Genomic DNA, 230,686 nt, shown 5'->3' on the forward strand with positions numbered 1-230,686 from the left:
AGGCAAAGCTCCAGTGCGAAGAAGAAGGATGAATCTCGACACCGTCCTCATCCATGATCGTCACGGCAAAGCCGTCACCCTGGTTGAGGGGCTCAGTAAAGTGCTTCACAGGATACACTCTCCCTTCCTCGATCCATTCTTCCGGTTCGAAGGCCGGCATCGACGCATCCACACACTTCGCGTAGACAGCCATATAGCTTGGGGGAACAAATAAATTTACCATGTGTATGTAACGTTTTCAGAAAGATAAATAATTCCTGCCAATCAGGAAACATTGCCCACATTAAATTTAGTGAAGGCCTGCATAGAATTAAACACAAAAAGTGTGCCTTTGTTTGGCATGGCACCTGCATCAGCACTAAGTTCTTTTCTGCCACCATATTGTCAGCAAAAGCAACTTACTGACACGTCAATTGTGGCAGTTAACCAAGCAAAGGCCTAATCTGCGTGTTTACTGTAGCCAATTACGATAGCAGCCGTACTATAGTATTCCGCCCGTAATATCATTTCACAAATAAAAAATGGTGCATGCCTATGGAAACTACTTATCGTACCTCAACACACGAAAGCAAAGAGGCCTTTCCGGTTGCTCCGGGAGTTTGGGGACTTAAGACCGTCTTTGTCAACCTCTTCTTTGTCACCTCCCCGGATGGTTCCTGGGTATTGGTAGATGCCGGCGTGTACGGTGCTGCCCCGAAGATCAGGAATGTGGTTGATGAACTGTTTGGGGGGGAGCGCCCCAAAGCCATTCTGCTCACGCACGGCCACTTCGATCATATTGGGGCTCTTAAGGAGCTGGCACACGACTGGGATGTGCCGGTCTATGCCCATCCGCTCGAAATGCCCTACCTGAATGGCAAGTCGTCTTATCCACCACCAGACCCAAGTGTAGGCGGTGGCGGTATGGCTTACATGTCGTTCTTGTACCCCAAAAAGCCGATAGACATCCACGAGAACCTTGAGTTACTGCCAACCGACGGCTCCGTACCCGGGCTTCCGGACTGGCGCTGGATCCACACGCCGGGGCACACAGCCGGGCATGTTTCCTTCTTCCGCGAAAGTGACCGCGTGCTGCTGGCAGGCGATGCTTTTATAACGCGGCACGGCGAGTCGATGCTGGCTGTGATGACGCAGAAACGTGAAGTGCATGGGCCACCGAAATACTATACCTCCGACTGGGGTGCGGCGCATCATTCCGTAGAAAAGCTCATGGAGCTAAATCCAAGTGTGGCTGCCACAGGGCATGGTTTGCCTATGGAGGGGGCGCAGCTTTCACAACAGCTCGAAAACCTGGTAAAAGACTTCTGGTCTGTGGCTGTACCTGGGCATGGCCGCTACGTACACGAGCCCGCTATTGCCGATGAGCAAGGGGTACTGTCTGTGCCGCCCGCTCCGGACAACACCATCCCAAAAGTGCTGGCCGCCACTGGTCTTGTAGCCCTGGCAGGTGTAGCGCTGGTAGCATACTCCCGCCGGAATAACAAGACTAGCAGCGGGAAGCAAACATCACCCGCTATGAGAGAGCGGCCTTTCTCGCACAACAGGCCGTTGCAAGGTATACCGCCTACCGTGCCAGCCACCCTGGAGGAGGATGATCCGCATGCACATACCAACAATTACCCATAGACGGGAAAGGCCGGGAGCAAACGCTTCCGGCCTTTCTTCTATACCTTTTAAATTCGAATTAATTACTTGCCTCTTCCAGAGCCGCTTTTCTTACCGCCTCCGTCCTGTTTGTTTACAGTAGCCCAGGCTCGCTTCTCAGCTTCCTCTTGGCTCACGCCTTTCTTTTCATAGCTTTCTTCGATATGCTCTGCTTTGCGTTTCTGCTTGTCTGTGTAAGACGATTTATCTCCTTGTGGCATTTGATCCTCCTTTTTAAAGTTCAACATCTGAAGCCGGCCTTTTTACCAGCCTCTCATTTTATACGCAAGGCAGAAAAGTATGAATGACCAGAAGAGGTAAAGCAGGCAAACCCGAGAGCGTCCATATTTCCGAACCTGCTACAAATTATTGCAGCGATTGAGCCTATTTCCCGTTATGATAGAGAAAAAATAAGCTATGGAACAGGTACAGTATAACTTTCAGGACAAGGTGGCGCTTGTGACGGGCGGCACATCAGGTATAGGACTGGCCACCGCCCAGCTGCTGGTGAAGTCGGGTGCACAGGTTATTGTGACAGGCCGCGATAAAGAACGTGGGGACACGGCACTGGCTGCGCTCCCTTCGTCCACGCTTCAGCCCATTTACATTCAGACCGACAACAGCAATAACGACACAATCTTCGCGCTCTTTCACGAAATACAAAACAGGTTCGGCCGCCTGGACATAGCCGTGAATAATGCAGCCCAGGAGTCAGGTATAGGCAAGCCTCTGCATGAGTTTGAACCACATGAATACGAGGATGCCATGGGGGCCAACTTACGCGGCGTATGGCTTTGCATGAAGCAGGAAATAAAGCTGATGCTCGAACAAAAACCCTCGGGAGGGGCCATTGTCAACGTGGCCAGTGTCAACGGACTGGGAGGTGCTGCCATGGGTTCACTTTACTCAGCAGCCAAGGCAGCAATCATTGCACTGGCAAAATCGGCCGCTCAGGAAGTGGCAACGGCTAATATCCGGATCAACGTGCTCGCCCCCGGTGCCCACCGCACACCCATGCTGCAAAAGGCATTTGAGTCGCAGGTAAACGGGGACCAATCCAAATTGCCGGAAATTGAGCAGATGTACCTTTCGTATATTCCTCAAAAAAGAATTGCAGACCCGCAGGAAGCAGCCGCCGCCATACTCTGGCTCTGCTCAGACGCCGCGAGTTACATCACAGGCCAGACCACGATAGTGGACGGAGGTATGAGTGCCATGCTGCGATAGCTTCCAAAATTGCCTACCTTTGCGGCATGGTATCATTGAGACAGCTGTTTTTGCAGCACCAGGCACAGACAAGTGACTTTCCACTGATGATCGAAGTGGAGAAGGCAGAGGGGATTTACATGTATGGCAGCGAAGGCCATCGCTACATTGACCTTATTTCAGGTATAGGCGTGAGCAACGTGGGGCACCGGCACCCAAAGGTGCTGCGGGCCATACACGACCAGCTCGACCGCTACATGCACCTGATGGTGTACGGGGAGTTTGTGCAGGCACCGCAGGTACAGCTGGCCCATGCCCTGAGCGGCATACTACCTGACCGACTCAACAACACCTACCTGCTCAACTCCGGGGCAGAGGCTGTGGAAGGTGCCCTGAAACTCGCCAAACGCTACACAGGCCGCACCGAGCTGATCTCCTGCTACAACGCCTACCACGGCTCTACACAGGGTGCGCTTTCGATGAACGGCAGCGAAAGCTTTAAAAATGCTTTCCGCCCGCTCCTGCCTGACGTGCGCCACATTCATTACAACAGCATCGCTGACCTGGAACATATAACAAAGCGCACCGCCGCAGTTTTGATAGAAACTGTGCAGGGAGAGGCTGGTGTTAGGGTGCCGGATCAGGATTACCTGAAGCAATTACGGGAGCGCTGCAACCAGACCGGCACGCTACTGATCCTCGATGAGATACAATGCGGCTTCGGCAGAACAGGTACCTTCTGGGCATTTGAGCAGTTCGGCATAGAGCCGGACATACTGGTCTGCGCCAAAGGGATGGGAGGTGGTATGCCGATCGGTGCTTTCATCGCACCGCAGGAAATCATGGCCGCTTTCAAGACCGATCCGATCCTGGGACACTGTTCTACCTTTGGCGGGCATCCGGTCAGCTGCGCTGCCTCCCTTGCCACGTTACAGGTCATTCAGGAAGAAAACCTGCTGGAAGGGGTCGCACAGAAAGCAGAGCTGATCAAGCAGCTGCTCGTGCACCCGCGCATCAAACAGATCCGCAACCAGGGGCTGATGATGGCGGCAGAGTTTGAATCGTTTGAGGTGCTCAAGGCAGTCATCGACCAGGCTATTTTGAATGGTGTGCTGACCGATTGGTTCCTGTTCTGTGACAACTCCATGCGCATTGCACCGCCGCTTACCATCACTGAGGAGCAAATACATGAGGCTTGCCAGATCATCCTGAGGTCTATTGACGAGGCATTGGTTTAGTGCTCCATACCTGACAGGTATACCAGCAGACTGCCATGATCAGGTATAGGCAAAAGGGTGTCGTAAATATTTTCCTCTGAGTGACTATCAGGAGCGGCTTTGTCACGTAAAAGCCGTTGCTACACCTTACATCCGGTGTGACTTCCCAATTATCCTCTATGGAAATAGCCATTGTACTGACCTTGCTGGTGATAGCGGTTGTGCTGTTCGCGACCGAAAAGGTGTCTGTTGAGCTGGTTACCCTGCTCATACTGATCATCCTGTCGGGTTTGCGCATCATTAGCCCCGAAGAGGCCTTTGCCGGCTTCAGCAGTGATTTCATCATCATCATCGCCTCTATCTTTATACTCAGTGCGGCCCTCGAAGAAACCGGTATCCTTGATTTTGCCGTGGTGCGGCTCGTGCGGCTGGCCCAACAAAGCAATAACCTGATGCTGCTGACCATAATGCTGGTGACAGGGGTGGTTTCGGCTTTCATGAACAACACCACTGTCACGGCTATGTTCATCACGCCACTCATTGGTCTTTCGAAGCGGATCAACATGAGTGCCTCCAAACTACTTATGCCGCTGGCTTATGCCGCCATCCTGGGGGGCACCTGCACGCTGATCGGCACTTCCACCAACGTAGCCGTGAGTGGCTACATTGCCAAGGCAGGCCTGGAGCCGATCGGGCTGTTTGAGATCTCAGGTATAGGCTTCATCATTTTCGCGGTGGGCATGGTGTACATGATGACCGTGGGGCAGCGCATGCTACCAAGCCACGTCGACCAGGAACTGGCCGAAGAGTACAAGCTGCAGAAGTATGTCACCGAGGTGGTGGTGCTACCCGATTCGCCGCTCGTCGGGCAGCTTGTTTTCGCCTCTGACCTGACTACGCTGAACCTGCGCATGCTCAATGTTATCCGCGCCAATGAGAACTTCCTCCCCGACTTCCGTACCCGTATCCGTGCCAACGACATTCTGCTGGTTGAAGGAGATGTTGATACGCTGATGAAGGTAAAGGAAACCAAGGGTCTGCAGATCATGGCCGATGCGCTCATCTCCAAAGACCTCGAAACGGAAAACATCCGGCTGGCAGAGATCATGATCACGCGACAGTCCAACCTGATCAACCGCACCATTAAGGAGTCGGAGTTCTTACGGCGCTTCGGCCTGGTGGTGCTGGCCGTGTCGCGGCATGGCGAAACACTGCGCAGCAAGATAGGCAGCATCAGGCTGCGCATGGCCGATGTACTGCTGGTACAGGGAGCGCCTGAGCGCTTCGAACAAGTCCGCAACTCAAACCACATTGCCGTGCTCGACGAATTTGAGCCGGTGCTATACAAAAAGAAGAAGGGGCTTATCGTGATCATCAGCTTTGCGTTGGCTATACTGGCCGGTACGCTGCAAGTGCTCCCACTCTCCATCGCTTTTCTGTCTGCGGCTGTCGTGAGTATCCTGCTACGGGCGATCAGTACAGAGAAAGCCTACAATGCCATCGACTGGCGCCTGCTTATTCTGATAGGAGGTATGACGGCTTTCGGGGCCGCCATGGAAAATTCCGGTGCAGCCGAATTTCTGGCGCAGGGCATTGTGCAGGTGATGGAGCCTATCGGTGGCAGAACAGGTATATTGGCGGGCTTTGTGATTCTGACCGTGCTGCTGACACAGCCCATGTCCAATGCGGCGGCGGCGCTGGTGGTTATACCAGTGGCCTTGCGGGCCGCCATGGAGCTTGGAGCCGATCCACGTTCCTTTGCCATTGCCATCATGCTGGGGGCCTCGGTATCGTTGGTCACGCCTTTTGAGCCGGCCTGTATCCTGGTTTACAGCCCGGGCAAGTACCGCTTCTGGGATTTTATCCGGATTGGCTCGCCACTTACCTTACTGCTGGTGATTGTGATACTGGTGCTGGTACCTGTGTTCTGGCCTATGTAAAAACTACTCCTGCAGTCCGCTGAGCGTCACGATAACTACTGCAAACAAGGCCGCAGAGAGCCCCACAGCCAGAATCAGTTTACCTGCCTGCATGGCCACTACCTTTTCAGGACGGGGCAGCCAGAGGTAGTTCAGGCTCAGGTTGAGCAGGTATACCATGATTGTCAGCAGAAAGCTGATGAACCAGAAGGCAAAAAAACGTAGAATGAAGTCTTCGGAAAGTAAGGTAGCCTCGTAGGAAATGAGGTGTAGCTCGTGGGCAAAAAAGAAGTAAGCCAGTAGTAACAGTGCCAGGGTATAAGCCCCCAGAATGGCCCCGTTCCACACACGAAGATTTTTCATGCGGTCATCTTTTAGTAATTCAGGAAGGCCTGCGCATCCTGCCGTATCTCCTCGCGGGAGAGCCCGTCTTTTACCCCAATAGAGATTTTGCGTACCAGCACCCCAACGATAGATTTCTTAAAACCGAGCCGAACAGCCATGTTGACGCAGAACTCCATTTCACTTTCATCGACTATGCCATCGGCCAGCATCATCTCCACCAGGTCGTATATCTGGTCGAAGCGCTCTGTATCATTAGAGGGCATTTGGGGTTTTACGGATTGCACGTTCGAAAGCAGGTCACGCACTTCGCTGGATTTCATGCCATGGCGCTCACCGATGGCTATTATAAAATCCATCTCAGTGGGATCCACATGACCATCCGCCTTGGCGAGAGCACCGAGGTTGGTTATGTGGCTCTTTAATTTTTTCTCTGCCTCGCTTTCAAAAAAACTAAACATACAATTCCCTTTTTTACTTGTTTACTATTTCATAACAAATTAATAACGAATGCACTAGGTATAGCTATACCCTGGCAGTTATTTTTGCAGCACCTATAGTAGAAACGCTTTTTTCTTGTCTGCAGTCTGCAAGCGATGATGCTTTTACATACGGTTTTTACTATCTTATTAGTTATGCTTTTGTATTCTTTTTTTATTTCCACTTAAATTAACAAATGTATACCTTGCAGATTCATTAAATCGCACACGCTACTAATGTAGCGATCGATCGAAAGAGGCCGCAACCGGGCCTCGACAGGGAACCCATTAAAAAGCAACTCTTTATGAAGAGGATTGGAGTATTTACATCAGGAGGCGACGCGCCGGGCATGAATGCATGTATCCGGGCGATCGTACGGACAGCCGTTTATTACGGATTGGAAGTTTACGGTATCAGAAGAGGATACAACGGAATGATCAAAGGCGACATCTTTAAGATGGAGTCGATCACTGTGAGCAATATTATACAGAAAGGCGGCACCATACTTAAGTCAGCTCGAAGCAAAGAGTTTCTGACAAAGGAGGGCAGACAGGCAGCTTACGAACAGCTCAAGGCCCACGGCATTGAGGGGCTGGTGGCTATCGGTGGCGACGGCACCTTTACCGGGGCCAACATCTTTTACGAGGAGTACGGCATCCCGACCATTGGGGCACCGGGCACCATCGACAACGACCTGTATGGCACAGACTATACCATTGGCTACGATACGGCCGTTAACACAGCCCTTGACGCCATCGACAAGATACGCGACACGGCCGACAGCCACGAGCGCGTGTTTTTTGTGGAGGTGATGGGCCGCGACTCAGGCTACATTGCTATACCTTGCGCTATTGGCGGCGGCGCCGAGATCGTGATGATCCCGGAAACCGATACGTCCATTGATTTTGTGATAGAGCAGTTGAGAGCTGGCTGGAGCCGGTCTAAGACTTCCTTTATCGTGATTGTGGCAGAGGGCGACGAAGAAGGCAGCGCCACCGAGATTGCCGCAAAGGTATCGCAGCAGATACCGAACATGGATGCCCGCGTAACGATACTGGGCCACGTGCAACGCGGCGGGGCGCCCACTGCGGCCGACCGTATGCTGGCCAGCCAACTTGGTATTGCCTGCGTGGAAGGCCTGATGGCTGGGCGCACCAACGAAATGGCCGGTATCATCAACCGCGAACTGGTATACACGCCTTTCATCGAGACGATCACCAAGCAGAAACTGATTAACCCGAACTTCACCAAAATGGTGGATATACTATCGGTATAACCAGGCCATACCTGAAAACAGCGCAGCCGGCTATTGTTATAGCCGGCTGCGCTGTTTCTATACCTTTCCTTGTGCTGCTTCCTGCATCTGCTGCCTGATAAAACGTAGTATCTCCTCCCACTGCCCCGGATGAAACCAGGTATAGTCGGCATGTTTGTGAAACCAGGTGAGTTGTCGCTTGGCGTAGCGTCGGCTGTTGCGTTTGAGCAGGCGCACCGCTTCCTCCCAGTCATACTGTCCCTCCAGGTAATCAAATATCTCTTTGTAGCCCACTGTTTGCAGGGCATTGTGCGCACGGTATGGGTATAAGCTTTTGGCTTCTTTCAGCAGTCCCTGCTCCAGCATCAGGTCCATGCGGCGGTCGATGCGCTCGTACAGCTCCTGCCGGTCGCGGTTCAGCCCGAGCTTGATGATATGAAAAGGGCGCTCCCGGGTACCGGCTTTCCGGAAAGCCGAGTAAGGCTGCCCGCTTGACAGGCATACCTCCAGCGCGCGTATAACACGCTGCGGATTAGCCTTATCTACCCGCTCATAATACATGGGGTCAAGCTCCCGCAACTGCTCCAACAGTGGCTGTAGCCCCTCCTGCTGGTAGCGGTAGGTCAGGCTTTCGCGTACGGCAGGATCTACCTCAGGCATCTCGTCCATCCCATCGGTCACCGCCCGCACGTACAGCCCCGAGCCACCTGTCAGGATCACGACCTCGTGCTGCTGAAACAACTGCCCGGCCAGGGCCAGCACATCCTGCTCATAAGCGCCCGCATTGTAGGTCTCCGTAATCGGGTGCGAATCCACAAAATGATGCCGTATACCTTGCTGCTCCTCCGGTGTGGGTTTGGCCGTGCCAATCGACATCTCCTGGTAGAACTGGCGGGAGTCAGCTGAAATGATCTCGGTGCCGAAATGCTGCGCCAGGCGCACGCAGAGGTCGGTTTTGCCCACGGCAGTAGGACCAACAACTACGATCAGAAAACGGGAGAATGGCGTTGCAGACATGGGCGGGACAGACAATATACTTCGTGATTATGCCACAAATTAACTCCCTTTCTTGTTATTCAGGAAGCAAAAGTGCCATTGCTTTTGTTTTTTTACTAATTTATGGGTTTAAACGACAACGGAACTACACCTGATGCCACTGATACCTAGCCAACAAACAACTGAAAGCCTGACAATGCTTGCTGAGAACCTGCTTCAGGTGCTTGGTCAGCTATATCCTGCTGACCATGCCCTGCTTGTTGCTTCCGCTGCAGGGGAGCTGCTTGCTGCCAACCCGAAAGCCGAAACCATACTCCCTGTGGAGCAGGGTATAGCTATACGTCCGCTGGTTGGCCTGGCTGATGAAGATGATTTTGCCGCCTTTAAGGTTTCACTGGCTCAAAAAGATAAAGCGACAGGCAAAATACAAGACCGTCAGGGCAACCTAAGCAACTACCATTGTCAGCAACTGCAGTTTCAGGGGCAGACTTTCCTGTGCTTTGACATCCCGGAGAGTATAGCCGCAGAAGCCGATGACGCAAGCTACCACAACCTGTTTGACGACAGCGCGGAGCCTCTGTTTGTCCTCGATCGCGATGGTATTTTCATCGACATCAACCAGAGTGCTTCGGACCTGGTGCAGTTAAAGAAAGAAGATATCATCGGGAAGTCTCTTTTCAAGCAATTTGAGCTCAACCTGTTTGAGCGGGTTGCCCTGCGCAACCAGTTACAGACCACCCTGAAGGGTGAACCACAGCGCTTTGAGTGGTGGCTTCGTGAAACAGAGCAGGAACTGATGCCAGTGGAGATTTCGCTGAAAAAGGGCAGTTTCAATGGCCAGACCGTCATCTTCGGCTCTGCCAAGAACCTGTATGAGGCGGTTGGTGCTGAACGCAACGTGCGCTTCCGTAATCACCAGCTCGAATTCGTCAACCACCTGATTACGAATCTGTCGGGCTCCGAGAGCCGCGAAGATGTGCTGCGCTATACTTTGAACGAATTGCTGGACAAGACCGATGTCATCGGCGGTGCCGTCTATACCTACGATGCTGCAGCTGGCAAAGTGCTACTTTCCTATAACACAGGCGAGACGCCATCCGGCTACCTCCCGACCTCTATTCCATTGCCGGTGGCGCAGGCTGAGCAGCTTGCCAAACCTGACCGCCGCAAAGCGCTGCAGGATACGATTCAGCAATTAGAGGATTTGCTGGGCCAGCACCTGACCGTGCTGCCAGTAAGCTCAGAGGCCGGGCTAACGGCTCTCCTGCTGGTTTGGCCGGGGCATGATGCCAAAATCACACAGTCGTTTATGTCGCTGCTCGACTTTATCGGGGGCGCCATCGGCAACTACATCGCCAAGCACGATCTGCAGCTCAAGCTCTCCCATACCGAGGATAAGTATAAGATCATGTTCGAGTCTACCTATGACGCCATCCTGCTTTTCCGGGACGGCATTGTAGTCGACTGCAACGAGAAGGCACTGGAGTATTTCCGCTGTACCCGTGAAGAGCTTGTAGGCAAATCCCCTAATGACTATTCACCGGAGTATCAGCCCGATGGCATGCGGTCAACGGAGAAAACGGCTATGTTGACCGAGCAGCTGATGGCGACTGGGAAGCCGATAACCGTAGACTGGAAGAACATCCGCAAAGATGGCACCACCATGGACACGGAGCTTAACCTTAACCGGGTAATGATCGACGGTGCTTACCACATTCTGGTGTTTAAGCGCGATATCACCCAACGAAAGCAGGTGCAGAACTCCAAGCGCCGCGAGGAAATCGCCCGCGAGTCGATGGCTCATTTCCGCAGCTTCCTGGAGAAAGTAAACCTGATCTACTACAGCCTCGACAAAAACGGCAATATCGCCTACGCCAACGATTACTTCCTGACTTATGTGGAGTATTCCCGCGAAGAGCTCATCGGACAGAATTTCTATGATCTACTGGTGCCGGAAGCCGATCGGGAGTCTCGCTTTGCTGACTTTAAGCGATCCATCGAATCAAGGCAGCTGAACTCATACTATGAGCGCGACCTGATCACCAAGTCGGGACAGGTAAAGACGGTGCGCTGGAACTGCATGTTTGAGTACGGCCCGGAAGGAGAACTGATAGGCCTGACCAGCGTGGGCAAGGACATGACCGATAAGCGTATCGCCATGGAAGCCCTGAAGGACAACAAGATCCGTCTGCAGGACCTCTTCGACAATGCGCACGACCTGATCCAGAATATCTCGGTAGACAACAAGTTCATCTTCGTGAACAAAGCCTGGAAAGATCGACTGGGCTATACCGATCATGACATTGAGTCACTCACGCTCAATGACATCGTGCACCCTTATTACAAGGCCAAGCTCATTTACCAGCTGCGCAACCTGTACAAGGGCGAGAATGTGAACAAGATGGAAACCGTGTTCCTGACAAAGGCCGGTAAGCCCGTACACCTGATCGGTTCCATCACCTGCAGCTGGCAGGACGGTCGTCCGGTGGCAACGCGCGCCATCCTGCACGACATCACCGACCGCATCAAAGCAGAGCGCCTGCAGAAGGTATATTATAGTATTGCGAACCTGGCGATCAGCAGCAAGGACCTTAACTCACTCTACTCGGCCATTCACCGCGAACTGAGTAAGATCATTGAGACGCGCAACATCTACATTGCCCTCTGCGATAACGAGCACCGCCACCTGCACTTCGCCTATCTGGTCGATCAGTTCGTGGACAAATCGTCCAAGACGCAAATGCGCCGGCAGTTTTCACACGGTCTGTCAGAGTATATCATCGATACAGGAAAGCCGCTTTACATGCAGAAGTCGGAATTGCTGGACCTGGCCAGGGAACAGGACATCACCATACATGGCGCTATACCTGAAGTAATCCTTTGTTCCCCTCTCGCCATCGGCGATCGCATTATCGGGGTGATCACGCTGCAGGACTACCAGGACCCGAATGCCTATGTACATACCGACATCGAGATTCTGCACTTTATCTCAAATCAGGTGGCACTTGCTATTGAGCGTAAGCGCAACGAAGAACAGATCAACAACCAGAACGCCCGCCTAAACGCTATCTTTGAATCGGGCTCGCATCACATGTGGTCGCTCAATCGTGAGTTTGAGCTCACCTCTTTCAACCAGAACTTTGCTACGGCCTTCTTTAACCGAAGCGGGCAGGAACTGGAGCTTTACACCAGGCTCAACGATAACAATGTGGTGAACTTCCACGAGAACTCTTTCGAGTTCTGGAAAGAGAAGTATGTGCTCGCCTTTAACGGGCAACCGCAGCACTTTGAAGTGCACCTGCACAATCCGGAAAGCTGGCGGGAGGTATACCTGAACCCGATCTACCTGGAGGACGGAAGCTTTGAGGAGATATCAGGTATAGCCCTTGACATCACAGACAAGAAGCGCTCGCAACTGGCACTGGCCCAGAGTGAGGTGAAGTTCCGTAGTATATTCGAGTCCTTCCAGGACGTGTACTACCGCACGACCATGAGTGGCGCGTTTGAGCTGGTCAGCCCTTCTATCTATAATTTGCTGGGCTACAAAGAAGAGGAAGTACAGCGCATCTCATCTGAGCAGTTGTATGCTAACGTAGCGGATCGGGCGCTGATAAAAGAGCGGGTACTGAAGCAGGAAAGCATACGTGACTTTGAGGTAGAGATGATCTGCAAGGACGGTACCACCAAAACCGTACTGCTCGATGCACGCCTCACCTACGACCAGCAAGGACAACCTGCCGGTATGGAAGGTGTGCTGCGCGATGTATCCGAACTGAAGCGCACGCAGGTAGCGCTGCTCAAAGCCAAAGAAGAAGCAGAGAACTTGCTGAAGGTGAAAACACAGTTCCTGGCCAACATGAGTCACGAGCTGCGCACACCGATGAACGGCATCATCGGTATGATCGACCTGCTGAGCCAGATTGTCAACGACGAGGAGCAGAAAGAGTATATCGATACGCTGCGCAAGTCTTCGGACGCCCTGCTGGCGATCCTGAACGACATCCTTGATCTGTCGAAGATGCAGGCGGGCAAATTAGTGCTGCACGAGAGCGGCATGGATCTACACGACACGCTCAACAAGATTCACTCGCTCTTCGCGAACCGGGCCCAGCAAAAAGACCTGCACTTTACTTATACGATTACGCCGGAGACACCACGCTATGTGCTCACCGACGAAACGCGCTTCCTGCAGGTGCTTTCCAACCTGACCTCCAACGCCATTAAATTCACGAACGAGGGTGAGGTAAGCATACACGTAGATGCCGAACCACTGAAAAAGGGCCAGGAGTACGTCCTGAAAGTGCGGGTAAAAGACTCCGGTATAGGTATAACCGACGAAGACCAGAAACTGCTCTTCACAGACTTCACCCAGCTTGACAACTCGTCTACCAAAACCTTTGGCGGCACAGGCCTTGGTCTGGCCATCTCGAAGCAGCTCACACACCTGCTTGGTGGTGATATTGGGGTGGAGTCGAAACCGAATGACGGCAGTACCTTCTGGTTCACGATAAAAGTGAAGAAAGCCAACAGCGAAGAGGTGGAAGCACAGCTACAGCGCATGCATCTGCAAAATGCCGAAGCCGAGGTGCTGGACTTCACGCCTTATGTGCTGCTGGTAGATGACAACCAGATCAACCAGAAAGTAGCCTTTAAGTTGCTGGAGCGACTGGGCTGCCGCACCGACGTTGCCTCCAACGGCTACGAAGCCATCGACAGGGCGCTTAACAACGGCTACGACATGGTGTTCATGGACATTCAGATGCCCGAAATGGACGGTGTGACGGCAACTACCATTATCAAAGAAAAACTGGGCGATGCCAGTCCTCCGGTAGTGGCCATGACTGCCTACTCGATGCGCGAAGACGCCGAGAAGTTTATGAGCCAGGGCATGGACGACTACATTTCCAAGCCGGTGAAGAGTTCAGACCTGTACAAAGTGATCATGAGGTGGCACGAGCTGAACTGGAAGCGCGACAAAGCCGGTGGACTGACCGCTGCCATAGACAATGATTCGGAGGCCGATGCCATACCTGTGATCGACCTGGCCATAACAGAGCAGCTCAAAGAGATTGGAGGGGCCGAATTTGCACGTCAATTATATGTGGAATTTGAACAGGAAGCTGGTGAATTGCTCGAAGAGGCCAAAAAAGAGCTGGAGGCACAACAATACAAAAGTATTTTAAGTACATTGCATCAGCTAAAGGGAACCGGCTTTACACTTGGTATAAACCAGGTGGCCGAGCTAGCCAAAATCCTGGAACATGACATAAAACATGACCAGTACGATAACGTAGGAAATAACTTTGCAAAGCTGCTGGCCCAATACGAAAACTACCGCAAAACTTATAAAGAGATCATTTTATAGTTTATTAAACCCATGGCAGAAAACAAGACCATCCTGATCGCAGAAGACAGTTCTGTGATCCTGAACCTGACTAAGAAAATCCTAGAGCTTCAGAACTACAAGATCCTGACCGCCAAGAACGGTAGTGAGGTGATCAAGCAGGTAGAAAATAATAAGATCGACGCCATCCTGATGGACCTTAACATTCCGATCAAGAATGGTATGGAATGCTCTAAGGAAATCCGTGCGCACAAAGATGAGCAGATCTCCAACATTCCGATCATCGCGGTAACAGGCAACGCCAACAACTATACCATGGAAGATTTCAAGGAAGTAGGCATCAATGAGTACCTGCCAAAGCCACTTGATTTCGACATGCTAGTACAGACTGTAAAGAAGCACACCGGAGAGTTGTAAATGGAACTGAAGTACACGCGGCCATTTTTAAATAAGCTGGAGGATATTTTTGCGGAGTCGGATTTTGTACTGCGCTACGAGAAGGGGAATTTTAAAGCAGGCTACTGTGTGCTCAAAGACATGAAGGTAGCTGTCGTGAATAAGTACTTCAGCCTTGAAGGAAAGATCAATTGCCTGTACGACATTCTGAGAACCATTACAGTGGATGAAAACCTGCTGAGCGAGAAGAACCGACTGCTTTACCAGGATATCCGCAACCAGGAAAGAACCAATTGAAAGTAACGCTTTTAGGCACGGGCACTTCGCAGGGCGTACCGGTAATCGGTTGCTCCTGCGAAGTGTGTCGTTCTGTTGATTACCGTGACAAGCGCCTGCGCGTCTCAATACATTTGCAGGTCGGGGGTAAGAGTATCATCATTGACTCCGGCCCCGATTTTCGCCAGCAGGTGCTGCGCGAGCGCATTCGTACGCTCGATGCGCTGGTATTCACCCATGAGCACAAAGACCACACCGCCGGCCTCGACGATATCCGCGCCTACAATTTCTCTCAACACAAGGATATGCCGCTCTACGGTGAGGAACGTGTGCTGGAGCAGCTCAAGCGGGAGTTCGCCTACATCTTTTCAGGTATACAGTACCCCGGCATACCCCGTGTGGAGTTGCACCCTATTACCGAGGAGCCTTTTGAGATTGAAGGTATACCTTTCATTCCTATCCGGGTAAAGCACTACAAACTGCCCGTACTGGGTTACCGGGTTGGTGACTTTACTTATATCACTGACGCCAACTACATCTCGGAAGTCGAAAAGGAAAAGGTACGCGGCTCGAAAGTGATCGTGCTCAATGCCCTGCGCCAGGAGCCGCACATTTCACACTTCTCGCTGCAGGAAGCCGTCGATCTGCTCGAAGACCTGCAGCCCGAGCGTGCCTACCTGACTCACATCAGCCACCTGCTGGGCCTCCACCGCGAAGTGGAGCTCACCCTCCCTGACTTTATCCGACTGGGCTACGACGGTCTGCAGATTGAGGTATAGCCTTATCCTCTGACAAAAGATTGGTTGATAAAAGACAATAGACTTCATAAACGCAAGTAGAATCACACTTGAAAGGTCTATAGTTATATTTAAGATATTATCTATCGTCGGATCGAGTCTCTACTAATCTTATGTCCTTTTCCTAAGAGATCATGCACCAGAACTATTACTTTTTAAAGCAACTTTCTGAGCAGCTGCGGAGTCAGCTGGTGGGTATGGAAGTGGCTACTTGCTTCAGTCAGAACAAGGACGAGCTGGTGATTGGCTTTGCCGATGGGGAGCGTGAGTTATATATACGCGCCTCACTCACGGCGCACTTTTCATCGCTCTCTTTTCCGACAGAGTTTAAGCGGGCCAAGGCCAATACGATCAACCTTTTTGGAGAGCTTCTGGGGCAAACCGTGCAGGATGTGGTGCAGCACCTGAACGAACGCAGCTTCTACCTGAAGCTGCGCAATGGCTATACCTTGCTGTTCAAACTCTTTGGCAACCGTTCCAACATCGTGCTGTTTCAGGGCGAAGAACCGCTTAAGCTGTTTCATAAGAAGTTTGGAGCCGACCTGGAGCTGGATCCGCAGCAGATGGACAGACGTATCCGCCAGAATTTCGAGGCTTTTGCCGTGGCTGATGGTAATCTCAAGAAGGTATATCCGACCTTTGGCGATCTGCCTGCCCTATACCTGGAGCAGCAAGGGTATAGCCAGTGCGCACCCGAAGAGAAATGGGAACTGGTGCAGACCATGCTCGAGCTACTCGAAGCACCTGCGGCGTATTACCTGATCAGGCTGAACGGAAAACTACGGCTATCACTGCTCCAGCTGGGAGAAGTGGTGCAGGTATACGACAACCCGATGGAAGCCTTGAACGGCTTTACACGCAGTTATCTGAGCGAAACAGGCTTCGAACGCCTCTTTGAGCAGACGCAGCTGCAACTCCTCAAGAAGCAACGCGCTACACAAGCAATACTGGAGCAAACGGAGGCCCGCCTGCACGAGCTGCGCCATGGCCGCTCTTATTCTCAGATTGCCGACATTATCATGGCCAATCTAACCAATATTCCGCCCCGTGCCACTGAAGTGGAGCTCTACGACTTCTATACCGACCGCACACGTAAGTTCAAACTCAAGGCCAATGAAACACCCCAGAAGCAAGCTGAACGACTATACCGCAAAGCCAAGAAACAGCATGTGGAGGTAAGTCAGTTGGAGGAGCGGCAGGAGCGAAAGCTCGAAGAAGCCATTGTGCTGGAAGACGCGCTGCAGTCGCTGGAGGAAGTGAAAAACTACAAGGCGCTCAAGCTATACCTGAAAGAGCACGCCCACCTGCTCACCACCAAACAGCAGGCCCAGCAGGAAGCACCTTTCCGTCTCTTTGAAACCGAAGGCTTTAAGATACTCGTCGGCAAGAGCGCTCAGAACAACGACCTGCTCACGCAGCGCCATACCTATAAAGAAGACATCTGGCTGCACGCCAAAGATGTGTCAGGCTCGCATGTGGTGATCAAGCACCAGGCAGGCAAAACTATACCAACCTCCGTGCTTGAGAAAGCTGCCCAACTAGCCGCCTATTATAGCAAACGCAAGAGCGATTCACTCTGCCCGGTACTTTATACCCCGAAGAAATGGGTACGCAAACCGAAAGGTGCCCCCGCCGGTGCCGTGGTGGTGGAGCGTGAACAGGTGATACTGGTAAAGCCGGAAAATCCGTTTGAGCGAAAGGTGTAGACATAAAAAAAGCTCCATTCAGTTAAGAACAGAGCTTTTAGAGTGCGCGCGGGGAGATTCGAACTCCCACACCCGAAGGCACCACCCCCTCAAGATGGCGTGTCTACCAGTTTCACCACGTGCGCAGCTGATTAGGTTTGCAAAAGTATACTGCATAATTGAGAATTGCAACAGTCAGGCGCTGACAAAGATATTTTTTTAACACAGGATGCGCTTTACTATCGCATCCTATACCTTATCCCACAAGCACTCAAGCTTATAGCTCATTGCGGCAAGGTATAGCGAACACCCAGGAAAAACCGACGACCTTGCATCGGGGCATAGTTGTATTCCGTATCGAAGCTGTAGCCATAAGGGTTGTCCACGTCTACCTGCCGATCAAATGGATCAAAAGGGCGCATGAGCGGGTGCTTGGGCATGAAGTTCAGCAGGTTCTTAACCCCGCCGTATAGCTCCAGCCCCTCTCCTATCGTCTTAGTTGCTTGCAGGTTTTGCAGACTGAACAAAGGCGACTTCTCCGGTCTGAAATCATTCTCCTGAACCGGCAGGTACATCGGGCCTTTCACACTGCCCGTGTAGTCCAACGTAAGGCCGAACTGCCTGAACTGATACGATGCGGTGAAGGTACCCGAGAACCGGGGTGCGTGCAATTGCGGAACGCGCTCTTGCTGCTCCTCACCTGTGTCCTGCACCTGGTACACATCCATCAGCGTAACACCGGTGTGCAGACGCAGCGGAAAGGTAAAGGCCAGTTCCGTATTCAATGCTATACCTTTGGAAATGGCATGCCCACTCAGGTTGTCGTAGATGATCTGCGTGTTATTGGTCAGGAAATCAGCGATGATCTTGTTCGTGAAATAGGTATAGAACGCCGCTCCCTCCAGGTTCAGAAAGCCTCTGCCAAGCGGGATGTAGCGCTGGTAGTTCAGGTTGACGTTATAGGACTTCTCTGGCTTCAGTTCATTCCGAATGACAACTTCACGGGCACCGGTGAGGGCGGCGTGGTCTTCGGTGAACAGGTTAACCACACGATAACCATTGCCCATACTCAGACGAAAGGTATTATCTTCGTTTGGAGCCCACCGCATGCTAAGCCGCGGAGAAAAGATACCACCATGTGCCGAGTGGTAGTCGTAGCGCAGGCCGGAGAGCACTGTGAATTTATCAGAGGCTTTGAACTCGTGCTGTGCAAAAGCACCTGGCAGCGAAATGCGGTCTGGCCGGTTCTGGGCAGACTCCCCCTCTCCCGACTCAGTGGCAGGTGTGTTGTCATCGTACCAGGTATAGCGGTAGGTGGTTCCCAGCAGCAACTTCTGCTTTGCACCCAGGTCGCGGTCCCATACCAGTTGACCGAAACTAACCCGCTGATGTCCTTTGTAAATAGTCTCGCCGTAAGCGGCATTCTGCTGGTGATCGTTGTAAGAGAAGCTGAACAGTAGGTTTTCAGGCACTGGTAGCTGGTAGCTTCCCAGCATCTCATAGCGACTCGTGTAGACCGACTCACCGTATACCTGGTCACCGCCCCTGTGCATAGGCTGCCACTGCATCTCCCCACCAAAGCGGTCTTCATAGTAGTAGCGGGCCGCCAGGTTAGCCACCCGGTTTTCCGGACGATTCAGGCTCCATTTGTTAAAGATGGAAAAGCGATGCTGCAGCGGGATATCTGTAAAGTTATCCTGGTTCACGTCACGCCGGTCGGCAAACCGGAAATAGTTGGTGCTCAGCATGGTCGAGGCACGGCTCCAGCGCTTGCTATACCCAATGTCAGCATTCAACTCCCGGTGGGAGGTATAGAACAGGTCAGCAGAGAAACGTGGAGCCGTTGCAGGACTTTTGGTGATGATGTTGATGAGCCCTGCCACAGCCTCTGAGCCATACAAGGTGGAAGCTGGTCCCTTCACCACCTCCACCCGCTCGATCAAACTATTCGGTATGCCACTCAGTCCATAGACTGTAGACAGGGCACTTACGATCGGCATGCCGTCGATCAGCACCATGGTATAGGCACCTTCCATGCCGTTGATGTGGATGTCGCCCGTGCCGCACACACTGCAGTTGATCTGGGGCTGCACCCCATTCACAATTTCAAGTGCTTCGAAAATAGCCGGGGTCGGGTTCTTCTGAAAATATTTGGGGGTGTAGATCTCTACCGGCACAGGCGACTCCAGCAGGTATGTCTCTCGCATAGTACCTGACACCACCACTTCACGTAAACGGGCATCCTGAGGCTGCAAGGTTACCTTTACAGTACTCACTTCGCCTGCACTTACCGTCACTGCCAGTTCCTGCGACCTGTATCCGATAGCAGAAACGCTAAGTTGATGTGTACCTGCCGGCACCTGCCCTATCTCAAAGTTTCCATGCTCATCAGCGGTGGTGCCAATGCTACTCCCGGTCAGGCCTATACTGGCATAGGCAGCAGGAGTGCCTCCCGCCAGTGCCTGTCCTTTAATTTTTCCGGTTTGTGCATCAACCAGATACGGAACTGTCAAAAACACACAAAGCAGGTATAGGTACTTCATTTTCATTATTAAAGCTTATCATGCATAATACGAGACAAACTTAAATAAAAGTTTAGATGTATAGATACTTTATTTTAGATAAGTCTAAAAACATAAATTATATTTAGTTGTTCATGCTATAAGATTATGGCAAAGTTTTGGCTCTTAAAGGCTTGCGGGACTGATATCAAAAAAACGCAAAACATTTGAGAAGCACCGAAACCTTATGCACAGCTACCAATGTTGCTTTAGCACAGAAGCGCATAAGATTTCAGGGATGCCGATGGCATTTAGCTTAAGTTTCGCGCATAATGTTTGGACTATTTCGGGGGTATCACTAAATTTATACTTCTATAAAGAATAGTTATATTACTATATTTAGCCAGGGGAAAAATATGAGCATCGAGATAAAAGGACTATCGAAAGCGTATGGCAACAAATATGTGTTGCAATCGCTTGACCTGACAGTAGAACAAGGCCAGTGCTATTGCCTGCTTGGCAAAAACGGCGTCGGCAAAAGTACTTTCCTCAACAGTATTCTCGATCTCATCAAACCTGACGATGGCACAATATCGCTTTATGGAAAGGACTACCTGAGCAATGCGCTGGAAGTGAAGCAGGACCTTGGCGCTTTGTGCGAAGACAACCCCCTGATCGAAGAATTCACTGGTCTGGAGTATCTCAACTTTGTGGCGAAGCTTTACAAATTGCCCGAAGAGGAGGCACAGCAGCGCATCAACAGCCTGACCAATTACTTTTTCTCGGAGCGGGAGTCGCTGCACAAGAACATTGCAGGCTACTCTACCGGAATGAAGAAGAAGGTCGGCATTGTGGCCGCCATCTTGCACAAGCCACGCGTGCTCATTCTGGACGAGCCATTCACAGGTCTCGACCCAATCGCAGCTCAGCTGCTTGTGAAGCTGATCCGCAACTACAGCACCCCAAACCGCGTGGTGCTTATCTCATCACACGACCTGAACTATGTGGAGCGTGTAGCCACGCACATCGGGGTGCTGAACGACGGGCAGCTGATGTACAATGGCTCAGTACAGGAGTTCACTATGAACGGCGAAGCCCTGATCGACCAGGCCCTGTTCCAACTCCTCCAGCCACACCACACCACAACCGACGCCGACATCGACTGGATGTTGAATTAGTTTGAGGGTTTTAAAGTTTAGGAGTTTGAGATTGTAGAGCTCTCCTAAATTCCCCAACTCTCCAACTCCTAAACTCAATTACATGGATCTGATTTTATATTCCTGCAAGGCAAGACTGAATAGCTATTTCCGGCACAAGAAGATGCAGCGGGTACTCCTGCTGGCGCTTGGCATTGTGCTGTCGGCTTTTTATGCCTGGCTGTTTACGTACCTGCTCCAGCAGGCCCGTGAAGGCGGACTGAATATGGATGTCAGCCAAATGCTGGGCTACACCAACCTGTTGTTGCTGGCCTTCACGATACTGCGTGGCTTTTTCCCGGCTTACATCCCGAAAGCCGATTTCATTAACCGCATTTACCCCGTTAAACCGCTCAAGCGCTTCTGGACTGAGCTGGTAGTGGAGTTGGTATCGCCGTTCTACTTCGTGCTGCTCAACTTCCTGCTGTTGCTCTTCATGATGTCGTCTGACTATACCGTGCTGCACCTGGTCCAGAGTTTCCTGGTGTTTCTGACGGCGCATATTACAAGGCGTTCGCTGCAGGTGTTTATTGAGCGTCGCATCAACTGGCGCAGCAGTGCATTCTGGGGCGCCGTGATCATGGCAGGTGCGTTTATAGCTTTGGAAGCGCGTGCACCCATGTTTGAGCCTGTAAATTCGGTGATGATGCTGGTGGTACACCTGGCGTCGCTGACTTCATTTCTGATAGCGAATTACCTGTTGGAGCAGGCGGCCTTCGAACCAAAACGCCGCACCGTGAACTACAGCCACAATGCCCGGCGCAGCCTGGGCTGGCGTCTGTTCAAGAACCACAAGATGGCAAAGCAACTGCTCATGTTTGGTCTGGGTTTTAAAGTGCTCATGCTCGGCATAGACGCGACGGTGTATACGGCCAAAGGCATCCATATGCTTGACAAGAACGCAACACTCTGGTTCTTTGTCGGTCCACTCGTGATCTATACTTATGTGTTCAACAACGTGTGGGGCTTTTACAAAAACCTTTGGCTGACGACAGAGCGTGCTACAGGAAACTACAAGGAATTCCTGAAGGCCAGCCTGTTGCCACTTCGCATGCCTATTCTGATAGATGCGGCCCTCGTGGTACTGTATGTGGCTTTCTTTAACCACGAGCAGGCAACTTTTATTCTGCTGATGTACGCTGCTGCCGTAATGGTCCTGACTCCAATTGGGATAATAGCATCGTTCACCAGCCCTAAAATGGTAAAAGGCGGTATCCTGAGCTTCAGTGCCAAGACCTCATACCTGTACAGTTTCTTGTCCATGCTGCTGTTAGGTCTGCTGTTTTTGCCGCTCCTGCACCCGATGCTGTACATGGTATACCCTGTCGTGATTGCCCTGACCTTGTTTGCCATGGTCGCAGTGCTGCAGGAGTACAAGCAGTTTAAGTACAAGCTGTTTGAGACGCTTTATAAAACTGAGTAAAACGCTTATACCCTATACCTGAAATCCCCTGACTACCGCAGAGTAGCCAGGGGATTTTTGTTTGTTGGGGGTAAGTTGATGTTACTGCGTTGGTGATGAGCTATACCTGTGCGGAAGGTATGCTGAACGCAACTAACCTTGAGATCAAAATGAAGAAGAGGACAAAAAGCAAAAGAGGCTGCTTACTTGCGTAAACAGCCTCTTTCTTTTCAGTGATCCCGCTGGGATTCGAACCCAGGACCCATACATTAAAAGTGTATTGCTCTACCAGCTGAGCTACAGAATCAGTACTCGTGTTTCCCCGTGTTGGGAGTGCAAAAGTAGGGCTTTTTCCTTAATTGCCAAAACCCACCCATATTATTCGTGCTCCCAAAGGTATCTGTATAAAACGGTCCGACTCAATTTTGGTTTAATCTTCCTAAGCATCAACGATTTAACAGAGTAAGGAAAATTTCTATCACGAAGAAAAAAATATAGCTGCTATACCTGTATTAGTATCATTCCTGGCAGTTTGGCTCAGGTCAGGCGGGCAACAGTTCACTTAGGTCAAATACATCCACTTCCACTTTCGCCTGCAGCTCCAGGTTCAGGAACAATCGGTTTGATTTTGGCGTGATGTCCTGCACACGCACCTCTTCTACAGCACCTGTGAGCTTCAGCCCCTTCAGCTCCATACCTGTCTCCAGCATCCCGTTTGCCTTGGTCAGTTCGCCTGAGATGATTTCAGACAAGTTTACTCTTGCCTTCTGGATGATCTGGTTATAGGCCACTTTATTGACCAGCACTTCGAGCGAGGAATTATAAAATCGGCTGGAGGTTTGGGCCTGCATGTTGAACCTGCGGATGTACACCTGCTGCGTAGCATTGTCGTAGCCGGGCGTTGCCTGCACATAAAGGTCTACATTGTCACGCTTGAGTATGGTCCTTAAAACCCGGATCCTGACTTTGAGGATGATGTCGCCGGCGCCTGCGCTGCTTCCTGCCAGTCCGACATCCAGAATCTGAGCGTAGGGGTTTGCATCTGTATCCTCGGAGGGCTTCGGTATGTATTCGCCTACCAGCTGCTTTTGGAGTACGCTTTCCAAAGCAGGGTAAGAAATAGTTACCGGCACCTGAATCTTGACAAAGTTTTCCATTGATAGACTTTAGGTAAGCTATGGCATTTAAACTCGAAACTGCCCAAAGGGTTTGGATTTGGCAATAAGGGAAACAAAAAAGCCCCAAACATAGGTTTGAGGCTTTCTTGAAGTGATCCCGCTGGGATTCGAACCCAGGACCCATACATTAAAAGTGTATTGCTCTACCAGCTGAGCTACAGAATCGGTAATAAGTTAGTGAAATAAAGCACCTCCTTACTTAGAGAAAGGAGGTGCTATTTGTGATCCCGCTGGGATTCGAACCCAGGACCCATACATTAAAAGTGTATTGCTCTACCAGCTGAGCTACAGAATCTTTTTACTAACTTGCATTCTCAAGGGCGATTCCCTTAATTGCGTTGCAAAAGTAATATCTATCTGTTTAAATGCAAAATCTTTGGTTCAAAATCTCTGGTTTTTTGCTCCTTTTTTTGGCGCTAAACACCGAACCAGTTTATAGTCAGACAGATAATAGAGCCCTTTCTCAAGCCGATTCTCTCTTTAACAGCCTGCAATACACCGAGGCCTTCACACTCTACGATTCGTTGCTGCAGCACCAGCAGGTATACACGCCGCAGATGCTCCTCAAAATGGCCTACATTAAGGAGAGTGTGCGTGACTATACCGGGGCCATGTACTACCTGCACCTCTTCTACAAGAAACAGCCCAGTCGATCGGTTCTCAAAAAGATGGAGGAGCTCGGACAGACGCACCGCCTGAGCGGCTACGAGTACAATGACCTGCAGTTCTTCAAAACCCAGTTCAGCAAACACTACATGCGCATTCTGGAGCTGATGCTGCTCGTGGCTGTGGTGACCGTGACGGTTATGTTTGTGAGCTGGCGAAAAGGGCACCGTTTCAGCCAGACTTTTAAAGTAGGCTTTGTGCTATACCTGCTCTTCATCCTCTACTACATTAATTTTCTCGACCTGGGTGACGAAGGCATCATCCGCAACGATCAGGTGGCGATCATGTCAGCCCCCTCAGCCGGTGCTACCTGGCTGGCTACTGTTTCGCAGGGTCACAAGGTACCTATTACAGGGGAGCAGGACATCTGGTACGAGATCCGCTGGAAAGGCGAAAAGGCTTACGTGCGCAAGCACAATCTGCTGGAGCTGCCTTAGGTTCTCGTATCACGACACACGTATCAAGTAGCACGAATTTTTCCGGGAAAATGGCCGGACAGAAGAGTTTTTGTCAAGTACACACTGAAGGCATCGTGCTACTTGATACATAATACGTGATACGATCTAAATCACTTCTTCAACGGCGAATCTTTCTCCTTCGCCATCACATTGTACACCAGCTTATCGGCCAGGCTTGGGAAAAGCTTGTTTACCCACACTGCCATCTTGCCCTGGGTTGTCATCACGAGGTCGCGTTTGCGTTTGATAGTCGCCTGAAGGATGCGGTCGGCCACTTCTTCGGCACTCATCATTTTCTGCTCGTCACGTGGGGTCTCGCCTTGCTGTTGTCCATCAGCAGCCAGAGCCGTGTTGCGGATGTTGGAGGCCGTGAAACCCGGGCAGGCAATCAGTACATGCACGCCGGAATGCAGTAGTTCAGTACGGAGCGTTTCCAGGAATCCGTGCATGGCAAACTTAGAAGCTGAGTAGCCGGTACGGGCTGGCAGGCCGCGGTAGCCCGCTATAGACGAAATACCGATGATAGATCCTTTTGCCACTTGTATATAAGGCAACGCAAACTTGGTGCTATACACGGTCCCCCAGAAATTGATGTCCATTACCTTGCGCAGCACGTCCAGGTCCAGGTCTTCGAAGAGCGCCCGCATTGAGATACCGGCATTGTTGATGAGGATGTCCAACTTACCATACTTAGCCACCGTCTCAGCTACCATACGCTCGCAGTCGGCTTCCACACTCACATCCGCATGAATGGCCAGATTATCTATACCTGCCGCCGTCAGTTCCTGAGCGGTTTGGTCAAGGTTCTGTTGGTTACGACCTGAATAGGCCACCTTCGCTCCCGCCTTGCCAAAAGCAAACACCAGCGCCTTGCCTATACCTGATGTACCGCCCGTTACGAGCACTACTTTATTTTTCATCTTTGTCAAATCAGCTTATATCTTATCCGCTTTGCCAAGCAAACAAATATTCGGATAGCTTCCCGCTCTCTGCAGGAATCAGGTACAAAACTACTATTTCTAAGGTAAATATTGTGCAGGAATTCCGTAATGGGTGGATTACTCCTATACCTTATAAATTGCGTACCTTTGCAGGTATAAAGCAGAAACAAGATGAGTAACTATACCCCACTAAGTGAATTAGGTGAGTTTGGCCTGATCAAGCGCCTGAATGAAAAGATTGAGCTTACGCAGCCATCCACCATCAAAGGAATCGGCGACGATGCAGCTATTCTGGAGCCGGGTGAAAAACAGATTGTGGTAACCAGCGATATGCTGCTGGAGGGTGTGCACTTTGACCTCACCTTCTGTCCGTTGAAGCACCTGGGCTACAAAGCGGTGGCCGTAAATGTATCGGATATCGCGGCCATGTATGCCAAGCCGACCCAGATCACGGTGAACATCGCACTGGGTGCCAAGTATACGGTAGAGGCCGTGGAGGAGCTATACGAAGGTATGCGCCTTGCCTGCGAGAACTACGGTGTGGACCTTGTGGGCGGTGACACCACCTCTTCCCGTACCGGTCTGGTGATCAGCATCACGGCGATCGGTGAGGTGGCCAAAGGCAATGCGGTGCTACGCAGTGGTGCTAAAGAAAACGACCTGATCTGCGTGACCGGCGATTTGGGCGCGGCGTATCTCGGACTTCAGATTCTGGAACGTGAGAAGCAAGCTTTCATGGCAGACCCGGAGATGCAACCGCAACTGGAGGAAAAGCAATACATTGTTGGCCGTCAGCTTCGCCCAGAAGCACGTATGGATGTAATCCACGATATGAAGGAGCGCGACATCAAGCCAACCGCCATGATTGATGTGTCAGACGGACTGGCTTCAGAGCTATTCCATATCTGCGCCCAGTCAGGTGTGGGTGCTACCATTTATAAAGACAACCTGCCTGTAGACGAGCAGACGCTGGAAGCGGCTATGGAGTTCAAACTCGATCCGATCACCTGCATCCTCAATGGTGGCGAGGACTACGAACTGCTGTTCACGGTGCCGCTGTCGGACTACGACAAAGTGAAGAACCACCCGGACATCAGCATCATTGGCAAGATCACCGACAAGAACGAGGGCATTAACCTGGCCAATAAACACGGGCAGTCTTTCCCGCTCCAGGCACAGGGCTGGCAGCATTTTTAGCTTTTAAACGTATCACGACACACGTAGCACGACTTTATACCTAACAAGAAAGGAAAGCTCTACAGCTTTCCTTTCTTGTTGAATTACATATCTGGGAAATCGTGCAACGTGATACGTGTATCGTGATACGAAACTTGCTGTGCAAGTTTAATCCTCCGGAAAAGGTATAAATACGAAATTGGTGAAGTTCTCGCCGTCCACCACAAAGAGGCAGCAGAACTCATCCGGGTCTTTGTAGGCTGCCACGAAGTCCTCTATTTTCTCCGCATCTACCAGGCGGTGCTTGATGAAGTCCTCCAGGTACGATGCATAGATATGCCACTCCAATGCCAGCTCCTCTTTGGCCAAAAAGAGTGAACCGATGGGCACCTCCGTTCGGGCAAAAACAAAAATCGGGTATTTGGAAATATCGCGTTTGCGCACCTGATACGATGCCTCACGCAGGGTCTCAGCCACCACCACAAAGTCTTTTGAGATAGTGCCAAGGTATTTACCGTTTAATTCAGGATCGTTTTGCATTCGCTTTTATTTAGCTGTTAACAGAACAATATTTTCAACGTGGTGCGTCTGTGGAAACATATCCACCGGCTGTACACGTGTCACATCATATTTCTCAGAAAGCAACTCCAGGTCACGTGCCTGCGTGGCTGGGTTGCAACTCACATATACAATGCGATTGGCATGCACCTGCAGGAGCTTCGCCACCACCTTCTCGTCCATACCGGCTCGCGGTGGATCCGTAATCACCACATCCGGTCTACCGTGGCGCTCAATCAGTTCATCCGAAAGGATGTCCTTCATATCACCGGCATAGAAGCTCGTGTTGGTAATGTCGTTGATCTGTGAGTTGATCTTCGCGTCTTCGATGGCGCTCGGCACATATTCTATACCAATCACCTCACGACACTGACGAGCTACAAAGTTGGCAATGGTACCGGCACCAGTATAGAGGTCGTACACCAGTTCGTGCCCGGTCAGACCGGCAAACTCGCGGGTAAGTTTATACAGCTCATATGCCTGATCACCGTTCGTCTGGTAAAACGATTTCGGCCCCACTCTGAAGCGTATACCTTCCATCTCTTCGTGAATGTAAGGCAGGCCTTTGTAGCAAACTACTTCCAGGTCGTGGAAGGTCTCGTTGCCTTTGCCATTCACCACGAATTGCAGTGAGGTGATCTCCGGGAATGTAGTAGCCAGATGCTCCAGTAAACCAGTTAAAGCCTCCTCGTCCTCGTGATATACCTGCACAATCACCATCAGTTCGCCGGTGTTGGCCGTGCGGATGATCAGGTTACGCAACCAGCCATTCATACGGAGCTTGTCAAAAAACACCAGGTTGTTGGCGCGAGCGTAATCGCGAACGGCCAGCCGGATGCTATTGGAAGGCTCAGGTTGCAGGTAGCAGTTCTGGATATCAAGAATCTTATCGAAGCGGCCCGGCATGTGGAAGCCCAATGCCCGGCGCTCATGCTCCTCCCCCGACTTGATCTGCTCGTTGGTCAGCCAGCCGTAGTTGGAGAAGGTGAACTCCAGCTTATTGCGGTAGAACTTGTCTTTGGCAGAGCCCAGGATCGGGTCGAAAGGCGGAAGAGCCACCTTGCCGATGCGCTCCAGGTTATCCTGCACTTGCTTCTGCTTGTAGTACAGCTGTGTATCGTAGCCGATGTGCTGCCACTTGCAGCCGCCGCAGGTACCGAAGTGCTCACAGAATGGCTGCACACGCACATCGGAGTAGCTGTGGAAGTTGATGGCTTCAGCCTCCATAAAGCTCTTCTTCTTGCGGGTGATGCGCAGGTCCACCACGTCGCCGGGAGCCACACCGCCCACAAACACTACCATATTCTCGTGGCGCGCCAGGCACTTGCCCTCCGCTACCATCTCCTCGATTCGAATGTTCTCGAGTATTTCGAAATTAGTCTTCTTCTTATGCTTTCTCACAATACTGCAAAATTAGCTAAAATTCGGGAGATGTGGGAATGAACAAAAAAAGGCCGCCCCTTCTTGGGAGCGGCCTCTCTATACCTAAACAATTCGTCAATTAATACGGCTTGGCTTCGTGTGACTTGCTTTGCGCGTCCTCCACACCTTCTTCGCCTGTCACGTTGCCCAGCGGGCCATCCATGCCTTCGATCTTCTCGTGCTCCATCATCATCTTCTTCATCTCCTTCGTAGCACGGTCTATGCTTTCTCTCACTCTGCGGCCATAGTCTTCGTCGGCCTGCGTGAAGTACTCCAGCATTTTGTCCTGAATACGGGTATCGCATTTGGCAAGATCGTTGCCGAGGTTATTAATCAGTTCGTCACGCTCCCAGTCCTCGAAATTGCGGTAGGTCTCACCAGCCTGCCCAAACGGGTTCGGACGGTCGATTGGCTGACGCACCAGGTTCGCTTCGTAGCGCGGCGAATATTCCTTCGGCTTTTCAGCCTGCTGCAGGCCGCCCAGTATAGACGGCTCGTAGTTCACGTGGATGTTCTGACCTTCTGCAAAGTCTGTGTCAAATGCCATCTGTCCACCGCGCTGGTTTGTGGCCACGTGGGTCTTCGGTGCATTGATCGGTAACTGCAGGTAGTTGGCTCCCACACGGTAACGCTGCGTATCGGAGTAAGAAAAGGTACGGCCCTGCAGCATTTTATCGTCTGAGAAGTCCAGCCCGTCCACCAGCACACCCGTGCCGAAGGCGGAAAGCTCCACCTCGTTGAAGTAATCCACAGGGTTGCGGTTAAGTGTCATCTTTCCCACCGGGTGCCAAGGGAACTGCTCCTTCGGCCACAGCTTGGTATCGTCCAGCGGATCGAAGTCCAGCTCCGGGTGATCGTCGTCGCTCATGATCTGCACATTCAGTTCCCACTCCGGAAAGTCCCCGCGCTCGATGGCCTCGTACAGGTCCTGCGTGGCGTGGTTGAAGTTCTTGCCCTGTATTTCCTGTGCCTCTTTCTGGGTCAGGTTGCGGATGCCTTGCTTCATAGGCTCCCAGTGGTATTTCACCAGCACCGCCTCACCGTCTTCGTTCACCCACTTGTAGGTGTTCACGCCTGAACCCTGCATCTGCCGGTAGTTGGCAGGTATACCCCAGGGCGAATACAGGAAGGTAACCATATGAGTTGCTTCCGGCGTGCCGGAGAAGAAGTCAAAGATTCGCTCGGCGCTCTGTATGTTCGTTACCGGATCCGGCTTTTGGGAGTGGATCAGATCCGGAAACTTCATGGCATCGCGGATGAAGAAGATCTTGAGGTTATTGCCTACCAGGTCCCAGTTACCGTCTTCGGTATAAAACTTCACGGCAAAACCACGTGGGTCACGCAACGTCTCGGGTGAGTGCGTACCGTGACCTACGGTAGAGAAGCGCACAAACACGGGCGTTTCTTTTCCTTTTTTGAACACCTTGGCGCGGGTGAATTTTTCAATAGGATCATTACCCACCGTACCATACGATTGGAACACACCGTGTGCTCCGGCGCCACGGGCATGCACGACACGCTCCGGCACGCGCTCACGATCAAAATGTGATATCTTTTCTATGAAGTGGTAGTTCTCCATGGTTGCCGGACCACGGTTACCTACTGTTCTAATGTTCTGGTTATCAGTGACAGGGTGCCCCTGGCGGGTGGTGAGGGTCGTGCCTTTGCTGGCGTTACGGGATTTTTCGGCTTTGGAGTACTTCGACTTATCATGTCCATTGCCTTTCATGCTTTCGTTTTCTTTCATGACCTGCTGATTTTTGGTAGATTTACAGATAGTATTTAACGAAACCAATAATGAAGAGTTGGTATAAATTCGTTTAAATAGGTATCTCCCCTCTAAATGTCCTTCGTTCTTTATCCACGTATATCTTCTAAATAAGCACCCCCTCGTGAGACAATCTGATGAAAATAATTTCTGTTGAACTGCATACAAGCCAGCCCGGAGAGCTAAAGGCTTTTTATACTAAGATACTGGGGCTACCACTGCTGTCGGAAGAACAGCATGCTTTCAGTGTGCAGGTGGGGTATAGCACCCTTACTTTCCGCACGGACCGGGAGCGGCCAGCAGGTGGCTACCACCTTGCTTTTAGTTTACCAGGCAACCGGATTGTGGAAGCAGGCGAATGGCTGCAGGATCGTGTGGCATTTCTGTATGCACCCGGTGCCACTTCGCCTGTCGTACACCACGAGAGTTGGCAAGCCCAGGCACTTTATTTTTATGATCCGGAGCTGAACCTGCTGGAGTTTATCTCGCACCGCACGGCCCCAGCCAGCCTGGCACCCTTTGGGCCTGAGCAGCTCTTGGGTGTGGCAGAAGTAGGTTTGCCTGTGCGTGATGTGACATCCTTTGCGCAGGAGCTGCGAGAGAAGCTGCAACTGCCCCGCTGGAAATCGGCCAATGCGCTGTTTGAAGCTGTGGGAGGACCGGAGGGTATGTTCATCGTGGTGCAGGAGCAAAGGCCCTGGTTCCCTACCCAAAACCCCGCACAGGCACTGCCGCTGCGCCTGCTCGTGCAGACACCCGGTAAAGCACGCATTGAACACACTCCGTTCGAAATCACTTCTGCTGCAGCCGACACGCAGGTATAGCAGGCTTATTATCCGCCGCCCATACCTTACTATACCTGAGCTGTTTCACCGTTTGCACCTATGCAAATGGCGCTCTAACTAAACACTGCGGCTTGATGCTCGTTTAAAAAGCATAGTTGAACTTGAATCCTAAAAACATAATACTATGAGACATAACGAAGATTTTGGCAGAAGCTACCGTGAGCAGGGGCGACGATCCGGCGATAGGTATAACCAATCAAACAATTTATCTAATTATCAGTCGCGCTACGAAAGCCGCGGCAACTACTACGGTATGCCGGACCAGCACCACGAGTACCGCAACGTAAGCAGCCAGGGAAGCACAAGCTACGGCACAAATGGCCCGGTGGGTGGCTACGGCGCCAGCAGCTGGCGCAGCAGCCGCGATCAGGATGACCGCCATACGCAGGGGCAAATGCACCAGAATGAATGGGGCGGCAGTGGCAGCAGCCAGCACAGCAACCGCGACAGAGACAATTATAACTACGGCTCCAGCGGCAGCTCACAGGGCGACCACTATCGTTACGGCGACCCGAACCCATACATGAACTACCAACGGCAGGGCGGCTACGAGAAAACCCGCGGCACCGGCTGGCGAAGAGAGAGTGATGTAGACCATGCCAACCGCCGCTATGACCGCCAGGAGAACAGCTACCGCCATACCGGCCACGGACGCCGATTCGACCAGTACGGACAGGACGAGCGCTATAATTATGCGCATGGCCGCCAGGACGGACGCCGAAGCGTAGAAGATCCTGAAAGCCTGGACGACCGCTATTACGACCGTGGTGAGCACAGCCGCAGCAGCAGCGACAACGACTATGGCCGCCACTACGGCGCAAATTACGAGCACCGCAACGAGAACCGCGGCTGGCGCAACGATCACCACGAGGCAAATCGCATGGCCAGACGAAGCGGTTCAAGCCACGACGACGAATCCCCGAGCCGCAGTCCGAGGGGCTATGGTTACCCTTCTGGACCTGACTACTCGGCCAGTACGCCCATCACCAATTATGGTCCGGGTGTACGAGGCTATCAGAAGTAAAACCTAAAAGCGAAGTCCACCTCCCTGGTGGACTTCCTGCTTTAGGGTGCCATGCTACCTTATTCTAATCTTATGCGTATGCAATTCCATATCTGAACAAGGCTCCCGATAAACTCATGCCCTTAACTAAAGACACTATGAAAAATATGGTACGCACTGGTTGGCTCTTGCTGCTACTCCTGTGCCTGAACGGCTGTAACCTTAGCGAGAAAAACAGGCAGTACGGCGTTGAAGGAGACACAGAACTGCAAAGCTCTTACTGGATTCTACTCTCTTTGCAGGATCAGCAGTTTCAGGATAATCCTGAAACCCGCACCGCTTACATCCGCTTCGAAGCCGGCGAAAATGAGCTAAAGGGGTACACAGGCTGCAACCGGTTGATGGGCAGGTATAGCATTGATAATGGTTCTCTAAAGCTCACCAATCTCGGAACCACAAGGGCGATGTGCCCCATTATTGAGCAGGAGAACCTCATGATGGCTATGCTCGAAAAAGCGGACTCATATCGCATAGCCGGTGAAATCCTCACCCTCTTCTATCAGAACAGGGCCATAGCCACTTTCAGAGCAGGCGCAGAACCCAACATGCCTCCCAATCCCTGAGCAAATAACTGCCAGATTATAACCCTATTACCAGTGATGCAGTATGCTAAAGGCACTGGCAACCATGTATAGTTAAACAAATTAAAACCACTTATACCTATGGCAACAACTAAATGGATCGTAGACCCGGCACATAGTGAGGTACAATTCAAAGTACGACACCTCATGATTACCACCGTGACCGGCTATTTTGAAAAATTCAATGTAGAAGTGGAGACAGAAGGAGAAGATTTTCACAACACCAGGAGCATTGTGTTCACTGCCGACGTTGACTCCATCAGCACCAATAACGAGCAGCGTGACACGCACCTGAAGTCAGCTGACTTTTTTGACGCCGAGAGCCACGGGCAGATCAGATTTGAGGGTAAGGACTATGAAGAGTTAAAGCCAGGCTTTGAAAAGCTGAACGGAGAACTTACCATACGTGGCACCACACGGCCTATTACACTTAATGTAGAGTATCATGGCACCGTGGTGGACCCTTATGGACAAACAAAAGCTGGTTTCAGTGTGGAAGGCAAGATCAACCGTAAAGAATTCGGTCTGATGTGGGACGCGGTAACGGAGGCCGGCAGCGTAGTCGTGAGCGATGAGATACGCCTGCACTGTGAGATACAGCTCGTGAAACAATAGCAAGTTAGCTGCACTGGCTTCCGGCCAGCGCAGCTATTTAATTTTCTCTGCACCTTACTCAACAGAATACTCCCGTTCGCTTAGCCCATCATCACAGGCAAGCGCCTCTACCGGTATTTCCTTTCCGGTCACCTTGCTCCTGCTTCAACCGGCTGTACGGCCGCCCTATACATCAGGCATGCCTGTTTGCATGAACCTCCTATTATTATGCAAAAGAAAAGCGCCAGAAAAGCAATAAAAGACACGTTAAACATTGAGCTAAGCGACAAGGCTGCTCAGGAGTTATACCTGAACATCTGCAACTTTCTGCTTCACAACGATGACAAGTGCTACATTAGCGTTATCAGGTATAAGTATCTGCTGTTGTGCGACGAGATCAGCACGGCTGTAAGCGACTACCTGGTCATGGAGCAGCTTATTGAACAGATGCAGGCCAAGCACCCGCTGGTTCTCTCCGCCATTGCCTACATTGCACGCTACAAGTCCTGACACAGAAAAAGGTATAACCTACCGTTGTGCTGGCAGGCTATACCTTCTCCTCGTTTGTGCGTGCAGGCTATTGTTTCAGCAGCTTTTGATAGTCCGGATTCTTGTGAATAAACTTCTTCACCACCGGGCAGGTAGCGATCACTTTCTTCCCGTTTTCCTCTGCATAGCACAGGCCTTCTTCTATCAGTTTATTTGCCACTCCTTTGCCCCGTGCCGACTCTGGCACGAACGTATGCGTAAAATCAATCACTTCTTCAGAGGGTGTGGCATAGGCCAGTTCAGCGTCTTCTTCCCCCATACTGGCGGTAAACTGCTGGTATTTTTTATCGTGCTTTATATTCAGTTCCATTGCTGTTTTATTTTAAGTGACATTATCCGCTCACCAGTTGCCCTGCCGGGTGATGCAGCAGCACAACAGAGCGACTTCCGATCCGTATAGTTTCGCCAGCCTCCACGGTAGGCCCTTCATCCTTGATCTCCGCGTAGTGGGTGTCCAGTATTTTGGTCCACTGTGTGCCGTATTTGGCCTCTGGCAAAGTGTAGTCCATGTCTTCGTGATGAGCGTTGAAGATCAGGTAGAAACTGTCGTCAATGATCTGCTCTCCTCTTGGTCCGACAGAGTGCAGGCCACGGCCGTTCAGGAACACCCCCAGTGACTTCGCAAAGTCGTGGTTCCAGTGCTCTTCCGACATCTCCGAGCCATCTGGCTGAAACCAGGCAATATCCTCTACGCCCACCCCTTTGATCGGCTGCCCCTGAAACCAGCGACGGCGGCAGAATACCGGGTGGTTACGACGCAACTCAATCAGTTTTTGTGTAAAAGCCAGTAGCGACTTGTCGGCGGTGAGCCAGTTGATCCAGGATATTTCGTTGTCCTGGCAATAGGCGTTGTTGTTGCCTTGCTGTGTTCTGCTTATCTCGTCGCCGGCTACCAGCATGGGCACTCCCTGCGACAGAAACAGGGTGGTGAGAAAGTTTCGCTTCTGCCTATCGCGCAGTTCAACAACTTTTTTGTCTTTCGTCGGGCCTTCTGCGCCGCAGTTCCAGGAGCGGTTGTGACTTTCGCCGTCGTTGTTGTCTTCGCCGTTGGCTTCGTTGTGTTTCTCGTTGTATGACACCAGGTCGTGCAGCGTGAAGCCGTCGTGCGCTGTGATAAAGTTGATGCTGGCAGTAGGACGGCGGTAGTCGTCGCGGTAGAGATCAGAGCTGCCCGTAAAGCGTTCCGCAAACTCACCCAGCATACTTTCGGCGCCGCGCCAGTAGTCGCGTATGCAGTCACGGTATTTGCCGTTCCATTCGGCCCAGCCCGGCGGAAATTTGCCCACCAGGTAGCCGCCTTCCCCGATGTCCCAGGGTTCGGCTATTAGCTTCACCTGCGAGATAACCGGGTCCTGGTGGATGATATCGAAGAAGGAGCCCAGTCGGTCCACCTCGTGCAGCTCACGGGCCAGGGTAGCGGCCAGGTCAAAACGGAAGCCGTCGACATGCATCTCCAGTATCCAGTAGCGCAGGCTGTCCATGATCAGGCGCAGCACTGGCGGCATCATGGCGTTGAGGGTATTGCCCGTGCCGGTATAGTCCATGTAGAAGCGCTTGTCTTCCTCTACCAACCGGTAGTAAGAGGAGTTGTCCACGCCCCTGAACGAGAGTGTCGGGCCCATGTGGTTGCCCTCTCCCGTGTGGTTGTACACCACATCCAGGATCACTTCTATACCTGCCCGGTGCAGCGCTTTCACCATGTTCTTAAACTCCACCACCTGTTCTCCCAGCGTGCCACTGCTCGAGTAGCGCACATCAGGCGCAAAGAAACCAATGGAATTGTAGCCCCAGTAGTTTGTCAGGCCCTGGTCGGCCAGGTGCCGGTCGGTGATGAAATGATGCACCGGCATGAGCTCGATAGCTGTAATGCCCAGCTCCTGCAGGTACTTGATGGTAACCGGATGACCGATGGCAGCATAAGTTCCGCGTATCTCCTCCGGTATGTCCGGGTGTAGTTTAGTAAGGCCTTTGACGTGCGCTTCGTAGATGATTGACCTGTGGTATGGGATCTTAGGTTGCTTCACTCCTTCCCAATCATAGTTCGGGTCCACTACCACACTGCAAGGTATAAACGGGGCACTGTCGAGTGTGCTCATCTTCAGGTCTTCTTCAGAGCTGCCTATTTCGTAGCCGAAAAGGGAGTCGTGCCAGTTTATCGTGCCTGAAATAGCCTTGGCATACGGATCGATCAAGAGCTTATTCGGATTGAAACGATGACCGTTGGATGGCTCGTACGGCCCGTACACCCGATAGCCATACAGCTGCCCGGGCCTGATCTCGGGCAGGTACGCGTGCCATACCTGGTGGGTACGCTCGGTCATCTTTATCTTTACTGATTCACTTTCATCTTCGGTCGTGTTAAAAAGGCAAAGCTCTACGCCTGTCGCATTGTCGGCGTACAGGGCGAAATTCACGCCTTCGCCGTCCCAAGTGGCTCCCAACGGATAGGGGGTGCCGGGGTATACGGTAATATTCATATGGATTTTGTAACTTAGGTATCTGATATGTCCTTTTCAGGACTTCTTCATCTACGCAGAAAGCTTGTAAAGAGTCGCGCCATACCTTATTTATTGTCAACTGCTGGTCAGGCCGGAACGGTTACCCCGTCATCTTTGCATGTCAACTGTCCGTACTACCTCTAAAAAGACCTGGAATGAACGCCCTTGATATTCTTCTCACCCTTATCGTGCTGTTCAGCGCCTACATGGGCTGGCGTCGTGGCTTTGCCTTTAGTCTGCTCGACCTGGTGCGCTGGGTAGGCACCCTGATCCTGAGCTTCCGGCTATACCCCTCACTCGCCGACTGGCTCAGCCGAGCCACCGATTGGAGTGTCTACTGGATTCCCCCTATCTCCTTTTTTATCATCGCGGTGCTATCGAGTATGCTGATCCAGTTTGTCGGGTCGCTCATACTGGATCAGTTCTCTGACGAAATGCATGCCCACCACGTGAACAAAGCGCTTGGCACCCTGCCCGGACTGCTGAGCGGCATCATCACCATTGCGATCATTTCAATTCTGCTGCTGTCTTTTCCATTCCCGGAGCGCTTCCAGGGCTATGTGCAGGGAAGCAGCATAGCAGGCAGATTCGGAACCTATACCCATCTGGCGGAAGATGAACTGGCCCCTGTGTTTGACCGGGTGGTGAAGCGTACCCTCAACAAATTGACCATTGCGCCGGAGTCGGGGCAGTATATTGAGTTGCCCTTCACGGCCGACGACTACCAGCCGAAGCCAGCACTGGAGGCCCGCATGCTGGAGCTTGTGAACCAGGAGCGCATCGCGATGGGTCTGCAACCCTTGCAGGCAGACACGGCCCTCACAACCGTCGCCCGCCGCCACGCAGCTGATATGTTCACGCGCGGGTATTTCTCACATGTAACGCCCGAGGGAGCCAGTGCTGCCGACAGAATCCGGGCTGCCAATATTCCGTTCAGAGCAGCTGGTGAAAACCTGGCCCTGGCCCCTACCCTGACCATTGCCCATAAAGGTTTGATGGAGTCGCCGGGTCACCGGGCTAACATCCTGCATGTGCGCTTCGGGCGGGTAGGTATAGGCGTGCTGCAAAGCAGGAGGCATGGCCTGATGATCACGCAGAAGTTCAGGAATTGACGTATACCTGAACAGGTCAAGGTATAGCCATGCAACACATGAACAGCAACTTTCTAAGCATACAGGTTGGCAGCGACAAAATGCGTACTGTCTTTCTGGTGGATGTCAGCAAATTGTGCTTTGCCTACTTCAAACCTGAGACAGAGCAGCAAACTGCCAAACTCGTGCTCGACTTCGGAGCCTCCCAAAAGATATTCGAAAAGCAGGAAGCAGAGCAGGTATACCTGACTCTTTCCAATCACCTAGCGAAGCAGGTATAGCAACCACAATAACACCTCTATTTGAACCGCGCATCCCTTGCAGCAGGCGCTGGCTTGTATACCGCAACTGATGACACTTCACTCTGGCAGCAGACTGGAGCATTGCCTCCTGTCCTTTACCTATACATTATTTGGTCTTTTTCGGACAGATGGAGCTATATCACATAAACACCTGACTCTAGACTATATACCTTATATCAAATATTTATTTAGAATAATTTGGTATTGATAAAACAATATCTACATTTGTAGTGTACTATTAAACTAATACACTAAAACAAACGGATATGATACAGATCAAGAACCTTAGTTTTGGGTATAGCCGCAAGTCGCTGCTGTTCCGAAACCTGAACCTTCAGCTGCAGGAAGGCCATATTTATGGACTGTTGGGCAAGAACGGAGCAGGCAAATCTACCTTGCTCAAAAATATGGTGGGGCTGGTCTTCCCTATGGAGGGCAGTTGCCATGTAAATGGCTTTGATGCCAGTAAGCGCTACCCCGCCATGCTGCAGGATCTTTATTTTATTCCGGAGGAGATTTACATGCCCTCGCTCACGGCCAGGCAGTTTGTAGCGAACACGGCACCTTTCTATCCGTTTTTCGACGAGGATGTATTTTACCGCTACCTCTCCGAGTTTGATGTGCCGCAGCAGGCTGTGTTTAGCAAGATGTCATTCGGGCAGCAAAAGAAAGCCATCATCGCTTTCGGTCTGGCTACCAACACCAGCGTTCTGATCATGGATGAGCCAACCAATGGCCTGGATATTCCCTCCAAGGTACAGTTTCGCCGCATCATCGCTTCTGCGCTGACCGAGAACCGTTGCATCATCATCTCCACCCACCAGGTACGTGACCTCGACAGCCTGATCGACACACTGGTGGTAGTGCATGACCGGGAGATCGTGCTGAACGAGTCGCTTGATGCGATCGGTGAACGTCTCACTTTTACCACCCTTTCTGAAACGGAAGCCCAGAGCGCACTTTACGCCGAAGACGCTTTACGAGGCAAGCAGGCCATACTACCTAACCTGATGGGCAACTACAGCAAAGTGGACATGGAATTACTTTTCAACGCCATTACCAGTGGCAATACATCTGTAACCGAAATTCTTCAAAGACCTCAATATGAAAAATCACTTTAACTTGAGCCGCTTCGGTCTGCTGTTTCGCAAACACACGGTGGAGCATTACAAAACTTACCTGATGTCATTGGCTGTGCTGATTGGCGGCATATTCGCCATCATGGGCTTTATCAACTACATAGCCTCCGGGCCACTAGGACCTGCGGAACAGACAATCTTTTTTGTGTTGTTTCTGCCGGGTGCGGGCATGATGTTCAGCAGTACGGTATTCTCGCAGCTCGGCGATAAGAAGAAGGCTATTGCTTACCTGACTTTGCCTGCCTCGCAGCTGGAAAAGTACCTGGTGGGCTGGATTTACTCTTTTCCTGTATACCTGGTCCTTTTTGTGCCGGCATTCTACCTCGTGCTCTGGTTGCTGCTCCACCTTGATCCGCGTGTGGTTGGAGAACCTGAAATATTGAATGTGTTCACGGCCATGCCACCGTTGCACGAACTGATTATCCTCTATGCCCTATTGAACGCACTGATGCTGATAGGCTCTGCTTACTTTAACAAAAATCATTTTATCAAAACAGCTTTTGCAGGATTTCTGGCCATCCTCCTGTTCTACAACCTGAACAAACAAGTTGTACAGGCTATGCTGGGGCGTGACCTTGTGTCAGCAGGACCATTTTCAACAGCCATGTTCATAGAAAATGAGCAGCGCTTCGAGGTGGGGGCCTATGAAGGAAACGAGCCGCTGATTTTATTGCTGCTTGTTACCCTGGCCCTTATATGTTGGGCAGTGGCGTATTTTAAGATTAAAGAGAAGCAAGTATAGCGGGGAGGATAAAATATGGAATTTAAAGAGAATGAACCCATTTACCTGCAGATCGCGGCGCACGTGTGCGACCAGATTCTGCTGGGCAAATGGACAACAGAAGACAAGATACCCTCTGTGCGGGACCTGGCGGTAAGTTTTCAGGTGAACCCCAATACCGTGATGCGCACCTACGAGCAGCTGCAGAACCAGGAGGTGATCTACAACAAGCGTGGCATCGGCTTTTTTGTGGCACCAGAGGCTGTCAGGAAAGTGAAGGCGCAGCGCAAAGAACGTTTTATGCAACAGGACCTGCCCGCGTTTTTCCGTAACATCTTTTTGCTGGAAATAGAGCTGGACGAGATACAGAAGCGCTACGATGTTTATAAAATAGAAAATTACGAATCAGAAATTGAGCAGAAACCATGAAAACCAGCAATAAATTATTCCTCTTCGCTTTAGTTGTGCTCCTGAGCGCATTGGCTACTTATAACATCGCCTTAAAGGCAGCTTACAAAACGGACAAGTACCGCGACCCTTTGCGTAACCACACTGCCCTCAGCCTGTCGGGTTTTGAAGAGGTGGATGTAAATGCTGCACACATGTTGAATGTGCTGATCGAGCCAGGAGATAAACACGAGGTATACCTGCACAATAACTCGAAGGAGGTGATCTCAGTTACGCAGGACGGCGGTCGGCTCAAAATTGATGTCGCACTTACAGAAGAGCATGATCGTGTAGCCTGGCAGAGCCAGCATATTATAATCAGAACACCTAACCTGAAAGTGCTTCGCAGCGATGCGGTTCACACCGAAAACGGAGAGACTGTCTCAAATCTGAAGCCTACATACAACGGCAACAGACAGATACATATAAAGGGTCTTCAGCAGGAAGAAATGCAGCTTCAACTCGACAAAGGCAGCATAGTAAAGCTCAGCCGAAATACTTTTGTTCGCTTGCAAGCAGTAACAGGGGCCACTTCCGAAAGCGAGCCTAAGCTGCTAATTCTGGAAGACAACAGCATAGAGCAGGCCAATCTGGATATCCGCAACCGCAGCAACCTGACGCTGCGAGGTGTTGCTATACCTGAGCTACAGTATAATATATCGGAGCAGGCACAGGTAGAGCTTTCTGGTGAAGCATTGGCGGTACTTCGCAAATAACTTCTGAGCCGCTATGAAAAAAACAGCATCTATTTTATTAGCTGGGCTACTCTTGGTTATCCTGTCAGATGGCAGAATCAACAGGGCAAGCATGCAGAGCCCTTGCGCTGCAAACACTTATCATAATGCGGAGATGTGCCACCTGAGCTATGAAACTTCTCATCACCTAGAATCAGCTACAACAGCAACATTAGCTGAAAGTGCGATGCCGGAGCAGGTAGAAGAGCAGAAAGTAGCGATTACAAACAGGTTGCTGCAGCTGATGGATGCATTTGGAAAACTTGTGATGGTAATATAAGCAGCTAACTCGTTCAAAAGAAGGCCTGGTCTTAAGACCGGGCCTTTTGTTTGCATACCTGATTACAAGGTATAACTCAGGCCCAGCATGGAGTTGATCGTGTGCATCGGCTGCTTTAGATTACTGCGGTTGCCCTGTGCGTCCATAATCTCAAAGGTAGGCCGGGTATTGAGCACGCCTATTTCTAAAGTAAAAAGTATACGACCGCCCACTATCCCAAAACCACCACCAACACCATAAGCGAGAGCCGCTGCTGTATCGGAGCTGCGGCGGATAGGGCCAAAGGAAGTATCGATCTGCACCTCAGGTGATTTGTTGTAAGCTGCACCTACAGATCCTTTCACAAAGCCAAACAAGCTGCCAGGTGAACTTTGCAGGTATAGGTCCGCCAAGGCATAGGTACTCTTCCAACCGCTTGCCTCCCGGCGTAGTACCAGCGCATCGTCGGGTGATGCAAAGGCATCCAGGTCAAAGCGATTGAAACGAAATCCTGCCGTTGCGCCTACTGCCAGATAAGGCCTTACATCTACGCGATAATTACCCTCCAAATTGATTCCTTGCATTGCCATAGGTGGATAATCATCTTCAAAACGATCACTCTTGAAGTCACCAATAGGTGTGGCACTCCCGATTCGAAAGCCAATGCGCTGGGTATGCTGCGCCTGCGCCACCAGACCAAAGCACATGAGCAAGATAAAGACGAGCAGAATACGAGGCAAAGGATGGAGCATAAGACTTGCAGTTTAGATAGTTAAAGCTACATTGACGAGTACTTTAATCGATCAGAAAATGGTGGGTGAAGGTTGTATCGCGTTTCAGCTCGTCCCAGTACAAAGTATAGCTTTGACAATGCACCTGACTGCAACCCCTCCCCTGCGGTGCTACCTCAATGTGCCCCTCCTCCATTTCATCATCGCGAAGCAGGAAACGCAAGGTATAGTTGCCGCTGTCATCGGTGTAGGCCGCGGCCTTTTTCCTGATAGTGCCGCCTCCACCACCTCCTTTGAATGTCCGCAGGTTTCGCCAGGTCACAAGTAATTGCATGTTTTTGATGGGCTGCCCATTGCCCCGCAGCACCTGCCCACTTACCTCGGTGCAGGAACCGGGGCAATATTTACTGATGAAGTCATCCTCTTCTTTAGTGCAGCCGCTTAGCAAGCAGACAAGAGCCAGTAGCAAAGCATACGGGTGTATCCTTGTTTTCATATTGTGGCGGGATTATACATCAAGATAATAAAAAACCACTATACTTCAACTACTTGCTATACCTGCTTCACCATTTTGATGTGATCGATGCCGTCCTCATCATATACATCACTTGACTGCTCAAAGCCGAAGCGCTCGTAAAACTTTCTGGCATAAAGCTGTGCCCCGATCCGGATAGGGCCCTTCCCGAACAAGCGATAACACTCCTGAATAGACATCTCGACCAGTTCTTTGCCTACCCCTGTGCCACGCACCAGCTGGCTCGTCACGATGCGTCCGATCGACATCATATCAGGGTAAGAAACCCCGGCTGGCACCAATCGGGAAGTGGCTATCAATACCTTCTCCTCATTGTAAAACAGCACATGATGACACAACTGGTCTTTATCATCCATATCGGGGAATACACAGTTCTGCTCCACCACAAACACTTCGCTGCGTAGTCGCAGCATGTCATACAGTTCGTTCGGGGTCAGTTCGTGAAAGGCTTTGCAGATTTTGGTTAGGGCCATATAGCAGGGAGGTCTTAAGTTATTCGTAATGTTTGGGCCAAAGATACTGCTGCCTGTCATTTATACCTATATTTGCAACATCCCCAATAAAATACAGCGTTACCCATGGCTAATGACATCTTCGAGATACTTTTCAATATCATTCCATTGGCGTTATTTCTATACCTGTCCCTAACGCTCATGGGCGTCATCAAGTACAACCAACATACTGCCTTTCTCTCCAACGCCTCTCCCATCACTAAATTTGCGGTGTATGGCGGTACCGTAGCCTTTGCCATCATGGCGATAGCCGACCTGACAAAATAAGCCCTAACTTATCCTAAAAAATCATCTTTAAGGAATAAATAAGGAAATTGTATATAACAATAAAAAGATAGAACCGTATTTATAGGCACACACCACTCAATGCTCCTTTTATTTAGCATTGCGCTCACCTGAAGTCCTATCTCGTTTTACATCTCCAATTTATTCTTTCATGAAGCTCTTAAACAGCATAAGATTTACCTTCATCCTGATTTTATGTGCTACCCTCACAAGCTGTGATGACGACGACCCAATTGTATGTAACACTATTGCAGTGCATGATGGTAACGACCAACTCGGTATGCCAGGCCAGGCCATGGCTTCACCCTTACAGGTAAAGGTAGCAGATCCCTCTGGCAAGCCGGTTTCCAATGCCCAGGTTAGCTGGGAAGTAGTAGAAGGCGGTGGCACTGTAAGCACGAACACGACTAGCACGAACGCCCAGGGGATAGCCGAAGTAAACTGGGTATATGGACAGGAAAACGGCAAAGTTAGGGCGACTGTCAACAATCACGGTGACTGCACTGCCAACTCGGTGGACTTTGCAGCGAGCGCTCCACAACTGAGTCTGTCACAAACCGGATCTAGTGTGGTGCCTAAAAGGCTACGATCTAATGGAAGCTGCTACGAGTACGACTACATTATCAAGTACTCATCCAATATCGATCTCAGCCAATACTACATCGATGTGAAAGGAGAGTTCCAATACGCCAGCGAAACTAAGACAACATCGTACTTTAAGCAAGGCATCTTAGATGCAGCCAACAATACCATTTCTTACATGGATTGCTATACCTTTGAGGATGAAGCGTATATCGATGACTGGTTTACTGTTGCCCTGTTTAAAAAGTCAGATGTGCAGGACGGTAAAATTGTGACGGGTGCTGTGCCAGTTATCATCTCGGATAAGATGGGCCCGATTCGTACTACGAAGCCTGATGGTGCGCCAAGGTTCGATACCGGAAATTCTGGTCCAAGAGTGGCTCAACGAGGTAATTAATCAATAATACACCCTCTAAAAAGGTGTCTCTTCCATACAGAGGCACCTTTTTAGCTTTTATCCCCATTCACCTTCTCGTACTTCTCAGCAATCTCGGAAGGCTCCACTTTACGTCCGTGGTTGTTGGCATATGCTTTGGTTACTTCGGCACCAAGCATCAGGATAACAGAAGAGTAGAATACCCAGAGCAACACCACAACAAACGATCCTGCCGCAGCATAGAAGCCAACCACTTTTACACTGCTCAGAATATAGTCAATCACCTCTTTGCCGATCAGAAACAGAATGGAGGTAATAATACCTCCGGCCAGTGCGTCCCGCCACTGCACTTTGGCATCAGGGAGTATCTTGTGGATGGCCGTAAAAAAGGTGAGCACAACCAGAATTGAAAAAGCTGTCTTGATCAGTTTAATGGCAGAGGTCAGGTGTTCCTCCAGCAAATCGTAAAGCTCGTCATTGAACACCATCAGCGCTGCATCAAACAGCAGACTTGTCATCAACAGGAATCCCAGGCCCGCTACGATCCCCAATGTCACAAGGCGGTGGCGAAGCAGCTTCAGGTAGTTGACATCATGCTTTACCCTGATCTGCCAGACTGAATTCAGGGCTTTCTGCATGATAAAGAAAATAATCGTAGCGCTTTTCACCACCACGGCCACCCCGATCAGGATGCTCCAGAAACCGACAGGTATCTGTGTTACATTGTCCAGTAGGTCACTTACTTGCTGGCCAACCTCCTCACTCATCAGCTCCTCCATTTGCATGACGATCTCTGCCTGCACGGTCTCTTCGGAGAAGAAGATGGAACCGGCCAGCGTCAGCACAATTAAAATAGCAGGGAGGGAGAAGATCGTGAAAAAGGCAATGGCCGCACTGTACACAATAGGCTCGTCCCGCTGAAAGTTCTTGTATGAGTCCTTCAGTATCTCCTTTATCTTTACCCAAAAGCTTTGTTTGTGCTCCATGTTAGTAATAGCGCCTGACCTGCATTAGATTAACGACCAGGCTCCACTTTGGTTAAAAGGCGGGAACTGCAGAATTGTTCAGAATACGATGATCAGGCAGCCTTCGCTATACCTCGTATGGAGCATCTGAGTCATAAAAAAAGCCTGTCCTTATGCAGAACAGGCTTTTGATATAATATTTGGTGCTAATTAGTAAGCGCGAACGGCCTTGTTTTCCACGAAGTTCATGAAGGCACGATTCACGACACGGGTACCTCCCGGAGTCGGGTAGTTGCCAGTGAAGTACCAGTCGCCTTTGTGGTTCGGGCAGGCCAGGTGCAGGTCTTCGATGCGCTGATAGATCACCTGTACTTCGGCGTTCACCTCAGGTGCTTTCACGATCTCTGATACTTTGGCAGACAGTTCATCGTGTGTGAAGAGGTCGAACAGTTCTTTCACGTAGTTGGTCTCCATGATGGCTGGCGTACCCTGCACGGCCTGTATCTTGTCGTATACTTCGTCTACTTTGTAGTACATGCCACGGTCTTTCAACAGAGCCAGCATGGCACGGAAAGCGACAAACTCTTTCACACGCGACATATCAATGCCGTAGCAGTCCGGATAGCGGATCTGCGGTGCGCAGGAAACGATGATGATCTTCTTCGGCTCCAGTTTGTCCAGCATCTTGATGATACTTTTCTCCAGCGTCGTGCCGCGCACGATGGAGTCGTCGAGCACCACCAGCGTGTCGATGCCCTTCTTTACCACCTCGTAAGTCGTATCGTACACGTGCGTAACCAGATCGTCGCGGCTGTCGTTGTCGGTGATGAAGGTACGCAACTTCACGTCTTTGATCACCAGTTTCTCGGCACGCGGCTTAAACTGCAGGATCTCGTCGAGTTGTTCTTCGCTTAGTTCCTGGTTCAGGATGGCTTGCTTGCGGTAGGCTCGCAGGTGGTCTTCTATCCCTTTCATCATACCTAGCCACGAGGTTTCGGCCGTATTCGGGATGTAGGAGAACACCGTGTTTTTCAGGTCATAGTCAATCGCCTCGAGAATCTGAGGGCACAGGCGGCGGCCCATGTTTTTGCGCTCTTCATAAATCTCCGGGTCGTTGCCTCTTGAGAAGTAAATGCGTTCGAAGCTGCAGGATTTCTTCTCGAGCTGCGGTAGAATCTCTTTCAGGTCCGCATTACCAGCCTTGTCCACAATCAGGGCGTGACCAGGCGTGATCTCACGGATTTCGCTGTAGTCTATGTCAAAAGCGGTTTTGATGGCTGGTTTTTCAGAAGCCACCACGATCACCTCGTCATCCATATAGTAATAAGCCGGACGTATGCCGTTCGGATCACGTACCACAAAAGAGGCACCGTAGCCAGTCAGGCCTGCCATGGCATAGCCTCCGTCAAAGTCCTTGCAGGCACGCTTGAGTACTCGCTGCAGACTCAGGTTATCTTCGATCAGTGCGGTGATCTCTTTATTGGAATATTCGTCTTTGTAAGACTCGAACAGCATCTGGTTTTCTTCGTCCAGGAAGTGGCCGATCTTTTCGAGTACTGTGATGGTGTCAGATTTTTGCTTTGGATGCTGGCCCAGTTCAATCAGTTTATGAAACTGCTCGTCCACATTGGTCATGTTGAAGTTACCGGCCACGGCCAGACTGCGGCTGCGCCAGTTGTTTTCGCGTACCATCGGGTGGCAGTTATCCACGCTGTTGATGCCGTGCGTACCGTAGCGCAGGTGGCCCAGGTATACATCACCCAAAAAAGGCAGGTTCTGCCATACCCAGTTCGTATCTAGGGCTAGCTCTGGCTGGTCTTCTTTCAGCTTTTTGAACTCCTTGCCGATCTTCCCGAAAATACTGTCGATGGCGCGGGTCTTTACAGAGCGGAAACGGCTGATGTACTCCATACCAGGGCCCGCATCTATTTTAATGCTGGCTACCCCTGCCCCGTCCTGTCCACGGTTGTGCTGTTTTTGCATCAGCAGGTATAGCTTGTTGACACCGTACATGGGAGTGCCATACTTTTCAACGTAATATTCGATTGGTTTTCGGAGCCTGATCAGGGCTATACCGCATTCGTGCTTAATTGAATCGCTCATAGGGTTGTAAAAGTATCTAGGCCAGTAGTTTCTCTATCCAGTGCAGCAACAGGTCAGGCTTAAAAAAGAAGACCAGCAGCGGCAAAGCAAATAAAACCAGCAGCAGCTTATTTGACAGTGAAATAACTAATTTTTCGTCAGTTTGATTCCTTTTCAGGAAAAGGTAATATGGTATTTTGATATAGTAGAACAAAGCCAGCCCTGTAAGCAGGATGCCAGCCACAAGCAGCACCAGTAGCATCGGCTGACTGGTTGAGGTATAAGCTTCCCATACATTGCTAAAGACAAGCAGCTTGCCCATAAACCCGGCCAGTGGCGGAAGACCTGTGAGCGACAGCAGGTATAGCAGCGCCAGAACCCCGGCAAACGGAACACGAGCTCCCATACCCTGAAAATCCCCGAGCGTACGCACCTGCCAGTTTTCCTCGGCCATCTGAAGAAACAGAAACATGCCGAAGTTCATAAACACCAATACGGTCATATAAAACAGCACACTCACGGTATAGTCGCTGCCAAAAGCCAGCAGCGCCATCAGCAAAAAACCGGCATGCGACACCGAAGAGAAAGCCATCAGACGACGAGGCGTGCGCTGCCAAAGTGCCGTGAAGTTACCGACCGCCAGGGTAGCCAGTGCCGCTATACCTAAGAAAAGCTGCACATCAGAAAAGGCACTGCCAATGGTCGGGTCGGCGAAGGCAGCCACAAAGCGCAGGATCACAATGATGCCCGCTATTTTAGGACCGGTGGAGAAAAGGGCCACGATCGGCATGGGTGCCCCCTGGTAGACATCCGGCGTCCAGAAGTGAAAAGGAGCAGCTGATATTTTGAATAGGAAACCCGCAAACATCAGTATCGCCGCCACCGTCACCATCAGCGGACTGGCATCGAGCAGACTGCGCCAGAAAGACACTAAGGTATAGTCCAGCGAACCGGTGAGGCCATAGAAAAAGGACATGCCGTAGAGCATCACCCCAGCCGACAGCGTACCGTAAAGCACATACTTCAGACCCGCCTCCACAGCACGTTTTTCTTCTTTCAGGGTGAGCGTCAGGATATATGAGGCAATGGAAACAAGCTCAATCGCCAGGAAAACCATCAGCAGATTCACCGATTTGGCCATCAGGTTGAGCCCCAGCACCAGCATCAGAATCAGGGCATAGTACTCGCCTCGGCCCTCGCCCTGTTTGCGCTTTTCAATTTTGGGGTTTTGCAGGGAGAGCAGAATCGTAAAGATGCCCGTCAAACTGAAGAGTATACTTGCGTAGCGCGCAATGCCGTCGGATCGCAGCAGGTTCAGAAACTGCACCTCAGCTAAATGCCTGTCCAGCACCAACAGCACCAGCACAGAGAAAAGCCCGGTGAGGGCCACCCACGGCAGCAGCCGCTTAATTGTTTTGGATTTGAAGAGGTCGAGCGTAACCAGCAGCAGGAAGAAAATGGCCAGCAGCAATTCGGGCAGCAGCGAGCCTGCTCCAGCTAATATGCTGTCGATGGCCTGGGTGAGGTATGCTGCCTGTTCTTCCACGTGTAGGTATAAGGTATAAGTCAAGGCGCCTGAAGGGACATCCCGTCAGGCGCATCTGTTATCTGTGTAAAATCGCTTGCAAAATGTTCAGCTGCTCCTGTCCGTTTCGCAGCACCAGCTCCGTAAAGCCTGTTACAGACATACCTGTTTTGTCGAGCAGCAGGTGCGGGAAAATACCGAAGACAAAAGCCAGAATAGCCAGCGGCACCAGCATCAGGTACTCGCGTTTGGTCAGGTCTGTGATAATGGCTTTCTCACGCAGTTCCGGGAAGATCCAGTACTTGCCGAAGAACATCCGCTGCAGCGCCCACAGGTAATAAGCCGCCGATAGCAGCAAACCAATTACGGCCACTATTGCCATCCAGCGCGGCAGCATGCCCGTTGCCTCCGGTGCACTGAAGCTACCCAGCAGCACCAGCAGTTCGGCGATAAAGCCCGAGAAGCCCGGCAGACCAAGCGAAGCAAAAAAGGCGATGACGACAAAGGCCGTATAAGCCGGCATACGCTTGGCAAGTCCCCGGAAATTAAGGATCATGCGGTCGTGCGCCCGGTCGTAGATCACCCCCACTACCAGGAAGAGCATCGCAGAGATAAGCCCATGGCTGAACATCATGTAAATCGCGCCGTTCACGCCTTCATTCGTCAACGAGGCCAGTCCCAACAACACAAAGCCCATGTGCGACACAGAGGAGTAAGCGATCAGCTTTTTGAGATCGTTCATGGCCAGTGCACAGAGGGCTCCATAGATAATAGAGAGCACTCCCAGTCCGCCGACAAAGGTCGAGAAGTAAGCACCGGCATCCGGGAAAACAGGGTATACGATACGGATCAGACCATAACCGCCCACTTTCAGCAGGATAGCAGCCAGCAGCACCGAGATCGGTGTAGGCGCTTCCACGTGCGCATCGGGCAGCCAGGTATGCACCGGCACCGAAGGCACTTTGATCAGGAAACCCGCCAGCACCAGCAGGAAAGCCACAAAGCGAATCGGAAGGTCAAAAAGCGAAACCCCAGAGAAAATATGCAGCAGGCTGCCCGGTATAAAGTTAGCCGGCTCCATCATGGCCGGGATGCTGAAGGTGCGCACCATGTCCGCCTCAGCGATCGCGCCCTGCTGCAGCATCTGCTGCACCTGACGGATCAGGTCCAGACTAGCGGGTACGTTCTGCCCTACCAGCCCCATCTGCTGCGCCGTCGCTTCCGGGTCGATCACAGAGGTGTAAAGCCCAATCATCACAACCAGGATAAAGAGGGAGCCGATCAGGGTGTAGATGAAGAACTTAAGCGCAGCATATTCCCGTTTCGGGCCACCCCAGATGCCAATGAGGAAGTACATCGGCAGGAGCATGAACTCGAAGAAGAGGTAAAAGAGGAAGAAGTCGAGGGCCAAAAAACAGCCCATCACGCTGGTCATGAGCAGCAGGTACAGCAGGAAGTAGCCCTTCACATTTTTAGCGATGCTCCAGGACGAAATCACCCCGATCACCCCGACAATACCGGTGAGTAGCACCATGCCGATGCTCACGCCGTCCACACCCACAAAATACTCGATCTGGAAGCGCCCCAGATTACCTAACGAGAATCCAATCCAGTTGAGCTTCTCCACAAACTGGTAGCCCGTCTGTCCGTTCGCCGCCGAAGCGCCGTCGAAGCCCAGGTATAGCCACACAGCCACTGCCAGTTGCAACAACGTGCCACCCAGCGTTACTGCTTTTATACCCCGCTCCATGCGCGACGGTAGCAGCAACACCACAAGCGCTGCCAGCAGGGGAAGAAAAATAAGGCTGGAAAGAGTATAATTCATCAATATGTTACGACACAAGTATCACGTATCACGATGCACGGCTACGCCGCCGCGCACATGGACTGGTATTCTATTGCCCGTTGCTATACCGGGACTTATTTGTTTTCAGCCACTACTCCTACTGAGCACGGGTGCAGACTTGTTTACTCGCTCCTCCAGTTGAAAGACTCGAACTGTGTGAAACAGTCAAATCCATTTCCAATCCTTCGAAAACTTTCATCTCACAGATCCAGATTGTCAAATCCAGATCGCGAAATTAACATCAATTCAGCATGATGTATAGTATTATCAGAATAAATCCGAAAAGAGAGTAGGCGTAGTAAGACTGTACCTTACCGTTTTGGAGTCCGCGTCCGAAGCGGCCGAGCACTTTTGCCATTGCCCCGATCAGCCACACACTGCCGTCAACCACCCACTTATCAAACCACTTCACAATCTTGGAGAACACCACCAGCCACTTGCTGGCATACTCCAGGGAATAGTCGATTACGCGTTTGTCGAAGCGGTAGAGCATGCGGGCCATCCACAGTACCGGCTGCACCAGCACCCTGTCGTACGCTGCATCCAGGTAAAAATGATGAAAAGAAAGCTTTGCCAAAGCTCCCTGCGGTTGCTCCTGCAGCAATGCTTCGCTGCTTTTGCCTCTATACCTGCCGATTGCCAGGGCTATACCTGCTATACCTAACAGAGCGGAAAGCAGCCCGATCACCAAATGGGCAGTTCCGTTGGCGGCGTCCTGCACCGTCACGGCCTCAATCAAATTACTGGCAAGCAATGCACCTTCCTGTGAGAGCTGGTTCAGGCTAATCCCCTGCATCACCCAACTTCCGGAGAAGGACAGCGGGTTGAGCGAAAAGAAGATGCCCAGCGACAGCACTGCCAGTAGCAGCACAGGTATAAGCATCACCCGCTCTATCTCCTTCCCTGCCGACAAGCGAAGCGCCTGCACATCGAATGGCAGGCGGAAAGTACCGAAAAACATAAACCACAGATGCCGCCCCATGTAATAAGCCGTGAGCAGCACCACTGTAAAACCAATAATGGGCACTATAAAGTATAGGCTGTTCCCATTGGCCTGGCTCATCGTCTGCGCCCAGGCCCAGCTGCCGGAAAGGATGGCGTCTTTAGAAAGAAAGCCAGAAAACAGCGGCAAACCCACCAGTGCCGCAGCAGCCAGCAGGTAGGTATAAAAAGTGAGTGGCATAGCCTTGCGCAGTCCCCCCATGTTGCGGATATCCTGCGGATCGATATCAGCAGGCTGGTGCGTATGATACAGGCCGCGGTGCATGGCATGGATGATGATACCAGCATTCAGGAAAAGAGCCGCTTTGAAGAAAGCATGCGTGGTCAGGTGAAAGAGCGAAGCGTCGTGCGCCCCAGTGCCCATGCCCATTACCATATAGCCCAATTGAGAGATCGTGGAAAAGGCCAACACCGCTTTAATGTCATACTGCGTGAGTGCTGCCAGCGCCCCAAGCAGTGCCGTGATGGCCCCAATAATGGCAATTACCGTGAGGGCGTCTACTGTAAAAAATGCGTAGCAGCGCGCCACCAGGTATACGCCCGCCGCCACCATGGTCGCAGCGTGTATAAGTGAGGACACAGGCGTCGGGCCCTGCATAGCATCAGGTAGCCATACCTGCAGCGGAAACTGCGCTGACTTACCCACGCAGCCCATAAACAGGCCAAGACCGGCCAGCGTCAGGAACAGTGGGCTCAGCTCCACCAGCCAGGGCTGCCCCTGCAAGGTGTAACCAGTTACAAACGTTCCGTTCAGCCACTCCCCTGCCCCCATCAGCGTGCGCAGAGCCTCTAAATCGAATGTCCGGAAATAGGTATAGAAGGCAAATAAACCGAGCAGCAGCCCGATGTCGCCTACCCGGTTGACCAAAAAAGCTTTTTTGTTGGCCGCAATGGCAGCAGGGCGTTCGTACCAGAAACCGATGAGCAGGTAGGAGGACAAACCAACCAGCTCCCAGAACATAAAGAGCAGCAGCAGGTTATCTACCAGCACAATGCCCAGCATGCTAAAGGTAAAGAGACCCAGGTAGGCAAAGTAGCGGCTATACCCTTTGTCACCGTGCATATAGCCCACCGAAAAGAGCTGCACCAGCATGGAGATGAAGGTAACGATAACCAGCATCAGCACCGTCAGGTTATCGATCAGTATACCTGCTGTGAAGTCCGCTATAAAGCTGTTAGGCAAGCTAAACCAGGTGGTCCGGCTATGGTGTACTTCTGTGTTCCAGGTTTGGGTATAGAGGTAGATCGAACATGCAAAGGCCAATCCGGTGGCGCCAATCCCCAGCCAGTCACCTTGCCGGGGCAACTTACTGCCCGCCAGGTATAGCACCACAAAGGCGAGCAGCGGCAGTAGGAGCACCACCAATGCCAGGTAGGTTTGGGGCGTGCCGGCCAGCGGTTCAAGAAGTGCGGAAAGCTCCAAAATATAGGCTATCTATTGGGTTCGATCTCAGGAAGAGGACAGCCTGTGGCCTTCCTCTGTTTCAGGCTGCCAATTTACATATATTGTTGCAATAATATAGTGTCTGATGGCCCTCCCAGGCTGCGTATACCCCATATTTTTCAATTTTTGCAAACAATCATGGTTCTATTTCGTTTTGTATGGTATTGTACCATCTAAACAAAATAAGAACTATGGACACACAAGATCTTAAAAGAGACGCACAGGATTTGAAAAACAAAGCTGACAGAACTAATCCACAGCATAAAGAAGGACCAGTGGCTGCAGCCATCGAAGACTATACTTCCCGTATCCCATCAGATGTATTCCTATGGGCAGCATTGGGCTCTATGGCCGTTTCAGCAACACTGAAGATTATGAAGAAAGACGAAGAAGCTTTGTTCGTAGGTCAATGGGCTCCTTCCTTCTTACTGTTGGGTAACTACAACAAGATGATCAAGCTGGTTGGCTATCAAAACGACAAGTAAGAAGCGTCTATTATACTCTCTGCATGAGAAACAAAAAGAGGGTGCCAAGGCTCCCTCTTTTTGTTATGTTCTCCAGTCGTTAGCCCGATTCAACCTCAGCCCTTAAGCATCACACAAATCAGATTAAATAACATTACAACAGGAAAGTTCAAAAATATTATTTTTTTTCACCAATAGCACCGGATATAGGTATAATTATCTCTATATTTGCAGCGGCTAAAAGTTGAAGGTTGCCTATGTGGCAATCCTTTGAAGAGGCAGGGCTCCCCACAAAGGAGCCTTTGCTTTTTTTATGGGCTATACCTGTCCTGGGATCACGCTTTGGAGGCTGTTCTCGCTGAGAATTTTAAAACTCGCCAGGCAGTTCAATCGCTAGACCGGCTCGCTTGAATTTTCCGCCTTTACCCCTTCGCTTGAGTGCAGCACTTCACAATATCTTTTTCGAAGGTTTTGCACCCCATTCCAATCGATCACATCTTCCTCACTGCTGAGTAGTGTCAGGTTTTCTTTTACAGAGACATCTGATATAAACATTCTGTCCTGGTAAAGGCCATTCGCATAGAAACGACAATATGTTCGGGTTTCGTCCGCTTCTGTCAATACAATCAGATCGCAAGTTTGCAGCTTGCTGGTAAAAAGAGAAAATTCATCCATAATTGGCAATCGGTAATCTGGAAGCACACTATACAAACCGGATAACTTATCCTGCTTTGTTCATGTAATTGGTGCTTATTAATCTCAGAAGTTACGATCATGTTAACGAAAGGTTACGGAACAGATCAAAATTTCTGATTTTTTTTAAAAAAAGCTGTCACAGGCATTTACAGCCAACCCTTAATTATTTTTTCTTGATCACCTCCTCAGAGTAAACCAGCCACAGCGGTACATTGATATCTGAGTTGTAGATCTCGGTAGGCACACTTCCAAGACTTAGGGACGGAATCGGGTTATTACCTTTCAGGCCCAGCACCAGCATGCCATGCCTTCCTTTTTCGAGATGAATGCTAATACGCTCAGCTACACTCTTATTAGCCGCTCTCACCAGGGTATAAGGTATACCAACTATCTCCGGGTGCTGCTTCTGCAGGACATTGAACTTCTCTTTAACCACTTCTTCTGCCTTTTTCACAGCTTTTTCTTCCGAGATCAGGGGAAAGAACTGACTCGGCAGGCGGTAAACGTGCATGATCTCAAGCTGCAAGCCTAACTGGTCAGACAGGTTCTTGCTGAGCCTTAGTGCGTGCACGGAGGTATTGGAGAAATCGATGGGAACCAGCACCTTTTCGATGTGGAACGCACTAGCCTCCGGAAAGACCAGTATACTGCACGGCAGGATGCGCAACAGTTTGGTACCTAATGCATTTGTACTCTTACCCTTCGACTTTTTGCCTAGCAGCGTCAGCTTTACTTTATAGCGTTTGACCAGATCAGCCAGAATTACTTCTGTGTTGGGTTCTTCGCTGACCAGGATCTCGTATGGGGCGACATTGGCAAATTGCTCGCTCACGATATCAGTTATGTTCCCCTCGATTTCACTTGCCAGGTCCACCTCGCCAAACCACTCTCTGAAGTCTTCGCTCAGCTCGGATGTTTTGATATTGTGCACGAAGTATACCTTGTCAACAGGTAGCCGTTCGCAGATCGCGCGTGCAAAAGCGACCAGCTTTTCATCTATATCACTAAGGTCCAGGCAGACCATCATGGCGTTAATTGCAATCATAGCACTTCTCTATTCTAATGGTTTATTTGGAGTACCGTCGCCTCCTGATGTTTTTGGCGCATGTTGTTTCTGAGCCCTTTTGGCCAGCATTTCGGCCACCAATTGCTGATAAGCCTTCCGCTCACTCGCCTGTCCCAGTTTCAGCTCTTCCTCCAGTTCTTCGCTTAATCCCCGGTACAGACTATAGCACATCAGCAGCAGAATAATGGCGAAGGGCAACCCCGTGATGATAACGGCAGTCTGCAGGGCCTGTAAGCCCCCTCCCAGCAGCAACACCGCCGCAATAGCGCCTCCTGAAAGCGCCCAGAAGATGCGCGTGCCTACTGGCGGATTGGGCATACCCCCAGAGGTCAGGCTCACGACTACTAAAGAACCGGAGTCTGAAGAAGTGACAAAGAAGCCTGCGATGAGCAAAATGCCGATTACGGAGAGTACGGTCGAAAAAGGAAGCTGCTCAAAGAACACGAAGAGAGCTGTTGAAATATCGGCTGCCACGGCATCGGCTATGGCGGTGTTTCCAGACAGTATATCACGCAGCGCGGTGCTCCCGAAAGCGGTCATCCACAGGAAGGAAAGTAGCGATGGTGCTATAAGCACGCCGAGCACAAACTCTTTAATGGTACGCCCCTTTGAAACCCGCGCAATGAATATACCGACAAACGGCGCCCAGGAGATCCACCAGGCCCAGTAAAACACCGTCCAGGAGCCCTGCCAGTTATTCGTTGAGAATGCTTCGTTCCAGAAAGAGAGTTGCAGGAAGTTACCCAGGTAATAACCGGTGTTCTGCACATAGGAGCTCAGAATAAAAACCGTAGGCCCGAGCAACAGCACCGCGATCAGGATCAGAAGCGCGATGCGGATGTTCCACTCACTGAGAATACGCACGCCTTTGTCCACACCCGTCACCACCGACACGGTGGCTATACCTGTAATGACCGCGATCAGGATGATTTGGGTCGTGATATCGTTTGCGATGACTGGAAACACGTGGTTGAGACCTGCAGCTACCTGCTTCACTCCCAGGCCCAGGGAGGTAGCCAGACCGAACAAAGTCGCAATCACTGCCAGGATATCGATCACGTGCCCGATAATGCCGTGGATGCGCTCCCCCAGGAAGGGATAGAAGGCTGAGCGCACTGTAAGTGGCAGCTGCCGGTTATACGTAAAGAAAGCCAGGGCCAAAGCCACCAGCGCATAGATCGCCCAGGCATGCAGTCCCCAGTGCAGAAACGTAAAGTTCATGGCCTGTCGTGCAGCTGCCGGTGTGCCCGGCTCGCCCATCGGCGGCGTCTGAAAGTGGTTGATCGGCTCAGCTATACTCCAGAACAGGAGCCCTATACCCATACCTGCACTGAAAAGCATTGCAAACCAGGCAGAGGTCGAAAACTCCGGCTTGGCATCCTTCCCGCCCAGCCTGATACCCCCAAACCTACCAAAGGCGATAAAAAAACAGAATGCCACAAACAGGTTCACACTCAATATGAACAACCAGCCTGCATTGGCCGTCACCGCCGTCTGGGCAGCGGAGAAAAAGGTCTCTGCTCCTTTCCTGAAAATGAGTACAAGCGCAATGATGATGATCAGGATCACGATAGATGACCAGAAGACAGGTCCGTTTACCTCTAGTCCGAAAGATCTCTTAATATGACTTTTAACTTTACTCATGCTGTTTGGTTTAAGTCTCAGAAGTAATACCCCATGTTGATATTGAAGCGCATATGCCACTTTGTATCACCTGGGGTTCCGGTGGTGAAGGCATTTGTCCACTCCGGCCCCAGCCAGGGATGGTTGTAGCCAAATGCCGCATCGGTGTAGATGTACATGGGCCCTGCGGTAAACAGCGCTCCCAATACGTTCATGTGCGCGTTTTCAAAGCCGCTTTCCCGCTTATTATAGTACCCATAGTTATTGTACAGGTCTATACCTTGCAAAAGTTTGGTTTCAACAGGTATATGATAGGCTATACCTGCCGTGTAGATCTCTCCCCGGTTTGCCACATTGTAGTTGGCGCCATAGGCCCCCATCTCCACAAAGTCGAGGTCGGCACCATCTGCGTAGGCTGGCTGAAAGCGGTAAAGCATGGCCTGTAGTTTGATGTTCCAGGGGCTGTGGGATGATTTGTATTCATAGTGCACCGCTCCGGCATAACGTGTGCCGTTACGCTCGGTATCGATGTTGTAAAGCAGCCCGCCCTGTAGTGAATAACCTATTTCGTGTGCCAGGCTGTCGCCGAGCCGGCGCACCAGTTTGAAGTCAAGCTGGTTGTTCTCCTTGTTGCGGCCCGTTACATCGTAAGAGTAGCGGTTGGGGCTCGGCTCTGCCAAGCCAAACACAAACTCTTCGGCACTTTTATAGTAGGCCGCCTGCCATTGCCAGCGGCCGCTGTCGCGTATGTATTTCACACCCATGTCGTGGTCATCCTCAAAACCGACGTAATAGGTCATGTTGAAAAACCAGTTGTTGGAATTGTATTGCTGGATGCCGAAAGGGACCTGGTTAAGCCCGAGCTGTAGTTGGGAACCTTCATCGAAATCGTACTGGAACCAGCCTTGCTTTAGAAAAGCGCCACCAAATGCCTGGGAGTAATGGCGAAACTCGGCATTGAGCTTAATGCCTTTGTAGGCGGCTTCTGCATTGATGCGAAAGAGATCGAAGCCAAAGTCACCGGCCCGCTCCAGCTGATCCTTTTTCCAGGTAGAGAGATTGTAGTTAAAACGCAGCGCACCTCCCAGCTTGAGCATAGGTTTGTCCTCCGGCTTCTCTTCAGGCGCCTGCGCCAGACCCGCCTTGCTGAAAACAAGCAACAGCGGCAGCAAAATTAGCATGCAGTATCGTAGCGGTTTCCTCAATAAAATCTGCGGTCAGTTAATGTACAATACACTTATGACGATACATGTGGTTAAAGGTTGCTCGAGTAGTAAAAGGCTTGCTATACCTGATAATTGCTCTTTACAGATCCACATTCGCCAGAGCAGGTACTACACAAAGATTGACAGATATTATCCTATACCATTATGAAATAAAAACAGCCGGAGCCACTGCTATGCAATGCCCCCGGCCGTTTTTATATTGTCTGGTAAAGCTTAAGCCTTACCGACTAAAACTTACTTCTTGCCTTGCTGGCCTGGTACCGGGAAGCCACGGTCGCGCATCAGCGCATCGATCTTGGCATCGCGGCCACGGAACTGACGGTAAGCGTCTGCCGGGTCCATCGAGTTGCGCGGCGCAAACAGGTACTTCACCAGCCTGGCGGCCACTTCGGCGTCATAGAACCCGCCTGGTGCTTCCGCAAATGCTTCTGCTGCATCAGATGTCAGCACGTCGGCCCACAGGTAGCCATAGTATCCGGTGGCATAACCCTCACCGGAGAACACGTGTCCGAAATGTGGTGAACGGTGACGCATCACGATCTCCTTCGGCATACCTAGCTTAGACAGCGTTTCTTTCTCAAACTTGTCCGGGTCCAGGTTGTTCGGATCGGCCAGGTGGAAATGCATATCCATCAGGGCAGAGGCCAGGAACTCAGTCGTTGCAAAGCCCTGGTTGAAAGTAGAGGCTTTCTCAATCTTAGCCACCAGCTCTTTCGGCATCGGCTCGCCTGTCTTGTAGTGCTTCAGGAACTGGTTGATCACCTTGTCAGTAGACAACCAGCGCTCCAGCAACTGCGACTGGAACTCGGTATAGTCACGCACGCCGCTGTTCAGCGTAGGGTACTTCACATTCGAAGCCAGGAAGTGCAATGCGTGTCCGAACTCGTGGAAGAAGGTCTCGGCATCATCCCATGACACCAGCACCGGCTCACCTGGAGCAGGCTTCACGAAGTTAGAGTTGTTTGAGGATAGCACAGTCTTCTTGCCATCGAAAGTAGTGTGGGCGCGGTAAGTCGTTGCCCAGGCACCAGAGCGCTTGCCCTGTCGAGCGAATGGATCAAGGTACCACAGGCCGATGTGGTCACCGGTTGTTTTGTCGGTTACTTCCCATACCTTCACGTCTTCGTGGAATACTGGCACAGAACCTTCTGGTACTGGCGTGAAGTTAAAGTTAAACAGCTCACCCGCCGTGAAGAAGATCGCCTGCGTCAGGTTGCCCAGTTCCAGGTACTGCTTCACCTCGTCAGAGTTCAGGTCATACTTCTGCTGACGCACTTTCTCGGCGTAGTAGCGGTAATCCCAAGGCTCAATCGTGATCTTGGTTTTGCTGGTTTTGTTCGCCAGCTGCTGCATGTCGGCCACCTCTTCTTTGGCACGGGCAATGGCAGATGGCCATACCGCCATCATAAGGTCCATCGCAGCCTCAGGCGTTTTGGCCATGCGATCCTGCAGTCTCCACTCTGCATAATTGTCGTAGCCCATCAGCTGTACGCGCTCACGACGCAGTTTCAGGATGTCCACGATGTTCTGCTTGTTGTCGTTCTCGTCGTTGTTGTCGGCACGGGAGTAGTAGTTCTTCCATACTTGCTCGCGCAGTCCACGCTCGTCAGAGTAAGTCAGGAACTGGTCCATAGAAGAGCGCGTGTTGGTCACGGCATACTGGCCTGGCTTACCACGGTCAGCAGCAGCTTTGGCAGCGGCCTTCACAAACGACTCAGGCAATCCGCTCAGCTGGTCTTTGGTGAAGTATACCACATACTTCTCCTCATCAGCCAGGATGTTGTTGGAGAACTTGGTGTAAAGCGTCGAAAGCTCCTTGTTGATATCGGCGTAGCGCTTCTTCTTCTCAGGGCTCAGGTTAGCACCTTCCATCTCAAAGCCTTTGTACACCAGTTCCACTACACGCTGCTGATCTGCTGGTAGCGGGTTTTTCTGGGCATTGTCGTACACCACCTTGATGCGCTGGAAAAGCTTCTCGTTCTGTGAGATTTTAGAGTTGAACTCAGAGATCTTTGGCGCCATCTCCTGCTGAATGGTGCGGAACTCCGGCGTAGACACGTTGCTGCTCCAGATGCCGTAGTAGGTGAACACGCGGTTCAGCTCCTTGCCGGCACGCTCCATCTCCTCGATGGTGTTCTCGAAAGTGGCAGGCTGTGTGTTGTTGGCAATTTTTTCAATCTCGGCCAGGTTCATCGCCATCGCCTTTTCCATAGCCGGTTTCAGGTCGGCCAGGTTCATTTTGTCGAAGGCAGGTACACCGCCATAAGGGCCGGTCCATTCCTGCAGCAATGGGTTGGTTTCAGCGGCCTGTTGCGGTTGGGTCGTCACCTGCGTATCCTGGGTCTGAGGCGTCTGCGACGAGGTACAGCTTGCCAGCGCCAACAGGACCGCGACACCGGATGCCTTACCGGCTAATATGATTTGGTCTTTCATAGAGGTTTAAATGAATGAGAAAATTTCAGCCCAAGATACAAAAAATTGACTACATGCCCCACACAGCAATTATTTGACCTCGCAGCTATACCTGACATGCTATCCGCATACGTTTGTAAAGTATCCTTCTGGCAGGGTGGCAGAAACTGCAGCCCGCTCGTATAAGAAGGTCTGAATACCCCTTTACCATGCAAGAATCCCCAACAAAAGACAAGCAGGCTTTACGTAAGCTCTATGACACTGTTCTGCCCGAACTGGCGCAGCACATTCACCAGCACCTGGCGGATGTCATTCCGCTTTTTCATGATTTCAAACTAGAGAAATTAGTTGACACCTGGACGCGTGAGCCAGGCTCAGATGCCACCACCGAGATCAGCCTGGAGAAGGGCAATGTAAACCAGATGGGGCTGCGCCTGCGCCTGGAAGGATTTCAGCGGGTGGGTGCCGACAACTTCGACCTGACCAAAGATCTGCTGTTTAAGCTGGACCGAAACTTCTATACCATCGGCCCGAACCAGGACAATGTATGGCTCGAAAAGGACTACCTGCAAAACTGGGATGAGTCTGATTATGAACTGGTGGCTGAAAAGTGGACGGAACAACTGATAGATGACCTAACCCAGCGACTGGAGAAGTACACGGTATGATAAAATACATAGGATTTCCAGGCTTCACATTTGTTTTTACCTTTCTGGTCGCCCTGTGCCTGAGTAGCTGCCACGCCTGCCAGGCCCAGCAACCTGACACCAGCACGCAAACCGACGGCTATACCTATAAAAGGCCATCCTCAGGAGGTACAGGGAAGGTATACATGGGTCGGGAGATTGCTGCTATCATGACAGCCACAGGTGGCAACTGGCTAGACCGTGACACTCGTCAGGAAGAAGAGAACTCACCCCGTACCATCGAAAACATGAATCTGAAGCCCAATTCTGTGGTGGCTGATATTGGGGCTGGCACTGGTTTCTATACCTTTCAGATAGCGCCCAAAGTACCAGCGGGCAAGGTATACGCTGTGGAGGTGCAGGACCGGTTTATCAAAGTACTGGAATCCCGTCAGGGAAAAGAAGGCGTTCATAATGTGACTGTCGTTAAAGGCGACAGCCTACAGGTAAATCTACCTGCCAATTCAGTGGACATTGCTCTGATGGTGGACGTTTACCATGAACTTTCCTACCCGAAGGAAATACTACAGTCTATTCACAGCGCCTTAAAGCCTGGCGGCAAGCTCCTGCTGCTGGAATACAAAGCCGAAGACCCGGATGTACGCATCAGGGCATTGCACAAGATGACGGCCGAGCAGATCAAAAAAGAGCTGGAGGCAAATGGATTCCTTTTGCAGCAAAAGGAGGATTTCCTGCCGATCCAACATTTTATGCTGTTTGAGAAGGCCAGGAAAATTGAAGGCAATTAGGCTATATTTTGCCATACAGGTAAGATTACAGCAATCACTCACTCACAAGCTTCAGCACTTGCTGCTGATCAGCCGTAGTGACTTTCAGAAAGTAAATGCCGCTTGCCAGGTCGAGTTCCGTCAGTGTGATGGCATTAATTCCTCTTCTCAAAGTGATCGCCTGCGACTGGACAATCCGCCCCTGTGCATTATAGAGAACGAGGGTGCCAACCTGCTCTTCATTGGAAGAAACTTGCACCTGCAAGTAGTTATCAAAGGGACTCGGGAATGCCTTGAGTGTGATGGCATCTGGAAGACCAGGCGCACTCACATACCTGATCGGGCTGAACTCAAACTCACCCGAATAGTCGACTTGCCGTAGCCTGTAGTAAATGCCCTCCGCCCTATACCTGGAAATATTCTTGTCCGTGAAGGAATAGTGTCTTTGCAATTGAGTTGTTCCATTGCCAGTCACCTTACCAACCGGAGTAAATGTTCGGCCATCTGTGCTCGACTCCACACTGAAGTAGTCATTATCCTGCTCAGAGGCTGTTCTCCATTCCAACACCGCATCGTCAGCAGACAGCCTGGCAGTAAAGCTTACAAGCTCAACTGGGAGCGGGATGATTTCTGAGGTTGCTAAGACGCTGACGGCATAATATGGGGCTGGCGCATTTCTTGAGGTAGAGGCCATGATGACAATCTCGTCGGTAAAATTATCCTTGGTACTGGTTACGTTGTTGTAGAATCCTTCTATTAAGGTGTGCTCTCTGTTAGATGCTTGCCCATTAGATCTATTCACAGTCTCATTAAAATCCTCTGGAAAATTGATTACATCAAGGGGCGACTCTTTATAGACTATATTTCCACCACTTTCATTATCTGTATACACAACCCTTATAATCTCTTCAACTTCATTCAGAATGACAATTGGCCTTGTTCTTGAGCCCGCTTTGGTTATGCTATACAGATTATCCCATGTACCAGTTGGCCTTCGCACAAAAAGGCCTAGCAGTGGCTGATCTCCACTATAATAACTAGTTTTAATGGCGCAATATAAGGTACCGTCACTGGCGACAGCCATGTTCATATGATCGTCTGCCAGCCCCCCGTCTATATTCCCAGAGGTATTATGTACCACATCCTCTATTGCTGACCAAGTACCAGGGTTGCTCCCATCTACATGCGTTTTAAAACCAAATTTTGTTGAATTCTGGTTTGACCAGAACACACCTACTTTCCCTGGCAAAGCAATAACGGCACATATGTCATCACTTTTCAGTCCACTTGCAAGTTCAATTTCATCACTCCAATTGCTATAAGGTGTATCGCTATACCTAACCCGTACTTTTTTATCTCTTGCGTAGGCTAGCCACATTCTACCTTCGCCATCAATATCAATTGTTGCTGTCTCAACCCCATTTCCAAGTGATAAATTGGAGGCTGCTCTATGGTCTAAGTAGGTCCCATCAGCTGATTCGTACTTTAATGTAACAATATCAAAAAACGCAGGCTGATTTTGGCTGGAAGACTCATGAAAGAGTAAAACATGCGTCACATCTCCTACTACTTTGCAATCTACTTTGGAAGTAGTCTTATCTGAAATTTTCAGAACCCGTGACCATGCCGTTCCATCCAGCCGCCAAAGATGAGTCCCTACATTTTCTGGTAATGCACTAGGCAGCACCGTCCAGAACGTACCGGCATGTGCCCATACTTTCGATTGGGGCTTTTCACCAGTGTTCGCAGAGATCGGGATTTGGCTTAAGGGAGTTACAGAATTGAATTGAGCAATAGAGGGGTAGGCGCTTATCAGGAACACAAATAGAGTTAAGATTCTAATCATAGGGTGATCTCCTTCATGATCTTAGAGGAATTCGCAGTGCAGAAAATAAGTCGCTAGCACCCTATTACGTTTTATATATTTTATTGTTCTAATTAAAGATAACACTATATTAAATTTGGTGTATTCACTATGATATCAACTAATTAGCACTCCGTACCGCCTCCCTCAGATAAATCTTCAAAAACTGAGCTTCAAATCATAACAACTTACGTAGTATAAGGTATAGCTGTAAAAATTGTAGTTTATGCATACTACCACATTCAAATTCGAAGAAGGGAGCCCGTATATAGGGAGCCGTCGCCCTGTAGGACAGGAAATACATGAGCGGTTAATGTGGCAGGCAAGGCGTTTGCATCGGGAAGACATGCAGAAAGTTGGATGGGAGCTGATCATCTACACGCCTATACCTGCGTACCTGGATAAACCTGCTACTATCGAGGTTTATTGGGATTATGACAACCCCGACGACCCCAGCAAGGATTAAACCTACTTTTTCACCCGAATACTTTTAGCACAGCATGAGTCTCAGTTTTTTTAACACCCACACACTGGCTGGCAGATTGGAGATGATATGGGCACAGGGGACTTTTCTGGCTGAGCGGGGTCGCCGCGGCTATCGCATACAGCTATACGACATGGGCGAATTCTTTGCAGAAGTGTGGAGCAACCCTGAGACCAACATCATCGGACTGATCAGAGGGCTTGCCACGAAGCGGGCACTTGAACCCTACACCAATAAGATCAACCTGGTTGATATGATGTGCTGGTAAAGTTTTATATCCTATTTTTGAGGCGTGAATTCAGTCAAGCTTAGCTCCTACTGCCGCCTTTACGCTTTTTCGGACTACCGCAGCATGAAGTCAGCCCTCCCCTACATGCGCCAGGTAGTGCTTGCCAAGGCCCTCACCGAAGTACAGGAGTCAGACGCCCGTCGCATCGTGATGCGTCTCCCAGGAAGCGGCTTCCAGAACTACCTCCGTCCGCTTGGTGGGCAGCAAACCAAATCCACAGGTATAGCCTCCCTTATTACCGCCCTGCAGCTGCTTTATAAACAGAACGGTTTCTCAGCCAGGTACATCGTAGTGGAGCGAAACTAAGCGCATCACAAAAAGGTAACATCCGGATCTTGCTACAGCCTCATATTAATCGTAATATTGCAATGAATATTTCATGAATACGACACCATGACCAAAATAGCTCTCTTCAGTGACATACACGCCAACCTGCCTGCCTTAGAGGCCTTTTTTGCAGACGTAGACGCCCGCAAACCCGACTTCATCTATTGCCTCGGTGACCTGGTAGGGTATAACATCTGGCCAAACGAGGTGATCGACGAGATACGTCGGCGAAACATCCCTACGATAGCCGGCAATTATGATTTTGGCATTGGCAGAGAGAGCGACGACTGCGGCTGCGCTTACAAAACAGAACATGAAAAAGCCAATGGCGCCGTTTCTATTGCCTTCACTAACAAAATGATAAAGCCTGAGCAGCGTCGTTACCTCCGTACACTCCCTGCCCACATCAAAGTCGAGTTTCAACTGAACAATGATAAACTGAATCTCTTGCTAGTGCATGGCAGTCCGCGCAAAATCAACGAATATCTGTTTGAGGACCGCGATGAGAAAAGCCTGCTACGCATTATGAAAGACGCCGATGCCGACATTATGTGCTTCGGCCATACTCATAAGCCTTACCACCGCATTTTAAACGCAGCCGCAGAGGGACAGCCCCACTTCAGACATGCCATCAATATTGGTTCTGTAGGCAAACCCAAAGACGCTGACAATCGGGGAGGCTATGTGATGCTGACCATAGACGTGCACAGCTCGGTGCTGAACAAGGAGAGCATAGAAGTGGAGTTTATTCGTTTCGCCTACGACTTCGAGAAAGCCGCCAGAGCAGTCGAGGAGTCTGAACTGCCAAACGCCTATGCTGACAATCTGCGAAGAGGCTGCTAAAATACTGATAGTGTTAAGGCCAAATCTAAAAGAGACAGGTGCATAGGTGTAGATCGGTGCCTTTGTCTTTTTAAAGAAGCCTGGTATTGTGGCGTAGCAGGAAGAAGGATGCTTAAAAAATGATCGTGAAGGTGGTGCCCTCGTGTAGTACACTGTGTACCTTTATTTCTCCCTGCACTCTATCCACTATTCTTTTTACAATGTACAGCCCGATGCCGCTGCCCTCTATATGGTCATGCAGGCGCTTGAACATTGTAAAGACATTGTCCTGTTTGCTGGCTGGTATACCTAGCCCGTTGTCCTGTACCGACAAGTATGATTTGCCCTCAGACTTTTCGAGTTTCACAATTACCTCTGGCGTTCTGTCAGGAGAGCGGTATTTGATGGCGTTGCTGATCAGGTTGCTGAGTATGCTTTTGAAATTCTTCAGGGAAAGGCCTGTTAAATGACTATCCGAAGCCATCACCTCAATGCGTGCATTGGACTCTGCTATGAGACTTTGCAAGTCCTGTTTCACCTCTTCCACGATCACATAAAGATCAAGGGCCGCAGTGTTTTCATCTGACCCCGTTTTATCTAGCTCCACAATGGTGGTAAGGTCCCTTATTGTGGAGGAGAAACGCTTGAGGGAGGTCTTCATCATGGCGGTGATCTGTTTGATCTCTTCTCGGTCCAGTTCTTCTTTCGAAACAGCATCAGAGAGGACAGAGATCAGGCCTTCGATATTGGCAACGGGGGATTTCAGGTCATGCGAAGCAGTAAATACAAAGTTATCAAGATCAAAGTTGGCATCCCGCAGCATGCTGTTCTTTCGCTGCAGTTCCAGGTTCACAACGTAGCTGCGCTCAAGCACACTCCGACTCTGTAAATGGAAGGCCAGCAGGTCGGCGAACAACCTAAAAGTATTTACCACCTTGGGGTTGTTGACTTTGGCCGGTTTAGCGTCGATAGCGCAAAGCGTCCCGAAAAAAGTGCCGTCTTTCAGAATGATGGGAACCGAAATGTAACTTTGGAGGCCATAGATCCTGGGGGTATGGTGATCTTTGTATGCCGGGTCTTCTGAAACATTGTCAATAACGATGGGCTGCCGGTGATCCCTGATCTCGTTGCAGAGGGTAGTTGCGATCTCCAGTTCATCACCCTCTTTCAACCCGAAATGTACCTGATCACGCACGCTGCAGGCCAGCCATCTGTCCTCTGTTACACGTGCAACTGCCGAAAAGCCCATGCCCGTAAGCTGACAGACAGTTTCAAGCATGTTTGGTACAATGGGGATTTGCCTTATGGCTTCCAAGTCTTTCAGGAGGTTGTCTTGGATTTCAATCATATAGAAAAGCCTTTTTCTGATTAGCGGATTTTCTAAGTGCCAAAACCGCTCGTTCTTAATTCTTTAAAATTAAAAAAAAATAGTTAAAACAGAATTAAAACACAGAATGATTGAATCGTCCCTCTGCTACAGAGTAAGGCGGTGCAGGCGCCAGGCTGCCAGTGAGCAGAACAGCCAGGCACCTATACCGTTTCTTATCTGGTAATCTGGCCTCTCAACTCGCCATCAGGGTACTGGCTGCTGTGTATGTTGATGTACCACTCTCCCGCCAGCAGTTCTGCCTCCTGCGCAGCTGTGAGTGGAGGCGTTGAGCCAACCAGCGGGCTCATATAAGGGTTATTGCTGGAATATGGGTCAGTGCCCGGATTGATCGGTATAGTGATTGGTCCGGCCACGCCTACAGCGCCCCTGTGAAAGTGCATGGCAGTTGGTGTGATGCCCTGAAAAGTGACGGTGTAGTTCATAACTTTTGTATCCATGTTGTAGGTCCCCCTGAAGGTGCCTGTTGCCTGCGTATTGACAGGCGGCACCTCGTCAGCCCCGGTCAGTGCCACTTCGTTGAGGGTCACAATCTCAGCGTCAGGTATAACGGTGGTATCATCGTCGTCGTCACAAGCGGTAAGCATAAATGTCATACTCAGCAGTGCGCCAAGCAGTATTCCAAAATTGATTCGATACGTTTTCATCTTCATTAAATTAATTGATGTGATTTAAAAATATAAGCAAAGAGATTCTTCCTGACGCAGCCGCAGCTGTGTCATATCGTGGTGCGTTTAAGTCCCCCTAAACAGTTGATCTTTCTACCTAAAAGTAAAGCCGGCTGTAAAAAACACTCCTGCACTGGTGAGCTTCACCCGCCCTTCGCCTATACTCGCTAGCGGAATCTTGACGAAAGGCTCTGCCCCGATCGAGAAGGCAGGAGACAGTTGGCGCGTATACCCTACCGATAAGTTCTGAACTCCGAACCAGTGCCTGTTTTCGTTAGAGAACTCCCGGGTTTTGCTGTAAGGCTCTCTTCCATTGTAGTTGTAGGTATAGGTATATGCTTCGTTGAGCATCAGGTAACTGGAAAGTCCAGCTTGCACCGTCAGCATGTTCCTGCCCCAGCCCAGCACCTGGTACTGCAGGTTGATGGGTATGTCGAGCACCCTGCATTGTGCCGCAATCAGATCAGGCAGCCTTTTGCCATCCCAATAGTCCGGGGAAGGAGCGTATTCCGCGGGTGTGGCATTGTATAGTTTGTTAGCCCATACAGCCCCTGACACCAGACTTAGTCTGCGGGTGATAGGCACACTGAACAGCACACCGGCGTTGGCACTTACCGCATCCGGATCTTTGAAGCGCACAGTGGTGATATCCGGCGCCACTACCAGGGCCACCCTGACACTGCGCAGAAACACGCGCTCCCCTCCCGCACCACCCTGATTGCCCTCGTCTTGCGAATCTCCGAGTATAGGCTTCGCTTCAGGTATAGGCGGTGCCATTCCCTGCCAGGCTATACCTGCAAGCAGGCGCGATGCTTTTGGCTGAGACGGCAGCAAGTGCGTTTGAACTGTTTGCAGGGGATCCTCTAGCGTCAGTTCGCGGACAGCAGGTGTAGCATTACGTTCCCGCGCAGGCTCTTTCGCAACAGTGGCCACTGCACCGGAACCTTGCTGCACAGCGGGGTATAGTGCAGCGGGTGAGTCAGGCTCCGGTAAAGCAGTATGCGCTACTCCTTTGGCATGGTCAGGTATGGCAGCATTTCCAGGCTCCTGAACCACCGCCTGTTCTGCAACGACAGGAGCACTTTCCTGAAGCGGCGCTTCTCTTTCCATAAACTTCCAGACAGTGCCTACCGTCACCAGCAATACCAACAACACGAGGGGCCACAGTCGTTGCAGTCCGGCCAGGCCGCCCTGGGCATGGTCCAGTTTCTGGTCCATCGCCTTCCATGCCTCTTCATCAAAGGGAGGGTCGTAATGCTCAGCTGATTTCCTGAACAGGTTATCCAGCTCCTCGTCAGACATATTGTTTGTGCTCATCGATTTTGCTACTTTGTAATGCCTCCCGCAAATTTGCCCTTGCCTTGGCCAGGTTTGACTTCGACGTGCCTACTGCTATCCCCAGCGCTTCCGCTATCTCTTCATGGGTATAGCCATCTATTGCATAGAGGTTAAACACGGCCCGGTAGGCAGGCGATAGCTGCTGCACCAGTGAGATCAGGTACTCGTAGTTGAGCTGCTGCTCTACATCGAAAGGGCCTGACGCCGGCTCCGCTGCCTCAATGTCCTGCAGGTGATAATTTTTCAGGTTATGCCGGTAGTTGTCCAAAGCTGTGTTGATCATGATCCGCCGCACCCAGCCCTTGAATGGCTTGTGCGGCTCGTACTGCTTCAGCTTGGTGAACACTTTCATAAAACCATCGTTCAGCACATCCTTTGCTTCTTCTGCAGTCGTGGAGTAGCGGACGCATATACTCATGGCATAACCGAAGAAGAGCCGGTACAGCTCTCTCTGCGCCCCGCGGTCCTGTTTCAGACACTGACGGAGCAGCACGTCCAACACTTTGCTTTCTGTCTTGCTCACTGTTCCAGAATTTGCGCTCCCATCACGGACTTGGATCAAAAAGGGTTGCCTCGGCATATAAAAAAAACAGCAGCCCATACCTAGGTTTTACGTTCATAAACTATTGTCAATCAACTATCAACACAAACATCAAGTATCGTACAAGGAAGCAGATGCCAAACCACTCCATCAAGTAATCCCAGCGCCAAAAAAAATCCCTGCAGATTTTCATCTGCAGGGATCGCTTGCTCCGGAGGAGCCTATAAATTCTAACTTTTCAGAAACACTAACTAGGGTTGCATGAAGTAAGCTCTTACTAAAGCAATGACGGCAACAAGCAGGAAGATCGTATTCAGCACCGAGCTTGCATGGGCTTTTTTAGATGCAGCATACAGGATCATAAAAAAACATCCGACGATGTTCATCCCCAGGTACTCCAGCGACTGTCCGTGTGTAAGGCCCATGCTGTTCAGGCTAAAGGCCGAAAGCGAAAAGAAAGCGCCAGTCCAACCGACCGCCTCTCCCATGTATTTGCGTAGTGATAGCATAGCTTTTTTACTAATAATTTATGATTGCAAAGTAAACTGGTGCAAATCGGCTTAAAAATGCTTTTATTCGCTTGACTAATGCAAAAAATGAATCACAGCGGATGGAGCTACAGCAGATCAAGTACTTTCTGGCACTGGCGCAGGAGTTGCACTTCTGGAACACGGCCGAGCGCATGTTCATCACGCAGTCAGCCCTCAGCAGGCAGATCAAGGCGCTGGAAGACGAACTGGGGGTGCAGCTTTTTGAGCGAACGAAGCGAAGCGTGAAGCTCACCGAGGCAGGTGCTTTTCTGCGGGACCAATGGCTGCCGCTACTCGATGAGATAAACCGCATTCACCTGCAGGCCCGGAAAATACACGAAGGTGCCTATGGCTTAGTGCGCATCGGGTATCCCGGCTCCATTGTCTATGGTTTTATGCCAGACCTGATCACGAGCATCTCCCACGCCCTGCCCGAACTGAAGGTGGAGCTGGTGGAACCTACTGACATCAGCTTTGAACAACTGCTACTCAACTACCAGATGGACATGGCCTTCCGCCGTGACCCTGCCGAGAACCCTGCGCTGCAGTCAGAGTGCCTTTACTCGGAGCCTTATGCATTGGCTGTGCCGCAAAGTCACCGACTCACCGAGCAGAACTTTAAAGGACTGCACGACCTGGAAAACGAGAAATTCATTCTGTCTAACCTGGCCCAAACGACGTTTTATACCGCCGGCCTGCGTCAGATTTTTGAGGATCATCACTTCACACCTGATGTGCGCATCGAGACAGATTTCGGGGGCATGGTGCTGGGACTGGTTTCCAAGGGGCTCGGCGTGACCATACTCCCCTACTCCTATTCTTTCAGCGCCTTGCCCAATGTGCGCTTTATCAAACTGCCCTACCAGATGAACCTCTATGTCACCTGGCGGAAGAACGACAATAGTCCTGTCCTGAAAAACATCCTGAAGCTGGTATCTGAAACAGCACACAAGTATATGCAAGAGCATATTTAGTCCCTGCGCAGAAGTCTTTCTGATTAGTTAGCTTGTTTCCATTCCCATTATGGTCACGGATCCAGATATAGTGGTCCTATACCTGCATGAGCTATACCTCGGAACAGATAATCATCTCATCGCTTGGGGCTAATTTCCCATGTGAAATTGCGTTCACATTAACACAGTCCTCCCTCTTGTTTTGTCCTTTTATTCAGCCTCCAGGACTCTGAAAAACTGCTTTATACTCATTTATTCACTGCAGGTACTGAGCATCTCTTTATTTGTTTAGAATTATTCTAAATAATTTTGAACCTTAAATTTTCTGTCATAGCTTTGCCTCAATTTAAAATGATTCTAAATAATACAGGCATTGCAGCAGTTAATCAAAATAATCGGTGCGATTGTAAATGTTCTGGTGCTGGTATGTTTTACCAACGCAGCCTGGGGACAAGAGCTGACCAAAGCAAGTATCTCCGGTAGCGTGAGCACTGCCGCCGGTGAACCGCTGGCAGGCGTGAGTGTGGTAATCAGAGAGACCCAAAAAGGCATTACCACGGATGCCGCTGGCCAATATGAAATAACCAATGTATCCCCGGGTAATTATACCTTGCTGATCAGTTTCCTGGGCTTTGAGACGCAGGAAAAAAGCATCTCACTCAAGCCATCTCAAACATTAGAACTAAATGTCAGCCTCCGCGAGAAGTCCTTTGAAATGAAGGGCGTGGAGATCATAGGCAAGTCTGCCACACGTGAGGTAAACGAGCAGCCTTATGCCGTTACTGCTATTTCAACGAGAGAGCTGCAAAACAGTACATCCGACGCCAAAGAGGTCCTGAACCGGGTGGCTGGTGTGAGGGTACTGGAAGAAGGTGGTCTCGGCTCAAACCTCAGCTTCAGTCTCAACGGCTTTTCGGGCGATCAGGTAAAGTTTTTCCTGGATGGCATTCCAATGGACAACTTTGGTTCTTCGCTGCAGATGAGTGACATCCCTGTTAATTCCATCGACCGGATCGAGGTATACAAAGGGGTGGTACCGGTGTGGCTGGGTACGGATGCACTGGGCGGTGCCGTGAACATCATTACTAACCGGAAAGCTAAGTTTCTGGACGCCTCCTATTCGGTAGGCTCATTCAATACACACCGTTTGTCGCTGAATGGCGCCTATACCAACCCGACCAACGGCTACACCTTCAGGGGCAATGTGAACTATAACTATTCGGATAACAACTACCGGGTACTGGTTCCGATCAGGGAAGGAAGCAATATTATCGACACTACCGAGGTTGAGCGATTCCACGACCGCTACCGCTCCGGTACAGTCAAGCTGGAAACAGGCTGGGTCAATAAAAAGTATGCTGACAATCTCCTTTTTGGCGTAATCGCTTCGGGTAACGACAAACAGGTGCAGACGGGCGCGACCATGAACAGCGTGTACGGTGGCATTATGCGCAACAGCCGCTCAGTGGTGCCTACCCTCCGGTATAGCAAAGACAACCTGCTGGTAGACGGACTGAACGTGAGCCTTTACACAGCCTATAACATCACCAAAAGCGAAGTTATTGATACCCTGCGCGGCGTCACTTACAACTGGCTGGGACAAGCTACTTATACGCCGGGCTCCAATAACGGGGAGTTGTACCGCACCTATACTACGTTTGACGACAACGACTTTAACAGCCAGCTGAATGCGGGCTATACCCTGAGTCCCAAACATTCACTGGCATTCAACTACGCTTACTCCTATTTCCGCCGCAAGGCTTTCGACTCCGAGAACCCGGACAGAATTGAGAACCAGTTTCCGAGATCGCTGAACAAGCAGGTGCTGGGGCTGGCTTACAAGTTTGACCTGAACGAGAAGTGGAGCACGACGCTGTTCAGTAAAGCGTATTTCCTGCATGCCAGAACAAGCAAGCAATATGACTTTGCACTTGAAACACAGCGTACCGAAGCCCTGGAATCGAGCAAGCAGAACTTCGGTTATGGCCTGGCTACTACCTACTTCCTGTTGCCTGACCTGCAACTGAAGGCTTCTTACGAACACACCTACCGCATGCCCTGGGCCACCGAAATTTTTGGAGACGGGCTTTTTGTGCAGCCAAATCCTGACCTGGGTCCGGAGCAGAGCGACAACTTTAACGCCGGGGCTGCCTATGGCTTCAAGCTAGGCCAGGATCACCAGATTAACCTCGAAAGCAGCTTTGTTTACCGCGAAGCAAAAGACCTGATCTACCAGGTAGTAAGAGTAGCCAGCCCGCAGACTTATTATGACAACCTGAGCGAGACAAGAACGCTGGGTGTGGAAGGCAGTCTACGCTACCAGTGGCGCGACATGCTGCGACTGGGCGGCAGTTTCACCTTCCAGGATATCACCGACCAGGCTGACTTTGTGTACAATGAATCCTATACCAACACTGGGTGGCAGCGGAACTTCCAGAAAGGCTTCCGTCTACCTAACACCCCTTATATGTTTGGCAACGCCAATGCCGGCCTTACCTTCCGGGATGTGCTGGTACCAGGGGCTGTCTGGAATGTCAACTACTTTTACAACTATGTGGAGCAGTACTTCCTGAGCTGGGCAGAGCTTGGGTCCAGAGACTCTAAAAAAGTGATCCCGACACAGTCATCGCACAACCTGGAGCTATCCGGCAGTTTCCGGGAGGGCAGGTACAACGTCGCGATTGAATGCCGAAACCTGACCGATGCCCTGCTTTACGATAAATACTATCTGCAGAAGCCCGGCCGTGCTTTTTACCTGAAATTCCGATATGTCCTTTAACTATCATCTAAATTCAAACAAATCATATGTTTTCATTTAAATACGCCAGCAAGCTGGCATTGCCAGTCCTGAGCCTTTGCTCAGCCCTACTGTTCACCTCCTGCGACAGCAACGATGATAACCCGACACCAGATGCGGACAGCTCTTTTGTGATGTCACTTGCCATCAAGGGCAGCGACGGGGGCTTTACGTATTATACTGTTCCTTTTGGTGACCTGATGACTGGCCCCCTCTCTGCCAAAGGACAAGGTATAGAGCAGCCGGGTTACTATGACTTCACGCAGATCGACAACACTATTTATAGCATTGGCGGTCTGGATGACGTGAATGTGGTAGGCATCTCCAGAACGGAAGCTGGCGGCTTAAGACAAATCGGTAACGTTTCTTTCCCGAACAGCCTTTCTGACATCGTGAAAGCCGATGACAATACGCTGGTAGCTGTAGAGATGGCGCCGACATCCGATGTGATTAAGTTCCACACCATCAGCGCCAATACTGTAACGGTCACCAGCACCAAGCAGCATCAGGTTGCCAACGTCACGAACCTGAAGGCTCCGTCCTACTCAGGTATGGCCATCAGCGGCAATAACCTGTTTTTGAGCTATTACATCAGCGATCCGACTACCTATGCAACGCCGCATACTGACAAGGCCCAGATCGCCGTTTACTCTTATCCTGGTTTAGAATTCCAGCGCGTGATCGAAGATACCCGCACGGGTCCGATCGGTGGCTTTAACACCAAGTCTGGCCTGATAGAAGATGAGCAAGGAAACATATATGCCCTTTCGCACTCCAACCCGGCTAACGGCTATAGCCAGGTGACCAACAAGCCAGGCATCCTGCGCATCAAGAACGGTGAGTCTACTTTCGACCAGACTTACTTCTTCGATGTAGAGCAACTCACCGGTGGAAAAACCATTTCGCACCTGAAGTACCTGGGCAACGGAAAAGCTTTTGCTGAGATCAACACAGCTGCCAGAAACCAGCAGGCAGCCTGGACAGACGGACCGCTGCGATCAGCGATCATCGACCTCAACAACAAAACCGTCAGCTACATCGACGGACTGCCGGAGCACGCGGGCAGTGGCCGCAGACTGGCGGCATTGCAGGACGGCAAGTATGTGTACATGAGCATACCCGAGGGCAACGCCATTTATGTATACAGAATAGACACCGAGACCAGCACAGCTACCAAAGGGGCTGAGGTAGAAGCCAACTTTGTGGCAGGTATATCAAAGCTTTAATAGACATTGACTCTTATACCCGCTTCATCAGCGTACGATGGAGCGGGTATTTTCTCTTTAAAATTCCTTTCTGAATAAGATGAAAAGCAAGAAGAACAGCGGCAAAAGTGTTTTGAGGCGGGTGAATGACTGGCTGCACCTCTGGCTTGGCCTTGCATCGGGCATTGTGGTGTTCATCGTCAGCATTACAGGCTGTATCTATGTTTTTGAGCCCGACATCAAAGATGCCCTGGAGCCCTGGCGCTTTGTAGAGGCGCAGGATAAACCCTTTGTACCGCCAAGTCAGTTGCTGGACACAGCCCAGGTTTACATGCCGGGTCAAAAGCCAACCGGACTCACCTACAGTAACAAGGAAGGGGCCGCTGCAATTGGCTACATGGGTTTCGAAGATGGAGGCAAGAGCTTTACCGCTATCTTTATCAACCCCTATACCGGCGAGTTCCTGAAAAAGCAGACCAGTGGTGACGGACAATTTGACTTCTTTCATTTTATCATAGACGGGCACCGCGCCCTGTGGCTGCCTTACGAGATCGGACGCCCGGTGGTAGGTATAGCCACCCTGATCTTTGTGCTGCTGCTTTTCACTGGTCTTGTGATGTGGTGGCCTAAAAAACTGAGTAAGTCTGAGCTAAACAAGAGCTTCAAGATCAAGTGGAACGGCAAGTTTAAGCGGGTGAACTACGACCTGCACAATGTGGTGGGTTTTTACAGCCTGATCCTGGCTTTCGTGCTGGCCGTGACGGGCCTGGTGTGGAGCTTTGAGTGGTTCGGAAACGGCTTGTACTACCTCACTTCAGGCGGCGAAGAAAAGCCCGGACACCACCATCCGCATTCCGATGTTTCAAAGGCAGGTATGTTTGCCGATGATACCGTTTCGATGCTCGACAAGGCCTGGTACAAGACGCTGGCCCTGGAGCCAAACGCACAGGGCTGGTATATGACGCCGATCCTGGAAGATGAAGAGGATGCGATCGAACTCACGGCTTACCAGGACTTTGGCACCTGGTATAACCGGAACGAATATTACTACGACCAGCACACCCTGGAACTCTACCGCGTGCAGGGCGACAGGTACTCAGAAGCCAGTCTGGCAGACCAGCTGATGATGCTCAACTACGACATTCACATAGGCATCGTGTGGGGGTTGCCAGGTAAAATCCTTGCCTTCTTTATCAGCCTGATCTGTGCCAGTCTCCCGATCACCGGCTTCCTGGTATGGTGGAATAAAAAGAAAAAGAAACCAAAGACAAAGGATGGACAGGAAAGGCCCAAACTAGCCAAAACGGCCAGGGCTTGATAGCCTACTTTATCTGGAAAAGCAGAAAGGTCGCCTCACCAGGGCGACCTTTCTGCTTTTTATAAAACGGGTGTCTTAGGGAGCTACCTTTTCGGCCGGGCGTTTGAATAGCTTCTTGCCAAGGGTCACAATTTGCGCGATCACCGCTCCCAATAGCAAACCACCCAGAGCCAGCACCAGCACCTTCACCAGCCAGCTGAGCACAGGTATATCAGGAAATAAATGGTCCAGTGCCTCCATGGGGTGGTGCATAAACGGCAGGCCATGCGCAATGATCTCGGCCCCTACCCACAGCATAGCCGCTGTCCCTACGTAGCCAAGTATAGTCAGGAACTTCGGCATGGACTTCACAATGCCGCGCCCGATCTTTCGGGTAGTCGGATGGAACTTGTCCTGCGCCATGTGCACCCCGATGTCATCGGCCTTCACAATCAGGGCGACAAAACCGTACACGGCAACGGTAATAAAGATGGCCACAGCAAGCAGCACCACGATCTGGTTCATCAGCGGACTCTCAGCCACGGTAGCGTAGGCAATGGCCATGATCTCTGCCGAAAGTATAAAATCTGTGCGTATGGCACCGCTCACCCGCTGCTTCTCCAGCTCCTGCGGGGTTATCACCTCCATTTCCGCTGTAGGTTCATCTGTTGGTTCGTGCGTTTTGCTGAACATCGAGTGCACTTTTTCATAGCCCTCGAAGCACAAAAAAGCCCCCCCTATCATCAGCAGGTAAGGTATAACCACTGGTAAAAAGTAGCCCAGCACCAGGGCGGCTGGTCCCAGAAATACCGCTTTGTTGATCAGCGATTTTTTAGCGATCTGGTATATAATGGAGAGTTCGCGCTTTGGGTCAAGGCCCACCACATACTTTGGTGTCACCGCTGTGTCGTCGATCACAATGCCGGACACTTTGCCGGTTGTTTTTGCTACCTGCGTAGGCACATCATCCAAACTTGCCGCACTGACTTTTACCAGTGCTGCTACGTCGTCTAAAAGCGCAAGAAGTCCTGTCGCCATGGTTGTGTTTTTGTTATAAGGTAAGTGTAATGCCTACTCTTTACGAATTACACGCAGGAGCGGTCTTTTGGAGGTATGTAATTTAGGAGAAAGCCCCCGGATTGTAATATAGAAGAGTCGTTATATTGAAAAAAAATGCAACAGCTGGCTTGAGTATAGAAAGGGAGGCTTTTGGAAGTTTAAGCTGCAGCACGCTCATTCTTTTATAACACCAAATTAAAAATCCTGCAAAAGATGATTCTGCAGGATTTTTAATGCGGTGCTTTAGCTGGAGCTGGCTATTTACCTCAGAACCGGAAAAGAGAATTTTGTCTACCACCAACTTTGCCGCCAAAATTGCGGATGTTATAGGTAAAAGTGAGCATTCCGTGCCGTGTTAGCATTTGGGTCTGATAATCCTCAATCAGGTTTTCCCTTATAAGCCTGTTGGCTGAAATATTCTGATCTAACAGATCGTAAACTGAGAGTTTCAGTTGGGCACGGTCGTTTTTCAAGAACAGCAGCGTAACCCCTGCGTTCAGTCTGCCATAGCTGTTCTGCAGGCCAGGCGCCACGTTGGAATTATACCAGTAGTCGAAAGTAGCTTCCCAAACAATTCTTTTCGGCATTCGCACAACTATCTCCGATTTAGAGATTCGGGTGCTGATGCTTAAGTTATTAAAGGCATTATTTTCGTAAGTACTACGTCTATGGCTCAAATCAAAAGATTGGCTCAATTCCAGCTTATCATCCAGGTTCATCCTGGCCTCCATTCCAGGTCTGAAATTCCAGCTCTGGCTGAAGCTTTGAGAACCGTTTAACAATATAAATGATCTATCATAGTTAACCTGCATATTGCCTCCGATCGAAAACTTATTCTTGTCATACTTAAAATCTTTCATCAAACCACCTCTTCCACTCAGCATCCAGTTACCGTCTGTGTTAACAGGTCTGCTCGTCTGCACACCGTTTTCATCAATTATTCTGGCTCTGGTTATGAAATTGTTTCGGACAGTGCCGTACACGTTCGCATTATAGTTGATAGACTTCTTGTTGTCGAATTTTCTGTAGTTCATGCTAAGCGTATTGGTTACTGTGGGCTTTAGGGATGGGTTTCCATAGGAAATAAACAGCGGATTAGTATTATCCACTACGGGTTGCAGGTAGGTTGCCATGGGTTCCTGCAGATTTACATTATAGCTAAAATTTAATTGCTTCCAGTTTACATTGAGGTTAGGAAATACATAAAAATAATTCTGCTTAATGTCTGGGATCGTCTGAAACCTGTTGTTGATGTTTAATGCAGTAAAGCGGATACCGGGTTGAAGAGTTACATCCTTTATCTTCCATCTAAGGCCTGAGGTAAAATAGTTTCGCCATCCGCTTCTATCGAGCCCGTTAGACAGCCCCGGCACAATAGTATCATACTCTCCGGTTTCGGGATCTGCAAGGTACGTGACTAACACATTGTCATTGTTAAAATACTCTGAATTTAGCGTGAAGGTAGCGCTTACGGCCTTGTTGAGAGGCTCCGTGTACGAGAGCGTATTGTATACCTCAAAGTCGTTCTGATCAGTATTCCGCAACTGATCAAGTAGCGTTGCTGTTGGGTCGGGCTGGTAAAAAATGTTTTCCGCTTCGTTAATTTGATCCTGTAAAGAAGAATACTGGTTCATTCTGCTGAATAGTGTCAGTCGCCTTCCTTTCTTTTCGAAGCTGCGTTCGAAACTAAGGAGATTCCCAAAGCCTATGCCCTCTCCGCTTATTTTTTCTTCATTGGTACTTTCATTCAGTAGGTTTCCATTGTTCCGGAAGGTGTTCGTATAAGCGTTTTGGTTAGCGTTCTGGTAAGAGAATTGAACACTTGGATTTATACTTAAGGTAGTAAGGGGGCCGAGTTTCCACTCTATCTTTCCGCCAATGCGGTGGCTTTCGCTTCTGCTGATTTGCATTCTGTTTCTACGGCTGTTGAGGGTGTCGCTTTTCAGAAACTGCTCTGAATTAACCACCTGGTTCAAATCTTCTCTGCTGTCGCCAAAAAAGTACTGCAGGTTCACTTTAGTGCCCCGCTTTGTTACCGTATTAAAGTTGGCGCCCCCACCCGAAGACTGCTGTATACCCTGACCCATACCTCCAAAAGAAATCCCATTAACCGAGATTCCTCCATTACTATTCATCCCAATACTGTTAAAGCCGCTACGGGCAAAACCTCCTATTCTCCTGATGTCGGCAAAGTCAAAACTGGCCCTGTTAAGGTTATTGGAGTACCCAATTATACTTACCTGCGAGGTGTCACGGAACATATTGACAATCCCCCCCACTTCATATCTTTCTTTTGTACCTGCACCGCCATATAGTTTGCCAAAGGCCCCCTTCTTAATTCCCTTTTTAAAGGTTAGGTTAATTACCTGCGGGATTTCCATAAAAGGCATATCGGGGTCGCGGCGTAGTGCTTCCGGGTCGTTCATTACCTGTACTTTATCGATCACATTTGCCGGCAGGTTGCGTGTGGCTATTTTAGGGTCGCTGCCAAAGAACTCTTTCCCATCCACGAGTATCTTCTGTACTGACTTGCCATACACCATGATGTTGCCCTGCTGGTCGACCGTAACACCTGGCAATTTGCGTAACAGGTCTTCCACTAACGCGGTGGGCAGGGTTTTGAAGGAGGAGGCATTAAATTCAAGTGTGTCGTTCCTGACCAGAACCGGGGGAGTTTCGGCTACAATCAGCACTTCATGGAGCAGGTTAGACGACTGCTCCATGTTGATGACACCAAGGTCGAGGGATGCCTTGTCCGGTGTGAGCTTGAATTCTTTTCTGTATACTTTAAAGCCCATCATAGTAATTACGACCCGGAGCTGCTGATCCAGCGGAAGACCGGGTACACGGAAGCTGCCTTTCTCGTCACTCATCCTGTATGTTACCATGACTGTGTCTGCAGCTGTATAAACGGCGACTGTGGCGTAAGGGAGAGCCCCTTTGGTTGCTTCATCAAGGAGGAGGCCTTTTAATTCCCCTTTCTGGCTTTGAGCCTTCAGTTCCGGAATAAAAAACGAGAACAGGAGTAGGCCTGAGAGCAGCACGTACTTCATAGAAACTAAATTAAGTTTGTTTTGCAGGCAGACATAAAATCTGCATTCAAACATTACCGCAGATCTAGTGACAACCTAAAAAGTACTACAAAATACATATATTTTATATATATTAAAAATAAGATATCGACGCTTTGCTTTCTTAGAAAGGGTAAATTGAAGTTTTCAACGCACCAGGGTTGTCAATTACAGGTAGAGGTACTTTCAAGTATAAATCTGATCCAGAAAGAATTTACACTTCCTGCTTGTGTACGCTGCACGGATTACGTGTAAGAGCAGTCTTTTTGAGACAAGCCTTGCCACATAAAAAAAGCAGGAGGCTACTTCTTTGAAGAATAACCTCCTGCATTCATATCCTGCTATTAAAAAATAATGATGCGCTATTGCAGCAGGTATAGCTCCGTTTTGCGATGTGCTTTGCCCTTGCCCGGGAGTACCTCGCCCTCCACTTCTACCTCGAAGGCCTTGTCCGCAAAGTAACGCTGGATGTAGGCCTTTACGCTCTGAGCGCGCTGCTCACTCACCCGCTGCTTTGCCGCAGGCTCCCCGTAGCCGTCGGAGTAGCCTTTGATTACAAAGGATGCTCCTTCCGGCTGCAGACGCAGGAAGCGGGACAGACCGGCCAGTTCGCTCAGGCTCAGGTGCACCCGGTTAAACTCGTTGTAGAGAACCAGCGTAGGTGTAGCGGCTCGCACGGGAGCTTTAACGGCCGGTTCCTCAGAGATCGACTCCACTGTTTGCTTAGGCGCTTCCTCTACCGTTGGTTCAGAAACAGCTTTCTCAACTGGAGCTGGCTCAGCCTCCTCAATAGTGGCTGTGGCAGCTGCCGCAGGTCGTTCGCCCAGCATGTAGGCAACGTAGCGCGGCGCCTCTTTACTGGTTCCGGTCACCCACAGGGTATAGTCAGCACGCTTGCTGAAGTAGGCGTTATACGTCTCCTTTCCATTTACCACACCTGGCAAACGCACAGCCTCTCCCGGCTGCCCGTTCTGCAAAGCGGCTCCGTAAATGTAGGCGGCCTCCCCCTCCTGACGGGAAAAATACAGTGAATCGTTGCGCACAAAAGGAGCGAACTCTGCCTGGTCGGAATTGACCTGCTTGCCCAGGTTGCGCGGGCGGGACCACGACTTGCCGTTCCACTCGCTCAGGTATAAATCGTCGTAGCCCTGTGAGCCAGCCAGTTCGGCGGCGATATAGAGCTGGCGTTGGTCTTCGGTCAGGTACAGGCCCAGGTTGTAAGAGTGGTTGCGCATGCGCGGCACGGGCAGCTCCTCCCCCTTCACAAACTCCCCGTTCGTCCACTTGTAAACGCTGATCTTCTCTGTCTTCCTGCCAGATTTGTGGTAGACGAACACTTCACCCGCCGCCAGGTTTCCGCCGATCACGGCGTTGATTTGGCCGGCGTTCAGGGCAAGCGCTCGCGCTGCCGCTTCCGGCTCTCCCCGTTGGGCGGTGTAGAGGTACTGGCCGCCTGCCTCTTTTTTGGTGACGAGCAGCATGTCCTCCCCTACCAGGGCCACACCGGCCATTTCATCATTGGTCTCCAGGAGTTTCGTCTGGGCCTGGCCTACTGTCATGGCCCCCAGCATCAATCCGATGGTGTATACGATCTTCTTCATTGTCTCTTCGCTTTACCAGATGGTCACTTGTTTTCCGTACTTGGGATACTTCACCGGGATCAGGTTATAGGTGAGGGAGATCTCGTTGGTGCTCCTGCTCACATGGCGGGCATTCTGCACCGGTAACTCATAGGCATAGCCGATGCGGAACTGATCGAGGCGGATGCCGGCGGTCGCGCTCCAGGCCAGGTCCTGGCGGTAGCTGCCCCCCAGCCAGAGCATGTTCTGGTACACCGCTTTGAGCTGCACTTCGGTGCTCTCTTTCAGCTGATCGTCATACTGCAGCATGCCGTTTGCCACCAGCCCGAACTCTTCGGTCAGGGCGGTGCGGTAGCCCGCCTGCACCAGGTGCTTACGGGTATAGAGGTCCTGCAGAAACTCGTCTCCGCCCGACACGATGCCGCCCTTGGTCACGTCCTGCATGGCATAGCCGATATAGAACTGATCGGCGGTCAGCGTCCAGCCCAGGTTCAGGTCCAGCTTGCCCTGGCGCAGGCGCTGGCCCAGCACCCCCTGGAACTCGGGATCGTTCTCATTGTCCACCGTGAGCCTGTTGCCGTCCAGGCGCTGGGCGCTGTACGTAAGCGCTCCGCCCCAACGCAGGCTCAGCTTTTCTGACAGTCGTACGCGGGAGCCATAGCCCAGGTGCACCTGGCTCTCGGAGAAGGGGCCGAATGCATCCTGTAGCACGGTCAAGCCAAAGGCATGGCGGGCGCCTCCCTGGCGGTCAAAGAAATCGTGCTGCTTGGTGCGCAGCACATCATTCTTCTGCCAGGCCGACAGGTCTGCCAGGTCAAGCTCCGCCGAGGCGAAGTAGGTTCTGGGAGCCCCCTCAAAGCCCGTCCACTGGTTGCGGTGGAAGCCCTTGAGCATGGAGCCCTCGTAGCCCGTCAGGGAGGGGTTGTAGTATTGCTGAAACAGCTGAAAGTTGGCGATGTGCTTTCTGTTCTGGGCACTCACGCCCAGAACAGCACCAACTAGTAATATGGATAGGATTAACTTTTTCATTTTAAAGATTTTCTAAGCGTTGCCGACTTATTTACCCAGGATGGTCACCACCCCGCGCTTCACCCAATTGATATCCCGCACTTCTACTGTGAAGAGGAAGGGCCCCTTGAGGATCTTTCCGTTCGGGCCGCGTCCGTCCCAACCCTTTTCCGGGTCCGTCGTCTCGAACACGCGCACGCCGGAGCGGTCGAACACCTGGATGTAGACCTCGTTGTAGAACCGCAGCTCAGGTATGGTCCAGTTGTCGTTGATGCCGTCGCCGTTCGGAGAGAAGGCGTTCACGATCTTGAGCTGGTCCACCGTGCGGTCGTAGGCCTGCTTGGTGAGCGTAAAGGTGTGCTCGATGCTGTTCTGGTACGGGTCGGTGCTGCGCACACGGATCGTGAAGCTGGTCATACCCGACAGTCCGTTATTGGACTTGAGGTAGACCTTATCGCCACGGATCTCAAAGAGCGCATTATGCGCGTCTCCATCGCCGCTTGCCAGGGTATAGACAAACTCGGTGTCATCCGGATCGGTGGTGGTCAGCGTTCCGATCACCTCCTCTGCTGTGGCTTCCGGCTTGAAGGTGGTGGCGCTGAAGGCAAGGGCAGTTGGCGCAATGTTCGGCTCTACCTCCACGATCACCTGGGCGGTCAGGCCTCTCAGGTTTGTGGTACCGTCAGCAAGTGTTAACTGGCCGGTTAATGGATAGATGCCTGCGATAAGGCCGTTGTAGGTCCCCTGCGCCCAAACCACACCGATCGCCTCGGTTGCACCGTCCGAGTAGGTGACCATGACGGTACCCGGAAGCGGTACGCCTGGGTAGGTAGTTCGGATCGGCACGTTGATCTGAGCCGGGCTTGCCACTGACACGATATCGCGTCTCACGGTTACCGTCTGGGTGGCAGTAGTCGAGTTGCCTGAAGCGTCGGTCACTGTCCAGGTCACAGTAGTGGTGCCGGTTGGGAATTCGACTGGCGCATCGTTGGTAACAGAAGCTACCGAGCAGTTATCTGAAGTGGCTGGCTCACCCAACGCTACGTTGGAGGCGCTCGTCTTGCCTGCGTCCACGTTCACTACAACAGCTGCGGGAGCCGTGATCATCGGTGCTACCTTGTCTTCTACTGTCACCGTGGCTACTGCAGTGGCTTGGTTGCCGCTGGCGTCTGTCACCGTCAGGGTCACCGTGTTCTCGCCCAGGTCTTCACAGCTGAAAGTACTCTTGTCAAGCGACATGCTGGCGATGCTGCAGTTATCGGAAGAGCCATTGTTCAGATCAGCAGCCGTAATGGTGGCATTGCCTGCGGCATCCAGTTGCACGGTGATATCCTTCACCAGTACCACAGGTGCCAGCTTGTCCTCTACTGTTACTGTTGCCGTGGCGGTGGCAGTGTTGCCGCTGCCGTCTGTTATCGTCAGCACCACCTCGTTGACGCCTACATTGCTGCAATCGAACGAAGTCCTGGACAGGGTCATCGCAGCAATACCGCAGTTGTCAGAAGAGCCTTTGTTGATGTCAGCTGCCGTAATGGTAGCCGCACCGCTAGCGTCCAGTTGGATGGTGATGCTCTGCGTGATCACCACCGGCGCCGACTTGTCTTCCACGGTTACAGTGGCCGTAGCCTTTGACTCGTTGCCGCTCTTGTCTGTTACAGTCAGCGTCACCGTGTTCTCGCCCAGATCCTCGCAGCTGAAGCTGGCCTCATCCAGGCTGAGCGTTTCGATGCCGCAGTTGTCTGTTGATCCATTATTGATCTGAGCCGCCGTGATGCTGGCTACGCCGTTGGCATCCAGTTGCACGACCAGGTTACGGGTAACTACTGTTGGGGCAATTCTGTCTTCCACGGTTACGATGGCCGTCGCCGAAGCCTGGTTGCCGCTCTTATCAGTCACAGTCAAGGTCACCGTGTTTTCGCCGAGATCCTCGCAACCAAAGTCCGTTTTAGATAGCTCTACTGTGGCAATGTCGCAATTGTCGTAAGAGCCATTATCGATCTGGCCGGCTGTGATCGTGGCTTTGCCTGTTCCGTCCAGTGCTACTGTGATGTTGCGTGTCAGCACCACAGGTGCAATGCTTTCCAGGACAGTGACAGTGGCAGTGGCAGAAGCAGAATTGCCATACTTATCGGTTACTGTCAGGGTCACCGTATTGGCACCTGTCTGGCTGCAGTCGAAGGCTGCTTCATCCAGCGTAATTGTCTCGATACCACAGTTGTCAGTAGAGTTGTTGTTGATCTGATCGGCTGTGATCGTCGCCTTGCCTTCGGCATCGAGCTGCACGGAGATATCACGGGTACGCACTACTGGCGCCAGATTATCCAGCACGGTCACCGTAGCCGTCGCGGTGGACTGGTTGCCACTGGCATCCGTCACAGTCAGTGTAACTGTATTCTCCCCGATGTTGGTGCAGTCAAACGTCGCTTTGTCCAGGCTCAGGGTTACGTCGCCGCATACATCCTCGCTACCACCGTCAACATCCGCTGCTTCGATAGTAGCAGTGCCGGAGGCGTTCAGGTATACCGTGATATTTTTGGTAATGGCCGCTGGTGCCACCTTGTCTTCTACTGTTACTTTTGCAGTTGCCGAGGCTGTGTTGCCGTTCACGTCTGTCACGGTCAGCACCACTTCGTTAGTACCTACATGGCTGCAGTCGAACGTTGTGTTCGAAAGCGTCATAAAGGCAATGCCGCAGTTATCGGTAGAGCCGTTGTTGATATCAGCTGGTACAATCTCAGCGTTACCATTGGCGTCCAGTTGAACCGTAATGTTTTTAGTCACCACGACAGGCGCCGCATTGTCTACTACGGTCACGACCGCTGTTGCTGTCGACACATTGTCGTTCACATCCGTCACGGTGAGCGTAACAGTGTTTTCGCCAATGTTCGAACAGTCAAAGCTTGTCTTGTCAAGCGACAGTGATTTGATGCCACAGGTACCGGTGCTTCCGTTGCTTATGTCAGCTGCGGAAATAGTAGCCTTGCCATCTGCATCCAGCGCTACTGTGATATCCCGCGCTTTGGCTACTGGCGCCACATTACCCACCACGGTCACAACTGCTGTTGCAGTGGAGCTGTTGCCGCTTGCGTCGGTCACGGTAAGTGTTACTGTGTTTTCACCTACCTGCGAGCAGTCAAATGAAACCTTGTCCAGGCTCAGCGAAGCAACGGCGCAGTTGTCAGATGAATTATCATTCACCTGCTCTGGCGTCAGCGACACAGTGCCGTCAGCGGTCAGGTAGAGCGTCACATTTTGTGCACGGGCTATCGGAGCGATTGTATCCACTACTTTCACCACTGCCGTTGCTGTGGCTTCGTTGCCGTTTACATCCGTTACTGTCAGAATTATGGTGTTGTCGCCCAGATCTTCGCAGCCGAAGTTCTCTTTATCCAGCGCTATACCTGCGATGCCGCAATTGTCGGTTGAGCCGTTATCGATCTGATCAGCTGTGATGGTGGCCTTGCCTGTTTCGCCCAGGGCTACAGTTATATTGCGCGTCAGCACTAAAGGCGCCAGCTTATCTTCTACTGTTATGATTGCAGTGGCTGTTGCTGTATTACCGCTAGCGTCAGTTACTATCAGTACCACCTCGTTCGTGCCCACGTTGCGGCAGTCGAAAGTAGTTTTATCCAGCGCTAGTCTCACCTCGCCGCAGAGATCAGAAGAGTTGTCATTCACCATGGCCGGTGTGATTGTTGCTGTACCTTCCGCATTTAGCTGCACGGTCAGGTTCTTCGCACGTGCAACAGGAGCTGTTTTGTCCTCTACCGTAACAGTGGCAGTAGCAGTGGAAATGTTACCGTGCGAATCTGTCACAGTCAGGGTTACTGTATTTTCACCTACGTCAGAACAGCCAAATTCAGTCTTGTCGAGCCCAATGGATCTGATGCCGCAGTTATCTGTGATGCCTCCGTCCAGCTGCTCTGCTGCTATTTCGACCTGACCGTCGTTATCCAGCTGTACCGTAATGTTGCGGGTTACAACTAATGGCTTCTGCGTATCCGTCACTGTCACCTCAAAGCTGATCGTGGCGGAATTGCCGGCAGCATCTGTGGCCACAAAGGTGTTGGTCGTTTTGCCTACCGGGAAAAGCTCTCCGGACGCAATTCCTACCGTCTGTTCGATGGTAACCGGTGCCGAGCAGTTATCTGTTGCAGTTGGCAGGTTGAAGGTCACCACCGCACCGCAGACGTTTAGATCCGTCTCCTTCGCCACGGCATTCACCGGCGCAAAAACAGGTGCTGTCACATCCCGCACGACAACCTGCTGCGTCTGCGTACTTTGATTGCCGGCCGCATCCGCATAGGTCCAGGTGATGGTATAGGTTCCCTGCGTCGTGTACTCAACCGGATCTGTGGTAGTGGCTGTCACGGTTCCGGATACGTTATCGGTGGCAGTTGGCGCTGTTGCTCGTACTGAACATTCACCGGTAAGTGTAGGCAGTGTGGCCACTACTGGCACAGGCGCCTCTTTGTCCTCCACACTCACCAGTTGAGTGGCGGTAGCCGAATTGCCGGCTTCATCGGTCACAGTCCAGGTCACGGTAGTCTGCCCCATCGGGAACAGCGCCGGCGCATTGTGCGTCACAGTTCCAACCTGACAGTTATCCGCAGTCACAGGCGTTCCGAGTGCTATACCTGATGCCGTGTTTTTGCCGGCATCCGTCGGCACTGTAACAGCAGCGGGAGCCGTGATGGTTGGCTTCACATTATCCACGACCGTTACGCGCTGGGTATAAGTGCTCTCGTTTCCGCTCGCATCTCTTGCCGTCCAGATCACTTGCGTGGTGCCCACCGGGTAGACCCCACTGGCATCCGCCGTATTTGTAAAGCTGTTGGTCAGGCTCACCGTGCCGCAGTTGTCCGCAGCAGTTGGGGCTGGCACGCTGACAGTTGCCGCGCAGGCATTGGCTCCCAGGGTATAGCTGATCGTGATAGTCGCCCCTCTGAAGTAAACCCCGTTCCACCAGGCGTAGAGGGTCAGGTTGTTGGTGCCCCCGTAACGGTATGTCGGGATGTTTCCGTTGAACGTAACTGTTTTGGTCTCCTGGTTCGGGTAAAAATCTCCTATCGCCGTGCCTGAAACATGAGGGCTAACATGCGACAGATGTGGGGCCTGTACTTTGAAAACAATGGAGAATGCAGTCATCACGGCCCCTGCCGGGAGTGGATCCTGGAAGCTGAACACGCTACCCCCTGACCCGATGTAGCGATTATCATCCGGTAATGTGACTGTCTTCGTTTCAGCTAATGGTTTTGTGATATCAGCCGGAGCTGTGATCACTGGCTTCACAAGATCCTGGGCCGAGAGTGTGGCCGCTGCAGAGGTCACTTCCTGATTGGCTTCGCCCTTCACCACAGCACGGTACTTTCTGTTATGCAAACCGGCTGTGTTGGTAATTGTCAGAGCAGATGTTGTTGTACCACTATACACGCCGCCATCGCCGATATCCTGCCAGGTGGTGGCAAATTCCTGCCATTGGTAAGCGATGGCATTGCTGGCGGTAACGCTGAAATTCGCCTCACTTCCCGGGCATACGTCCTTGTTAACCGGCTGCGCTGTAATGACAGGTACCGGCGGCGTGGCGCGCGTTACTGTAACAGTATAGGTTCTGGTCGTACCGTCTTCAGCTGTCACTATTACAGGGATTGCATTCGAGCCGATTGTGAGCGGAATAGCAACAGGCTGCCCGCTTGTGGCTATCGCTCCTTTCACGGATAGGCCGGATCGGGCATCTGCCAGAAATGCGCTGAGATCCAGTGACGACACGGTATGCGCTACGGCCGCAGTGTAGGAAATCGTACCAGTCTGAAAGGCCGGCTGCAGGGTTCCGGCAGACAGTGTCAGGTTAGCCAGATTTGCATTAGAAGAGAGTTCACCGGTCACTGACACGGCCATGATGTTAAGCTTTCCCCACGACGAACTTTTATCAAACCTGATGCTCTTAATCTTCTTGCTCTTGTTACCTGGCGAGAGAGCGAGTTTTACTTCATACAGACGTGGGTCCGACGTACTGTTCTCAATATAATCTGTACTTCGGGCAACCCTGCTTATACCCTGTACGGTAAAGTTGTCATTATAAAACCAATCAGGAAATGACCGGTCGGCGAAAACCTGCTCGGTACCGTCTTCAAACTCAACAGCTATGGTGACAGTACTGTTACCGTTTCCGGTAGTGCCTAACACAAATACGTCATCAGCTCTTCTAGGAAATACAAAGTTTAGTTTCTTTGTTCCTGTCTTTAACTGAAGCGCGTTGTTTGCAGTGTAAGGTGCAAGTTGGAAGGCTAGGCCGTTTGTAAAGGCACTGTTTATTCTTCTATTGGCTGGCAGGTAAGTCGTAGGTGCACCCTGGCTCCCTCTGAAGTCCTGTGCTACAAAAACGTAGTCTACTTCATCCACAATAGCTGTAGTGGAATACACGGCTGCCCCACTCCCATTAGCTACCACATCCGCATCAAAGCCTGTTACCTCGATTGGGGAGGACACAATAGGTGGTGGTGCCAAACGTGTCACAACAACAGAATAGGTCTTGGTGGTGGTGCCGTCCTGTGCCGTCACGACTACGGGAATCGTGTTGTTTCCAACATTCAAATTCACTGAAGAGGAAGTAGCGCCGTTCGTCAGCACAGTGCCATTTACACTTACAGAGGCATTGGCATCGGCTTTGGCAGGCGTAACAGCAACCGAAGACACCGCATTGGATACGCTGGCTGTATAGCTTACTGTATTGGCATTGAAGGCTGGAGATAAAGTTGTGTTAGATAATGTCAGATTTGACAGATTAGCATTGCTAGATGGTGGAGCTCCTACTACTAAATTGTCTAAATTTAACTCCAGAAGCCCCGAAAACATAAACGTGACTGAGTTCACCTCTACATCCTTTGATATAACTAGGCTCTGCCGGTTGCGTTCATAATACTCTTCCTGCGGCAGAGTACTTCCATTATAAGATATTCTTAAATATGGGGGTAAGTATAATCCTTGATCGGAGCACTTATAAGTAAGCCATAGGCTATAGAATCTGAATTTCTGGTTGTCTTTTCGCTTTATGGTAAAGCTGGTTGTCGCAGCGGTATTAAAATATAAACTGGCGCTATTATTGGCACCTCCATTACTTTTATTCTCCCAATTACCATTTATAAAACCTGACAGTTCATACTCTATCCCCCCAATATCAATTGTGGCAGTTGTATTCCAGGGCCAGTTATCCGTCTTGCCGCTTAGAGCTGCAGGGGTGGAGAAATCGTAGGTGAGTTGGCTCTGGGCATTAACGTCATGCGACAGACAGAGCCCTCCGCAGAAGACAAGAAGTATCGGCAGAAATTTCAAATAAGCTTTGAAAATGTCATAGCCTCTACCTCTCCTCCGCGAGTTGGAGAAAGCAATACTGGGGTTCATAAATTAGGTTGGTTGGTAAAACTATATCAATAAAAAGTCTATGTTATCCCAGCAAATTTAGGAGCTTACTATATAGTTTAATAACTATATTAATAATTCATTAGAAAATTATAATAGCTGAACCCAGGTTATTAACTCCTCCAAAAGTGATTAATCCATAAGTATTACTAACTATGCATAATCGGACTACTGGTGCAACATGACTGAACGAAGTTTTAACAGCGAAAACATTATGAAACTTCCAGAAGACACTCCTGCCATTCTCCTAAAATCACAGTCTCAGCACCAAGACTTTATTCTTTGAAAAATATATAAATTGAATACTTACAGCACTTTAAAGCAGCAGATGGTCTTCTTATACCTTTGTCTCAGCATCGCCAACGAAGGCATTCAGAAAGCCACACTCACCATCTTTAAAGGCATTGTCAAAATGGAGCCTGACCTGGATATGGCAGCCCTGTCTAAAAATCCTGCCCTAGCGAAATCTGGCCTACGTTTTTAAGGTCATTCAAGTCTTTATAGAAATGCTTCAGGTTCAGATTTTCAGGCACAATCACGTAGAGCTGAATTTTGGAGTTCTGCTTGTTCCGGGACTGAACGACATTGATATTCTTCGTGATGACGTCATGTTGCTCCAGTATGGATAATACCTTACTTGTCTCAATTTTATGGGACTGAAAGCTGATCTTCAGTGTTTTCAGCGTGCCTCCAATAAAGACCCTTTTACCGATCTTGTCCAGAATGGCGAGTACAAACAGCAAAAGAAAAGTAACCAGAACTGCCGCTTCATACATACCGGCACCTACCGCCAGTCCCACGGCAGCCACTGCCCATATGGTAGCTGCCGTCGTGAGCCCATGCGTGTTTCCTCCTAGCCTGAAAATGGCCCCCGCTCCCAAAAAGCCTATACCTGACACCACCTGTGCTGCAATACGGCCGGGGTCTACGTTGGGGTAGTCTGAGAATGTCTGCGGGATGTATATGGAGATGAGCATCAGCAGGCAGGAGCCTACTGAGATGATCATGTGCGTTCTTAATCCGGCGTTTTGTCGTCGGCTTTCTCTTTCCCAGCCTAGTAAACCACCTAGCAGGGTGCTCAAAAATAGTCTGATTACAATGCTGCTTGTATTGATCTCAGCTGATTCTAAAAAAGAAAAATCCATAGGGTGTCAGTAAAGGCAATGTGTAGTAGATTGCTTTACCTTCAGACCCTCCCGAAGGTTTGCCACTTCGGTATGGATATGCTGCAATATTTAAAGAATTAAAGCTCTTGTCGTGCTACACGAGCCAGCCCTTCCTCCGGAACCACAGGTAGATGAGGAGCGTGACCAGCCCCATCACGGCCAGCGTAGCAGGATAGCCGTAGGTTTTATCCAGCTCCGGCATAAACTCGAAGTTCATACCATAGACACCCGCTATGAAGGTGAGCGGCAGGAAGAAGGCCGAGAAGATGGTGAGCACCCGCATCACCTCATTAGTTTTCTGGGAAGAGAGCGAGATGTAAGTATTGATCAGGTTGTTGGTGCCATCGTTCACCTCATCGAACTGCGTCTCCACATGCACGAACAGGTCCTTCAGGTCCTGCACCTCCGTGGACTGAAAACCGTTCAGCTGCATGTTGTTCAGGATCACCTCTGACAGGCGAAGCACGCGTCTGCAAACGGTGGCCTTACGCTTCAGATGGTAGAGGCCTTTGGTGAGCGGTGGTATCCGCTTGTCCAAGAATGTCTTCGCTTCGTACATATCCAGCTCTTCGGCCAGGGCATGAGACGGGGCCTCGTACGTTCTGAATACGGCCTTGATCAGCTTGATGAGCAGGTCTGCGGGCGTCTTCACACGTTTTGTGTCCACGTACTTTTCCTGCACTTCCTGCATCAGTACTTCGGGGTTGCGGTGTATGGTGATGATGTACTTCTCCGAAAAGAAGATCGCGATCTTGTTGGTAAGTTCCTGTATCGTGTCGGCCTCGGGGTGGGCGCCTGTGTCGTAGACGCGGGCAATCATAAAGGCGGTGTCTCCGATGATCTCATACTTGGGCAGGTGCTCGGGCTGCAGCGAGTCAATAACGGAGGAGCGGTGCAAGCCATACTGTACGGCCACCTCCTGCAGCTCTTCTTCTGTGGGGCTCTCCAGGTCAATCCATTCCCAGCCTGCTGTCTCAAAAGCTATTAATGTTCTTTTCACTTGATGCGCTATCTGTCCTGTGATAGCAAGCAATATAAGGCTAATTGAATTCTGAAGGTACAGCTAAGTGAAATTAACGCCGTTGGTGTTTCCTGACTGCATCCACTTTCACATGCTTATGAACAGGGATCGAAACATGAAGTAGTTGTGGACTTATCAATTTGGCCCTCAGTAAAGTAACACCTCTCCCAGCTGAGATTAAAACCCAAGAGCTACCCCAGAGCATGATGAAGAATACAGGTATGCGAAACTGAAACAGACACGTTTGTGAATGACGATCATTATGAAACAAAAGAAATGGATAAGTTTTTGCTAATATTTAGCAAGACTAAATTCTATCACTATGAGAAGAATATTTATAGTATTCGCCCTAGCCATGTTCACATACTCTTCGAGTATTGCGGAACCAGAAACCATCCTAAAAAGCACTCCTAGAACAGAGGAGTACTGTGAGTTAAAAATTATACCTAGAGCATTGTTCCGAAACAGTATAACGGCGCGAGTTGACTTCGGTGGTGGTGATGATCTTTTGAAAGATCGAACAGGAAAGCAGGTACAATTTGCCTCTAATATGGCTGTCCTGAATTACATGAATAGCCAAGGGTGGGAACTGGTTGCCGTTCATACTAAACTCTATGAAGGTGACAGTAATACCTATTATGTAATGAAGCGAAAATTGGAATAGAGTCCAACGCAACACTCAAATGCTGTTGAGCAACTCTTATTAAACGAAAAAGCCCTGTAAACATATGATTTACAGGGCTTTTCATTTACTAAATGTACCTTGGGCCGGAGTCGAACCGGCACGAGTGTAACCTCATTGGTGTTTGAGACCAACGCGTCTACCAATTCCGCCACCAAGGCATTTTGTTCTATCTGATCGACTATCAGGAACGGGTTGCAAACTTAGATAAAGTTTCCTGAATACGCAACAAATATTTTTTCTTCAAATAGTAGGTTTTTACCTCCTGCAGGGCCTCTTCTTTGGTAACTCCATGAAGCTCAGGGTATCGCTGCAGCACCGGCAGAATATCATTTTCCAGTTGAGCCATGATGCCCGTGCTCTTCTCCCCTATTTCGTGCAGCTTGGCGGCGTCGAAGTCAAACTCCAGCTCCATCAGCTCCTCATTGATATCCATCATCTCCATCAGGAAATCGGCGGGCAGTTCGTTCTTGCCTTCTTCCAGCAGGCCATGCTCTTTCAGGATGTACTGCATGCGCAGGTCGGCATCGCTGAGGGTGCGGTAGGCGTTGGTGTTGAGCGTCGAGAGCTCCAGTATCTTCTGCTGTGTGCCCAAGTCTTCGTTGGCGTAAAAGTCCGGGTGGTACTCCCGGCTCAGTTCGTAATAGCGACGCTTGATCGCTTTCTCGTCCGGCAAAAAACTCTCAGGTATATGGTAAAACTCGAAGTAATTCATAGTTGGTAGTGTTCTGTTAGCAGGTATAAAGTAAACAGTATACGTAGCAAAGGTACAGGAATTACTGTTTGTTGGGCTTTAATTCGGTACTGCTATTTGTCTATACCTGCACCGACCGGTGTGACCAGGCTTGTGGCTTATCAGCAAATAAAGCTTTAGTGGCTTTCCATACCTGCCCGAACAGCTCGGAGTCGCGGTAGTTGTTGAGGTGTTCTTCGGAGTCCCAGAGGCTGTAGGTACTGTAAATATTGGGGTGGTTGAGGTCCTGCAGCAACTCCACGTGCTGGCAACCTTCAAAGGCACGAATCTTATCTTTTGATTTGCGGAAAATCTCCAGAAAATTTTCTGTCTTCTCTGGCTGAAATGTCATACGTACTATTCTGATCAACATAGCTTTGTTTTGGTAACAGCCCCAAATATAACAAAGACGTCTGACAGGTTAATTCGCTGCGCCTTTTCGTCTGGCAAAAGTGACAATTGCCAGTACCAGGTATGTTATAGCAGACAGACCGAAAACATATGGCAGATATTGCTTGCCCTCCTGATAAAAAGCCAATGTTATCACAGCAAGAGCTACCGACTCGATCAGCAGGCAGGATATCCTCACGCTGGTATGGGACCAATGATAAAGCTTTTCCAAAATTAATAAAGCCACAATAAGCAAACCCAGTCCAATAAGAAAGCTACCGGAAATGTAGCTGGCTTTCGATAACTTATCTGCTCCTTTCAACAGCAGCACCAACACAGTCAGCAGGTGCACCAATAGTCCGAATCGATGGCTTCTATCTTTCATACAAATCACTCATTCGCTCACTCCAGACTAAGCCCCCGGGTAAAATCGCACATCTACCTGCGAGTCGAAACCAAGGCCGAGCAGTTCGGCGGCGTTGCCCTTGTTGATGCCGATGCAGAGTTGGCCGAGGTGGTTGTAGAGGCAGCAGCAGTCGCCGTCTTCTACCTGGGTATAGTTCTGGTGGATGCGGCCGACAGTTTCGCGGCCGAAGTGCACGGTGTAGGTACGGCCATGGGCGATGGTCTCGACGCTGTCTTTGGTAATGTTGGTGATCAGGTTGCCGTAGCGGTCCACATGAATGACGTGCCCTGTTATGGAGTGGTCGTTGAGGCGCAACTGGCGGTTCAGCAGCTGCTTGTAAGAGGTGGTTCGCTCGCCCAGCACATCGATGTCGCCGCCTTTGGCCAGGTATAGCGCAGCAGGAGCCAACAGGTTTTTGGCTGGGAAAGGAAGCAGTTCCTCGTCCGTTTGCAGCTCCACCACTACCTCTGGCTCCCCGTCTGTCAGCAGCGAGAGCAAACCGTTGTCAGCGAGCAGAAAGTAGTGCCCTTTGTATTTTGCAGCATGGTATTTGCCTTGTTTACAACCGTGCGTGTCTACGGCCACCAGGTGCACCGTGCCTTCGGGGAATTCCCGGAAAGCGGATCCGATGACATACTCTGCCTGCGGAATATTAAAAGGCTCGATCCCATGGGAAATATCCACAATATGGGCCTGAGGCTGCAGGGACAGCATGGCGGCCTTTACGGCAGCTACGTAATGATCGGTGTAGCCAAAGTCTGAGGTAAACGTAATTACAGCCATAGAGCGAACTATAATTTGAGTAGATTTGTAATCTATATGTAACAATTTTAGCTAATTTACAGAATATATTACCAACGTACTATATATAACATAAACATTTGGTAGAGAAAGTAATAACATTAGAGAATATCTCTCTTATCGATTTTCTGGGGACAGAGAATCAGAATATAAAGCAGCTTGCAGCCGCTTTTCCGAGCAGCAAGATCATTTCCAGAGGTAACGAGATCAAGATCCAGGGGCAAACGCCTGAGATCACCAAGATACATGAGATCCTTTCTTCGCTGATCGATCACTATCACAAGTTCGGGAAGATTACGCATAACAGCGTAAATAGATACCTTTCTTCTGATCCTTTTACGGATGAGGAGGTAATCGTGACTTCGCCGGACGTGATCGTGTACGGTAGCAAAGGGGGCATCATCAAAGCCAAGACGCCAAACCAGAAAAAACTGGTAGACCTGGTAGAGAACCATGACCTGGTGTTTGCACTGGGACCTGCGGGTACCGGTAAGACCTACATCTCGGTGGCTATGGCCGTGCGTGCACTCAAGAACAAGGAAGTAAGGAAAATCATCATCTCCCGCCCTGTGGTGGAAGCCGGCGAAAACCTGGGCTTCCTGCCAGGCGACATGAAGGAGAAGGTGGACCCGTATCTGCGCCCGATCTATGACGCCCTGGAGGACATGATCCCGATGGAAAAGCTCAAATACTATCAGGAAAACAAAATTATCGAGATCGCACCGCTGGCTTACATGCGTGGCCGTACCCTGAGCAACGCCTTTGTGTTGCTGGATGAGGCACAGAACACGACACCAGCCCAGATCAAGATGTTCCTGACCCGTATGGGCCCTACCTCGAAGGTGATGATCAACGGTGACCGCTCGCAGATTGACCTGCCGCGCCACCAGCGTTCCGGCCTGATGGATGCCCTCCATACCTTGCGTGATGTGAAAGGAATTGGTTTTATCGAGATGCAGCCGGAAGACGTGATGCGTCACCGCCTGGTACGCGACATCGTGGATGCCTACACCAAAGCCGACGACGAGCGTCTGGCTGCCCGTCTGGAGGCTGAAGCCGCTGAAGAAGGTAAGCCTGTTTCGGTGAATGGCCGCAAAAAGAAGGTATAGTTGCTGATCGGATAACACAAGATGATTGAGGTAATACGTGCTGAACGCGAGCAGGACAGATCTGCCGCGTTCAACATACGTGAACAGGTATTTGTAGAAGAGCAGCAGGTACCACGTGAGGCAGAGCGTGATCAGTTTGAATCGACTGCCCGTCACTACCTGGCCACTTGCGAAGGTATAGCCTGTGGGGCTGCCCGCTGGCGACAGACCGACCAAGGCATAAAGCTGGAGCGATTTGCCGTGCTGGCAGACTACCGCAACCGGCAGGTGGGTGCTGCGCTGTTACAGGCCGTACTGCAGGATGTGCAGGCTGTCCATGCGGACAGCAAGGTATACCTGAATGCGCAGTTGCCGGCTGTCAATTTCTACAAGCGCCACGGCTTTGTTGCCGAAGGTGATATGTTCACAGAGTGCGACATACAGCACTACAAGATGGTATATAAGGGCTGATGAAACGGTGGGCTCCCTACCCATTCGTTCGCATTGTCCTTAGCTTTATAGCAGGTATACTCGTGTACCTGCACACAGGCAAAGAGTTCAGGTATAGCCCGGAGCTCTTTGCCTTTTTTGTTGCCTTATACCTGGTGCTGTACCTGATCGCACGCAGGGTAAAAACGGTAGAAGCCAACACGCTGGCAGGTATAGCCGGTCTTCTATGCTTCGTGGCCGGTGGTATGTGGGCCACGCACCTGCACACCGATTCGCATCACCCGCAGCACCTGAGTAATTTATCAGGTCAGCCCGCTTATTACGCCGGTGTGGTGGATGATTACGTGGTGCAGAAGCCTGGCTACCAGAACACGGTGCTGCGGGTAGAGCAGGTACAACTGAATGGTGTCTGGCAACCGGCCGAAGGCAAGGTACAGCTCTCCGTTCCTCATGATTCACAGCGGGAGTACGAGCTTGCCTATGGCGATCGGCTCCTGATCAAAGGAAATCCTATACCTGTCGCGCCACCTGCCAACCCGAACCAGTTTGACTACCGCGCCTTTCTGGCCAACAAACAGATTCACCACCGCCATTTTCTGCAGGCACACCAGTTCCAGAAAATCGAGTCTGCCCCCTCGAACCCGGTGCTGTACTTCAGCATCTACCTGCGCCGTAAACTGGACGCTTTGCTGAAGGAGTCGATCAATGAGCGGCGGGAATACGGCATTTCTTCTGCTCTGATTCTAGGTGTAAAAGACGAGCTCGACAACTCCATCCGGGATGCCTATGCTCAGACCGGCACCATGCACGTGCTGGCGGTATCGGGTCTGCATGTGGGGCTGATTTATGGGATACTGGCTTTTCTGTTGGCTGGCTTTAAGCGAACAACTAAGCAACGGGTGATATATGCCGCTGTGATTCTGGGTGTGCTCTGGCTTTATGCTTTTATTACAGGGCTCTCTCCTTCTGTGCTACGGGCAGCTTTTATGTTCAGTCTGATCACGCTGGCAATGGTTTCCAGGCGGCAGCACAACATCTACAATACGTTAGCCATAGCCGCTTTTGCACTGCTTTGGTATAATCCTTATTTCCTGCTGGAGGTAGGCTTTCAGCTTTCGTTCCTGGCGCTACTCGGCATCGTATACCTGCAACCCAGGTTCTATAAGCTGCTGGAATTCGACAACAGGATCCCCGACAAAGGCTGGGCACTTTTCACGGCGGCTTTGGCTGCTCAACTGGCCACTTTCCCGCTGGGGCTCTATTATTTCCACCAGTTCCCGGTCTACTTCTGGCTGGCCAACCTGCTGGTGGTGCCTGCCGCTACGCTGGTGCTTTACTCGGGTGTAGCCGCTTTATTCTTTTCCTGGGTGCCGCTACTCAGCACGGTGCTGTTCAAAATACACTTCGCCATCACCTGGGGCATGAATGAATTCAACCTGCTAGTTCATCAACTGCCACAGGCTGTCATCAACGGCATCGACATCAGCGCTTCCCAAACCTGGCTGCTCTATACCTTGCTACTTTTGTTTATTTTGTTCTTCGCCTACAAACAGCTGCGTTACTTCGCCTTAGCGACTGTAGTTGTGGCTGTATTGGCGCTGCAGGAGGTTATGGAAATAGCAGCGCAGCGAAACCAGCGCAGCATGGTGGTATACAACATGCGCAACGCTACCGCTTTCAGCTTCCTGCAGGGGCAACAGGCGACGGTGGTGAGCAACCAGCCGCTGGCCCCACAGAACTACACCTTCAACATACAGCCCTACCTCTGGCACAAAGGCGTGCCGCAAGCCGACACCTATACCCTCACAGATGCTTCAACGACAGGTATAAACCACGTTGTACTGCCCGACAGCAACAGTCTGCTGGTATGGCAGGGCAAGCGCCTGCTGGTGGTTTCCAAGCCGATCAAAGTACAGCCGCTACCCGATTTTGAAGTCGATTACCTGCTGCTCACACAGAACGTCCGCGTAAAGCCAGAGGAGCTACAGCCTTTCCGTTTCAAGCAACTCGTGCTCGACTCCTCCAATGCCCTCTGGTACCTGCAGCGCTTGAAGCCGCAGTTGGTAGAGGCGGGAATTGAGTATTATGAGGTGACGGAGCAAGGGGCGTTGGTGGTGGAGTTGTAAAACAAAAAGCGCCGCCTCAGACGGGCAGCGCTCTTTCGTTTAAGGTGAGAGTGGATATTTTAATTCTGAGCTTTCGGACCTGTTGTTACAGGCTGCTCAGTCTGGTACTTGCCATTGAACTTCTCATACAGATACTTCTGCTTGTCGTTCAGATCGATCTTGCGACCCTGAATAAAGGCGTGCGTTACGTTGTTCGTACGCATGTCCAGAATGTCGCCAGCCGATACCACGATGGTCGCGTCTTTGCCAACCTCTACAGAACCAACCTCTTTGTCTACACCCAAAATCTTAGCTGTATTCAGCGTGATCGCCGACAACGCCTGCTCTTTGTCAAGTCCATGCGCTACGGCTGTACCGGCAATGAACGGCAGGTTACGGATACCGTGCGTGCTCAGGTCGTAATCGAGTGCGAAAGGTATACCAGCCTGCTGCAACAGGTAGGGCGTCTTGTAGGGCATATCCACATCTTCGTCAGAACGGGAAGGCAGGGCATGCACGCCAGAGTAGATCACAGCGATGTTGTTTGCCTTCAGGAAATCGGCTACGGCAACCGCGTCACGGGCACCTACTACCACGATGTCCTTCACGCCGTGCTGCTTCACGAAGTTCACACCTTCGATAATCTCTTTGCCATAGTTGGCGTGCAGGTATAGCTTCTTGGAGCCATCAAATAGACCCGTCAGCGACGTAAGCTTCAGGTTCTCTTTTTCGTTTTTGGCCTGCTTGTACACAGAGGCATCGCGCAGCAATTGGCCCAATTCAGCAATGGCTTCTTCACGCTGCTGGCCCATGTTGGCCATGCGCGGGTTCGGAGCGCCCCCTGTGTTGATGATCATGTTCGGCCAGTTCAGGTGTATACCTACGTCGGCTTTCACAATGGCATCTTCCCAGTTCCAGGCATCCAGTTGCACCACCGAAGACGAGCCGGAAATGGTACCGCCCACCGGTGTTACCTGCGTCATCAAAACGCCGTTGGCACGGATGGTCGGCACAATATCAGAGTCGGTGTTGTAAGCTACTACGGCACGCACGTTCGGGTTAAACTGCCCTACTTCACGCATGTCGAGTGTAGCACGCACACTCTCGATTTCGTTCAGACCAAGTTGTGCGTTTGGCTGGATCAGGCCCGGATAAATGTGCTGCCCGGCCACGTCGATCACTTCGTGCCCGTTGCGATTAGCACCGCTCAGCGGACCTGCATACGTGATCTTGCCATTGTCAAAACCAACGGCGGCATTCTCTACCACCTTGCCGTTGCCCACGTGCAGGGTAGCGCCTGTCAGCAATACAGGCTTACTTTGCTTCGCAGCCGGCACCGGCACCTGCGCAAAGGCAGGCACACTCAGCATAAACGCCACGAAAGCCGAAATATATCTTTTGTGAATTTTCATCTTTATAATTGTTGAATGTAACTGATTGTTGATTGCTTATTGTGGATTGTCTTCTTTATAAAGAGGTCAACAATTGACAATCATCAATTAACAATTTAATAAGCCAAATACTCCTCTTCCTCGTAGTGCTCTACATCCTCGCAGTGTACCACAGAAGCTCTGCTTCTTGGAGGAGCCTGTGTTCTGGCGCCGGAGGTTTTGGCCTGCAGCATTTTCTGCACCAGGCGCATACGCTCTTTCTCCAGTTCCGTGCGCAGTTGGTTGTCACGCTCCAGGTCGTAGTAAGCAATACCGTCCACAAAAGTTTTCTCGGCACGGGCATAGATCGACAGTGGGTTGTTGTTCCACAGTACCACGTCGGCGTCTTTGCCTACTTTGATGCTACCCATGCGGTCATCCAGGTGCAGGAGTTTGGCCGGGTTCAGGGTCACCATTTTGAGGGCGTCCTCTTCGCTCACACCAGCGTACTTCACGCTCTTGGCAGCTTCCTGGTTCAGACGACGGGCCATTTCAGCATCATCAGAGTTGATGGCGGTCGTTACGCCCAAATGGTGCATGATACCCGCGTTCTGCGGGATCGCATCTTTCACCTCCATCTTGTAAGCCCACCAGTCAGCGAAGGTAGAGCCACCGGCACCGTGGTCACGCATTTTGTCAGCTACTTTATAGCCTTCCAGGATGTGTGTGAATGTGTTCACTTTGAAGCCCATCTGATCGGCTACTTTGATCATCATATTGATCTCGGACTGCACGTAAGAGTGGCAGGTGATGTGGCGTTTGCCGTTGAGGATCTCTACCAGTGTCTCTAACTCAATGTCGCGACGCGGCTCACCGGCAGCGGCTTTCTGCTTCTTCGACATTTTATTATAGTTGGCCCAGGTCTGCTGATACTCTTTCGCACGCTGGAAAGCATCTACATATACCTGCTCCACACCCATACGGGTCTGCGGGAAGCGCACGTTGTGCGAAGGAGCGCGGTTGGAGTGCTTCACGTTCTCACCCAAAGCGAATTTGATGAAGCCATCGGCATTCTCTACAAACAGCTCCTCCGGGCTCTTGCCCCAGCGCAGTTTGATGATAGCTGACTGACCACCAATAGGGTTAGCAGAACCGTGCAGCAATTGTGAAGTCGTTACACCACCTGCCAGCTGACGGTAGATGTTCGGGTCTTCGTGGTTCACCACATCCATCATGCGTACTTCAGCTGTTACTGCCTGCGTACCTTCGTTCACGCCCTGCAGGGCAATGTGCGAGTGCTCGTCAATGATACCGGCTGTCAGGTGCTTGCCAGTGCCGTCAATCACACGGGCGCCCGACTCGCTCAGGTTCTTGCCAACTTTCGCAATCTTGCCATTTTTCAGCACCACGTCAGTGTTCTGCAGAATACCTTCTTTCTCATTCGTCCACACAGTGGCATTCTTGATCAGCACCGTCTCCTGCTTTGGCAGTTCAGCCTGACCGAAAGCCTGGAACGGATAGATCATGTTGCCGAGCTCCAGTGCCTGCTTGGCTTCTTTAGCCGCGTCTTTCTTCGCCTTCTCGGTCATGGCTTCTGAGAACTTCGCGTTCCACTTCACCAGGGTCGCGTCCGGCAACTGGCCTTCACCCTGCAGGTTCTTATCAGCATACCAGCCGCTCAGGCGGATAGTCTCTTTACTTTTCTTGTCTTTAGTGAATGACAGCGTTACCAGGTTGCCGCTGACAGAGATCTTGCCTGTCACGGTGTCCTGTCCGATCACTTTCAGTTCCGGCTTCTCAGGTGTACCGGCAATCTGCAGTTTGCGCTCCGGCTGCTGCCCGATCTTCAAGGTATACACACCTCTGTAATCAGCTGGCACCTCAGTGATTTTGTATTGATTGCCCTGCACCCAGTTCTCCAGGATCACATTGTCTTCGGCGAACAGATTGCCGCTGGTGATGATGAAGTTGGCCAGTTTGCCTTTGTCGAGGCTACCTACGTGCTTATCGGCTTTCAGAAGCTGAGCCGGCGTAGCGGTCAACGCTTTTAGTGCCTCTTCTTCTGACAGGCCGTACTCAATAGCCTTGCGCAGGTTAGGCAGGAAGTCCTTTTTGTCTTTGAGGTCGGCTGTGGTGAAGGCAAAAGGTATACCTGCCTTCTGCAGCGCTGCCGGGTTAGATGGGGCCATCTCCCAGTGCTTCATGGCGTCAAGCGGCACACGGCGGGCATCATACGGATCCTCCACATTGTAAGCCTCCGGGAAGTTAAGCGGCACGATGATCGGGGCATTGGTCGCCTTGATCTCTTTGATCATCTGGTACTCGTCGCCGCCACCCTTGATGATGTACTGCTTCTTGAATTCGTCGCCTACCTTATCGGCACGCAGTAAGTTCAGCTTGCTGTTGGCTTCGAATATCTGCGGATAGTTATTGGCACCGGTGAAGGCGGCCAGCGAGATGTTCTGCTCACGACCCGGGTTCAGGTTATTCCATTGCGCATCGAGGTATGTCTGACGCAGCAGGGCGATAGAACCCATCAGCGAGTTCGGGTAGTCCTGTGGCGATGAACCTTTCTCAAACGAAAGTGCAGCAGCTGCTTTGTCCAGCAGGATCACTTCGTTTTCGCGCTTGTCAGCCAGTGTTACCAGCGTGGCGGTACCACGGGCGATGCCGTCGCGGTGCACGGCCAGCACGGTACCGAAGCCCAGCTTGCGCATTTCCTCAGCCTGCTTTTTGTCTACTTTAAAGAGCTCCACAGCATTGGTTTCAGGGCGAATAGCCTGGTTCCAGTTGAAGGCTCCCTGCTTCGTAGACTCCTCCTGCGGTGGGGACATCCAGCTGCGGCGCTCCACTTTTACCTCTGGCAGACCATAGCTGGTGAACATATCCACCAGACCTGGATAGATGTGCTTGCCCTTGGCATCGACTACCACGGCACCGGCAGGTACCTGCACTTTGGTGCCCACAGCCTCCACCTTGCCGTTGCGGATCAGGAGGGTGGCGTTTTCGATTTTGGTTTTGTAATCGGTGTGGATGGTGGCGTTGGTGAGCGCAACAAGTCCGCTGCGTTCATCATACACGCCATTGCGCGGAAAGGTCTCCTGCGCCATCGCACTGCCTGCTGCTCCCAAGGCGAGACAGGCTGCAATGGTTAAGATTTTTCTCATGTGTCAGAATAAGGTGATAGAGTAGTTTAGATTTAAACACACAATATAGCCATCTTCTGTCTAAAATTCCACGCGCATAGAGGTTAAAATATTCACAATCACTATAAATAGACCTATTTTAATGTATAAACATTAATAAAACAAGAGCTCCTCCTGCTGGTTTATACCCGAAAGAGTACTTTACGTATGTACTCCTAATATTCCGAACCCCTATAGAACCAAGGCCTGCATGCGCTTATACCTATACTTTATTTTCCCGCTGCTTTTATTTACACTGCTCAAGTCTACACCTGCCCTGGCGCAGGAGCAAACCACCGAAGAAAAAACCCCAAATCCTCCTGACCCGGAGCGACGCAGCATCAAAGGGCTCATACCTGCGCCTGTGGTATACTACACCCCCGACACACGTCTCGGCTTCGGCGCCTCACTGCTGGGCTACTTCCGCCTCCGCAGCTACACCGACACCACCTTTACCCGCCTATCTTTGGCCCGCCTGGTGGTGGACTATACCCTGAACAAGCAGACGGACCAGTGGCTGTACTGGAACATCTTTACCCGGGAAGAACGCCTGATGCTGCGCGGTGAACTGCGGCACCGCATCTATACCGACCGCTTCTATGGCATCGGCAACGATACACGTGAAGAAGACCGTGAGTTGTATGACTATGACATGATCAGCGCCAAAATTGCGGTGCTCAAAAACGTAGGATTTCGCAGCTTTCTGGGTCCTGATCTGCAGTTCACGGAGTATTATGATGTGGAACTGGAAGAAGGCAGTCAGCTACTATCCCAGCAAATTCCCGGATACAAGACGGGCCGCAATGTAGGATTGGGTGCGATTTTTCTGATCGACCACCGCAACAGCACGGCTTACCCGAGCAAAGGTTTTTACCTGGAGATTTCAGGCTATCACTTCGGCAAGACTTTTGGCAGCGACTTCCGGTACAACAACTTCAACCTGGAGTTTAACCGCTACTACGGCCTCGGCAACGACCGCGTACTGGCCACCAACACCATGCTCCGCCTCAACGAGGGAGACGTGCCGGTACAGCGTCTGGCCACCGCCGGCGGCGACAAGTTACTAAGAGGCTACGCCCGTAACCGCTTCCACGACGACCACTTTGTTGGCTCCCAGGTAGAGTACCGCTTCCCGCTGTTCTGGCGACTAGGTGCGGCCGCTTTCGCAGGTATAGGCGACGTGTTCGACAAACCAGAGGACATCAGCCTGTCCACGATCAAATACTCCGTCGGTACCGGCCTTCGCTACGCCATCCGCCCCGACCAGAAACTCAATTCAAGACTGGATATAGGGTATGGCCGGGAAGGATTTAATGTGTACCTGATGATTGGAGAAGCGTTTTAATAACAAATTATTTTGCTGATCCGCAGCACCAACCAATCGCTCTTTTCATTACATTTCTACAGGCAAAGTCCTGATTTATACCTGTTATAACACAGAACCCGCCCCTCACCTTATACCTTGCTGGTTTTATGAAACGACATGCACTTGCCAGCTGCTTGCTGGGGCTCTGTTTGCTGTTGGGCGCGACTAACCGTGTTCTGGCGCAGGATCAACCCGCTGATGCTATACCTGACACCACGCCTCCGAAAGTTGAGAAAACACGGGGGCTTATACCGATCCCGGTGCTCTACTATACCCCCGACACCCGGCTGGGATTTGGGGCAGCGCTGCTTGGCTTTTTCAAACTGAAGAACAGCGAAGACGAAGGCTACTCCCGCCTCTCCCAGATGCGTCTGATCGTCGACTATACCTTGCGCAAGCAAACCGACCAGTTACTCGACTGGACCATTTTCACACGTGACGAAAAATTCCTGCTGCGCGGCGAACTGCGACACCGGGTGTATACGGACAGGTTTTATGGCATCGGCAACGACACGCCCCTTGCTGACGAAGAGATCTATGAATACGATTATGTAAGTGCTCGTTTGGCAGCTTTGAAGAAACTGGGCGCAAGAACTTTTCTGGGCCCGGATTTTCAGATCGCCAACTACTACGACCTGCAGCTCAACCCTATCAACCAGGACCGCGAGAGCCAACTGCTCACGCAAAGGATTCCGGGTTACCAAGGTGGAGTAAACAGTGGCTTGGGCTTGATTTTCCTGCTCGACAGTCGCGATAACGTAGCCTTTGCCAGCAGCGGCACTTACCTGGAAATGTCTGCTTACCGCTTTGGCAGCACCTTTGGCGGGGACTTCGGCTACAGCAATTTCAACCTTGACTTCCGAAAGTATTTCGAGCTGAAGCCGAACCACATCCTGGCGCATAACACAAGTTTCAACCTCAACAACGGTGATATACCTGTGATGCGCATGGCCATGGCCGGCGGCGACCGCATTCTGAGAGGCTACGCCAAAAACCGTTTCCTCGAAGACAACTTTGCCGGTACGCAACTAGAGTATCGCTTTCCATTGTTCTGGCGCTTCGGCATGGCGGCCTTTGCAGGTGTAGGCGATGTGTTCGACAAACCGAAAGACGTGAGCTTCTCTACCCTGAAATACTCCGTCGGCACAGGCCTGCGTTATGCTCTCAACCCGGAGCAAAAGCTCAACATCCGGGCAGATATCGGGTATGGACGTGAAGGCGTTAATTTTTATGTGATGATCGGGGAGGCGTTTTAGAACTGGCTATACCTGTTCCAGGCCGTTAAAAAGTCGGTTTCTACTTGAATGCGACAAAAGTCACATACTTAAATTGGAAAGAAGCGTAGATTTGTCTGCGATAAGCCAAACGCCGCCACAAGCATGCCCAAACTTTTCCCGCTGCCTCCTCCCCTGCTTCAGAAAACGATCTTTATTGCCTTTGTTCTCCTGATCCTGTTCACGTCGCTGCTTAACTCGGCGATGGCACTAGCGGTTGGCTTGGTAGTTGGACTCGTGCTCGGCAATCCCTTTAAAGCGCATACCGGTAAAGTTTCAAAGTATCTTTTGCAGGCTGCGGTGGTCGGTTTGGGCTTCGGCATCGACTTGTACCAGGTAGCTGAAACCGGACTAATGGGCATCGTCTATACCTTAGTATCGCTGGCCGCTACCATGATCATCGGCCTGTTGCTGGGCAAGCTTTTCTATACCCCTCCCCGACTCACACACCTCGTTTCATCAGGCACGGCCATCTGCGGAGGCAGCGCCATCGCGGCGGTGGCGCCGGCCATTAAAGCCAACGATCAGGAGATTTCCGTTGCGCTGGGTATTGTTTTCGTGCTCAATGCAGTGGCGCTATTCATTTTCCCGCCCATCGGGAATGCGCTCGGCCTGTCACAGGAGCAGTTCGGCATTTGGGCGGCTATTGCCATCCACGATACCAGTTCGGTGGTAGGCGCTGCCACCCGCTACGGCGACGAAGCCCTGCAGATTGCCACCACGCTCAAACTTACCCGGGCGCTCTGGATCGTGCCGCTGGTCCTTATCTCCAGCCTGATGTTCAAGGACGGCAAGAAGAAGCTGAGCATACCGACATTCATTCTGCTCTTTGTGCTGGCATCTGTGATCAGCACCTTTATACCTGTCGTGGAAATCGTTTCTCCTACCATCGTTATGCTAGCCAAAAAGGGGTTACTGCTAAGCCTCTTTCTAATCGGGGCAAACATTAGCTTGAGCGCTTTAAAGGCCATTAGTCCAAAGCCATTCTGGCAGGGAGTTATTTTGTGGCTGATTATTTCCACTGTGTCACTGGCAATTATCTATGGTTTAGGATAACAAGGGCACATGATAGACATAAACTATCACACCATAAAATTAATCGATTTGAACTATATAGCATAGGGCTATACTTTTGAGGCATCAATTCAGCAGAAACCTCAAAAACCCTTACCTATATGAGCAACGAGAATCCACATCAGAAACTGACCACTGCCTCTGGCAAACCTTATTACGAGCACGAGAACAGCATGACTGCCGGTCCACGCGGCCCAATCTTGCTCGAAGATTTCATCCTGCACGAGAAACTGGCGCACTTCAACCGTGAGCGTATACCTGAACGGGTCGTGCATGCCAAAGGATCAGGCGCTTACGGTACCTTCACCGTTACCCACGACATCACCAAATACACCAAAGCCAGACTCTTCAGCGAGATCGGCAAAGAGACCCGTGTATTCCTGCGCTTCTCCACAGTAGGTGGTGAGAAAGGCAGCGCCGACTCGGAGCGTGACCCGCGTGGCTTTGCTGTGAAGTTCTATACCGAAGACGGTAACTGGGACCTGGTAGGTAACAACACACCCGTGTTCTTCATCAAAGACCCGAAGAAGTTCCCGGACTTTATCCATACCCAGAAGCGTGACCCGCGCACCAACACCAAGAGCGCGACCATGATGTGGGATTTCTGGTCCCTGAACCCAGAGAGTTTGCACCAGGTGGTCATCCTGATGAGCGACCGCGGCACGCCAGCTTCTTACCGTCACATGCACGGCTTCGGCAGCCATACCTTCTCGTTCATCAACAAAGACAACGAGCGTTTCTTCGTGAAATTCCACTTCAAGACGCTGCAAGGCATCCGAAACTTCACTGACTCCGAAGCCACTGTCATGAAAGGGATAGACCCTGACCAGGCGCAGCGCGATCTGGTGGAGTCAATTGATCGCGGCGACTTCCCGCGCTGGGCGCTTAAGGTGCAGATCATGCCAGAGGCCGAAGCCGCTACTTATAAGTGGAATCCGTTTGACCTGACCAAGGTATGGTCGCAAAAAGACTATCCGCTGATCGATGTCGGCATACTGGAGCTGAACGAAAATCCGGATAACTATTTCGCGCACGTAGAGCAGGCCGCATTTGCACCGGCCCACCTTGTGGATGGCATCGGCTTTTCGCCTGACCGCATGCTGCAGGGCCGCATTCTTTCTTATCCGGATGCGCACCGCTACCGCATCGGCGCCAATTACGAGCAGATTCCGGTGAACCGTTGTCCGTTTGCGGTGAACAACTATCAGCGCGACGGCGCCATGCGTGTAGACGGAAACGGGGGCAGCGCACCAAACTACTTTCCGAACTCTTTCGACAACATCAAGGCGGACGAGCGCTACAAGGAGCCGGCGCAGAATCTGGGCACGAACGTGGTCGCCGACTGGTACGACCGCAACGCTGAAGGTGAGAACGATCACTACACCCAGCCAGGTGATCTGTTCCGCCTGATGACACCAGAGGAAAAGAAAAATACCATCAGCAACATCGTGGGAGCCATGCAAGGTATAGACGGACCGAAGCGGGCAGAGATTATAAACCGTCAGCTGTGTCACTTCTTCCGCGCCGACATCGGTCTTGGACTGGGAATAGCGCAGGGATTGGGTGTGGATGTGAGCTCCTTTGCGGGCGGCAGCGTGCACGCCAACTAATACTGACACGATATTTTGTGCTATGAAAAAGCCGGCCCTGTGCCGGCTTTTTCTGTTTTAGAACCGGAACCTAAAGCGTATTAAAATTGTATTAAATTTTATACATGAATAAATGATCATGTATTCCAATTACCTATTATTTATACCTGCATGACCGACCTAAAAGTAAGGGTAGACAAAAAAAAGCTGGAAAGAACCGCCTATGTGCTCAAATGTGTGGCACATCCGGTGCGCATCAGCATCATTGACTTGCTGGAGCAGGAAGACCAACTCACGGTGAGCCAGTTACAGGAAGTGCTGGAAATTGAACAGTCTTTGCTCTCTCATCACCTCACCAATATGCGCGACAAAGGACTGGTGGAAACCCGCCGCCAGGGCAAAAATGTTTTTTACTTTCTGACCGACTCCAGTATTTCCAATATTATAGCGTGCATCAAAGGCTGCAAATCTACCCAGTAAACCCAGTATCGAGAAATGAAAATATTTTCATATAATTACTTTTTGTTTGGGAAACCGAACGTGTAGGAGTACCTAAAACTGCTCACTGTCGTTTATTATAACACAGGTTAATCCGTCATTCTTATGAAACTATTCTTAATGACCTTATTGGCTGCCGGTCTGATGAGCTGCACCAGCCCACAGCAGAGCGACGGCAAAGTCAAGACAATTTCTGCCACTGAATATAAATCCCACCATGAAAAAATCGACAACCAAGAAGTTATGCTGGTTGATGTTCGCACTCCTGCTGAGTTTGAGGCAGGACACCTCCAAAAAACGCAGCACGCCGACTTCCTGAGCGGGGACTTCCAAAAAGAAATGCAGAACTGGGACAAGGACAAAACTTATTACCTGTACTGCGCCAGTGGCAACCGCAGCGGGAAAGCAGCCAGACTCATGGAAGAAGCCGGTTTTAAGAACGTTTATAACATAGGGGGCTATACAGACCTGAAAGCTGCCGGCCTGCCAGTAAAGGAGTAATTATCATCTGCATTTAGTACAGCAACATGAACGTCAGCTAGTATTTATGCGTATCTTTACATGATTTATCTGACACGATGCTGCTAAAACCATTTCCATCCCAGACCACCTATTATTCTTCTGATTTCTATAGGATAGAGATCGATAAGGAGAATAATCTATTGCTGGCAGAGTGGCAACGGGCCGTGAACAGGGACGAAATGATTACGGGAGGCACGAAGTTGTATGAAGCGCTGCGCGATACAGGGATTACCAGAGCAGTGGCCAACGCCGAACGCCTGACCATGTTGGATGCTCCTACAAAAGAGTGGATGTCCACTACCTTTTACGAACTGCTTTCTCAGACCCCACTTCAGAAATTGGCCAGAGTGCTGCCAGGCAGCCTGTTCTCCAAACTGGCCCTCGAAGCTGTCGCCACCCGGGCAGAAGCACAGAACATCAACCAGTTTTTATTCAAGAACTTCTCCAGCCAGAAGGATGCGCTGGCCTGGATCAACGAATAAGGCAGGTTCAGCTATACCTGACCCCTGATTTTTTAGTCTGGTAGTTTACTGCTGTTTCCACATACCACACTTTTTCTGGCATACACTTTCGGGATTAACCCGCTATAGATTTTCTACTCTCCCTGGCTGCAATACTGTCCCTTTGCTTGTTAAACCAGTTTTATATAGCGAAACCGCTATACCTGATCCGGAAAAAATTATATCACAAACTTGCAGTATAGGTATACCTTAATGTAACTTGTGGTGCAAAGGAGAAAGGAATAGGGATATGCGCGTATTACACACTTCAGACTGGCACCTCGGCCAGCGACTCGTCAACCTCGAACGAACCGAAGAACACCAGCATTTCCTGGACTGGCTCCTGCAAACCATTGAATCCGAAAAGGTTGAGGTGCTCCTGATGGCCGGCGACGTGTTTGACACGGGTGCCCCTTCCAACACAGCCCTGCGCCAGTACTACAACTTCCTGACGAAGGTTTGCGCCACCTGCTGCCGCCACATTATTATCACGGGCGGTAACCACGACTCCGTTTCCACGCTCAATGCACCCAAAGAACTCCTCGACTGCTTTAACATAAAAGTGATAGGCGGTGCTACTGCCGACCTGCTGGATGAACTGATTGAACTGCGCGACGAAAACGGCAAGTTGGAACTCGTGGTTTGCGCTGTGCCGTTTCTGCGTGACCGCGACGTACGTCTTTCCGTAGCCGGCGAAAGTTACGAGGAACGCGAACAGCGCATTAAACAAGGTATAGCCGCCCACTACGCCGCCTTTGTGCCGCATGTACAGCCTTACAAAGCACGAGGTATACCGGTGGTGGCCATGGGCCATTTGTTTGCCGCCGGCGGCTCTGCTTCTGATAGCGAAAAGGAGATCCACGTCGGCAACCTTGGCCAGATTGGGGCAGACCAGTTCCCGAAAGAGTTCGACTATGTAGCGCTCGGTCACCTGCACCGTCCGCAGCAGGTCAACAAGGCACACCACATCCGCTACTCCGGCTCCCCTATTCCGCTCAGCTTCAGCGAAGTAGCGGACAAGAAAGTAGTCTATGTGCTGGACTTTGAAAACGGTCAGCTCACTGACCTGAAGGAGATCGCTATACCTGTTTGCCGCAAGTTGGTACGCTTTAAAGGTTCGTTGGAAGAAGTAAAACAAAAAATTGCAGTCTACGACAACAGCAGCTATACCTTGCCTGCCTGGGCCGAACTGCAGGTCGAGTTAGATGCCCCTATACCTGACCTGAATCAGCAACTGGAGGAAGTGCTGCATCTGAAAAGCGACGAGTTGCAACTGCTGATCCACCGTCCGCCCATCATCAAAACAGCCCGAAGAACCCTGGAGCAGGACATACGGGAAGAAGTGGACCTCCATACCTTGAGTGAAAAAGAAGTATTCCTGAAGCGCTGCGAAAGTGCGTTCCCGGAGAGTGATCATACCGAGTTGCAGTCTACTTTCTCGGAGTTGCTGGAGCTGATGCGGCAGGAGGAGGCAATTTAGATTCAACGAATCTTTACTATTATTTACCGCATTAACAGAAAGAAACGGTAAACTCTCCCTGATGGAAAAAATATTAAGTTTAAAGCATTGGAAAATCTTCTTGGCATTAACCGTTGCAAGTTTTATTGGAAGTACAACTATTGAAGGTTTCGGCCTTTTAAACATTATACTTTCTATTATAGGCACTACCATACTTCTCTTATGGCCTTTGACAATCGGTGATAAGTTGTACAATTTGAGTCCAGTCAAAATTAAGCTCAACCACACCCTTTTCCTCCTGAATTGCTTTATTGTATTAGCGGTAGTATATGTAATTAAGATACTGTATGATGGTGAGGAATTTTCAGTGAGTGGTCTGGCTGCTATTCCATTTCTCTATGTGATGTATGCTTATTTGCACATTCATTCTTTTCCAGTGAAAGTTTTAAAGTCATTAGAACTTGGAAGAAAAGCTCAACTTGGCGATTATATAGGAGATTTTTTCCTAATGCTCTTCTGGCCTATTGGTATATGGTATATTCAGCCGAGAGTCAATAAAATCAAGGAGAAAATGGATATACAGGAGCTACTTGCTGCTTCTGATACACGACAAAACTAAATACTACTGACTCTCCCGAAAACAAACACAAGCATTTACCCAAGTCCTTCAGCCCCATGAAAATCCTCGCCGTCCGCTTCCTGAACCTCAACTCACTCAAAGGTGAGCACGAGATCCGTTTCGACCAGAGTCCGCTGGCTGATGCGGGGTTGTTTGCTATTACCGGCCCTACCGGGGCTGGCAAGACGACCATTCTGGATGCGATTACGGTCGGACTTTACGGATTGGCGCACCGGCACAGCAATGAGCGTCCGCTGGAGCTGATGACCCGCCATACTGCGGAGTGTTATTCGGAGGTGGAGTTTGAGGCTGCCGGCAAGGTATACCGCTCCAAGTGGCACCTGCGTCGCAGCCGGGGCAAGGCAGATGGCAAGATACAGCCCGTGCACATGGAGCTGTATGACTTCGACAAAGATGACCTATTCGATCTGAAACCCAGCGAAGTGCCCGCTATGGTGGCCGAGATCTGCGGACTTGACTACAGCCAGTTTCTGCGATCCGTTATGCTGTCGCAGGGGGACTTTGCCCGTTTCCTCAAAGCAAACCCGAACGAGCGCAGCAGCTTGCTGGAAAAGATCACCGACACCGGCATTTACTCCGACATCTCAAAGTTCGCGTTTGAAAAGGCCAAGCAGGAACGACTGAAATATGAAAGCCTGGAGCAAAGCCTTCAGCACACGCAGCTATTGCCCGAAGAACAGCGTGCAGCCTACGAAGCGAGCATAAAAGAGCTGTCGGTACAGGAAGCGACCCTGCAGCAAGACCTGACCGCATTGCAGGCCAAGGTACAGTGGCTGCAGCAGGTGGCGCAATTGCAGACACGTCAGCAGCAGCACCAGCAAGCCCTGGAGGTGCAGGAGCAGAAACTCCGTCAGCTGCAACCCGACTTTGTAAAACTCGAGCAGCACCAGCAGGCCCATCAGTTTGTGGGCGAACTGGCCGAAATCCGGAGTACCAACAGCAAGGTGCTCGAAGCACAGGAGCAGCTGCAGACCCTGCAAAAGCGGGTGCCTGTGCTGCAAGCCGAACTCGAGGCCGCCGGTAAAATCGCCATAGAAGCCACCAAGGCGTTTGAGCAACAGGAGGAAGCGATTCAGAAACTGGACCCTGTGCTGACGCAGGTAGTTCGTCTTGACCACCAGCTCAACAGCATCCGTGACGCTTACACTAAAAACAAAAGCAGTTACGTCACTTTTGAGCAGCAACTGCAACAGGAGCAGGCCCAACTGCAGGCCAGGCAAGCCGAACTGGAAAAGCTCACCCAGGAGGCGACAGGTATAAAAAACTGGCTGGAACAGAACGCTAAGCTACAGGACCTGAAAGAGCATCTGCCTGAGTTCAAAGCTACGTTGCGCGATCTGCAGGAAGTGGAGCAGCGCATCCGCCGCAACCAGCATGAGCAACAGGAGCTAAGCCAGCAACGAAGCCAGGAAGCCAGGCAACTGACCGAGCTACAGGAGCAGCAGACTAAACAGCAGGCCTTGTACGATCAGCTGCAGCAGCAGAAAGGTGAAAAGTTAAGCGCCCTGCAAGGTATACTGGCCGCTAAGAGCATAGAAGAACTGGAGCAGTCTGCGCAGTCGCAGCCTGCTTTGCTGTCCCGCTTTGAGCGTCTGCAGGAACTGGCGCAGCAGCATAGGCTACAGCAGCAAAAGCTTCAACTTACAAACGAGCAGCTGACACAGCTACAGCAGCAGTACAAAGAAACAAACACCAGCCTTCAGGAAATCAAAAACAGGTATGGCCAGGCAAGCGAGCACCTGCAGGCACTCCAGAAACTCGTGCAGCTACAGCAGCAGATTCAGCAGTACGAGGAAGCCCGCCATACCCTGGCACAGGACGAGCCTTGCCCGCTGTGCGGCTCTACCCATCACCCTTTCGCCGAGGACGGCTATACCTTTGACCTGCCCGAGGAAGTGCAGAAGCGCGACAAGCAGCAGGAACTGGTAAAGGAGTTGGAGCAACACCTGCAGCAGCTACAGGTACAGCTCAACTCCCTGGAGCAAAAGCAGCAGCTGGAGAGAACAGCCAAAACGGAGGCTGAAACGGAGGTCCGGCGACTATGCCATACCTTTGCGCAAGTGGCCGAAGGTATACCACAGGAGCTAAGTATAGGCCGTATAGACCAGTTAGCGCAACTGTTGCATACCCAGCAGGAAACCGCCACGGCATTGCAGCAGCAACTGGCACAGGCACGGGCACTGAGCCGTGAGCTGGAAGGTATAAACCAACAGTTGCAGCAAGTCCGCGAAGCGCAGATGCAGGCCCAGTCGACCCTGAACCAGCTGCAGTCCTCAGACAAACTTCTGAGCACACAGCTCCAGAAACTGCTGGCAAACCTGTCTGATGAGCAGGAGCAACAACGGGCGCACACCGAAACGGCTGAATCTTTTGCTGCCACTTTTGGCTTAGTTTACAAAGCGGAGGAGCGCCATATCCTCCTGCAAACACTAGAGCAGCAAGCCGCTTCCTATACCCAAAAGCAGCAGGCGCTGGAGGGGATGCGTGAAAAATACATCGAGCTGCAGCAGTTGGTAAAGAACCTCAGGACAAACGAAACTCAGAAGCTAAAAGAGCTGGAAGAGCGCAGGCAGCAACTGAAAGAAGAGCACGAGCATCTGACCAAACTTAAGAGTGAGCGCTATTCCTTGTTTGGCGACAAAGATCCGGACAAAGAGCGCAGACTGGCAAGCGAGGAGCTGAGCGCCAGAGCCAGACAAGCAGAAGAGGCACGTCGCAGCCAACTACAGAAACAGCAGGAGCTGCAGGAAGCACATACCCGCCAGACAGAATGCCACCAAAAACACCAGCAGAACAGCTCGGTACTGGAGGAGCTGCGGCAAGGCTTGCTGAACGTGCTGCACCAGAAAGGCATCGAAACGATTGAAGCCCTGAGCCAGATGCTGCTGCACCGCGACGAGGCCGACCGCCTGGCCAACCAAAAGGCACAAACCGAAAAGCACCTGACCGAACTACGCAAGAGTCTGAGCGATGTGCAGCAGGAATTGACGCAGCTCCAGCAAAAACAGCTGACCGACGAAGGTATAGCGGCACTCCAGGAACAGCAGCAACAGAAAACAGCCCGGCAGCGGGAGCTGATCTCGCAACGGGCACGCCACCAGCAACTACTCGAGCAGGATGCCCAGCAGCGCGAAAAGAACAGAGAGCTGGCTGAGCAGCTGAAAACGCAGCAGCAGGTCTGCCACCGCTGGAGCCAACTTGCTGACCTTATTGGTTCCGCAGATGGCTCGAGGTTCAGCCGCTTTGCACAGGGTCTCACGCTGGCCCGGCTGGTAGAGCTGGCCAACCGGCACCTGTTCAGGCTCAACGACCGCTACCGCATCCTCAAGTCCCCGGACGAGGACCTGGCTTTGCAGATTGTGGACACCTACCAGGCAGAGGCGGTGCGACCGATGAACACCCTGTCCGGAGGCGAAAGCTTCCTGGTCAGCTTAGCCCTGGCCCTGGGCCTCTCGGACCTGGCCGGTCACCGCACCCAGATCAACTCCCTCTTCATCGATGAGGGCTTTGGCACACTCGATGCAGACACCCTGGAGGCTGCCATCACGACACTGGACAACCTGCATGCCGCCGGCAAAACGATCGGTATTATCTCGCACGTGGAGGCACTGAAAGAGCGCATCAGCACCCAGATTGTGGTTACCAAAAAGCCTGGCGGGGTGAGTTCGGTGCACGTAGTCAGTTGATTTTGCTTTTCAGCAGCTTTTCATAACATAGGACTACAATTGCCTATTTCGGGCAGTTGCACCCTCCTATGACCAGTAGCAGCATTTCGTTTAGAAGCTAATTGCACTTTTTTAAAGCTACTTTATATTCCTGGAATCAGATTAGCATTATTAAACATTAAATTCTTATATTGCTCCCTAATACTGAATTCAATACGGTAATTCTAACTGTAGAGAGGTACCTATGCTTCTACTATTCCTGACTCGTCTATTCCTACTTTTAAGTCTAACGCAGCCACAGCAGAAGGTCCTGATACAGAACCTGAAAACTGAATTGGGCCGGACTGAAGATGTGACCCGGAAGATAGAGCTATACTGCGAACTGAGCAAGGTGCACAAAAGCATCAACCCGAAAACCACCATTTCCTACGGCAATAAAGCGGTAGCACTGGCCCGACAGGCAGGCGATGACAAACTACTGGCACAGGCCTACAATGAAACCGGCTCAGGCCACTACCTGCTCGGCGATATTGACAAGGCCGTTCAGTTTTATTATATGGCGCTGCGCATCCGCGAGAAGCTGGGCGACCCGTCAGACCTGAGTGCCAGCTATAACAACATCGGCAATGTTTACGCTGATCAGCACAACCACAAAGAGGCCCTTCCGCTCTATAAAAAATCTCTCTCACTTGCCACCACGGCACAGGACACCCTGCGCATGAGCAGTGCCCTGAGCAACATAGGCGGCGTATACCTGGACCAGGGAAAGTATGACCTGGCTTTGGTCTATTATCGCGAAGCACTCCCTATTCAGGAGGGACTGGACGATAAGCAGGGAATTCTGATCTCGCTGATCAACATCGGGGAAGCCTACAACGGCAAAAACGATTATCAGACGGCCCTCACTTTTTTCAACAAGGCACACCAGATCGCCAATGACCTGGGTAGTCCGCACGACGAGGTATATGTACTGCGCGGCAAGGCCGAATCGTACCTCAAAGCCGGCAAATACGAGAAAGCTCTCGACAACGCCCTGGCCAGCATGGAACTCGCCAGAGCCTACGAAGGCAAATATGTACTCAAGGAGAACGCTGCCATACTGGACCGCATCTACGCAGCCATGGGCAACTACGAAATGGCCCATCACTACCTGACGATGCACATGGCCTACAACGACAGCCTGCACAACGAACGGGCGGCAGACCGCATTGCCCAGGAACGCGTGAAATACGAAACAGCCCAGAAGGACAAGGAAAACCTGCTCCTCCGGGCCGAGCAGGAGCTGAACCTGCGCAAGCTGGAACAGCGCAGCATCGTGCAGTACTTCACTGTAGCCCTGCTGCTGTTGGTATGCGCCATGGCCTATGTGTTCTTCAGAGGAAGGCAGCACCAAAGCCGCATCAACAAACTGCTTACCCAGAAGAACGAGCTGATCATGCATAAAAACCAGGCCCTGAACCAGCATCAGAAAGCTCTGACGGAGCAGGCCCAGCAGCTCAACATACAGAAAGAAAAACTTACCCAGCTCAACACCATCAAAGACAAGCTCTTCTCCGTGATCGCGCACGACTTGCGTGGTCCGCTGGTCGCGCTCAAGGGACTGCTGCATGTGATGGCCATGGGCAAAGTGCCCGCCGATAAGCAGGAAGGGCTATTCAACAGCTTGGTGAAAGGGCAGCAGAATGTGCTCTGGATGCTCGACAACCTTTTTGACTGGGCCAGGGCGCAGATGGAAGGCTTTGAGGCTGATCCTAAACCACTGCCTTTGCGGGAGCTGGCTGACGAGAACATCCGCCTGCTTCAGCCGGTGGCCAGCAGCAAAGAGATCGTGCTGGAGAACAAGATCGACCCCAACCTGACGGGCTGCGCCGACAAGGAAATGATCCGCCTGGTGCTGCGTAACCTGATCTCTAACGGCATTAAGTTCTGTAAGGCCGGCGACACCGTGACACTTTCTGCGAAGATGAAAAATGAATTTGTGCTGATATCAGTCAAAGACACAGGTATAGGCATTACACCGGAAGTGCAGCAGAAACTGTTTGGAGGCAGCAGTTACTCCAGCCGGGGCACTGCCAACGAAAAGGGAAGCGGACTGGGGCTGGCGCTTTGCAAAGACTTTGTGGAGCACAACGGTGGCTCCATCTGGGTAGAAAGCATGCCGGGAAAAGGCAGCACTTTCCTGTTTACGCTACCCCACTCCGTGGAAGTGGAAGTGGAAGCAGACGAAGATGATAACAAAACACCGCACAACCCGGAGAAAGAAGAAAAAACAGCAGAACAGCTGCAATTAGCCTAGTGCTTTTCACGAAAACTTAGGAAAGGCTGCTTCTGACAAGAGGCAGCCTTTTTTTATGGCGGCAGCTAATAAAAACAAATACTTCTGTTTGCGGTAAAAGGAGAATAGCAGCACCTTTGCCCCATGAACAAGCTCATCTTATACCTGCTCGCATTCACCAGCCTGCTGGCTGCCCCCGGCTGCAAGCAAGACAGCGAAAAAGCACGCGAAGAATTCCGCCAGCGCCGTGGGGCCATTGAGCAGCCCGTGGAGCACACCTCCACCACCCAATCCGATGACCCGGAGAGGCCGGCTGTGGTTCCCCCCCACAACACCCGCACCACACCTGAAGCCGAAACACCTGCCGTTCCTGGTGACCGTGTAGTCGGTGTAAAAGACGGCGACACCTTCGAACTGCTGCGCAACGGGCAGACCATCACGGTGCGTTTGCTGGGAGTCGATACACCAGAGAAGAACCAGGCTTACGGACAACGGGCCAAGCAATTTGCCTCTGACCTGGCCTTTGGCAAAAACGTGCGCCTGATCGAGCACAACAAAGACCGCTACGGCCGCACTGTGGGAACCATTATTCTGCCTGATGGCCGCAGCCTGAACGAGGAACTGGTGCGCGAAGGATTTGCCTGGCACTACACCGCCTATTCCAAAGACAAAACCTTGGCCAACCTGGAGGCCGATGCCCGTCGCTTCAAAAGAGGCCTCTGGCAAGACCCCAACCCGGTAGCCCCCTGGGATTTTCGGAAGCAGAAACCCGAGCCCGTAGACAATAGCAAAGCCGCTATACCTGCCGGGGCCACCAAACGTCAGGTATACCTTTGCGACAGTTCCGGCTCTGCTGTGTATCACTATAGCGAGGGTTGCTCCGTACTGAAGCGTTGCAAAGAGCAGGTGCTGACAGTAACAGAAGCAGAGGCGATACGCCAGCACAACCGGCGGGCCGATAAAACTTGCAGCCCTAAATAATTCCACCTATTTTAGGTTTCGCATTCTATTCAACACATCACTTATATGTTAAAAAAGACCTTGGCAGGTATGTGTGGCCTGCTCATCTCACTGGCTGCCTGCCAGTCACCCGACAACGCACAGACAGAACAAACCGAAATACAGGAGACAACTGCAGTTGCTGACACGACACAGCGGGCTCCCCGACCAAAGCCTGAGAACTATTCTTTTAAAGGGGTGGAGAAAAAGCGTGTCTACATTTGTATGGACCCTACAGATAATACTTTCCACCAGAAACACAATTGCCCGGTGCTGGTTAGCTGCGCGAGTACTTTCCGTAACCTGACGCTGCCACGTGCCGTGGAAGCCTTTGACCGCTACAACTGTGAAACCTGCAGCGCCGATCTGGCTTTTGTTTTTGATGAAGATGCCGTGCGCATGGAAACAGGATTTGGAGACAAACAATAGTCTGACTTCGGAACATAGAAAATGCGGCAGCTTCTGAGAAAGCTGCCGCATTTTTTATGGCTGTTCTATACCTTATTTTCTGCCTTTCAGCACCAGCAAGGGCACTTCGGCCTGGTAAGTCATTTTCTCGGCCAGGCTTTGTGAGAAGAGCTCCCGCAGGAAGCCTTTTTCACGTCGCAGGATGGCAACCATATCGGCTCCTGAGGCGTCGTAGTATTCCTTTATACCGTCAGTGCGGTGCTTGCTCACCACTTCTTCAAAATGGATAGGTGCGCCCGAGAACGCATGCTCCATCTCCTGCACAAATCGCCCTTTCTTGTCGCTGCTCGTGCGACCTTCTTTATTCACATGCACTACATCTACGCTGGCTCCGAACATACTGGCAAAATCCAACACTTCTCGCAAAGTGGCGATATCATCCTGCGCATAGTCAGAGGCATAAACGATCTTATTGATGCGCGGATACTCTGAGGTGGAAGGTATAGAAAGCACCGGGCATTTTACCTGCTCCATCACCGCCTCGGCATTGCTGCCTATCAGCAGTTCTTCCAGGGCATTGCCACCGCCGGTGGTGCCCATCACGATCAGGTCGTAGCCGCTGGTTTTGGTGAGGTGCTCGGTTATATCGGTGAGCAGGGCTTCTTTTAGAATATAGTCGCAGGTGAATCCCCCACCCCGGTTAGCCCCATGGCGTTCCTCTATTTCGCGGCAAATGGTCACCAGTCGCTCTTCGGCATCCCGCATCTGCTCACCCAGCAGTTCGCTGGCCACCAGGGCGGTTTCAGAAGTATCAACAATGGGTAAATGCACCACATGCAGCAAGGTCAGGTGGCCTCCGGACTGACGGGCGATCAGTACGGCGTATTCTAAGGCTTTGGCAGCTGTTTTAGAAAAGTCGGTAGGGCAAAGGATTTTTTTCATGGTGTCTGGTGGTTGCGCAAGGTGTCTATATCAAAGATTTACTATGTATACGTATCGAAGCAAAATTGTGCTTTAATCCTGATAATAAAAATGATCTGCATCATCTCAGACAAATTCTGCTTCTCTCCTCTGGCTTATACCTTTCCTAAGAGTTCTCTTTGAAACAAGCCAAATGCTCTCCATAAAGCCATTGCAGGAGTTTCCCGTTAACCAGAACTGTCCCCTCAAGGGGACTACAGGGGTATCCTTTAGCCCGGACCTCACCCAATTGCAGCTAAAGAGCAACTACCACAGCTATCTACACCCCTATGGTCCCCTCAAAGGAACAGTCTTAAATCCGAAAGAGCAATTCCTTAGGTTGACGGCATTGGCCCCTAGCCCCGGGAGGTTGAGCTGCTGCTATTTGCGGGGGTAAGATCCCTCTTGAACAAGATCCTTTCAGGATGACAAAATTAGTATAAAACAGCTTCTGGAAATGCAAGCCCTGAGCATAGCTCCTACACTATCTACCTATCTCTTTATTCAATCCTTTTACCTCCTCCCAGGTCCAGTAATGCTTCGGGGCTATACCTGCGTACTTCTCCCGGAAGTAATCCACCACCACTTGCTTCATCTGATCGGCAGGTATAGAAGAGGCGTGAATTTCGCGGGTAGTCGGATGGTCGTAGCGTTCCATACGCGAGAGGTCCTTCCCTTCGAGGCGCAGCAGCGGGCCGGTTTCGGTTAAGTTGTCAGCCGTCCAGGTATAGCCGGAGGTTTCCAGGGCATTCAGCTGCTCGGCCAACGGCTTCATACTGATACGGGGCAGTGTGGGCCTCGAGGCGAAATCAACCCAGGTGGTATACTTGTACTCCAGTTCGTAACGGTTGCCTTCGTAGCAGCTCAGCACCATATCAAAACCGATGGTGCGGCTGAAGAGGGCATAGTAATGTACAGGACGCTGCGTGTCGATTACGATCAGGCCCAGATTGGGGTAGCGCTGCAGTTTAGTATCGGGCTTGTACATATCGCGGTAGCCAAGCAGCACATCCGCCACCTCCTCTTCCCACACCGGTTTTTCCCAGTCAGGGTCCTTAAGCACGCGGCCGAACTCCCGCAGAAAATATCTGAACTTATCTACGCAGCGCTTCGCTTCTTTTTCTTCGGATTCGTCAGCCGCGAAAGGAGCGTAAAACATGTCGCGCTCGCGGGTGTTGAGCCAGCAGACCAGCTTAAGCGCCTCCCCTGCCAAGGGGTGGTTCAGGTCCAGTTCGCGGAAGTCGCCGATGTGAGCCATCAGGCGCAGCAGTTCCTCGTTCTCCAGCGCCAGCTCCGGATTCAGCAGACTCCACACGCCCACAAATCCGTCGATGTCGAAATGGTTGGCGGTGACGTAGGGTAGCTCCAGACCGGGCAGATTAAGCCGCAGGGCGTGCAGCACCATGGCAGCACTGGTATCGTCGCGCACTTCAGCCGGCGTGGGAGCACCCCGCCAGTGCGACAGCACCAGTCCGTTGGGGTGCATGCTGTCCACGATGATGGCTTTTTTATCTTTTACTTCGCCAAAAGGTATAAACTGTCGCTTTATCATGCCTTAAATATAGCTAAATCTGATATCATCCTTTAAATTCGGGCATTCAACAGAACAGGACAAGCGTAATCGGGTCCTTTGGTTGAACAATTACTCCATACCCCCAGGCAGACGGGAAAGAGTACTCGTAGCGTATAGGCACCACATCCAATTGTGTCGTCTTTCGTTCTTTCTACTGACTATCTTATCACAAGGAAACATGAACAACACCCTCCACCAACTCTACCGCAGCTCCCTCTCCCTTCTGACTGACCTGTATCAGCTCACCATGGCTTACGGCTACTGGAAAGAAGGTATAGCAGAGCGCGAAGCCGTATTCCATCTCTATTTCCGGAAACCACCTTTCAAGGGTGGCTATACTGTAGCAGCAGGACTGGCGTATGCGGTGGAGTACCTGCAGCAGCTGCAGTTTACGGAGGAGGACCTGGCTTACCTGGGCAGTCTGCGCGGCAGTCAGGGCGAACCATTGTTTGAGCAGGCTTTCCTGGACTACCTGCGTGACCTGCGCTTTACCTGCGACGTAGACGCCATACCGGAAGGCACTGTCGTGTTCCCAAGCGAACCATTGATCCGGGTGCGTGGCCCATTACTACAGGCGCAGCTGGTGGAGACGCCCTTGCTCACGATCGTGAACTTCCAGACCCTGATCGCCACCAAAGCAGCCCGCATAAAAGACGCTGCCAAGGGCGACACCGTGATCGAGTTCGGCATGCGACGCGCCCAAGGCATAGACGGTTCGCTGGCTGCCACCCGGGCCGCTTATGTGGGAGGTATAGATGCGACCTCCAACCTGCTGGCTGGCAAACTCTTCGACATACCGGTACGCGGCACGCATGCCCACAGCTGGGTGCAGGCTTTTGAAAGCGAAGAACAGGCTTTTGAAGCTTACGGCCAGGCTTTCCCGCACGACTCCGTTTTCCTGGTGGATACCTACAATACACTGGAAGGCGTGCGTCACGCCATTGAGGTATCTAAAAAATTGGAGCCGACCGGCTTTAAACTCAACGGCATCCGCCTTGACTCCGGCGACCTGACCTACCTGAGCATAGAGGCCCGCAAACTGCTCGACGAAGCAGGTATGGGCTATACCAATATTGTGGCCAGCAACGACCTGGATGAGAGTATTGTGAACAGCCTGAAACAGCAAGGTGCTAAGATCAATGTATGGGGAATCGGTACGCAGCTGGTGACAGCCTACGACCAACCTGCGCTGGGCGGAGTGTACAAATTAGCTGCCTTTAAGCAGGAAAACGGGGAATGGAGTTATAGCCTGAAACTATCGGAGCAACTCGAAAAAACCTCTAACCCAGGTATACAGCAGGTACGCCGATACTACGATGAACAGGGCTTTGTGGCAGACATGATTTACAACGAAGCGGTAGCTCTACCTGACAAAGTACTGATCGTGAGTCCACTCGATAGCACCCGTCGCAAGTCTATACCGGAGGGCACGCCTTACAAAGACCTGCTTATACCTGTGCTGGCAAAAGGGAAGCTCGTAGCGGAGCTGCCCGACCTGAAAGCAATCCGCAAACACCGGGAAGAAGAACTCAGTAAACTGCATGAAAGCATCCGACGCCTGCTGAATCCGCACAGCTATCCGGCCGGCCTGGAGGCAAGCTTCCACCAGTTCAAAACCGACCTGGTGCTGGCCATTCGCGAGAAAGGTGAGGCGGCCATGCAAGAACGGCTGATGCAACAGAAACAGTCAGACTAGCGTCTGCGGCCACGTCTGTTGGAGATGCGCTCTATGCGTTTGCCACGAACCCACTTGAGGTACTTCTGCATATCCTCGGCCTGCTGCAGCGCAGGTATGGAGTTGTATAAGGTGGCCAGTTCACGGTTACTGAAAGTCAGGTGCAGGGTGCTGTGGCAGGGCTGGCAGAGCTCTGCCGTGGCTCCGTAGCGCCCTCCCTCCTCGCGGGGCACGAGGTGGTGCCGCGTGAGGTACTGCACCTCCCGGCCGCATAGTTCGCAAATCAATTGCTCCTCTTTCTTTGCCATACAAATTCTACTTTTCACATGGGCTCCCAGTTACAGTCAGGACTGCTGTGCTTTTGTGATGCCCGATATTTAATAGCACGCTGGATTTATCTTCCTGCCGCAGGAATTCTTCCTGTGATCTATATGCAATGCTGACTTTTATAGCCCCACGCAACGTCTGTTCAGAAGTCAGATGTACCGAGGTGATCCAGATTTGTGCCATACCCGCAGCATAAGTTTAAGCTTAACAGGCCAGCTTCCATGTACCCACAGGAATAGCTCCTATACCCTACTTCTTAAAACATTTGTCCCGCTCCCAAGGTTTACAATCCTTCTAACCTACTCTAAAAGGCTAGTCCCGACTAATCCTACCAGACAGATTTTCTGATTAAAGTGAGTAATACACTGCTGCAATTGGTCGAATCACGTATATACAAGGTTCTTTTATGAGCCAGGCAGCATCTGGGCAGCTAATCTGGTCTGCAGGCTTGAAATTTAGCTCTCTGCAATCAAAATTATTTGTACATTGGCGCCCTGTTTTGATTTCAATGTTTAAACTATGAATAGATTTCGGGATAACAATCCTGCTCCGATAACCGCTCCCGTACAGGAGCCCCTTGTACCTAAAGTTCAGATCCGGGAGGGCCTGCTGATCTTTTTGCTGGCGGCAATCCAGTTCACCCACATGATGGACTTCGTGATCATGATGCCGCTGGGACCGCAACTGATGCGAGTGTTCAGCATCTCACCGCGTGAGTTTGGTCTGCTGGTGTCGGCTTATACCTTCAGTGCGGCCATTGCGGGTTTTGTGAGTGCCCTCTTCATCGACCGCTTCGACCGCAAGCATGCTTTACTGGCGCTATACCTTGGCTTCATTGTAGGCACGCTGGGCTGTGCCATTGCGCCTAACTATGGTCTGTTGCTACTGGCCAGGGTAGTAGCCGGCGGATTTGGTGGTGTGCTGGGGGCGCTGGTACTGGCCATCATCGGCGATGCCATACCAGAGCAGCGCCGCGGTGCGGCTACCGGTCGCGTCATGGCCGCGTTTTCGGTGGCTTCCATCGCCGGTATACCGATCGGGCTATACCTGGCCAGTGAGATGAGCTGGCATGCACCCTTTTATTTGCTCGTAGGCCTGAGTGTGCTTATCCTGCTGGTGGCTGTGCGTTTTCTGCCGGCTATGCGGGGGCACCTGACCAATGCCAGACCCGGTAATCCGTTCCGTGCGCTTAGAGCCATGGTGGTGCAGCCTAACCTGCAGTGGGCTATGGCGCTCACCGTTACGCTGACCATGGCGGGCTTCCTGGTGGTGCCTTTCATCAGTCCTTACATGGTGGCCAATGTGGGCTTTACAGAGCGTGACCTTAGCTACATCTACCTCTTCGGTGGACTGGCTACCGTCTTCACTTCCCAGTGGGCGGGCCGCCTGGCTGACAAGTATGGCAAGCAGTTCATCTTCCGTTGGGCCGCCATCCTCTCCATCATCCCGATCGTGCTGATCACTAACCTGCCCCCTGTAGGCATGGTGCTGGCACTTTCTGTTTCTACGACCTTCTTCATCTTTTTCGGAGCCCGTTTTGTGCCGGCCATGTCGCTGATCACTTCCAGCGTGGAGCCGGAGTTGCGTGGCAGTTTCATGAGCATCAACTCGTCGGTGCAGCAGTTGGGCGCAGGTATAGCAGCCTTTGTGAGCGGGCTCATCGTGCAGGAAGCCGCAAATGGTACACTGACTCACTTCAACTGGGTGGGCATCATGGCGAGTGTGGCGACGCTTGTGGCCGTATGGGTCGTGAGCCGCATCCGGACGGTAGGCTGACAGGTATAAAAAAGCCGCTCGTAAGGGCGGCTTTTTTTATACTTATCGTAGCGTGAAATAATTCTGAGAGAAGACCGGGTAGTGTGTTTTGCCGTTCCGGAGCAGTTGCAATACTTCCCGCAATTCCTCCGGGTCGGCACTCTTGAGCAGGTAACCGTGTACGCCCTCGTTAAGGAGCTTCTTCACCAACTCTTCTTCACCGTACATTGATACCACCAATATTTTCACCTTGGTATACTTGCTAAGCACGTAGCGGGCTACTGCAATGCCATCCATATCAGGCATTTCGAGGTCCAGCATGATGATATCAGGCAGGTTGCCTTCAATCTTTTCGAGCAGCTCAATACCATTGGACGCCTCACTTATTACAGTGATTTCCTCATAATTCTTCAGAATTTCGATCACTCCTTTCCGAAAAAGGGTGTGATCGTCAGCGATCGCAAGTGTAAGTGGCTGCAGCTCCATATAGTAAAGCTTAGGTTAGCAAACCAAAGTTATAAATAATAACGATAATATAGGCAAAAGGGATAACTATTTCGGCTTTGATGCCTGCCCCTAACTTCGAAAAGAAGTTAATCGCACCGTTGAGCAGGTCCACGCGGTTCTGCAGGTTTTTCAGTCCCAGTCCGCTGCTCCCACTGCCCGCATCCAGGGTGGCATCGTAGTTAAAGCCCTTCCCATTGTCGGTGTAGCGCAGGGTCAGCTTATCGTCTTCCCGGTGCAGGTTGATCGTGATCTGTGTAGCCTCCGCATACTTTAGGGTGTTATTTACGAGTTCTTGTAGAATACGGAACAGTAGCAATTCCTGTCGGGCTTCCAGCCGGAAATTTTCAAGGTTATGCGTAAATTTCACCTCCAGGCCACTATCGGGCGGCACGGAATGCGCCAGGCTGTTGATCGCCTGCACGAGCCCCATTTTGTCGAGCACCACGGGAAGCAGGTCGTGGGAGATGCGGCGTACACTTTGTATCGCTTCGTCAAGCAATTCTTTGGAACGGTGGGCTGTTTCGGCGACGGCTTCGTTCTCTGCAGATTTGCGCGCTACCTGCCCAATATTGAGCCGGACCAGGGCCAGCATGCCGCCTACCTCGTCGTGCAGGTCACGGGCTACGCGGCGGCGCTCCGCTTCCTGCGCTTCCAGGGCAGCCTCCAGCATCTGCCGCTGCCGCAGCTCCTGCAGCTCGCGCAGGTGCTCCTGGTGCTGCAGCATGCGCCGCTGGTAGGCAAACACAAATACGATAATGCCGATGGCGAGCACCAGCAGGACCGGGGTGATGATCAGCAAGGGGGTTAAGATTTCTATCATACGGCCAGCCTCCTTAATATAAATACATGGCTTAGGTAAAACAGCACATTCAGCACCATGATAATGGCTAAGCAGATGCGTGCCGTGTCGTATGAAATTGCCAGCGCCTCGTTAAAAATAGCATAGGACATACTTGTTCCAGCGTAATAAATAAGGATGGCGCAACTCAGCAAAAACATAGGGTCGCGGTCCAGGTAAACAATTTTAGCATTGTTGGCGACCTTATAAAAGTAAGTGATGGCCATTATGATCAGCATTACATTAGCTGCTATTCTTGACATGGAATTCATTTTCATGATCCCATCTGTGATGAAGGCATCGTAATAAATCAGTAAACACAGCCCAACCATCCCGCCAAGGACGGCTCTTTTCAGCAGAAGCTTGTTAAAGCTATGATAAAAAATCCCTGCCAGCACGCTGAAGCCCAGCAAGGTATACACATGGCCGAGCCAAAGATTATTTTTGGTACCGGACATTACGGTAATCATTGATACAACCTCTGTCAACACCCCTATAGTTATGAACAGAAACAATAACATAAATTTTGTGTTCTTCTGTTTTCTAAATAACAAAAGACCAATTATAAAGGGCAGAACAGGACTCAATACAGCCGCCCATCTCAACCAAGGGTAAATATGTTCTATAAAAAACTCCATCAACCTGCCAACTCGCTACTAACTGAACAGTCAGGAGGGCATGGGGTAGCCAGATCCAGAATCAGGCCTTCCGTCATGTCATTTCCTTCAGCATCTGTACCTACCAACAGCAGTTGCTGCTCTCCGTTATCATCCAAAGCATAATAGATCCGCATCGCCACACATCCCTCCTGATCGAGCAGCTGCTTTACTGTTTCCCCTCCAAACAAGTGTGAATTGGTTTTCCCTCTGCCGCTTGATCTGTATCTGGCTGTCCATCTCTTTGCCTGGGCACGGTCTATTGGCCCGCCCTCTTTTCCTGTGATTTTCATGTAGTGGTAATTTGTTCGTAGGTAAGAATAAATGTAAATATATAAAATTTAAGATTAAGCAATTTATAGTATTTTTATCTTTCGAATAATCTTTTAGTCAACGGAAATAAAGGATGGAACAGGAATATTTTGAAGCGAACAGACAGGCTTGGAACCTGCGCACAGCGGTACACAAGGACTCGGCTTTTTATGATGTTGCTGGTTTCAAGGCGGGAAATTCCAGCCTTAATAAGATAGAGTTGGAAGAGCTAGGACCGGTCTCTGGCAAAAGCCTGCTGCACCTGCAGTGCCACTTCGGTCAGGACACCCTCTCCTGGGCCAGACTGGGTGCCGAAGTCACAGGTATAGACCTATCGGACGAGGCCATTAAAGAGGCGGAGAAACTAAACGATGAGCTTGGCTTGAACGCCCGCTTTGTGTGTTCCAATGTGTATGATCTGAAAGAAAACCTGCAGGGGCAGTTTGATATCGTGTTCACGTCCTACGGGGTGATCGGCTGGCTGCCCGACCTGAACCGCTGGGCCGAGGTGATCGCACATTTTCTGACACCGGGAGGCACCTTCTACATGGCAGAGTTCCACCCGGTGGTATGGATGTTCGACAATGACTTTACGCAAGTGCAGTACCCTTACCACAACACCCCGGAGCCGATCGTGGAAGAAAGCTCAGGCACCTATGCCGACCGGGATGCACCGATCCAGTACAAGGAATATTCCTGGAACCACAGCCTGAGCGAAGTTATCAGTGCGCTACTGAACCAGGGACTGAAACTGGAGCTTTTCCACGAATTTCCTTACTCGCCTTACAACTGTTTCAACCACACCGTGCAGGGCCCCGACGGCTATTGGCGCATCAAGCATCTGCAGAATATGATTCCGATGGTGTATAGCCTGAAGTTTTCGAAGGTATAGCTGTCCTTCTTTATAAAAAAGCGGTCCACCTAGCTGATCAGGCTAAGTGGACCGCTTCCCTATACTTTAGGTACCTTATCAGGTATAGCTGTCCTCAGTTAAGGGTTTGTGCCAAACGACTGCATCCAGGGAATCAGGTCAGTGAGCATCGGAATGAGGCTGCTTCCGTGGTTTCCATTCTTAATTGGTATAAGCTCCAGATTTGGTGCTCCGGCCGCTTTCATGCACTCAAAGGTTTGCTCAGAATTGGCATAGGGCACAATCACGTCGGCAGTGCCATGGTAGAGGCGTGTCGGGCTTTGCGGCACCCACCTGTTAAAGCTGTTCTCCAGCAATGCCTTCTTCAGCGCCTGCTCACCATTACCACGGAGCCCTTCCAGGAAAGTAGCCGAAAACAGATTCTCCGTTTGGGTAGTCAGTTCCTTGTTGATAGCGCCGCCACTGTGCTGTCCGTTAAACAGACTTGCCAGCCGGGTGGCGTAAGGTTCCTGGTAAAAGTCTGAGAGCGGACGGTTCCATTCGTAGGTTTTGTTGTAGCTCATCAGCACATAAGCCAGGTAGGCCGGATAGGTATAAGGCTTGCCCGCTTTCACATCGGCCAGCATACTGGTCAGGTCATAGCCACCGGCACCAGCGCCAGAAGCAGTTACCCTTAAGCCATGCTGCGGATTGGTTTCAATTTCTTTCTGTGCAGCCAGTGTTACGTAACCGCCTTCAGAGTAGCCCGCCAGAAACAACTGTCCGTTGTCGGCTATACCTTCCCGGGCATACAGCGACTTGGCAGCCTTGATCATATCGACCACGGCTATACCTGAGGACTGCTGGTGGTAGTAAGGGTGCAACAGGTTTTTGGAAGCTCCGAAACCCAGGTAGTCAGGTATAAGGGTAATATAGCCTCCGGAGGCAAATACCTCAAAGCCCGTCGGGCCGCCGCTCATGGCAGAGGGCGCTTCGTCGTGTTTAAAGTTCGTACCGTGCTGCACGCTCAGTACCGGAGCGGGTGTGGTCAGGTTCATGGGCAGGGCAATCAATCCGGAAGCCTCCGTTTCACGGCCCTGGAAAGTGGTGCGGTAATTCACCTTGTAAATTGCCACATCATACTTGATCTGGCTCTGGAAACTACCGGCATAGGCGCCGGCCAGTTGCTTGAGCATGGCGGCAGGCAAAGTGCCCACCTTCTCGGCTGATACCAGCAGTTCACGCTCCGCTACGTTTTCAGGTATAGCCGCATCACTCTTGCTGCAGGAGCTGAACGGTAAGGTGGCAGGTACCAATAGGGTGGCAATCGCCAGGGTGCTGATCCAGTGTCTCAGCTTATATTTCAGGTTCGTCATGTTATTCGGAAAAATCTTGTCAATACAATAATCAAGCCGCGCTGGCTATAGTTCCCAAGTGGGAAACAAACCAGGTATAGCGCAGTCCATCCAGCATTTGTGAGCTAGAACACACGCTCCATGTTGTGACTCCTCCACTTAAAAGGAAGGGCATGATTTGAATCCGTGCAGCTGTTTGGTGTCCGCTGGTTTTATCCTTTAGCTTTGCACTTCGTAAAAACATAGTAAACAAGAGAGCTATGGCAAAGAAATCATTCGCTGAACTGATCAAAAGCCCGGGCATGCCAGTGCTTGTGGACTTTTATGCCGACTGGTGCGGCCCCTGCAAAATGATGAACCCGGTGGTGGAGCAACTAGCTAAGGATTTCTCGGGTAAATTGAAGGTCATCAAAATAAACGTGGACAAGAACCAGGCAGCTGCCCAGCAGTACCGCGTGCAGGGCGTGCCGACTTTTATGCTTTTCAAAAACGGGCAGGTCGTCTGGAAACAGGCCGGTGCCGTGCCGGGGCACCAGCTAAACCAGGTGATCCAGCAAAACCTATAGGAATTAATAATGGGTAATTGAGAATGTTAATTCTTGATCTGGAAAGATGTGCAGCTGCAGCTGGTATTTATAAGCTTCCGATTTTTGATACTTCCACCCCAGGTTTTCAAAACCGTTCTTAACTATTCATTACTCATTATTCATTCGAAAGATCAGGCTGAATGTGGTGGGGCCGCCTGGGGGGCTGCTGACACGTATGCTGCCTCCATGCTGCCGCATGATTTGCCTGGAAAGGCTGAGGCCTATACCTGAGCCCTGCTTTTTGGTGGTAAAAAAAGGAATAAAAATCTTATCCAGATCTTCAGGACTAATCCCTGTCCCGTTGTCCTGCACGTCGATCCTGAAGCGATTTCTATCCTGCTCATCCTGATAGGCGATCACTTCCACACAGGGGCCTGCAGCCTTATGGCTTGCTTCCATCCCGTTCTTGATCAGGTTGATCAGCACCTGTTCGATCAGCTCCGGGTCTATCTGCAACTCCGCCTTTTCATCCCGCAGGTAGAGGAAGAGCTTCGTTTGTCTGGCTTCCATTTCAGGCTGTAGCAAGGTCTGCACACCCTTCAGCAGGTCCTTTACTTTTACGGTTCTCAATTCCGGGGTTGGCACACGCATCAGGCGGCGGTAGTTCTTCACGAAGTGGAGCATCCCGGTACTGCGTTTTTCAATGGTCTGTAATCCTGCCTGTATATCCTCCAGTACCTCCTGTTCAGGTGTCTCTCCGACATCAGCTTTCCTAACTACCTCCTCTTCCATCAGCTGCGAAACAGTAGCCGTTAGGGAGATGACCGGTGTGATGGTATTCATAATTTCATGGGTGAGTACCCGGATCAATTTCTGCCAGGTCTGCAGCTCCTGCTCCTCCAGCTCAGATTTGATATTCTGGCACGACACGATTTTGAGCATTCGTCCCTGCGAAAACAGGGTGGTGGCATGCAGGGCCAGCTGCAGCTGCTCATCCCGTACCTGCAGGGTAACAAGCCTTCTCTCATTGTGCCCGATGCTGCGCATCACCTCCACCAGCTCCTCACTGATGCGGCCTAACGACTCTATGTGCTCTAGGTGGGGCGTGTGCAGGACTTCTTTTAGCACATGATTTACCAACTCCACACGTCCACTCTCATCAAAAGAAACGATACCTACGCCAATGTGCTCTACGATCGCCTGCAGGTACAGGTGGTGCGCCTGCTTGTCGGTTTTGATGCGCTGGAAAGCATCGGATACATCGTTGAACGACTGATAAAGCTCCTTATATGCCGGATTACCCCCTTTTACTGCGAAGCGCTGCGTAAAGTCCGAGTGACGAATAGCCTCCAGAAAGCTTGAGATATCGCGGTTGGTTCGCTCCACATAATGCACTAAGTCATAGAGCTGGAAGAGCAGCAGTAATCCGATGCACACGGCAGTCATGTACCATTCGGTGCGGTATAGGACTAGTGTGATCCCAGCAATGCTGATGATCAACAGCCCCACCCGCAGCAGCAGGTTCGCTCTGAAGCGGTTATAAACCATGTTTTTCTATTCGGCGGTAAAGTGCGGTTCTGGTGATACCAAGTTCCTTTGCTGCATGTGTGATGTTTCCGGCATGTTTGACAAGGGCTTTCTGCACCATCATTTTTTCCAGTGCCTCCAAGGTATAGTCACTCTCCAGAACAGGCTCTTTATCGGCGGCCTTGCCTGACACATCGCCCGGTGCGAAATAAAAATCCTCTGGCTGCAGCTCCTGCTGATCACACAAAATCACGGCTCGCTCCAGGGCATGGTCGAGCTCCCGGATATTGCCCGGCCAGCGGTACTCGGTCAGCCGGCGGATGGTGCCAGGTGCTATACCTAGCCCTTCACGTTCATACTTTTGGCTGTACACGCGCAGGAAGTGCTGCGCCAGCAGCCGGATGTCTTCCTGACGCTCCCGCAATGGGGGCAGGTATATCTCGACTGTGTTGATACGGTACAGTAGGTCCTGACGGAAGGTGCCTTCCCGTACCATGTCGTACAGCGGCATATTGGTCGCGCAGATCAGGCGTATATCAATCGGGCGGGGCTTGTTCGTACCGAGCCGGATCACATGGCGGTTTTGCAGCACAGACAATAGCTTGACCTGAAGCGGCAGCGACAGATTGCCTATTTCATCCAGGAACAAAGTCCCGCCATTTGCAGCCTCCATCCGTCCCATGCGCTCTTCTTTGGCATCAGTAAAGGCGCCTTTGGCGTGGCCGAACAGCTCACTTTCAAAGAGTGTCTCACTGATAGCACCCAGATCTACCTTCTCAAAGACCTTATCGGAACGTTTCGATTTACGATGCAGGGCGCGTGCCGCGACCTCCTTGCCTGTGCCGTTTTCGCCGAGTATCAGTACATTGGCATCTGTACCGGCAACTTTTTCTATCGTCTGGTATACCCGCTGCATGGCCGGCGACACACCAATAAAACCGGCATAATGGAAGGCGGTCTGGTTTTGCTCCGCTGTTTCCGCACTTCGTTTCCCTACTCCCCTGTTTTGCTGGCAGGCGGTTTTCAGGATGGCCACGAGCTTATCGTTCTGCCATGGCTTCAGCACAAAATCGGTGGCTCCTTCTTTGAGGGCACGCACTGCCAGTTCAATATCGCCGTAGGCCGTCATCAGAATCACCTTAACAGCCGGTGCCAATTTCAGAATCTGTTTCAGCCAGTGTAGTCCCTCCTTGCTGGATGTAGCGCCTGCGCTGTAATTCATATCCAGCAGCACTACGTCAAAACGGTACTCCTGCAGCAGGGTCGGGATGCTATAGGGATCCGAAGCTGTCACCACCGTAGCAAAGTGCTGCTTGAGCAGCAGTCTGCTTGCCAGCAGGATGTCTTCTTCGTCATCTACAACCAGTATTTTACAATCAATTTTCCGCATGAGCTGCAAGGACTTAACAAATTCTTCGGGGTAAAGAAATACTTTCTGATTCAGAATACCAAAAGTTATAGGCCCTCTATCCCACCCCAAATTCAGAAAGAGAAAACACTGTATTTTTACTTGTGTGTTCAAGTGTTCGCATACAGACAAAGGAGTGTACGATACCGAACAGTTAAGCTGAACAATATGAGCACATTAATTAATAAATCACTGTAAATCAAAACATTGAATACAATGGCACATTTATTGGCAATCCTTGTTCAGCATTACACAGAAACTCTTTCCCCGCTATGGATCGCGTTATAGAAAAGAAAAAATATACCCCTAAGAAAATTGCTGCTATAGCCGGTGCTGCACTGGTGCTGGTAGTGGTTCTTTACAACTTACTTTTTGCAGAACACTCCTCTAAACTCAATGTTGACAGCAAGCGCATTACCGTGGGCACAGTGGAGAATGGTGTGTTTCAGGAGTTCATTGCCATAGATGGTGCAGTAGAGCCTCTCAAAACATTTTACCTCGACATATCAGAAGGTGGCCGTGTAGAGAAAATCTATACCGATGACGGTCGCATGGTGGAAAAAGGAGACACTATTCTGAAGCTTTCCAATACGACGCTCCAGATCGACTTCATGACCCGTGAAACACAGCTTTACGATCTGATGAACGAGCGTCAGAACTCTGAGATCACGATGAAGCAGGACCAGATCAGGCAGTTGAACGAGTTAGCCGAGATTGAATACAACCTGGCGACAGCTGAACGGGCCTACAACCGGAATAAAGTACTGTTCGATGAAAAAGTGATCTCGCAGGAGGAATTCCAGGCATCTAAAGAGGAGTACGAGTACCTCAAAAAACGCAAGGTTCTTGGCGACCGCTCCGTGAAGCAGGACGCAAAGCTGTTGGATGACCGACTGCGCCAACTGGATGAGTCCATCAGACGAATGCAGGCCAATATCAACATGGCCCGCAACACGCTGAACAGCTTATATGTTACCGCCCCTATATCCGGTCAGCTTTCTACCCTGAAGGCCCAGGTAGGAGAGTCTAAAGGTGCCGGCGAGAACATCGGCCAGGTGGACGATATGAGCGGCTACAAGGTGAGGGCCTCTATTGACGAGCACTATATTTCCCGCATATACCCTGGGTTGGAAGGCAACTTCGACTTCAACGGACAGAACTATAAGCTAAAAGTAGCCAAAGTGTTCCCGGAAGTGCAAGCAGGTACTTTTCAGGTAGACCTTGAATTTGCCGAGGATGCCACTCCGCAAGGTATACGCCGCGGCCAGACGCTGCAGATCAGGCTGAACCTGAATGATGGCGGCAAGGCGGTGCTGCTGCCACGCGGCGGCTTCTACCAAAGCACAGGGGGCAGCTGGATATTCGTGGTGGATAAGTCGGGGGATCATGCGACCAAACGCTCCATCAAACTCGGACGTCAAAACCCGAAACATTACGAAGTGCTTGACGGCCTGAAGCCAGGCGAGAAAGTGGTCCTCTCCTCCTATGAAAGCTACGGCGACATAGATAGGCTGGAGTTAAAGTAAAATAATGGCTATATGGTTGCATTGTTAAATGGTTTTTCCTGAATAATTCTCTCACGCAAACCTAATAGCAATTTGACCATCAACAATTTAACATTTAAACAACATAACAATTAAGATACCATGAGCAAGGAAGAATTTATCATCGAAACACAGCAGTTAGAGAAAAAGTACATCACAGACACGGTAGAGACCACTGCCCTGGCTGGTGTAGACCTGCGCATTGCCAAAGGGGAATTTGTGGCGGTGATGGGACCATCCGGTTGTGGCAAGTCCACGCTGCTGAACATCCTCGGTTTACTTGATAGTCCTTCGGGCGGTACATTCCGTTTCCTGGGTCAGGACATCAGCCACGCTTCGGAGCGCCAGCGTGCCAAGATCCGCAAGCATAACCTGGGCTTTGTGTTCCAGAGCTTCAACCTCATAGATGAGCTCACGGTAGAGGAAAACATCGGACTGCCATTGGCCTACCTGGGTATACCGCGTGCTGAGGCAGACAAACGTGTGAAAGAGGCCATGGAGCGCATGGGTATAGCGCACCGCCATGCTCACTTCCCACAGCAACTCTCTGGTGGTCAGCAGCAGCGTGTCGCCATTGCCCGTGCCACAGTATCCAACCCTAGCCTGATCCTGGCTGACGAACCGACCGGTAACCTGGACTCTGTACACGGTCGTGAAGTGATGTCTTTGCTGTCTGAATTGAACGACGCAGGCACTACAGTGGTAATGGTAACGCACTCTCCTTCAGACGCTGAATACGCCCACCGCATCGTGAACCTGTTTGACGGCCAGATCGTGACAGAAAGCCTCAATGCCAGAAAGCACGCAGCTGAACTGCTATAAATCGCAAACTTCTTGCATTATGTGATGGCAACTCTTCTGCAAAGGCAGGCACACAATCAATGTAAATGCGAACGACTGTCGCGGCAGTATGACAGTGCCGCAGCAGTAGCTGCAGGATCATGAAACCATAGTATAAGACCAAAGAGGCTAACATTGTATGCTTAAGAACTACCTTCTCATCTTCTGGCGCAACATGACACGGAACAAAGTGTATGCTGCCATCAACATTGTTGGTCTGGCTATCGGTATTGCATCATGCGTGCTGATATACCTGTACGTCCAGCATGAGCTCAGCTTCGACAAGACCTTTACGAAACACGACAGGATATACCGTGTCGTAAACGATCTGATTGTAGAGGATGAGGTCGAAAAAGCCTCTGTTACCCATGCAGCCCTGGCTCCTGCCCTGGCAGCAGATTTCCCCGAGGTAGAAGCTGCTACCCGCATGATCAACCGTGGCAAACAGGTGCTCCGCTTAGAGGAAAAAGCCATCACCATCGATCACACCTTTTGGGCAGACAGTAACTACTTCCAGCTCTTTGACTATAAAATGCTGGAGGGCGATCCTAAATCTGCCCTGATGGAGCCGAACACCATGGTGCTTTCGAAAGATGTGGCGGCAAAGTTCTTTAATGATCCGTTGGATGCCATGTTCAGCACCCTCCGCATTGGTAGCCAGTCTTATAAAGTGACAGGTATATTTGAGCCCGTGGATGCGGCCCATATGCGACCCAATGTGCTCACCTCCTTCAGCACCATACCTGCGGAGGCTCGCAATAACATGCGCACAAACTGGGGCAGCACGAACAGCTATACCTACGTGCTGCTCAGAAACGCTGGTGATGCGACTGCGCTTAAGTCACAACTACCGGCCTTCGTGGAGCGTCGGGTAGCACCGGGGCGTCCCAACACGACAGAGCGCGTGCAACTGCACCTGCAGGCACTGCCAGACATTCACCTGAACACGGATTACCTGTGGGAGGCTTTTCCGGTTGGGAAAAAATCTTACATCTACATTTTCTCGTTCGTGGGCCTGTTCATTCTCCTGATCGCCTCCATCAATTACATGAACCTGGCGACGGCACGTGCCACGAAGCGGGCAAAAGAAGTAGGACTCCGCAAAGTGGTGGGAGCTAACCGTTCTCAACTCATCGCCCAGTTTCTCAGCGAGTCAGTCCTGATGACCCTGCTTGCAGTGCTGCTGGCACTGATGATGGTCGAACTGATGCTGCCCACCTTTAACACATTGGCAGATAAAAATATACCTGGCACCTATTTCCTTGATGTTTCCTTCTTGCTTACACTGCTGGGGATTGGCCTTTTCATCGGCTTGGTGGCAGGGAGTTATCCGGCACTGGTGCTGTCACACTTCAAACCGGTTGATATCCTGAAGACTGGCAAAATGCCAACAGGCAGCGGCGCTTTTATGCGAAAGGGGCTCGTAGTCCTGCAGTTTACTATTTCGCTGGTACTGATCATCGGCACGGTGGTCGTGTACAGCCAGATGCACTACCTCAAGACCCAGGATCTTGGCTTCAACAAAGAGCAGGTGCTGGTTGTGGACATCCCCAGCGGCGACACGACTATCGTCAACAAAATGACAGTTGTGAAGTCTGAGTTGCTCAAGCACCCAAACATTACCAGCGCCACTACCAGTGCCATGATTCCAGGGGCAAGCACAGGTGTCATCATTTTCAATGTGGAGCGTGACAACCAGATGGTCGAGAAGACTTTCAACACCATCTGGGTGGATTATGAGTTCTTCGACCTGATGGCTATACCTGTGGTGGCAGGCAGAAATTTCTCAAAAGACATGAGCACTGACCTGCAGTACGGCATCATGGTGAATGAAGCGGCCGCCAAAGTTATGGGCTGGAATGACCCTGTTGGCAAGCGTATTGGCGGTTCTGATACCACCCGGGCCAAAGTGATCGGGGTGGTGAAAGACTTTAACTACACCTCGCTGCACAGCCAGATAGAGCCGCTCGTGATTATGCTTGCCCCGCAGAACAATGGCTACCTGATGGCACGCATCACCCCTGAAAACATGGAAGCCACCCTCGCGCATGTGGAAAGCGTTTGGCAGCGCCTGGCCCCTTCTCACCCAATGGACTACTTCTTTCTGGATGACAGCTTTAACGAGCAATACCGGGCAGAAGAAAAAATGCTCAGCATTTTCGGTTACTTCACCTTCCTGACCATTATCATCGCCTGTATGGGCTTGTTTGGGCTGGCCTCTTTTACGACCGAGCAGCGTACCAAAGAGATTGGCATCCGCAAGGTACTGGGCAGTTCGATTACAGGTATAGTGGTGCTGCTAACCAAGGACTTTGCTGTGCTGGTGTGCCTGGCTATTATTATCGCCAGTCCGGTTGCCTGGTACGGCATGCAACAGTGGCTGCAGGACTTTGCCTACCGCACCCCGATCGGCGCCTGGGTGTTCATTGTATCGGGTCTGCTGGCCTTGATCATTGCTATACTGACCGTGAGTTTTAAAGCCACACGCGCCGCTCTGGAGGACCCGGTGCAGGCGCTGCGAACAGAGTAATTTAATTGAGTTTGTGTTTGTATTGTTAATTGAAGGTGAACTTCAGCGGGGCATAAAAAAATTTGCCCGCTGAAGCATCCTTTACCCAACAAAATGCATCATTAAAAATAAAAACTATGACAAAGCCATCTACTATCTTTTTTGCTTCACTTGCCGCTGGCGTCTTGAGCATGCTTGACCTGCGCCCAGCCGCCTCTACCAGTCTGCGCCTCATAACCGGTGTGGAAGTAATGCAGCAGGACACCGTGAAGGCAAAGAAGAAAAACAACAATGTCCGGATACAGGTAGGTGGCAAAGACGGTAAGAACGGGGAACAGGTATACATCAACACAGATAATAACAAGCGGGAAGAGCTGAAGCGCCAGGGCACTGTCACCCTCACTGATGACCTGAAGGACATCAAAAGCATCTCCCCGAATGGTTATCTCAAGTACATGCGCTCGGTAAACGACGATACCAAGCGGCTCGAGATCATAAGCGATGCGAACGGCAACCTGACCCGTACTTATTCAGAGAACGGAAAGAAGGTGGCCTATGAGCCAGCTGGCAGAGAGTGGCTGCAGCAGGTAATGCCAGACCTGATGGCCAACACTGGCATAGGTATAGCCGAGCTGGTAAACGACCTTTACGGTAAAGCAGGCGCGAAAGGAGTCCTCGCTGAGGCGGAAAAAGCAGGCAGTGAACATGCGAAGATGCGCTTCGTGCATCACCTGTACCAGCAGCCTGACCTGAAGTCTGCCGATGTGAAGCAGTCGCTGCAGTTTGTGGACAAGCACGTGACTTCTGACTATGAACGCCGCAAAGCATTGGGTACCGTAGCAGCCGTACACCTGAAAAACAAGGACGTGGTAAGCAGCTACCTGCAAGTGAGCGGCAAAATCAATTCAGACTACGAGCGACGCAAAGCTCTTCTGCATTTGCTGGAGACACCAGATCTGAGCAATGAGAGCATGGCCATGGCACTGGAGCAGACGGGTAAAATCTCCTCTGACTACGAAAAAGTCAAAGTACTGCAGCAATTGGCCGAACAGCCTGCATTCATCCAGCACAACTACAAACCGGCCTTCTCCATCATCGATAAATTCTCGTCAGACTATGAGAAGGCAAAAATTATTAACGCTGTTATAAAGAATCATAAGCTGTCACAGGCCCAGTATAAAGAGCTGCTGCCTGTTGTAAGCCGCATAAGTTCCGACTACGAAAAGGGCAAAGTGCTCCGAAACATTGCAAGCGCTATACCTGCCAATGATAAGGACCTGCGTGCGGAAGTGGAGAAAGCAGCCAATACCATTGGCTCCGATTATGAGAAAAACAAAGTCATCAGTGCTCTGCGATAACCAATGACTCGGGACGCTTTCACCTTTTTCCGTCGCAACAAAGCCTATGGGGTGGTGTTCCTTCGTTTTGCCATGGGCGTCTTTTTGATCTATGGCGTGCAGGATAACGTGTTTAGTTGGGAGCGGATGCTCGAATTCCGGGATTTTCTGCAGGTACATGGGGTTCCCTACCCGCTGGTAGCCGCTCACCTGTCGGTCTATACCCAGTTTCTGATAGGTATCATGCTCCTGCTTGGCTGGGGCGTACGGCTGGCTGGTCTGCTGCTCATCATCAATTTCACGGCTGCCATCGTGATTGTGCACATCGGGCAGACATTTCCACAATACTATCCGGCAGCAGAGCTTATTTTCGCAGGTTTCTTTTACCTGTTCAACGGTGCAGGCCCCCTTTCTGTCGATTCTTTTTTAGAGAAAAGGCAAGTACAAACCCAAAAGCAGCCCGTGACCGTTAACTAGGTTGTTAACTCACGTCCGCAAACATGAAATTAACCAAAACGATCCTGCTCCTGCTGCTCAGCCTTCATTTCAGCTGTTCCTCAGTTGCCACTCAGTCGAGTTCTGAACCTCGCTACGCTGTTACCATCGACCTCACGCAAGTTAAAAATGACAAGGTACAGGTAAGCCTGCGCCCCCCTGCTATCAAGCAGGGCGAGGCCATTTATAACATGCCCAAGATCGTGCCTGGCACCTACTCCGTTTCGGACTTCGGGAAGTTCGTGTCGGAGTTTCAGGCGCTCGACAAACAAGGTAAGCCACTGCCTGTAGAACGCATCGACACGAACCGCTGGCGCATTACCCAGGCCCAGAACCTGGACAGGATCACCTATTGGGTAGATGACACCTTTGATGCGGAAAGACGGCAGGATGTGGTATTTGAGCCGGGTGGCACTAACATCGAAGAAGGCAAGAACTTTCTGCTCAACCCATTTGGCTTCGTAGGTTATTTCGACGGACTCAAGCAGGTGCCTTACGAGCTCACGGTTACCAAACCTGCCGGTTTTTATGGCTCCACAGCACTACAGGCTACGTCCAACACAGCCACAGCCGACACTTATACTGTGCCCAATTACGTGGAGCTGGCCGATTCGCCCCTGATGTATAACCAACCCGACACGACGGTGCTCAATCTGGGCGGGACTGACGTGCTGGTATCTGTCTACTCCCCTACCGGTCGGGTGACTTCCAGGCCCATCGCCGACAACATCCGCGACATATTAGAAGCACAGCGCAGCTACCTCGGCGGCACCCTGCCGGTCGATAAGTACGCCTTCCTGATTTACGTGCCGGAGCGACCGGGCAAGTCGGGCTCTTATGGTGCGCTGGAGCATTCCAACTCCTCGGTTTACTACCTGCCTGAGATGCCGGAGGAGCGCTTCAACAGCACCATGCGCGATGTAGCCGCCCACGAGTTCTTTCATATCGTGACGCCGCTTTCCATTCAGTCCGAAGAGATCCACGACTTTGACTTTATTAACCCCCGCATGTCGAAGCACCTTTGGCTGTATGAGGGTGTGACGGAGTATTTTGCCTCCCATGTGCAGGTGCACGAAAACCTGATATCGGTAGATGAGTTCATGCAGAAGATCCGGGAGTATATTTTCAACTCCATGGCTTTTAACGATACCTTGCCTTTCACGGAGATGAGCGCCAAAGTGTTGGACGAATACGAAAACCAGTATGGCAATGTGTACCAGAAGGGAGCTCTGATAGGGATGGCGCTGGATATACAGCTGCGCGACCTCTCAGATGGCAAGTACGGTCTGGTAGACCTGATGCAGGACCTGGCCAAAACCTATGGCAAAGGCCGTCCTTTCAAAGACGACGAGCTATTTGATAAGATAGCCGAACTCACTTACCCGGAGATACGCACCTTCTTCGCCCGCTATGTGGAAGGCAGTGAGCGCCTGCCCCTGGAGGAACTGCTCAACAAGGTAGGAGTTAAATACGAGCCTGTTTCGGTGCAGCTGGTCAATTCCTACGGGGGCTTTGTGCCAGGCTATGACCGCGAAGCCGACAAGATCACAGTAGCTGAGGCTGATGACATGGATGAATTCGGAAAGCAGATGGGCTTCAAGGAAGGCGACCAACTGCTGGCTTTCAACGGCAGAGAAATCACGCCCATGAACATCCGCGACATCATAGGCGAAGAACTGCAACAGGCAGAGCCGGGCAGCAAAATAGAGATCACCGTAGGACGCAAAGACGCGAAGGGCAATGTGAAACCCAAAAAACTCACCGGAAAAGTGACCGCTGTCAAACGGGAAGTACTGCACCTGTTAGAGCCGGTTGCTTCTCCATCGGAGCGACAGCTTCGCCTGCGTGCCTCCTGGCTAAACGATACCATGCCTTAAGAAACCATCCCCAAAAAGGAACATTTTGAGAATCGCGCTGTTTCATAAAAAATATTCTACTTAAACAGATCTGATAAGGATCGTTTTTCTGGGGTGGATCAGGTTATTTGTATGTACCTTTGTGCCTGATTCTCAAAGCCCCCGGTTTTAATTTTAGTTAGATGCGCTTACCAGCTTTTGCTGTATACTTAATTTGTCTACTCAGTTTCCTCGCCCCTGATGTATTTGCGCAGAGCACCTACACCATCAGTGGCTATGTACGAGGCACCGGCAGCGAAGACGCCCTGATAGGGGCTACTGTATCGGTTCCCGAGCTTCGTATCGGTGCCGCAACGGATGCACGTGGTTTCTATACCCTGCAACTGCCTGAAGGCAGCCATACCTTGCAAGCCACTTACATCGGCTACGAAACTGCTACCCGCACCATCGAGGTTTCTGACCAGAAACTAACCGTTAACTTTGCCCTGCTCCCTGCCAACAGCCAGCTACGCGAGGTCGTGATCGAGGCTAATTCGCTCCAGCAGAAACTCAACGCCAACCAAATGAGCGTCGAGACGCTGACGACAAGGGAGGCCAAACTCTTGCCGGCCATTTTCGGCGAGGTTGACCTGATCAAGGCGCTGCAACTTAAGCCTGGGGTACAATCGGGCGGCGAAGGAGCCTCAGGCCTATACGTGCGCGGTGGCGGTCCTGACCAAAACCTGGTATTGCTCGACGATGCCGTAGTTTACAATGCTTCCCACCTGTTCGGCTTCTTCTCTGTGTTCAATCCGGATGCCGTTGAAAGCGTGGAACTCTACAAGGGCGGCTTCCCGGCGCAATTTGGGGGCAGACTATCGTCGGTGGTGGATGTGAAAATGCGTGAAGGCAACAAGGAGCGCATCGGCGTAACCGGTGGCATCGGCCTGATAGCTTCGCGCCTGACCGTGGATGGCCCTATTGTGAAAGACAAATCATCATTTGTACTCTCCGGTCGCCGCACGTACTTTGATGTGTTCACGCGCCAGATCAACCGGATACAGGAAGGCAAAGAAGACTTCAATCCTATACCTGACTACTACTTCTACGATCTTAATGGCAAGGCAAATTACAAGCTGGGCGAGAAAGACGAACTGTTTCTGAGCGGCTACTTCGGGCGGGATTTCTTTGGATTCAACGACGCGGACTTTCAGTTTGGTTTCGACTGGGGTAATAAGGTAGGCGCTTTGCGCTGGCAGCACAAGTTCAACCCGCGCTTTCAGGTAAACACGACACTATCTGGCAGCAGCTACCAATACAACGTCAACAACAAGATCGATGTGTTCAGCTTCAACCTGACCTCCGACATCCGTGATGTAGCGCTAAAAACAGACTTCAGCCTGATCCTGGACAAGGGCCATACCTTGCAATTCGGCGCCATGGCCACCCGGCACAACTTCACCATCGGCCGCCTCAACTTCGACTCGGACGATGACCGCGTTAGCTTTGGGGCAGGGAATGATTACGAAGCCACTGAAGCCGCTGCCTACGTGGCGGATGATTTCCAGGTAAACAGCCAGCTTTCACTTAATTACGGCCTGCGTATGTCGGCCTTCAGCAGTGGAGGCAAGACCTATGGTGCCTTTGAGCCACGTGCCTCTGCCAGGTATAGCCTGAGCGAGAACACCTCCCTGAAGGCCAGCTATGCCAGCATGATGCAGTACATCCACCTGGTGGCCAACTCCGGTGCTTCACTGCCAACCGACATCTGGTACCCTTCTAACGATTATGTAAAGCCGCAGCGTTCGCAGCAGGTGGCCGCAGGTATAAGCCATCTCTTTGGCGGTGGCCGCTACATGGTCACCAACGAACTCTACTACAAGTGGATGCACCGCCAGATTGACTTCCGTGACGGGGCCAACCTGTTTGTGAATGACAACCTGGAAGGGGAGTTTCTGTTTGGCAAGGGTGAGAGCTACGGCAATGAGGTATACCTCGAGAAGATTAAAGGACGCACCACGGGCTGGGTAGGCTATACCTTGTCGTGGAGCTACCGCCAGTTCGACGACATCAACGGAGGCCGCCGCTTCCCGACCCGCTATGACCGCCGCCATGACCTGAGTGTGGTGGTGCTGCACGAGTTGAGCAAGCGCATCAGCCTGACCGGCGCTTTTGTGTATGGCACCGGCAACGCCTATTCACTGCCCGTGGCCCGCTTCGCCTTTCAGGATGTGCAGGGCAAGAGTGCTACGGTGGTGCCTGTGTACAGCGACCGCAACAGCTTCCGACTGGATGCTTTCCACCGGCTGGACCTGGGCCTGGTACTCAAGCTCAAGCCCAAGCATGGTGAGGCCGACCTAACGTTCAATGCCTACAACGCTTACAACCGCCGCAATCCATACTTTGTATACTTTGAGCAGGTGAAGGACGAAGAAGACAACGAAACACTCGGCTTCCGGGCCAAGCAGGTGTCGCTCTTCCCGGTTATACCTTCTGTTACCTATAATTTCAAGTTCTGATGAAGACCAGACTACCGATCTATACCTTGCTGTTGCCCCTGCTTTTTTTGCTGCTGTCCTGTGACATGGAGCAGGAAGTGGAGGTTAAGTTACCCCCCTACGAATCACAGCTCGTGGTTGAATGCTACCTGGAGCCCGGCAAACCCCTTCGGGCCGTTGTGTTGGAGAGTGTGAGTTACTTCAACGAACCTGAATTACCGCTTGTGCCTGATGCGGAAGTGTTCATCACGCACCAGGGTAGGACGATCAAACTGCCTTTCAGCCCCATTCAGAACAAAGAAACCGGCAAGTATTATACCCACCGCAAAAACGAGAAACTCAACCTGAAACCGGGCGATGTGCTTACGCTGGAGGTGAAAGACAAAAAAGGGCGTCACGTGACGGGCACTACCACCATTATGGGCCAGGTGCCGATTGAGGCTGTGGAGTGGAAGTTCAATGAAAGAAACAAGGCCTACCTGCTCACTTCTTACCAGGACGACCCGGATGCTGAGAACTATTACCGCTACATGGTGCACCGCGACAGCCTGTCCAACTCCTCACAGCGCGACTTCGTATCCAATGACCAGCTTACCAATGGCCAGCGCGTGTCCTATGGGTCGGGCTATGACTACGAAGAGGGCGATACACTGGTCGTGTCACTGTTTCATATCGAGAAGCAGTATTACGACTTCCTGAGCTCTATTTCAGATGCACGCAGGGCCAACGGAAACCCATTTGCCCAGCCTTCGCGCATTGTCTCTTCTGTAAAGGGAGGTATTGGCATCTTTACAAACCTCTCCTATAACCGCAGAACGGTCGTGATTGAGAAGTAAAACAAACGATGGAAGCACCTTTACCTCCTGACCGGGTTAGAGAAAACCCAAGCCCTCGTCCAAAAGAAACCATACTGGCCTTCTGGCGTTTTCTGAAAGCCCCCAAACAGCTGGAGGCGCTGCACCAAAAACCTGAGGAGGTATGGCGGCCACTGCTGCAACTGTTTGTACTCAAGTTCGTGCTGAGCCTGGGTATAGCAGCCATCATATTTGGCCTGATCAAGCTGATGGGCTACAACCCGTTTGCCAGTCATCGCCTTGATCGTTTCCTGGAGGAGAACAACCCCCTGCTGGTGCTATTGGCTGTAGCGGTGATTGGTCCTGCCATAGAGGAATTTTTCTTTCGTGCTCCCTTGCGCTATACCCGCATGCGGCTATTTGTCGCTTTCCTGACCATCATCTTCTTTATACTTCCTACGCTGCTGGAGATGCTGCACATCAGCACACTTGTGAGTGCCGTTATCTGGCTTGCAGCTCTGATGCTGGCCATCTGGGTGGTACTATCGGATATGCGTGCCTGGTACCTGCGGCGCCTCTGGGAAAAGCGGTTCCCGGCAGTGTTCTATACCTTCACGACCGTATTCGCCCTGGTGCACCTGGCCAACTATGAGAACCTGCACCTGCCCATGGCCCTTATACCTTTGCTGGTGGTGCCGCAGTTTATTGGCGCCTTGTTCTGGGGCTACATCCGACTCCGCTTCAGCCTGACCTGGGCGATCGTATCTCACGGCTTGTTTAACGCACTACTCCTCGCACTCACTTACCTGACAGTATAAAATGCTGTAAACAAGCAGGGGCCTCCTAATGGCTGCCCCTGCTTGTTTATATATGCTCTCGCTCCCGTGTTTAAGCATTACTGCTGACGCACCAGCTCTTTGATGAGCATGGTCATGCGTGGCTCTGCTATCGCAGCGGCTTCCAGAATATCGGCCAGGATCACTTTCTTGATGCGGTCTGGTGTGCCCATGTCCGTGATTACCGAGATACCGAAAATCTTCATGCCCATGTGGCGGGCGGCGATGGCCTCCGGTACGGTGGACATACCCACGGCATCAGCCCCGATGCGGGCAATGTAGCTGTACTCAGCCAGTGTCTCCAGCATTGGTCCTGGTACACTGGCATAAACACCTTCCTGCAGTGTGAAGCCGGCATCCTCAGCGATGACCATCGCCTGGCGTACCATGCTTTCGTCGTACACTTCGCTCATATCCGGGAAGCGAGGTCCCAGTTCGTCCAGGTTCGGACCGATCAGTGGGTTGGATGGTTGCAGGTTGATATGGTCCGTGATCACCATCAGGTCAGATGTATTGAAGGCAGGGTTCAGACCGCCACTGGCATTGGAAATGAAAAGCTTCTGCACGCCCAGCAGCTTCATCACACGCACCGGGTGCACGACCTGGTTCATGGTATAGCCTTCGTAGTAATGGAAGCGGCCCTGCATCACGATCACCCGACGACCAGCCAATGTTCCAAAGGCTAGTCGGCCTGAATGACTCTCTACTGTAGAAACCGGGAAGTGCGGGATGTCGGCGTAGTTGAGGCTATATTCAATTTCAATCTCTTTGATCAAGGCGCCCAAGCCCGTCCCCAGGATAATGCCAAACTCAGGTTGAAAGTTGCCCGTCTGATCCTGTATATAAGAAGCGGACTCTCGTAATTGCTGCATCATATCGTTCATCGTTTTATATGCTGTTATTTTGGTACGCGAAATAGGTTATTTATTCTGAGAGAATAAATGATTTATGTCATGTGCTTTCTTAAAGCTTTTACCTTGTTCTATTCCGCAATTTGCAAAAAATGGCTTGGAGCTGAAACAAAAAGCCCGCTGGTTTAAACCAGCGGGCTTTCGGGTATTTCATCAGCAGCAGGTAATAGCCTGCCAGTGCTGTTATTGAATTGTCAGTTCATACGGCATGCGGGTCTGGATGCCCTGCATGTTCTCTACCTTCTTATACATCTTGTACACAGGGTATAGTTGACCAAGTTCGGCCTTTACGGCACGCTCTTTTACCTGCGAACCAGCTTCTCCAAACATCTCTTCAAAGAAAGTCTTGCGGCGCGGCAGTTCTTTAATGCGGTAGTCATCTTCTATACCTACACGGGCAGCGGCAATCTCGATCGCCTTTTCCAGACCACCATGCACGTCAACCAGGTTGCGCTCCTTGGCTTCTATACCTGACCACACACGGCCTGAGGCATACTCCTTCAGCTGGTCCTGCGACATGCCACGGCCGTCGGCTGCCTTCTGCGTGAACACTTCGTAGATCTTGTTGATCTCACGCTGCACGATCTCTTTTTCAAACGGCGTCATAGCGCGGGTTACGGTCGGCAGGTCAGAGTGTTTGCCTGTGCTTACACGATCCACTGTGATGCCCAATTTGTTCTTGAAGAAGTTTTCGAAGTTCGGCACGATGCCAAACACACCGATACTACCTGTAATGGTGTTCGGGTGCGCCACGATCGTATCGCAGCCCATGGCCATGTAGTAACCGCCAGAGGCAGCCATATCTGACATAGAGGCAATGACAGGCTTCACCTTGCGGGTCTCCTGAATCTCGCGCCACATTACGTCAGAGGCAAGTGCGCTACCGCCCGGTGAGTTGATGCGCAGTACGACAGCCTTCACATTATTGTCCATACGGGCATTGCGAAGGGCCTCTGCATAGCGCATGCTGCCGATTTGATCATCGTCTCCTTCACCGTCCACGATGTCGCCTTCGGCGTAGATCACAGCAATCCGGTTTTTAGCAGAGCCGCTACTCTCAGTATCTTTCACTTTCTTATACTTGCCAAGGCTCACCAGTTGCAGTTTCTTGTCTTTGTCGACACCCATCTGCTCTTTCATGTAGTCGATGGCCTCATCGTAGTAGCCGATATCGGTTGCCAGACCATGGGTTTTGGCGTCTTCAGCTTCACGAACGAGCACCTCATCCGATACTTTTTTCAGCTCCTCGTAGGTCTTGCCACGTGCCTCTGCAATTTTGCGCAGTTGGTAGTCATTGATCGAGTTAAGGAATGAGGTCATCTGCTCGCGGTTGGCATCGCTCATCTTGTCGAGGAAGAAAGGCTCCACAGCGCTCTTGAACTCACCCACTTTGAAGATGGTCGGCTCAATGTCCAGTTTCTCAAGTGTGCCTTTGAAGAAGAACACTTCGGAGCTGATGCCATTGAACTCCAGCGTACCCATCGGGTTCAGGTAAATTTTATCAGCCACAGAAGACAGGTAGTAAGCCTTCTCGTTGGTCATGTCGCCATACGACACGATGAACTTGCCAGACTCTTTGAAGTCAATCAGTTCGTTGCGTATCTCTTCCAGTTTGCCCATACCGGCATCCACAAAGCGCATGTTCAGGAAAATGCCTTTCACATTATCGTCGTTTTTGGCGCGACGAATGGCAGCTTTAATCTGATCAAGACCGTCGTTGCTGCTCATTGAGAAAAAGCCGATAGAGAAATCGCCAAAAGGATTCTCTTGCTCACGCTCTACAATAGCTTTATCAAGTTTGAGCTCCAGCACCGAGTTTTCGGTTACGGTGACATCGCCTTTGGAAGCTGATGCCGCAATGATGCCTACCATGATCAGCAAGCCCAGGAAGAAAAATATGAACAGGCCAAGAATGGTAGCCAGCACATATCTGAGGAAATTCAGCATAGGTTCTATTAAATGTTTAGGTTCTGTTTTTAAGTACCGGGAAATACAGGTCCCTGCATACAATAAACAAAAATAGCGCTTAAAGTTCAATACTAACCTCCAACAAACCGCATACTCGACCAATCGGGCCATTTCATAGACGAAGGAAGTTTAAGAACTTGGGTGTTTAGGAGTTGAGGAGTTAGAGAGCTTTGAAATGCAATACTTGAACATTTTCGAGCCGTATTCATGGTGTCAGGCTGGAATTATTTTCTGGTGAAGTATTTAGGAATATCACTAAGGTCGCCGCCCCAGTAAGGCCTCATGCCCAGGAAGCGTCTGCGGAAGTAGAGAAGCACAATGTTAACAAAGAAGAAATATACGCTACCATATGGATAACTCAGATGATCCCAGACAAAATAAATAACCACCTGCAATGCAAATAATAGCAAATAAACTGTTCACCCCTTTCTAACTCCTAACTCTCTACCTTTTTAACTCCTAAACTCTCAAATTCTCAATACCTGTACTTCTTCCCCCACTGCGCCTGTAGTTGCTTGAGCATGTCGCGTTCGCGGGCGTTATTGCCAGGTTGATAAAGAGCGGTGTTGCTGAGTTCCTGTGGCATGAACTCCTGCGCTACGAAATTACCCTCGTAGTCGTGGGCATACTTGTAGTTGTTGCCATAGCCTATTTCTTTCATCAGCTTGGTAGGTGCGTTGCGAATGTGCAGCGGCACGGGCAGGTTGCCGGTTTGCTGCACCAGCTGACGAGCCTGCTTGATGGCTTTGTAGCTGGCGTTGCTCTTCGGTGACGTGGCCAGGTATACCGTGCACTGCGATAGAATGATCTCGGCTTCCGGATAACCGATCATCTGCACAGCCTGAAAACAGGAGGTCGCCATAAGCAAGGCGTTGGAGTTGGCCAGACCAATGTCTTCAGAAGCGGCGATTAGTAAGCGACGGGCAATGAACTTGGGGTCTTCACCGCCCTCGATCATGCGGGCCAGCCAATAGACGGCCGCATTGGGGTCGGAGCCGCGTATGGACTTGATATAAGCAGACACCAGGTCATAATGCATCTCGCCCGACTTGTCGTACATCACGATGTTCTGCTGCGCGACCTGCTTCACCAGTTCGTTCGTCACCACCACTTCGTCAGCTTTTATACCTTCAGCTACGATCTCGAGCAGGTTGAGCAATTTGCGGGCATCACCGCCTGATATGGTCAGCAGGGCCTCGTATTCTTCTATTCGTACTTTGCGGTGGCGCATCCATTCGTCCTGCTCCAGGGCCTTGTCCACCAGCTCGATCAGCTCGTCTTTGGTGAGGTGCTTGAGGATGTATACCTGGCAGCGGGAAAGCAAGGCCGAGATCACTTCAAAAGAAGGATTCTCTGTGGTAGCGCCCACCAGGGTTACCGTACCTTTCTCGACAGCCCCCAGCAAAGCGTCTTGCTGTGATTTGTTGAAGCGGTGAATCTCGTCGATGAACAGCACCGTACCCTGCCGCTTTTTGGCCTGATCGATCACTTCGCGGATGTCCTTCACGCCTGAGTTGATCGCACTCAAGGCCACGAAAGGCACTTTCATCTGGTTGGCGATGATGTTAGCCAGGGTGGTTTTGCCCACGCCGGGAGGTCCCCACAGGATCATACTGGGTATCACGCCGCCCTCTATGTAGCGGCGCAGGATGCCGTCTGGCCCTACCAGGTGTTTTTGTCCGTAATATTGATCGAGGTTGTGCGGCCGCATGCGCTCGGCCAAAGGTATGTTCGGGTGATTCATCTGCTCTTTTCTCTTCAGGAAATCGGTGTAAACAAAGTTACGAATTTAAGGCAAAGCAGGAAGGAAGATACGAAGCAGTCCGTATACCTGGCGGTATACCTGCAGTAAGTTAAACAGCGTCTGTCAGTGCATGAGTATCAGATTATCCGCTTACCGGCAGCACGACACAGGCTTTATCCTACTATTTAAGCTTCTCCTCTTCGCCCTCATGTGGCGGCTCTATGTCGTTTTCCTCCTCCAGTTTGCGTCGGACTTCCTTGGTATTCCAGCGAAGCACAGGTATAGCCATGGGGCTCAGGCCCGGCCGCTCGTCGCCGAACAAAACGCCCCACTGCTTAAACTGGTCGGTGCGATCGAACACCACTTTGAGCATGGCGATAATGGGCAGCGACAAGAGCATACCTGTTATACCTGCAATCTCCCCACCCACAATCACGCCCACGATCGTCGCCAGTGCATTGATCTTCACTTTAGACCCCACAATACGCGGCATCAGGATGTTGTTATCCAGAAACTGCACAGCGGCGATCGTTCCCAGCACGGCCAGTACCGGCCATAGCTCCTCAGAAGATGCCAGTGTCAGCAGCACCCCAATAATGTTGCCTAGCAGTGCCCCCACATAAGGTATGAGGTTCAGAAAAGCGAAGATCACCCCGATCAGGAGGGCGTGCTTAATACCAATGATCATCAGGATACCGCCTAGCAGAATGGTCATGTAGGTGATTTGTATGAGTAGCCCGAAGAGGTAGCTTTTGATGATGACCAGCATTTCGCTCAGGGTTTCCTCTACTTTCTCGTGCCGCTCCCGTGGGAACCAGAGGAACACAAAGCGCAGCAGCAGGTTTTTGTAGAACAACAGCAGGAAGATGTAAATAGGCAGCAGACCGATGAACACCACCGTACCTGTCACACCGCCAGCCACGCCGCCCAGCAGGTTTCCCGCATAAGTGAGCAGGTTATTGCTCTGCTCTTTTATGAAACTGGTCTGCTCTGCCGTCGAAAAAGGCGTTTTGCTGCCGACCCACTCGCTCAGGGCGGTGAGGTGCTTCATCACGTTTTTCTGGATCATCGGAAAGTCTTCTATCAGCACCCGCATCTGAGAAGAAAAAAACCAGATGATACCAGCCAGGATCACGATCAACGTGAGCAGACTGATGCCGATAGCAACAGCATCGGGGAAGTTTCGCTGCTTAAAAAAGCGGTAGATAGGCAGCAGCATGATGCTGATGAAGAAAGCGACGAGCAGCGGGGCGAGCAGGTCGCGGCCCAGCATAATGATCCAGCCCAGAAAAAAGAGTCCGGTTACCTCGATGGCCCGGCGGACCGTAAGCGGCATTTGATTCATGCAAAATGTGGTTTGAGCGTACAGGTTTTAATTGCCTCTCCTTATACGGCACAAACCGAATAAGCACGTAATTTTGCAGCATGAATAAACAGGTACAGGTGCATGCCTCGCTTTTTCTGGTGGCACTGATCTATGGTAGTAATTACAGCATTGCTAAAGAAGTGATGCCCGAGTATGTAGGCCCTTTCGGTCTGATCCTGATCCGGGTGGTTTCAGCGGCGCTGTTCTTCGGCATATTTGCCCGGCTGGTGGTGAAGGAGAAGATAGTGGGACGTGCTGACAACATCCGGGTGATCCTCTGCGGGGTGACCGGAGTGGCTGTGAATCAGCTGTGCTTCTTTGCCGGACTGAATCTTACTGCGCCCATTAATGCGGCGCTCCTTATGGTCATCGTGCCGGTGGTGGTGCTGGTCTTTTCGGCCCTGCTGCTGCGGGAGCGCATCGGTAAGCGCAAGGTCTCAGGTATAGCCCTGGCCTGTGCGGGTGCTTTTCTGCTTATCTATACCTCCCGGGGGGAGCAGACTACCGGCAACATGTGGGGTGACCTTCTTATCATTCTGAATGCCACTTCCTTTGGCCTATACCTGGTACTGGTGAAGCCACTCATGCAGCGGTACCAGGCCATCACGATTGTGAGCCGCATCTTCACGGTGGGGGCTGTGCTGGTGATCCCGTTTGGCTGGCAGCAGTTGCTTAGCCCTGATTACAGTGCCTTTCCAATGTCGATCTGGCTGGCTATTCTGTTTATGGTGTTCGCCGTTACCATCATCGCTTACCTGCTCAATACCTGGGCACTGCGCTACGCCAATCCCTCACTCGTAGGTGCTTACATATACCTGCAGCCGGTCATGGCTATTCTGATCGCGGTTGCGGTAGGGAAAGACGTATTCACGCTGGAGAAGGCTTTCTACGCGCTCCTGATCTTTGCGGGGGTGTATCTGGTGAGCCGAACGAAGCAACATGTCGTGCAGAAAGCTGCTTAGGGCATGTAAGTGCCTTCGGGTAGTTCAGCAGTACTGTGTGAAACAGGCAGACGGCGCAGCAAGGTATACTGGAAGTCCACGCTGTCGCGTTGCACGGGTTGGGCATGCATGACCGTGATGCTGTCGCCTTCGTGCAGGGTGTAGTAGAAGTTGCCTTGTCCGGCCCACCAGCCGCCACAGGCCGACAGTGCATGGCGCGGCACCCCGAAGGAGGTATACATTTGCGGAGCGATAACGGAGCAGGTATACACCGTGTCGAGTACATACTGCATCTCCACCTGACTCAGGTATACCACCGCCAGCGGATTATCCTCGTCAGCGCTTTGGATCTCCTCGCACTCCAGGTCGGCTTTCACCCAGCTGTTTGGATCAGACGCCGCGACTTCCTGATCTATCCGCTCGTACTGCTCCTCTTCTCTTTGGCTGCAGGCTACGAGTGTAAACAGGTATAAGGCAAATGAAATGCGAAGCTTCATGTGGTGGTGCGGCTTTGTCAAACTCAAAGGTATAAAGAGAATTGCTTCAGCGCATCAGGCAATATCTCTTTTCATCACCACCATGCCGCGGTATATTTCCTTCATCTGCTCAAAATCGAGCTCGTCGGTGCCCCATCTCACAAAGCCATTCTGCTCATAGAAGTCAACAGAGCGACTGCTGTCCATGGCTTTGAGCCAGACAACGCTTTTATTGCTTTCCAGCGCATACTGCACTGCAAAATCCACCGCCCACTTGCCTATGCCTATACCTGAGGCACGGTCAACCAGGTATAACCGCTCGAGCTCAAGGCATTCGGCATCTGTGTAACCTTCCAGGGCCTTGTCTTTGTTGAACTTCATAAACCCAACCGGTTCGTCTTTGTACTGAATGAGGAAATAGGCTGCATTGGGATCGGCCATGTCATCGCGTAGGGCCTCCTCTGTAAAGCACCGCTCTACATACCAGTCCCCTCCGTCGTGCCAAAGGTAGGTGTAGTGGTCGTTATAAGCTTCCACGGCTATGTCCCGCAATTCGGTCAGGTCGGCAAGTGTACAGGGCGTAATGGCTATGTCGGTCATGGAAAGTCAGAGATAGAAATTGCTCAGACCAATATACTGCACAGTCGCCGCTTTTGTGCAGACTAATTGCTGAAATTTCTTTCACATACCGTCACCCGGCATTTTATTCCAGCAGACCGGCCCAGCTAAGCCACGCTATAATTGCACTGATTCTGAGCACATCACAAACAATGATCTAGCGAGCAGCGTATAATACTCGCTTAAATTCAACAAGTTATGAAACACTTAAGAATCTTTTCATTTGCCATATTATCAGCATTTCTACTAGGTGGTTGTGCTGGTTCCGATAACTGGAGCAGTAAAAAGAAAGGCGCCGTGATAGGCGGTACGGCTGGCGCAGCCACAGGTGCTGCGGTAGGTGGTACCTCAGGTGCTGTAATTGGTGGCGCGGCCGGCGCAGTGGGCGGCGGTGCCGTTGGCCGTAAGAAAGACAAAAAGAAGGAACGTAAACGAAATCGGGAAAATCAACAGAATCAGATTCAGAACGAACGCTAGTCGATTCCTTTCGTTAAACAAAAACAGGCCGTCGGTATACCGACGGCCTGTTTTTGTTTAACGAAAGGAATCTGCCCCGCAGCATCTGATAAGTGGCTTTGCTCACCAAACTTAACACGCGATCATCTGTCAGTTCGCTATACTTTTGTGGGTTATGCTTGATAATGTAATCGGTATAATACTTTACCAGCTTGTATTTGATGATCTTCTCGTAGAGTTCTGTCGGGTTTTTATCAGCATTGTTGCGTATGTCGGAGGCAAACTCTTCGTTCAGGGCCATGCTGCTGGCGTAGCCTTCTATCACTTCTGCCCCTGCCGACGACACTTTTCCGTTGAAGCGCTGATTTATAATGTCTACCACTTCGGCTACGGTAGCCATTCTGGAAACTGATGTTACATTACCGCCTTTTCCGCCTTCTTCACCATCATTTTCGTCTTCCCCGACAGTGGTTATTTCTACTTTGGAGATGTCGTAGTTTTTCAGCTTTACGTGGCGCATTTCCTCTTCCAGTTCGGCCTGGTTCAGCCTGTTATCCAGTTGCCTGAACAACAGACTGGCGAACAGGTATAAATCATGCAACTCTCCCTTAGGGATGTTAAACAAGGTGCGGATATACTTAAATAAACTAATGTAGCGGCTCAGCAATGTCCTGAAAACCCTGCACTCTTCTGCATCCAGCTTGCCTTTTACTATCTCTCTGAAGTACATGAAGCGTGCGTATAGTGCAGTTCCATCTTCTCCTCTCTCACTTGTGTACAACTTAAGGCACTCTTCCACCTCTGCTGCTGTAAACACACCTTTCTTAAAGAGCTCGTTCTTCAGCTCATACAGGCCTTCGGGTTTAGCGTCTTTGTGGCTGGTTACGTGCTTCTGGTATTTTCTGAAAGCGGCAATAATGTTATCGTAAGAGTTGGTAAAGTCTACCGTCAAGGTGTCTTCCTTGCCGGGAGCGGTGCGGTTCAGGCGACTCAGCGTCTGCACAATGTTTTTGGGGTCCGACATAGACTTATCCAGAAACATGGTGTGCAGCAATGGTTCGTCGAAACCTGTCTGGTATTTGTTGGCCACGATCAGGAAACGTATGGTGCCGTCTTTCTCAAAGGCTTCTTCCAGTTTGCGCTCCTACAAAACAGCCAGGTTCATACTTGCTTCAGTGTAGTTTTGGCCGTTATAGTGTATGGTGCCGCTAAAAGCTACCCGTGTTTTATACTTCAGGCCTTTCTTTTGCAGCACCTCATCCAGAAATAGTTTATACTTTACGGCGGCCAGGCGACTGCTTCTAACTACCATTGCTTTAGCAAAGCCGTTTATCTTATGTGCTGTCTGTTGTTTAAAAATACTGGCTATTATACCGCACTTCTCTTTTATCACCTAGTCATCCTCAAAAGCTTTTTCCTTCAGGGCGCTGTAGATCTGAGGGGCGGGTACTCTTTTTCGCTGTCGTATTTATAGTTTAGTTAGTAGAGCGTTTCGTAGGCAAGCCGCTGGTATTGTCGAACTTCAGTTCCTGCAACAGTTTGTCGCTGATGATCTTTTGCTGCACTTCCTGCGGCATGTCTTTCAGACTGTCTTTAAGATCGTCGGTAATCTCCTGTTTTTTCTGCTCCCACACGTTCTCAATGCGGCGGATAAGCACTATCGGGTAAATAATGTCGGGGTATTTGTTACGCTTAAAAATATCGCTTAGCATATCGTTCGCAGTGTTCCAGATCAGGCCAACTTCACGGCTTATATCAGTGTCTCGGTTTATCATGGGGGGGGGTAAGTATATTGCTATAACAGCTTATTTCTCTGCCAATGCTATTTGTGATTCGTAAATTTTATACCAGTAAAAAAATGCCTCTGGGTTCGATTTCTTTAGCTTATTGAGCTTCGTGTCAAAAGGCTGTTCTATTATCCAATCGGACATTTGCTTGGGGTCGCTATACCTTTCGATGGTCTTACTGCCATTTTTTATAAGCGTAGCCAAGTAAGCCGCTTTCGAAGCACACACAATAGCCCTGTCCGGGTGATAGTTCTCTGAAAAGATGAAATTTTTGATTTGGGTTATACCGCGCATCAAAGCTGCATAATTTCCCTTCCCGCTTTGCCCTTTGGTGCAAATCGTTAGTGCGGTGTCATAAATATCGTCAAGCACATCAGCAGGCAGTAACTCTAAATTTCTGTAACCAAGCTCGGTGGTAGCAAAAGCATTAAATGTAGTGCAGACTACTTCGCCATCTTCGGCATGGGCACAAATGCAGCCTATATCATACATCTGTTTGATGATCTCCATTGCCCGGCTCTGGCCGTTCTTCTCGTAAGGTATACCTGTTGTGTTAGGGGCGAAAGCTGTAAGCTTATCTCCCAAGATATCCTCAAACGAAGGTACCTGTACCATGAGCGGCTCACCCTCCTGCTGCACAAAAGCAGAATCTACAGGTATGTTGATAATATTTTGGTAAGCAGGCTTCTCGAAGAGTATATCCAACAGTATATACTCTTCTACCTGGTTGGTTCTATGGATTGGAGTGTAAAAGAACTTGTAGTGGGCTTTTTCAATGTCAGAGTTCTGATTCCTCTCGTGCAATTCGAAACGATTGAAGCCTTCAGCTGCAAGTATACTTTCAAAAGCAGCCTCCATGTCTTGCAGCTTCTCCGGCATAATGACATCAATATCTATGGATAGCCTTTTTGTGCTGCCTAGCATCAACATCAGTGCTGTTCCGCCTTTAAACACAAAAGGCAGTTGTGCTTCTACCAATCCTTCCAGCAAAAGCAAAGCCCTAATTACCTTTTCAACCAGTATTTTATCTGCTTTCCTGTTCTTATTAGACACTTCGGAAAGCCATTCTATAGTTAGCGATTTTTGAGAGATCATACTTCAAATTTTCGGCAGTAAATCTAGATTACTGCCAAGTTATAGTCTTTAAGAAAAGTAGTTAGTTCTTCTTTTTTCTGCTTTCTGGCCGCGTATCGAAGCATTTTACTCTGATTGATGGTATACTTTTCAAAAGCACTCCTGAAGATGTGTGTCATCTCAAATCCTTTCAAATACTCGAATTCATCATCAAACATAACATCGACAAGTAGCTTTTCAAGTGTTACTGTTTTTACCTTGTCAGTCTCCAGCAAAGGAGCCTCTGTTACCAACGGCCGGATAAGGATTGCATTTTCGATTCCATGTACATAGGCATTGCGCAAACCTTTGGAAGACTTGTAGAAGACATATTTATATTTGCCCTCTAAGAGATAATAAGCGGACTCCACAGAATGTCGCTCTACCTCCACTATGGTAAACTTCACATTAGGGATGTGCTGCACAAACTCTTTGATGATATCAAGGTTCCAAATGCAGCAATCCAGAAAAGGCAAATCTCTTTTGAGGTGGTTGTAAATTGCAACTTCTCGCCTGCCTATTTCAGGCTCAAAATTCACTTCCTTGCCTATTTTATATAATCCCCGCCCAATCCGCTGAACTATACCTTTATCTACAAGATGATGTACCCTCCAGTAAATTGTGCTGATTGGAGCATCATCCCCAATGCTTTTATAGAAGAATGAGATATCAGCAGTAGAAAAGGCATCTACTTCCTTAAACTTCTTCTTTAGTTCTGGTATGTGGAGTTTCTTATCGATTATTGTAAATTTTAGCCACCTAAAATAATCAAATAATCGGCAGTAAATCAAGTTTACTGCCGATTATTTGAGACAAAAAAATAAATCATTCTCGCTTTGTGTAATAAGAAGACACTCACAGGTCTGTGAGACGCTGTGAGGTCTATAATTACTTCCTCCCCCGCTTTCCCTTGCCTCCTCTTCCCGAAGTTTTGCGCTTGTCATTTTTGGTTGACGAAGATGCCGCCGCTTCCATAAAATCCTGTGCCGTGAGCGGGTATGGGTGCTGGTCTACCACAGGTATAGCCTTGCTGGTGAGGTTTTGGATAGCGATCAGCAGAGGCGTTTCGCTGGCGCCGCAGAAGGTGATGGCGATGCCTGCAGCCCCTGCCCTGCCTGTTCGGCCGATGCGATGCACATAAGTCTCCGCCTCAAAGGGCAGTTCATAGTTTATGACGTGGGACAACTCCTCCACATCAATGCCGCGGGCGGCCACATCGGTCGCAACCAGTACTTTTGTTTCGTCTCTTTTGAAGCTTTCCAGCACCCGCTCCCGATCGAGCTGGGCACGGTCGGCGTGGATGGCTTCGGCGGCTATACCTGCAGACCTTAGTTCTTTAGCCAGCTTGTCGGCTCCCTCCCTGGTGCGTACAAACACCAGCATGCGGTCTATACCTGCGTGTTGCAACAGGTGCAGCAGCAGAGGAGTTTTGTTGGCTTTCCTCACATAATAAAGCTCCTGCCGGATAGTACCTGCCGTGGATGAAACAGGTGAAACTTCCACAGTCACCGGTTCGGTTAGAATTTTCCTGGCAAGCTTGCTTACCTCAGGGGCCATGGTAGCCGAGAAGAAAAGTGTCTGCCGTTGCTCAGGTATAGCCTGCAGCACGCGGCGAATGTCCTGCATGAAACCCATATCCAGCATGCGGTCAGCCTCATCGAGCACCAGCAGTTGTACGTGCTGCAAGTCTACAAAGCCTTGGTCGAGCAGGTCGAGCAAACGACCGGGCGTGGCCACGAGGAAGTCTATACCTGCCTGTAGCGCCTCCGTCTGCACCTTGTAGGGCACGCCGCCATATACCACCAGATGCTTCAATCCGGTATGCCTGCCATAAGCCGCAAAGCTGTCCCCTACCTGACTGGCCAACTCGCGGGTAGGGGTGAGCACCAGCGCCCGGATAACCTGTGGCTCAGGTACAGCCTGCCCGTGCAGGAGCTGCAGAATAGGCAGCGCGAAGGCCGCTGTCTTGCCCGTACCTGTCTGGGCCGTAGCCAGCAAGTCGCGCCCCTGCAGCACTTCAGGTATAGCCTGCGTCTGGATGGGTGTTGGCTGGGTATAGCCTTCCTCCTCCAGCGCCTGCAGGATGGGAGCAATCAGGGGTAGGTCTTTGAACGTCATAGCGGAGTCAGGTATAAAATGCCCGCCGATGTGGGCAGCAAGTTTTATTTTAGTGTCAATTGCAAAGGTATGCGGAAGCCCAGCAAGGCGCTATACCCTGGGGCAATAAAAAACGGCGAAGAAAACTCTCCGCCGTTCTTGATTCAATATGTTTCGAAGGCCTATTGTCCTTTGTCTAAAACTTTTTTACCCTGATCAGTTTCTAAGCCATTACCTCGTTCAGGTTTGGCAAGCGCAGCCTGCCAAATCGATGCAGGGTGTTCAAATGTGACCGCACGGCCTCTAAGAAGGTTTTGCTCTCGATATAGGTGAGGTTAAACTCGGATGCTGTTTGTTTCACGATCTCCGCGATGGCCGGATAATGCACATGACTGATGCGCGGGAAAAGGTGATGCTCGATCTGGAAGTTCAGTCCGCCTACATACCACGACAGCCACTTGCTTTTGCGTGCGAAATTAGCGGTGGTGCTCAGCTGGTGGATGGCCCAGTCATTCTCAATCACTCCGCTCTCACTTGGCAGCGGATGGTGCGTACCCTCTACCGTATGCGCCAACTGGAACACCGTGGAAAGAATCATGCCCGCCACAAAGTGCATCAAAAAGAAACCGAGTAGCACTTCCCAGAAAGGTATACCGAAGATCAAGGACGGAGCCACCAGAATCGAAAAGAAGTAAAGCAACTTAAATGCTACAATCTTAGAAAAAGCAAGCGTGTTTTCTGACTTTGAATTAGCATTCACGCCGTTTCTGATATAGCGGAAAAACTGCAGAAAATCTTTTACGATAACCCAGTAAAGCGTGAGCAAACCATAAAAGAAAAAGGCATATGCCCACTGCAGCTTATGATAGAAACGCACATTGGTGTGAGGTGAAAATCGCATGAACACCATGTCGTCGATGTCTTCGTCCATCTCGGCCACATTGGTATAGGTATGGTGCAGGATGTTGTGTTGCAGTTTCCAGTTAAAGGCAGAGGCTCCCAGCAGGTTCACGGAGTGCGCCATGAGGTAGTTCATGGTCTTGCTCCTGGAAAAAGCGCCATGGTTGGCATCGTGCATCACACTCATGGCAACGCCGGCCACGCCTATTCCCATCACCAGCCATAGCACTAAGCTGATCGCTACATGCGGTGTAAAGGTAAGTAGGGCCGCAAAAGGCACTACATAGAGCAGCATTAGAATAATGCTTTTGATAAGTAAGCGGGAATTGCCGGATTTGGGCAGGTTATTCTCTGAAAAATACGCGTCCACACGTTTGCGGAGCGTCGGGAAAAACAGACTTTTGTCTTTGTTAACGAATTTTACTTTGCCTTTAAGCTTCATTTAATCTACTTGATATTCTTTACTAAGAACTCTTCTAAAGGAACAATGTTTTATTGATCAGCGAGTTAAATATTTTTATTGTGCTTTGCTTATGCGCCACACTACAAAAAATGTATGTCTACATACGGCCAATGGGACCGCAAATATAGTGGGGAGTTACGAAAGTATAAGCTTGCTGCTAATTTGGGTATAGCTAACCGATGGCCTCGTTCATGTTTGGTAATCTTCCGAAGCGGTGCAGCGTGGCGATGTGCGAACGAACGGCTTGCCCAAACGTCTCATTCTCCATGTACGGAACACCGAACTCTGCTGCCGTTTCTTTCACTATGTGAGCAATGGCCGGGTAGTGCACATGGCAAACACGCGGAAACAAGTGGTGCTCGATCTGAAAATTCAGGCCGCCCACGTACCATGACAGGACCTTGTTGTGTCGCGAGAAATTAACAGTGGTATTCATCTGGTGTATCGCCCAGTCATTCTCAATTACACCATGCTCGTCCGGCCTCGGGTGGCTCGTACCCTCTACGGTATGCGCCAACTGGAAAACTACCGTCAGCACGATGCCTGCTACGAAGTGCATCAGCAGAAAACCAAATAGCACCTGTAAAAACGGAATTCCGAAGAAAAGGGTTGGCACAGCGAGTATGACAAAGAAGTAAATGGCTTTCATAGTAAGCAGCTTAAGTAGCCAGGTTCTGTTCTCGGCTTCTGAATTATTGTTCACACCGTTCTTCTTGAAAAGGGCATATTGTACGAAGTCTTTTGCCACCACCCAATAGAGCGTGAGCAGACCATAAAACACAAAGGCGTATACCCATTGCAGTTTGTGAAAGAACTTCACCTTGGAATGGGGGTTAAAACGTAGCACCAGCCTGTCCTGAATGTCTTCGTCCATTTCCACCACGTTGGTGTAAGTATGGTGCAGGATGTTGTGCTGTAGCTTCCAGTTGAAAGCCGAGCCGCCCACCAGGTTCAGGGTATGGCCCATCAGATCATTGACCCGCTTGCTATTGGAAAAGGCGCCGTGGTTGGCATCGTGCATCACACTCATACCTATACCTGCAACGCCCAGGCCCATCACGAACCAGAGTAGCAGACTAATGCCCAAAGATGGGGTAAAGGCGAGAAGCGCCACAAAAGGCAAAAAGTAGGCAAGCAATAGCACCACACTCTTCACAATCATGGCGGTGTTGGCGGTTTTTGGAATGTTGTTCTCTGTGAAATAGGCGTCTACCCGCTTCCGGAGGGTAGGAAAGAATAGACTTTTGTCTTTGTTGACAAACTTGACTTTGCTTTGCAGCTTCATAGTTTTAAGGTGATGTGTGAAAAATCAGAACTCACACGTAGGGGCAAAAAGGCACAGAGAGTGAATCGCGGATACTTATTAAAATGTAATCAGGAGGTTATAAGTTCAGATCACAATTGACTTTCTATGTATTTATACCTACTCATGTATAAATACGCATGATCTGCCCGAATGCTACACTGTACTTGCTGTACACCCCTTGCTAAGCTTGCAATTTAGACAAAAAGTACTGGAAAATTGTCTTCTTTCGATATATAACAAAAAAATATACTTCCTAGGAAAACGCTGGGTTTGCGACTTAATTTCCCAAAAACAGAAAGGCCTGACCGAAAATGCGGCCAGGCCTTTCTACAAGTTAGGTTATCTGCAAGGCCTATACCTGAACTACCGTTCCAAGCTTTATTTTGAAGCGTTTCACACCATCAAAGAGTTCTTCCATCTTCAGTACTTCGTGTGTCTTCTTGCTTATCCAAAAGGTGCCGTAGTTGGTATCACTGTAATCTATTCGTAGCATCCAGCAGTCGACGGCGGTGTTGTTGACTGTAAGCAGCTTTTCTGAGCCCGTTACCTTGTAACTGTAATATTGCGGAGCGGTTTTGCTGCCCGGATGGTAAAAATTAATCAGGTATACCGTGTTCGCCTTCAGTGGCAGGCTCTCGAAAGTTTCCATATCCAGCTCCCAGTTGAATGTAGACGTCTCAGCAGCTATACTAAATCCTTTGAAGCCATTATTTAGTACAGTATCGGCACCGACGACTCTACCTGTTTCAAAATTAAAGGCTGCCGTTCCTCTGGCAGAGGTGCCTATATGGAAAACAGGTCTGAAGTCCTTTTCGCAGATAGAGTAAAGTTGCCTGTTGGTGAGGGTGTCTGCCCCAACCCAGTTCTGCCGAATGACCAGCTGTTCCTTGCCCTTCACATTCTCAAAGCTCACATTCCGGGTCCAAAGGCTTTGCCTGAGCACCTTGGGGTTTGCTGGGGTCTGGACAGTTACCAGGTATTGCCTTGTGCCTGGTTTTAGTTGCTTTATCTTCAAATCTTTGGATGTGACCCGAAGGGTGTCGGTCTGGGCGCTTGCATTGGCCGTAATGAGTGTGGCAATGGCTAAAAGGAGAATCCTCTTCATAGTTGGTTGGAATTAAGTTTACGATATAGAAGATAGACCCCAAAACGGCACAAATGGCTGCAAGGAGCATTAAATCCCCTTGCAATCTTCTAAAAAAAAGAGGCTGACCATATTTATGATCAGCCTCTTATCAGATTGGCAACTTATAAATTATAAGTGAATTACTTCGTCGTAAGCAGCTGCGGCAGCTTCCATTACGGCTTCGCTCATGGTTGGGTGCGGGTGCACCGACTTGATGATCTCGTGGCCGGTTGTTTCCAGTTTACGGGCAACCACTACCTCAGCGATCATCTCCGTTACGTTAGCGCCGATCATATGCGCACCCAGGAACTCACCGTACTTGGCATCGAAGATCACCTTCACAAAACCATCCTTCGCACCGGCGGCGCTTGCCTTGCCAGATGCTGAGAACGGGAACTTACCTACTTTGATCTCCAGACCTTGCTCACGGGCTGCTTTCTCGGTCAGGCCCACGGAAGCGATCTCAGGAGAGCAGTACGTACAGCCCGGGATGTTACCGTAGTTCAAAGGCTCCGGATCGTGACCCGTGATAGCCTCCACGCAAATGATGCCTTCGGCAGACGCTACGTGCGCCAGCGCAGGGCCCGGCACAATATCACCGATCGCATAGATGCCGTCCACGTTGGTTTTGTAGTACTCGTCTACCACCACACGGCCTTTATCTACCTTAATTCCCAGCTCTTCGATACCGATGTTCTCGAGGTTGGTTTGTATACCTACCGCTGATAGTACTACTTCGGCTTCCAGTGTCTGCTCGCCTTTGGCAGTTTTAACAGTCACTTTGCACAGGTCGCCGCTTGTGTCAACAGCCTCTACAGAAGACTCGGTCATGATCTCGATGCCCGCCTTGCGGAAAGACTTCGACAGCTGACGTGATACCTCTTCGTCTTCTACCGGCACGATGTTCGGCATGTACTCCACGATGGTCACTTTTGTACCCATGGCATTGTAGAAGTAAGCGAACTCCACGCCAATGGCGCCGGAACCTACCACTACCATGCTCTCCGGCTGCTTGTCCAGCGCCATGGCCTGACGGTAGCCGATGATCTTCTTGCCATCGATCGGCAGGTTAGGCAGTTCGCGTGAGCGGGCACCTGTCGCCAGGATGATGTGATCCGCCTCTACGGTGTCTTTTTTGCCATCAGCATCTGTTACCTCGATCTTGCCTTTGGCTACCACTTTACCAGTACCCATGATGGCGTCGATCTTGTTTTTGCGGAACAGGAACTGAATGCCTTTGCTCATGCCGTCGGCCACACCGCGGCTACGCTTGATCACGGCGTTGAAGTCTACAGACGCCTCACCGATGGTAATGCCGTAGTCAGATGCATGGTTGATGTACTCAAACACAGTTGCGCTCTTAAGCAGTGCTTTCGTCGGGATACAACCCCAGTTCAGGCAGATGCCGCCCAGCGACTCACGCTCGATCACACCTACTTTCAAACCCAGTTGCGACGCGCGGATAGCCGCCACATAACCGCCTGGGCCACTACCCAGCACTACCAAATCGTATTTTGATGCCATAGTTTCTCTTTTTTAAATGCTGAGCAAAATTAAACGATAATCCCAACTTCACAAAACCACTTGTGCTTCAGTGTCATCTGCCTCTTAATTAGTATTCTGCAAAGGCCAGCCTCTCACAATACCAAGAAATGCTACAAAAAATGGCCGACCTGTTCCGTATTGGGCTGAACTATTGTATTTTGCGCACCATAACATGAGGTAACCCCTACTGCATGAAAACAATTTTACTTCTCATTATACCTGTACTTTTCGCACTACCGGCTTTTTCGCAGAAGGCCGCAACGCAGCCTGCCCCGCAGAAGACGGCGCTCCAGCACTTTAACGCAGGTAACCAAAAGTTTAAGTCGGGCAAGTATACCGAGGCTATCAAGGAATACAGCGAAGTGCTGAAGCAGGAGCCCGAGCACATCGTTACGATGACTAACCGCGGCATAGCGCGCGACCGTATACTTGACTACCGCGGTGCCATTGCTGACTTTGACAAAGCCCTGGCGCTAGACCCTACACACGTGGAAGCCTGGGTAAGTCGGGGCCTCTCGAAGTACAACCTGCAGGACTACAAAGGTGCGCTTATTGATTTCAACACAGCCGTTTCGATTGATCAGCTGCAGGCCCGTACCTACAACAACCGTGGCCTGGTGCGCTACGCCCTCAAAGACTACCGCAGTGCCATCATCGACTACGGTCGCGCCATTACCCTGCAGCCCGACTATGCTGAAGCCTACTACAATCGGGGAGCCCCCAGGTATACGAGTGGCGACAAAAGCGGCGCCTGCGAAGACTGGGTAAAAGCAGAGCAGCTTGGCCTTGAAGAAGCGGCGCAGTACCTGCGGGAGTATTGTGAACAGAATTCTACGGCTGCTACTAATCCGGCTAAGTAAAAAATTCTGTATTGAGTGCAGCAGCTCAGGATGAATGAAATGCAGCGATTTGCCAGTGCTACAACGCTGATTCGGATTTCTTAATCCGAATCAGCGTGTATATTTGGAAAGACAACCATTCCCAAAAGTTCAACATAAATTTTCTCTATCATTTCGACGATAGGAGAAATCTGAAATATTGCTCACGCTGCCAAATGATTCAGATCTCTCCTATCGTCGAGATGACAAAGGGAGGACAAACAAAAAAGGGACGCTTTACAGCGCCCCTTTCCGTTTCACATATACTAAACGTCACACCTCGTCTTCATTCAGTTTCTTTTGCTGCTCCGATGCCAGCAAATCCTGCTGCTGACCTTTAAGCTCGATCGCCATCAGTTTGCCTTCCAGCTCAGACTTCACCTCTTCAAAAGCAGTTCTGTATTTCTTTTCGATTGGATGGGCAGACGGCAGCTGCACTTTCAGGGCGTCTACCTGCCTGCCATTCTTCCAGAAGCGGTAGCACAGGTGCGGACCAGTCGCCAAGCCGGTGCTGCCTACGTAGCCGATGGTTTGGCCCTGACTTACGCGGGAGCCTCTCTTGATGCCTTTGGCAAATTTGGACATGTGCAGGTATTGGGTCGTGTATGTATTGTTGTGCTTGATCTTCACATAGTAGCCGTTGCCACGTGTATAGGCGGCCTCCAGCACCACGCCATCGCCTACCGTACGGATCGGCGTACCACGTGGTGCGGCGAAGTCGGTGCCCAGGTGCGGCTTGTAGCGTTTTTGCACCGGATGGAAGCGGTTCATGGTATAACGGGAGCTGATGCGGCTATACTCCAGCGGCTCTCTCAAAAAAGCTTTTTTCAGGCTCTTGCCCTCCTGGTCATAGTAACCGGCTTTCTGGCCTTCCTGCTCAAAAGCAATGGCATAAAGCGGCTTGCCTTCGTGCTCAAAATAAGCCGCTTTGATCTTCCCAAAACCGATTACGTTGCCGTTTACCTGCTTTTCGTCATATATTAGTTTAAAATGATCGCCAGGCTGCAGACGGCTCAGGTTGAGGCGCCAGGCGTAGATGTCGGCAAAGTGGTTTACCAGTTGTGGTGATCCACCTGCGGCCAGAATAGATTCAAACAAAGAACTTTCGATAAAACCGGCGATGGCGCGTTCCACCACTTCAACTTCGCGTTTCTCGAGGCGAACGTCCAACTCACCGTTCAGATCGTAGATCACATATTCCACCTCATTTGGTTCATAGATAAAATAACGTGCCGTCTGGGCGGAGTCCTGGGCGTGCAGGATGATGTAGTTGCGCTTGGCATTGATGCGGCGCACGTCAAAGACCTCTTTTGATTTGCGGGCCAGTTGGTCGATGGTAACAGGCGAGATGTTGAAGCTGGCCAGGATCTGAGACAGGTTCTCGCCTCTTTCCACAGTGCCTTCCAGTATTTCGAGTGTGTCGGTGGGTATGCCAAAGATGACCGGGGCTGGTCTTTTCACCGTAACCTCAGGTGCGGGCTCCGGCTCAGGTGTTTTTTCTTCTTGCGAAAAATTGAAGTTTTTAAAGCTGATTGTTTGCGCTGCCGTGATAAACACGAACAACGACACCGCGATCAGGATGGCTAGTCCGACACTACGTTTGAACATTACAAGGTACCTTTGGTTGGAAGAATGGCACGAAAATATGGTTTAACCGATAGAAATAAAAATCATTTGCAATACAATAATCAGATTATAAATATGTTGCAATCCTATTTCAGAAACATAATATAGCACCAAAGGCTATTATCAACACTAAACCCAATTGCACATTAACCAGCCCATCACAACTTAACCGGCTAAAAATCAGAAAATTGCGGCTAAATAAAACAGGAGGATGCGGCGGCTCTTCTGAATAAAAAAATCTTTTATAACTTTGGCCCCTATGAAAGCACTAGAAGGAAAAGTAGCCCTCGTAACCGGGGCATCAAAAGGTATAGGTCGCGCCATCGCCGAGAAACTGGTAGAGATGGGCGCACAGGTAGCATTCACCTACCTCTCAAGCGTTGAAAAGGGCCAGGCCCTGGAGCAGGAGCTGACTGCCAACGGCGGCAAAGCCAAAGGTTTCCGCTCTGACGCCTCTGACATGGCGCAGGCCGAGAAGCTGATCGAGGATGTGGTAGCCGAGTTTGGCAAGATCGACATCCTAGTGAACAACGCCGGCATCACGCGCGACGGTCTGCTCATGCGCATGACCGAAGAGCAGTGGGATGCGGTGATCAATACCAACCTGAAATCTGTGTTTGCATTAACAAAAGGCGCCACCAAGCACATGATGCGCGCCAAGAGTGGCTCGATCATCAACATTACGTCGGTGGTAGGTATAAAGGGCAACGCCGGCCAGGCCAACTACTCAGCTTCTAAAGCAGGTATCATCGGCTTCACAAAGTCAGTGGCGCTGGAGCTTGGCTCCCGCAATATCCGCTGCAACGCGGTGGCCCCGGGCTTTATCGAAACTGAAATGACAGGTGAGCTCGACCAGAAAGTGGTTGACGAATGGAGAAAAGCAATTCCTCTGAAGCGCGGCGGGTCGCCAGAAGATGTGGCCAATGCCGTAGCCTTCCTCGCATCTGACCAATCGTCATACATCTCTGGCCAGGTGCTGCAGGTAGACGGCGGGATGCTGACCTAAGTTTGAGAATTTGGGAGTTTAGGAGTTTGAGAGTTAAAAACTCACTCGCCCAGACTTTCGAGGTATAATATTAGACCAATGCTGTGGCGTTTACGTTAGTAGCATTGGTCTTTTTCTTTTATCTTTAGTTCTGAAATTATTTAATTCTTTAGAAGAAGTACTTCTCAAACTCCCAAATTCTCAAGCTCTTTGGATTCCTTCCGCCTCATAACGACCTATTCACCCTGGCTGATCCTGGCCTGTCTGGCTGTTGGTGCACTATACGCCTGGCTGCTGTATAGCAAGCGTACGCCCTGGTCCACAGGTATAAACTATACCCTGGCGGCGGTGCGCTTTGTGGTGGTGAGTTTTCTGTGCTTTCTGTTGCTGGGTCCGCTGGTGCGCTATGTCAGCAACAGCACACAGGCGCCTACTATCGTGTTTGCAGTAGACAACTCGCAGTCGGTAGCACTGTTCTCGGACTCAGTGCAGCTCCGTCAGGCACAGCAGGGTTTGCAGGAGCTCCGCAACAGACTGCAGGAGCAAGGTATACAGACCGAGGTACGTGTGCTAGGCGAATCCGACGCGCCGCAGAACTTAGGTGAGCTGCAATACGAGGAGGAGACAACGAATCTGAGTCAGCTACTGCGCAATGTGCAGCGCGATTTTGAGCAGCAGAACCTGGCCGGCGTCGTGTTGCTATCGGACGGCATCGTGAACCAGGGCACCTCCCCTACTTACAGCAATTACAATTATACCATATACCCCGTTGCCGTGGGTGACACTGTGCCCAAGAAAGACATCGTGATGGCCTCGCTGCGCTACAACAAAGTAAACTACAGTGGCAACCGCTTTCCCTTGGAGGCGGAGCTGCAGCAGCAGGGCTTCGATGGGGCTACTGTCACGGTGCAGCTGAAAGAAAACAAGAAGGTCATCGACCGCAAAACCGTTACACTCAAGGCCGGTCAGCCGCTGCAGCAGGTGCCTTTTCAGGTGATGGCCGGAGGCTTGGGCAAGCGCCAGTACGAGGTGGAAGTGCTGCCGCAGCAGGGGGAATTCACCGAACTCAACAACTCCCGCAGCGCATACATTGATGTGGTGAAAGGCAAGATCAAAGTCCTGGTTGCCGCCGCATCCCCGCACCCGGATATCAAGGCCTTGCGTGCCGCCATCGAGTCGAACGAAAACTACGAAACGGAGCTATTTATACCTGGATTGACCACCTTGAAGCAGCAGGACTATGATGTGGCGGTGCTGCACCAGTTGCCGGGCCGAACAGCCGGAGGCGAGGCTGCCCTCAATCTGGTACGTCAAAAGAATCTGCCCGCCCTTTACATCCTGGGTCCGCAGAGCGATATCGGGAATTTCAACCGCCTCAATGTAGGCATCCGCATCAACACGCCGGGGCAGTCCGATGAAGTGACCAGCGTGATCAACCCAAGCTTTAGTACCTTTAAAGTAGCCGAAGAGGCCACTGAGCGTCTGCAGCAATACCCTCCCGCCACGGTGCCTTATGGTGACTATCAGCTCACGCCTAACACGGAAACGGTGCTGTACCAGCAGGTGGGGCGTGTTCGTACGAACAAACCGCTACTCACCGTGCAGACCGTGGGCGACAAACGCAATGCAGCCTTGCTGGCCTCCGGCACCTGGCAATGGCGACTAACCGAAACAGCGAACCACGAAAATGCCGCTGTGTATGACAAGCTGATCACGAATCTGGTGCAGCTGCTCACGGCTCCCCGCAACAAAAAGCGCCTGAACGTGTACCCGCAACAGAATGAGTACAGCAATTCCGACGAAATCCGGTTTGCAGCCGAAGCTTACAACGAAGCGCTGGAGCCGATCTACGGACAGAACATTACGCTCAAGATACAGGATGCAGAAGGGGCTGAGAAGTCTTTTGAGTTTGCCAACGGTGAGAACCAGTCCGGTGTGAACATCGGCAACTTGCCGGGGGGCCGGTATACCTATACAGCCTCGGCTCGTATTAACGGGTCGCTGCAGCAGGACAAAGGCGAGTTTGTGGTAGAGGAGCAGCAACTGGAAGCCCTGCACGCGGTAGCCGATCATAACTTGTTGTACCAGTTGGGCGCCAACACCGGTTCCAGACTCTATTACCCCACACAGCTGCAGCAACTGGAGCAGGACATCCTGCAGGCAGAGCACAAAGAACTGATTTACAGCACAGAGTCGCTCAACGATCTGGTAGACCTGAAGTGGCTCTTCTTCGTGATCCTGGCATTGGTATGCGGGGAGTGGTTTGTGCGAAAGTATAATGGAAGTTACTAGCTTTGACGCAGCACTATGAAAAATCCGGACTTTCCCCAACCTGTTGTAATAGAGACCGATCGCCTATACCTGAGCGAGCTCACACCTGCTGTCTACCAGCACCTTTTAACGGCCTGTAGCGACGAGGAGATTACGGCATACCTTGGTTTGAAGAACGCAGCTGAGCTGGCGGAGGAAAAAGACAAATGCAGCAAAGGGCTCACCACGTACTTCCACAGCTTCAAAAACTTCAGAATTCTTGACAAGCTGACCTCTGCTGTGATGGGCCGATGCGGCTATCATACCTGGATTGTGAGTCACCGCCGGGCCGAGGTAGGCTATGTGCTGTTCGACGACAGCTACAAGCAAAAAGGCTACATGACCGAAGCACTGGGCCCCGTTATCGCCTATGGTTTCGAGGAGATGGGCCTGCGCCGCATCGAAGCGATGGCCGCCGACTACAACACCCCCTCCATCAAACTGCTCAAGCGGTTTGGGATGCAGCTGGAGGGAGTGATCCGGGAGCATTACGTGGTGAATGGCATCAACGAAGACTCGGTGCTCTACTCCATCATCCGTCCTGATTACGATCGGCTCAAGCCTCTTTGGAGCCTGCAGTACAAAATTCATCAGCCCGAGAAGGTATAAATAATCTTATAATTGAATTGTTAATTGTTGATTGTTAGGTACTCAATTCACTCCACTGCCTCACCTTTTGCCGAAAGTTTAACCTCTAGGAGGGAATTTCGAAGCATTATTACCGGTGGACGATTCAAGATTTCCAGTGCACGATTCGGACAGGTCGCGGCCTGTCCCTACAGGGATACGGTAAGGCTACCTAGCCCAACGACGTTACAGTATGATCTTACTACATTTTAACCTTCTACCTTCCAAACTTTTTACCTTTTTAACTCAAAGAACTCTTAAACTCCTCAACTCTCTTGAAATACATTATCCTCAATAAGCCTTACGAAGTGCTCACCCAGTTTACAGACGAGGGAGGCCGTGCTACACTCAAAGATTTTGTGCCCGTGCCCAACATCTACCCCGTTGGTCGTCTGGACTACGACAGCGAAGGACTGGTACTCCTGACAGATGACAAAGCACTGCAGCACCGCTTGTCTGACCCGAAGTTCAAGATTGAGAAAACCTATTGGGTGCAGGTGGATGGTATACCTACCGAGGAGGCGCTGGAGGAATTACAACGTGGGGTGATGATCAAGAACACGAAGACTGCTCCTGCTAAAGCCAGTCTGCTGGAAGAGGAACCGCAGGTATGGGAGCGCTCCAAACCCATCCGATTTCGAAAAGACATTCCGACAAGCTGGGTAGAGATCAAAATATCGCAGGGCATGAACCGGCAGGTGCGCCGCATGACGGCCGCTGTGGGTTTCCCGACACTGCGCCTCGTTCGCCCAGCCATTGGTCCGCTGAGCCTGGGCGAGCTGCAGCCGGGTGAGTACCGCGAACTGACAGCCGAAGAAGTTGCCAAACTGAAGAGTCTGACCGCTGGCAGCAGTTTCGGGACTGGCATTAAGACTAAGAGACCAGGTAGCGCTCCTAAGAGCAATGGTGGCCGCCACTACGACAGCCGCAACAATTCCAGCAGGAAGAAAAGATTTTAGGCAGATATTTTTAACAACTTACAACCATTCCTATCATTTCGGGGTCCTGTAATTAAGGGGCATGTAATAGTACATTACAAAGGCCGCTAATTTGGTTTCACATTAAAAAGGACTCTCATGAGAAAAGGACCTCTACCCGTTTTACAGCAGGCGATCGCCTTGTTGCTTTTTCTGCCGGCCATGCTGCTTAGCTCCTGCTCCGACGAATGCGAATCAACCACAACCTATACCGTGTATGAACCGGTGTACATGCTGCGGGCAGAACTGAAAAATGCGGTGAAAGTAACGCCTGCACAAACCCTCAAAGAACCGGGTAAGATCTACACAAAGGGGCACTACCTTTTCATCAATGAAGTAAACAAGGGTGTCCACATCATAGATAACTCTATCCCAAGTTCACCGCGTTTCCTCAGCTTTATCGATATTCCGGGCAATCTGGACATGGCGGTGAAGGGCAACATACTGTATGCCGACAACTACATCGACCTGGTGGCCTTCGACATCAGCAATCCGCTGGATGTGAAGCTTGTCAGCCGGGTTGAGAATGTCTTTCCGACCTACTTCGGGATGCTCGTGAATGACACGGCCGCTGTATTTATCTCTGAATTTGTGGAGACACAGCTGACACAGCCGGCCGGTACCGACTGCAACAGTGCTGGTCTTGGCTGGCGCAATGGCTGGATGACAATGGACGGACGTTCCTTCGCTTCCGCTTCCGTAGTGCAGCCGAGCAATTCATCCGGCAAAGGCGGCTCGATGGCAAGATTCACGATCTCCGGCAATCACCTGTATACTGTCAGCAATTCAGACCTGCAGGTGCTTGATATCAGCAACACGGCCAATCCGAAAAAGGGCGAGAAAATCAGGCTGGGTTGGGGCATCGAAACGATCTTCCCTTATGATAACAAGCTGTTCATCGGCTCTACCACAGGTATGCACATTTACGACAACAGCAACCCGACAAGCCCGGTACACCTGTCTACTTATGCACACGTCAACAGCTGCGACCCGGTGGTGGTGGAGGGCGACCTGGCCTGGGTAACGCTGCGCTCTGGCAATGCATGTGCCGGTTTCACCAACCAGCTCGAAGTGATCAACATCAGCAATCCGCGTAGCCCACAGCTGATCAAGACCTACCCCATGCAGAACCCGCACGGCCTGGGTATAGACCGCTCGACGCTCTTCCTCTGTGAAGGCAAGTATGGCCTGAAGATTTTTGATGCGAAGGATCACCTGAAAGTGAGCGAAAACCTGATCTCCCATTTCAAAGAGCATGATGCCTTTGATGTCATTCCGATGGGTAGCAACCTGCTGTTGATAGGCCAGGACGGCCTGTACCAGTATGACTACAGCAATCTGAAAGACATCAAGCTGCTCAGCAAACTGCCCGTATCCCGCTAATCTCCCTACCACCACTGTATGAAATTCCTATACCTGATCACCCTGACATTATTCTCATCCGGATTGGCTATGGCACAGTCTGAGGAACAGCCTGTAAAACGTTACATGGGCACGGTCGAGCTCGGCTACCTCTATGGGAACAACAAACAGCATGATGTCAGTAACTTTGTAGCTGCACCTAGTGTGAAGATTTTCAATGGCATTCGCCTGCACAGGCTACTGACCCTAGGTGCCACCACCGGGTTTGATTTTTATAACAACCTCCTGATTACGCCTTTTGCAGTGGGTATTCGTGGTGAGGCTCTTGACGCACGCATCAGCCCAATTTATAGCATCGACGCAGGGTATGGCTCTTCTTTTCTGAGCCATGAATCCGACAATGAAAAAAAGGAGGGGGGCTGGATGTTTAATCCGGCACTGGGATTCCGAGTCAGGAGTGGCAATAGCACCGCCTACACCTTTGCAGCCGGTTACAAAACCCAAAAAGCAGAAACCGTCAGCTCCTGGGGCACCAGTGTAACAGAGCAAAAGATAAGCTTCAAGCGCTTGTCGGTGCAGCTGGGCTTTATGTTCTGACCTACTCTCCTACTATGTGCTTCACTATTTTCACAGCATGCTCCCGGGAGTTTTCGATGAACCACACATGCGTTTCCATACCGCCGCACACCACGCCCGCCAGGTATAGCCCCGGTAGGTTGGTCTCCATTGTCTCGGGGTTGTGGTAAGGGTGCCGGTAAAAGTCGTCTGACAGCTTCACCCCGATCTTCTCCAGGAAAGCAAAGTTAGGCTGGTAGCCGGTCATGGCCATTACAAAGTCGTTGGGGATCGTCACCTTGCCCTCCGGTGTCTCTATGTCCACTTCCTGCTCTCTGATCTCGGTCAGGTTGGAGTTGAAATAGGCTTTGATGCTTCCCTCGGCGATCCGGTTTTCCAGGTCAGGTTTGATCCAGTACTTGATTCGTCCCAACTCGCCTTCCCGCACTACCATGGTCACGTCAGCTCCTTTGCGCCAGGTCTCCAGGGCCACGTCGGCAGAGGAGTTGTTGGCTCCTACCACCACGATCTTTTGCTTGTAATAATAGTGTGGGTCGTAATAATAGTGCTTCACCTTGGGCAGATCCTCACCAGGTATAGCCAGCATGTTGGGGATGTCATAAAAACCGGTCGCCAGGATCACGTACCGCGACTGGTAACTGCCCTTGCTGGTACTCGTCAGGTATAGCTCACCCTCCCGGCTTATACCTGTCACCTCTTCAAATAGCCGGATGTTCAACTCCCCGATGTCCGCTACCCGCCGGTAGTACTCCAGGGCTTCGCTGCGGTTGGGCTTCGGATGAATGGAGGGAAAGGGAAAACCGCCTATCTCCAGCCGGTCGGCGGTGGAGAAGAAGGTCATGTTGAGCGGGTAGTTGAAGAGCGAATTGGTGATAGTGCCTTTCTCGATGATCTGGTAAGAAAGACCTGCCTTTTTAGCTTCCAGTCCGCAGGCCAGGCCGATGGGGCCACCGCCTACTATCAATATATCGAACGTGTTGCTCACTGTAACGTGTCTGCTTGTGATGAAAAACGACTGCTTTGTGCAGAAGTTGATGCAAAAGTAGTACGTAAGTTAGCAGAATTTACTCACGCTCTTTTCCCATCGCATAGATAACCCCTCCCCAGATGTGCTGTAGAAAGGCTGGTTCACTGTAACTTTCAACGGTATGGCCCAGGCCGGTGTAGAAAGCCCTGCCTCCATCGTGGGCATGATACCAGGCAATCGGGTGGTGCTCTCCGTTCTTGCCCCCTTCATAAGTTGATTCGTCCAGTCTGGCCAACACCTGCACATCCGGATTCAGGTTTTTGAAATTATACCATTCGTCGGTGCGCTCCCACTTGGCTGGCAGTCCTTTCGTTGCGGGGTGGTCTTTGTCCACCACGGCAACGACTGCCTGCTGCACTTCAGGATGGCTTTCGAACTGGGCGCCGACCAGTTTGGTGTACCAGGGCCAGTCATACTCGGTGTCTGAGGCAGCATGTATACCTGCAAAACCTCCGCCGCCTCGTATGTAGTCTTCAAATGCCGTTTGCTGCTCGGCATTCAGTACATCCAAAGTTGTGTTAAGGAAAACAACAGCCTGATATCGCTGCAAAGAATCCGCTACAAAATAGGCTGCATTTTCGGTTGTATCCACTTTTACCTGATGCTCCCGCCCCAGCTTCATGAGTGCCGCTTTGCCAGCAGGTATAGAGGCATGTCGAAATCCCGCTGTCTTGGAGAAGACTAGTATGCGTGAAGTTTCTGTTTCTGGGTCTGAAATCGAAGAGCTACCTGCCTGGTCACAGGCTTGGAAACTGCCTGTTACCAGCAGCAAGAGCAGATAGGCGAGCATGTTGACTTTCATGGAATTCATTTATGGTGTTCTTCATTTTCAGGTATAGACTCACAGGATAGAGCTCGTTCCGATTGAGAAATTATTACGACACTCCTACTCTGCCTCAACTCAGCAATAGTATACATCAGTGCTCCGGATTTATATAATATGCAGGATCTAATATAACAAATGTTTTACAGCTCTTCGAGTCCTTCCAAAATCCGGTACAATTCCTTAGCTTTAGAAACTCAAATAATCTACTCTAAACTATACCTACATCTACACAATGCAAAAGCGTATACTTTCTGTAGCGCTGCTGGTGGCCCTGAGCGGGGGCGCTGTGCAGGCTCAGAAGAAAGCACCAAAGCAGCCGGCCTACACACCCGCCAAAGAAAGGCTGCAGGGGTTCGAAAAGCGACAGCAACTCGAACAGAACTCTCTTGTCAAGAACGTGGCCTTCCGCAATGTGGGCCCTACCGTACAAAGCGGCCGCATCACCGACCTGGATGTGAACCCGAAAGATCCGACCAATTTCTACGCAGCCTATGCCTCGGGCGGACTCTGGAGAACCATCAACAACGGTATCTCTTTCGAGCCGATTTTCGACGATGAGGCCGTGATGACCATCGGTGACATTGCCGTGGACTGGAACAACAACGAAACCATCTGGATCGGTACCGGCGAGAGCAACTCCAGCCGCTCTTCTTACTCCGGCGTGGGTGTGTACAAAAGCACCGACGGTGGCAAAACCTGGCAGCACATGGGTTTGGATGATACGCACCACATTGGTCGCATCGTGCTGCATCCGACCGACCCGAACACAGCATGGGTAGCAGCAGTTGGTCACCTGTACTCGCCTAACAAAGACCGTGGCGTGTACAAAACCACCGACGGTGGCAAGACCTGGAAGAAGACCCTGTACATCGACGATAACACAGGAGCGATTGACCTGGTAATCGATCCAAAAAACCCGAATAACGTGTATGCGGCCATGTGGCACCGCGAGCGCCGCGCCTGGGATTTTGTGGAAGGCGGCAAGACATCCGGCATTCATAAATCAACGGACGGTGGCAACACCTGGACCCGTGTGACAACGGATGGCAGCGGCTTCCCGACTTCTGCTGGCGTAGGCCGTATTGGTCTCGACATTCACCCGGGCAACCCGAACATCATCTACGCTTTCCTGGATAACCAGGAGCTGCGACAGGTGGAGAAGAAAGAACCAAAGGGAGGTGAGCTGCAAAAGGATCAGTTCAAAGGTATGACGACAGAGGCTTTCCTGGCACTCAACGACAAAGACCTGAACAGCTTCCTCGATAATAACCGTTTCCCTTCTAAGTATACCGCCAAAACGGTAAAGGCTGACGTGAAGAGCGGCAAGATCAAACCAGCCGCTTTGGCTGCCTACCTGGAAGACCCGCTGGCGGTAACCACAGAAGCACCGGTAAAAGGTGCTGAACTATACCGCTCCGACGACGGAGGCAAGACCTGGAAGAAGACGCACGAACAGCCGATCGACGACATGTACTCGAGCTACGGTTACTACTTCGGTGTGGTGCGTGTAGCGCCGCATAATCCAGATAAGGTATACCTGCTGGGCGTGCCGCTCCTGACCTCAGACGACGGAGGCAAGACCTTCCGTAACATTGAGGGCGACAATGTGCACTCCGACCACCAGGCCCTGTGGGTGAGCCCTGACAAACCAGGCTACATCATCAACGGCAACGACGGTGGATTGAACATCACTTACGACGACGGCAAAACCTGGGCGATTGCCAACTCTCCTTCGGTGGGGCAGTTCTACGCAGTGGCTGTGGACATGGAGAAGCCTTACAACATCTATGGCGGTCTGCAGGACAACGGTACATGGTACGGCCCGAGCAACTACAAAGCCAGCTCGGCCTGGACCCAGAACGGCCGTTACCCATACCAGCGCCTCGGCGGTGGCGACGGCATGATGGTGCAGGTGGATTTCCGTGACAACAACACAGTATACCTGGGATCGCAGTACGGCAACTACGCCCGTGTAGATAAGCGCACAGGCCAGCGTGTATCGGTGAAGCCAACACATGAACTGGGCGAAACACCACTCCGCTTCAACTGGGAAAGCCCGATTCACCTGAGCCGCCACAACCAGGACATCCTGTACTTCGGCTCCAACAAATTCCACCGCTCCATGAAGAAGGGCGAAGACATGCAAACCCTCTCCGGCGACCTGACGAATGGTGGTCTGAAAGGTGACGTGGGCTTCGGTACACTTACCAGCATCGACGAATCACCGCTGAAGTTCGGCCTGCTCTATACCGGCTCTGACGACGGTGCGATTCATGTATCCAAAGACGGTGGCTACAACTGGGAGAACATATCTAAAAAACTGCCGCAGAACATGTGGGTATCGACCGTAGTAGCTTCCAATCACAGCGAGAACCGCGTGTATACCTCACTCAACGGTTATCGCTGGGATGATTTCACGCCTTATCTGTACGTGTCGGAAGACAACGGCAGGAAGTGGGAGCGCCTCGGCACTAACCTGCCTGCAGAAGCTATCAATGTGATCAAAGAAGATCCGAAAAATGCGAACCTGCTTTACGTAGGTACCGACCACGGCCTGTACATTTCACTTGACAGAGGCAAAACCTTCATGCAGATGCGTAATGGCATGCCGGCTGTAGCCGTGCACGATGTGGTGGTGCATCCGCGTGACAATGATCTGATCGTGGGAACACACGGTCGCTCCATCTACATCGCCAATGTGGAGCACCTGCAGCAACTGACGCCGGAAGTTCAGAGCCAGAAACTGCACCTGTTTGCGTTTCAGCCAACCAACTACAACCCACGTTGGGGACAGTCGTGGGGTGCCTGGGGTGAAGCTGCGGAAAGCTCCCTGGAGATTCCGTTCTATACTGCACAGGCAGGCACGACTACCATCCGCATCAAGACGGATAAGGGCCAGCTGCTGAAGGAAATGAAGGACGAAAACGAGCGTGGCATGAACTACGTGAGCTACAACTTCTCTGTAGACGAAGCCAATGCCAAAGCCTACGAAACTGCTCTTAACGGCAGCAAGAAGGATGGCGAGGAAGCAGTAAAAGTAGAAGCAGCCGGCAACAAAGTCATCTACCTGCAACCGGGTAAGTACATTGTAGAGGTTGAGACTGCCGACGGTGGCAAAGCGACTTCTGAATTTACCTTGAAAGCACAGGAAAGAAGAGCAAGAAGTTAATAACAGTGATTGCTATACCTATTGCAAAGGCAGCTCCAGTGGGGCTGCCTTTGTTGTTTTATACCTATCAACCCTAAAACGGATTTAAGATCGGCACTTATACTGGCACATATATTGTTATAAAAAATTATAGAATATTTTGCATATTGGATACAGATCTTGTTACATACACTTCATCCCTAACACTTACTTAAAATTCAAGCTTATGAAAATCAAACTTCTACTATTCGCACTTCTCTTCAGCTCGTCCTTTACTGCAATGGCTCAGAACAAGTGGACTCCCAAAGTTGGCTACGGTACGGTGTATGCCGGCAACGGGGATATTCCCGGCCACTGGTTCATTGGTGGTATGCAGACGCAAATCTCGAATCGCTCCGGTTTTGAGATACTGGCAACAGGCACATACATTGAGCAGACCCGCCGCTGGGGACAGGGATACGAGACATTCCAGAAGTCGAATGGCGTTGCGCTTGAAGGATCTTATAACCTGTTCATCAATGCTGGTCCTGTCCAGATTTACCCGGCAGTTGGTCCGGTGCTAAGGTATGCCAGCGAGCGGGAGTTGTACGGACTTTCCATTCAGTACAATGGACAGGGCGGCATCACAGACTTCGAGCCCGAAATGCGCTCCAGGAATGGACTGCAGGCAGGCTATGTATTGGCGCTCAACCTGGATGTGAAAGCTAAACAGCACCTCACCTTCGGACTCAGAGGCTCCGTTCAGAGCTTCCATGATGGGCAGCGACTAGCTGCTGTAGGCCTTACCTTGAAAAATGCGAGATGGTAACTCCGTCTCAACCATCCTTAAATAACAGCACGCACCGACAGCACAAAGTTTCTGCCCGGAGCAGCTATACCTGAGGAGTAAGGCCGGTAACGCTGGTCGGTGATATTCTCTGTACCTGCGCTCAGTGATAAGTGCCGGGTCAGTTGGTAATGCGCCTTCAGGTTGAGCGTAGCCCAGGCCGGACTGTGCGGATTTCCGTTTTCATCACGCGCATACAGATAGGCCTTGTCCCGCTCTTCGGGTGCCAGCTGGCTATACCTGATTGCTCCGTTATACACGGCATAGAAGTCTGCCTTGAAACGCATGCGGGTATAGGTCAGTCGGGTTGTGCCGAAGGATGGAGCGGCATGTCGCAAGGGTGCCTCTGTGCCGTTGTCCAGTTCCTCTCGTCCACGCTGCAGGCTATACCTGGAGGTGAGGCCAAAACCAATCGGCAGCTTTAGTTCTATACCTGCCTGCACACCCCATACCCTGGCAAAGGCGGCGTTCTGAATCGCCTGCACCTGACTCATTTCTCCCTCGTAGGCAATGCTGCTTTTACCGTCCAAAGTATAGTTTCGCCGCACCAGCGCATCCTGCAGATAGGTATAGAAAGCAGTCGCATCCAGTTTCAGCACCTCCCCGAATGTTTTGGCTGCTCCCAGGTCCGCATTGTAGGCGTACTCCGGCTTCAGGTCAGGGTTGGGCACCACGACCAGCCCCGGCGCAGAATCGAAAGTCTTGCCGATGTCATCTATATTTGGGGAGCGAAAACCGGTGGATAAATTGGTACTTAGCTGCCAGTCGGGTTGCGGACTATACACCACACCGGCACTTCCGGTCACAGCGCCGGTACTGATGTCAGCGGAAGTGAAAGGCAAATCAAAGAAACGCTTGTCAAAATTCGCATGGAGCAGGATGTGGTTATACCTGGCCCCTGTCAACACCGTGAGCTTTTCCCCGGCTCTAAAACGGTAAGTCAGGAAAGCGGCGTAGGAACTCCAATTTGCGCCATCGGGATAGCGTGCAGGTCCAGGTATACTAGCTCTGGAAGCAATATTTTCATCAGTGCCGGTGGAGCCCACTATATTGAAGATCGCCTCTATACCATAAAACAGGTGATGATGCCTGTCCAGTGCTTTCTCAAAGTCGAGGTTAGCGGAGTAGGCGTTGACTTTCTCGTAGCGATTATACCTGGTCGCTTTGCCCAAGTCCCGGTTGTGGCGGCTCTCCTCAAAGAGTTGGTGTGCCAGACTGATGTTCACCTGATCAAACAGCTTGTTGTTTGATCGGTGCGTTGCCTGCAGATGCTGCATGGCCCATACCTGCGGTCCGTAATACCACTCCGCCGAACGCAGCGTTCCGTTGCGGTAAAGGGTGAGGCGGTCGTAGCGGGGCACGTTGGAGGTGGTGGAGTAGTGGAAGCCGTACTGCAGTTCCCAGTTTTCGCTAGGCTTATACCTGATCTTCTGCATCAGGTTCAGCTGATCGTAGCCGGTGTATACCTGTCGCTCCGGATCCGGATTGGCAGTTACTTCATCCTGACCGTTTTGGGTACGCACATACTCGTATCGAAGGTAGTCATCCGGGCCGTGTGAGCCCATGCGCAGGTCACCGTAGTCACTGAAAGTGGCGCTGGTCAGGAAGGCCCATTTTTTCAGTCCATAGCTCAGGTCGAGGTGGCCGGTCTTCTCCTGGTTGGCCGATGACCAACGAACGGCCGCGCTTCCTTTAACGAGCGGCGCTGCGTCTGTGGCAAACGCAGGTGACAAGGTATAGAAGTTCATCACGCCACCGATGGCATCGCTGCCATACATGACAGAGCCGGGTCCGAACATTACTTCAGTTTTAGCGGTGGCGAAGGGATCAAGCGAGATCACGTTTTGCAGGTTGCCGCTCCGGAAAATGGCCGTGTTCATGCGAACACCATCCACTGTAATCAGCACCCGGTTAGTGGCAAAGCCACGTATCATGGGGCTTCCGCCTCCGCCCTGGCTTTTCTGTATGAACACCTCCCCTGCCTGCCCCAGCATATCGGCAGCGGTCTGCGGTTGCTGCAGCAGTACATCTTTTGGCCGGATGGTACTCACCCGCTGCGGCACTTCTTTGGCGTCCTGCTGCCAACGGGCTGCCGAAACGACCACCGTACTCAGGGCAATGTTGTTTTCGCGGAGGTATAGCTGAAAGTCCAGCCGCCTGAGATGCTCGTAAGACAGGATTTTCTGATCATAGCCTACCAGGCGAACCACCAGGCTATCGATGTCTTTGAAGGGACTGACATCCACCCGGCCTTTACTGTCAGTAAAGCTGAATTGCCCGGATTGCTTGCCGGAGAGCTGCACCATTTCCAGTGGCTGTTGCGTTACCTGGTCTTTCACGGTCAGCACTTGCCCGAAAGCGGAAGTATTGAGCAGACACAACCATCCCATCAAGTGCAGAAGCTTTTTCATGCTGCTTACTCGCCCTTGATCTTTCTGATCTGTTTTGGATAGAACCACAGGAAGAACCCTGTGATGGAAAGGGTCAACAATCCGAAACCCAGCACATTCATCGACACCAGTTTGAAAAGATCGCTGATGATGGAGCCATCGTGCACTTTCTCGATCCAGTCAGAATGGCGGCGGGCAACGGAAAGCACTTTGCCGGAACTGGCATCGAGCTGCACTTCCCAGCTGCCTTCTTTGAAAATCGTCTTGACGATGCCTTTGTCGAGGCGGGCTTCGATGCGGTCAATGGGGTTGTTGCTGATAGCCGTTGCCGAGTCCAGGCCGGCCAGGGATCGTGCTGACAGCTCAGCCAGCGGCAACCACTGTTGCAGGTCTGTGCTGGCCCCTTTTTGGGTGGGCGGCTGCAGTAAGTCTACATCCTTCTTCCAGCCCAGCAGTATACCTGTCACGCTGCTGATCAGGATAAAAGCACCCAGGAAAAGACCCAGGTAGCGGTGATACACCCGAAAGCTGCGCAGCCGATCAGCTAGCGTTCTCACTTTCTGTTTTACAAGGGTGGCTGTACTGGTACTCACGTAGATAGATCAGGATAGGTATAAAAGCCCAATATCCGATAATTGCGGCAGATAAACAATGTGGCGACACCAGTCTTTAAAATTTGCACACTAATTGCAACCATCTCCCGTTTTAGGGACTCTTATGGTTGACTAAATTAAACTACTATGATTAAACTGTTCTATCCACTCCTGGCTTTACTGCTTTTCACGCAGTGTCAGCAGGACGAATCTTACGAAACCACAGAATTTAAAAAGGAAACCGGTGACCTGAAATTTGGTCAGGAGGCACTGCTACAGCAGTTCGGGCAAATTACGCTTTACGGTGAAGAGGTGCCCCGTCGCCTGATCGTTGCTTTGAGAAGCATAGAAGATTCCCGCTGCCCGACCGATGTGAACTGTGTAACGGCGGGCAACGCCACCGTTGTGCTACGAGCCTCCAATAGCCAGGGCGTAAATGAAAACATTACACTTTGCATTGGTGATTGTGGTACTGAGGCAGCCAGAGAAACCCATACTGTAGAGGCTGCGGTTGGCGACGTCAGTTACAGATTCACACTAAAAGGTGTGAAGCCATACCCGGGCGAGGCCCACGAAGGTGAAGTACAAAAGGCACAACTGGTGGTGGAGAAGAAATAGGCACGAGCCGCTACACCTGAATCCTTCGGTTATTTGAGAAAAAGTAAACCCTACTCTTTCTTTACAATCAATTTGTAACACGAATAAAACAGAAAGCCCTGCCAGTACTGGCAGGGCTTTCTGTTTTATCAGGTATTAGCTATACCTACAACGATCCCGTTGCCGGAGCTACTTCTGCTTTCTTTACTGAGATTGCATCTACGCCTTTCTCTTTTACCAGTCTGTTCAGCGCCGGCACATCCTGTGTTTGTACCTGCTTAAACAAGTTCAGCTGCTCGTCAATCTGAGCGGTGATCTCTTTCTTGAAGGCATAGGCCTGATCGGTCGGACGGAAGTCGCCGGTGCTCACCTGCCCTACCAGGTTCGCCAGTTTGTTATTCAGGCGGATCGGGAAGTTGAGTGGGTCCTGGCCGCTGCGGTTCTTCGTCTGGTACAGTGCCTCTTCAATGGCCGTGATCTTTTTATCGATCGCAGTGGCAGACTCCACGACGTCTTTGTAGTTTTCCTGTCCTTTCAGATTCCCTTTGAGGGTGTTCAACTGGGCCCGCATGGTGCGGATGTCTTTGATCGCATCGTGCGTTTCAGTTAATTTATCGCGTACCTCGGTCAGGAAAGTAAATTGCGCAGCTCTGTCTTCAGGCATGGCTTTGGTGCGTGGGTCAGGCAATATAGTGAAGGCCGTCTCCTGGCTTTCCTTATTCACCGTGAGCTTCGCCTTATAGTTGCCAGGTATAGCTTTTGGCCCTTGCAGACCACCACCCCACAGGATGATGCCGTCAAAGCGACTGGCCTCCGGGTAGCGCATGTCCCATACGAAGCGGTTTAGGCCTTCCTTCACAGTCAGCTTGTCCTTGTTCTCCTTGGCATTGCTGGCATAGCTGCGGATCAACTTTCCATTCTGGTCCATGATTTCCAACTGTACAACAGTAGCCGAATCCGGTTTCTGCGGGAGATAGTAATGCACCATCACACCACCCGGGTGGTTTTCACCAGCAGTCTTGGAAAGGCCCCGGTTACCACCATCCATTTTGTAAGTATCCAGCGGTTTGTACAGGTGAAATTTGCTCTTGGCTATACCTTCGTTTAGCTGGTGCAAAGGCGTCAGGTCGTCAATGATCCAGAAACTGCGGCCTTGCGTGGCAGCGATCAGGTTATCGTTTTTAATAGTCAGGTCCGTGATCGGCACGATTGGCAGATTCAGCTGGAATGGCTGCCAGCTCTGGCCGTCGTTGAAAGACACGTACATGCCATACTCCGTACCGGCGTAAAGCAAACCATCACGCTTCGGATCGGCGCGTACCACGCGGGTAAAGTGGTGGCCAGGTATACCTGTCGTGATTTTCGTCCAGGTTTTGCCATAGTCGGTCGTCTTGTACAGGTATGGGCTGAAGTCGCCGGACTTATACATAGTAGCGGCCACATAGGCGGCGCCTTTCTGTGTCGGGTGTGCCTCGATGCTGTTGATCTGTATCCACTCTGGCATGCCTTTCGGCTGCACCTTTGTCCAGCTCTTGCCATTATCGCGCGTCACGTGGATCAGGCCGTCATCCGACCCTGTCCAGATCACGCCCGGCTCCACCGGCGACTCGTTGATCGCGAAGATAGTGCCGTAGTACTCTACACTCGTGTTGTCTTTGGTGATCGGTCCGCCTGACGGTCCCAGCTTGGTGGAATCGTTGCGCGTCAGGTCCGGGCTGATCGTTTCCCACGACTGCCCTTCATTGTAAGTCACATGCACGTGGTTGGACGTGGTATAGAGTTTCTTCGGATCGTTCGGTGAGAACATGATCGGGAAGTTCCACTGGAAGCGGTACTTCATACCCTCCGCGCCGTGGCCCATCGGGTTGTCCGGCCACACGTTTATCACGCGCTCCTGTCCGTTACTGTGGTCCACGCGCGACAGGAAGCCACCGTAGTTACCGCCATACACGATTTCCGGGTTCTCCGGGTTCACGGCCAGGTGGGCACTCTCCGATCCCGCTGTTTCTTCCCAGTCATCTTCAGAGATGCTCCAGCCGGTAGAGCGGTGACTGATACGCACCGTGGAGTTATCCTGCTGCGCACCGTAGATACGGTACGGGAAATGGTTGTCGGTCACGACGCGGTAGAACTGGCCCGTCGGCTGATTGTTCATGGTGCTCCAGTTCATGCCCCCGTCCGAAGTCACTTGTGCGCCGCCGTCATCGGCGATCACCATGCGCGATGGGTTCTCCGGAGCGATCCACAGGTCGTGGTGGTCAGCGTGACCGGCGTAGGCGGATGTAAAGGTTTTGCCACCGTCTTTGCTGCGGTGGTAGGCTACGTTCAGCACGTATACCACGTCCTCGTCTTTCGGGTCGGCATACACACGGGTATAGTACCAGGCACGCTGTCGCAGGTTGCGGTCGTCGTTCATCTTCTTCCAGGTCAGGCCGCTGTCATCGGAGCGGAACAATCCGCCTTCATCCGCTTCCACCATAGCGTATACCCGGTTTGAGTTTACCGGTGATACTGTCACACCAATGATGCCTAGTGTGCCTTTCGGCAGTCCTTCGTTTTTTGAAATATCTTTCCAGGTGTCACCACCGTCGGTGCTTTTCCAGATGCCAGAGCCAGGTCCGCCGGAAGACAGGCTATACGGGGTTCGACGCACGTTCCAGGTCGTAGCGTAAAGGTGACGTGGATTGTTCGGGTCGAGAATCAGATCCACAGCACCGGCGTCTTTGTTGGCAAACAAAGTCTTCTTCCAGGTCTTGCCACCGTCGGTGCTTTTGAACACGCCCCGTTCTTCGTGCGACTTGTACAGGTCGCCCATCACGGCCACGTACACAATGTCCGGATTCTGCGGATGAATGCGGATGCGGCCAATGTGCTTGGAATCCTTCAGGCCGATTTGTTCCCAGGTCTTGCCAGCGTCTACTGATCGCCACATGCCGTGACCGGATGAGACGTTGCCGCGCACCGTCTTCTCCCCTTCTCCCACATAGATCACGTTCGGGTCGGCTTCGCTCACCGCCACTGCGCCGATGGAGCCACCAAAGAAACCATCGGAGATGTTCTCCCAGGTAGAGCCGCCATCAGTGGTGCGCCATACGCCGCCACCCACGGTGCCCATATAGTAGAGATTCGGTTTGCCGGGTACGCCTGTCACGGTTGCGGAACGTCCGCCGCGGAACGGACCGATGGAACGCCAGGTCATGCCATTGTAAAGTTTGGCATCGAATGGGGCGGCTGTTTCTTTTTGCTTGCTTGTGCGTGGCTTCTGTTTCTGGGCCACCGCTTCCGGCGACGACAAGGTCAGTGCCAGCAGCAGACAAGCCGTTGTGCCTGTTCTGAGAAAGGTGCTTTTCATGTAAAGGTGAGCGAAAAGGTTTTGGATCAGTTTGTTTGAACTTCTGATTTATAAAAGTTTAGCTAAAAAAGCAAACCGACTCGCTGAGACAACCCAATCCCGCACGCAGCACAGTCTATTTAATCTTCATGTTGTCATTTCGACCGGGGGTAGGGGCTCTCTATTTGGGAGAAATCTGGCATGTTGCACAGGCACAGCAATGCTTTAGATCTCTCAATTCTCTCGAGACGGCAATTTGAGGCATCAGGTCCCAATTTGACGACAGTTGATGATGCTCCTACTTTAACTCAGAGGCATAAAAATATCACCGCATGAATAGCTCGAGACAAGTACTTTATTTTAGAACCTACAGTAAAGCAACACAGTACCAATACTGCAGTAATTATGTCGCACACCAGCGGGGCTCCTGATACAGGGTCAGACAAACAAGGTATAGCACACCCGATCCTGTGACAGAATGACAGGCAAAACCCGCATATTCTGCCTTGGCACATACCTTGTAATAGTGCTAGCAACAGTAAAAAGAAATTGTAATCGAATCATAATAAAACTATAGAATGGGAAAGATAATTGGTATTGACTTAGGTACAACCAACTCCTGCGTTGCCGTAATGGAAGGTAACGAGCCAGTGGTTATTCCTAACAGCGAAGGCCGCAGAACTACACCGTCTATCGTCGCGTTTCTGGACGGCGGCAAGGGCGAGCGTAAGGTAGGTGACCCTGCCAAGCGTCAGGCAATCACAAACCCACAAAACACGATCGCTTCGATCAAGCGCTTCATGGGCCACAGCTACAATGAAGTGAGCGAAGAAGCCAAGCAGGTGTCTTACAAAGTGGTGCAGGGTGGCAACAACACCGTGCGTGTAGAGATCGGTGACCGCCAGTACACACCACAGGAAATCTCGGCCATGGTGCTTCAGAAAATGAAGGCCACTGCAGAAGACTACCTGGGCACGACAGTGACAGAAGCCGTTATTACGGTACCTGCTTACTTCAACGATGCGCAGCGCCAGGCTACCAAAGAAGCCGGACAGATTGCGGGTCTTGAAGTGAAGCGTATCATCAACGAGCCAACAGCAGCAGCGCTTGCTTACGGTCTCGACAAAAAACACAAAGACCAGAAGATCGCAGTATTCGACTTAGGTGGCGGTACTTTCGATATCTCTATCCTGGAGCTGGGTGATGGTGTGTTCGAAGTACTATCTACTAACGGTGACACGCACCTGGGTGGTGATGACTTTGACCAGGTGATCATCAACTGGCTGGCAGACGAGTTCAAGAACGACGAAGGCCTGGACCTGCGCAAAGACCCAATGGCACTGCAGCGTTTGAAAGAGGCAGCTGAGAAAGCGAAAATCGAGCTTTCATCTTCAAACGAAACAGAGATTAACCTGCCATACATCATGCCGGTGGATGGTGTGCCAAAGCACTTGGTGCGCAAACTGACTCGCGCTAAGTTCGAGCAGCTGTCTGATGACCTGATCCGCCGCTCGATGGAGCCTTGCAAGAAGGCCCTTCAGGACGCCGGTCTGTCAACTTCTGACATCGACGAAGTGATTCTGGTAGGTGGTTCTACCCGTATCCCTAAGGTACAGGAAGAAGTAGAGAAGTTCTTTGGCAAGAAGCCTTCTAAAGGTGTAAACCCGGATGAAGTTGTAGCGATTGGTGCTGCTATTCAGGGTGGTGTATTGACAGGTGAAGTAAAAGACGTACTTCTGCTGGACGTAACGCCACTTTCATTGGGTATCGAGACAATGGGTGGTGTGATGACCAAACTGATCGAGTCAAACACGACGATCCCTACTAAGAAGTCAGAGACATTCTCAACTGCTTCGGACAACCAGCCATCGGTAGAGATTCACGTACTGCAGGGTGAGCGCCCAATGGCGAAAGACAACCGCACGATCGGTCGCTTCCACCTGGATGGCATTCCACCAGCACCACGCGGTGTTCCGCAGATCGAGGTTATCTTCGACATCGACGCCAACGGTATCCTGCACGTAACGGCCAAGGATAAAGCGACTGGCAAAGAGCAGAAGATCCGCATTGAGGCTTCTTCTGGTCTGAGCGAGCAGGAAATCGAAAAGATGCGTCAGGAAGCTGAAGCCAACGCAGAAGCTGATAAGAAGGCGAAAGAAGAGATCGAGAAGCTGAACGCAGCCGACTCTATGATCTTCCAAACCGAGAAGCAGCTGAAAGAGTATGGCGACAAGCTGTCAGAAGGCAACAAGTCTAACATCGAAAGCGCTCTGGGTCAGCTCAGAACAGCACACGGTGCAAAAGACATCGCCGGAATCGATGCAGCTATCGAAAGTCTGAACAACGCATGGCAGGCGGCCTCTCAGGAGATGTACGCAGCCGGTGCCGGACAGGAAGGTGCAGCCGGAAACGGTCAGCAGGCTGGCGGTCCGCAGGGTGCTGCAACTGATGACGGTGGTGTAACCGACGTAGACTACGAAGAAGTAGACGGTAAGAAGTAAGATTTAACTTAAGATAATGGAATCCCCTGTCGAGTTTCTCGGCAGGGGATTTTTTGTCTATAGCTCTTTGAAGATCAGTAAACTGCCCGATGCTTCCTTTAAAATATTTTCTTTGCTTACTTCCAAAAAAATATTTATTTATGACTATATTTCATGGTACATCTTCGAGCCATGAAAACAACAAGCCTCCTCTTGCTGGTGATGCTGGTAGCCGGCAGCGCCTTTGCCCAACTTCAAACAGGTACCCGATTCACCGGTATTAGCGCAGGTGTCGGTTTCAAAAAGCCTGATGAGGGCAATAAGACCTCCTCTTATGAAGTGAGGCCCTCAGCCGGAATCTTTACGACAGACAACCTGATGGTTGGAATAAGCGGCGGTTACTATTACTCCATCCACAGCCAAAAACGAACGGAAGCAACGCCTGACTATAGCAGCCACTACCGCGCAGAAAGCGAAACAGTTACCCGTATTTACAACCTCGGTCCCATGGCCCGCTATTATATTCCACTTAGCAACCGGTTCGCACTTTTTGCGGAAGGTACGACAGGCTTCCAGGCAGCAAAAGTAAAATCAGAAAGCTATTTCTCAGGTACCAGGTATCCGGGAGATTTGAATGGGGAGTATTTTGCAAAATCTGAAACGAAGCAGGGTTCCCTCTACGCCAGGGTTTCGCCCGGCCTGGTGTTCTTCCCGAGCACCAAAATAGGTATAGACCTGAAGGTTAATCTTCTGCACTATCAACATGATTTAGGCCGGGGTAGCCAAACAGATATGGGCTTTAGCCTGAGCAAAATGAACCTAGGTATAGGCTATTATTTTTAACCATTTTTACTTCTCCCAGGTATACGCTTTATATTTGTTTTACTATACTGACACTTCACTCATTGAAAACAGCTTAATGAAACAGCTTTACCTTACTTTTCTGCTCGCCTTTACAGTTATTGCAACAGCCTCCGCCCAAAAGGATTTCCGGTCGGGCTATATCGTTCAGAACACCGACACAATACGTGGCTACGTCGATTACCGGGGTGCGGTCCGCAGTTCTAAAATAACCACTTTTAAGGCTAACCTGGGGGCACCGGAGCAGGACTTTGATCCTTCTCAGTTATCTGGTTACGGTTTTGTAAAAGAGAACAAGGTATACGAGGCGCAAATGATACCTGCTGATGAGGCACAGTCCGCACAGCGCTTATTTCTGCACGTGCTGGCAAAGGGTAAAGCTTCTGTTTATACCTATCGGGATGCTTCGGACCTGGACCACTTCTATCTGTCAAAAGAGGGAGGTGAACTGGTAGAACTGAAAGAAAATGTTTATAACAGGAAAGACCCCAGGACCGGTAAAACTTACCGGATGGTGGACCAGCTATACCTGAGCGTACTGAGGTCTTCTTTCTACGACTGCCCGGCTATGACAGACGAGCGGCTCCGAAACGTACCCTTGCGGCATAACTCCCTAACCAGGCTGGCCAACGATTATAATGACTGCATGGGTGGAAGCCAGTACGTGCAGCCATCCAGAAAAACCAGTGTGAAACCCTCTCCTGTGCTTGTCTTCTCAAAGCCGGCGTTGAAAATGTCGGGTGAGCACCCCTATTCCAAGGCTTCATTCCACAATGCCGGGCTGGGTCTGGGCGGCGGGCTAGCCCTGGAAGTCTCCAATCCTGCCATCAGCGAGAAGCTTTCGCTGGCGCTGGAACTGCTCTACGCTCCCTACCGCTTCGAGGGTGAGATCGAGAACGTGAATAACATGGGCAGGACCACAAACTACGACCTGTTGCTCGATCTGCACTACCTGAAAGTGCCTGCTCAGCTACGCTATACCTTCCCTAAGGGCAAAGTCAGGCCATTTGTGAACGCCGGTGCCTCCTACTCTTATGCGTTCAGCACGAACAGAGTGGAAACCAAAAACAGCACGTTTCATAATACCAGTTATACCGAAGAGGCCGAAGCCCTGCCGGGCAGTGTCTTTAAGCAGTACATGTTCGGAGTGCAGGCAGGTATAGGTCTCCTATACCCGATCAGTGAAAGGGCCCTACACATCGAGTCAAGGTATGAGACAACAGAAGGTGTTTCCAACGTCCGGAGTCTTGCCAGTAGCATCGCCGGGGTCAGCATACTGGCGGGGTATAGGTTTTAACCCTTAATCAGGTACAAAAGAAAGGCCCGCAGTTGTGAAACTGCGGGCCTTTCTTTTTTGATAAAACTATACCTTAGTCCAGATCCCGACCGCCCCTGCGCAGTTCCTCCACCGAGCGCATCACCTTGTCTTTCAGGCTCACCTTATACTTCTCCAGCTTATCCGCCACAGCGGCGTTGGAGGTGCCGATGATCTGCGCGGCCAGTATACCTGCGTTCAGGGCGCCGTCGAGTGCTACAGTCGCCACCGGCACACCGCCCGGCATTTGGAGGATCGACAGTACAGAATCCCAGCCATCGATGGAGTTGCTTGACTTCACCGGCACCCCGATAACCGGCAGTGTGGTGATAGAAGCGACCATACCTGGCAGGTGGGCAGCACCACCGGCTCCGGCAATAATTACTTTAAGACCTTTTTTACGTGCCTGCTCGGCATACTCGAACATGCGGTGCGGAGTGCGGTGCGCCGACACGATGGTGATCTCAAAAGGCACCCCCAGGTTTTCGAGTATCTCAGCTGCGGCTTCCATTACTTTCATGTCAGACTGGCTGCCCATGATAATGCCTACCAACGGCTGCGTGGTTGTTTCATTAGCCATATTATGCGATTACTTTGATGATGTTACGGATTGACTCGGCCCGCTGCTGAGCTTCCTGCAGGTCAGTGCCCAGCACCGTGATGTGGCCCATTTTACGGGCAGCACGGGTATATTTTTTGCCATAGAGGTGAATGTACACACCTGGTACAGCCAGCGCTTCCTGCAGGCCTTCGTACCTGGCCTCGCCGTCATAGCCCGGTTCACCCAACAGGTTCAGCATCACGGCGGCACTCTGGATATCGGTGCTACCGAGCGGCAAGTTCAGGATGGCGCGCAGGTGCTGCTCGTACTGTGAAGTATAATTTGCTTTGATGGTATGGTGCCCGCTGTTGTGCGGACGAGGCGCTACCTCATTCACCAGTATCTGCCCGTCCTTGGTCAGGAACATCTCCACGGCCAGAATACCGACCATGTCAAACGACTCGATCACGCGGGTAGCTATTTCGATAGCGAGGCGCTGCAGTTTGTATGGCACGTTGGCAGGCGCAAAAAGGGAATCTACGAGGTTATGTTCCGGGTGGAAACTCAGCTCTACTACCGGGAAGGCCGTTACCTGCCCGCTGGCATTGCGGGCCACGATCACGGAAATCTCTTTTTCAAAGTCCACCAGTTTCTCCAGCACTGACGGTTCCGTGAAGCCCTTCCCCAGATCAGCATCACTCTGCAGACGAGTCACGCCGCGCCCATCGTATCCTTCGCGGCGCAGCTTCTGGAAAGCCGGCAGAAAATCAGTATTGGCTTGTAGTTCTTCGGCATCTTTCAGAATTCTGAAATCGGCGGTAGGTATGGCGTGCTTGCGGTAGAATTCCTTTTGCAAGCCCTTGTCCTGTATGGTGCGCACCGTGCTGGCATCCGGGTATACCTTCACACCTTCCTGCTCAAGTTTCTCAAGTGCATCAGCGTTTACATGCTCAATCTCAATCGTGAGGATATCACAGTTTTTACCGAATTCATATACCGTGTCGAAGTCGCGGAAGCTGCCCACGTAAAACTCGTTGCACACGTCTTTGCAGGGTGCGTTCTCGTCCGGGTCGAGCACCAGGGTATAGATATTGAAATCGAGTCCGGCCTGTATGAGCATGCGACCCAGCTGCCCACCGCCCAGTATTCCGAGCTTTACTTCTCCTTTCATAGTATCGTTGCTTAGGGTGTTGACTACCCAAAATTAAGGATTATGTTTTAATCGCCTTACCTTCTGTTGCATTTCTATACCTGGGAAACGCTGTTCTTTGGTTTTATATTGATTAAAAACTATATTGGAAGTTCTACGTTTATCGCTCCCATGGAAATTATTCTTGCCACGCTTTCTGCCCTTTTCTCGGTAGTGAACCCTTTTGGGGCCATGCCGGTGTTTCTGACGCTTACTCAAAACGACACAACTGAACAACGTAACCAACAGGCGCTCAAAGCTTGCCTCTACATGGTGGGTATACTGGCGGTGTTCTTTCTGGCGGGGCAGTACGTGCTCAACTTCTTCGGCATCCGCATACACGACCTGCGCATCGCGGGCGGCTTGATGATCATGCGGGCCGGCTTTGAATTGCTCACACCAGGTGGCAGCAACAAAAAAGTGTCGCCGGATGTAGTGGAGGAAGCGCAGCACAAAGAAGATATTTCCTTCACGCCGCTGGCTATGCCTATGCTTTCCGGTCCGGGCGCCATTGCGGTAAGTATCGGTTTATTCACCACTTCACTTTCCTTTCTGGATATGACACTAATCTTGGTCGGTATCATTCTGCTGGCCGCGATCAGTTACGTCATTCTCCGCTTCTCGACCCAGCTGACTCGTTTTATGGGCAAGGCAGGTCTGTCGGCGCTATCCCGCATCATGGGCTTTATCGTACTGTCCATCGGTGTGAATTTTATCGTGTCGGCTATTTATGCGCTGTTTTTGTCGTAGATCAGGATTTACAGGATTAAAAGATTGACAGGATTTTCGAAGCTACGACGTCATCCTCAATTGAACTTTAGTCATTGCCCCACAAGAAAAAAGAACTCTTCACACTTAACAATCATACAATACGGCGTTAACGCAGGCGTAATTTCACCACCCTAGCTTTGCATCAGAAAACAACCTGACCAAGCTATGGAAATGATGCTGGCCACTTTTTCGGCCTTATTTAGTGTGGTAAACCCCTTCGGGGCAATGCCCGTATTTTTGACCCTCACCCAAGACGATACCCCCTCCAACCGCAACCAGCAAGCGCTGCGGGCCTGTATCTACATGGCACTGATACTGGGAGTGTTCTTTTTGGCCGGCCAGTATGTGCTCAACTTCTTCGGCATCCGGCTCCACGACATCCGCATCGCAGGCGGACTGATGATCATGAAGGCAGGCTTTGAGTTGCTCTCCAGCAAGGCACACCGTGGCAAAAAAGTATCGAAAGGCGTCCTGAAGGAGAGTATGCAGAAAGAAGACATTTCCTTTGCACCACTTGCCATGCCGATGCTGTCGGGCCCGGGAGCCATTGCTGTAAGCATCAGCCTATACTCCGATGCACTTTTAATAACTGATTTGGGCCTAGTCGTAACAGCCATTGTCGCATTGGCGGTAGTGGCCTACCTGATTCTTATTTTCTCGCATCAGTTGCTGCAGTTTATGGGGAAAGCAGGGCTGTCCGCACTGTCGCGTATAATGGGCTTCCTGGTACTGTCAATCGGGGTAAACTTTATTGTGACAGGTATAAAAGCCTTGTTCTTCACATAGGCACGACTACACAGCTATTTTAAATACACCAACCAAAAATCCCTAACCACATCACCCCGCACAGAGTACACCATTTTTATATGACAGTTGCCATGCCGTTTGATGATAACAATCATCTTCCGACAGTCAGCATTTTTAACGTATCTTTGTGCCATGCAATTGAAGAATGACCTGCTTATAAGAGCCGCCAAAGGAGAAACCGTAGAACGTACTCCGGTGTGGCTGATGCGCCAGGCTGGCCGCATCCTACCTGAATACAGAGCCGTACGCGAGAGCCTGAGCGGTTTTAAAGAGTTAGTGGAAACGCCTGATCTGGCTGCTGAAGTAACCATTCAACCCGTAGACATCCTGGATGTGGATGCCGCCATTATTTTCTCTGACATCCTGGTGGTGCCGGAGGCGATGGGTTGTACCTACGAAATGGTGGAGAAGCGCGGACCATGGTTCCCTAAGACGATCCGTACTGAAGCTGATCTGGCAAGACTCCGTGTAGCTGATCCGCACGAGCACCTGGGCTATGTACTGGAGGCTATCAGAGTAACGAAGAAAGCCCTGAATGGTCGTGTGCCATTGATCGGTTTTGCAGGTGCACCCTGGACGATCCTCGCCTACATGGTAGAGGGCAGTGGCTCCAAGACATTCTCGCATGCGCGCGGTTTACTCTACACCAACCCGAAGCTGGCACACCAGATGCTGCGCATGATCACCGACACCACCATCGCATACCTGAAGGCACAGGTAGAGGCGGGTGCCAACCTGATACAGGTGTTCGACTCCTGGGCAGGTATACTCACACCAGCGCACTACCGTGAGTTCTCACTCCCATACATCAGCGAAATTTGCAACGCTATCAACGAGGTGCCGGTAACGGTATTCGCCAAAGGTGCTTTCTTTGCCCTGGAGGATTTCAGCAAACTCAACTGCGAAACCATCGGCCTCGACTGGAACATGGACATCAAAACGTCCAGAGCACAGGTTGGCCCGAATAAGACCCTGCAAGGCAACATGGACCCATGCCTCCTTTACAGCTCCTTCGACACCATCCAGCACGAGACCATCAAAATGCTGAAGGAGTTCGGACCGCAGCGCCACATCGCCAACCTCGGCCACGGTGTATACCCTGACACTGACCCGGAGAAAGTAAAATGCTTTATCCAGACGGTGAAGGAGTATAGCGGAAGCTTCAGAAGTTAGAGAGTTTGGGGTTTAAGAAGAACGAGAAAGCAATCGAACTTTCAGGCCCTATCTAATCAGAATACGCTTTAAACAGAGAAGGTCCGCCAAATTTGGCGGACCTTCTCTGTTTAAAGAGAGGTTGGTTAAAAACCAAAAGTCAAAATTTACTAATGCTGCATTTCCCTAATCCCTCGACTCTTAAACTCCTCAACTCTTTTATCCGACTGGCACGTGCGTCTCCGGATATTTGTAGGCAGTTGTGGTGGCACGTGTGCTCAGGGCGAGGGCGAGGGTCAGTGTACCCACTCTGCCCATGAACATTGACACGATGATAACGCCCTTGCCCGCATCGGAAAGACCGGCGGTTATACCTGTGCTGAGACCCACCGTTGCAAATGCCGATACCTGTTCAAATGCCAGTCTGAAAATATCGAACTGGGAGTCGGTGATGGTGAGGATGAACAGGAATAGAATGTTAATCATGGCGGCGAACGTAAAAACCGAAAAAGCCTTGTAAGACACGGAGTGCGGTATGGTGCGGTTACCTATCTCCACGTTTCGTTTGCCGCGAATTGTTGCCCACACCGATAACAGAATAATCGTGAAGGTAGTCGTTTTAATACCACCACCAGTAGAACCTGGCGACGCTCCGATAAACATCAGAAAGATGAACATCAGGAGAGTGGGTACATTTAGCGCCGATATATCGAGTGTGTTAAATCCCGCGGTACGGGTCGTTACTGCCTGAAAAAAAGATGCAATCACGGCTTCCACAAAACTGAGTTGCGCTAAAGTATTGTAATACTCCAGCAGAAAAAAGCCTACCGTGCCCATCGCAATAAGGGCAGCAGAGGTAAAAATGGTAATACGTGAGAGTAGTCTCCAGTTTCTCCAAGGCCTCTCCATGCGAGCCCGCATTGATTGCGGCGACAGCACATCGAGGATGGTCGGAAAACCGATGCCCCCGAAGATAATCAGGAGGGCCACAGTCAAGTGCATTACATAAGAAAACCGCACAGGTTCGGTGTACAATCCCTCTGGGAAAAGCGACAGTCCGGCGTTACAAAAAGCCGACACAGCATGAAAGATCGAAAAGAATATTTTACTGCCAAGACTCTCAAACTGAGCTTCCTGCCCCCATGTCATAAAGATGACCACAGCCCCGATGGCTTCAATAGTGAAGGTCATCACGACCAGTTTGCGCAGCAGGTTTTTGGTGGAGAAAAGCGACTCACTCTCCATGATCTCGTACATGGCCACGTGCTGTTTTATACCTACGCCCTGTCGCATGAGCGTGGCAAAGAAGGTAGCGAAAGTCAGAATACCCAAGCCCCCTAGCTGCACGAGCATCAACAGTACCACCTGCCCCGAAAAAGTAAAGTAAGTCCCCGGATCCACTACAGCCAGACCTGTCACGCAGGAAGCGCTGGCCGCCATGAAGAGGGCGTCAATAAAACGCATACTGCCCGGCGTGGTGATCATGTTAGGCATCATCAGCAAGCCTGCTCCTATCAGGATCAGGAACAGGAAACTAAGCAGAAATGTGATTGTGGGCTTGAACTGAAGTGTTTTGAGGTGCACGCGGGTTTCCAGCAACTCAATGATCAGCAGCAGCAGCATAAACAGCGACACGACCACCCGGTACACCTCCACGGAAAGCGGTATGTCGATGCTTTCGAAGAAGGTATAGATCGCTGACTCCTGCAGACCATAAGTGCTCACCTCGTTAATCAGGATAATCGCCATCAGCAGGCCTTCGAACCAGGTGCGCCTCAGGAACTTCTTTCGCTCGAAGCTATAAAGGATACGCAATAGGTAGATAATAACGAAGATCGACAGAATGGCATCGATGGCATTGAACAGCAGCTGAGTCGTGGCAGGCTTCTGCGCAATGCCATGCGCATAAATAAGCAAGCCAACCGAAATAAGGGTAAGCAGGTAGGTGGTGCGCCGCATCAGGGCGTATGCCCTGAGCTTACTGCCATAAAGCGCCCTGTTTAGCTCTTCTGTGCGCATTTAATGAAGTTCAAGTGCCAAAGCTAACACAAGCTTAACCAATAGCCAAATGTGTATCCGGATACTTGTAAGCGGTAGAAGTAGCTCGCGTACTGATGGCTAGCGCCAGGGTAAGTGTTCCTACCCTGCCGATGTACATCGACATGATGATCACTGTTTTTCCTACATCCGAAAGGCCGGCCGTTATACCTGTGCTCAGGCCCACGGTGGCAAAGGCAGACACCTGTTCGAATGCCAGTCGCAGTATGTCGAACTGGGCATCAGATATAGACAGAATGATCAGAAACAAAATATTGAAGCCAACTGCAAAGGTAAACACTGCAAAAGCCTTGTAAGACACCGAGTGCGGAATGGTGCGTTTCCCGATTTCAATGTTTCGCTTGCCCACGATGGTCGTCCAAACCGACAGGATGATAACTGTAAAAGTAGTCGTCTTGATACCACCGCCCATCGACCCCGGCGAGGCGCCAATAAACATCAGCATCATCATGATCAGTAAAGCAGGCACCGAAATGGCGGAAGTATCCACGGTGTTGAACCCAGAAGAACGGGTGGTTGCCGACTGAAAAAAGGATGTAATAAGCGCCTCCGCAAAGTTCAGGTGCGAGAGTGTATTGAAGTACTCCAGCAGGAAAAAGGTGATTGTACCGAAGGCCAGCAGGGCGGCCGAAGAATACACGGTTACACGTGTCATCATTTTCCAGTTACGCCATGGCATATCCATACGGGCACGCATGGCTCTTGGCGACAGTACATCAATGATAGTGGGAAAACCTATACCGCCTAATATAACCAGAGCAGCAATGGTAAGATGAAGCACGTAGGCGCCCTGCAGCGGGTTACTGTACAGGCCCTCCGGGAACAACGAAAAGCCAGCATTACAAAAACCAGACACGGCATGAAAAATAGAGAAGAATATCTTACTGCCAAGGCCTACAAATTCAACTTCATTACTCCACGTCGCGAAAACAATCACAGCTCCGATGGCTTCAATAGAAAGCGTCATGATGATCAGCTTGCGCAGCAGTCCTTTAGTGAAAGAGATAGACTCACTTTCCATGATCTCAAACATGGCTACGTGCTGCTTTATACCTATCCCCTGGCGCATGAGCGTGGCAAAGAAGGTAGCAAAAGTCATCACACCCAAACCACCCAGCTGCACTAGCAAAAGGAGAATAACCTGACCCGAAAAAGTAAAATAAGTACCCGGGTCCACTACCGTCAGGCCGGTGATGCAGGAGGCACTGGTTGCCATAAACAGCGCATCGATGAAGCGCATACCGTCCGGGTCATTGGTCATTTTAGGCAACATGAACATGGCCGTGCCCAATGCGATGAGCGTCAGAAAGCTCATCAGGAAGGTTACAGCCGGCTTTACCTGCAGGGTTTTGAGGTGTACCCTTGTTTCAAGCAACTCAATTACCAGTAGCAAGAGCATGTAAAGCGAGACCAGCACACGGTAGATCTCCACCGAAAGCGGCATGCCTATGCCTTCAAAAATATTGTAGATTATAGGGAAGTTAAACAGGTAAGTACCCACATGGTTGACCAGAATAATGGCCATCAAAATGCCCTCAAACCATGTTCGCCGCAGGAACTTGGCCCGCTCAAAGCCATAGAGGATACGCAGCAAATAAATTACAACAAAGACTCCGAGGATGGCGTCGATGGCGTAAAAAATAAGCTGAATGGTTCCAGGATCGGTCACAACACCATGTGCATACAACAGCAAGCCTATCGCTACAATCGTGAGCGTATAAGTGGTGCGGCGCATCAGCATGTATGCGCGCAGCTTGCTGCCGTACAGCAGCCTGTTAAGCTGTTCGGTGTTCATGGGTTTCGTACAGCCTGTTCTCTTTTGCTTCTTCGAACAAGCGGTTTCTGTCGACAGGCACTACCCCTACCTGTTCGCATACCAGTCCGCCGCCCAGGTTGCTCAGGCCGGCCATAAATGGCAGCGAAGTGCGCAGCGCCATACACAGCGCCGCAATGCTGATCACCGTATCGCCGGCCCCTGACACGTCGGAAATAGACCGGCGGTGGGCAGGTATATAGGTCTTCTCCTCGCCGTTGGCCACAAACACGCCACGCTCAGAAAGCGTCACGAGCACTTGCCTGGTCGAAAGCCGTTCTTGCAACTGGGTCACGGCCTCTTCAAAGGCATGCAGGTTTTCGTCGGCAAAGTCCACTTTCAAGCCTTCTTTGAGTTCTTTCAGGTTGGGTTTGAAAAGCGTACAGCCTTTGTAGCTCAGGAAATTTTTCTTCTTCGGATCTACCACGGTAGGTATACCGCGCTCGTTGGCCAGCTCAATAAAGCGGGCAATGTTATGCTCGGAGAAAACGCCTTTGTCGTAGTCCTCAAACACAACCACATCGGCACGATCGAGTAACTTCAGGTAGTGCTCCTCCAGGTGGCGCTCTTCGTAGTCGGCCAGGTTGTGCTCGATCTCGGCGTCCACGCGCAGCAGTTGCTGTGCACCGGCAATGATACGATGCTTGATGGTTGTTACCCGCTCCGGGCTTTGCACAATCCCTTCAATGGAGAGGTTGCGCTCTTCCATCAGGCGCAGGAAATCGCCTCCGTCCGGGTCATCGCCGATGACCGAACAAAGCAGCGGTGTTGCGCCCATGGCTTGCACGTTCAGGGCTACGTTGGCGGCTCCTCCCAGTCGTTTCTCGCGTTTCACCACGTTCACAATCGGCACCGGTGCCTCCGGCGAAATCCGCGTTGACTTGCCCCACAGGTATGAGTCGATCATCACGTCGCCCACGATGAGCACCGTCAGGCGGTCAAACGCACTGAATAAATCTTCTAAATTGGTATGCTGATTCATTACTGCAATTTGGCAAGGCTCTCCTTAATGCGGCGGAGCGCCTCAATTAGTTTATCGTCGGATGTGGCGTAAGAGAAACGGATACACTGCGGAGCGCCAAAGGCCTCACCACTCACCAGCGCCACATGCGCGTCCGTGAGCAGGTATAGGCTCAGGTCGAGGGCACTACTGATGATGTTGCCGTTGCAGCTCTTTCCGAAGTAATAACTCACATCCGGGAAAATATAGAAAGCGCCGGTCGGCACGTTCGTCTTGAAGCCCGGTATATCCTGCATGATCTCCAGCACGAGGTCACGGCGGCGGCGATAGGCGTCACGCATTTCCAGGGCAGATTCATTACCACCTAACAGCGCCGCATGAGCCGCTTTCTGGGCGATGGAGCAGGTACCAGACGTAATCTGGCTCTGCATTTTCTCACAGGCAGTTGCGATGTCTTTGTGCGCCGCAATGTAGCCCACGCGCCAGCCCGTCATGGCATAGCCTTTCGAGAAGCCGTTCACAGTGATCACACGGTCTTTAATAAAGTCGAAGCCGGCCATGCTGGCGTGCTTGCCTCCGAAGTTGATGTACTCGTAAATCTCGTCGGCGATGATGTATACCTGCGGGTGTTTCTCCAGCACCTTGGCAATCGCGAGCAGTTCTTCCTCGTCGAACACAGAACCGGTCGGATTACAAGGCGAAGAGTACATCACCACTTTGGTATTGGAGGTAATGGCGTTCTCGAGTTGCTCCGGTGTTACTTTGAAGTCGTTCTCCAGACGGCCCTGCAGCGGCACAGGTATACCTTCCGCCAATTTCACAATCTCTTCATAGGACACCCAGTACGGCGAAAAGATGATCACCTCATCTCCCGGATTCACCAGACACATCACTGCATTGGCTATGGATTGCTTGGCCCCTGTCGACACCACAATGTTCTCCGGACCATAGTCCAGGTTGTTGTCGCGCTTGAACTTGTCGGCAATCGCCTGACGCAGCGCCGGGAAGCCCGGTACCGGGGTATAGAAGGTAAAGCCTTCATCAATCGCCTCTTTCGCTGCGTCTTTGATGTACTGTGGCGTCTGGAAATCGGGTTCCCCAAAGCTCAGGTTGATGATATCGTGCCCCTGCGCGGCGAGTTCACGCCCTTTTTTGGCCATCGCGATGGTCTGCGACTCCGAAAGCGCCATGATTCTGTCTGAAAGTATGTTCAATGCTGTGTTCTGCATGCTTAATCTGAATTAAGCTCCAAAGTTAATATAATGCAAGAGAAAACCAGTGATAAGGGGGGTGTTTTACCTACTCTGAATCCCTCCTTTTGTCTGAATCAGGATTACGGGAATTAGAAAGGATTTGAAGGATTCTTGTGCATGATTAACCCACCCCTACCCCTCCCAAGAGGGGAATTAGTAATTACAAGTTCACAGCTACTGCTTCCTTGTTTCAGCAATAACCACTCACACCCCACGAACCACTGACACGTATTGCTAGGTAACTTTCAGTTACCTACGCAGCAGAAAGCGGTGCCAAGTGCACTTTTGACGATTTTTTGTCTGAGCGGTCAGCGAGTTCAAAATCGTCTTGATTTTTTTCCTTACTGGGGGTAGGGGCCCTCTATTTTTTCATCAAGGAAAAAAGTGAGTGCCCGACGCACAGGCGAAAAAGCAGCCCGCCTGGCAAGGCAAAGCTATGCAACAACACCGCTGCTATACCTAAGGAAGGCTATACTTCAGCAAAACTATACCTACAAAAGCATCAGCTATCCCTGACAAAGGGGCCAGAGGCCCCACGATAGTAGACACGAGCGTGGACGGTCGCGCCATGTTGACACCTATACCTGTCAAAAACCAAAAAGGACATGCTTTCGCATGTCCTTTCCCAGCTATTACAAGCCGCGGATTTAGTTCTTGCCGTAAGAGGTACGTTCTACAATGCTGCGTCCCAGGGTAATCTCATCGGTATACTCCAGTTCCCCTCCTACCGGCACACCACGGGCGATGGTGGTGATGCGCACATTGTGGTCGCGCAGTTTGCGGGTCAGGTAGAAAGCAGTGGTGTCGCCTTCCATGGTGGGGCTGATGGCCAGCAGGATCTCTTTTACTTCTGAGTTCGGCAGGCGCTCCAGCAGCGAATCGATGTGCAGGTCCGATGGGCCAACGCCTTCGATCGGGGATATCACACCACCCAATACATGGTACAGGCCTTTGAACTGAGATGTATTCTCTATCGCGATCACGTCGCGGATGTCACTCACCACGCACAGCAGACTACGGTCACGCAGCGGGTTCAGGCAAATGCTGCACACTTCTGTGTCTGAAATGTTGTGACACTCCTTGCAGTGCTTCACTTCAGTACGCATTTTCACGAGCGCCTCAGCCAGCAGAAAAGTCTCTTCAGACTCCTCTTTAAGCATGTGCAGCGCCAACCGCAGGGCAGTCTTGCGCCCTACGCCCGGGAGCTTGGCCAGCTCCTCAACGGCGTTTTCAATCAATTTAGACGGAAATTCCATTCAACCTCCCGCTACTCTATGTTGGCCGACAAGTCTTTGTCGTGCAGGGCAGTGCACATACCTGCCAACTCCTCGTAAGACCCTACCTTCACGGTACACTTGCCCTTGTAGTGGATCAGCAGCGTGCATTGCTCCGCCTGTTCCGCCGAGTGACCGCATACCTTGATAAGCGTTGCGATCACGTGGTCAAATGTGTTCACGTCGTCGTTATACACAATCAGGTTGCGCAGATCGGTACTCTCTTCGAGCAGGGCCACCTCATCCTGATGTAAAATTTCTGTCTCAATATTCATAGTGCAAAATTACGAATTTTTACGGAGCTACGGAAGCGGAAGCAACTATAAAACAGCACTCCCCGTCCAGCTCCGGCTATCCAAAAAAGGTATAGGTTAAAACAATCCGGAGCCGGGCTTAATTCCTGTGAGGGCAGATATTTCAGGGGATAAACTAAACCTTCGCTGTCATTTCGAACGCTAGTGAGAAATCTGATTTTTTTGGTAATTGTGAAAACCTTCAGATTTCTCCCAAAGGTCGAAATGACAGGTATTAAGAACAGGTATAACCACTTCTTGTTCTCAAGCATACCCCTTCTTGAACACCAAATCAATTTTTCCTAGCTTTACAGGTATAGCCTGCACATACGCAACCAACATCATCAGCGAGCGTTTGCCGCTTTATACCTTAGCCTATACCCTATGCCCACCGTGTCCACTGGTTTTAAGAAAGCTGTTCAGCAGCTTAGCGATAAAGAAAAGGAAGCCATTATCATCAAAGCCGCCCGGCGCGATGGGGAACTGTACGATTTGCTGGCCATCGAACTGGGCGAACTCACGCCGGAAGAAGCCTACGAACAAACCGCCGAGAAAATACACGAGCTGATGATCGGCACCACGGGCCGCTACCTCGGTCGCGCCCTGACTAAATCGCTGCGAAAGTCAGCCAAGGAGATTGCCCGTTTCAAGCGCATTACCAAGGATGTGAAGCTGGAAACAGACCTGCACCTATACCTGTTGCGCCTGATCTTCGACAACTTCACCGGCCAGTTCGACAGTTATTACAAAGCCTTCTATACCGCCACCGCCCGTCTCCTGCAGCGCACGATCCAGCTTATCCGCAAAAACCTCCACGAAGATTACCACCTCGAGTACAAAGACGAGCTAGACAGCTTTCTGGAGCAGATCCACAGCCGCAATAAGCCACTGAGCTTTGATTTACCGAGGAGTTTTGAAGTGGAGTAGGTCAATCAATTGAAGAAATGAAGATCGTAACATGGAACTGCAATGGCGCTTTAAGGAACAAATTTGAGCATTTGTCAAGCTTTGAAGCTGACATTTACATCATACAAGAGTGTGAGGCCCCTGAGCGGTCCCGCCACCCAGCTTACATGGCTTGGGCAAAAAATCATATCTGGATTGGCGATACCAAGAATAAGGGGCTCGGTATTTTCGCAACTCAGCACATAAAAATGGAGCCACTGGATTGGAGTAATACTTATCAGGGTCATACGGTAAAGCACTTTTTGCCATGCAGGATCAACGATATGTTTGATCTTTTAGGGGTTTGGACGCACCTGAATAACTCTCCGAACTTCGGCTACATCGGCCAGTTGTGGAAGTACCTTCAAGTGAACAAGCAACACTTCAAGCAAACTTTGATTGCGGGAGATTTTAACAGCAATACCACTTGGGACCAATGGGATAGGTGGTGGAATCACTCTGATGTAGTTAAAGAATTGGAAGAACTGGGAATAAGAAGTTTATACCATCTGTATCTCAAAGAAGAACAAGGAAAAGAGTCTCAACCTACCTTCTTCTTTCACCGAAAACTGGAGAGGCCCTACCATATCGATTATGTATTTGGCAGCAGAGAATTTTCAGATAGTCTGACTAAGATTGAGATTGGCGATGTAGAACTGTGGTTAAAAGTTAGCGATCATTTGCCAGTTAGTTGTGAGTTTGAGTTACATTGAGATCAGTTCATTCTGTAGGGACAGGTCGCGATGTGTCCGAATCGTGCACAGGTAATCATCCACTTTAAACCTTTTCTGATTTCTCCACTCAAATCCTTAAATTTGAGAATCTAAACTAATCTAATCGACAAACACCCTGTCATGAAGAAGCATACCTATCTGAGTATGTTCCTGGCGGCGGCGCTTGCCTTACCTTTGGGCACAGCCACGGCGCAGGACAAAAAAGACAATAAGTGGAACGTGGAAGAAGCCCGCGGTCCGCAAAAAGAAATTACCGTAACAACCGACGAAGGCACCTGGATGAGCGTGGACGTAAGTCCGGACGGCAAGGAGATTGTGTTCGACATGCTCGGCGACATCTACATCATGCCTATGTCCGGTGGCAAGGCCAAGTTGCTCCGCAGCGGACGTGCCTACGAGGTGCAGCCCCGCTTCAGCCCCGACGGCAAGTTCATCTCCTTCACTTCCGATGCGGGTGGCGGCGACAACATCTGGGTGATGAAGCGCGACGGTTCTGACGCCAAGCAAATCACCAAAGAGAACTTCCGGCTTCTGAACAACGCCGTTTGGACGCCTGACGGGGAGTACCTGATTGCCCGCAAGCACTTCACAGCCTCCCGTTCGCTGGGTGCCGGTGAGATGTGGATGTACCACAGATCAGGCGGTAGCGGCGTGCAGCTGACCAAGCGCAAAAATGACCAGCAGGACGCTGGTGAGCCCGTGGTGTCGCCTGACGGCAAGTATGTGTACTTCTCTGAAGACATGAGCGGCGGCTCTACCTTCGAGTACAACAAAGACCCGAATGGCCAGATCTACGTGATTCGTCGCGTAGACCGCAACACAGGCGAGATCGAGAACGTGGTGACCGGAAACGGCGGTTCGGTTCGTCCGGTGATCTCCCGCGATGGCAAGCAGCTGGCTTTTGTCCGCCGCGTGCGTACCAAATCTGTCCTCTTCATCCACGACCTGAAAACAGGTGAACAGTGGCCGATCTACGACCAGCTGAGCAACGACCAGCAGGAAGCATGGGCCATTTTTGGGGTATACCCATACTTCTCATGGACGCCTGACAACAAGAGCCTGGTGTTCTGGGCCAATGGCAAGATCAATAAGATCGATGTAGCCAGCCAGAAAGTAACCAACATACCTTTCGAAGCAACCGCCACGCACCACATCGCCGAAGCCGTTCGCCACGACTTCAGCAAGGAAGGCGTTTCGCCGGCGCAGTTCACCGCCAAGGCCATCCGCCATGCTGTGACTTCACCTGACGGCAAGCTACTCGTGTTCAACGCAGCTGGTCATATTTACAAAAAAGAACTGCCAAACGGCAAGCCCGAGCGTGTGACCAATGGCAAGGACTTCGAATTCTACCCGGCTTTCTCGCCAGATGGCAAGACGCTCGTGTTCTCTACCTGGGACGATGAGAACCTGGGTGCTTTGGTGAAAGTGGACATCCGCAAGAAGAACGCAAAACCAGTTAAACTGACATCTGAGAAAGGCTTCTATACCAACGCCTCTTTCTCGCCAAACGGTAAGCTAATCGTGTATAGCAAAGACGGCGGTAACAACCACATGGGCTATGCGCATGGCAACGAGCGCGGCACCTACTACATGACAGCCGACGGCAAAAACCCGAAACTGATCCAGAAAAACGGTTTCAATCCGCTGTTTAACGCTTCGTCTGACCGCATTTTCTTTACGGCTGGCGGAGGTGGTAAGTATACCTTCAAGAGCGTGGACCTGAACGGCAACCATGAACGTACCCACTATACCTCTACCTATACCGACCAGTTCTACCCAAGCCCGGATAACAAGTGGCTGGCGTTTGTGGAGCTGTTCAACGGCTATGTTGTGCCATTCTCGGCTAACGGGGCAGGTATGGAACTGAGCGCGGAGACCAAGGCTGTTCCGGTTGCCCGCTTCACCAAAGACGCCGGCACGAGCGTGCATTGGTCAGGCGACAGCAAGAAAGTAAACTGGGTGCTGGGCGATGAGTACTTCTCCAACGACCTGAAAGACCGTTTTGCTTTCCTGGAAGGGGCTCCGGAAAAGCTGCCTGCCATCGATACGACAGGTATAAAGATTGGGCTGGAGTTCAAGACAGACGCTCCGCAAGGCAAAGTAGCCTTCACCAACGCCCGCATCATTACCATGAAGGGCGATGAAGTGATTGAAGGCGGTACGATCATAATCGATGGCAACCGCATTGTATCGGTAGGCAAAGGTATAGCCGTGCCGAAAGACGCCAAAGTGATCGACGCCAGCGGCAAGACCATTATGCCAGGTATAGTAGACGTACATGCGCACCTCGGTACCTTCCGCAACGGCATGAGCCCGAAACAACAATGGTCCTATCTGGCTAACCTGGCTTACGGTGTAACGACCACGCACGACCCGTCTTCTACTACAGAGATGGTGTTCAGCCAGTCTGAAGCCGTGAAGGCAGGCCACATGGTAGGTCCTAGAATCTATTCAACAGGTACAATCCTGTACGGAGCTGATGGTAACTTTAAAGCCGTGATCAATAGTCTCGATGATGCCCGTTCGCACCTGCGCCGCATTCAGGCTGCCGGTGGTTTCTCTGTGAAGAGCTACAACCAGCCTCGCCGTGAGCAACGCCAGCAGGTGATTCAGGCTGCCCGCGAACTGGACATGACCGTGGTGCCGGAAGGTGGTTCTACCTTCTTCCACAACATGAGCATGATCCTAGATGGTCACTCCGGTATTGAGCACAACATCCCGATCGCACCACTCTACAAAGACGTGGTAGAAGTTTGGAAAGCCTCCAAAACCGGCTATACCCCTACCCTGATTGTGAACTATGGCGCTACCAGCGGCGAGTACTACTGGTACCAGAACACCAAGGTATGGGAGAAAGAAAGACTCCTGAAGTTCACACCGCGCTCTGTGATCGATGGTCGCTCACGCTTTGTGATGCAGGTGCCGGACGAAGAGTACCGCAACGGTTACTTCAAAACATCTGAAGCCTGCAAGGCCCTGACTGATGCCGGCGTGAAAGTAAACCTCGGTGCCCACGGACAGCTGCAAGGCCTTGGCGCGCATTGGGAACTTTGGATGCTGCAGCAAGGTGGCATGACCAACATGGAAGCCCTGCGTGCCGCGACCCTGAACGGTGCGGAGTATCTGGGCATGGGCAAAGAGATCGGCTCCCTGGAAACTGGCAAACTGGCCGACCTGATCGTGCTGGACCAGAACCCACTGGAGAACATCCAGAACTCGGAGCACGTGCGCTACACCATGGTAAACGGCCGTCTGTTTGATGCCGCTACTATGAACGAAGTAGGCAACTACGACCGCAAGCCGGGCAAATTCTGGTGGGAAAACAACAAGTACGCCACCGCCTTTGACTGGCACGAAGGCACCGACACCCGCTTCGAAGGTATAGCTGGCGAGCATTGCACCTGCCGTCATTAATCGATAAGGTATAAGCTGAAACAAAACGAGCCGACTCAAAAGAGTCGGCTCGTTTTGTTTTATTCCTTCACCGCTGCCAGCACCCGTTTAATCAACTCATCCGGATTCCCATTATGCCAACGCCACACAATCACAATATCATGCTCCGGGTCAACCCAGATGGTATTCTGCCCGGCGCCTAAGGCGGCATAGCTGGTAGTCGGGGCGCTTGGCCAGGCTTTGCCTTCGGTGTTGAGCCACCACAAATAGCCGTAGTCCGGACCAACAGGTCCCCGAGAGGTAGTCGCTTCCTTCACCCAGCCTTCTGACACGATTTGCCTATCTTTCCAGCGACCGTTGCGCAGGAAAAGGTAACCAAAGCGGGCTTCGTCGCGGGCGTTGATCCAGAGACCGCCGCCCCAGCGGGTACCGCCGCTTACCGAGGGCATGCGCTTGCCGTCTATCTCCACATAGGAATTGCGGTAAGGCACGTACTGCCACGTGTTGGATGCATCAATCAGATCCATCACTTCATCTTCGAAAACCTCAGGCAAAGGCTTCTTCCAGAGGCGCAGCAGTGACAAGGCAAAACGGTTGATGCGCACGTCGTTGTACTCGTAGTAGGTGCCTGGCTCCTGCAGCTCACGTGGTTTACGTTCACCACGGCCGTATTCTTCCTTGCCCACAAAGTCGTGTTTCTTACCCCACAACTCGCCTTCCCATTCGCTGGTCTGCCGCACGTGGTGCTCCCAGGTTACCTTGCGGTTTTGCTCCGAATCATAGCCGCCGTCCTGTACATAATTCGCCACCGGGTCTTGAATGTCTTTGATCATGCCGCGGTCAATCGTTATGCCCAGTATAGTGGAGAGCACGCTTTTAGCCACGCTATAGGTGGGGTCTACCCGCTCCGTCTCGCCCCACTCTGCCACAATGTAGCCGTTCTTGAGGATGACACCGTTGGTACTGGCTCTGTCATTAGGTATAGGGCCGAGCATTTTGCCGAAAATCTCCTCTTGCGTGGAGAAGTCCTTGGGCATTTGGGTAGTTTCCTGCTGTTTGGCCCAGGCCACCGCCTCCTGCAGCAGCGCAGCGTCCATACCTAACTGTTCCGGCTGCTTCTTTTCCCAATCATCCCCTTTGCCCGGGTAGTATACTTTCTCTTCGGCTTGTTGTGCGCCTGAGGCTGCGGTAGTTTGCTGCGGTTGTTGCTGACAGCTACCAATGCCCAGTGTCAGGGCGAGCGCCAGGTATAGGAACTTGTTTTTTAGCATCGTGTCTGGTGAGTTTAGAAAATGTCCTTAAAACTACTTAAAGAAAGGTATAAAGCTAGTCTGGCAACTCCACTTTAAACAAAAGGCAGGGCCATGTGGTAGAATAAAGTTCACAAAGAGAAATAACATGCTACAGATAAAAGTATATTCAGATTACGTTTGCCCCTACTGCTTCTTTGGTGAGCAGGTGCTCGAAAAGGCTTTGCGAGGTATAGAGGATCAGGTACAGGTGGAGTGGATGCCTTTTGAGCTGCGTCCTTACCCGAACCCTACGCTCAAACCAGAGGGCGAGTATTTGCAGTCGACCTGGGAGAGTTCAGTCTACCCCATGGCAAAGCAACTCGGCATACACATCGTGCTACCCAAAGTATCGCCGCAGCCTTACACGCATCTGTCGTTCGAAGGCTATCAGTATGCGCAGGAACAGGGAAAAGGCGAGGCGTATACCCACCGCATGTTCACAGCCTTTTTTCAGGAAGAACAGGATATCGGAGATGTAGAAGTGCTCACGAAACTAGCTGGTGAAGTAGGCCTGGATGAAGAGGAATTCCGGCAGGCGCTGGAGTCGCGCAGGTATAAGGAGGCACACCAAAAGGCGCTACGCCATGCTTACGAGGAAGCAGGTATACAGGCTGTCCCGACCTTTATTATTGCAGACAAAATGGTGCGGGGACTCCTGCGGGAAGAGGACCTGAGAAGGCTTATAAAATTAGAGCTGGAGGTGTAGCACCCCCAGCCCTGTTTCTGTTTTATACCTGCACATCAGGTATAGTGCATGTCGGGATCTACCTACCAGCTCGTACCGCCGCCCCGTTTGTTGCCACCAAGCAGACCTCCTAGTAAACCACCCAGTCCGCCGGAGCCCATGCTGCCGTAGCGGTTCCGGCCATTCAGCCCGCCCAGCACCGATGCCATGGAGCCAAGGCCGCTAGTAGAGCGTCTGCCGCCACCCATCAGGCCGCCCCGGCCCATCATCATGCCGCCGAGCAGACCTCCCAGCAGGCCGCCGCCCATACCGCCCATCATGCCCCCACGGCGGCGTCTGCCACCACTCATCATGCGGGCCAGCACAATAGGCGCTGCTATACCTAGTATACCCTGCACCATCTGCGGCGATATACCAGCGTTCTTAAACATGTCGCTGAAGCCGTTTTTGTTCACAAAGTCCGGAGCGCTCGGGTCTTCTCCATGCTGCTGCGCCTCATCCGCCTTGTTTACGAACTGCTCCAGCAGACTATACTGCTTCTGGTCCACCCCCAAATAGGTGGCCATTTCCTGTATCCGCTTCTGCTCCTCCTGGGTATAATCGCCATCGGCCTTGGCAAAACTGATGATATCGGTAATGAAAGAGAAGCGCAATTCACTCCGCTTGAGCACATCCAGCACCCGCTGCACGCTGATCTGCGAAGGATTTTTAGCAATCGAGATCACCTCCTCCTCCACGTTCTCCGGCATCTCGGCTGCTTCGCTGAGTACCCTCAGAAATTCAAGTTCTTCCTCAGAAGCGTATCCGTCAGCAGAGGCGATGGAAGCAAGCGCGGCCAGGTAGGCGCCCTTCTCTTCCATGGTATAATCTTTTAACAAGGTGGTTTGGTCCTGTTCCATAGTTTTCATGTAAGTGTGCCATGGTTAAACGAAGCGCAGCAGGGGTGGGTTAGTCAGGTTTATCCTTAATTTTCTGACTCAGCCTCTCCTGCTCTCATGCGTCACACTATTTATGATATAGCGCAGAGCCGGATGCTCCCCGAAAATAGATGGGTTAAACCGCAGTTCCTTATTATCGGGGTGGTGCAGCGTGCGCTTGAGCACCAGGTCGAATAGCAGTGGGTTTTTGGTGTAGACCTCGTTGAGCGGTTCCACATGCTCCTGCTCCAGGTAGTTCATCTGGGCCAGCAGTTTAGTAGATACCACGGCATTGATAGCGGGCAATGGATAGTCGCTGCCGTTGATGAGGCGGTGGTGCAGGTCCTGCCGCTCCAGTATGGCTTTAAGAGGCTCCCCTTGCCGGTTAATCTGAATCAGGGCCGAAATATCGCCGAAGAGTTGCCCTTCGTACTGTGGATCATCCACCAGGCGCAGGAAGAGCTTGTAGTTCTTTTCTTTGGGCTTCTTCTCTTCCTCTATATCTTCATTATCTCCCAATGCGCCGCAGTGGGCCATAATAATCTTCACGCCCTTCTCCAATGGACTGCGGAACAGGAGCGGGTTACCCAGGTGCTGCAGTCCGATCACTTTCAGGGCATCTTCGTCGCCGGTGTGGGTGAGCAGCACCATGTCGTGCTCCACCATCTTGGCGTAAAAAGCATCGCACCTGGAACTAGAGGCGTCGATGTTCATTTCGTTCGGGATCCACTTCACCACCCGCACCCCTCTGCTGGCCCACTTCTCCAGTTCTGCCACAGCATCGGTCCGGTAGGGATGCACCGATATGCAGGGAATCAATTCATCGGGATGCTGCTGGCATACCTCCAGCACATAGTCGTTGGGCACGTATACCTTCGTGTTGTCCAGGTTTTCGTTTCCTGCTTCGTTGTAGGCTTTGTCGAGCGCCAGTACCATACATTTTGTCGGGAAAGGCATGTGCCGGATCAGGGTGAGGAACCTTTGCAGGTACTGCTGGTCTGCCTGCTCTCTGTCTTCTATACCTGAGGCGCTCAGGTATACATGAAACTTGGTTTTATCTTCCGGATGAAAGAAGCTTTCCATATCCGGGTTTACCCAAATGCCCGAGTTGCTGTTGCCGAGCCCCAGCATGTGCGTGTGGTAGTCGATCACTACATCGCCGGGTATTCCCTCGTAAGCCGCCTCTATCAAATGACGAGCCTCCGGGCTCAGCGCCACGTTCTCCGGATCCTGCTCAAAGTCCCCTGCTAGTTTGTCTATTATCTTTCCTGCCATAGTCTTCTGGATGTATTGTTTAGATAAGACTACGGCCCCCGAAAAACATAGGGTTTAACCAGCATCTTTGGCTGAAGACTGCTCCCTCACCCGGTCCAGTGTATCGCTCAGGTGTTGCGCATCTTCAGCCGACAAGTTCTTAAATGTGTCTTCTTCGAGCTGCTTCATCAGTGGGTCTAGCTTGTCGAGCAGCTCCATCCCCTTGTCTGTGATGGCGATCTCTACCTTGCGTCTGTTTTGCTCGCAAAGCTCTCGGGTAACCAGCCCCTTCAGGCGCAGCTTCTCAACCAGGCGGGTGGCATTGCTCATGCGGTTCAGCATTCGCTCCTGTATGGCAAAGAGGTTGATGGGCTTGCCCTGCTGCCCCCGGAGGATGCGCAGCACATTGTACTGCTGTGAAGAAATGTCATAGGGCTTGAGCAGGCTGTCGACCCTTGCCATCATCCACTCACCCGTGAACATCAGATTCAGGGAGGCTTTCTGATAAGGGCTCCTGAAGTTTGGCATCTTTAATTCATGTTCTAACTTCATATCGAAAATGTCTAAAATAGGGTGCAATAACGCTTGCAATAATTGTATATACAACATTTTCAGTCAATTAGTTACTCTGCCTTAAAGCGCACTTTTCACCAATTTAACTTTGGTATTATTTTTTTATGCTTAAACCGTATCCAGAGTATAATATGCATTTTTGAATTGCTATATTGCAATGCTAAATAGTGTGCCGCAACAATCTGTCTATGGAAAATAAACGCCTCCCTTATCAGGCTGCTACCAATGAAAACCTGTTTGGATCATCTCCACAGGTACTGGCTGCCATGCAACAAGCCCTCACCAGCATACATGGCTACCCAACACCTGATGCAGCCGACCTGCGACACGCACTGGCTAAGAAACTGGGAGTACAGGCAGATGAGATTACAGTAGGCAGCGGTTCGGCGGAGTTGATTTCGCTGCTCGTGCGCCGCTTCTGCGGTCACGACAAAGATGGAGAAGTGCTGACTTTCACGCCCTCCTATCCACTGTATTGCCAGGAAGCCCGTGCACTGCGCATCCCCTGCACCGAAATTCCACTTACAAGTGCTTTCCGGATCGACATGCAGGCCTTTATGCGCCAGCTACGCCCTTCCACCCGACTCTGTTTCATCTGCAACCCTAACAACCCAACCGGCACATACCTGACAACTGCTGAGCTGGAGCAGGTGCTCGACCATATTCCTGCACATGTGACCGTTGTAGTTGATGAGGCTTATATAGAATATGTTACGGCTCCTGATTGTGCTGATGCCGTGGCGATGCTCCCCCGCTATCATAACCTGGTAGTGTTACGCACCTTCTCCAAGGCCTATGGACTAGCCTCTGTCCGCATCGGGTACATGATCGCGCAGCGGCACCTGATTGAGCAGGTACACGAAGTAAAACAACCCTACAATGTGAACCAGCTGGCTCAGGTTGCCGCACTGGCTGCTCTGGATGACGAGAACTTCCTGCACATGACCCTGGAAGCCACACAGGCCGGCAAAACCAAGCTGGAGCAGGCGCTGCAAAGGATAGGCGTACAGTTTTGGCCATCACAAGGCAATTTTCTGCTGCTGGATGCCGGAGGTTACAGTGCCGATGACATACACAGTTACCTGCTTGCCAACAACATCCTGGTGCGCCGGGCCGACCACCATACCTTGCGCCTGACTATCGGGCCTGACGAACATCAGTTATACCTCCTGCAAATGCTACAAGAACTGCTACATCCTTCCCGCGTATACGCCACACAACCCCTGCTGGCTCAAGTGCTTGACCTGGGCTACCAGGTGCAGGACCAACCTGAAGAGGCCGCAGCCAATACGCATGATTTGCTGAACAGAGCCGCTGAACAGACTGGTGCAGAAGGCCGCATTGCGCAGGCATTTGCACGGGCTTTGGCATTGCGTTGTCAGCAAAGCACATCGAAAGCGTCAGGCAACTTATATGCCTCTAACTTTGGGGAAATGGACATGATCGCGGCCTTTAATGTGCTGGTTACAGCTACGCCGCTGGTTACTTTCGGGCATCGCTTTGCTAATCACGCTATACTTTCTGCCATTGCCGGTAAGGCATCGGTATACCTGCTCGACTTAGGTATAGGCAGCGGCTTGCAGTGGTTCCACCTGATGGAGCAGCTGGCAGCTCTGCCGGGCGAGCGTCCTGTTTTGCACCTCACAGGCATCGATATACCGGATGGCAGCAACCCTGATCCGGCTTACAAGCTACAGGCTACTGGTTCCCGCCTGAGCGCGCACGCCGAGCGGTTAGGCCTGGACTTCAGCTATACCTATGTGGCAACCCGCCTGGAGGACTTTGATTTGCAGTCACTGGAGATTGACGCTTCCCATACCCTGATCGTGAACGCGGCTCTTACCCTGCACCACCTCGCCGATGAATTGGTGTCTATACCTGACCAGCGTGATCGGGTACTGCAGCAGATCCGGGCGCTGCGTCCGCAGTTGCTCACCCTGACAGAACCCGACTCAGAACATAACCGCCTTGACTTCCTGCCACGCCTGCGCGAGTCGCTGCGTCACTACCATACCGTGTTTGATGTGCTGGACACGCTGTTACCAGCCGATATGCCAGAGCGCCGTGTGATTGAGCAGGAGTTTTTTGGCAGGGAGATTCTCAATGTGGTAGCTTTTGAGGGGAGCGACAGAGTAGAGCGCCATGAACGGCTGGATGCCTGGCAGCACCGCCTGACACGCAATGGGTTTAAACCAGCTCCATGCCAGATAGCAGCAGCCCAGATACACCAGGAGCTGGACCTGCACCCACAATTCAGCCTCGCCCCACACACAGCAGGCTTTACCTTACACTGGAAAGGCATCAACATCATAGCAGCCACTGCCTGGCAGGTAGATCAGTAAACACTAAACACCCAGCTTCCGGAGGGCGAGCAGGCAGAGTGCAATGGAGCCGGCCACATTGACCTGGCCACTCAGGATCATCTGCTCCACCTCCTGCAGAGGCACTTTCAGGACCTCGATATGCTCACTCTCATCGAGATCCTGAGCGGCTACTTCACGCACGTTGCGGGCGATGTAATAGTAAATCTTATTCGTGTCTTTGGTCGGATTGTCGATCACCTGCAGCACAGGTTCTATTTCGTCGGTGGTATAGCCGGTCTCCTCGAGCAATTCCCTTTTTGCTGCCTCCAGTGGGTTCGTTTCATGCGCATCGATCACGCCACCGGGCAGTTCAATAAAGATATCGGCAGCGGCATGCTTGTACTGGCGCACAAACAGCACGTGTCCGTCCTCTGTCAGCGGGAACGTCAACACCACATCCGGCCGCACGCTCACAAAGTAGTCGTCCATCACATGCCCGTTGGGCAGCTCCACGTGGTCGCGGCGCAGGGTGTACCATTTGTGTTCAAATACCACCTGCGACTTCAGCGTCTTCCAGCGTTCTATTCCTTTTTTCATTTTATCAGTCATCGTATAGCGCTCAGGTATAGCGCATCAAAAATTTGCCACGCATGTTACATTGGTGCAGCATGCGTGGCAAAGGTATGTAATACAAGCTTTGTTATTTCTGTCCGTTGGCTCCTGAAACCATGTACTGGTTTTTATCTTCCACTTTCGCCTTCACCGCCTCGGTCCAGTCCTGGCCGGTGGCTGACAGGTACTCCGACTGATTCCACTGTTGCTGTTGCTGCAGTTCCTCATCCAGTTCCAGCACATAGACTTCGTGGCCCGGACGCTGCACCACCCGCAAGCCGCAGGTGCGCATCATCGCCTCGATGGCGGCATGGTTGGGCGCCCACCAGTTGGTGATATCCCCCGCCATTTTCTTTTCTATGAAAGCCATCTTCGGCCAACTCTCATCCAGCATCCGCTGCCGGTCGTGTAGCCCGAAATCATCAGGCACCTCAGCGACCTCCGCACCTGGCATAGTGAGCGTCTGAAACACCATCATGCGGCGCAGTTTCTGTGAGAGGATGTCTAAAGACAGGAGCGGGTAACGCAGGTGGTAAAGCACGCCCATGTACCAGATCAGGTCGAACTTGCGGTCAAGACGGGCTACGTCGTATACCTGCATCTGGCGAAATTCGATTTTATCTTCCAGCCCGAACTTTTTGGCCGCCCATTCTGCCTGCCGCAGGTAGTGCGGGTCCACGTCTATACCTAGCACATTTGCGCCACGCTTGGCCAGCTCAATGGAGTAAAAGCCAGCATTGCAGCCAATGTCCAGCACTTCCCAGCCTGACAGGTCGGCAGGTATAACCGGCGCCAGCTCTTTCCATTTGAAGGCCGGGAAATCACCCAGCCGGTGGTTTGGCGCCGTCTGCTCCCCACCCGGCAGGTGCAGGTTGTGAAACCATGGCCCCAGTGCCTCTATCTCCTCCTCGATCATGTAGCTTGCTTTTTAGTGGATAAGTGAAAGCATACGTTCAGCTAGTTACCGACAGCTGCTCTTCACCCAAAGTATTCAGTGACATCAGTTCGGCAGCGTAGCTCTCCAGCTCCTGTGCCCGGTGGGCGGCCGTGTGCTGCGAGAGCACCTTTTTGCGGGCCCTCGAGCCAATGTTCTTGCGCTCGGTGTTGCAGATCTCCCGCAGGTAGCGTAAGGTATCGGCAGCAGAGTAGGATACCAATATCTCCGAGTCGAAGTCGAAAAGCGTGTCCAGTCCTTCCCAGTAGTCTGAGATGATCGGGGTGCAGCAAGCGGCGGCTTCGAACAGGCGCACACTAGGTGCGTAACCCGCCTTGATCATATCGGCGCGGGTGATGTTCATCGTGAAGCGCTGGCTGTTATAAAAGGCGCGATGCTCGGCTGGAGGCAAATGGTGAATGTGCTGCGTATTGGCAGGCCATTTTACACTTTCCGGATACTGCGGCCCTGCCACCACAAAGCGGCCGTCAGACCACTCTCTTGCCGCATCCAGCATCAGCTTCTCGAGCGGTGGCTGGCGGTCGTCGGAGTAGGTGCCGAGGTAGCCCAGGTCCCATTTTATCTCACGGTACTCGTGGTAGTACAGCTCCGGATCGAAGGAACAGTAAAGTACACGTGCCTTCGGTGAACCGTACTTCTGCTCCAGCAGGTCCAGGGTAGGCCCGCCGGTGAAGGACAGGTATAGGTCGTAACGCGGGATCAGGTCCGGATGCAGGTACTCATAGTCCTGCCGCTCCAGCTTGGCCAGCGTGACCGGCGTATCGATGTCGTAAAATGCCTTGATGCCTTGCGCTGTGCTGCAAACCCACTCCCCTACCGGCACACCCTCCGGCACGTAAGAGCCCACGATCACCATATCGGCCTCCCGCACCTGCTCAGTGAATCGCTGCTTCAGGTCGTTGAGCGAGGTATAGAGCTCTGTCTGGCAATAGTCGGGGTTGGGCAGGTCGCGGTGGCTGGCGTACCAGGGCACATCGCGCTCCAGGAACAGGATGTGGTGCCCCCGCTTTTGCAGTTCGCGCACGAGCCCGCGGAAGGTAGTGGCGTGGCCATTGCCCCAGGAAGAAGTGATGGAAAGGCCAAGTATTACGATGTTCATGCCAATGCTTCGTCTTGTTGTTTTACTTTAGAATACAGTAGTTGCTCCAGCTGCTCTGCGCGATGGCTGTAGGTGTGGGCGTCAAGCACTTTCTTATAGGCTGCTTCGCCTATTCGTGTGGCCTCTTCGTCGGTCAGTTCGGCCAGTATGGCGGCTACTTCAGCTCCACTCTTTGCTACGAGTATTTCCTCGCCCGGTTGGAAGAAGAAGTCTATCCCTTCCCAATAATCTGTGATAATACAAGCTCCGGCTCCGGCTGCCTCAAATACACGGGTAGCCGGCGAGAAACCATAGCGGGCCATGCTCTCGCGGCTGATGTTAAGCACTGCTTTTGGAGTACAGTTGAAGGCGTTGTGATCTTTGGTATACACATGGCCAATGTAGGTTACGTTTTCGCTCATCGGCTTGTCGCCCCAGCCACTGCCCCCAATGATGAATTTCTTGTCGGGTGTAGCCGCGGCAGGATTCAGAAAAAACTCTTCGACACGCGCCTCGCGGTCAGGCAGGCGGTTACCAAGGAACGCCAGGTCGCAGGCAAAGCGCTCTTCCGGCTCCACCGGAAAATGTGTGGCCGTGTCCAAAGCATTGTAGATCGGTACACAGCGTTTGGCACCCAATGCTTCATAAGCCTTCACAACCGGGTCGCCACCGCCATAGGTCAGCACCATGTCATACTGTGGGATCAGCGGCAGGAACGGATCGGTGAGGTTGTTGTGCACACGGTCGAGGGTAGCGGGCGCGTCAACGTCCCAGAACACCACCAGTCGCTCCGGCGTCTGCAGCTTAAGCATCTCGCGCTCCAGTAGCTCGTCAAACACGCCCACACCGCTGGCTTTTACCACCATATCAGCTTCTGCTGCCTGCTCCAGGCACTGGTATACGGCTTCCTCTGTGGCTTCATACACCACTACCTTCGCCCAATCCGGGTCTGGCATGTCGCGGTTCTGCTGACGGTCGTAAGCATCCGGCTCATAGAAAGTAACCGAGTGTCCGCGCTCGTTGAGGGCACGCACAATGCCACGGTAGTAGGTGGCTGCTCCATTCCAGTAAGCCGACACGAGGCTGGAGCCAAAGAAAGCAATGTTGAGTTTCTTATTCATCTTGCAGCACTTGTTCTGTTGGGGTGAGGTAGATTTTTGAGGTTTCGATGCCCAGCTCTTCGCACACTTTCTCCAGCTCGTTGACACGGTGGGCACAGGTATGGCGGTTGCGGATGGTCTGCAGTCCACGCTCCGACAGCTCACTGGCTTTGGCAGGGTCCTTCAGTACCGCCTGCAGCTGCTGTTTCATTTCCTCCCCTGTTCTGGCCACCAGGAAGTCTTGTCCTGGCGTGAAGAGATTTTCCGCATCCTCCCAGGGCGAAGAGATCAAAGGTATACCACAAGCCATGGCCTCGAACGGACGGATGGTCGGTATACCTGGCAGCGCCTCCACATAGGGTCTGCGCGGCACATGTACCGTTACTTTATATCGGGCAAATTCTTCAGCTGCCTTGTAGTTCGGCAACCAGCCGCCGTACTCGATACCGGCATCTGCCAGTGCCTCCAGCGCGTGCTTCGGATAGCGCACACCGTAGATCTTAGCTTTCAGCCCCAGCTCTTTTACCGGATTGATCAGGAACTCGTGTAGCTCTGCCGTCCGCTCCTCATCGCCCCAGTTGCCGATCCAGATCAGGTCACCTTCTTTCTCAGCCTGCTCGTGCGGGTAGAAAACAGAAGTGTCGGCCGCCTCATGCCAGGTCCAGGCGCGGGAGGTCCAGCCCTCCTGCAGGTATAGGTCCCGGATCACCTGCCCAAATGCCAATACACCATCGTAATGCGTGAGGTCGTAATTGGCCATGCTCTCGCGCTCTGTCACGGCGCGGTGGTGGGTGTCGTGGAAAAGTAGCTTATAGTTGTTTCGGCTGCGGTGCTCGCCCATGCGCTTCACCAGCTCATGTTCGTTCCACTCATGCACCAGCACCAGGTCCTGGTCGCGCAGCACTTCATCCAGATCAAGGCTGTCCAAGGTATAGAAATTGGTGCTAATGCCTGGGTAATAGCGCTGCAGCTCTTCCAGCTTCTCTTCGCCGTAACCTTCGATCAGGTTCTGGAGACTCCAGCCGTTCTTCGGTTCATATACCTGCACATCGTGCCCCCGCTCCTGCAGCTCTCGCACCACGCCACGCAAAAAGTGTGCATTGCCATGGTTCCAGTCAGAGAGGATGGAGTGGTAGAAAAGGGTGATTTTCATTTTTTAATTTTGAAAGTTTAAGCTGCTACTGTTGCTTTGGTCAGCTGCCTGTATAGTTGTGTGTAATCTTCCGCCATCTGATCGGAGGTATAGCCATGAGAGCGCTTCACAGAACGGCAGGCCATGATGTTACGGCAGAATTCATCGTCAATAAGCTTGGTGATGGTGTCGCGTAGATCATCGGCGCTATTAGGATCAACGTAGCGGGCTGCATTGCCCCATATCTCTGCCTGACTCTCTGTTTTGCCCACCACCAGGGCGCAACCTGACATGGCTGCCTCTAAAATAGTTAACCCAAATGGCTCGTATTTGGCTGGCAGGGCATAGATAGAGGCTCTGGACAACCAGTCCGATACTTCTTTGTTAGAAAGTTGACCGAGGAAATGGACGTTCTCCAGCTCCACCTGCTTACCGGTGGCCGGGTGACGGTCTTCACCAGCGATGTATACCGGCCACGACAGTTCCGATGCAATATGGGCCAGCATTGAGATGTTTTTCGCTTCGTCCCATACGCGGCCCATGCTGAACACGAAAGGCTCTTTGCGTCCGAACTGGAAATTATGCTGGCCGCGGCCATTGTACACCACCGAACTCTGCTTGAAAGGCCCATACAGGTCCTCAGCCTGGTGCATCATGGCCTGTGTCGGTGCCACCACGATGTCAGCGGCCTGCAGGCCTTGTTTCACCATGTCGCTGTACTTCTTCCAGCTCCCCGGAGCATCCTCCTGCTTCACGGCACGCCACCACGACAATACGCAGGAATGGACTACCATCAGTACCGGCTTGCCCCAGTCGAGGTGGCCGTGGGCCATACCGTTGAGGTGGATCAGGTCGGGCTGTACCTGGTCACGCAGCTCCAGCAGCCATTGGCCTGCTTTCTCCACATCCTCCCAGGGTTCGTCCATCCACTCCAGCTTGTACTCGCTTTCATATACTGTCAGGTTGCTGATGCTCTCCGCATCCCGGCGCTGGTCCTCGTTCATGGGACCGCCCATAGTTGCCAGCGCTACTTCTGTGCCCTGTGAAGCCAAGGCTCTAACTAATTCCAGTGCGTACGTCCAGACACCGCCTACAGTGTCTGCCGTCATTAAGATTTTTGAAGGATGATGTGCTTCCATAATATTATCTTCCATAAATTTTATCTAATACTGCGGCTACCTTTATGTACTCCTCTGCCTCTTCGCTAAAGCCCTCTCCCTGCTGCAGCCGCTCGGCCCAGGCCACACCGGCTTTGCCGGACCAGTCATCCGGAGGTGAAACCAGACGTTCGGCTTTGGTGCCATAGTAGCGCTCAGCTACAAAGTCGTAAAAGGAACCGTTGATGTTTTTGAAGGCAACGCCGCCTTCGGTGCCGTAGAAAGTGGCGCTGATGATGGCCTCCTGACCGGCAGGCAAATTCCAGGAACAGCTCAGTTGCAGGTGGGTGCCGGTTTCCAGTTCGATGCTGGCAGTGGCATAATCCTCTACTTTGCCCTCGGCCATGCTGATCGGCTTTCCTTTAGAGAACAGGTGGCTTTTCACCTCCGTCACTTCCGGGAAATCCAGACTCCACAGGGCCATATCGATCAGGTGCACGCCCAGGTCGATCACGCACCCGCCACCTGAAAGTTTCGGCTCGTAAAACCAGGCTTTGTCCGGACCATAGGCATTGTGGAACACTAGCTCTACGGCGTAAATTTGCCCTAACTCACCACTTTGCACCACGCTGTATACCTGTTGCATGGCCTTGGTATGGCGGTACGACAGGTCCACACCGAGGAGCTTGTTTTGGCGGCGGGCTGTTTCCACAACTCTTTTGGTCTCCTCCAGATTCCGACCCAGGGGCTTCTGACAAAAAACGGACTTGCCTGCCTCCAGGCTTAAGGTGCTTTGCTCAGCATGAAAGGCACTTGGGGTGGCAATAACCACGCCTTTTACTTCCTCCTGCTCCAGTATGCTTTCCAGCGAGTTCACGATCCGGGCATCGGGGGCAGACTTGATGGCTTCATCGGCATTATTGGCTGCTGTGTCTGCTATATAGGCCACATCGGCCAGGCCACTGTTGGCAATCACTTCCATGCGGTTTCGGCCAATCCAGCCAACTCCAAGGAAGCCGAGTTTCGGTTTTGGGTGAATAGAAGAAGATGCGACAGTTTCCTGTCCGCTGTCTAGTACTGATTCCTGCATTTCTATAAGGTTATGAGCGCTTTTACAAAACCATCCGGTCTGGAAGCCAGGTGTTGAAACGCTTCCCCGATTTCATCTAAACTAAAAGTGTGGGTATAGAGCGGATCAGGGTTGATAACACCCTGCTCTACAGCTGCTACAGCCTCTTTTATACCCTTGATGTATTCCTGTGGATCGCGCTCGTGCGCATTGATGACATCGAGACCGCGCCAGTTCCACAGCTGCACATTCACTTGCCGCATGCCGTCCTGGTGGAACCCTGCGATGATGAGCCTGCCACGTTCGGCACACAGCTCACCGGCCAGATTGAGTGGCCACTCTTTTCCAGTGCACTCTATTACGCGCTCACAGAAGTTTCCGTTGGTCAGTTCGCGCACTTTTTCTATGATTTTCCAGTGGTCATCCATTTTGATGATTTCATCGGCTCCGCACTCCCGGGCAACCTCCAGTGAGAAGTCGCGCTGCGATATGGCGATGACCCTTGCTCCTGCGTGTTTTGCCAGCTGCACCAGCAGCGCCCCCAGGAAACCTATACCTAAAATAGCCACGGTTTGCCCCGCCTCGATGCGGCTGCGACGGAAGATGTTCATGGCACAGCCCAGTGGTTCGCCCGGGAAAGGCTTGTCGGCCAGTGCCTCCGGCAGCTTCACCACTTTGTCGGCGTCGGCTATGTCGTAAGCTGCATAAGACTTGTAGGAAAGTGCCGCCACCCGATCGCCGGCCTGCAGCCCTTCCACGCCTTCGCCCACGGCATCGATGATGCCCCAGCCTTCGTGCCCCGGATTGCCGGCCTCAATTGGATAGGTAAACCAGTCGCGTCCCTCCCACATCGGAATGCTGGAGGCGCAGAGGCCGCAGCCCTGCAAACGCAGGCGCACCTGCCCGGCCATTGGCTCCGGCAGATCTACCTCCTGTACTTCAATTTTCTTTGGCGCTGTCAGTACGGCGGCCTGCATGGAGGCTGTTTCAGTCGCCGCTTTTTCAGTCTTGTCTTTTATAAGGGTGTCGTTCTGTTGCATTATACTATAGCTGCTTTTTTCTCGGCTACTTCTACTGCTATGTCAGGCACTTCCAGGCCGCGGCTCTCACACAGCCACTGGTATAGCTTGGCTACGCCTTCCTGCACACTGTGTTTCGGGTACCAGCCGGTTGCCTCCCTGAATTTGCGGATGTCGGACACGTAGTAGTGCTGGTCGCCCGGACGCCAGTCGCCGAACGAAAGCGGCACCTTCTGCCCCTGGTACTGCCCGATCAGGTCGATCAGCTCCAGCAGGCTCACCGTGTTTTCGGTGCCTCCTCCTATATTAAAGGCCTGCCCAGAAATGTGCGGCATGTGTTCCAGCGCCAGCTGGAAGGCATCTACGAGGTCTTCCACAAAGAGGATATCGCGCACCTGCTTGCCATCGCCGTAAATACTGATCGGCTGTTCCTCAATGGCGCGAATGGCAAAGTGCGCCACCCAGCCCTGGTCCTCGTTACCATACTGGTGCGGCCCGTAGATGCAGCTCATCCGGAACACCACGGCAGGTATACCATAGGTTCGGGCATAGTCTACCACATACTGGTCGGCGGCCCCTTTGGAGCAGCCATAGGGACTGTGAAAGTCCAGCGGCCGTTTTTCGCTGATGCCGTTTTCCTTTATCGCTTTGTCAGCAGGGTGGTAGCGTGTGCCATTGGAGTTGAACTTCAGGTCTTCGAGTCCTCCATATACCTTGTTGGTGGAGGTAAAGACCAGTGGCGGCGGGTTGTCCTGTGCCCTGATCGCCTCCAGCAGGTTAATGATACCTCGGGCGTTGATCTCAAAATCGTTGAGTGGCTGAAAGAGGGAAGTCGTCACGGCCACCTGGGCCGCAAAGTGAAAGACGGCCTCTGCATTGGCCACTACTTTTTTCACCGCATACTGATCCCGGATATCACCGATGTATACCTCCAGATTCTCCGGGAAAGTGTCGCTAAGCCATTGCAGGTTGCGCTCTACACCGTCGCGAGACAGGTTATCGAACACCAGCACCCGCTTGCCCTCTTCCAGGAGACGCTTTGCCAGGTTAGTGCCCACAAAACCGGCGCCGCCAGTTATCAGGGTATAGGGGCGCCCCTCCAGCGCCTCGGCGGAGCTGCGGATGTGTTTCAGGCTGTTTATACCTGCCAGGCCATATGTTTCGAGCAAACGGTACAGCAGCTTCGGCGTGCCGTCGGTCCGCTTCAGCCCGAAAAAGTATTCTCTGTCGTCGAGGTGAAAGCCTGACACGGTGGGGAGGTTTTGGTCCAGGTCCTGCAGGCTGTACCAGTATACGCGTGCGACATCTGCCTGAAGCGTGAGCCTGAATTCTTCCAGTTGCTTGTGCTCATCGTGTTGCCAGGTAGAGAATCCCGCCTCCGTGATCCACAGCTCGGCTTTGGAGCCGAACTTGTCCATCACGGCACGCACCGCTGTCACATTCGACTCCCAACTGTCCCACTGCTGGTCGAACACGTGCGGAAAACCGTGTATACCTACCGCATCGATGTGTTCCATCACGCCGCGTTCGAACATCATGTGCAGCCAGTTCGGGTCGATGGGGCTCATCCCGCCGAGGGCAGTTTTCTTGCCGAGTTGTTTACACCAGTAGGCGGCTCCTCCTATCATTTCGGCAAACTTGGTCCAGCCGTAGTCCAGCGTAAAGTCATATTCTACCTGGTTGTTGGGCTCGTTCCACAGTTCCACCCACTCGAAGTGCTCTCCCAGGTCGCGGATGAACACGTCCATAAAATCGGCATATGCTTTCAGGTTTTTAGGGGGCGCAGAGGTGCGGGGTTTTTCTCCTATGGAGGGCGGCGTATACAGGAAGCAGGGCAGGATATTCACTTCTTTTGCCAGCGTAGGTATAAGCCAGTCATACCACTCTTTGCCTCCTTCTGTATAATAATCAGCCCAGGACACGCCGGTACGCAGTTCTGTTATACCTAACTTTTTCATGTCGGACAGCAACTGGGCCACATGCTCGTATTCACCTGGTCGGAGCCACTCTACCAGGCCAACTACAGGAGGTGTATCATTCATTTGTATTCCGTCTATATTCATGGCACTCACAATTCTTAAAGTGGGGATTCAGTCATTCTTACTCAAACCGTCAGCCCGCGGGATTCCAGTTCGGCACTTGCTTCATTTACCCGGTCATAGGCGATCTGACCTTCCAGCCAGCAAGCCAGTTCTTCCAATCCGTGGTTGAAGTCAACCTGCGGATAGAAGCCAAGCACCTGCTGCGCCCTTGTGATATCGGCATAGCAGTGCCGGATATCCCCCACTCTGTATTTGCCTGTGATCTGCGGCGTCAGATGCTTTTTGTCCATGACAGTAGCCAATCGCTCCGCTATCTCCTGAATTGTGTAGTTGTTGCCGCTACCTACGTTAAACACCTGCCCATTTGCCTCATCTTTCTCGAGGGCCAGCCGGCAGGCGAGCGCCACGTCGCGCACATGCACAAAGTCACGCTGCTGATAGCCATCTTCAAAGATCATAGGGGCATTGTTGTTGAGCAGGCGGGAGGCGAAAATGGCCAGCACACCCGTGTATGGATTAGAAAGCGCCTGACGGGTACCATACACGTTGAAAAAGCGCATGGCCACCGTCGGGATGTTGTAGGCGCGGCCTGTCATCAGGCAGAGGCGCTCCTGGTCGTATTTTGAAAGGGCATAGACCGATGAAAGGGATGGTGCTTTTGTTTCGGGGGTTGGCACTGGCTGCAGCACCTGCTTCTGCTGGTCATACAATTCCCAGTCCGCGGCCTTCAGCTGCGAGAGTGGTCTTTCCTCAACTGTTACAAATTCGCCCTGCTGGCTTTTATAAAGCCCTTCCCCGTAAATGCTCATGCTACTGGCTACCACCAGTTTGCTCACTGGCTTTTTGATAAGGGCCTCCAGCAGCACGGCTGTTCCCAGATTGTTCACATCGGTGTATTCCCGGATCTCATACATACTCTGGCCAACTCCTACCATGGCCGCAAAATGGAACACGGCATCCACGCCTTCCAGGGCACGCTCCACATCTGCCGGATTGCGCACGTCGCCTTTTATCAGCTCCACCTCCTCGTGCAGGTACTCCGGCCGCTCGCAGCCCTTGCCATGCACCTGCTCGCTCAGATTGTCCAGTGCCCGCACCTCATACCCCTGGTTCAGCAGCTCGTCTGCCAGGTGGGAACCTATAAAACCTGCCCCACCGGTAATCAGAATCTTTTTTTTCATAGCTCTAGTTTGTTTTCACCTTTAAAATGGTTGTCCGGAAGGCCGTATCGTAATGCGCCCGACCGATACCCCGGGGGGACGGCTCACGGCATACAGCACAGCCTCTGCCACCTCCTCCGCAGAGATGGCCCCAAAGCCGATCTCCTGCACCGTGTGGTGGCCCGAAACGGTATTTTCAAAAAAACTGGTATCAGTGACACCGGGTGCAATGACCGTTACCCGCAGTACCGGAAGTGTTTCAAGCCGGAGCGTCTCCGCCACCACTTCCAGTGCAGATTTGGTAGCCGCATACACCCCTCCATAAGGATAGGCCTGATGCGCCGCTACCGACGATATAAAAACCACATCTCCGTGACCGGTTTCGAGCATGCCTGGGGTGAAGGCACGCACCATCCGCAGCGCTCCAAGCAGGTTAGTTTCGATGATCTGCCGCCACTTCTCCGGGTCACCTTCTGTCAGCTTCTCGTGAATGCCGCGGCCTGCGCTGCAGATAAGAATATCGGGAGCTCCTATTTGCTGCTGCACCTGCCTGAAAAGGGCGTCCACATCGGCCCCGGCGGATACATCGCATTGGTAAGTTCTGAAGCTGCCTGATGCTGTAGCAGGTGGTGCAATGTCTGCTACTGCTGTCTGGGTTCCTGCTGCAGCAAACTTCTCCGCAATGGCTCGTCCTATACCGGAACCTCCTCCCGAGATCAGCGCTCTTCGTCCCTTTAGCTCCTCCAAAGTATCTAAGTAGTTACTATTCTATATATAAATTTTTATAAAATGAATTAATTAGACTATAAAACGTACAATATACCAGCAGGGTTGTAGATGCTGCTGTTTTGCTATATAAAAGCCCAGGATACCAATACGATAATCTTTAAGAGGGCCTCCTACGCAAAGACATGACCAGTTGAGCAGGTATGAGCCGTTCGGCAGTCTAATCTTATTGGCCAGGCAGATGATCTACCTTTCCGAAAGCACGTATACCAACTGTCCAAATAGCAAGACTGGATGTGAGCACGACACCACCCGACAAAACACCAATCGGGAAGATTTTCCTGATCCGCCATGCGCGGCCCATGGTACCGAAGAAGAGTTACTACAGCAGGGCAGCTGCCCATAGCTATATCAGCGATTATGACGCAGCGGAAGTGGAGCAGTTTGTTCTGGAACACGAGGCCATTCCTTACCAGGAGATCCGGCGGGTGTACTGCAGCACCCTGGTGAGGTCACAGCTCACTGCACGGCAGCTGTTTGGTGATGACGTAGAGTTGATCGTGCGACATGAGTTCCGGGAGTTTGAGCGCCGTATACTTTCGCTCCCCCTTTTGCGGATGCCGATCAGGCTATGGCTGGTGAGTGCCAGGCTGCTTTGGATGATGGGTATGAACAGCAAGGGAATCGAGACGTTCAGGCAGGCAAAACAAAGGGCACGTGATGCTGCCTCATTTCTGGCGCAGGAAGCGGAGCAAAAGCCGCATGTAATTCTGGTGGCGCATGGCCTGCTCAACAATTTTATACGCTGGTACCTGCAGGACCTGGGCTGGAAGTCAGCCATTCACGAGGGCAGCGGCTTTCTGAGTGTGACGATGCTGGAGAAAAATTAACCGATTAATACGTAAGTTTTGGACACAGTACATCATCTTAACCCAAGTTCAAACATGAATTCTTCTGATTTCTAACACTTTACATACTTCCTTTTAAACAAACCCGAATCTGTCCAACATTTTAAAGGAATGTGTGTATATTTTTTTATATTTGCTATATTAGTCAAGCCGGTTTTTGGCCTTCACAACCTTCTGGCAAAGCTAAGATTAATTCCTAAATCAATTTTTTATCTAATTTAACTACTATGAAGAAGAGTATACTCTTGAGCTTCTTTTTAGTCCTGACACTGGTAGGCAGTGTCTGGGCTCAGACTCAAACTGTATCCGGTAGAGTAACAGCAGCCAATGACG

At 51.4% G+C, this 230,686-nt stretch carries 194 protein-coding genes and 5 tRNA genes (2 of these 199 cut by a window edge); 94 read left to right on the plus strand and 105 right to left on the minus strand.

The features are described from left to right. Positions 1 to 160 carry the 5' portion of a hypothetical protein gene (locus AC5FXQ_RS00495; RefSeq protein ID WP_245869226.1) on the minus strand. 38 nt of this gene lie to the left of the window's left edge, so 160 of the gene's 198 nt are visible here — the first part of the coding sequence; the start codon lies at positions 158 to 160; the stop codon falls past the left edge of the window. A 374-nt stretch (positions 161 to 534) separates the two neighbouring features. On the opposite strand from AC5FXQ_RS00495, the gene AC5FXQ_RS00500 reads away from it, so the two are divergent. Further along, the gene (locus AC5FXQ_RS00500) at positions 535 to 1,626 is read left to right on the plus strand and encodes an MBL fold metallo-hydrolase (RefSeq protein ID WP_493600551.1); all 1,092 of its coding nucleotides are present in this window, start codon (positions 535 to 537) and stop codon (positions 1,624 to 1,626) included. Positions 1,627 to 1,688: 62 nt separating this feature from the next. Here the strand turns inward: AC5FXQ_RS00500 and AC5FXQ_RS00505 are convergent, their stop codons facing one another. Further along, positions 1,689 to 1,892, minus strand: a complete 204-nt coding sequence (locus AC5FXQ_RS00505) for a hypothetical protein (RefSeq protein WP_493600552.1) — start codon at positions 1,890 to 1,892, stop codon at positions 1,689 to 1,691. Positions 1,893 to 2,061: 169 nt separating this feature from the next. Here AC5FXQ_RS00505 and AC5FXQ_RS00510 point away from each other — a divergent pair, with 169 nt between their 5' ends. The 3 genes from AC5FXQ_RS00510 to AC5FXQ_RS00520 all read left to right on the plus strand — a co-directional run bounded on the left by AC5FXQ_RS00510 (position 2,062) and on the right by AC5FXQ_RS00520 (position 6,007). After that, positions 2,062 to 2,871 carry an SDR family NAD(P)-dependent oxidoreductase gene (locus AC5FXQ_RS00510; RefSeq protein WP_493600553.1) on the plus strand — a complete coding sequence of 270 codons (810 nt, stop codon included), beginning with the start codon at positions 2,062 to 2,064 and terminating at the stop codon, positions 2,869 to 2,871. Between the two features lie 26 nt (positions 2,872 to 2,897). Further along, complete coding sequence (locus AC5FXQ_RS00515; RefSeq protein WP_493600554.1) at positions 2,898 to 4,088, plus strand: aspartate aminotransferase family protein; 1,191 nt, start codon at positions 2,898 to 2,900, stop codon at positions 4,086 to 4,088. Between the two features lie 158 nt (positions 4,089 to 4,246). Next, positions 4,247 to 6,007 (plus strand): SLC13 family permease, encoded by a 1,761-nt coding sequence (locus tag AC5FXQ_RS00520; protein WP_493600555.1) that lies wholly within the window; start codon positions 4,247 to 4,249, stop codon positions 6,005 to 6,007. Between the two features lie 3 nt (positions 6,008 to 6,010). On the opposite strand, the gene AC5FXQ_RS00525 is transcribed toward AC5FXQ_RS00520, so the two are convergent. Together AC5FXQ_RS00525 and AC5FXQ_RS00530 are read right to left on the minus strand one after the other, a co-directional pair. Beyond that, positions 6,011 to 6,349, minus strand: a complete 339-nt coding sequence (locus tag AC5FXQ_RS00525) for a hypothetical protein (RefSeq protein ID WP_493600556.1) — start codon at positions 6,347 to 6,349, stop codon at positions 6,011 to 6,013. Between the two features lie 11 nt (positions 6,350 to 6,360). Continuing rightward, positions 6,361 to 6,789, minus strand: coding sequence for a tellurite resistance TerB family protein (locus AC5FXQ_RS00530; protein WP_493600557.1), 429 nt, complete (start codon positions 6,787 to 6,789; stop codon positions 6,361 to 6,363). A 323-nt stretch (positions 6,790 to 7,112) separates the two neighbouring features. Between AC5FXQ_RS00530 and pfkA the strand changes: the two genes are divergently transcribed. Next, complete coding sequence (gene pfkA, locus AC5FXQ_RS00535; protein ID WP_493600558.1) at positions 7,113 to 8,084, plus strand: 6-phosphofructokinase; 972 nt, start codon at positions 7,113 to 7,115, stop codon at positions 8,082 to 8,084. A 57-nt stretch (positions 8,085 to 8,141) separates the two neighbouring features. On the opposite strand, the gene miaA is transcribed toward pfkA, so the two are convergent. Then, positions 8,142 to 9,080, minus strand: coding sequence for a tRNA (adenosine(37)-N6)-dimethylallyltransferase MiaA (gene miaA, locus AC5FXQ_RS00540; RefSeq protein WP_493600559.1), 939 nt, complete (start codon positions 9,078 to 9,080; stop codon positions 8,142 to 8,144). 133 nt (positions 9,081 to 9,213) lie between these two features. On the opposite strand from miaA, the gene AC5FXQ_RS00545 reads away from it, so the two are divergent. The 5 genes from AC5FXQ_RS00545 to AC5FXQ_RS00565 all read left to right on the plus strand — a co-directional run bounded on the left by AC5FXQ_RS00545 (position 9,214) and on the right by AC5FXQ_RS00565 (position 17,578). After that, a complete protein-coding gene (locus tag AC5FXQ_RS00545) occupies positions 9,214 to 14,424 on the plus strand; it encodes a PAS domain S-box protein (protein WP_493600560.1) in 5,211 nt (1,736 codons plus the stop codon). 12 nt (positions 14,425 to 14,436) lie between these two features. Continuing rightward, positions 14,437 to 14,820, plus strand: coding sequence for a response regulator (locus tag AC5FXQ_RS00550; protein ID WP_303413475.1), 384 nt, complete (start codon positions 14,437 to 14,439; stop codon positions 14,818 to 14,820). Further along, positions 14,821 to 15,096 (plus strand): hypothetical protein, encoded by a 276-nt coding sequence (locus tag AC5FXQ_RS00555; protein WP_493600561.1) that lies wholly within the window; start codon positions 14,821 to 14,823, stop codon positions 15,094 to 15,096. Further along, complete coding sequence (locus AC5FXQ_RS00560) at positions 15,093 to 15,854, plus strand: MBL fold metallo-hydrolase (protein WP_493600562.1); 762 nt, start codon at positions 15,093 to 15,095, stop codon at positions 15,852 to 15,854. The genes AC5FXQ_RS00555 and AC5FXQ_RS00560 overlap by 4 nt, the downstream gene beginning before the upstream one ends. A 152-nt stretch (positions 15,855 to 16,006) precedes the next feature. Next, positions 16,007 to 17,578, plus strand: coding sequence for an NFACT RNA binding domain-containing protein (locus AC5FXQ_RS00565; RefSeq protein WP_493600563.1), 1,572 nt, complete (start codon positions 16,007 to 16,009; stop codon positions 17,576 to 17,578). Positions 17,579 to 17,621: 43 nt separating this feature from the next. Here AC5FXQ_RS00565 and AC5FXQ_RS00570 read toward each other — a convergent pair. Together AC5FXQ_RS00570 and AC5FXQ_RS00575 are read right to left on the minus strand one after the other, a co-directional pair. After that, positions 17,622 to 17,703: transfer RNA gene (locus AC5FXQ_RS00570), tRNA-Leu, on the minus strand. Between the two features lie 138 nt (positions 17,704 to 17,841). Continuing rightward, positions 17,842 to 20,100, minus strand: coding sequence for a TonB-dependent receptor (locus AC5FXQ_RS00575; protein WP_493601261.1), 2,259 nt, complete (start codon positions 20,098 to 20,100; stop codon positions 17,842 to 17,844). A gap of 374 nt (positions 20,101 to 20,474) precedes the next feature. Between AC5FXQ_RS00575 and AC5FXQ_RS00580 the strand changes: the two genes are divergently transcribed. Together AC5FXQ_RS00580 and AC5FXQ_RS00585 are read left to right on the plus strand one after the other, a co-directional pair. Beyond that, positions 20,475 to 21,236 carry an ABC transporter ATP-binding protein gene (locus AC5FXQ_RS00580; protein ID WP_493600564.1) on the plus strand — a complete coding sequence of 254 codons (762 nt, stop codon included), beginning with the start codon at positions 20,475 to 20,477 and terminating at the stop codon, positions 21,234 to 21,236. Positions 21,237 to 21,318: 82 nt separating this feature from the next. Next, positions 21,319 to 22,677, plus strand: coding sequence for a hypothetical protein (locus AC5FXQ_RS00585; RefSeq protein WP_493600565.1), 1,359 nt, complete (start codon positions 21,319 to 21,321; stop codon positions 22,675 to 22,677). Between the two features lie 213 nt (positions 22,678 to 22,890). Here the strand turns inward: AC5FXQ_RS00585 and AC5FXQ_RS00590 are convergent. The 4 genes from AC5FXQ_RS00590 to AC5FXQ_RS00605 all read right to left on the minus strand — a co-directional run bounded on the left by AC5FXQ_RS00590 (position 22,891) and on the right by AC5FXQ_RS00605 (position 24,129). Next, positions 22,891 to 22,963 (minus strand) — tRNA-Lys (locus AC5FXQ_RS00590). 235 nt (positions 22,964 to 23,198) lie between these two features. Further along, positions 23,199 to 23,813, minus strand: a complete 615-nt coding sequence (locus AC5FXQ_RS00595) for a DUF4403 family protein (protein ID WP_493600566.1) — start codon at positions 23,811 to 23,813, stop codon at positions 23,199 to 23,201. 113 nt (positions 23,814 to 23,926) lie between these two features. Then, a tRNA-Lys gene (locus AC5FXQ_RS00600) sits at positions 23,927 to 23,999 on the minus strand. 57 nt (positions 24,000 to 24,056) lie between these two features. Further along, positions 24,057 to 24,129, minus strand: a tRNA-Lys gene (locus tag AC5FXQ_RS00605). Between the two features lie 115 nt (positions 24,130 to 24,244). Here AC5FXQ_RS00605 and AC5FXQ_RS00610 point away from each other — a divergent pair. After that, the gene (locus tag AC5FXQ_RS00610; protein ID WP_493600567.1) at positions 24,245 to 24,937 is read left to right on the plus strand and encodes an SH3 domain-containing protein; all 693 of its coding nucleotides are present in this window, start codon (positions 24,245 to 24,247) and stop codon (positions 24,935 to 24,937) included. Between the two features lie 131 nt (positions 24,938 to 25,068). Here AC5FXQ_RS00610 and AC5FXQ_RS00615 read toward each other — a convergent pair whose 3' ends face one another. Beyond that, on the minus strand, positions 25,069 to 25,878 hold the full coding sequence (locus AC5FXQ_RS00615; RefSeq protein ID WP_493600568.1) for an SDR family oxidoreductase: 810 nt from the start codon (positions 25,876 to 25,878) through the stop codon (positions 25,069 to 25,071). A 192-nt stretch (positions 25,879 to 26,070) separates the two neighbouring features. Here AC5FXQ_RS00615 and thiL point away from each other — a divergent pair, with 192 nt between their 5' ends. Beyond that, positions 26,071 to 27,096 (plus strand): thiamine-phosphate kinase, encoded by a 1,026-nt coding sequence (gene thiL, locus AC5FXQ_RS00620; protein WP_493600569.1) that lies wholly within the window; start codon positions 26,071 to 26,073, stop codon positions 27,094 to 27,096. Positions 27,097 to 27,243: 147 nt separating this feature from the next. On the opposite strand, the gene AC5FXQ_RS00625 is transcribed toward thiL, so the two are convergent. From AC5FXQ_RS00625 to AC5FXQ_RS00635, 3 genes are all read right to left on the minus strand, one after another. Then, the gene (locus AC5FXQ_RS00625; protein ID WP_493600570.1) at positions 27,244 to 27,615 is read right to left on the minus strand and encodes a hypothetical protein; all 372 of its coding nucleotides are present in this window, start codon (positions 27,613 to 27,615) and stop codon (positions 27,244 to 27,246) included. 6 nt (positions 27,616 to 27,621) lie between these two features. Then, positions 27,622 to 29,034 (minus strand): 23S rRNA (uracil(1939)-C(5))-methyltransferase RlmD, encoded by a 1,413-nt coding sequence (gene rlmD / locus AC5FXQ_RS00630; protein WP_493600571.1) that lies wholly within the window; start codon positions 29,032 to 29,034, stop codon positions 27,622 to 27,624. A gap of 100 nt (positions 29,035 to 29,134) precedes the next feature. Further along, the gene (locus AC5FXQ_RS00635; protein WP_493600572.1) at positions 29,135 to 30,802 is read right to left on the minus strand and encodes a catalase; all 1,668 of its coding nucleotides are present in this window, start codon (positions 30,800 to 30,802) and stop codon (positions 29,135 to 29,137) included. A 158-nt stretch (positions 30,803 to 30,960) separates the two neighbouring features. Here AC5FXQ_RS00635 and AC5FXQ_RS00640 point away from each other — a divergent pair, with 158 nt between their 5' ends. The 5 genes from AC5FXQ_RS00640 to AC5FXQ_RS00660 all read left to right on the plus strand — a co-directional run bounded on the left by AC5FXQ_RS00640 (position 30,961) and on the right by AC5FXQ_RS00660 (position 34,416). Beyond that, positions 30,961 to 31,647: a VOC family protein gene (locus AC5FXQ_RS00640; protein ID WP_493600573.1), complete on the plus strand. Its 687-nt coding sequence runs from the start codon at positions 30,961 to 30,963 to the stop codon at positions 31,645 to 31,647. Positions 31,648 to 31,792: 145 nt separating this feature from the next. Next, positions 31,793 to 32,692: a hypothetical protein gene (locus AC5FXQ_RS00645; protein WP_493600574.1), complete on the plus strand. Its 900-nt coding sequence runs from the start codon at positions 31,793 to 31,795 to the stop codon at positions 32,690 to 32,692. Between the two features lie 137 nt (positions 32,693 to 32,829). Next, on the plus strand, positions 32,830 to 33,294 hold the full coding sequence (locus tag AC5FXQ_RS00650; RefSeq protein WP_493600575.1) for an META domain-containing protein: 465 nt from the start codon (positions 32,830 to 32,832) through the stop codon (positions 33,292 to 33,294). Between the two features lie 99 nt (positions 33,295 to 33,393). Continuing rightward, positions 33,394 to 33,927 carry a YceI family protein gene (locus tag AC5FXQ_RS00655; protein WP_493600576.1) on the plus strand — a complete coding sequence of 178 codons (534 nt, stop codon included), beginning with the start codon at positions 33,394 to 33,396 and terminating at the stop codon, positions 33,925 to 33,927. A gap of 207 nt (positions 33,928 to 34,134) precedes the next feature. Then, a complete protein-coding gene (locus tag AC5FXQ_RS00660; protein WP_493600577.1) occupies positions 34,135 to 34,416 on the plus strand; it encodes a hypothetical protein in 282 nt (93 codons plus the stop codon). Positions 34,417 to 34,483: 67 nt separating this feature from the next. On the opposite strand, the gene AC5FXQ_RS00665 is transcribed toward AC5FXQ_RS00660, so the two are convergent. After that, entirely contained in the window at positions 34,484 to 34,765 is a 282-nt protein-coding gene (locus AC5FXQ_RS00665) for a GNAT family N-acetyltransferase (RefSeq protein WP_493600578.1), read from the minus strand. 22 nt (positions 34,766 to 34,787) lie between these two features. Then, the gene (gene glgX / locus AC5FXQ_RS00670) at positions 34,788 to 36,932 is read right to left on the minus strand and encodes a glycogen debranching protein GlgX (RefSeq protein WP_493600579.1); all 2,145 of its coding nucleotides are present in this window, start codon (positions 36,930 to 36,932) and stop codon (positions 34,788 to 34,790) included. A gap of 176 nt (positions 36,933 to 37,108) precedes the next feature. On the opposite strand from glgX, the gene AC5FXQ_RS00675 reads away from it, so the two are divergent. The 7 genes from AC5FXQ_RS00675 (at position 37,109) to AC5FXQ_RS00705 (ending at position 41,667) form a co-directional block, all read left to right on the plus strand. Next, on the plus strand, positions 37,109 to 38,065 hold the full coding sequence (locus AC5FXQ_RS00675; RefSeq protein WP_493600580.1) for a CvpA family protein: 957 nt from the start codon (positions 37,109 to 37,111) through the stop codon (positions 38,063 to 38,065). A 38-nt stretch (positions 38,066 to 38,103) separates the two neighbouring features. Beyond that, positions 38,104 to 38,325, plus strand: a complete 222-nt coding sequence (locus AC5FXQ_RS00680) for a hypothetical protein (protein WP_493600581.1) — start codon at positions 38,104 to 38,106, stop codon at positions 38,323 to 38,325. A 287-nt stretch (positions 38,326 to 38,612) separates the two neighbouring features. Then, a complete protein-coding gene (locus tag AC5FXQ_RS00685) occupies positions 38,613 to 39,467 on the plus strand; it encodes an ABC transporter ATP-binding protein (protein WP_493600582.1) in 855 nt (284 codons plus the stop codon). After that, complete coding sequence (locus AC5FXQ_RS00690) at positions 39,451 to 40,227, plus strand: hypothetical protein (RefSeq protein ID WP_493600583.1); 777 nt, start codon at positions 39,451 to 39,453, stop codon at positions 40,225 to 40,227. The genes AC5FXQ_RS00685 and AC5FXQ_RS00690 overlap by 17 nt, the downstream gene beginning before the upstream one ends. Positions 40,228 to 40,242: 15 nt before the next feature. Continuing rightward, on the plus strand, positions 40,243 to 40,635 hold the full coding sequence (locus AC5FXQ_RS00695; protein ID WP_493600584.1) for a GntR family transcriptional regulator: 393 nt from the start codon (positions 40,243 to 40,245) through the stop codon (positions 40,633 to 40,635). Beyond that, a complete protein-coding gene (locus AC5FXQ_RS00700; protein WP_493600585.1) occupies positions 40,632 to 41,369 on the plus strand; it encodes a GIN domain-containing protein in 738 nt (245 codons plus the stop codon). The genes AC5FXQ_RS00695 and AC5FXQ_RS00700 overlap by 4 nt, the downstream gene beginning before the upstream one ends. A 13-nt stretch (positions 41,370 to 41,382) precedes the next feature. Further along, entirely contained in the window at positions 41,383 to 41,667 is a 285-nt protein-coding gene (locus AC5FXQ_RS00705) for a hypothetical protein (RefSeq protein WP_493600586.1), read from the plus strand. A 62-nt stretch (positions 41,668 to 41,729) separates the two neighbouring features. Here AC5FXQ_RS00705 and AC5FXQ_RS00710 read toward each other — a convergent pair whose 3' ends face one another. The 3 genes from AC5FXQ_RS00710 to AC5FXQ_RS00720 are packed head-to-tail and all read right to left on the minus strand — an operon-like array spanning position 41,730 to position 43,385. Next, entirely contained in the window at positions 41,730 to 42,398 is a 669-nt protein-coding gene (locus AC5FXQ_RS00710; protein ID WP_493600587.1) for a hypothetical protein, read from the minus strand. Between the two features lie 43 nt (positions 42,399 to 42,441). Beyond that, on the minus strand, positions 42,442 to 42,873 hold the full coding sequence (locus AC5FXQ_RS00715) for a carboxypeptidase regulatory-like domain-containing protein (protein WP_493600588.1): 432 nt from the start codon (positions 42,871 to 42,873) through the stop codon (positions 42,442 to 42,444). Positions 42,874 to 42,929: 56 nt separating this feature from the next. Further along, a complete protein-coding gene (locus AC5FXQ_RS00720) occupies positions 42,930 to 43,385 on the minus strand; it encodes a GNAT family N-acetyltransferase (protein ID WP_493600589.1) in 456 nt (151 codons plus the stop codon). A 105-nt stretch (positions 43,386 to 43,490) separates the two neighbouring features. Here AC5FXQ_RS00720 and AC5FXQ_RS00725 point away from each other — a divergent pair, with 105 nt between their 5' ends. Further along, on the plus strand, positions 43,491 to 43,691 hold the full coding sequence (locus AC5FXQ_RS00725) for a hypothetical protein (RefSeq protein ID WP_493600590.1): 201 nt from the start codon (positions 43,491 to 43,493) through the stop codon (positions 43,689 to 43,691). Positions 43,692 to 43,860: 169 nt separating this feature from the next. Beyond that, positions 43,861 to 44,688: an Ig-like domain-containing protein gene (locus AC5FXQ_RS00730; RefSeq protein WP_493600591.1), complete on the plus strand. Its 828-nt coding sequence runs from the start codon at positions 43,861 to 43,863 to the stop codon at positions 44,686 to 44,688. A gap of 50 nt (positions 44,689 to 44,738) precedes the next feature. On the opposite strand, the gene AC5FXQ_RS00735 is transcribed toward AC5FXQ_RS00730, so the two are convergent. The 5 genes from AC5FXQ_RS00735 to nuoL form a co-directional block, all read right to left on the minus strand. Beyond that, a complete protein-coding gene (locus AC5FXQ_RS00735) occupies positions 44,739 to 45,653 on the minus strand; it encodes a YihY/virulence factor BrkB family protein (protein ID WP_493600592.1) in 915 nt (304 codons plus the stop codon). Between the two features lie 189 nt (positions 45,654 to 45,842). Next, positions 45,843 to 47,735 carry an amidophosphoribosyltransferase gene (locus AC5FXQ_RS00740; RefSeq protein WP_493600593.1) on the minus strand — a complete coding sequence of 631 codons (1,893 nt, stop codon included), beginning with the start codon at positions 47,733 to 47,735 and terminating at the stop codon, positions 45,843 to 45,845. Between the two features lie 16 nt (positions 47,736 to 47,751). Continuing rightward, a complete protein-coding gene (locus AC5FXQ_RS00745; RefSeq protein WP_493600594.1) occupies positions 47,752 to 49,260 on the minus strand; it encodes an NADH-quinone oxidoreductase subunit N in 1,509 nt (502 codons plus the stop codon). Between the two features lie 58 nt (positions 49,261 to 49,318). Then, positions 49,319 to 51,064: a complex I subunit 4 family protein gene (locus tag AC5FXQ_RS00750; RefSeq protein ID WP_493600595.1), complete on the minus strand. Its 1,746-nt coding sequence runs from the start codon at positions 51,062 to 51,064 to the stop codon at positions 49,319 to 49,321. A 262-nt stretch (positions 51,065 to 51,326) separates the two neighbouring features. Next, the gene (gene nuoL / locus AC5FXQ_RS00755) at positions 51,327 to 53,510 is read right to left on the minus strand and encodes an NADH-quinone oxidoreductase subunit L (RefSeq protein WP_493600596.1); all 2,184 of its coding nucleotides are present in this window, start codon (positions 53,508 to 53,510) and stop codon (positions 51,327 to 51,329) included. A gap of 212 nt (positions 53,511 to 53,722) precedes the next feature. Between nuoL and AC5FXQ_RS00760 the strand changes: the two genes are divergently transcribed. Continuing rightward, positions 53,723 to 54,016: a hypothetical protein gene (locus tag AC5FXQ_RS00760; protein WP_007655342.1), complete on the plus strand. Its 294-nt coding sequence runs from the start codon at positions 53,723 to 53,725 to the stop codon at positions 54,014 to 54,016. 372 nt (positions 54,017 to 54,388) lie between these two features. On the opposite strand, the gene AC5FXQ_RS00765 is transcribed toward AC5FXQ_RS00760, so the two are convergent. The 5 genes from AC5FXQ_RS00765 to AC5FXQ_RS00785 all read right to left on the minus strand — a co-directional run bounded on the left by AC5FXQ_RS00765 (position 54,389) and on the right by AC5FXQ_RS00785 (position 61,039). After that, positions 54,389 to 54,670, minus strand: a complete 282-nt coding sequence (locus tag AC5FXQ_RS00765; RefSeq protein WP_493600597.1) for a hypothetical protein — start codon at positions 54,668 to 54,670, stop codon at positions 54,389 to 54,391. A gap of 184 nt (positions 54,671 to 54,854) precedes the next feature. Beyond that, complete coding sequence (locus tag AC5FXQ_RS00770; protein WP_493600598.1) at positions 54,855 to 55,736, minus strand: universal stress protein; 882 nt, start codon at positions 55,734 to 55,736, stop codon at positions 54,855 to 54,857. A 9-nt stretch (positions 55,737 to 55,745) separates the two neighbouring features. Continuing rightward, positions 55,746 to 57,401: a BCCT family transporter gene (locus tag AC5FXQ_RS00775; RefSeq protein WP_493600599.1), complete on the minus strand. Its 1,656-nt coding sequence runs from the start codon at positions 57,399 to 57,401 to the stop codon at positions 55,746 to 55,748. A 17-nt stretch (positions 57,402 to 57,418) separates the two neighbouring features. Beyond that, the gene (locus tag AC5FXQ_RS00780) at positions 57,419 to 58,561 is read right to left on the minus strand and encodes a hypothetical protein (protein ID WP_493600600.1); all 1,143 of its coding nucleotides are present in this window, start codon (positions 58,559 to 58,561) and stop codon (positions 57,419 to 57,421) included. 279 nt (positions 58,562 to 58,840) lie between these two features. Further along, positions 58,841 to 61,039, minus strand: a complete 2,199-nt coding sequence (locus AC5FXQ_RS00785) for a M3 family metallopeptidase (RefSeq protein WP_493600601.1) — start codon at positions 61,037 to 61,039, stop codon at positions 58,841 to 58,843. A gap of 188 nt (positions 61,040 to 61,227) precedes the next feature. On the opposite strand from AC5FXQ_RS00785, the gene AC5FXQ_RS00790 reads away from it, so the two are divergent. Next, positions 61,228 to 61,686: a hypothetical protein gene (locus AC5FXQ_RS00790; protein WP_493600602.1), complete on the plus strand. Its 459-nt coding sequence runs from the start codon at positions 61,228 to 61,230 to the stop codon at positions 61,684 to 61,686. Then, complete coding sequence (locus tag AC5FXQ_RS00795; protein WP_493600603.1) at positions 61,683 to 62,453, plus strand: class I SAM-dependent methyltransferase; 771 nt, start codon at positions 61,683 to 61,685, stop codon at positions 62,451 to 62,453. Before AC5FXQ_RS00790 ends, AC5FXQ_RS00795 begins: the two co-directional genes overlap by 4 nt. Before the next feature lie 34 nt (positions 62,454 to 62,487). Here AC5FXQ_RS00795 and AC5FXQ_RS00800 read toward each other — a convergent pair whose 3' ends face one another. After that, positions 62,488 to 64,278 (minus strand): T9SS type A sorting domain-containing protein, encoded by a 1,791-nt coding sequence (locus AC5FXQ_RS00800; RefSeq protein ID WP_493600604.1) that lies wholly within the window; start codon positions 64,276 to 64,278, stop codon positions 62,488 to 62,490. Positions 64,279 to 64,522: 244 nt separating this feature from the next. Here AC5FXQ_RS00800 and AC5FXQ_RS00805 point away from each other — a divergent pair, with 244 nt between their 5' ends. The 4 genes from AC5FXQ_RS00805 (at position 64,523) to AC5FXQ_RS00820 (ending at position 66,239) form a co-directional block, all read left to right on the plus strand. Continuing rightward, entirely contained in the window at positions 64,523 to 64,762 is a 240-nt protein-coding gene (locus AC5FXQ_RS00805; RefSeq protein WP_493600605.1) for a hypothetical protein, read from the plus strand. Between the two features lie 34 nt (positions 64,763 to 64,796). Next, complete coding sequence (locus tag AC5FXQ_RS00810) at positions 64,797 to 65,048, plus strand: hypothetical protein (RefSeq protein ID WP_493600606.1); 252 nt, start codon at positions 64,797 to 64,799, stop codon at positions 65,046 to 65,048. 24 nt (positions 65,049 to 65,072) lie between these two features. Next, positions 65,073 to 65,375: a hypothetical protein gene (locus tag AC5FXQ_RS00815; RefSeq protein ID WP_493600607.1), complete on the plus strand. Its 303-nt coding sequence runs from the start codon at positions 65,073 to 65,075 to the stop codon at positions 65,373 to 65,375. Positions 65,376 to 65,462: 87 nt separating this feature from the next. Then, positions 65,463 to 66,239, plus strand: coding sequence for a metallophosphoesterase family protein (locus AC5FXQ_RS00820; protein ID WP_493600608.1), 777 nt, complete (start codon positions 65,463 to 65,465; stop codon positions 66,237 to 66,239). A 112-nt stretch (positions 66,240 to 66,351) separates the two neighbouring features. On the opposite strand, the gene AC5FXQ_RS00825 is transcribed toward AC5FXQ_RS00820, so the two are convergent. The 5 genes from AC5FXQ_RS00825 to AC5FXQ_RS00845 form a co-directional block, all read right to left on the minus strand. Next, positions 66,352 to 67,566 (minus strand): sensor histidine kinase, encoded by a 1,215-nt coding sequence (locus AC5FXQ_RS00825; RefSeq protein WP_493600609.1) that lies wholly within the window; start codon positions 67,564 to 67,566, stop codon positions 66,352 to 66,354. 194 nt (positions 67,567 to 67,760) lie between these two features. Continuing rightward, positions 67,761 to 68,252 (minus strand): CHRD domain-containing protein, encoded by a 492-nt coding sequence (locus AC5FXQ_RS00830; protein WP_493600610.1) that lies wholly within the window; start codon positions 68,250 to 68,252, stop codon positions 67,761 to 67,763. 114 nt (positions 68,253 to 68,366) lie between these two features. After that, positions 68,367 to 69,590 (minus strand): hypothetical protein, encoded by a 1,224-nt coding sequence (locus tag AC5FXQ_RS00835; RefSeq protein WP_493600611.1) that lies wholly within the window; start codon positions 69,588 to 69,590, stop codon positions 68,367 to 68,369. Then, on the minus strand, positions 69,568 to 70,134 hold the full coding sequence (locus AC5FXQ_RS00840) for an RNA polymerase sigma factor (protein ID WP_493600612.1): 567 nt from the start codon (positions 70,132 to 70,134) through the stop codon (positions 69,568 to 69,570). The genes AC5FXQ_RS00835 and AC5FXQ_RS00840 overlap by 23 nt, the downstream gene beginning before the upstream one ends. Before the next feature lie 269 nt (positions 70,135 to 70,403). After that, a complete protein-coding gene (locus tag AC5FXQ_RS00845; protein WP_196115294.1) occupies positions 70,404 to 70,661 on the minus strand; it encodes a CBU_0592 family membrane protein in 258 nt (85 codons plus the stop codon). A gap of 101 nt (positions 70,662 to 70,762) precedes the next feature. Between AC5FXQ_RS00845 and AC5FXQ_RS00850 the strand changes: the two genes are divergently transcribed. From AC5FXQ_RS00850 to AC5FXQ_RS00865, 4 genes are all read left to right on the plus strand, one after another. Next, positions 70,763 to 71,656 carry a LysR family transcriptional regulator gene (locus AC5FXQ_RS00850; protein WP_493600613.1) on the plus strand — a complete coding sequence of 298 codons (894 nt, stop codon included), beginning with the start codon at positions 70,763 to 70,765 and terminating at the stop codon, positions 71,654 to 71,656. 352 nt (positions 71,657 to 72,008) lie between these two features. Beyond that, on the plus strand, positions 72,009 to 74,414 hold the full coding sequence (locus AC5FXQ_RS00855; RefSeq protein ID WP_493600614.1) for a TonB-dependent receptor: 2,406 nt from the start codon (positions 72,009 to 72,011) through the stop codon (positions 74,412 to 74,414). Positions 74,415 to 74,440: 26 nt separating this feature from the next. Beyond that, positions 74,441 to 75,658: a DUF4374 domain-containing protein gene (locus tag AC5FXQ_RS00860; protein WP_493600615.1), complete on the plus strand. Its 1,218-nt coding sequence runs from the start codon at positions 74,441 to 74,443 to the stop codon at positions 75,656 to 75,658. A gap of 79 nt (positions 75,659 to 75,737) precedes the next feature. Then, positions 75,738 to 76,955, plus strand: coding sequence for a PepSY-associated TM helix domain-containing protein (locus tag AC5FXQ_RS00865; protein WP_493600616.1), 1,218 nt, complete (start codon positions 75,738 to 75,740; stop codon positions 76,953 to 76,955). 75 nt (positions 76,956 to 77,030) lie between these two features. Here AC5FXQ_RS00865 and AC5FXQ_RS00870 read toward each other — a convergent pair whose 3' ends face one another. From AC5FXQ_RS00870 to AC5FXQ_RS00900, 7 genes are all read right to left on the minus strand, one after another. Continuing rightward, positions 77,031 to 77,972 (minus strand): DUF808 domain-containing protein, encoded by a 942-nt coding sequence (locus AC5FXQ_RS00870; protein WP_493600617.1) that lies wholly within the window; start codon positions 77,970 to 77,972, stop codon positions 77,031 to 77,033. A 287-nt stretch (positions 77,973 to 78,259) separates the two neighbouring features. After that, a complete protein-coding gene (locus tag AC5FXQ_RS00875; RefSeq protein WP_493600618.1) occupies positions 78,260 to 81,046 on the minus strand; it encodes an outer membrane beta-barrel protein in 2,787 nt (928 codons plus the stop codon). 380 nt (positions 81,047 to 81,426) lie between these two features. Continuing rightward, positions 81,427 to 82,665, minus strand: coding sequence for an OmpA family protein (locus tag AC5FXQ_RS00880; RefSeq protein ID WP_493600619.1), 1,239 nt, complete (start codon positions 82,663 to 82,665; stop codon positions 81,427 to 81,429). Between the two features lie 12 nt (positions 82,666 to 82,677). Then, entirely contained in the window at positions 82,678 to 83,673 is a 996-nt protein-coding gene (locus AC5FXQ_RS00885) for a PorP/SprF family type IX secretion system membrane protein (RefSeq protein WP_493600620.1), read from the minus strand. A gap of 27 nt (positions 83,674 to 83,700) precedes the next feature. Next, positions 83,701 to 91,053, minus strand: a complete 7,353-nt coding sequence (locus AC5FXQ_RS00890; RefSeq protein ID WP_493600621.1) for an HYR domain-containing protein — start codon at positions 91,051 to 91,053, stop codon at positions 83,701 to 83,703. Between the two features lie 461 nt (positions 91,054 to 91,514). After that, entirely contained in the window at positions 91,515 to 92,216 is a 702-nt protein-coding gene (locus tag AC5FXQ_RS00895) for an MgtC/SapB family protein (protein ID WP_493600622.1), read from the minus strand. 115 nt (positions 92,217 to 92,331) lie between these two features. Next, positions 92,332 to 93,237 (minus strand): magnesium transporter CorA family protein, encoded by a 906-nt coding sequence (locus tag AC5FXQ_RS00900; protein ID WP_493600623.1) that lies wholly within the window; start codon positions 93,235 to 93,237, stop codon positions 92,332 to 92,334. Between the two features lie 343 nt (positions 93,238 to 93,580). On the opposite strand from AC5FXQ_RS00900, the gene AC5FXQ_RS00905 reads away from it, so the two are divergent. Then, positions 93,581 to 93,922, plus strand: coding sequence for a hypothetical protein (locus AC5FXQ_RS00905; protein WP_493600624.1), 342 nt, complete (start codon positions 93,581 to 93,583; stop codon positions 93,920 to 93,922). A gap of 95 nt (positions 93,923 to 94,017) precedes the next feature. Here AC5FXQ_RS00905 and AC5FXQ_RS00910 read toward each other — a convergent pair. The 5 genes from AC5FXQ_RS00910 to AC5FXQ_RS00930 all read right to left on the minus strand — a co-directional run bounded on the left by AC5FXQ_RS00910 (position 94,018) and on the right by AC5FXQ_RS00930 (position 96,252). Then, positions 94,018 to 94,101: transfer RNA gene (locus AC5FXQ_RS00910), tRNA-Leu, on the minus strand. Between the two features lie 23 nt (positions 94,102 to 94,124). Beyond that, on the minus strand, positions 94,125 to 94,655 hold the full coding sequence (gene hscB / locus AC5FXQ_RS00915) for a Fe-S protein assembly co-chaperone HscB (protein WP_493600625.1): 531 nt from the start codon (positions 94,653 to 94,655) through the stop codon (positions 94,125 to 94,127). A 100-nt stretch (positions 94,656 to 94,755) separates the two neighbouring features. After that, a complete protein-coding gene (locus AC5FXQ_RS00920; RefSeq protein WP_493600626.1) occupies positions 94,756 to 95,046 on the minus strand; it encodes a putative quinol monooxygenase in 291 nt (96 codons plus the stop codon). Positions 95,047 to 95,094: 48 nt separating this feature from the next. Further along, positions 95,095 to 95,448: a hypothetical protein gene (locus AC5FXQ_RS00925; RefSeq protein WP_493600627.1), complete on the minus strand. Its 354-nt coding sequence runs from the start codon at positions 95,446 to 95,448 to the stop codon at positions 95,095 to 95,097. A 27-nt stretch (positions 95,449 to 95,475) separates the two neighbouring features. Beyond that, positions 95,476 to 96,252 (minus strand): SAM hydrolase/SAM-dependent halogenase family protein, encoded by a 777-nt coding sequence (locus AC5FXQ_RS00930; RefSeq protein ID WP_493600628.1) that lies wholly within the window; start codon positions 96,250 to 96,252, stop codon positions 95,476 to 95,478. Positions 96,253 to 96,350: 98 nt separating this feature from the next. On the opposite strand from AC5FXQ_RS00930, the gene AC5FXQ_RS00935 reads away from it, so the two are divergent. The 3 genes from AC5FXQ_RS00935 to AC5FXQ_RS00945 are packed head-to-tail and all read left to right on the plus strand — an operon-like array spanning position 96,351 to position 99,934. Next, positions 96,351 to 97,379, plus strand: coding sequence for a PhoH family protein (locus AC5FXQ_RS00935; protein ID WP_493600629.1), 1,029 nt, complete (start codon positions 96,351 to 96,353; stop codon positions 97,377 to 97,379). A 21-nt stretch (positions 97,380 to 97,400) separates the two neighbouring features. Then, on the plus strand, positions 97,401 to 97,829 hold the full coding sequence (locus tag AC5FXQ_RS00940) for a GNAT family N-acetyltransferase (protein ID WP_493600630.1): 429 nt from the start codon (positions 97,401 to 97,403) through the stop codon (positions 97,827 to 97,829). After that, positions 97,829 to 99,934, plus strand: a complete 2,106-nt coding sequence (locus AC5FXQ_RS00945) for a ComEC/Rec2 family competence protein (protein WP_493600631.1) — start codon at positions 97,829 to 97,831, stop codon at positions 99,932 to 99,934. Before AC5FXQ_RS00940 ends, AC5FXQ_RS00945 begins: the two co-directional genes overlap by 1 nt. Positions 99,935 to 99,993: 59 nt before the next feature. Here the strand turns inward: AC5FXQ_RS00945 and AC5FXQ_RS00950 are convergent, their stop codons facing one another. Next, positions 99,994 to 101,325, minus strand: coding sequence for an amidohydrolase family protein (locus tag AC5FXQ_RS00950; RefSeq protein ID WP_493600632.1), 1,332 nt, complete (start codon positions 101,323 to 101,325; stop codon positions 99,994 to 99,996). Positions 101,326 to 101,420: 95 nt separating this feature from the next. Beyond that, entirely contained in the window at positions 101,421 to 104,450 is a 3,030-nt protein-coding gene (locus AC5FXQ_RS00955) for an amidohydrolase family protein (RefSeq protein WP_493600633.1), read from the minus strand. Between the two features lie 229 nt (positions 104,451 to 104,679). Between AC5FXQ_RS00955 and AC5FXQ_RS00960 the strand changes: the two genes are divergently transcribed. The 13 genes from AC5FXQ_RS00960 (at position 104,680) to AC5FXQ_RS01020 (ending at position 120,758) form a co-directional block, all read left to right on the plus strand. Further along, entirely contained in the window at positions 104,680 to 105,813 is a 1,134-nt protein-coding gene (locus AC5FXQ_RS00960) for a BamA/TamA family outer membrane protein (RefSeq protein WP_493600634.1), read from the plus strand. Positions 105,814 to 105,941: 128 nt separating this feature from the next. Further along, positions 105,942 to 107,090: a BamA/TamA family outer membrane protein gene (locus AC5FXQ_RS00965; protein ID WP_493600635.1), complete on the plus strand. Its 1,149-nt coding sequence runs from the start codon at positions 105,942 to 105,944 to the stop codon at positions 107,088 to 107,090. 123 nt (positions 107,091 to 107,213) lie between these two features. Then, entirely contained in the window at positions 107,214 to 108,164 is a 951-nt protein-coding gene (locus AC5FXQ_RS00970) for a YeiH family protein (RefSeq protein WP_493600636.1), read from the plus strand. Between the two features lie 119 nt (positions 108,165 to 108,283). Beyond that, positions 108,284 to 109,792 carry a catalase gene (locus tag AC5FXQ_RS00975; protein WP_493600637.1) on the plus strand — a complete coding sequence of 503 codons (1,509 nt, stop codon included), beginning with the start codon at positions 108,284 to 108,286 and terminating at the stop codon, positions 109,790 to 109,792. A 150-nt stretch (positions 109,793 to 109,942) separates the two neighbouring features. After that, positions 109,943 to 110,251: an ArsR/SmtB family transcription factor gene (locus AC5FXQ_RS00980; RefSeq protein ID WP_493600638.1), complete on the plus strand. Its 309-nt coding sequence runs from the start codon at positions 109,943 to 109,945 to the stop codon at positions 110,249 to 110,251. Between the two features lie 123 nt (positions 110,252 to 110,374). Continuing rightward, the gene (locus tag AC5FXQ_RS00985; RefSeq protein ID WP_493600639.1) at positions 110,375 to 110,770 is read left to right on the plus strand and encodes a rhodanese-like domain-containing protein; all 396 of its coding nucleotides are present in this window, start codon (positions 110,375 to 110,377) and stop codon (positions 110,768 to 110,770) included. A 77-nt stretch (positions 110,771 to 110,847) separates the two neighbouring features. After that, entirely contained in the window at positions 110,848 to 111,273 is a 426-nt protein-coding gene (locus AC5FXQ_RS00990) for a hypothetical protein (RefSeq protein ID WP_493600640.1), read from the plus strand. Positions 111,274 to 111,541: 268 nt separating this feature from the next. Then, a complete protein-coding gene (locus tag AC5FXQ_RS00995; protein WP_493600641.1) occupies positions 111,542 to 112,771 on the plus strand; it encodes an exonuclease SbcCD subunit D C-terminal domain-containing protein in 1,230 nt (409 codons plus the stop codon). Between the two features lie 61 nt (positions 112,772 to 112,832). Further along, positions 112,833 to 113,369: a hypothetical protein gene (locus AC5FXQ_RS01000; protein ID WP_493600642.1), complete on the plus strand. Its 537-nt coding sequence runs from the start codon at positions 112,833 to 112,835 to the stop codon at positions 113,367 to 113,369. A 56-nt stretch (positions 113,370 to 113,425) separates the two neighbouring features. Then, positions 113,426 to 117,076: an SbcC/MukB-like Walker B domain-containing protein gene (locus AC5FXQ_RS01005; protein ID WP_493600643.1), complete on the plus strand. Its 3,651-nt coding sequence runs from the start codon at positions 113,426 to 113,428 to the stop codon at positions 117,074 to 117,076. A gap of 223 nt (positions 117,077 to 117,299) precedes the next feature. Further along, positions 117,300 to 119,351: a tetratricopeptide repeat-containing sensor histidine kinase gene (locus AC5FXQ_RS01010; RefSeq protein WP_493600644.1), complete on the plus strand. Its 2,052-nt coding sequence runs from the start codon at positions 117,300 to 117,302 to the stop codon at positions 119,349 to 119,351. 123 nt (positions 119,352 to 119,474) lie between these two features. Next, complete coding sequence (locus AC5FXQ_RS01015) at positions 119,475 to 120,311, plus strand: thermonuclease family protein (protein ID WP_493600645.1); 837 nt, start codon at positions 119,475 to 119,477, stop codon at positions 120,309 to 120,311. A gap of 45 nt (positions 120,312 to 120,356) precedes the next feature. Further along, a complete protein-coding gene (locus tag AC5FXQ_RS01020; RefSeq protein WP_493600646.1) occupies positions 120,357 to 120,758 on the plus strand; it encodes a hypothetical protein in 402 nt (133 codons plus the stop codon). Between the two features lie 72 nt (positions 120,759 to 120,830). Here AC5FXQ_RS01020 and AC5FXQ_RS01025 read toward each other — a convergent pair whose 3' ends face one another. Further along, positions 120,831 to 121,679 (minus strand): universal stress protein, encoded by an 849-nt coding sequence (locus AC5FXQ_RS01025; RefSeq protein ID WP_493600647.1) that lies wholly within the window; start codon positions 121,677 to 121,679, stop codon positions 120,831 to 120,833. A gap of 502 nt (positions 121,680 to 122,181) precedes the next feature. Continuing rightward, the gene (locus AC5FXQ_RS01030) at positions 122,182 to 123,249 is read right to left on the minus strand and encodes a DUF6687 family protein (protein WP_493600648.1); all 1,068 of its coding nucleotides are present in this window, start codon (positions 123,247 to 123,249) and stop codon (positions 122,182 to 122,184) included. Positions 123,250 to 123,448: 199 nt separating this feature from the next. Here AC5FXQ_RS01030 and AC5FXQ_RS01035 point away from each other — a divergent pair, with 199 nt between their 5' ends. Further along, positions 123,449 to 124,966: a nicotinate phosphoribosyltransferase gene (locus tag AC5FXQ_RS01035; protein WP_493600649.1), complete on the plus strand. Its 1,518-nt coding sequence runs from the start codon at positions 123,449 to 123,451 to the stop codon at positions 124,964 to 124,966. Here AC5FXQ_RS01035 and AC5FXQ_RS01040 read toward each other — a convergent pair. Beyond that, positions 124,963 to 125,253: an HNH endonuclease gene (locus tag AC5FXQ_RS01040; RefSeq protein WP_493600650.1), complete on the minus strand. Its 291-nt coding sequence runs from the start codon at positions 125,251 to 125,253 to the stop codon at positions 124,963 to 124,965. The two genes, AC5FXQ_RS01035 and AC5FXQ_RS01040, sit on opposite strands and share 4 nt — an antisense overlap. A gap of 538 nt (positions 125,254 to 125,791) precedes the next feature. On the opposite strand from AC5FXQ_RS01040, the gene AC5FXQ_RS01045 reads away from it, so the two are divergent. Then, positions 125,792 to 127,048 (plus strand): MFS transporter, encoded by a 1,257-nt coding sequence (locus AC5FXQ_RS01045; protein WP_493600651.1) that lies wholly within the window; start codon positions 125,792 to 125,794, stop codon positions 127,046 to 127,048. A 42-nt stretch (positions 127,049 to 127,090) separates the two neighbouring features. Here the strand turns inward: AC5FXQ_RS01045 and AC5FXQ_RS01050 are convergent, their stop codons facing one another. From AC5FXQ_RS01050 to AC5FXQ_RS01065, 4 genes are read right to left on the minus strand one after another with little or no spacing between them, the layout of a single operon-like run. Beyond that, a complete protein-coding gene (locus AC5FXQ_RS01050; RefSeq protein ID WP_493600652.1) occupies positions 127,091 to 127,513 on the minus strand; it encodes a response regulator in 423 nt (140 codons plus the stop codon). A 10-nt stretch (positions 127,514 to 127,523) separates the two neighbouring features. After that, positions 127,524 to 128,354, minus strand: a complete 831-nt coding sequence (locus AC5FXQ_RS01055; RefSeq protein ID WP_493600653.1) for a sensor histidine kinase — start codon at positions 128,352 to 128,354, stop codon at positions 127,524 to 127,526. Further along, on the minus strand, positions 128,351 to 129,010 hold the full coding sequence (locus AC5FXQ_RS01060; protein WP_493600654.1) for a hypothetical protein: 660 nt from the start codon (positions 129,008 to 129,010) through the stop codon (positions 128,351 to 128,353). Before AC5FXQ_RS01060 ends, AC5FXQ_RS01055 begins: the two co-directional genes overlap by 4 nt. Further along, positions 129,010 to 129,321 (minus strand): hypothetical protein, encoded by a 312-nt coding sequence (locus AC5FXQ_RS01065; protein ID WP_493600655.1) that lies wholly within the window; start codon positions 129,319 to 129,321, stop codon positions 129,010 to 129,012. The genes AC5FXQ_RS01060 and AC5FXQ_RS01065 overlap by 1 nt, the downstream gene beginning before the upstream one ends. A gap of 113 nt (positions 129,322 to 129,434) precedes the next feature. On the opposite strand from AC5FXQ_RS01065, the gene AC5FXQ_RS01070 reads away from it, so the two are divergent. Then, positions 129,435 to 130,232 (plus strand): class I SAM-dependent methyltransferase, encoded by a 798-nt coding sequence (locus AC5FXQ_RS01070; protein ID WP_493600656.1) that lies wholly within the window; start codon positions 129,435 to 129,437, stop codon positions 130,230 to 130,232. Between the two features lie 98 nt (positions 130,233 to 130,330). Here the strand turns inward: AC5FXQ_RS01070 and AC5FXQ_RS01075 are convergent, their stop codons facing one another. Beyond that, positions 130,331 to 131,566, minus strand: coding sequence for an alpha/beta hydrolase family protein (locus tag AC5FXQ_RS01075; RefSeq protein ID WP_493600657.1), 1,236 nt, complete (start codon positions 131,564 to 131,566; stop codon positions 130,331 to 130,333). A gap of 239 nt (positions 131,567 to 131,805) precedes the next feature. On the opposite strand from AC5FXQ_RS01075, the gene trxA reads away from it, so the two are divergent. Further along, positions 131,806 to 132,111, plus strand: a complete 306-nt coding sequence (gene trxA / locus AC5FXQ_RS01080) for a thioredoxin (protein ID WP_493600658.1) — start codon at positions 131,806 to 131,808, stop codon at positions 132,109 to 132,111. 129 nt (positions 132,112 to 132,240) lie between these two features. Here trxA and AC5FXQ_RS01085 read toward each other — a convergent pair whose 3' ends face one another. Together AC5FXQ_RS01085 and AC5FXQ_RS01090 are read right to left on the minus strand one after the other, a co-directional pair. Further along, entirely contained in the window at positions 132,241 to 133,620 is a 1,380-nt protein-coding gene (locus AC5FXQ_RS01085) for a sensor histidine kinase (protein WP_493600659.1), read from the minus strand. Further along, on the minus strand, positions 133,610 to 134,989 hold the full coding sequence (locus AC5FXQ_RS01090; protein WP_493600660.1) for a sigma-54-dependent transcriptional regulator: 1,380 nt from the start codon (positions 134,987 to 134,989) through the stop codon (positions 133,610 to 133,612). Before AC5FXQ_RS01090 ends, AC5FXQ_RS01085 begins: the two co-directional genes overlap by 11 nt. A gap of 290 nt (positions 134,990 to 135,279) precedes the next feature. On the opposite strand from AC5FXQ_RS01090, the gene AC5FXQ_RS01095 reads away from it, so the two are divergent. The 9 genes from AC5FXQ_RS01095 to AC5FXQ_RS01135 all read left to right on the plus strand — a co-directional run bounded on the left by AC5FXQ_RS01095 (position 135,280) and on the right by AC5FXQ_RS01135 (position 147,677). After that, the gene (locus AC5FXQ_RS01095) at positions 135,280 to 136,533 is read left to right on the plus strand and encodes an efflux RND transporter periplasmic adaptor subunit (protein ID WP_493600661.1); all 1,254 of its coding nucleotides are present in this window, start codon (positions 135,280 to 135,282) and stop codon (positions 136,531 to 136,533) included. Between the two features lie 120 nt (positions 136,534 to 136,653). Beyond that, the gene (locus AC5FXQ_RS01100; RefSeq protein WP_007660718.1) at positions 136,654 to 137,373 is read left to right on the plus strand and encodes an ABC transporter ATP-binding protein; all 720 of its coding nucleotides are present in this window, start codon (positions 136,654 to 136,656) and stop codon (positions 137,371 to 137,373) included. 157 nt (positions 137,374 to 137,530) lie between these two features. Then, positions 137,531 to 139,921 carry an ABC transporter permease gene (locus tag AC5FXQ_RS01105; protein ID WP_493600662.1) on the plus strand — a complete coding sequence of 797 codons (2,391 nt, stop codon included), beginning with the start codon at positions 137,531 to 137,533 and terminating at the stop codon, positions 139,919 to 139,921. 116 nt (positions 139,922 to 140,037) lie between these two features. After that, a complete protein-coding gene (locus AC5FXQ_RS01110) occupies positions 140,038 to 141,258 on the plus strand; it encodes a hypothetical protein (protein ID WP_493600663.1) in 1,221 nt (406 codons plus the stop codon). A 3-nt stretch (positions 141,259 to 141,261) separates the two neighbouring features. Then, on the plus strand, positions 141,262 to 141,714 hold the full coding sequence (locus AC5FXQ_RS01115) for a DoxX family protein (protein WP_493600664.1): 453 nt from the start codon (positions 141,262 to 141,264) through the stop codon (positions 141,712 to 141,714). A gap of 23 nt (positions 141,715 to 141,737) precedes the next feature. Further along, complete coding sequence (locus tag AC5FXQ_RS01120) at positions 141,738 to 143,609, plus strand: M61 family metallopeptidase (protein ID WP_493600665.1); 1,872 nt, start codon at positions 141,738 to 141,740, stop codon at positions 143,607 to 143,609. A 161-nt stretch (positions 143,610 to 143,770) separates the two neighbouring features. After that, positions 143,771 to 146,086 carry a TonB-dependent receptor gene (locus AC5FXQ_RS01125; RefSeq protein ID WP_493600666.1) on the plus strand — a complete coding sequence of 772 codons (2,316 nt, stop codon included), beginning with the start codon at positions 143,771 to 143,773 and terminating at the stop codon, positions 146,084 to 146,086. Further along, positions 146,086 to 146,901 (plus strand): DUF4249 domain-containing protein, encoded by an 816-nt coding sequence (locus tag AC5FXQ_RS01130; protein ID WP_493600667.1) that lies wholly within the window; start codon positions 146,086 to 146,088, stop codon positions 146,899 to 146,901. The genes AC5FXQ_RS01125 and AC5FXQ_RS01130 overlap by 1 nt, the downstream gene beginning before the upstream one ends. A gap of 8 nt (positions 146,902 to 146,909) precedes the next feature. Further along, entirely contained in the window at positions 146,910 to 147,677 is a 768-nt protein-coding gene (locus tag AC5FXQ_RS01135; protein WP_493600668.1) for a hypothetical protein, read from the plus strand. Positions 147,678 to 147,754: 77 nt separating this feature from the next. Here the strand turns inward: AC5FXQ_RS01135 and AC5FXQ_RS01140 are convergent, their stop codons facing one another. The 4 genes from AC5FXQ_RS01140 to AC5FXQ_RS01155 form a co-directional block, all read right to left on the minus strand. Further along, positions 147,755 to 148,570: a purine-nucleoside phosphorylase gene (locus AC5FXQ_RS01140; protein ID WP_493600669.1), complete on the minus strand. Its 816-nt coding sequence runs from the start codon at positions 148,568 to 148,570 to the stop codon at positions 147,755 to 147,757. Positions 148,571 to 148,789: 219 nt separating this feature from the next. Next, positions 148,790 to 150,553: a signal peptide peptidase SppA gene (sppA, locus tag AC5FXQ_RS01145; RefSeq protein WP_493600670.1), complete on the minus strand. Its 1,764-nt coding sequence runs from the start codon at positions 150,551 to 150,553 to the stop codon at positions 148,790 to 148,792. A gap of 496 nt (positions 150,554 to 151,049) precedes the next feature. Further along, positions 151,050 to 152,318 carry a replication-associated recombination protein A gene (locus tag AC5FXQ_RS01150; protein ID WP_493600671.1) on the minus strand — a complete coding sequence of 423 codons (1,269 nt, stop codon included), beginning with the start codon at positions 152,316 to 152,318 and terminating at the stop codon, positions 151,050 to 151,052. 181 nt (positions 152,319 to 152,499) lie between these two features. Beyond that, positions 152,500 to 153,663 (minus strand): AI-2E family transporter, encoded by a 1,164-nt coding sequence (locus tag AC5FXQ_RS01155; protein WP_493600672.1) that lies wholly within the window; start codon positions 153,661 to 153,663, stop codon positions 152,500 to 152,502. A gap of 80 nt (positions 153,664 to 153,743) precedes the next feature. Here AC5FXQ_RS01155 and AC5FXQ_RS01160 point away from each other — a divergent pair, with 80 nt between their 5' ends. Next, entirely contained in the window at positions 153,744 to 154,646 is a 903-nt protein-coding gene (locus AC5FXQ_RS01160) for a DMT family transporter (protein ID WP_493600673.1), read from the plus strand. Here the strand turns inward: AC5FXQ_RS01160 and AC5FXQ_RS01165 are convergent. Together AC5FXQ_RS01165 and AC5FXQ_RS01170 are read right to left on the minus strand one after the other, a co-directional pair. Beyond that, complete coding sequence (locus AC5FXQ_RS01165) at positions 154,643 to 155,149, minus strand: hypothetical protein (RefSeq protein WP_493600674.1); 507 nt, start codon at positions 155,147 to 155,149, stop codon at positions 154,643 to 154,645. The genes AC5FXQ_RS01160 and AC5FXQ_RS01165 overlap by 4 nt on opposite strands. Positions 155,150 to 155,176: 27 nt before the next feature. Further along, positions 155,177 to 155,701, minus strand: coding sequence for a GNAT family N-acetyltransferase (locus AC5FXQ_RS01170; protein WP_493600675.1), 525 nt, complete (start codon positions 155,699 to 155,701; stop codon positions 155,177 to 155,179). A gap of 216 nt (positions 155,702 to 155,917) precedes the next feature. Here AC5FXQ_RS01170 and AC5FXQ_RS01175 point away from each other — a divergent pair, with 216 nt between their 5' ends. Further along, positions 155,918 to 156,196 (plus strand): YMGG-like glycine zipper-containing protein, encoded by a 279-nt coding sequence (locus tag AC5FXQ_RS01175; RefSeq protein WP_493600676.1) that lies wholly within the window; start codon positions 155,918 to 155,920, stop codon positions 156,194 to 156,196. A 13-nt stretch (positions 156,197 to 156,209) separates the two neighbouring features. On the opposite strand, the gene AC5FXQ_RS01180 is transcribed toward AC5FXQ_RS01175, so the two are convergent. The 10 genes from AC5FXQ_RS01180 to lpdA all read right to left on the minus strand — a co-directional run bounded on the left by AC5FXQ_RS01180 (position 156,210) and on the right by lpdA (position 166,491). Further along, a complete protein-coding gene (locus AC5FXQ_RS01180) occupies positions 156,210 to 157,310 on the minus strand; it encodes a type I restriction enzyme subunit R domain-containing protein (RefSeq protein WP_493601262.1) in 1,101 nt (366 codons plus the stop codon). A 9-nt stretch (positions 157,311 to 157,319) separates the two neighbouring features. After that, positions 157,320 to 157,487: a hypothetical protein gene (locus AC5FXQ_RS01185; RefSeq protein WP_493600677.1), complete on the minus strand. Its 168-nt coding sequence runs from the start codon at positions 157,485 to 157,487 to the stop codon at positions 157,320 to 157,322. A 163-nt stretch (positions 157,488 to 157,650) separates the two neighbouring features. Beyond that, on the minus strand, positions 157,651 to 157,950 hold the full coding sequence (locus tag AC5FXQ_RS01190; RefSeq protein WP_493600678.1) for a type I restriction-modification system subunit M N-terminal domain-containing protein: 300 nt from the start codon (positions 157,948 to 157,950) through the stop codon (positions 157,651 to 157,653). 30 nt (positions 157,951 to 157,980) lie between these two features. Continuing rightward, positions 157,981 to 159,015 carry a nucleotidyl transferase AbiEii/AbiGii toxin family protein gene (locus AC5FXQ_RS01195; RefSeq protein WP_493600679.1) on the minus strand — a complete coding sequence of 345 codons (1,035 nt, stop codon included), beginning with the start codon at positions 159,013 to 159,015 and terminating at the stop codon, positions 157,981 to 157,983. 65 nt (positions 159,016 to 159,080) lie between these two features. Continuing rightward, on the minus strand, positions 159,081 to 159,866 hold the full coding sequence (locus AC5FXQ_RS01200; RefSeq protein WP_493600680.1) for a DUF6577 family protein: 786 nt from the start codon (positions 159,864 to 159,866) through the stop codon (positions 159,081 to 159,083). A 97-nt stretch (positions 159,867 to 159,963) separates the two neighbouring features. Continuing rightward, positions 159,964 to 161,193: a DEAD/DEAH box helicase gene (locus tag AC5FXQ_RS01205; protein ID WP_493600681.1), complete on the minus strand. Its 1,230-nt coding sequence runs from the start codon at positions 161,191 to 161,193 to the stop codon at positions 159,964 to 159,966. Positions 161,194 to 161,395: 202 nt separating this feature from the next. Continuing rightward, positions 161,396 to 162,514 (minus strand): fatty acid desaturase family protein, encoded by a 1,119-nt coding sequence (locus AC5FXQ_RS01210; protein WP_493600682.1) that lies wholly within the window; start codon positions 162,512 to 162,514, stop codon positions 161,396 to 161,398. A gap of 193 nt (positions 162,515 to 162,707) precedes the next feature. Next, positions 162,708 to 163,820 carry a fatty acid desaturase family protein gene (locus AC5FXQ_RS01215; RefSeq protein ID WP_493600683.1) on the minus strand — a complete coding sequence of 371 codons (1,113 nt, stop codon included), beginning with the start codon at positions 163,818 to 163,820 and terminating at the stop codon, positions 162,708 to 162,710. Positions 163,821 to 164,193: 373 nt separating this feature from the next. Further along, positions 164,194 to 164,946, minus strand: a complete 753-nt coding sequence (locus AC5FXQ_RS01220) for a DUF3108 domain-containing protein (RefSeq protein ID WP_493600684.1) — start codon at positions 164,944 to 164,946, stop codon at positions 164,194 to 164,196. Positions 164,947 to 165,096: 150 nt separating this feature from the next. Beyond that, positions 165,097 to 166,491, minus strand: a complete 1,395-nt coding sequence (lpdA, locus tag AC5FXQ_RS01225) for a dihydrolipoyl dehydrogenase (RefSeq protein ID WP_493600685.1) — start codon at positions 166,489 to 166,491, stop codon at positions 165,097 to 165,099. Between the two features lie 212 nt (positions 166,492 to 166,703). Here lpdA and AC5FXQ_RS01230 point away from each other — a divergent pair, with 212 nt between their 5' ends. Further along, a complete protein-coding gene (locus tag AC5FXQ_RS01230; RefSeq protein WP_493600686.1) occupies positions 166,704 to 167,372 on the plus strand; it encodes a tetratricopeptide repeat protein in 669 nt (222 codons plus the stop codon). Positions 167,373 to 167,663: 291 nt separating this feature from the next. On the opposite strand, the gene AC5FXQ_RS01235 is transcribed toward AC5FXQ_RS01230, so the two are convergent. Beyond that, positions 167,664 to 168,998, minus strand: a complete 1,335-nt coding sequence (locus AC5FXQ_RS01235) for a M23 family metallopeptidase (protein WP_493600687.1) — start codon at positions 168,996 to 168,998, stop codon at positions 167,664 to 167,666. A 277-nt stretch (positions 168,999 to 169,275) separates the two neighbouring features. Here AC5FXQ_RS01235 and fabG point away from each other — a divergent pair, with 277 nt between their 5' ends. From fabG to AC5FXQ_RS01265, 6 genes are all read left to right on the plus strand, one after another. Beyond that, positions 169,276 to 170,022: a 3-oxoacyl-[acyl-carrier-protein] reductase gene (fabG, locus tag AC5FXQ_RS01240; RefSeq protein WP_007652979.1), complete on the plus strand. Its 747-nt coding sequence runs from the start codon at positions 169,276 to 169,278 to the stop codon at positions 170,020 to 170,022. Positions 170,023 to 170,211: 189 nt separating this feature from the next. Further along, complete coding sequence (locus AC5FXQ_RS01245; protein WP_493600688.1) at positions 170,212 to 172,293, plus strand: vWA domain-containing protein; 2,082 nt, start codon at positions 170,212 to 170,214, stop codon at positions 172,291 to 172,293. 15 nt (positions 172,294 to 172,308) lie between these two features. After that, on the plus strand, positions 172,309 to 172,920 hold the full coding sequence (locus AC5FXQ_RS01250; RefSeq protein ID WP_493600689.1) for a GNAT family N-acetyltransferase: 612 nt from the start codon (positions 172,309 to 172,311) through the stop codon (positions 172,918 to 172,920). A 293-nt stretch (positions 172,921 to 173,213) separates the two neighbouring features. After that, a complete protein-coding gene (locus AC5FXQ_RS01255; RefSeq protein ID WP_493600690.1) occupies positions 173,214 to 173,897 on the plus strand; it encodes a pseudouridine synthase in 684 nt (227 codons plus the stop codon). Between the two features lie 117 nt (positions 173,898 to 174,014). Further along, complete coding sequence (locus AC5FXQ_RS01260; protein ID WP_493600691.1) at positions 174,015 to 175,298, plus strand: LVIVD repeat-containing protein; 1,284 nt, start codon at positions 174,015 to 174,017, stop codon at positions 175,296 to 175,298. Between the two features lie 18 nt (positions 175,299 to 175,316). Then, positions 175,317 to 175,874 carry a hypothetical protein gene (locus AC5FXQ_RS01265; RefSeq protein WP_493600692.1) on the plus strand — a complete coding sequence of 186 codons (558 nt, stop codon included), beginning with the start codon at positions 175,317 to 175,319 and terminating at the stop codon, positions 175,872 to 175,874. A 1-nt stretch (position 175,875) separates the two neighbouring features. On the opposite strand, the gene AC5FXQ_RS01270 is transcribed toward AC5FXQ_RS01265, so the two are convergent. After that, entirely contained in the window at positions 175,876 to 176,838 is a 963-nt protein-coding gene (locus AC5FXQ_RS01270) for a YpdA family putative bacillithiol disulfide reductase (protein ID WP_493600693.1), read from the minus strand. 79 nt (positions 176,839 to 176,917) lie between these two features. Then, on the minus strand, positions 176,918 to 177,682 hold the full coding sequence (locus tag AC5FXQ_RS01275; RefSeq protein ID WP_493600694.1) for a ThuA domain-containing protein: 765 nt from the start codon (positions 177,680 to 177,682) through the stop codon (positions 176,918 to 176,920). Positions 177,683 to 177,938: 256 nt separating this feature from the next. Between AC5FXQ_RS01275 and AC5FXQ_RS01280 the strand changes: the two genes are divergently transcribed. Together AC5FXQ_RS01280 and AC5FXQ_RS01285 are read left to right on the plus strand one after the other, a co-directional pair. Continuing rightward, positions 177,939 to 180,875, plus strand: a complete 2,937-nt coding sequence (locus AC5FXQ_RS01280; protein ID WP_493600695.1) for a WD40/YVTN/BNR-like repeat-containing protein — start codon at positions 177,939 to 177,941, stop codon at positions 180,873 to 180,875. A 205-nt stretch (positions 180,876 to 181,080) separates the two neighbouring features. Beyond that, positions 181,081 to 181,662: a hypothetical protein gene (locus AC5FXQ_RS01285; protein WP_493600696.1), complete on the plus strand. Its 582-nt coding sequence runs from the start codon at positions 181,081 to 181,083 to the stop codon at positions 181,660 to 181,662. A 17-nt stretch (positions 181,663 to 181,679) separates the two neighbouring features. On the opposite strand, the gene AC5FXQ_RS01290 is transcribed toward AC5FXQ_RS01285, so the two are convergent. Together AC5FXQ_RS01290 and AC5FXQ_RS01295 are read right to left on the minus strand one after the other, a co-directional pair. Then, on the minus strand, positions 181,680 to 184,091 hold the full coding sequence (locus tag AC5FXQ_RS01290) for a TonB-dependent receptor plug domain-containing protein (protein ID WP_493600697.1): 2,412 nt from the start codon (positions 184,089 to 184,091) through the stop codon (positions 181,680 to 181,682). A gap of 5 nt (positions 184,092 to 184,096) precedes the next feature. Further along, positions 184,097 to 184,627 (minus strand): PepSY domain-containing protein, encoded by a 531-nt coding sequence (locus AC5FXQ_RS01295; RefSeq protein ID WP_493600698.1) that lies wholly within the window; start codon positions 184,625 to 184,627, stop codon positions 184,097 to 184,099. Between the two features lie 183 nt (positions 184,628 to 184,810). Between AC5FXQ_RS01295 and AC5FXQ_RS01300 the strand changes: the two genes are divergently transcribed. After that, a complete protein-coding gene (locus tag AC5FXQ_RS01300) occupies positions 184,811 to 185,281 on the plus strand; it encodes a hypothetical protein (protein WP_493600699.1) in 471 nt (156 codons plus the stop codon). Positions 185,282 to 185,426: 145 nt separating this feature from the next. On the opposite strand, the gene AC5FXQ_RS01305 is transcribed toward AC5FXQ_RS01300, so the two are convergent. Next, entirely contained in the window at positions 185,427 to 188,612 is a 3,186-nt protein-coding gene (locus tag AC5FXQ_RS01305) for a WD40/YVTN/BNR-like repeat-containing protein (RefSeq protein WP_493600700.1), read from the minus strand. Between the two features lie 557 nt (positions 188,613 to 189,169). Here AC5FXQ_RS01305 and dnaK point away from each other — a divergent pair. The 3 genes from dnaK (at position 189,170) to AC5FXQ_RS01320 (ending at position 193,229) form a co-directional block, all read left to right on the plus strand. Further along, entirely contained in the window at positions 189,170 to 191,092 is a 1,923-nt protein-coding gene (gene dnaK / locus AC5FXQ_RS01310) for a molecular chaperone DnaK (protein ID WP_493600701.1), read from the plus strand. 171 nt (positions 191,093 to 191,263) lie between these two features. Beyond that, positions 191,264 to 191,914 carry an outer membrane beta-barrel protein gene (locus tag AC5FXQ_RS01315; RefSeq protein ID WP_493600702.1) on the plus strand — a complete coding sequence of 217 codons (651 nt, stop codon included), beginning with the start codon at positions 191,264 to 191,266 and terminating at the stop codon, positions 191,912 to 191,914. A 76-nt stretch (positions 191,915 to 191,990) separates the two neighbouring features. Next, entirely contained in the window at positions 191,991 to 193,229 is a 1,239-nt protein-coding gene (locus tag AC5FXQ_RS01320; protein WP_493600703.1) for an outer membrane beta-barrel protein, read from the plus strand. 73 nt (positions 193,230 to 193,302) lie between these two features. On the opposite strand, the gene purE is transcribed toward AC5FXQ_RS01320, so the two are convergent. Continuing rightward, positions 193,303 to 193,827, minus strand: coding sequence for a 5-(carboxyamino)imidazole ribonucleotide mutase (gene purE, locus AC5FXQ_RS01325; RefSeq protein WP_493600704.1), 525 nt, complete (start codon positions 193,825 to 193,827; stop codon positions 193,303 to 193,305). Position 193,828: 1 nt separating this feature from the next. Then, the gene (locus AC5FXQ_RS01330; protein WP_493600705.1) at positions 193,829 to 194,959 is read right to left on the minus strand and encodes a 5-(carboxyamino)imidazole ribonucleotide synthase; all 1,131 of its coding nucleotides are present in this window, start codon (positions 194,957 to 194,959) and stop codon (positions 193,829 to 193,831) included. A 150-nt stretch (positions 194,960 to 195,109) separates the two neighbouring features. Between AC5FXQ_RS01330 and AC5FXQ_RS01335 the strand changes: the two genes are divergently transcribed. From AC5FXQ_RS01335 to hemE, 3 genes are all read left to right on the plus strand, one after another. Next, positions 195,110 to 195,727 carry a MarC family NAAT transporter gene (locus tag AC5FXQ_RS01335; RefSeq protein WP_299702280.1) on the plus strand — a complete coding sequence of 206 codons (618 nt, stop codon included), beginning with the start codon at positions 195,110 to 195,112 and terminating at the stop codon, positions 195,725 to 195,727. A 186-nt stretch (positions 195,728 to 195,913) separates the two neighbouring features. Then, the gene (locus AC5FXQ_RS01340) at positions 195,914 to 196,534 is read left to right on the plus strand and encodes a MarC family NAAT transporter (protein WP_299988113.1); all 621 of its coding nucleotides are present in this window, start codon (positions 195,914 to 195,916) and stop codon (positions 196,532 to 196,534) included. A gap of 153 nt (positions 196,535 to 196,687) precedes the next feature. Then, entirely contained in the window at positions 196,688 to 197,728 is a 1,041-nt protein-coding gene (hemE, locus tag AC5FXQ_RS01345) for a uroporphyrinogen decarboxylase (RefSeq protein ID WP_493600706.1), read from the plus strand. Positions 197,729 to 197,926: 198 nt separating this feature from the next. Here the strand turns inward: hemE and AC5FXQ_RS01350 are convergent, their stop codons facing one another. From AC5FXQ_RS01350 to AC5FXQ_RS01375, 6 genes are all read right to left on the minus strand, one after another. Next, positions 197,927 to 199,726: a TrkH family potassium uptake protein gene (locus AC5FXQ_RS01350; protein ID WP_493600707.1), complete on the minus strand. Its 1,800-nt coding sequence runs from the start codon at positions 199,724 to 199,726 to the stop codon at positions 197,927 to 197,929. A gap of 34 nt (positions 199,727 to 199,760) precedes the next feature. Next, positions 199,761 to 201,560, minus strand: coding sequence for a TrkH family potassium uptake protein (locus AC5FXQ_RS01355; RefSeq protein WP_493600708.1), 1,800 nt, complete (start codon positions 201,558 to 201,560; stop codon positions 199,761 to 199,763). Continuing rightward, on the minus strand, positions 201,541 to 202,560 hold the full coding sequence (locus AC5FXQ_RS01360; protein WP_493600709.1) for a bifunctional heptose 7-phosphate kinase/heptose 1-phosphate adenyltransferase: 1,020 nt from the start codon (positions 202,558 to 202,560) through the stop codon (positions 201,541 to 201,543). Before AC5FXQ_RS01360 ends, AC5FXQ_RS01355 begins: the two co-directional genes overlap by 20 nt. Continuing rightward, positions 202,560 to 203,768 carry a pyridoxal phosphate-dependent aminotransferase gene (locus AC5FXQ_RS01365; RefSeq protein WP_493600710.1) on the minus strand — a complete coding sequence of 403 codons (1,209 nt, stop codon included), beginning with the start codon at positions 203,766 to 203,768 and terminating at the stop codon, positions 202,560 to 202,562. The genes AC5FXQ_RS01360 and AC5FXQ_RS01365 overlap by 1 nt, the downstream gene beginning before the upstream one ends. A 671-nt stretch (positions 203,769 to 204,439) precedes the next feature. After that, a complete protein-coding gene (gene recR / locus AC5FXQ_RS01370; protein ID WP_493600711.1) occupies positions 204,440 to 205,048 on the minus strand; it encodes a recombination mediator RecR in 609 nt (202 codons plus the stop codon). A gap of 11 nt (positions 205,049 to 205,059) precedes the next feature. Then, the gene (locus tag AC5FXQ_RS01375; RefSeq protein ID WP_101445728.1) at positions 205,060 to 205,341 is read right to left on the minus strand and encodes an ATP-dependent Clp protease adaptor ClpS; all 282 of its coding nucleotides are present in this window, start codon (positions 205,339 to 205,341) and stop codon (positions 205,060 to 205,062) included. A 402-nt stretch (positions 205,342 to 205,743) separates the two neighbouring features. On the opposite strand from AC5FXQ_RS01375, the gene AC5FXQ_RS01380 reads away from it, so the two are divergent. From AC5FXQ_RS01380 to AC5FXQ_RS01390, 3 genes are all read left to right on the plus strand, one after another. Then, complete coding sequence (locus AC5FXQ_RS01380) at positions 205,744 to 206,286, plus strand: hypothetical protein (protein ID WP_493600712.1); 543 nt, start codon at positions 205,744 to 205,746, stop codon at positions 206,284 to 206,286. Positions 206,287 to 206,303: 17 nt separating this feature from the next. Continuing rightward, entirely contained in the window at positions 206,304 to 207,017 is a 714-nt protein-coding gene (locus tag AC5FXQ_RS01385; protein WP_493600713.1) for an endonuclease/exonuclease/phosphatase family protein, read from the plus strand. Between the two features lie 141 nt (positions 207,018 to 207,158). Continuing rightward, positions 207,159 to 210,452, plus strand: coding sequence for an amidohydrolase family protein (locus tag AC5FXQ_RS01390; RefSeq protein WP_493600714.1), 3,294 nt, complete (start codon positions 207,159 to 207,161; stop codon positions 210,450 to 210,452). A 59-nt stretch (positions 210,453 to 210,511) separates the two neighbouring features. Here the strand turns inward: AC5FXQ_RS01390 and AC5FXQ_RS01395 are convergent, their stop codons facing one another. Next, entirely contained in the window at positions 210,512 to 211,702 is a 1,191-nt protein-coding gene (locus tag AC5FXQ_RS01395) for a serine hydrolase domain-containing protein (protein WP_493600715.1), read from the minus strand. Positions 211,703 to 211,829: 127 nt separating this feature from the next. Between AC5FXQ_RS01395 and AC5FXQ_RS01400 the strand changes: the two genes are divergently transcribed. Further along, the gene (locus AC5FXQ_RS01400; RefSeq protein WP_493600716.1) at positions 211,830 to 212,429 is read left to right on the plus strand and encodes a DsbA family oxidoreductase; all 600 of its coding nucleotides are present in this window, start codon (positions 211,830 to 211,832) and stop codon (positions 212,427 to 212,429) included. A gap of 62 nt (positions 212,430 to 212,491) precedes the next feature. On the opposite strand, the gene AC5FXQ_RS01405 is transcribed toward AC5FXQ_RS01400, so the two are convergent. The 3 genes from AC5FXQ_RS01405 to AC5FXQ_RS01415 form a co-directional block, all read right to left on the minus strand. Then, on the minus strand, positions 212,492 to 213,316 hold the full coding sequence (locus tag AC5FXQ_RS01405) for a tellurite resistance TerB family protein (protein ID WP_493600717.1): 825 nt from the start codon (positions 213,314 to 213,316) through the stop codon (positions 212,492 to 212,494). A gap of 69 nt (positions 213,317 to 213,385) precedes the next feature. Then, positions 213,386 to 214,600 (minus strand): amidohydrolase family protein, encoded by a 1,215-nt coding sequence (locus AC5FXQ_RS01410; RefSeq protein ID WP_493600718.1) that lies wholly within the window; start codon positions 214,598 to 214,600, stop codon positions 213,386 to 213,388. 54 nt (positions 214,601 to 214,654) lie between these two features. Beyond that, the gene (locus AC5FXQ_RS01415) at positions 214,655 to 215,131 is read right to left on the minus strand and encodes a MarR family winged helix-turn-helix transcriptional regulator (RefSeq protein ID WP_493600719.1); all 477 of its coding nucleotides are present in this window, start codon (positions 215,129 to 215,131) and stop codon (positions 214,655 to 214,657) included. Positions 215,132 to 215,340: 209 nt separating this feature from the next. Here AC5FXQ_RS01415 and hisC point away from each other — a divergent pair, with 209 nt between their 5' ends. After that, on the plus strand, positions 215,341 to 217,494 hold the full coding sequence (hisC, locus tag AC5FXQ_RS01420; protein ID WP_493600720.1) for a histidinol-phosphate transaminase: 2,154 nt from the start codon (positions 215,341 to 215,343) through the stop codon (positions 217,492 to 217,494). 3 nt (positions 217,495 to 217,497) lie between these two features. Here the strand turns inward: hisC and AC5FXQ_RS01425 are convergent, their stop codons facing one another. From AC5FXQ_RS01425 to AC5FXQ_RS01475, 11 genes are all read right to left on the minus strand, one after another. Then, complete coding sequence (locus AC5FXQ_RS01425) at positions 217,498 to 218,052, minus strand: NUDIX hydrolase (protein WP_493600721.1); 555 nt, start codon at positions 218,050 to 218,052, stop codon at positions 217,498 to 217,500. Between the two features lie 103 nt (positions 218,053 to 218,155). Then, positions 218,156 to 218,983: a TIGR04290 family methyltransferase gene (locus AC5FXQ_RS01430; protein WP_493600722.1), complete on the minus strand. Its 828-nt coding sequence runs from the start codon at positions 218,981 to 218,983 to the stop codon at positions 218,156 to 218,158. A gap of 37 nt (positions 218,984 to 219,020) precedes the next feature. Next, a complete protein-coding gene (locus AC5FXQ_RS01435) occupies positions 219,021 to 220,121 on the minus strand; it encodes a CgeB family protein (RefSeq protein WP_493600723.1) in 1,101 nt (366 codons plus the stop codon). Beyond that, positions 220,118 to 221,221: a CgeB family protein gene (locus AC5FXQ_RS01440; RefSeq protein WP_493600724.1), complete on the minus strand. Its 1,104-nt coding sequence runs from the start codon at positions 221,219 to 221,221 to the stop codon at positions 220,118 to 220,120. Before AC5FXQ_RS01440 ends, AC5FXQ_RS01435 begins: the two co-directional genes overlap by 4 nt. Continuing rightward, positions 221,214 to 222,353 carry a CgeB family protein gene (locus AC5FXQ_RS01445; protein ID WP_493600725.1) on the minus strand — a complete coding sequence of 380 codons (1,140 nt, stop codon included), beginning with the start codon at positions 222,351 to 222,353 and terminating at the stop codon, positions 221,214 to 221,216. The genes AC5FXQ_RS01440 and AC5FXQ_RS01445 overlap by 8 nt, the downstream gene beginning before the upstream one ends. Positions 222,354 to 222,370: 17 nt before the next feature. Next, positions 222,371 to 223,486, minus strand: coding sequence for a glycosyltransferase family 4 protein (locus AC5FXQ_RS01450; RefSeq protein ID WP_493600726.1), 1,116 nt, complete (start codon positions 223,484 to 223,486; stop codon positions 222,371 to 222,373). Further along, positions 223,476 to 224,519 (minus strand): Gfo/Idh/MocA family protein, encoded by a 1,044-nt coding sequence (locus tag AC5FXQ_RS01455; protein ID WP_493600727.1) that lies wholly within the window; start codon positions 224,517 to 224,519, stop codon positions 223,476 to 223,478. Before AC5FXQ_RS01455 ends, AC5FXQ_RS01450 begins: the two co-directional genes overlap by 11 nt. Positions 224,520 to 224,521: 2 nt before the next feature. Beyond that, positions 224,522 to 225,538: an MDR/zinc-dependent alcohol dehydrogenase-like family protein gene (locus tag AC5FXQ_RS01460; protein WP_493600728.1), complete on the minus strand. Its 1,017-nt coding sequence runs from the start codon at positions 225,536 to 225,538 to the stop codon at positions 224,522 to 224,524. Continuing rightward, positions 225,538 to 227,559, minus strand: coding sequence for a GDP-mannose 4,6-dehydratase (locus AC5FXQ_RS01465; protein WP_493600729.1), 2,022 nt, complete (start codon positions 227,557 to 227,559; stop codon positions 225,538 to 225,540). Before AC5FXQ_RS01465 ends, AC5FXQ_RS01460 begins: the two co-directional genes overlap by 1 nt. 62 nt (positions 227,560 to 227,621) lie before the next feature. After that, positions 227,622 to 228,740, minus strand: coding sequence for an NAD-dependent epimerase/dehydratase family protein (locus AC5FXQ_RS01470; protein ID WP_493600730.1), 1,119 nt, complete (start codon positions 228,738 to 228,740; stop codon positions 227,622 to 227,624). A gap of 21 nt (positions 228,741 to 228,761) precedes the next feature. After that, positions 228,762 to 229,466: an SDR family oxidoreductase gene (locus AC5FXQ_RS01475; RefSeq protein WP_493600731.1), complete on the minus strand. Its 705-nt coding sequence runs from the start codon at positions 229,464 to 229,466 to the stop codon at positions 228,762 to 228,764. A 275-nt stretch (positions 229,467 to 229,741) separates the two neighbouring features. Here AC5FXQ_RS01475 and AC5FXQ_RS01480 point away from each other — a divergent pair, with 275 nt between their 5' ends. Both AC5FXQ_RS01480 and AC5FXQ_RS01485 read left to right on the plus strand, forming a co-directional pair. After that, positions 229,742 to 230,335 carry a histidine phosphatase family protein gene (locus AC5FXQ_RS01480; protein WP_493600732.1) on the plus strand — a complete coding sequence of 198 codons (594 nt, stop codon included), beginning with the start codon at positions 229,742 to 229,744 and terminating at the stop codon, positions 230,333 to 230,335. A 245-nt stretch (positions 230,336 to 230,580) separates the two neighbouring features. After that, on the plus strand, positions 230,581 to 230,686 hold the start of the coding sequence (locus AC5FXQ_RS01485) for a SusC/RagA family TonB-linked outer membrane protein (protein WP_493600733.1). It continues 2,972 nt past the right edge of the window; 106 of the gene's 3,078 nt are visible here — the first part of the coding sequence; its start codon is at positions 230,581 to 230,583; its stop codon lies off the right edge, out of view.

Source organism: Pontibacter sp. LHS1, from assembly GCF_058932855.1.

Coding starts and splice junctions, on each gene's coding strand:
- AC5FXQ_RS01330 (WP_493600705.1), bottom strand. CDS start 194,959: ATGAAAGGAGAAGTAAAGCTCGGAATACTGGGCGGTGGGCAGCTGGGT.
- AC5FXQ_RS00925 (WP_493600627.1), bottom strand. CDS start 95,448: ATGAAAGATAGAAGCCATCGATTCGGACTATTGGTGCACCTGCTGACT.
- AC5FXQ_RS01210 (WP_493600682.1), bottom strand. CDS start 162,514: ATGAAGCTTAAAGGCAAAGTAAAATTCGTTAACAAAGACAAAAGTCTG.
- AC5FXQ_RS00885 (WP_493600620.1), bottom strand. CDS start 83,673: ATGAAAAAGTTAATCCTATCCATATTACTAGTTGGTGCTGTTCTGGGC.
- AC5FXQ_RS00995 (WP_493600641.1), top strand. CDS start 111,542: ATGCGCGTATTACACACTTCAGACTGGCACCTCGGCCAGCGACTCGTC.
- AC5FXQ_RS01020 (WP_493600646.1), top strand. CDS start 120,357: ATGTTAAAAAAGACCTTGGCAGGTATGTGTGGCCTGCTCATCTCACTG.
- AC5FXQ_RS01010 (WP_493600644.1), top strand. CDS start 117,300: ATGCTTCTACTATTCCTGACTCGTCTATTCCTACTTTTAAGTCTAACG.
- AC5FXQ_RS00565 (WP_493600563.1), top strand. CDS start 16,007: ATGCACCAGAACTATTACTTTTTAAAGCAACTTTCTGAGCAGCTGCGG.
- purE (WP_493600704.1), bottom strand. CDS start 193,827: ATGGCTAATGAAACAACCACGCAGCCGTTGGTAGGCATTATCATGGGC.
- AC5FXQ_RS00850 (WP_493600613.1), top strand. CDS start 70,763: ATGGAGCTACAGCAGATCAAGTACTTTCTGGCACTGGCGCAGGAGTTG.
- AC5FXQ_RS01115 (WP_493600664.1), top strand. CDS start 141,262: ATGACTCGGGACGCTTTCACCTTTTTCCGTCGCAACAAAGCCTATGGG.
- AC5FXQ_RS01090 (WP_493600660.1), bottom strand. CDS start 134,989: ATGCGGAAAATTGATTGTAAAATACTGGTTGTAGATGACGAAGAAGAC.
- AC5FXQ_RS01260 (WP_493600691.1), top strand. CDS start 174,015: ATGAGAAAAGGACCTCTACCCGTTTTACAGCAGGCGATCGCCTTGTTG.
- hisC (WP_493600720.1), top strand. CDS start 215,341: ATGGAAAATAAACGCCTCCCTTATCAGGCTGCTACCAATGAAAACCTG.
- AC5FXQ_RS01155 (WP_493600672.1), bottom strand. CDS start 153,663: ATGAATCAAATGCCGCTTACGGTCCGCCGGGCCATCGAGGTAACCGGA.
- AC5FXQ_RS01280 (WP_493600695.1), top strand. CDS start 177,939: ATGCAAAAGCGTATACTTTCTGTAGCGCTGCTGGTGGCCCTGAGCGGG.
- AC5FXQ_RS00625 (WP_493600570.1), bottom strand. CDS start 27,615: ATGCAAAACGATCCTGAATTAAACGGTAAATACCTTGGCACTATCTCA.
- AC5FXQ_RS00810 (WP_493600606.1), top strand. CDS start 64,797: ATGAGTCTCAGTTTTTTTAACACCCACACACTGGCTGGCAGATTGGAG.
- AC5FXQ_RS00960 (WP_493600634.1), top strand. CDS start 104,680: ATGCGCTTATACCTATACTTTATTTTCCCGCTGCTTTTATTTACACTG.
- AC5FXQ_RS01375 (WP_101445728.1), bottom strand. CDS start 205,341: ATGAATATTGAGACAGAAATTTTACATCAGGATGAGGTGGCCCTGCTC.
- AC5FXQ_RS01030 (WP_493600648.1), bottom strand. CDS start 123,249: ATGATAAAGCGACAGTTTATACCTTTTGGCGAAGTAAAAGATAAAAAA.
- AC5FXQ_RS01070 (WP_493600656.1), top strand. CDS start 129,435: ATGGAACAGGAATATTTTGAAGCGAACAGACAGGCTTGGAACCTGCGC.
- AC5FXQ_RS01170 (WP_493600675.1), bottom strand. CDS start 155,701: ATGACCGACATAGCCATTACGCCCTGTACACTTGCCGACCTGACCGAA.
- AC5FXQ_RS00950 (WP_493600632.1), bottom strand. CDS start 101,325: ATGAAAATTCACAAAAGATATATTTCGGCTTTCGTGGCGTTTATGCTG.
- AC5FXQ_RS01460 (WP_493600728.1), bottom strand. CDS start 225,538: ATGCAACAGAACGACACCCTTATAAAAGACAAGACTGAAAAAGCGGCG.
- AC5FXQ_RS00750 (WP_493600595.1), bottom strand. CDS start 51,064: ATGAATTATACTCTTTCCAGCCTTATTTTTCTTCCCCTGCTGGCAGCG.
- AC5FXQ_RS00830 (WP_493600610.1), bottom strand. CDS start 68,252: ATGAAAACGTATCGAATCAATTTTGGAATACTGCTTGGCGCACTGCTG.
- AC5FXQ_RS00595 (WP_493600566.1), bottom strand. CDS start 23,813: ATGGAAAACTTTGTCAAGATTCAGGTGCCGGTAACTATTTCTTACCCT.
- AC5FXQ_RS00945 (WP_493600631.1), top strand. CDS start 97,829: ATGAAACGGTGGGCTCCCTACCCATTCGTTCGCATTGTCCTTAGCTTT.
- AC5FXQ_RS00585 (WP_493600565.1), top strand. CDS start 21,319: ATGGATCTGATTTTATATTCCTGCAAGGCAAGACTGAATAGCTATTTC.
- AC5FXQ_RS01235 (WP_493600687.1), bottom strand. CDS start 168,998: ATGTTCAAACGTAGTGTCGGACTAGCCATCCTGATCGCGGTGTCGTTG.
- AC5FXQ_RS01410 (WP_493600718.1), bottom strand. CDS start 214,600: ATGGCAGGAAAGATAATAGACAAACTAGCAGGGGACTTTGAGCAGGAT.
- AC5FXQ_RS01465 (WP_493600729.1), bottom strand. CDS start 227,559: ATGAATGATACACCTCCTGTAGTTGGCCTGGTAGAGTGGCTCCGACCA.
- AC5FXQ_RS01395 (WP_493600715.1), bottom strand. CDS start 211,702: ATGCTAAAAAACAAGTTCCTATACCTGGCGCTCGCCCTGACACTGGGC.
- AC5FXQ_RS01130 (WP_493600667.1), top strand. CDS start 146,086: ATGAAGACCAGACTACCGATCTATACCTTGCTGTTGCCCCTGCTTTTT.
- AC5FXQ_RS00675 (WP_493600580.1), top strand. CDS start 37,109: ATGAACGCCCTTGATATTCTTCTCACCCTTATCGTGCTGTTCAGCGCC.
- AC5FXQ_RS01250 (WP_493600689.1), top strand. CDS start 172,309: ATGAAAAATCCGGACTTTCCCCAACCTGTTGTAATAGAGACCGATCGC.
- AC5FXQ_RS00980 (WP_493600638.1), top strand. CDS start 109,943: ATGACCGACCTAAAAGTAAGGGTAGACAAAAAAAAGCTGGAAAGAACC.
- miaA (WP_493600559.1), bottom strand. CDS start 9,080: ATGTCTGCAACGCCATTCTCCCGTTTTCTGATCGTAGTTGTTGGTCCT.
- AC5FXQ_RS01360 (WP_493600709.1), bottom strand. CDS start 202,560: ATGAATCAGCATACCAATTTAGAAGATTTATTCAGTGCGTTTGACCGC.
- trxA (WP_493600658.1), top strand. CDS start 131,806: ATGGCAAAGAAATCATTCGCTGAACTGATCAAAAGCCCGGGCATGCCA.
- AC5FXQ_RS00775 (WP_493600599.1), bottom strand. CDS start 57,401: ATGAGTAAAGTTAAAAGTCATATTAAGAGATCTTTCGGACTAGAGGTA.
- AC5FXQ_RS01425 (WP_493600721.1), bottom strand. CDS start 218,052: ATGAAAAAAGGAATAGAACGCTGGAAGACGCTGAAGTCGCAGGTGGTA.
- hscB (WP_493600625.1), bottom strand. CDS start 94,655: ATGAATTACTTCGAGTTTTACCATATACCTGAGAGTTTTTTGCCGGAC.
- AC5FXQ_RS00730 (WP_493600591.1), top strand. CDS start 43,861: ATGAAGCTCTTAAACAGCATAAGATTTACCTTCATCCTGATTTTATGT.
- AC5FXQ_RS00760 (WP_007655342.1), top strand. CDS start 53,723: ATGGACACACAAGATCTTAAAAGAGACGCACAGGATTTGAAAAACAAA.
- AC5FXQ_RS00785 (WP_493600601.1), bottom strand. CDS start 61,039: ATGAAAGACCAAATCATATTAGCCGGTAAGGCATCCGGTGTCGCGGTC.
- AC5FXQ_RS01205 (WP_493600681.1), bottom strand. CDS start 161,193: ATGACGTTCAAAGACCTACCCCTGATTGCTCCCATCCTGCAGGCGCTG.
- pfkA (WP_493600558.1), top strand. CDS start 7,113: ATGAAGAGGATTGGAGTATTTACATCAGGAGGCGACGCGCCGGGCATG.
- AC5FXQ_RS01230 (WP_493600686.1), top strand. CDS start 166,704: ATGAAAACAATTTTACTTCTCATTATACCTGTACTTTTCGCACTACCG.
- AC5FXQ_RS00665 (WP_493600578.1), bottom strand. CDS start 34,765: ATGGAACTGAATATAAAGCACGATAAAAAATACCAGCAGTTTACCGCC.
- AC5FXQ_RS00650 (WP_493600575.1), top strand. CDS start 32,830: ATGAAAAATATGGTACGCACTGGTTGGCTCTTGCTGCTACTCCTGTGC.
- AC5FXQ_RS01435 (WP_493600723.1), bottom strand. CDS start 220,121: ATGAACATCGTAATACTTGGCCTTTCCATCACTTCTTCCTGGGGCAAT.
- sppA (WP_493600670.1), bottom strand. CDS start 150,553: ATGCTGAATTTCCTCAGATATGTGCTGGCTACCATTCTTGGCCTGTTC.
- AC5FXQ_RS00895 (WP_493600622.1), bottom strand. CDS start 92,216: ATGGATTTTTCTTTTTTAGAATCAGCTGAGATCAATACAAGCAGCATT.
- AC5FXQ_RS00635 (WP_493600572.1), bottom strand. CDS start 30,802: ATGAAAGAAAACGAAAGCATGAAAGGCAATGGACATGATAAGTCGAAG.
- AC5FXQ_RS00505 (WP_493600552.1), bottom strand. CDS start 1,892: ATGTTGAACTTTAAAAAGGAGGATCAAATGCCACAAGGAGATAAATCG.
- AC5FXQ_RS01400 (WP_493600716.1), top strand. CDS start 211,830: ATGCTACAGATAAAAGTATATTCAGATTACGTTTGCCCCTACTGCTTC.
- AC5FXQ_RS01290 (WP_493600697.1), bottom strand. CDS start 184,091: ATGAAAAAGCTTCTGCACTTGATGGGATGGTTGTGTCTGCTCAATACT.
- AC5FXQ_RS00555 (WP_493600561.1), top strand. CDS start 14,821: ATGGAACTGAAGTACACGCGGCCATTTTTAAATAAGCTGGAGGATATT.
- thiL (WP_493600569.1), top strand. CDS start 26,071: ATGAGTAACTATACCCCACTAAGTGAATTAGGTGAGTTTGGCCTGATC.
- AC5FXQ_RS01035 (WP_493600649.1), top strand. CDS start 123,449: ATGAACAACACCCTCCACCAACTCTACCGCAGCTCCCTCTCCCTTCTG.
- AC5FXQ_RS00640 (WP_493600573.1), top strand. CDS start 30,961: ATGAAAATAATTTCTGTTGAACTGCATACAAGCCAGCCCGGAGAGCTA.
- AC5FXQ_RS01350 (WP_493600707.1), bottom strand. CDS start 199,726: ATGCGCACAGAAGAGCTAAACAGGGCGCTTTATGGCAGTAAGCTCAGG.
- AC5FXQ_RS00985 (WP_493600639.1), top strand. CDS start 110,375: ATGAAACTATTCTTAATGACCTTATTGGCTGCCGGTCTGATGAGCTGC.
- AC5FXQ_RS00715 (WP_493600588.1), bottom strand. CDS start 42,873: ATGAAAACAAGGATACACCCGTATGCTTTGCTACTGGCTCTTGTCTGC.
- AC5FXQ_RS00770 (WP_493600598.1), bottom strand. CDS start 55,736: ATGATTGCAATTAACGCCATGATGGTCTGCCTGGACCTTAGTGATATA.
- AC5FXQ_RS00545 (WP_493600560.1), top strand. CDS start 9,214: ATGCCACTGATACCTAGCCAACAAACAACTGAAAGCCTGACAATGCTT.
- AC5FXQ_RS00765 (WP_493600597.1), bottom strand. CDS start 54,670: ATGGATGAATTTTCTCTTTTTACCAGCAAGCTGCAAACTTGCGATCTG.
- AC5FXQ_RS00860 (WP_493600615.1), top strand. CDS start 74,441: ATGTTTTCATTTAAATACGCCAGCAAGCTGGCATTGCCAGTCCTGAGC.
- AC5FXQ_RS00575 (WP_493601261.1), bottom strand. CDS start 20,100: ATGAAGTACCTATACCTGCTTTGTGTGTTTTTGACAGTTCCGTATCTG.
- AC5FXQ_RS00615 (WP_493600568.1), bottom strand. CDS start 25,878: ATGAAAAATAAAGTAGTGCTCGTAACGGGCGGTACATCAGGTATAGGC.
- AC5FXQ_RS00875 (WP_493600618.1), bottom strand. CDS start 81,046: ATGAAGTACGTGCTGCTCTCAGGCCTACTCCTGTTCTCGTTTTTTATT.
- AC5FXQ_RS01355 (WP_493600708.1), bottom strand. CDS start 201,560: ATGAACACCGAACAGCTTAACAGGCTGCTGTACGGCAGCAAGCTGCGC.
- AC5FXQ_RS00865 (WP_493600616.1), top strand. CDS start 75,738: ATGAAAAGCAAGAAGAACAGCGGCAAAAGTGTTTTGAGGCGGGTGAAT.
- AC5FXQ_RS00990 (WP_493600640.1), top strand. CDS start 110,848: ATGCTGCTAAAACCATTTCCATCCCAGACCACCTATTATTCTTCTGAT.
- AC5FXQ_RS01100 (WP_007660718.1), top strand. CDS start 136,654: ATGAGCAAGGAAGAATTTATCATCGAAACACAGCAGTTAGAGAAAAAG.
- AC5FXQ_RS01455 (WP_493600727.1), bottom strand. CDS start 224,519: ATGCAGGAATCAGTACTAGACAGCGGACAGGAAACTGTCGCATCTTCT.
- AC5FXQ_RS01365 (WP_493600710.1), bottom strand. CDS start 203,768: ATGCAGAACACAGCATTGAACATACTTTCAGACAGAATCATGGCGCTT.
- AC5FXQ_RS01315 (WP_493600702.1), top strand. CDS start 191,264: ATGAAAACAACAAGCCTCCTCTTGCTGGTGATGCTGGTAGCCGGCAGC.
- AC5FXQ_RS00800 (WP_493600604.1), bottom strand. CDS start 64,278: ATGATTAGAATCTTAACTCTATTTGTGTTCCTGATAAGCGCCTACCCC.
- AC5FXQ_RS00790 (WP_493600602.1), top strand. CDS start 61,228: ATGCAAGAATCCCCAACAAAAGACAAGCAGGCTTTACGTAAGCTCTAT.
- AC5FXQ_RS01440 (WP_493600724.1), bottom strand. CDS start 221,221: ATGAATAAGAAACTCAACATTGCTTTCTTTGGCTCCAGCCTCGTGTCG.
- AC5FXQ_RS01040 (WP_493600650.1), bottom strand. CDS start 125,253: ATGGCAAAGAAAGAGGAGCAATTGATTTGCGAACTATGCGGCCGGGAG.
- AC5FXQ_RS00525 (WP_493600556.1), bottom strand. CDS start 6,349: ATGAAAAATCTTCGTGTGTGGAACGGGGCCATTCTGGGGGCTTATACC.
- AC5FXQ_RS00520 (WP_493600555.1), top strand. CDS start 4,247: ATGGAAATAGCCATTGTACTGACCTTGCTGGTGATAGCGGTTGTGCTG.
- AC5FXQ_RS01050 (WP_493600652.1), bottom strand. CDS start 127,513: ATGGAGCTGCAGCCACTTACACTTGCGATCGCTGACGATCACACCCTT.
- AC5FXQ_RS01015 (WP_493600645.1), top strand. CDS start 119,475: ATGAACAAGCTCATCTTATACCTGCTCGCATTCACCAGCCTGCTGGCT.
- AC5FXQ_RS00920 (WP_493600626.1), bottom strand. CDS start 95,046: ATGTTGATCAGAATAGTACGTATGACATTTCAGCCAGAGAAGACAGAA.
- AC5FXQ_RS01470 (WP_493600730.1), bottom strand. CDS start 228,740: ATGAAAAAAAAGATTCTGATTACCGGTGGGGCAGGTTTTATAGGTTCC.
- AC5FXQ_RS00710 (WP_493600587.1), bottom strand. CDS start 42,398: ATGCTCCATCCTTTGCCTCGTATTCTGCTCGTCTTTATCTTGCTCATG.
- AC5FXQ_RS01060 (WP_493600654.1), bottom strand. CDS start 129,010: ATGGAGTTTTTTATAGAACATATTTACCCTTGGTTGAGATGGGCGGCT.
- AC5FXQ_RS00530 (WP_493600557.1), bottom strand. CDS start 6,789: ATGTTTAGTTTTTTTGAAAGCGAGGCAGAGAAAAAATTAAAGAGCCAC.
- AC5FXQ_RS01065 (WP_493600655.1), bottom strand. CDS start 129,321: ATGAAAATCACAGGAAAAGAGGGCGGGCCAATAGACCGTGCCCAGGCA.
- AC5FXQ_RS01415 (WP_493600719.1), bottom strand. CDS start 215,131: ATGAAGTTAGAACATGAATTAAAGATGCCAAACTTCAGGAGCCCTTAT.
- AC5FXQ_RS01075 (WP_493600657.1), bottom strand. CDS start 131,566: ATGACGAACCTGAAATATAAGCTGAGACACTGGATCAGCACCCTGGCG.
- AC5FXQ_RS00825 (WP_493600609.1), bottom strand. CDS start 67,566: ATGATTGAAATCCAAGACAACCTCCTGAAAGACTTGGAAGCCATAAGG.
- AC5FXQ_RS01300 (WP_493600699.1), top strand. CDS start 184,811: ATGATTAAACTGTTCTATCCACTCCTGGCTTTACTGCTTTTCACGCAG.
- AC5FXQ_RS00515 (WP_493600554.1), top strand. CDS start 2,898: ATGGTATCATTGAGACAGCTGTTTTTGCAGCACCAGGCACAGACAAGT.
- AC5FXQ_RS01140 (WP_493600669.1), bottom strand. CDS start 148,570: ATGATGCAGCAATTACGAGAGTCCGCTTCTTATATACAGGATCAGACG.
- AC5FXQ_RS00845 (WP_196115294.1), bottom strand. CDS start 70,661: ATGCTATCACTACGCAAATACATGGGAGAGGCGGTCGGTTGGACTGGC.
- dnaK (WP_493600701.1), top strand. CDS start 189,170: ATGGGAAAGATAATTGGTATTGACTTAGGTACAACCAACTCCTGCGTT.
- AC5FXQ_RS01045 (WP_493600651.1), top strand. CDS start 125,792: ATGAATAGATTTCGGGATAACAATCCTGCTCCGATAACCGCTCCCGTA.
- AC5FXQ_RS00740 (WP_493600593.1), bottom strand. CDS start 47,735: ATGAGCGATTCAATTAAGCACGAATGCGGTATAGCCCTGATCAGGCTC.
- AC5FXQ_RS00725 (WP_493600590.1), top strand. CDS start 43,491: ATGGCTAATGACATCTTCGAGATACTTTTCAATATCATTCCATTGGCG.
- glgX (WP_493600579.1), bottom strand. CDS start 36,932: ATGAATATTACCGTATACCCCGGCACCCCCTATCCGTTGGGAGCCACT.
- AC5FXQ_RS00580 (WP_493600564.1), top strand. CDS start 20,475: ATGAGCATCGAGATAAAAGGACTATCGAAAGCGTATGGCAACAAATAT.
- AC5FXQ_RS01105 (WP_493600662.1), top strand. CDS start 137,531: ATGCTTAAGAACTACCTTCTCATCTTCTGGCGCAACATGACACGGAAC.
- AC5FXQ_RS00835 (WP_493600611.1), bottom strand. CDS start 69,590: ATGAGCACAAACAATATGTCTGACGAGGAGCTGGATAACCTGTTCAGG.
- AC5FXQ_RS00680 (WP_493600581.1), top strand. CDS start 38,104: ATGAACAGCAACTTTCTAAGCATACAGGTTGGCAGCGACAAAATGCGT.
- AC5FXQ_RS01005 (WP_493600643.1), top strand. CDS start 113,426: ATGAAAATCCTCGCCGTCCGCTTCCTGAACCTCAACTCACTCAAAGGT.
- AC5FXQ_RS00890 (WP_493600621.1), bottom strand. CDS start 91,053: ATGAACCCCAGTATTGCTTTCTCCAACTCGCGGAGGAGAGGTAGAGGC.
- AC5FXQ_RS00970 (WP_493600636.1), top strand. CDS start 107,214: ATGCCCAAACTTTTCCCGCTGCCTCCTCCCCTGCTTCAGAAAACGATC.
- AC5FXQ_RS01275 (WP_493600694.1), bottom strand. CDS start 177,682: ATGAAAGTCAACATGCTCGCCTATCTGCTCTTGCTGCTGGTAACAGGC.
- AC5FXQ_RS01125 (WP_493600666.1), top strand. CDS start 143,771: ATGCGCTTACCAGCTTTTGCTGTATACTTAATTTGTCTACTCAGTTTC.
- AC5FXQ_RS01120 (WP_493600665.1), top strand. CDS start 141,738: ATGAAATTAACCAAAACGATCCTGCTCCTGCTGCTCAGCCTTCATTTC.
- AC5FXQ_RS00795 (WP_493600603.1), top strand. CDS start 61,683: ATGATAAAATACATAGGATTTCCAGGCTTCACATTTGTTTTTACCTTT.
- AC5FXQ_RS00975 (WP_493600637.1), top strand. CDS start 108,284: ATGAGCAACGAGAATCCACATCAGAAACTGACCACTGCCTCTGGCAAA.
- AC5FXQ_RS00720 (WP_493600589.1), bottom strand. CDS start 43,385: ATGGCCCTAACCAAAATCTGCAAAGCCTTTCACGAACTGACCCCGAAC.
- AC5FXQ_RS01450 (WP_493600726.1), bottom strand. CDS start 223,486: ATGGAAGATAATATTATGGAAGCACATCATCCTTCAAAAATCTTAATG.
- lpdA (WP_493600685.1), bottom strand. CDS start 166,491: ATGGCATCAAAATACGATTTGGTAGTGCTGGGTAGTGGCCCAGGCGGT.
- AC5FXQ_RS00700 (WP_493600585.1), top strand. CDS start 40,632: ATGAAAACCAGCAATAAATTATTCCTCTTCGCTTTAGTTGTGCTCCTG.
- AC5FXQ_RS00880 (WP_493600619.1), bottom strand. CDS start 82,665: ATGAAGAAGATCGTATACACCATCGGATTGATGCTGGGGGCCATGACA.
- AC5FXQ_RS00805 (WP_493600605.1), top strand. CDS start 64,523: ATGCATACTACCACATTCAAATTCGAAGAAGGGAGCCCGTATATAGGG.
- AC5FXQ_RS00645 (WP_493600574.1), top strand. CDS start 31,793: ATGAGACATAACGAAGATTTTGGCAGAAGCTACCGTGAGCAGGGGCGA.
- AC5FXQ_RS01380 (WP_493600712.1), top strand. CDS start 205,744: ATGCCCACCGTGTCCACTGGTTTTAAGAAAGCTGTTCAGCAGCTTAGC.
- AC5FXQ_RS00660 (WP_493600577.1), top strand. CDS start 34,135: ATGCAAAAGAAAAGCGCCAGAAAAGCAATAAAAGACACGTTAAACATT.
- AC5FXQ_RS00955 (WP_493600633.1), bottom strand. CDS start 104,450: ATGAGAAAAATCTTAACCATTGCAGCCTGTCTCGCCTTGGGAGCAGCA.
- AC5FXQ_RS00735 (WP_493600592.1), bottom strand. CDS start 45,653: ATGGAGCACAAACAAAGCTTTTGGGTAAAGATAAAGGAGATACTGAAG.
- AC5FXQ_RS01000 (WP_493600642.1), top strand. CDS start 112,833: ATGGAAAAAATATTAAGTTTAAAGCATTGGAAAATCTTCTTGGCATTA.
- AC5FXQ_RS01220 (WP_493600684.1), bottom strand. CDS start 164,946: ATGAAGAGGATTCTCCTTTTAGCCATTGCCACACTCATTACGGCCAAT.
- fabG (WP_007652979.1), top strand. CDS start 169,276: ATGAAAGCACTAGAAGGAAAAGTAGCCCTCGTAACCGGGGCATCAAAA.
- AC5FXQ_RS01390 (WP_493600714.1), top strand. CDS start 207,159: ATGAAGAAGCATACCTATCTGAGTATGTTCCTGGCGGCGGCGCTTGCC.
- AC5FXQ_RS00550 (WP_303413475.1), top strand. CDS start 14,437: ATGGCAGAAAACAAGACCATCCTGATCGCAGAAGACAGTTCTGTGATC.
- AC5FXQ_RS01190 (WP_493600678.1), bottom strand. CDS start 157,950: ATGATAAACCGAGACACTGATATAAGCCGTGAAGTTGGCCTGATCTGG.
- AC5FXQ_RS00685 (WP_493600582.1), top strand. CDS start 38,613: ATGATACAGATCAAGAACCTTAGTTTTGGGTATAGCCGCAAGTCGCTG.
- AC5FXQ_RS00690 (WP_493600583.1), top strand. CDS start 39,451: ATGAAAAATCACTTTAACTTGAGCCGCTTCGGTCTGCTGTTTCGCAAA.
- AC5FXQ_RS00705 (WP_493600586.1), top strand. CDS start 41,383: ATGAAAAAAACAGCATCTATTTTATTAGCTGGGCTACTCTTGGTTATC.
- AC5FXQ_RS01150 (WP_493600671.1), bottom strand. CDS start 152,318: ATGAATCACCCGAACATACCTTTGGCCGAGCGCATGCGGCCGCACAAC.
- AC5FXQ_RS01335 (WP_299702280.1), top strand. CDS start 195,110: ATGGAAATTATTCTTGCCACGCTTTCTGCCCTTTTCTCGGTAGTGAAC.
- AC5FXQ_RS01055 (WP_493600653.1), bottom strand. CDS start 128,354: ATGATAGAAATCTTAACCCCCTTGCTGATCATCACCCCGGTCCTGCTG.
- AC5FXQ_RS01215 (WP_493600683.1), bottom strand. CDS start 163,820: ATGAAGCTGCAAAGCAAAGTCAAGTTTGTCAACAAAGACAAAAGTCTA.
- AC5FXQ_RS00930 (WP_493600628.1), bottom strand. CDS start 96,252: ATGGCTGTAATTACGTTTACCTCAGACTTTGGCTACACCGATCATTAC.
- AC5FXQ_RS01265 (WP_493600692.1), top strand. CDS start 175,317: ATGAAATTCCTATACCTGATCACCCTGACATTATTCTCATCCGGATTG.
- AC5FXQ_RS01185 (WP_493600677.1), bottom strand. CDS start 157,487: ATGGTAGTTAGAAGCAGTCGCCTGGCCGCCGTAAAGTATAAACTATTT.
- AC5FXQ_RS01135 (WP_493600668.1), top strand. CDS start 146,910: ATGGAAGCACCTTTACCTCCTGACCGGGTTAGAGAAAACCCAAGCCCT.
- AC5FXQ_RS01385 (WP_493600713.1), top strand. CDS start 206,304: ATGAAGATCGTAACATGGAACTGCAATGGCGCTTTAAGGAACAAATTT.
- AC5FXQ_RS00820 (WP_493600608.1), top strand. CDS start 65,463: ATGACCAAAATAGCTCTCTTCAGTGACATACACGCCAACCTGCCTGCC.
- AC5FXQ_RS01285 (WP_493600696.1), top strand. CDS start 181,081: ATGAAAATCAAACTTCTACTATTCGCACTTCTCTTCAGCTCGTCCTTT.
- AC5FXQ_RS00695 (WP_493600584.1), top strand. CDS start 40,243: ATGGAATTTAAAGAGAATGAACCCATTTACCTGCAGATCGCGGCGCAC.
- AC5FXQ_RS01025 (WP_493600647.1), bottom strand. CDS start 121,679: ATGAAAAAAATCCTTTGCCCTACCGACTTTTCTAAAACAGCTGCCAAA.
- recR (WP_493600711.1), bottom strand. CDS start 205,048: ATGGAATTTCCGTCTAAATTGATTGAAAACGCCGTTGAGGAGCTGGCC.
- AC5FXQ_RS01430 (WP_493600722.1), bottom strand. CDS start 218,983: ATGATCGAGGAGGAGATAGAGGCACTGGGGCCATGGTTTCACAACCTG.
- AC5FXQ_RS01095 (WP_493600661.1), top strand. CDS start 135,280: ATGGATCGCGTTATAGAAAAGAAAAAATATACCCCTAAGAAAATTGCT.
- AC5FXQ_RS00940 (WP_493600630.1), top strand. CDS start 97,401: ATGATTGAGGTAATACGTGCTGAACGCGAGCAGGACAGATCTGCCGCG.
- AC5FXQ_RS00905 (WP_493600624.1), top strand. CDS start 93,581: ATGAGAAGAATATTTATAGTATTCGCCCTAGCCATGTTCACATACTCT.
- AC5FXQ_RS01175 (WP_493600676.1), top strand. CDS start 155,918: ATGAAACACTTAAGAATCTTTTCATTTGCCATATTATCAGCATTTCTA.
- AC5FXQ_RS01085 (WP_493600659.1), bottom strand. CDS start 133,620: ATGGTTTATAACCGCTTCAGAGCGAACCTGCTGCTGCGGGTGGGGCTG.
- AC5FXQ_RS01445 (WP_493600725.1), bottom strand. CDS start 222,353: ATGAAAATCACCCTTTTCTACCACTCCATCCTCTCTGACTGGAACCAT.
- hemE (WP_493600706.1), top strand. CDS start 196,688: ATGCAATTGAAGAATGACCTGCTTATAAGAGCCGCCAAAGGAGAAACC.
- AC5FXQ_RS01110 (WP_493600663.1), top strand. CDS start 140,038: ATGACAAAGCCATCTACTATCTTTTTTGCTTCACTTGCCGCTGGCGTC.
- AC5FXQ_RS01305 (WP_493600700.1), bottom strand. CDS start 188,612: ATGAAAAGCACCTTTCTCAGAACAGGCACAACGGCTTGTCTGCTGCTG.
- AC5FXQ_RS00780 (WP_493600600.1), bottom strand. CDS start 58,561: ATGCTAATTTTGCTGCCGCTGTTGCTTGTTTTCAGCAAGGCGGGTCTG.
- AC5FXQ_RS01160 (WP_493600673.1), top strand. CDS start 153,744: ATGAATAAACAGGTACAGGTGCATGCCTCGCTTTTTCTGGTGGCACTG.
- AC5FXQ_RS01405 (WP_493600717.1), bottom strand. CDS start 213,316: ATGAAAACTATGGAACAGGACCAAACCACCTTGTTAAAAGATTATACC.
- AC5FXQ_RS00870 (WP_493600617.1), bottom strand. CDS start 77,972: ATGGCGACAGGACTTCTTGCGCTTTTAGACGACGTAGCAGCACTGGTA.
- AC5FXQ_RS00965 (WP_493600635.1), top strand. CDS start 105,942: ATGAAACGACATGCACTTGCCAGCTGCTTGCTGGGGCTCTGTTTGCTG.
- AC5FXQ_RS01320 (WP_493600703.1), top strand. CDS start 191,991: ATGAAACAGCTTTACCTTACTTTTCTGCTCGCCTTTACAGTTATTGCA.
- AC5FXQ_RS00510 (WP_493600553.1), top strand. CDS start 2,062: ATGGAACAGGTACAGTATAACTTTCAGGACAAGGTGGCGCTTGTGACG.
- AC5FXQ_RS01340 (WP_299988113.1), top strand. CDS start 195,914: ATGGAAATGATGCTGGCCACTTTTTCGGCCTTATTTAGTGTGGTAAAC.
- AC5FXQ_RS00500 (WP_493600551.1), top strand. CDS start 535: ATGGAAACTACTTATCGTACCTCAACACACGAAAGCAAAGAGGCCTTT.
- AC5FXQ_RS00655 (WP_493600576.1), top strand. CDS start 33,394: ATGGCAACAACTAAATGGATCGTAGACCCGGCACATAGTGAGGTACAA.